The sequence below is a fragment of the Pseudomonas kermanshahensis genome, assembly GCF_014269205.2.
GTDB lineage: Bacteria > Pseudomonadota > Gammaproteobacteria > Pseudomonadales > Pseudomonadaceae > Aquipseudomonas > Aquipseudomonas kermanshahensis.
The window spans coordinates 5019292-5245858 of sequence record NZ_JABWRY020000001.1 but is presented as its reverse complement, the minus strand read 5'-3'; the positions used below and the strand labels follow the sequence as shown (position 1 = coordinate 5245858).

Annotated in this window: 205 protein-coding genes, 2 tRNA genes, 4 pseudogenes and 1 riboswitch (2 of these 212 running past the window's edge); of the genes and pseudogenes, 120 read left to right on the top strand and 91 right to left on the bottom strand. The window is 63.0% G+C overall.

Annotated features, from left to right (window positions below; all coding sequences use genetic code 11):
* The 3 genes in view from HU764_RS23525 to HU764_RS23515 are tightly spaced (at most 24 nt apart) and all read left to right on the top strand, a layout consistent with a single transcriptional unit that may run on beyond the window.
* Positions 1–449: the final stretch of a hypothetical protein gene (locus HU764_RS23525; protein ID WP_186702413.1), read on the top strand. It extends 532 nt beyond the left edge of the window; the window shows 449 of its 981 coding nt (coding positions 533–981); its start codon lies off the left edge, out of view; its stop codon occupies positions 447–449.
* A gap of 24 nt (positions 450–473) precedes the next feature.
* Entirely contained in the window at positions 474–1433 is a 960-nt protein-coding gene (locus HU764_RS23520; RefSeq protein ID WP_186702412.1) for a 2OG-Fe(II) oxygenase, read from the top strand.
* Between the two features lie 2 nt (positions 1434–1435).
* Positions 1436–2371: a DMT family transporter gene (locus tag HU764_RS23515; RefSeq protein ID WP_186677311.1), complete on the top strand. Its 936-nt coding sequence runs from the start codon at positions 1436–1438 to the stop codon at positions 2369–2371.
* Between the two features lie 30 nt (positions 2372–2401).
* On the opposite strand, the gene HU764_RS23510 is transcribed toward HU764_RS23515, so the two are convergent.
* Together HU764_RS23510 and putA are read right to left on the bottom strand one after the other, a co-directional pair.
* A complete protein-coding gene (locus HU764_RS23510) occupies positions 2402–4204 on the bottom strand; it encodes an acyl-CoA dehydrogenase (RefSeq protein WP_186677313.1) in 1803 nt (600 codons plus the stop codon).
* 596 nt (positions 4205–4800) lie between these two features.
* On the bottom strand, positions 4801–8754 hold the full coding sequence (gene putA, locus HU764_RS23505; protein ID WP_186702411.1) for a trifunctional transcriptional regulator/proline dehydrogenase/L-glutamate gamma-semialdehyde dehydrogenase: 3954 nt from the start codon (positions 8752–8754) through the stop codon (positions 4801–4803).
* A 356-nt stretch (positions 8755–9110) separates the two neighbouring features.
* On the opposite strand from putA, the gene putP reads away from it, so the two are divergent.
* The 9 genes from putP to HU764_RS23460 all read left to right on the top strand — a co-directional run bounded on the left by putP (position 9111) and on the right by HU764_RS23460 (position 19918).
* The gene (putP, locus tag HU764_RS23500; protein ID WP_186702410.1) at positions 9111–10589 is read left to right on the top strand and encodes a sodium/proline symporter PutP; all 1479 of its coding nucleotides are present in this window, start codon (positions 9111–9113) and stop codon (positions 10587–10589) included.
* 106 nt (positions 10590–10695) lie between these two features.
* A complete protein-coding gene (locus HU764_RS23495) occupies positions 10696–11532 on the top strand; it encodes a 23S rRNA (adenine(2030)-N(6))-methyltransferase RlmJ (protein ID WP_027592484.1) in 837 nt (278 codons plus the stop codon).
* 238 nt (positions 11533–11770) lie between these two features.
* A complete protein-coding gene (locus HU764_RS23490) occupies positions 11771–13528 on the top strand; it encodes a carbamoyltransferase family protein (RefSeq protein ID WP_186702409.1) in 1758 nt (585 codons plus the stop codon).
* Entirely contained in the window at positions 13512–14642 is a 1131-nt protein-coding gene (locus HU764_RS23485; protein WP_085272290.1) for a glycosyltransferase, read from the top strand. The genes HU764_RS23490 and HU764_RS23485 overlap by 17 nt, the downstream gene beginning before the upstream one ends.
* Complete coding sequence (locus tag HU764_RS23480) at positions 14642–15538, top strand: antimicrobial resistance protein Mig-14 (RefSeq protein ID WP_027592487.1); 897 nt, start codon at positions 14642–14644, stop codon at positions 15536–15538. The genes HU764_RS23485 and HU764_RS23480 overlap by 1 nt, the downstream gene beginning before the upstream one ends.
* Positions 15535–16938 carry a PIG-L family deacetylase gene (locus HU764_RS23475; RefSeq protein WP_186702460.1) on the top strand — a complete coding sequence of 468 codons (1404 nt, stop codon included), beginning with the start codon at positions 15535–15537 and terminating at the stop codon, positions 16936–16938. The genes HU764_RS23480 and HU764_RS23475 overlap by 4 nt, the downstream gene beginning before the upstream one ends.
* Positions 16939–16986: 48 nt before the next feature.
* A complete protein-coding gene (locus tag HU764_RS23470; protein ID WP_085272293.1) occupies positions 16987–17943 on the top strand; it encodes a glycosyltransferase family protein in 957 nt (318 codons plus the stop codon).
* Positions 17944–18007: 64 nt separating this feature from the next.
* Entirely contained in the window at positions 18008–18781 is a 774-nt protein-coding gene (locus HU764_RS23465; protein WP_027592490.1) for a glycosyltransferase family 2 protein, read from the top strand.
* Positions 18782–18826: 45 nt separating this feature from the next.
* Entirely contained in the window at positions 18827–19918 is a 1092-nt protein-coding gene (locus HU764_RS23460; protein ID WP_186702408.1) for a glycosyltransferase, read from the top strand.
* 3 nt (positions 19919–19921) lie between these two features.
* Here the strand turns inward: HU764_RS23460 and HU764_RS23455 are convergent, their stop codons facing one another.
* The gene (locus tag HU764_RS23455; protein WP_027592492.1) at positions 19922–20527 is read right to left on the bottom strand and encodes a hypothetical protein; all 606 of its coding nucleotides are present in this window, start codon (positions 20525–20527) and stop codon (positions 19922–19924) included.
* 100 nt (positions 20528–20627) lie between these two features.
* Here HU764_RS23455 and HU764_RS23450 point away from each other — a divergent pair, with 100 nt between their 5' ends.
* From HU764_RS23450 to hldE, 3 genes are all read left to right on the top strand, one after another.
* Entirely contained in the window at positions 20628–21803 is a 1176-nt protein-coding gene (locus tag HU764_RS23450) for an O-antigen ligase family protein (protein ID WP_186677322.1), read from the top strand.
* A 15-nt stretch (positions 21804–21818) separates the two neighbouring features.
* Positions 21819–23627, top strand: a complete 1809-nt coding sequence (msbA, locus tag HU764_RS23445) for a lipid A export permease/ATP-binding protein MsbA (RefSeq protein WP_186677324.1) — start codon at positions 21819–21821, stop codon at positions 23625–23627.
* Between the two features lie 130 nt (positions 23628–23757).
* Positions 23758–25179, top strand: a complete 1422-nt coding sequence (hldE, locus tag HU764_RS23440) for a bifunctional D-glycero-beta-D-manno-heptose-7-phosphate kinase/D-glycero-beta-D-manno-heptose 1-phosphate adenylyltransferase HldE (RefSeq protein WP_027592495.1) — start codon at positions 23758–23760, stop codon at positions 25177–25179.
* A 160-nt stretch (positions 25180–25339) separates the two neighbouring features.
* Here the strand turns inward: hldE and HU764_RS23435 are convergent, their stop codons facing one another.
* The 4 genes from HU764_RS23435 to HU764_RS23420 all read right to left on the bottom strand — a co-directional run bounded on the left by HU764_RS23435 (position 25340) and on the right by HU764_RS23420 (position 28824).
* The gene (locus HU764_RS23435; protein WP_027592496.1) at positions 25340–26308 is read right to left on the bottom strand and encodes a hypothetical protein; all 969 of its coding nucleotides are present in this window, start codon (positions 26306–26308) and stop codon (positions 25340–25342) included.
* A 37-nt stretch (positions 26309–26345) separates the two neighbouring features.
* Positions 26346–27158, bottom strand: coding sequence for an aldo/keto reductase (locus HU764_RS23430; protein WP_085272294.1), 813 nt, complete (start codon positions 27156–27158; stop codon positions 26346–26348).
* A complete protein-coding gene (locus tag HU764_RS23425) occupies positions 27155–28330 on the bottom strand; it encodes an NAD(P)/FAD-dependent oxidoreductase (RefSeq protein WP_186702407.1) in 1176 nt (391 codons plus the stop codon). The genes HU764_RS23430 and HU764_RS23425 overlap by 4 nt, the downstream gene beginning before the upstream one ends.
* Before the next feature lie 161 nt (positions 28331–28491).
* Entirely contained in the window at positions 28492–28824 is a 333-nt protein-coding gene (locus HU764_RS23420) for a DMT family transporter (RefSeq protein WP_008095055.1), read from the bottom strand.
* Positions 28825–28909: 85 nt separating this feature from the next.
* Here HU764_RS23420 and HU764_RS23415 point away from each other — a divergent pair, with 85 nt between their 5' ends.
* Positions 28910–29800: a LysR family transcriptional regulator gene (locus HU764_RS23415; protein WP_027592499.1), complete on the top strand. Its 891-nt coding sequence runs from the start codon at positions 28910–28912 to the stop codon at positions 29798–29800.
* Between the two features lie 11 nt (positions 29801–29811).
* Entirely contained in the window at positions 29812–31083 is a 1272-nt protein-coding gene (waaA, locus tag HU764_RS23410) for a lipid IV(A) 3-deoxy-D-manno-octulosonic acid transferase (RefSeq protein WP_186677327.1), read from the top strand.
* Between the two features lie 150 nt (positions 31084–31233).
* Here the strand turns inward: waaA and HU764_RS23405 are convergent, their stop codons facing one another.
* Positions 31234–32670, bottom strand: a complete 1437-nt coding sequence (locus tag HU764_RS23405) for a TolC family outer membrane protein (RefSeq protein WP_027592501.1) — start codon at positions 32668–32670, stop codon at positions 31234–31236.
* 161 nt (positions 32671–32831) lie between these two features.
* Positions 32832–32938, top strand: a riboswitch (TPP riboswitch).
* Positions 32939–33098: 160 nt separating this feature from the next.
* Between HU764_RS23405 and thiC the strand changes: the two genes are divergently transcribed.
* Together thiC and cytX are read left to right on the top strand one after the other, a co-directional pair.
* Positions 33099–34979: a phosphomethylpyrimidine synthase ThiC gene (gene thiC, locus HU764_RS23400; RefSeq protein ID WP_027592502.1), complete on the top strand. Its 1881-nt coding sequence runs from the start codon at positions 33099–33101 to the stop codon at positions 34977–34979.
* 147 nt (positions 34980–35126) lie between these two features.
* Positions 35127–36410, top strand: coding sequence for a putative hydroxymethylpyrimidine transporter CytX (gene cytX, locus HU764_RS23395; protein ID WP_186702406.1), 1284 nt, complete (start codon positions 35127–35129; stop codon positions 36408–36410).
* On the opposite strand, the gene HU764_RS23390 is transcribed toward cytX, so the two are convergent.
* Complete coding sequence (locus tag HU764_RS23390) at positions 36379–37125, bottom strand: RsiV family protein (RefSeq protein ID WP_186702405.1); 747 nt, start codon at positions 37123–37125, stop codon at positions 36379–36381. The genes cytX and HU764_RS23390 overlap by 32 nt on opposite strands.
* Positions 37126–37310: 185 nt before the next feature.
* Here HU764_RS23390 and HU764_RS23385 point away from each other — a divergent pair, with 185 nt between their 5' ends.
* The 12 genes and pseudogenes from HU764_RS23385 (at position 37311) to HU764_RS23330 (ending at position 47603) form a co-directional block, all read left to right on the top strand.
* Entirely contained in the window at positions 37311–37928 is a 618-nt protein-coding gene (locus HU764_RS23385; RefSeq protein ID WP_186702404.1) for an NUDIX domain-containing protein, read from the top strand.
* Positions 37919–38371 (top strand): DUF1249 domain-containing protein, encoded by a 453-nt coding sequence (locus HU764_RS23380; RefSeq protein WP_027592506.1) that lies wholly within the window; start codon positions 37919–37921, stop codon positions 38369–38371. The genes HU764_RS23385 and HU764_RS23380 overlap by 10 nt, the downstream gene beginning before the upstream one ends.
* Before the next feature lie 85 nt (positions 38372–38456).
* The gene (gene cpdA / locus HU764_RS23375) at positions 38457–39257 is read left to right on the top strand and encodes a 3',5'-cyclic-AMP phosphodiesterase (protein ID WP_186702403.1); all 801 of its coding nucleotides are present in this window, start codon (positions 38457–38459) and stop codon (positions 39255–39257) included.
* A gap of 195 nt (positions 39258–39452) precedes the next feature.
* Positions 39453–39626: pseudogene (locus HU764_RS23370) on the top strand (YqiA/YcfP family alpha/beta fold hydrolase); the annotation flags it as partial.
* A gap of 47 nt (positions 39627–39673) precedes the next feature.
* A pseudogene (locus HU764_RS23365) lies at positions 39674–39865 on the top strand (DNA topoisomerase IV subunit B); the annotation flags it as partial.
* A pseudogene (locus tag HU764_RS27790) lies at positions 39864–40151 on the top strand (metallophosphoesterase family protein); the annotation flags it as partial. The pseudogenes HU764_RS23365 and HU764_RS27790, both read left to right, overlap by 2 nt.
* Positions 40152–40390: 239 nt before the next feature.
* A complete protein-coding gene (locus tag HU764_RS23355; protein WP_186702401.1) occupies positions 40391–40999 on the top strand; it encodes a YqiA/YcfP family alpha/beta fold hydrolase in 609 nt (202 codons plus the stop codon).
* A gap of 48 nt (positions 41000–41047) precedes the next feature.
* Complete coding sequence (gene parE, locus HU764_RS23350) at positions 41048–42952, top strand: DNA topoisomerase IV subunit B (RefSeq protein WP_027592509.1); 1905 nt, start codon at positions 41048–41050, stop codon at positions 42950–42952.
* On the top strand, positions 42949–43935 hold the full coding sequence (locus HU764_RS23345; protein ID WP_186702400.1) for an esterase-like activity of phytase family protein: 987 nt from the start codon (positions 42949–42951) through the stop codon (positions 43933–43935). The genes parE and HU764_RS23345 overlap by 4 nt, the downstream gene beginning before the upstream one ends.
* Complete coding sequence (locus HU764_RS23340; RefSeq protein WP_027592511.1) at positions 43932–44450, top strand: retropepsin-like aspartic protease family protein; 519 nt, start codon at positions 43932–43934, stop codon at positions 44448–44450. The genes HU764_RS23345 and HU764_RS23340 overlap by 4 nt, the downstream gene beginning before the upstream one ends.
* A gap of 10 nt (positions 44451–44460) precedes the next feature.
* Positions 44461–46719 carry a DNA topoisomerase IV subunit A gene (parC, locus tag HU764_RS23335; protein ID WP_186702399.1) on the top strand — a complete coding sequence of 753 codons (2259 nt, stop codon included), beginning with the start codon at positions 44461–44463 and terminating at the stop codon, positions 46717–46719.
* Positions 46720–46892: 173 nt separating this feature from the next.
* Positions 46893–47603 (top strand): PqiC family protein, encoded by a 711-nt coding sequence (locus tag HU764_RS23330; protein WP_027592513.1) that lies wholly within the window; start codon positions 46893–46895, stop codon positions 47601–47603.
* Between the two features lie 160 nt (positions 47604–47763).
* On the opposite strand, the gene HU764_RS23325 is transcribed toward HU764_RS23330, so the two are convergent.
* Positions 47764–49227 (bottom strand): AhpA/YtjB family protein, encoded by a 1464-nt coding sequence (locus tag HU764_RS23325; protein WP_186702398.1) that lies wholly within the window; start codon positions 49225–49227, stop codon positions 47764–47766.
* 135 nt (positions 49228–49362) lie between these two features.
* Here HU764_RS23325 and serB point away from each other — a divergent pair, with 135 nt between their 5' ends.
* Positions 49363–50577 carry a phosphoserine phosphatase SerB gene (gene serB, locus HU764_RS23320; RefSeq protein WP_172961381.1) on the top strand — a complete coding sequence of 405 codons (1215 nt, stop codon included), beginning with the start codon at positions 49363–49365 and terminating at the stop codon, positions 50575–50577.
* A 151-nt stretch (positions 50578–50728) separates the two neighbouring features.
* On the opposite strand, the gene asd is transcribed toward serB, so the two are convergent.
* From asd to HU764_RS23305, 3 genes are read right to left on the bottom strand one after another with little or no spacing between them, the layout of a single operon-like run.
* The gene (gene asd / locus HU764_RS23315) at positions 50729–51592 is read right to left on the bottom strand and encodes an archaetidylserine decarboxylase (RefSeq protein ID WP_099430587.1); all 864 of its coding nucleotides are present in this window, start codon (positions 51590–51592) and stop codon (positions 50729–50731) included.
* Positions 51593–51601: 9 nt separating this feature from the next.
* On the bottom strand, positions 51602–52411 hold the full coding sequence (locus HU764_RS23310; RefSeq protein ID WP_027592517.1) for a rhodanese-like domain-containing protein: 810 nt from the start codon (positions 52409–52411) through the stop codon (positions 51602–51604).
* A 44-nt stretch (positions 52412–52455) separates the two neighbouring features.
* Positions 52456–53991, bottom strand: a complete 1536-nt coding sequence (locus tag HU764_RS23305; RefSeq protein ID WP_186702397.1) for an HDOD domain-containing protein — start codon at positions 53989–53991, stop codon at positions 52456–52458.
* Between the two features lie 131 nt (positions 53992–54122).
* Between HU764_RS23305 and motA the strand changes: the two genes are divergently transcribed.
* Positions 54123–54974, top strand: a complete 852-nt coding sequence (gene motA, locus HU764_RS23300) for a flagellar motor stator protein MotA (protein WP_027592519.1) — start codon at positions 54123–54125, stop codon at positions 54972–54974.
* A gap of 3 nt (positions 54975–54977) precedes the next feature.
* Positions 54978–56006, top strand: coding sequence for a flagellar motor protein MotB (motB, locus tag HU764_RS23295; RefSeq protein ID WP_027592520.1), 1029 nt, complete (start codon positions 54978–54980; stop codon positions 56004–56006).
* Between the two features lie 226 nt (positions 56007–56232).
* Here the strand turns inward: motB and HU764_RS23290 are convergent, their stop codons facing one another.
* Positions 56233–56712, bottom strand: coding sequence for a hypothetical protein (locus HU764_RS23290; RefSeq protein WP_027592521.1), 480 nt, complete (start codon positions 56710–56712; stop codon positions 56233–56235).
* Between the two features lie 122 nt (positions 56713–56834).
* Complete coding sequence (rsgA, locus tag HU764_RS23285; RefSeq protein WP_186702396.1) at positions 56835–57866, bottom strand: small ribosomal subunit biogenesis GTPase RsgA; 1032 nt, start codon at positions 57864–57866, stop codon at positions 56835–56837.
* 148 nt (positions 57867–58014) lie between these two features.
* Between rsgA and orn the strand changes: the two genes are divergently transcribed.
* Positions 58015–58557 (top strand): oligoribonuclease, encoded by a 543-nt coding sequence (gene orn, locus HU764_RS23280; protein ID WP_085272301.1) that lies wholly within the window; start codon positions 58015–58017, stop codon positions 58555–58557.
* 91 nt (positions 58558–58648) lie between these two features.
* Positions 58649–59260, top strand: coding sequence for a trimeric intracellular cation channel family protein (locus HU764_RS23275; protein WP_027592524.1), 612 nt, complete (start codon positions 58649–58651; stop codon positions 59258–59260).
* Positions 59261–59384: 124 nt separating this feature from the next.
* Here the strand turns inward: HU764_RS23275 and queG are convergent, their stop codons facing one another.
* Positions 59385–60449: a tRNA epoxyqueuosine(34) reductase QueG gene (gene queG / locus HU764_RS23270; protein ID WP_027592525.1), complete on the bottom strand. Its 1065-nt coding sequence runs from the start codon at positions 60447–60449 to the stop codon at positions 59385–59387.
* 64 nt (positions 60450–60513) lie between these two features.
* On the opposite strand from queG, the gene HU764_RS23265 reads away from it, so the two are divergent.
* The 13 genes and pseudogenes from HU764_RS23265 to HU764_RS28200 all read left to right on the top strand — a co-directional run bounded on the left by HU764_RS23265 (position 60514) and on the right by HU764_RS28200 (position 75000).
* The gene (locus HU764_RS23265; protein WP_027592526.1) at positions 60514–61374 is read left to right on the top strand and encodes an NAD(P)H-hydrate dehydratase; all 861 of its coding nucleotides are present in this window, start codon (positions 60514–60516) and stop codon (positions 61372–61374) included.
* On the top strand, positions 61362–61826 hold the full coding sequence (tsaE, locus tag HU764_RS23260) for a tRNA (adenosine(37)-N6)-threonylcarbamoyltransferase complex ATPase subunit type 1 TsaE (protein ID WP_027592527.1): 465 nt from the start codon (positions 61362–61364) through the stop codon (positions 61824–61826). Before HU764_RS23265 ends, tsaE begins: the two co-directional genes overlap by 13 nt.
* Positions 61827–61845: 19 nt before the next feature.
* Entirely contained in the window at positions 61846–63279 is a 1434-nt protein-coding gene (locus HU764_RS23255) for an N-acetylmuramoyl-L-alanine amidase (RefSeq protein ID WP_186702395.1), read from the top strand.
* On the top strand, positions 63276–65174 hold the full coding sequence (gene mutL / locus HU764_RS23250; RefSeq protein WP_186677358.1) for a DNA mismatch repair endonuclease MutL: 1899 nt from the start codon (positions 63276–63278) through the stop codon (positions 65172–65174). The genes HU764_RS23255 and mutL overlap by 4 nt, the downstream gene beginning before the upstream one ends.
* 1 nt (position 65175) lies before the next feature.
* Complete coding sequence (gene miaA, locus HU764_RS23245) at positions 65176–66147, top strand: tRNA (adenosine(37)-N6)-dimethylallyltransferase MiaA (protein ID WP_186702394.1); 972 nt, start codon at positions 65176–65178, stop codon at positions 66145–66147.
* Between the two features lie 94 nt (positions 66148–66241).
* Complete coding sequence (hfq, locus tag HU764_RS23240) at positions 66242–66502, top strand: RNA chaperone Hfq (RefSeq protein WP_003258160.1); 261 nt, start codon at positions 66242–66244, stop codon at positions 66500–66502.
* A 12-nt stretch (positions 66503–66514) separates the two neighbouring features.
* A complete protein-coding gene (hflX, locus tag HU764_RS23235; protein WP_027592531.1) occupies positions 66515–67816 on the top strand; it encodes a ribosome rescue GTPase HflX in 1302 nt (433 codons plus the stop codon).
* A 96-nt stretch (positions 67817–67912) separates the two neighbouring features.
* Positions 67913–69094: an FtsH protease activity modulator HflK gene (gene hflK / locus HU764_RS23230; protein WP_186702393.1), complete on the top strand. Its 1182-nt coding sequence runs from the start codon at positions 67913–67915 to the stop codon at positions 69092–69094.
* A complete protein-coding gene (gene hflC, locus HU764_RS23225) occupies positions 69094–69963 on the top strand; it encodes a protease modulator HflC (RefSeq protein ID WP_186677364.1) in 870 nt (289 codons plus the stop codon). Before hflK ends, hflC begins: the two co-directional genes overlap by 1 nt.
* 300 nt (positions 69964–70263) lie before the next feature.
* Positions 70264–71451, top strand: a complete 1188-nt coding sequence (locus HU764_RS23220; RefSeq protein ID WP_027592534.1) for an ATP phosphoribosyltransferase regulatory subunit — start codon at positions 70264–70266, stop codon at positions 71449–71451.
* Positions 71452–71507: 56 nt separating this feature from the next.
* Positions 71508–72800, top strand: coding sequence for an adenylosuccinate synthase (locus HU764_RS23215; protein WP_027592535.1), 1293 nt, complete (start codon positions 71508–71510; stop codon positions 72798–72800).
* 601 nt (positions 72801–73401) lie between these two features.
* A pseudogene (locus HU764_RS28205) lies at positions 73402–74094 on the top strand (methyl-accepting chemotaxis protein); the annotation flags it as partial.
* Between the two features lie 21 nt (positions 74095–74115).
* Positions 74116–75000, top strand: coding sequence for a methyl-accepting chemotaxis protein (locus tag HU764_RS28200; RefSeq protein WP_412765959.1), 885 nt, complete (start codon positions 74116–74118; stop codon positions 74998–75000).
* A gap of 32 nt (positions 75001–75032) precedes the next feature.
* On the opposite strand, the gene HU764_RS23205 is transcribed toward HU764_RS28200, so the two are convergent.
* The 4 genes from HU764_RS23205 to HU764_RS23190 all read right to left on the bottom strand — a co-directional run bounded on the left by HU764_RS23205 (position 75033) and on the right by HU764_RS23190 (position 78073).
* Complete coding sequence (locus tag HU764_RS23205; RefSeq protein WP_027592537.1) at positions 75033–76598, bottom strand: ABC transporter permease; 1566 nt, start codon at positions 76596–76598, stop codon at positions 75033–75035.
* Complete coding sequence (locus HU764_RS23200) at positions 76598–77611, bottom strand: extracellular solute-binding protein (RefSeq protein WP_186702391.1); 1014 nt, start codon at positions 77609–77611, stop codon at positions 76598–76600. The genes HU764_RS23205 and HU764_RS23200 overlap by 1 nt, the downstream gene beginning before the upstream one ends.
* Before the next feature lie 200 nt (positions 77612–77811).
* Positions 77812–77898: transfer RNA gene (locus HU764_RS23195), tRNA-Leu, on the bottom strand.
* Between the two features lie 88 nt (positions 77899–77986).
* A tRNA-Leu gene (locus tag HU764_RS23190) sits at positions 77987–78073 on the bottom strand.
* 275 nt (positions 78074–78348) lie between these two features.
* Here HU764_RS23190 and rnr point away from each other — a divergent pair.
* The 8 genes from rnr (at position 78349) to HU764_RS23150 (ending at position 87932) form a co-directional block, all read left to right on the top strand.
* Positions 78349–80928: a ribonuclease R gene (gene rnr, locus HU764_RS23185; protein WP_186702390.1), complete on the top strand. Its 2580-nt coding sequence runs from the start codon at positions 78349–78351 to the stop codon at positions 80926–80928.
* A complete protein-coding gene (rlmB, locus tag HU764_RS23180) occupies positions 80925–81671 on the top strand; it encodes a 23S rRNA (guanosine(2251)-2'-O)-methyltransferase RlmB (protein ID WP_027592540.1) in 747 nt (248 codons plus the stop codon). The genes rnr and rlmB overlap by 4 nt, the downstream gene beginning before the upstream one ends.
* A 288-nt stretch (positions 81672–81959) precedes the next feature.
* Positions 81960–82385, top strand: a complete 426-nt coding sequence (gene rpsF, locus HU764_RS23175; protein ID WP_003249557.1) for a 30S ribosomal protein S6 — start codon at positions 81960–81962, stop codon at positions 82383–82385.
* Between the two features lie 28 nt (positions 82386–82413).
* Positions 82414–82644 (top strand): 30S ribosomal protein S18, encoded by a 231-nt coding sequence (rpsR, locus tag HU764_RS23170; RefSeq protein ID WP_003249563.1) that lies wholly within the window; start codon positions 82414–82416, stop codon positions 82642–82644.
* Between the two features lie 33 nt (positions 82645–82677).
* Positions 82678–83541 carry a hypothetical protein gene (locus HU764_RS23165; RefSeq protein ID WP_027592541.1) on the top strand — a complete coding sequence of 288 codons (864 nt, stop codon included), beginning with the start codon at positions 82678–82680 and terminating at the stop codon, positions 83539–83541.
* Between the two features lie 20 nt (positions 83542–83561).
* Positions 83562–84008, top strand: coding sequence for a 50S ribosomal protein L9 (gene rplI, locus HU764_RS23160; protein WP_012316464.1), 447 nt, complete (start codon positions 83562–83564; stop codon positions 84006–84008).
* 113 nt (positions 84009–84121) lie between these two features.
* Entirely contained in the window at positions 84122–85519 is a 1398-nt protein-coding gene (gene dnaB, locus HU764_RS23155) for a replicative DNA helicase (RefSeq protein WP_027592542.1), read from the top strand.
* A 112-nt stretch (positions 85520–85631) separates the two neighbouring features.
* Positions 85632–87932, top strand: a complete 2301-nt coding sequence (locus HU764_RS23150) for a YgiQ family radical SAM protein (protein WP_186702389.1) — start codon at positions 85632–85634, stop codon at positions 87930–87932.
* Positions 87933–88008: 76 nt separating this feature from the next.
* Here HU764_RS23150 and HU764_RS23145 read toward each other — a convergent pair whose 3' ends face one another.
* Positions 88009–88596: an LOG family protein gene (locus tag HU764_RS23145; protein ID WP_186677372.1), complete on the bottom strand. Its 588-nt coding sequence runs from the start codon at positions 88594–88596 to the stop codon at positions 88009–88011.
* A gap of 349 nt (positions 88597–88945) precedes the next feature.
* On the opposite strand from HU764_RS23145, the gene azu reads away from it, so the two are divergent.
* On the top strand, positions 88946–89395 hold the full coding sequence (azu, locus tag HU764_RS23140) for an azurin (RefSeq protein ID WP_186702459.1): 450 nt from the start codon (positions 88946–88948) through the stop codon (positions 89393–89395).
* A gap of 119 nt (positions 89396–89514) precedes the next feature.
* On the opposite strand, the gene nadE is transcribed toward azu, so the two are convergent.
* Positions 89515–90342, bottom strand: coding sequence for an ammonia-dependent NAD(+) synthetase (gene nadE, locus HU764_RS23135; protein WP_186702388.1), 828 nt, complete (start codon positions 90340–90342; stop codon positions 89515–89517).
* A gap of 3 nt (positions 90343–90345) precedes the next feature.
* On the bottom strand, positions 90346–91551 hold the full coding sequence (pncB, locus tag HU764_RS23130) for a nicotinate phosphoribosyltransferase (protein ID WP_186702387.1): 1206 nt from the start codon (positions 91549–91551) through the stop codon (positions 90346–90348).
* A gap of 472 nt (positions 91552–92023) precedes the next feature.
* Between pncB and HU764_RS23125 the strand changes: the two genes are divergently transcribed.
* The 6 genes from HU764_RS23125 (at position 92024) to HU764_RS23100 (ending at position 98493) form a co-directional block, all read left to right on the top strand.
* Positions 92024–93160: a branched-chain amino acid ABC transporter substrate-binding protein gene (locus HU764_RS23125; protein WP_027592548.1), complete on the top strand. Its 1137-nt coding sequence runs from the start codon at positions 92024–92026 to the stop codon at positions 93158–93160.
* Between the two features lie 157 nt (positions 93161–93317).
* A complete protein-coding gene (locus HU764_RS23120) occupies positions 93318–94232 on the top strand; it encodes an ABC transporter permease subunit (protein ID WP_016489422.1) in 915 nt (304 codons plus the stop codon).
* A gap of 2 nt (positions 94233–94234) precedes the next feature.
* Complete coding sequence (gene livM, locus HU764_RS23115; protein ID WP_186677377.1) at positions 94235–95536, top strand: high-affinity branched-chain amino acid ABC transporter permease LivM; 1302 nt, start codon at positions 94235–94237, stop codon at positions 95534–95536.
* Positions 95533–96408: an ABC transporter ATP-binding protein gene (locus HU764_RS23110; RefSeq protein ID WP_027592550.1), complete on the top strand. Its 876-nt coding sequence runs from the start codon at positions 95533–95535 to the stop codon at positions 96406–96408. The genes livM and HU764_RS23110 overlap by 4 nt, the downstream gene beginning before the upstream one ends.
* Positions 96405–97121: an ABC transporter ATP-binding protein gene (locus HU764_RS23105; protein ID WP_027592551.1), complete on the top strand. Its 717-nt coding sequence runs from the start codon at positions 96405–96407 to the stop codon at positions 97119–97121. Before HU764_RS23110 ends, HU764_RS23105 begins: the two co-directional genes overlap by 4 nt.
* Before the next feature lie 604 nt (positions 97122–97725).
* Positions 97726–98493 (top strand): SDR family oxidoreductase, encoded by a 768-nt coding sequence (locus HU764_RS23100; protein ID WP_186677379.1) that lies wholly within the window; start codon positions 97726–97728, stop codon positions 98491–98493.
* Between the two features lie 48 nt (positions 98494–98541).
* On the opposite strand, the gene HU764_RS23095 is transcribed toward HU764_RS23100, so the two are convergent.
* From HU764_RS23095 to HU764_RS23080, 4 genes are all read right to left on the bottom strand, one after another.
* Positions 98542–98787: a hypothetical protein gene (locus HU764_RS23095; protein ID WP_186677380.1), complete on the bottom strand. Its 246-nt coding sequence runs from the start codon at positions 98785–98787 to the stop codon at positions 98542–98544.
* A 73-nt stretch (positions 98788–98860) separates the two neighbouring features.
* Positions 98861–99958: an AGE family epimerase/isomerase gene (locus tag HU764_RS23090; protein ID WP_186702386.1), complete on the bottom strand. Its 1098-nt coding sequence runs from the start codon at positions 99956–99958 to the stop codon at positions 98861–98863.
* Between the two features lie 139 nt (positions 99959–100097).
* Positions 100098–100730 carry a TetR family transcriptional regulator gene (locus HU764_RS23085; RefSeq protein ID WP_186702385.1) on the bottom strand — a complete coding sequence of 211 codons (633 nt, stop codon included), beginning with the start codon at positions 100728–100730 and terminating at the stop codon, positions 100098–100100.
* A 124-nt stretch (positions 100731–100854) separates the two neighbouring features.
* Positions 100855–101262 (bottom strand): phage infection protein, encoded by a 408-nt coding sequence (locus HU764_RS23080; RefSeq protein ID WP_186677382.1) that lies wholly within the window; start codon positions 101260–101262, stop codon positions 100855–100857.
* A gap of 339 nt (positions 101263–101601) precedes the next feature.
* On the opposite strand from HU764_RS23080, the gene HU764_RS23075 reads away from it, so the two are divergent.
* Entirely contained in the window at positions 101602–103668 is a 2067-nt protein-coding gene (locus HU764_RS23075; RefSeq protein ID WP_186702384.1) for an AsmA family protein, read from the top strand.
* Between the two features lie 134 nt (positions 103669–103802).
* Here HU764_RS23075 and HU764_RS23070 read toward each other — a convergent pair whose 3' ends face one another.
* Together HU764_RS23070 and osmE are read right to left on the bottom strand one after the other, a co-directional pair.
* Positions 103803–104333 (bottom strand): ferritin-like domain-containing protein, encoded by a 531-nt coding sequence (locus HU764_RS23070; protein WP_027592557.1) that lies wholly within the window; start codon positions 104331–104333, stop codon positions 103803–103805.
* A gap of 48 nt (positions 104334–104381) precedes the next feature.
* Positions 104382–104723 (bottom strand): osmotically-inducible lipoprotein OsmE, encoded by a 342-nt coding sequence (gene osmE, locus HU764_RS23065; protein WP_027592558.1) that lies wholly within the window; start codon positions 104721–104723, stop codon positions 104382–104384.
* 123 nt (positions 104724–104846) lie between these two features.
* On the opposite strand from osmE, the gene HU764_RS23060 reads away from it, so the two are divergent.
* Entirely contained in the window at positions 104847–105737 is an 891-nt protein-coding gene (locus HU764_RS23060; protein WP_186702383.1) for an esterase/lipase family protein, read from the top strand.
* Here HU764_RS23060 and HU764_RS23055 read toward each other — a convergent pair.
* Entirely contained in the window at positions 105718–106611 is an 894-nt protein-coding gene (locus tag HU764_RS23055; protein ID WP_186702382.1) for a DMT family transporter, read from the bottom strand. The two genes, HU764_RS23060 and HU764_RS23055, sit on opposite strands and share 20 nt — an antisense overlap.
* Before the next feature lie 189 nt (positions 106612–106800).
* On the opposite strand from HU764_RS23055, the gene HU764_RS23050 reads away from it, so the two are divergent.
* From HU764_RS23050 to HU764_RS23040, 3 genes are all read left to right on the top strand, one after another.
* Positions 106801–107589 carry an AraC family transcriptional regulator gene (locus HU764_RS23050; protein WP_027592561.1) on the top strand — a complete coding sequence of 263 codons (789 nt, stop codon included), beginning with the start codon at positions 106801–106803 and terminating at the stop codon, positions 107587–107589.
* Positions 107590–107652: 63 nt separating this feature from the next.
* Positions 107653–107937 (top strand): PsiF family protein, encoded by a 285-nt coding sequence (locus tag HU764_RS23045; protein WP_027592562.1) that lies wholly within the window; start codon positions 107653–107655, stop codon positions 107935–107937.
* 71 nt (positions 107938–108008) lie between these two features.
* Positions 108009–109016, top strand: coding sequence for an AI-2E family transporter (locus HU764_RS23040; protein WP_186677393.1), 1008 nt, complete (start codon positions 108009–108011; stop codon positions 109014–109016).
* A 127-nt stretch (positions 109017–109143) separates the two neighbouring features.
* Here HU764_RS23040 and HU764_RS23035 read toward each other — a convergent pair whose 3' ends face one another.
* Positions 109144–110415 (bottom strand): Hsp70 family protein, encoded by a 1272-nt coding sequence (locus tag HU764_RS23035; protein WP_085272321.1) that lies wholly within the window; start codon positions 110413–110415, stop codon positions 109144–109146.
* A gap of 164 nt (positions 110416–110579) precedes the next feature.
* Between HU764_RS23035 and cbpA the strand changes: the two genes are divergently transcribed.
* Both cbpA and HU764_RS23025 read left to right on the top strand, forming a co-directional pair.
* Positions 110580–111536: a curved DNA-binding protein gene (gene cbpA, locus HU764_RS23030; protein ID WP_027592565.1), complete on the top strand. Its 957-nt coding sequence runs from the start codon at positions 110580–110582 to the stop codon at positions 111534–111536.
* A gap of 2 nt (positions 111537–111538) precedes the next feature.
* On the top strand, positions 111539–111844 hold the full coding sequence (locus HU764_RS23025) for a chaperone modulator CbpM (RefSeq protein ID WP_027592566.1): 306 nt from the start codon (positions 111539–111541) through the stop codon (positions 111842–111844).
* Between the two features lie 132 nt (positions 111845–111976).
* Here HU764_RS23025 and HU764_RS23020 read toward each other — a convergent pair whose 3' ends face one another.
* The 19 genes from HU764_RS23020 to cbiE form a co-directional block, all read right to left on the bottom strand.
* Positions 111977–112492, bottom strand: coding sequence for a GNAT family N-acetyltransferase (locus HU764_RS23020; RefSeq protein WP_186677396.1), 516 nt, complete (start codon positions 112490–112492; stop codon positions 111977–111979).
* Positions 112493–112523: 31 nt separating this feature from the next.
* Positions 112524–113222, bottom strand: coding sequence for an urea ABC transporter ATP-binding subunit UrtE (urtE, locus tag HU764_RS23015; RefSeq protein WP_027592568.1), 699 nt, complete (start codon positions 113220–113222; stop codon positions 112524–112526).
* Between the two features lie 146 nt (positions 113223–113368).
* Positions 113369–114226, bottom strand: coding sequence for an urea ABC transporter ATP-binding protein UrtD (gene urtD, locus HU764_RS23010; RefSeq protein WP_186677400.1), 858 nt, complete (start codon positions 114224–114226; stop codon positions 113369–113371).
* Complete coding sequence (urtC, locus tag HU764_RS23005) at positions 114223–115302, bottom strand: urea ABC transporter permease subunit UrtC (protein WP_027592570.1); 1080 nt, start codon at positions 115300–115302, stop codon at positions 114223–114225. The genes urtD and urtC overlap by 4 nt, the downstream gene beginning before the upstream one ends.
* Positions 115302–116789 carry an urea ABC transporter permease subunit UrtB gene (urtB, locus tag HU764_RS23000; RefSeq protein ID WP_186702381.1) on the bottom strand — a complete coding sequence of 496 codons (1488 nt, stop codon included), beginning with the start codon at positions 116787–116789 and terminating at the stop codon, positions 115302–115304. Before urtB ends, urtC begins: the two co-directional genes overlap by 1 nt.
* A 129-nt stretch (positions 116790–116918) precedes the next feature.
* Positions 116919–118184 carry an urea ABC transporter substrate-binding protein gene (gene urtA / locus HU764_RS22995; RefSeq protein WP_027592572.1) on the bottom strand — a complete coding sequence of 422 codons (1266 nt, stop codon included), beginning with the start codon at positions 118182–118184 and terminating at the stop codon, positions 116919–116921.
* A gap of 188 nt (positions 118185–118372) precedes the next feature.
* Complete coding sequence (cycA, locus tag HU764_RS22990; protein ID WP_027592573.1) at positions 118373–119779, bottom strand: D-serine/D-alanine/glycine transporter; 1407 nt, start codon at positions 119777–119779, stop codon at positions 118373–118375.
* 233 nt (positions 119780–120012) lie between these two features.
* The gene (locus HU764_RS22985; protein ID WP_186702380.1) at positions 120013–121380 is read right to left on the bottom strand and encodes a PepSY-associated TM helix domain-containing protein; all 1368 of its coding nucleotides are present in this window, start codon (positions 121378–121380) and stop codon (positions 120013–120015) included.
* Between the two features lie 58 nt (positions 121381–121438).
* On the bottom strand, positions 121439–123505 hold the full coding sequence (locus HU764_RS22980) for a TonB-dependent copper receptor (protein ID WP_186702379.1): 2067 nt from the start codon (positions 123503–123505) through the stop codon (positions 121439–121441).
* 66 nt (positions 123506–123571) lie between these two features.
* Entirely contained in the window at positions 123572–124003 is a 432-nt protein-coding gene (locus HU764_RS22975) for a DUF2946 domain-containing protein (RefSeq protein WP_186702378.1), read from the bottom strand.
* Between the two features lie 23 nt (positions 124004–124026).
* Complete coding sequence (locus HU764_RS22970; RefSeq protein ID WP_027592577.1) at positions 124027–124512, bottom strand: copper chaperone PCu(A)C; 486 nt, start codon at positions 124510–124512, stop codon at positions 124027–124029.
* Positions 124513–124558: 46 nt separating this feature from the next.
* A complete protein-coding gene (locus HU764_RS22965; protein ID WP_186702377.1) occupies positions 124559–124948 on the bottom strand; it encodes a DUF2946 domain-containing protein in 390 nt (129 codons plus the stop codon).
* 194 nt (positions 124949–125142) lie between these two features.
* The gene (locus HU764_RS22960; protein WP_186702376.1) at positions 125143–125997 is read right to left on the bottom strand and encodes an SPFH domain-containing protein; all 855 of its coding nucleotides are present in this window, start codon (positions 125995–125997) and stop codon (positions 125143–125145) included.
* A gap of 26 nt (positions 125998–126023) precedes the next feature.
* Positions 126024–126461 carry an NfeD family protein gene (locus HU764_RS22955; RefSeq protein ID WP_186702375.1) on the bottom strand — a complete coding sequence of 146 codons (438 nt, stop codon included), beginning with the start codon at positions 126459–126461 and terminating at the stop codon, positions 126024–126026.
* 134 nt (positions 126462–126595) lie between these two features.
* Entirely contained in the window at positions 126596–127003 is a 408-nt protein-coding gene (vapC, locus tag HU764_RS22950) for a type II toxin-antitoxin system tRNA(fMet)-specific endonuclease VapC (RefSeq protein ID WP_027592581.1), read from the bottom strand.
* Complete coding sequence (vapB, locus tag HU764_RS22945) at positions 127003–127233, bottom strand: type II toxin-antitoxin system VapB family antitoxin (RefSeq protein ID WP_085272331.1); 231 nt, start codon at positions 127231–127233, stop codon at positions 127003–127005. The genes vapC and vapB overlap by 1 nt, the downstream gene beginning before the upstream one ends.
* 92 nt (positions 127234–127325) lie before the next feature.
* Positions 127326–128045 carry a cobalt-precorrin-6A reductase gene (locus tag HU764_RS22940; protein WP_186702374.1) on the bottom strand — a complete coding sequence of 240 codons (720 nt, stop codon included), beginning with the start codon at positions 128043–128045 and terminating at the stop codon, positions 127326–127328.
* Positions 128042–129136, bottom strand: coding sequence for a cobalt-precorrin-5B (C(1))-methyltransferase (locus tag HU764_RS22935; protein WP_099430552.1), 1095 nt, complete (start codon positions 129134–129136; stop codon positions 128042–128044). Before HU764_RS22935 ends, HU764_RS22940 begins: the two co-directional genes overlap by 4 nt.
* Positions 129129–130340 (bottom strand): precorrin-6y C5,15-methyltransferase (decarboxylating) subunit CbiE, encoded by a 1212-nt coding sequence (gene cbiE, locus HU764_RS22930; protein WP_186702373.1) that lies wholly within the window; start codon positions 130338–130340, stop codon positions 129129–129131. Before cbiE ends, HU764_RS22935 begins: the two co-directional genes overlap by 8 nt.
* A gap of 132 nt (positions 130341–130472) precedes the next feature.
* On the opposite strand from cbiE, the gene cobG reads away from it, so the two are divergent.
* The 7 genes from cobG to HU764_RS22895 all read left to right on the top strand — a co-directional run bounded on the left by cobG (position 130473) and on the right by HU764_RS22895 (position 136940).
* Positions 130473–131804, top strand: a complete 1332-nt coding sequence (gene cobG / locus HU764_RS22925; RefSeq protein WP_186677421.1) for a precorrin-3B synthase — start codon at positions 130473–130475, stop codon at positions 131802–131804.
* A complete protein-coding gene (locus tag HU764_RS22920; protein WP_027592587.1) occupies positions 131797–132423 on the top strand; it encodes a precorrin-8X methylmutase in 627 nt (208 codons plus the stop codon). The genes cobG and HU764_RS22920 overlap by 8 nt, the downstream gene beginning before the upstream one ends.
* Positions 132420–133154, top strand: a complete 735-nt coding sequence (locus tag HU764_RS22915) for a precorrin-2 C(20)-methyltransferase (protein ID WP_186702372.1) — start codon at positions 132420–132422, stop codon at positions 133152–133154. Before HU764_RS22920 ends, HU764_RS22915 begins: the two co-directional genes overlap by 4 nt.
* A 2-nt stretch (positions 133155–133156) precedes the next feature.
* Positions 133157–134839: a precorrin-3B C(17)-methyltransferase gene (gene cobJ, locus HU764_RS22910; protein WP_186677478.1), complete on the top strand. Its 1683-nt coding sequence runs from the start codon at positions 133157–133159 to the stop codon at positions 134837–134839.
* 100 nt (positions 134840–134939) lie between these two features.
* A complete protein-coding gene (locus HU764_RS22905) occupies positions 134940–135620 on the top strand; it encodes a hypothetical protein (RefSeq protein WP_186677423.1) in 681 nt (226 codons plus the stop codon).
* 62 nt (positions 135621–135682) lie between these two features.
* Entirely contained in the window at positions 135683–136330 is a 648-nt protein-coding gene (locus HU764_RS22900; RefSeq protein ID WP_186702371.1) for a hypothetical protein, read from the top strand.
* Positions 136317–136940 carry a hypothetical protein gene (locus HU764_RS22895; RefSeq protein WP_186702370.1) on the top strand — a complete coding sequence of 208 codons (624 nt, stop codon included), beginning with the start codon at positions 136317–136319 and terminating at the stop codon, positions 136938–136940. Before HU764_RS22900 ends, HU764_RS22895 begins: the two co-directional genes overlap by 14 nt.
* On the opposite strand, the gene HU764_RS22890 is transcribed toward HU764_RS22895, so the two are convergent.
* From HU764_RS22890 to HU764_RS22850, 9 genes are all read right to left on the bottom strand, one after another.
* Complete coding sequence (locus HU764_RS22890) at positions 136937–137533, bottom strand: MarC family protein (protein ID WP_186677428.1); 597 nt, start codon at positions 137531–137533, stop codon at positions 136937–136939. The genes HU764_RS22895 and HU764_RS22890 overlap by 4 nt on opposite strands.
* Before the next feature lie 53 nt (positions 137534–137586).
* A complete protein-coding gene (locus tag HU764_RS22885; protein ID WP_085272337.1) occupies positions 137587–140358 on the bottom strand; it encodes a hybrid sensor histidine kinase/response regulator in 2772 nt (923 codons plus the stop codon).
* A 135-nt stretch (positions 140359–140493) separates the two neighbouring features.
* The gene (gene purD, locus HU764_RS22880) at positions 140494–141789 is read right to left on the bottom strand and encodes a phosphoribosylamine--glycine ligase (RefSeq protein WP_186677431.1); all 1296 of its coding nucleotides are present in this window, start codon (positions 141787–141789) and stop codon (positions 140494–140496) included.
* Between the two features lie 149 nt (positions 141790–141938).
* Entirely contained in the window at positions 141939–143546 is a 1608-nt protein-coding gene (purH, locus tag HU764_RS22875) for a bifunctional phosphoribosylaminoimidazolecarboxamide formyltransferase/IMP cyclohydrolase (protein WP_085272339.1), read from the bottom strand.
* Positions 143547–143626: 80 nt separating this feature from the next.
* Complete coding sequence (fis, locus tag HU764_RS22870) at positions 143627–143947, bottom strand: DNA-binding transcriptional regulator Fis (RefSeq protein ID WP_012274390.1); 321 nt, start codon at positions 143945–143947, stop codon at positions 143627–143629.
* A complete protein-coding gene (gene dusB / locus HU764_RS22865; RefSeq protein ID WP_027592597.1) occupies positions 143944–144957 on the bottom strand; it encodes a tRNA dihydrouridine synthase DusB in 1014 nt (337 codons plus the stop codon). Before dusB ends, fis begins: the two co-directional genes overlap by 4 nt.
* Before the next feature lie 174 nt (positions 144958–145131).
* Positions 145132–146547, bottom strand: coding sequence for a DUF3426 domain-containing protein (locus HU764_RS22860; protein ID WP_186702369.1), 1416 nt, complete (start codon positions 146545–146547; stop codon positions 145132–145134).
* A 39-nt stretch (positions 146548–146586) separates the two neighbouring features.
* Positions 146587–147465 carry a 50S ribosomal protein L11 methyltransferase gene (gene prmA / locus HU764_RS22855; protein WP_186702368.1) on the bottom strand — a complete coding sequence of 293 codons (879 nt, stop codon included), beginning with the start codon at positions 147463–147465 and terminating at the stop codon, positions 146587–146589.
* A 134-nt stretch (positions 147466–147599) separates the two neighbouring features.
* Positions 147600–148055: a MaoC family dehydratase gene (locus tag HU764_RS22850; RefSeq protein ID WP_186702367.1), complete on the bottom strand. Its 456-nt coding sequence runs from the start codon at positions 148053–148055 to the stop codon at positions 147600–147602.
* Between the two features lie 143 nt (positions 148056–148198).
* Between HU764_RS22850 and HU764_RS22845 the strand changes: the two genes are divergently transcribed.
* The 3 genes from HU764_RS22845 to HU764_RS22835 are packed head-to-tail and all read left to right on the top strand — an operon-like array spanning position 148199 to position 149874.
* Complete coding sequence (locus tag HU764_RS22845) at positions 148199–148561, top strand: CidA/LrgA family protein (protein WP_099455399.1); 363 nt, start codon at positions 148199–148201, stop codon at positions 148559–148561.
* Positions 148558–149274, top strand: a complete 717-nt coding sequence (locus tag HU764_RS22840; protein ID WP_027592602.1) for an LrgB family protein — start codon at positions 148558–148560, stop codon at positions 149272–149274. The genes HU764_RS22845 and HU764_RS22840 overlap by 4 nt, the downstream gene beginning before the upstream one ends.
* Before the next feature lie 9 nt (positions 149275–149283).
* Entirely contained in the window at positions 149284–149874 is a 591-nt protein-coding gene (locus tag HU764_RS22835) for an LON peptidase substrate-binding domain-containing protein (protein WP_099455398.1), read from the top strand.
* Between the two features lie 119 nt (positions 149875–149993).
* On the opposite strand, the gene HU764_RS22830 is transcribed toward HU764_RS22835, so the two are convergent.
* Positions 149994–151310 carry a bifunctional DedA family/phosphatase PAP2 family protein gene (locus HU764_RS22830; RefSeq protein WP_186677437.1) on the bottom strand — a complete coding sequence of 439 codons (1317 nt, stop codon included), beginning with the start codon at positions 151308–151310 and terminating at the stop codon, positions 149994–149996.
* A gap of 3 nt (positions 151311–151313) precedes the next feature.
* A complete protein-coding gene (locus HU764_RS22825; protein WP_186702366.1) occupies positions 151314–151982 on the bottom strand; it encodes a DNA-3-methyladenine glycosylase in 669 nt (222 codons plus the stop codon).
* A 296-nt stretch (positions 151983–152278) separates the two neighbouring features.
* Here HU764_RS22825 and HU764_RS22820 point away from each other — a divergent pair, with 296 nt between their 5' ends.
* From HU764_RS22820 to HU764_RS22760, 13 genes are all read left to right on the top strand, one after another.
* On the top strand, positions 152279–153550 hold the full coding sequence (locus HU764_RS22820; RefSeq protein ID WP_186702365.1) for a glutamate-5-semialdehyde dehydrogenase: 1272 nt from the start codon (positions 152279–152281) through the stop codon (positions 153548–153550).
* Between the two features lies 1 nt (position 153551).
* On the top strand, positions 153552–154211 hold the full coding sequence (gene nadD / locus HU764_RS22815; protein WP_027592607.1) for a nicotinate-nucleotide adenylyltransferase: 660 nt from the start codon (positions 153552–153554) through the stop codon (positions 154209–154211).
* A gap of 42 nt (positions 154212–154253) precedes the next feature.
* Complete coding sequence (rsfS, locus tag HU764_RS22810; RefSeq protein WP_027592608.1) at positions 154254–154673, top strand: ribosome silencing factor; 420 nt, start codon at positions 154254–154256, stop codon at positions 154671–154673.
* A gap of 9 nt (positions 154674–154682) precedes the next feature.
* Entirely contained in the window at positions 154683–155150 is a 468-nt protein-coding gene (gene rlmH, locus HU764_RS22805) for a 23S rRNA (pseudouridine(1915)-N(3))-methyltransferase RlmH (RefSeq protein ID WP_023382530.1), read from the top strand.
* A gap of 16 nt (positions 155151–155166) precedes the next feature.
* Positions 155167–157056 (top strand): penicillin-binding protein 2, encoded by a 1890-nt coding sequence (gene mrdA, locus HU764_RS22800; protein WP_027592609.1) that lies wholly within the window; start codon positions 155167–155169, stop codon positions 157054–157056.
* A gap of 38 nt (positions 157057–157094) precedes the next feature.
* A complete protein-coding gene (rodA, locus tag HU764_RS22795; protein ID WP_050580719.1) occupies positions 157095–158198 on the top strand; it encodes a rod shape-determining protein RodA in 1104 nt (367 codons plus the stop codon).
* 17 nt (positions 158199–158215) lie between these two features.
* Entirely contained in the window at positions 158216–159226 is a 1011-nt protein-coding gene (mltB, locus tag HU764_RS22790) for a lytic murein transglycosylase B (RefSeq protein WP_027592611.1), read from the top strand.
* Entirely contained in the window at positions 159226–160230 is a 1005-nt protein-coding gene (locus HU764_RS22785) for a septal ring lytic transglycosylase RlpA family protein (RefSeq protein WP_027592612.1), read from the top strand. The genes mltB and HU764_RS22785 overlap by 1 nt, the downstream gene beginning before the upstream one ends.
* A 194-nt stretch (positions 160231–160424) precedes the next feature.
* Positions 160425–161585 carry a D-alanyl-D-alanine carboxypeptidase family protein gene (locus tag HU764_RS22780; RefSeq protein WP_027592613.1) on the top strand — a complete coding sequence of 387 codons (1161 nt, stop codon included), beginning with the start codon at positions 160425–160427 and terminating at the stop codon, positions 161583–161585.
* Between the two features lie 75 nt (positions 161586–161660).
* Positions 161661–161936, top strand: coding sequence for a DUF493 domain-containing protein (locus HU764_RS22775; protein ID WP_012312556.1), 276 nt, complete (start codon positions 161661–161663; stop codon positions 161934–161936).
* A complete protein-coding gene (gene lipB / locus HU764_RS22770) occupies positions 161936–162583 on the top strand; it encodes a lipoyl(octanoyl) transferase LipB (protein WP_027592614.1) in 648 nt (215 codons plus the stop codon). The genes HU764_RS22775 and lipB overlap by 1 nt, the downstream gene beginning before the upstream one ends.
* A gap of 2 nt (positions 162584–162585) precedes the next feature.
* On the top strand, positions 162586–163602 hold the full coding sequence (lipA, locus tag HU764_RS22765) for a lipoyl synthase (RefSeq protein ID WP_027592615.1): 1017 nt from the start codon (positions 162586–162588) through the stop codon (positions 163600–163602).
* 86 nt (positions 163603–163688) lie between these two features.
* Complete coding sequence (locus tag HU764_RS22760) at positions 163689–164627, top strand: S66 peptidase family protein (RefSeq protein ID WP_186702364.1); 939 nt, start codon at positions 163689–163691, stop codon at positions 164625–164627.
* A gap of 117 nt (positions 164628–164744) precedes the next feature.
* Here the strand turns inward: HU764_RS22760 and HU764_RS22755 are convergent, their stop codons facing one another.
* The 5 genes from HU764_RS22755 to leuS form a co-directional block, all read right to left on the bottom strand.
* Positions 164745–166064: a lytic murein transglycosylase gene (locus tag HU764_RS22755; protein ID WP_027592617.1), complete on the bottom strand. Its 1320-nt coding sequence runs from the start codon at positions 166062–166064 to the stop codon at positions 164745–164747.
* A 60-nt stretch (positions 166065–166124) separates the two neighbouring features.
* A complete protein-coding gene (arfA, locus tag HU764_RS22750; protein WP_016501800.1) occupies positions 166125–166289 on the bottom strand; it encodes an alternative ribosome rescue factor ArfA in 165 nt (54 codons plus the stop codon).
* Positions 166290–166481: 192 nt separating this feature from the next.
* Positions 166482–167519: a DNA polymerase III subunit delta gene (gene holA, locus HU764_RS22745; RefSeq protein ID WP_186677450.1), complete on the bottom strand. Its 1038-nt coding sequence runs from the start codon at positions 167517–167519 to the stop codon at positions 166482–166484.
* Between the two features lie 38 nt (positions 167520–167557).
* The gene (locus tag HU764_RS22740; protein ID WP_186677453.1) at positions 167558–168163 is read right to left on the bottom strand and encodes an LPS-assembly lipoprotein LptE; all 606 of its coding nucleotides are present in this window, start codon (positions 168161–168163) and stop codon (positions 167558–167560) included.
* A 60-nt stretch (positions 168164–168223) separates the two neighbouring features.
* Positions 168224–170830, bottom strand: a complete 2607-nt coding sequence (leuS, locus tag HU764_RS22735; protein ID WP_027592620.1) for a leucine--tRNA ligase — start codon at positions 170828–170830, stop codon at positions 168224–168226.
* Between the two features lie 227 nt (positions 170831–171057).
* Here leuS and HU764_RS22730 point away from each other — a divergent pair, with 227 nt between their 5' ends.
* Positions 171058–171372, top strand: a complete 315-nt coding sequence (locus tag HU764_RS22730) for a hypothetical protein (protein WP_027592621.1) — start codon at positions 171058–171060, stop codon at positions 171370–171372.
* A 132-nt stretch (positions 171373–171504) separates the two neighbouring features.
* Complete coding sequence (locus HU764_RS22725; RefSeq protein WP_186702363.1) at positions 171505–172266, top strand: YdcF family protein; 762 nt, start codon at positions 171505–171507, stop codon at positions 172264–172266.
* A gap of 124 nt (positions 172267–172390) precedes the next feature.
* Here HU764_RS22725 and lnt read toward each other — a convergent pair whose 3' ends face one another.
* Genes lnt through HU764_RS22705 form a run of 4 tightly spaced genes read right to left on the bottom strand, consistent with a single transcriptional unit; the run spans position 172391 to position 176246 of the window.
* Positions 172391–173908 (bottom strand): apolipoprotein N-acyltransferase, encoded by a 1518-nt coding sequence (gene lnt, locus HU764_RS22720; protein ID WP_186702362.1) that lies wholly within the window; start codon positions 173906–173908, stop codon positions 172391–172393.
* Positions 173909–173916: 8 nt separating this feature from the next.
* Complete coding sequence (locus tag HU764_RS22715; protein WP_027592624.1) at positions 173917–174756, bottom strand: HlyC/CorC family transporter; 840 nt, start codon at positions 174754–174756, stop codon at positions 173917–173919.
* A gap of 25 nt (positions 174757–174781) precedes the next feature.
* Positions 174782–175255, bottom strand: a complete 474-nt coding sequence (gene ybeY / locus HU764_RS22710; RefSeq protein WP_027592625.1) for an rRNA maturation RNase YbeY — start codon at positions 175253–175255, stop codon at positions 174782–174784.
* Positions 175248–176246: a PhoH family protein gene (locus HU764_RS22705; protein ID WP_027592626.1), complete on the bottom strand. Its 999-nt coding sequence runs from the start codon at positions 176244–176246 to the stop codon at positions 175248–175250. Before HU764_RS22705 ends, ybeY begins: the two co-directional genes overlap by 8 nt.
* A gap of 250 nt (positions 176247–176496) precedes the next feature.
* Here HU764_RS22705 and HU764_RS22700 point away from each other — a divergent pair, with 250 nt between their 5' ends.
* Complete coding sequence (locus HU764_RS22700) at positions 176497–176823, top strand: DUF1820 family protein (RefSeq protein WP_027592627.1); 327 nt, start codon at positions 176497–176499, stop codon at positions 176821–176823.
* Between the two features lie 6 nt (positions 176824–176829).
* On the opposite strand, the gene HU764_RS22695 is transcribed toward HU764_RS22700, so the two are convergent.
* The 4 genes from HU764_RS22695 to HU764_RS22680 form a co-directional block, all read right to left on the bottom strand.
* A complete protein-coding gene (locus HU764_RS22695; protein ID WP_027592628.1) occupies positions 176830–177375 on the bottom strand; it encodes a tetratricopeptide repeat protein in 546 nt (181 codons plus the stop codon).
* A gap of 188 nt (positions 177376–177563) precedes the next feature.
* The gene (gene hemL, locus HU764_RS22690) at positions 177564–178847 is read right to left on the bottom strand and encodes a glutamate-1-semialdehyde 2,1-aminomutase (protein ID WP_085272346.1); all 1284 of its coding nucleotides are present in this window, start codon (positions 178845–178847) and stop codon (positions 177564–177566) included.
* A 17-nt stretch (positions 178848–178864) separates the two neighbouring features.
* On the bottom strand, positions 178865–179488 hold the full coding sequence (thiE, locus tag HU764_RS22685; RefSeq protein WP_099455386.1) for a thiamine phosphate synthase: 624 nt from the start codon (positions 179486–179488) through the stop codon (positions 178865–178867).
* 14 nt (positions 179489–179502) lie between these two features.
* Positions 179503–180300, bottom strand: a complete 798-nt coding sequence (locus HU764_RS22680; RefSeq protein ID WP_085272375.1) for a hydroxymethylpyrimidine/phosphomethylpyrimidine kinase — start codon at positions 180298–180300, stop codon at positions 179503–179505.
* Positions 180301–180565: 265 nt separating this feature from the next.
* On the opposite strand from HU764_RS22680, the gene HU764_RS22675 reads away from it, so the two are divergent.
* Positions 180566–182554: a sensor histidine kinase gene (locus HU764_RS22675; RefSeq protein WP_186702361.1), complete on the top strand. Its 1989-nt coding sequence runs from the start codon at positions 180566–180568 to the stop codon at positions 182552–182554.
* A gap of 1032 nt (positions 182555–183586) precedes the next feature.
* Here HU764_RS22675 and HU764_RS22670 read toward each other — a convergent pair.
* The 3 genes from HU764_RS22670 to HU764_RS22660 all read right to left on the bottom strand — a co-directional run bounded on the left by HU764_RS22670 (position 183587) and on the right by HU764_RS22660 (position 186486).
* A complete protein-coding gene (locus tag HU764_RS22670; protein WP_186702360.1) occupies positions 183587–184210 on the bottom strand; it encodes a hypothetical protein in 624 nt (207 codons plus the stop codon).
* Between the two features lie 433 nt (positions 184211–184643).
* On the bottom strand, positions 184644–184961 hold the full coding sequence (locus HU764_RS22665) for a hypothetical protein (protein ID WP_186702359.1): 318 nt from the start codon (positions 184959–184961) through the stop codon (positions 184644–184646).
* Positions 184962–185055: 94 nt separating this feature from the next.
* The gene (locus HU764_RS22660; protein ID WP_186702358.1) at positions 185056–186486 is read right to left on the bottom strand and encodes a PAAR domain-containing protein; all 1431 of its coding nucleotides are present in this window, start codon (positions 186484–186486) and stop codon (positions 185056–185058) included.
* Positions 186487–186718: 232 nt separating this feature from the next.
* On the opposite strand from HU764_RS22660, the gene HU764_RS22655 reads away from it, so the two are divergent.
* The 3 genes from HU764_RS22655 (at position 186719) to HU764_RS22645 (ending at position 190548) form a co-directional block, all read left to right on the top strand.
* The gene (locus HU764_RS22655) at positions 186719–188371 is read left to right on the top strand and encodes an acyl-CoA dehydrogenase family protein (RefSeq protein ID WP_186702357.1); all 1653 of its coding nucleotides are present in this window, start codon (positions 186719–186721) and stop codon (positions 188369–188371) included.
* A 71-nt stretch (positions 188372–188442) separates the two neighbouring features.
* Positions 188443–189906, top strand: a complete 1464-nt coding sequence (gene amn / locus HU764_RS22650) for an AMP nucleosidase (protein WP_027592636.1) — start codon at positions 188443–188445, stop codon at positions 189904–189906.
* 6 nt (positions 189907–189912) lie between these two features.
* Positions 189913–190548, top strand: coding sequence for a pseudouridine synthase (locus HU764_RS22645; protein WP_225935675.1), 636 nt, complete (start codon positions 189913–189915; stop codon positions 190546–190548).
* 115 nt (positions 190549–190663) lie between these two features.
* On the opposite strand, the gene HU764_RS22640 is transcribed toward HU764_RS22645, so the two are convergent.
* Both HU764_RS22640 and HU764_RS22635 read right to left on the bottom strand, forming a co-directional pair.
* Entirely contained in the window at positions 190664–190867 is a 204-nt protein-coding gene (locus HU764_RS22640; RefSeq protein WP_027592638.1) for a DUF2788 domain-containing protein, read from the bottom strand.
* 53 nt (positions 190868–190920) lie between these two features.
* A complete protein-coding gene (locus HU764_RS22635; RefSeq protein WP_003249795.1) occupies positions 190921–191397 on the bottom strand; it encodes an Lrp/AsnC family transcriptional regulator in 477 nt (158 codons plus the stop codon).
* 397 nt (positions 191398–191794) lie between these two features.
* Between HU764_RS22635 and HU764_RS22630 the strand changes: the two genes are divergently transcribed.
* Complete coding sequence (locus HU764_RS22630) at positions 191795–192646, top strand: DUF6515 family protein (RefSeq protein ID WP_186702356.1); 852 nt, start codon at positions 191795–191797, stop codon at positions 192644–192646.
* Positions 192647–192767: 121 nt separating this feature from the next.
* On the opposite strand, the gene HU764_RS22625 is transcribed toward HU764_RS22630, so the two are convergent.
* Together HU764_RS22625 and HU764_RS22620 are read right to left on the bottom strand one after the other, a co-directional pair.
* Positions 192768–193637: a cation diffusion facilitator family transporter gene (locus tag HU764_RS22625; protein WP_085272351.1), complete on the bottom strand. Its 870-nt coding sequence runs from the start codon at positions 193635–193637 to the stop codon at positions 192768–192770.
* Positions 193638–193661: 24 nt separating this feature from the next.
* Positions 193662–194081 (bottom strand): hypothetical protein, encoded by a 420-nt coding sequence (locus HU764_RS22620; protein WP_027592641.1) that lies wholly within the window; start codon positions 194079–194081, stop codon positions 193662–193664.
* A 116-nt stretch (positions 194082–194197) separates the two neighbouring features.
* Between HU764_RS22620 and hrpB the strand changes: the two genes are divergently transcribed.
* A complete protein-coding gene (gene hrpB, locus HU764_RS22615; RefSeq protein WP_186702355.1) occupies positions 194198–196726 on the top strand; it encodes an ATP-dependent helicase HrpB in 2529 nt (842 codons plus the stop codon).
* 20 nt (positions 196727–196746) lie between these two features.
* Here hrpB and HU764_RS22610 read toward each other — a convergent pair whose 3' ends face one another.
* Both HU764_RS22610 and HU764_RS22605 read right to left on the bottom strand, forming a co-directional pair.
* On the bottom strand, positions 196747–197238 hold the full coding sequence (locus HU764_RS22610; RefSeq protein WP_186683003.1) for a hypothetical protein: 492 nt from the start codon (positions 197236–197238) through the stop codon (positions 196747–196749).
* Between the two features lie 88 nt (positions 197239–197326).
* Complete coding sequence (locus tag HU764_RS22605) at positions 197327–197983, bottom strand: YciC family protein (RefSeq protein WP_186683001.1); 657 nt, start codon at positions 197981–197983, stop codon at positions 197327–197329.
* 166 nt (positions 197984–198149) lie between these two features.
* Here HU764_RS22605 and HU764_RS22600 point away from each other — a divergent pair, with 166 nt between their 5' ends.
* The 4 genes from HU764_RS22600 (at position 198150) to HU764_RS22585 (ending at position 202244) form a co-directional block, all read left to right on the top strand.
* On the top strand, positions 198150–198917 hold the full coding sequence (locus tag HU764_RS22600; protein WP_186702354.1) for a DUF2076 domain-containing protein: 768 nt from the start codon (positions 198150–198152) through the stop codon (positions 198915–198917).
* 70 nt (positions 198918–198987) lie between these two features.
* On the top strand, positions 198988–199467 hold the full coding sequence (locus HU764_RS22595; protein WP_027595082.1) for a LabA-like NYN domain-containing protein: 480 nt from the start codon (positions 198988–198990) through the stop codon (positions 199465–199467).
* Positions 199468–199936: 469 nt separating this feature from the next.
* A complete protein-coding gene (gene yedA, locus HU764_RS22590) occupies positions 199937–200857 on the top strand; it encodes a drug/metabolite exporter YedA (protein WP_186702353.1) in 921 nt (306 codons plus the stop codon).
* 55 nt (positions 200858–200912) lie between these two features.
* Positions 200913–202244, top strand: a complete 1332-nt coding sequence (locus tag HU764_RS22585; RefSeq protein ID WP_085272358.1) for an RNA helicase RhlE1 — start codon at positions 200913–200915, stop codon at positions 202242–202244.
* A gap of 120 nt (positions 202245–202364) precedes the next feature.
* On the opposite strand, the gene HU764_RS22580 is transcribed toward HU764_RS22585, so the two are convergent.
* The 3 genes from HU764_RS22580 to pmrG form a co-directional block, all read right to left on the bottom strand.
* A complete protein-coding gene (locus tag HU764_RS22580) occupies positions 202365–203609 on the bottom strand; it encodes a TIGR03862 family flavoprotein (RefSeq protein ID WP_186682997.1) in 1245 nt (414 codons plus the stop codon).
* 148 nt (positions 203610–203757) lie between these two features.
* Positions 203758–204672, bottom strand: coding sequence for a histone deacetylase family protein (locus HU764_RS22575; protein WP_186682994.1), 915 nt, complete (start codon positions 204670–204672; stop codon positions 203758–203760).
* A 77-nt stretch (positions 204673–204749) separates the two neighbouring features.
* Positions 204750–205436 carry a lipopolysaccharide core heptose(II)-phosphate phosphatase PmrG gene (gene pmrG / locus HU764_RS22570; RefSeq protein WP_186682992.1) on the bottom strand — a complete coding sequence of 229 codons (687 nt, stop codon included), beginning with the start codon at positions 205434–205436 and terminating at the stop codon, positions 204750–204752.
* On the opposite strand from pmrG, the gene HU764_RS22565 reads away from it, so the two are divergent.
* The 5 genes from HU764_RS22565 (at position 205435) to HU764_RS22545 (ending at position 208861) form a co-directional block, all read left to right on the top strand.
* On the top strand, positions 205435–205620 hold the full coding sequence (locus HU764_RS22565; RefSeq protein WP_099430516.1) for a hypothetical protein: 186 nt from the start codon (positions 205435–205437) through the stop codon (positions 205618–205620). The genes pmrG and HU764_RS22565 overlap by 2 nt on opposite strands.
* Positions 205617–206186, top strand: a complete 570-nt coding sequence (locus HU764_RS22560; RefSeq protein ID WP_186682990.1) for a GNAT family N-acetyltransferase — start codon at positions 205617–205619, stop codon at positions 206184–206186. Before HU764_RS22565 ends, HU764_RS22560 begins: the two co-directional genes overlap by 4 nt.
* Positions 206187–206281: 95 nt before the next feature.
* Positions 206282–207151 (top strand): acyl-CoA thioesterase II, encoded by an 870-nt coding sequence (gene tesB, locus HU764_RS22555; RefSeq protein WP_027595074.1) that lies wholly within the window; start codon positions 206282–206284, stop codon positions 207149–207151.
* Positions 207148–207738 carry an HAD family hydrolase gene (locus HU764_RS22550; protein ID WP_027595073.1) on the top strand — a complete coding sequence of 197 codons (591 nt, stop codon included), beginning with the start codon at positions 207148–207150 and terminating at the stop codon, positions 207736–207738. Before tesB ends, HU764_RS22550 begins: the two co-directional genes overlap by 4 nt.
* 112 nt (positions 207739–207850) lie before the next feature.
* Complete coding sequence (locus tag HU764_RS22545) at positions 207851–208861, top strand: zinc-dependent alcohol dehydrogenase family protein (protein ID WP_085272362.1); 1011 nt, start codon at positions 207851–207853, stop codon at positions 208859–208861.
* Positions 208862–209054: 193 nt separating this feature from the next.
* Here HU764_RS22545 and HU764_RS22540 read toward each other — a convergent pair whose 3' ends face one another.
* Entirely contained in the window at positions 209055–209756 is a 702-nt protein-coding gene (locus tag HU764_RS22540; protein WP_186682988.1) for a FadR/GntR family transcriptional regulator, read from the bottom strand.
* A gap of 255 nt (positions 209757–210011) precedes the next feature.
* On the opposite strand from HU764_RS22540, the gene HU764_RS22535 reads away from it, so the two are divergent.
* The 3 genes from HU764_RS22535 (at position 210012) to gabP (ending at position 214634) form a co-directional block, all read left to right on the top strand.
* Entirely contained in the window at positions 210012–211364 is a 1353-nt protein-coding gene (locus HU764_RS22535; protein WP_186702352.1) for an MFS transporter, read from the top strand.
* An 18-nt stretch (positions 211365–211382) separates the two neighbouring features.
* Positions 211383–212738, top strand: a complete 1356-nt coding sequence (gene gudD, locus HU764_RS22530; RefSeq protein WP_186702351.1) for a glucarate dehydratase — start codon at positions 211383–211385, stop codon at positions 212736–212738.
* A 495-nt stretch (positions 212739–213233) separates the two neighbouring features.
* Positions 213234–214634, top strand: a complete 1401-nt coding sequence (gene gabP, locus HU764_RS22525) for a GABA permease (protein WP_085272366.1) — start codon at positions 213234–213236, stop codon at positions 214632–214634.
* A 179-nt stretch (positions 214635–214813) separates the two neighbouring features.
* Here gabP and HU764_RS22520 read toward each other — a convergent pair whose 3' ends face one another.
* Positions 214814–215674 carry a LysR family transcriptional regulator gene (locus HU764_RS22520; protein ID WP_186702350.1) on the bottom strand — a complete coding sequence of 287 codons (861 nt, stop codon included), beginning with the start codon at positions 215672–215674 and terminating at the stop codon, positions 214814–214816.
* Between the two features lie 285 nt (positions 215675–215959).
* On the opposite strand from HU764_RS22520, the gene HU764_RS22515 reads away from it, so the two are divergent.
* The 4 genes from HU764_RS22515 (at position 215960) to HU764_RS22500 (ending at position 221456) form a co-directional block, all read left to right on the top strand.
* A complete protein-coding gene (locus HU764_RS22515; RefSeq protein WP_186702349.1) occupies positions 215960–217501 on the top strand; it encodes an MFS transporter in 1542 nt (513 codons plus the stop codon).
* A gap of 107 nt (positions 217502–217608) precedes the next feature.
* Entirely contained in the window at positions 217609–218088 is a 480-nt protein-coding gene (locus HU764_RS22510; RefSeq protein ID WP_186682981.1) for a hypothetical protein, read from the top strand.
* Positions 218089–218240: 152 nt separating this feature from the next.
* Positions 218241–220634 (top strand): TonB-dependent siderophore receptor, encoded by a 2394-nt coding sequence (locus tag HU764_RS22505; RefSeq protein ID WP_186702348.1) that lies wholly within the window; start codon positions 218241–218243, stop codon positions 220632–220634.
* Positions 220635–220865: 231 nt separating this feature from the next.
* Positions 220866–221456, top strand: a complete 591-nt coding sequence (locus tag HU764_RS22500) for a TetR/AcrR family transcriptional regulator (RefSeq protein WP_186702347.1) — start codon at positions 220866–220868, stop codon at positions 221454–221456.
* A gap of 201 nt (positions 221457–221657) precedes the next feature.
* Here the strand turns inward: HU764_RS22500 and HU764_RS22495 are convergent, their stop codons facing one another.
* Positions 221658–223121 (bottom strand): MFS transporter, encoded by a 1464-nt coding sequence (locus HU764_RS22495; RefSeq protein ID WP_225935761.1) that lies wholly within the window; start codon positions 223119–223121, stop codon positions 221658–221660.
* A gap of 134 nt (positions 223122–223255) precedes the next feature.
* Positions 223256–225055: an ABC transporter ATP-binding protein gene (locus HU764_RS22490; protein WP_186702345.1), complete on the bottom strand. Its 1800-nt coding sequence runs from the start codon at positions 225053–225055 to the stop codon at positions 223256–223258.
* Positions 225056–225250: 195 nt separating this feature from the next.
* Here HU764_RS22490 and HU764_RS22485 point away from each other — a divergent pair, with 195 nt between their 5' ends.
* Complete coding sequence (locus HU764_RS22485) at positions 225251–226279, top strand: alpha/beta hydrolase family protein (protein ID WP_338109082.1); 1029 nt, start codon at positions 225251–225253, stop codon at positions 226277–226279.
* Here HU764_RS22485 and HU764_RS22480 read toward each other — a convergent pair.
* Positions 226257–226567 carry the 3' portion of an FMN-dependent NADH-azoreductase gene (locus tag HU764_RS22480; protein WP_186702344.1) on the bottom strand. It continues 310 nt past the right edge of the window, so the window shows 311 of its 621 coding nt (coding positions 311–621); its start codon lies off the right edge, out of view — the gene reads right to left on this strand; the stop codon is at positions 226257–226259. The two genes, HU764_RS22485 and HU764_RS22480, sit on opposite strands and share 23 nt — an antisense overlap.

The following is a 226567-nucleotide window of genomic DNA, read 5'->3' as shown; positions in this document are numbered from 1 at the left end:
CCCTGCTTGGTTTTCAGGAGGGTAACGAGCTGCCAGTGAGCACTGGGCGGCTGATTCGTAGCCTTGCAGGTAACACCACCTACATCCTTTCGGAAATGCAGGTCTACGACGAAGGCCTGGAAAGTACCATCCTCAAGTTCTACGCCAACCCCTGCATGCTCCAGTTCTCCCAAATGGTCGCGCTTCAACAAGGCTTCATCCCCTCGGGCGAGCATGAAGCCATGCTCGTACCGCTACGCATTCAGGATGACCCCATCCATGTCGCGGTAACCCTGCAACCTGTGCAGCGTCTGCAGCAACGTGGGTACCTGCTGACCAACATCTGCCTCAAGTACACGCCCGAACAGTTCCGTCGCATCAGGGCCCGGCATTGCAACTGCAGTGTGGTGGACGAGTTCGCCAGCGGTGATGGCTCGGTGCGCTATCAGATCGCCAAGTACCTTCAGTAGTGACTCTACGGGGACAGACACATCATGAATCCTTCAGACACCTTACCCCTGTTCGAACGCGGTGTAGGGCGCGTGAAGCTGGCGCTCAAGTCGACATTGAAGCGCACGCCGCGGCCATCGCCTATCTGCCTCAGTGAGCAGTTGCCCTGGTCGGACGATTTGCTTTGCCAGCACGGGCCCGTCCTCAGCGACACCCGAACACTTGGGCAGCTTGGGTATGCCGACAGCCCGCACGCCAAAATCGCAGCGGACAGCATCACCGGGGTGGCGGTTGTGCATCGGCTGTTCACGCCCGAGGGCGTTGCGGCCTTGCAAGGCATCTGCAGCCGTCTGGAGGAGGGGGCGGCTGACAGCGACTGGATCATTTCGCGGCGTACGCGAGGGGTGACGGCTTTATCATCGTTCATCAACGACATGATGTGCAGCCGCTCATTCCTGTTAGCTGTCTCGCGCATTGCAGGCGTGCCGCTGGTGCCTTACCCCATGGTCAATGCGCGCTCGCAGGTCAACTATTTCTACCCCAAGCCTGTCGAGCAACAGCAGCAACTCGGCATGTGGCACACAGACGGCACCAATTACGTGCTGAACATCGTGCTGTCGGGGGCCTGCGAATACAGCGGGGGCGAATTCCTGTTCCATAACGGCACTGTCGACAGCTTTGATGCGCTGGACCACCGTACCTTCGAAAATGCGCGCCTGGACGCACCTGGCGATGCCTTGTTCATCTATGGCAGCCGATTGTTCCACGGTGTGCGCCCGGTGGTCAGCGGGCGACGCATGTCGTTGGTGCTGTCCTTTCATTGTCCCTATTTTGGTGACGACTCCAACCGGTTTTGGCACTTGGCCTCCGACGATGGCATCCCTGCGACGATCCCTAAATGGTTGGGGTTACGCTGGGCCTTGCAGCGATCAGCAGCCCGCCAGTTTTCAAGGATAGGCATCGAGCCGATTACGTTCGCGCAATTGCATCACACAGGGGCGTGAACATGCCAAGCAGTGCGCCGTACCTGATCCTGCTGCAAGTCATCTTTGTCCTTTCCTGGAGTTCGGGCTTTATTGGTGCCCGGCTGGGCACGGAAGACGCGGGTGCCATCAACCTGCTGTTCTGGCGGTTTCTGCTGGTCAGCATCTGCCTGCTGCCTTTTGTCGTGCATCGGCTGCGTACGCTTACGTGGGCGCAGATACGCTACAACGCCGTCATTGGTTTCCTGGCGCAGTTTGCCTATCTGGTCAGTGTCTACATCGCCATCCGGGGCGGGCTACCGGCAGGGATTGCCGCCATCATTTGTGCGCTGCAGCCATTGATCACGGCATCGATGAGCAACAACAACCAGCATGAGCGCAGTGGACGGCAGGAATGGCTCGGGCTTGGGGTGGGGTTCGCCGGCGTCAGCATGATCATTTTTGCAGAGTACAGCCTGTCTGCGAACCAGCTTAGCCTCTGGCTTTACGCCCTGCCGCTGATCGCCGCCATCACGTTGTCCATTGCCACGCTGTATCAGCGTCGGCAATCGATCATGGCGACGGACCACAGCAAGGACGGTCTGCTGATGCCGTTGTTTCTGCAATCGACTGCGACACTGCTGCTGCTCACGGCTGCAGGCTTGCCGCTGGGGTTGATCGACGTGCCTGCCAGCACACAGGTCTGGGCGGCGGTCGCATGGCTGACCCTGTTCTCCACGTTCATTGCCTACCTGAGCCTGTGGATATTGCTGACAAAGCTCTCGGCGACCCGCGTCTCGGCACTGGTCTACCTCGAGCCACCGGTCACGTTGTTATGGGCGGCGATGATGTTCGGGGACGTGATCCATTGGACAACCTACGTGGGCATTGCGGTGGTCGCGGCAGGTATCGCCATCACCCGCCAGCCGCGCAGGTCGGCCACGCCTGCCAATGCGCTGAGCGACACGGGTGACAGATAGAGGCGCGTGAGCGCGGCACTGCGCTGGTCGCTAGAACCACCCGTCTTGCATGGTGATACAGGTGTCGTCGCGTACCTCGAGCAATGCCAGCTCATTGTGGCAGCCCGGCACTTCCCAGGTCAGGAAGTAGCGCGCGGCCTGGAGCTTGCCGAGGTAGAAGTCACGGTCGTCGGCGTTGCCTTTGAGCAGGCCGAGTTCGGCGTGGATCGCCTGTTCCAGCCAGCGCCAGCCGACCACGCAGTGGCCGAAGGCCTTGAGGTACAGGGCCGAGTTGGCCAGGGCGGTGCTGACGTTGCCCTGGGCCATGTCACCCAGCAGGGCAAGGGTGACGGCTTGCAGGCGATTGACCAACTGCTCCAGCGGCTGGCGCAGGGTGTCGAGGCCAGGGTGGTGGCTGGCGCGCTCGGCTGTGCTGGCGATCAGGCGGATCAGTTGCTTGAGCCCGGCGCCGCCGTTTTGCGCAAGCTTGCGGCCGAGCAGGTCGAGCGACTGGATGCCTTCAGTACCCTCGTGAATCGGGTTCAGGCGGTTGTCGCGGTAATACTGCTCAACGGGGTATTCGCGGGTGTAGCCATGGCCGCCGAGGACTTGGATCGCTAACTCGTTGGCTTTGAGGCAGAAGGCCGATGGCCAGGATTTGACGATCGGGGTCAACAGGTCGAGCAGTGCCTGGGCGTGTTGCCGGGCGCTCTCGTCGTCGGCTGTCTGGGTGTCGTCGAACAGGCGTGCGGCGTACAGGCCAAGGTCGAAGGCGCCTTCAACGTAAGCCTTCTGCGTCAGCAGCATGCGCTTGACGTCGGTATGCCCGATGATTGGCACGGCAGGGCTGTGCGGGTCCTTGTTGTCCGGCAACCGCCCTTGTGGCCGCTGGCGCGCGTAGTCCAGCGAGTACAGGTAGCCGGCATAACCGAGCATCACCGCGCCCATGCCAACGCCGATGCGCGCCTCGTTCATCATCTGGAACATGCAGGCCAGGCCCTGGTGCGGCTGGCCTACCAGGTAGCCGATGCACTGGCCGTTGTCGCCGAAGTTCAACGCCGTCGAGGTGGTGCCGCGCCAACCCATCTTGTGGAACAGGCCAGCCAGCAGCACATCGTTACGCTCGCCACGGCTGCCATCCGGGTTCACTCGGTACTTGGGCACGATGAACAGCGAGATGCCCTTCACCCCGGGAGGCGCATCCGGCAGCTTGGCCAGCACCATGTGTACGATGTTTTCCGACAGCTCGTGGTCGCCGCCAGAGATGAAGATCTTGTTGCCCTTGAGCCTGTAGCTGCCATCGCCGGCGGGTTCTGCGCGGGTGCGGATATCGGCCAGGGACGAGCCCGCATGTGGCTCGGTCAACGCCATGGTGCCGAAGTAGCGGCCGTCGATCATCGGCTGCAGGAACAGGCGCTTTTGTTCGTCGGTACCGAAGCTTTCGATCAGGTTGGCCGCGCCCATGGTCAGGAACGGGTAGGCCGTGGTGCCAGCGTTGGCGGCCTGGAAGTGCGCAAAGCAGGCCTGCGAGACCAGGCTGGGCAACTGCATGCCGCCGACCTCGAAGTCGCGGTTGGCGTTGAGGAAGCCCGCCTCAAGGAAGGCATCCACGGCTGGTTTCACCTCGGGGATCAGCTCGGCCCGGCCGTCCACGTAGCGCGGCTCGTTTTCATCGGCCTTGCGGTTGTGCGGCGCAAAGTACTTCTCGGCAATGGTACGGGCGGTGGTCAGCGCCGCGTCGAAGGTTTCGCGGCTGTGCTCGGCGAAGCGCGGGCGCTGGGTGAGGGCTTCGGCGTCGAGGACTTCGTAGAGCTCGAAGGCGAGGTTGCGAGGGCTGAGCAGGGTCTCGGGCATGGGGGCGGTCCTTGAGCGGGATGCTGCGAGTGTAGGGAATCGGGTGGGGTCGGGGGAGGTTAATAGGTTTGGGTGATATGGGTTTAGAAAGTGCAATGAGACCTAGCGGTCTGGCATCCGTTGAGATCTTATTTCCCATGCAAAACAGGGAAATCCATACCAGCACGTGGGTTTGGTTGACCCTTGTCGTTGCATCTGAAGGGGCTAAAGTCTGGAGTCTTTAGTGGCTCTGGCTAAGGCGCACGTGAAGGACTTAGGGCATAAAGGTGCTTGCCTTGATGCTTACAGCGCCTATGAAATCGAGCGCCGCCCGCGCGGCGCATCGCGAGCTGCGCTCGCTCCTACGTTTGTTTCGGGCCAGGCATGCCTGTGCCAGAGACGCGCGGCCGCCTGGTTTGTACGACGCGATATCGTGTCATGCATCAGAGCGTTCGCGCACAAATCGCGCAGGAATAATTGGCCCGAAACAAACGTGGGAGCGAGCGCAGCTCGCGATGCGCCGCGCGGGCGGCGCTCGATCTCATAGGCGCCAAACATCTCAAGACATGCGCCCATAAAAAAGGAGAGCCGAAGCTCTCCTTTTTTATCAAAAGCCATCAACCAATGGTCATCAGGCTCGCATTACCCCCCGCAGCAGCAGTATTCACACTCACCGCCCGCTCGATCACCAAGCGCTCCAGCGCAATCTGGTGGTCGCCGCTGGACAGCCCGTGCACACCGACGATCGCCCCGGCACGCTTGGCCACTTGCTGGCACACGCTACGCAACTGGTCCGAATCGCCATGGTGGATCACGGCGTCGAACGCCACTTCATCCTTGTTCCAATCCGCTACCAGCTTGACCTTGGCCTGCAGCTCTTTCGGCAGGCGGGCGCGCAGGGCTTTGCCCGGTTCGCTGTCAGCCCATACCGCCGAGCTGCCAACCGCCAGGACGGCAGCAAACTGCGCCAGCAGGTCGGCTTCGTTGTCCGCCAGGCACAGCACGTGCTCGCGCGGCAGGATGGTGTAGCTGTTGCGCTCGCCGGTCGGGCCTGGCAGCAGGCGGGCGATGCCGCTCTGCGACTGGCCGGCAAACTGGGTGCACAGCGCAGCCAGGTCGGCCTGCTGGTTGCTCTCGGCCCAGGCCTTGAGGCTGTGCAGCGGCTTGATCAGCTGCTCGTGCAGGGTGCGGTCAGGCTTGCCTTCGCCATCCTGCTGCTGGAAGTGACGGCCAATGGCGTCGGCCGGGCGGGTCGACAGCAGGCGGTACAGGTACAGCGGGCCGCCGGCTTTCGGGCCAGTACCGGACAGGCCTTCACCGCCGAACGGTTGCACGCCGACCACTGCGCCAACGATGTTGCGGTTGACGTACATGTTACCGGCGTTGGCGTTCTCCACCACTTTGGCGATGGTCTCGTCGATGCGGGTGTGCACGCCGAGGGTCAGGCCGTAACCGGAGTTGTTGATCTGCTCGATCAGTTGGTCGAGGTTGCGGCGGTTGTAGCGCACCACGTGCAGCACTGGGCCGAAGATCTCGCGCTTGAGTTCGTCGAAGCTGTCCAGCTCGATCAGGGTTGGCATGACGAAGGTGCCGCGTTTGACCTCGGCCGCATCGGCGATGGCAACCTGGTAGACCGAACGGCCTTTTTCACGCATGCCCTGGATGTGCTTCTCGATGCCGGCCTTGGCTTCGGCGTCGATGACTGGGCCGATGTCCACGGCCAGGCGGTCCGGGTTGCCCAGGCGGCTTTCGGCCATGGCACCCTTGAGCATCTCGATCACACGGTCGGCGGAGTCTTCCTGCAGGCACAGCACGCGCAGTGCCGAGCAGCGCTGGCCGGCGCTGTCGAAGGCCGAGGACACCACGTCGATCACCACCTGCTCGGTCAGGGCCGAGGAGTCGACGATCATCGCGTTCTGGCCGCCGGTTTCGGCGATCAGTGGGATCGGGCGGCCCTGGTTGTCCAGGCGGCCGGCGACGTTACGTTGCAGCAGGCGGGCCACTTCGGTGGAACCGGTGAACATCACGCCTTTGACGCGCTCGTCACCGACCAGGCCGGCACCGACCGTCTCGCCGCGGCCTGGCAGCAGTTGCAGGACGCCTTCCGGAATGCCGGCTTCCAGCAGCAGGCGCACGGCCTGGGCGGCAATCAGCGGGGTTTGCTCGGCGGGCTTGGCCAGTACCGGGTTGCCCGCGGCGAGTGCAGCGGCGACCTGGCCGCTGAAGATTGCCAGCGGGAAGTTCCACGGGCTGATGCACACCACTGGGCCCAATGGGCGGTGGGCGTCGTTGCTGAAGTCGTTGCGAGCCTGCACCGCGTAGTAGCGCAGGAAGTCCACGGCCTCGCGCACTTCGGCGATGGCGTTGGCGAAGGTTTTACCGGCCTCGCGGATGAGCAGGCCCATCAGCGGCTGGATCTCGGCTTCCATCAGGTCGGCGGTGCGCTCAAGGATCGCAGCGCGCTCGGCGGGTGGGGTGGCCTGCCAGATCGGTGCGGCGTTGAGGGCGCACTGGATGGCGTTGTCGACGTCGGCAACCGTGGCTTCCTGGACGTGGCCGACTACATCGCGGTGGTCCGCTGGGTTCAGCACCGGCACAGCAGCCGATTCGCTGGCGGCGCAGGCCAGCAGCGGGGTGGCTTTCCAGTCGTTGTGGGCAGTGGCCAGCATGGCGCAGGACAGCGACGCCAAGCGGTGTTCGTTGGCCATGTCGATACCGGCCGAGTTGGCCCGCTCAGTGCCGTACAGGTCACGCGGCAACGGGATGCGCGGGTGTGGCAGGCCGATGCCGCCTTCCTGGGTGGCCATGCGCTCGATGCTGGCGACCGGGTCGGCAACCAGTTCCTGGATGGAGATCGAGTGATCGGCGATGCGGTTGACGAACGAGGTGTTGGCGCCGTTTTCCAACAGGCGACGAACCAGGTACGCAAGCAGGGTTTCGTGGGTGCCGACCGGGGCATAGACGCGGCACGGACGGTTCAGCTTGCCTTCGGAAATCTTGCCGACCACTTGCTCGTACAGCGGCTCACCCATGCCGTGCAGGCACTGGAATTCGTACTGGCCGGGGTAGTAGTTCTGGCCGGCGATGTGGTAGATGGCCGACAGGGTGTGGGCGTTGTGGGTGGCGAACTGCGGGTAGATGGCTTCGGGCACGGCCAGCAGTTTGCGTGCGCAGGCGACGTAGGACACATCGGTGTACACCTTGCGGGTGTAGACCGGGTAGCCTTCCAGGCCTTCGACCTGGGCGCGCTTGATTTCGCTGTCCCAGTAGGCGCCTTTCACCAGGCGGATCATCAGGCGGTGGCGGCTGCGCTTGGCCAGGTCGATGACATAGTCGATCACATACGGGCAGCGCTTCTGGTAGGCCTGGATGACGAAGCCAATACCGTTCCAGCCTGCCAGCGAGGGTTCGAAGCACAAGCGCTCGAGCAGGTCGAGCGACAGCTCCAGGCGGTCGGCTTCTTCGGCGTCGATGTTCAGGCCGATATCGTATTGCTTGGCCAGCAGGGTCAGCGACAGCAGGCGCGGGTACAGCTCTTCCATCACGCGCTCATACTGGGCGCGGCTGTAGCGCGGGTGCAGGGCCGACAGCTTGATCGAGATGCCCGGGCCTTCATAGATGCCGCGGCCATGCGAGGCTTTGCCGATCGAGTGGATCGCTTGCTCGTAGGATGCCAGGTACTTCTGTGCGTCGTGCTCGGTCAGTGCGGCTTCACCGAGCATGTCGTAGGAATAACGGAAGCCCTTGGCCTCGAAACGGCTGGCGTTGGCCAGGGCTTCGGCGATGGTTTCACCGGTGACGAACTGCTCGCCCATCAGGCGCATGGCCATGTCGACGCCCTTGCGGATCATCGGCTCGCCGCTTTTGCCGATGATACGGGTGAGCGACGAGGTGAGGCCGGATTCGTTATGGGTGGACACCAGCTTGCCGGTCAGCAGCAGGCCCCAGGTGGCGGCGTTGACGAACAGCGATGGGCTGTTGCCCAGGTGCGGCTGCCAATTGCCGGTGCTGATCTTGTCGCGGATCAGCGCATCGCGGGTGCCCTTGTCTGGGATGCGCAGCAAGGCTTCTGCCAGGCACATCAGCGCCACGCCTTCCTGGGACGACAGCGAGAACTCTTGCAGCAGGCCCTGGACGATGCCAGCGCGGCCGCCAGCGCTCTTCTGGTTGCGCAGTTTTTCGGCGATGCCGGCCGCCAGTTTGTTGGTGGCCTCTGCCAGTGGTGCGCTCAGGCGAGCTTGCTCCAGCAGCATCGGAATGACTTCCTGCTCGGGGCGGCGGTAAGCGGCGGTGATGGCCGAGCGCAGTACCGACTGCGGCAGGATGCTCTCGGCGAATTCGAGGAAGCATTGGTGAGCATGGTCCGGCTGAACTTCGCCAGCATCGTCGACCAGGTTGCTGGCATGACCGTTGAGTTCGGTCAGGGTGGCACCACCCTCGAGCTTCTCCAGGTAATTGAAGATCGCTTGCTTGATCAACCAATGCGGCGTGCGGTCGATGGACTGCGCAGCTGCTTTGAGTCGCTCACGGGTAGGGTCATCGAGTTTGACCCCAAGGGTGGTCGTCGCCATTTCTTATCCTCATTATTGCCACGGTTGTGGCCTAAGCTGACGCCAAGAGTAGCTGTAGGGCAATTCAGGTGCAACCAGGTGCAACCCGATTTTTTAACGGAAAAGGTGCAACTCGTCCGGCGAACATTCCTACACTTAATTAAAGGTTGTTTCTGGGGCAATTTAGTCTGAAAAATCCCGTTTTTGCTCCAAAAAGGAGCAAGAACGAGGCTTTAACTGAAAATGCATGAGTAGGTGCAACTTGAAACGGAAAAAGGGTTGCACCCTGTTTGCGATGTTGCATAGCATTCGCCACCTGGGTGCAACCGCCACGTTGTGGTTGTGCATGAAATAACAACAAACGCCAGGGCACACGCATGGGCAATCCACTAACGATCACCTTTGTGGTCTATATCGCGGCAATGGTACTGATCGGCTTCGCCGCGTATCGCGCCACCAATAACCTTTCCGACTACATCCTGGGCGGTCGAAGCCTGGGCAGCGTGGTCACTGCGCTCTCTGCCGGTGCTTCCGACATGAGCGGCTGGCTGCTGATGGGCCTGCCGGGCGCCATCTACTTCTCCGGCCTGTCCGAAGCCTGGATCGCCATCGGCCTGACCGTCGGCGCCTACCTGAACTGGCTGTTCGTTGCGGGTCGCCTGCGGGTGCAGACCGAGCACAACGGCGATGCCTTGACGCTGCCGGACTACTTCTCCAGCCGCTTCGAAGACCAGAGCGGCCTGCTGCGGATCATCTCGGCCATCGTCATCCTGGTGTTCTTCACCATCTATTGCGCGTCTGGCATCGTCGCCGGTGCGCGTCTGTTCGAAAGCACCTTCGGCATGTCGTACGAGACGGCGCTGTGGGCTGGCGCTGCCGCCACCATCGCCTACACCTTCGTCGGTGGCTTCCTGGCGGTGAGCTGGACCGACACCGTGCAGGCTTCGCTGATGATTTTCGCGCTGATCCTCACCCCGGTGATCGTGCTGATCTCGACCGGTGGCTTCGACACCACCTTCCTGGCCATCGAAGCGCAGAACCCGGCCAACTTCGACATGTTCAAGGGTGCAACTTTCATCGGCATCATCTCGCTGATGGGTTGGGGTCTGGGCTACTTCGGCCAGCCGCACATCCTGGCGCGCTTCATGGCCGCTGACTCGGTCAAGTCGATCGCCAAGGCCCGTCGCATTTCCATGACGTGGATGATCCTGTGCCTGGCCGGTACCTGTGCCGTGGGCTTCTTCGGCATCGCCTACTTCTCGGCCAACCCTGATCTTGCGGGCCCGGTTACCGAGAACCACGAGCGTGTGTTCATCGAGCTGGCGAAGATCCTGTTCAACCCATGGATTGCGGGCGTGTTGCTGTCGGCCATCCTGGCGGCGGTGATGAGCACCCTGAGCTGCCAGCTGCTGGTGTGCTCCAGTGCCCTGACCGAAGACTTCTACAAAGCCTTCCTGCGCAAGGGTGCTTCGCAGCGTGAACTGGTGTGGGTCGGCCGCCTGATGGTGTTGGCGGTTGCCCTGATTGCCATCGCCATGGCAGCCAACCCGGAAAACCGCGTGCTGGGCCTGGTGGCCTACGCCTGGGCGGGCTTCGGTGCGGCCTTTGGTCCGGTGGTGCTGATCTCGGTACTGTGGAAAGGCATGACCCGTAACGGCGCCCTTGCCGGTATCGTGGTGGGTGCGTTGACCGTGATCCTGTGGAAGCAGTTCGACACCCTTGGGCTGTACGAAATCATCCCAGGCTTCCTCTTCGCCAGCATCGCCATCGTCGTGGTGAGCAAGCTGGGTAGCCCGTCGACGGCGATGGTTCAGCGCTTCGAAACGGCTGATGCGGCGTATCACGCTGACAAGTAATACCCGTTGAACAGGCGGCGCCCGCGAAGCAGGCGCCGCCGATCGACAGCCAGGCCTGACTCCGCCTGCAAGGCAAGGTAAACTTGCCACCCCCGCAGGAGTTGCCATGAACTATCGTCACGCCTTCCACGCCGGCAACCACGCCGACGTCCTCAAGCACATCGTGCTGACCCGCCTCATCGCCCTGATGTCGCGCAAGGAGCAGCCGTTCGCCTATATCGATACCCACGCAGGCCTTGGCCTGTATGACTTGCAGGGCGACCAGGCGACCCGCACCGGTGAATACCTCGAAGGCGTTGCCCGGTTGTGGAACCGCGACGACCTGCCGGCCATGGCAGGCGATTACCTGCGCATCATCAAGCGCCTCAATGCCGATGGCGAGTTGCGTTACTACCCAGGTTCGCCAGAGCTGGCCCGCCGCCTGATGCGTCAGCAAGACCGCGCCCTGCTCAACGAGAAGCACCCCGAAGACGGGCCGCTGCTCAAAGAGAACATGAAGAAAGACCCACGCGTCTTCGTTCACCTGGGCGAGGGCTGGCATGTGCCGCGCGCCTTGCTGCCGGTGCAGGAAAAACGCGCGATCATGCTGATCGACCCGCCGTTTGAGCAGGCTGATGAGCTCAAACGCTGTACCACCTCGATGAAAGAGGCGATTGGCCGCATGCGCCAAACCGTCGCGGCCATCTGGTACCCGATCAAGGACCAGCGCTCGCTGACCCGCTTCTATCAGGACCTCACCAGCACTGGCGCGCCCAAGTTGCTGCGCGTGGAGTTGTATGTGCACCACCAGGATAGCCCGCAGGGGCTCAACGGCTCTGGCCTGGCCATTGCCAACCCGCCGTGGGGGCTGGAGGAAGAGCTGAAGGAACTGCTGCCCTGGCTCGCCAAAGAGCTGGCGCAGACGGCGGGTAGCTACCGGATGGACTGGCTGATCGCCGAATAAGCATTCACCGCAAGCCCCCTGTAGGAGCGGCCTTGCGTCGCGAAAGGGCCGCGCAGCGGCCCCAGCAATTTCTGCCACACTGCAAAACCTGGGGCCGCTGCGCAGCCCTTTCCCGACGCAAGGCCGCTCCTACAAGGGGGCGGTGTGTCCTTCTTGTTTGCGTTATAATCTCGCCCTTTAGCCGCCATCCGCCCACGAGGCCGTTGGCGCATCTCTACCGAAAGAAGAGGCTAATCCCTTGGCATTGACGATTCTTGGCCTGTCCGGCGCCCTTAGCCATGACCCTTCCGCGGCCCTGTACATTGACGGCAAGCTGATTGCCGCCGCCGAAGAAGAGCGCTTCGTGCGTGACAAGCATGCGAAGAACCGCATGCCCTACGAGTCGGCGAAGTTCTGCCTGGAGCAGGCAGGCATCAAGCCATCCGACGTCGACGTGGTAGCCATTCCGTTCGCCCCGATCAGCCTGTTCGGCAAGGCCCGCTGGCACTATGCCAAGCGCTACTGGTATGCCCCGGACCGCGCCCTCGACGCGATCCTGATGGGCAACCGTCGCTACAAGCGCTACCGCAAGAAGATCGTCTGGTGCCTGGAGCAACTGGGCTTCGACCCGAAAAAGGTCAAGATCGAACCGGTTGAGCACCACCTGGCTCACGCTTCCAGCGCCTACCACTGCTCGGGTTTCAAGGAAAAGACCGCGATCCTGGGTATCGACGGTAAGGGCGAGTACGCCACGACCTTCTTCGGCTATGGCGAAAACGGCAAGATCCACAAGATCAAGGAATTCTTCGACCCGGACTCCCTGGGTGGCCTGTATGGCGCGATCACCGAGTTCCTCGGTTTCGAAATGCTCGACGGCGAGTTCAAGGTCATGGGCATGGCGCCGTACGGCGACGCCAGCAAATATGACTTCTCGCGCCTGGCCAGCTTCGAGAACGGCGAACTGGTGATCAACACCGAATACGCCAACGTCATCGGCCTTCGCCGCTATAAAGAGAAGGGCAAGGGCTTCTACTTCTCGCCGAAGCTGATCGAGTGGCTGGGTCCCAAGCGCGAAGGCGACATCGCCGACGAGCCGTACATCCACTACGCCGCCAGCATGCAGGCGCTGTTCGAGAAGCTGGCCCTGCAGATGATCGACCATTACCTGGGCGATACCTTGAAGCAGACCGGCAAGCTGGCCTTCGCCGGCGGCTGCGCGCTGAACGTCAAGCTCAACCAGAAGATCATCGCTCGCCCGGATGTGAAGGAGCTGTTCGTTCAGCCTGCTTCCGGTGATGCCGGTACTGCGGTGGGTGCCGCGGCCTATGTGTCCCATGCCCGCGGCGTGCCGGTCGAGAAGATGGAGCACGTCTACCTCGGCCCGTCGTACTCCAACGAGGACGTGATCGCCGCCTGTGCCCGTCACCCAGACCAGCCGAAGTGGCGCAAGCTCGAGAACATGCCCGAGCAGATCGCCAAGATCATGGTCGACGGCAACCCGGTGGCCTGGTTCCAGGGCCGCATGGAATTCGGCCCGCGCGCCCTGGGTGGTCGTTCGATCATCGGCTGCCCGAGCGTCGAAGGCGTGGCTGACCGCATCAACCACCAGATCAAGTTCCGCGAGCGCTGGAGACCTTTCTGCCCGTCGATGCTCGACACCGTCGCCCCGCAGATGATCAAAGTCGATCACCCGGCGCCGTTCATGACCTTCACCTTCGAAGTGGCTGAAGAGTGGAAAACCCGCGTACCGGAGGTGGTCCACGAGGACGGCACTTCGCGTGCCCAGGTGCTCAAGCGCGAATACAACCCGCGTTACTACGACATGATGAAGGCGCTGGAAGACCTGACCGGCAACGGCGTGTCGCTGAACACTTCGCTGAACCGTCGGGGTGAACCGATGATCTGCTCGCCGACCGATGCCCTGAACATGTTCTTCGGCTCGGACCTGCAGTACCTGATCATGGAAGACATCCTGGTAGTGAAGGACGGCGCGGCCGCGTATGACCAGCCGCTCTGAACCGCGCATCCTGCAGTTCTGCCATGGCTATGACGGGCCGTTTCTGGACTGTGCCCGTCAGTACGCCAGCCTGTTTCAGGGGCGTGGCTACCAGGTCACCACGGTGTTTCTCACCGGCGCCGCCGACCCGCAGGTCGCGGCCGGCTGCGCGTCGGACGAGGTGCTGTTCCTGGAGTTCAGCTCCAAGGCCGTGCGTGGGCTGAAGCTTGGCGCCATCCGTGCTTTGCGGCGGATTGCGGCTGAGCGCCATTTCAGTTTCTGCATCGCCCACCGGTTCAAGCCGATCTATGTCGCCTTGTTGGGCACCGGCCTGCCGGTGATCGGTGTGCACCACGCCTTTGGCGACTATCAGCGCAAAGGGCGGCGGCTGTTTGCCAACCTGTTCAGCAAGCGCCTGAGCCTGCTCGGCGTTTCCGATGCGGTGCGGGACGACATGCGCCGCTGCCTGCCCGCATGGCCGGCTGAACGTATCCAGACCCTGTACAACCGTATCGACATCGAGGCCCTGCAGGCGGCATTGGTGCCTCGGGACGCAGCGCGCGAGGCACTTGGCCTCGACCCTCAGGCGTGGATCGTCGGCAACGTCGGCCGCCTGCACCCGGACAAAGACCAGGCCACGCTGTTGCGCGGTTTTGCCCAAGCGCTGCCGGGGCTGCCTGCTGGCGCGCGCCTGGCGATACTGGGCAAAGGCCGCCTGGAAGCCGAGCTCAAGGCGCTGGCTGCCGAGCTGGGTATCGCCGCGCAAGTGGACTTCCTCGGCCAGGTGCCGGATGCCCGCCGTTATTTCACCGCGTTCGATGTGTTCGCCTTGAGTTCGGACCACGAGCCGTTCGGCATGGTCCTGCTTGAAGCCATGGTGGCGGGCGTACCGGTGCTGGCCACGGCCTGCGGCGGTGCCCGTGAAGTGGTCGAAGGTGTGGGTGTGCTGTTCCCGCTCGGTGACGCTGGGCAGCTGGCCCAAGGCCTGAAGCACATGGCCACGCTGGATGAGCAGCAGCGCGAAGCGTGCGCCGAGCACATGCTGCAACGCCTGCACCAGCGCTTTTCTGACCCGGCGGTGCGCGAGGCCTTCTGGCAGTTGCCGCAGGTGCGTGCCCTGGTGGCGCAGGCGTGATGCTCAATCATATTCAAGCCTTCCGCGAACGCGGCTGGCAAGTCATCGACGCCAACGCGTATGCCGAAGCCTGGGCACGGTTTGGCGGCAGCGTGGCTACGCACCCGCTGGTGGTCGAGCAGTTGGCCGAGCTGGCGCAAATTCCTGTGCGCTACCTGGGGTGGCTGCAAGGCGGCGAGCTGAAGGCAGCGATCCCCACTTGGGGCCGCCACCTGGCGCTGTCCAAGGACGTGCTCAAGCGTGCGGGCAAGAAAGGCCTGTTCGACCTCGGCAACGCCGAGATCATCCTGCCGGCCGCCGCCGATGCTGGCGCGCCACTGCGCCATGCCGCGCGTTACCTGTCCGAGCTGAACCAGGGCCGCTTCACTGGGCTCAAGGCGCAGACCGAGCAGTTGGCCATGGCCCGTGCCCACGAGGACCTGTCGAAGAAGTTTCGCTACAACCAGCGCCGCGAGTTGCGTTTGCTGGAAGAGGCGGGCGGGGTGGTGCGGCCGATCAGTGACTTTGACGCCGGCCAGATTGCCGCCATGTACCGTGACCTGTTCCAGCGTCGCTGGGGCTTTCCGGCCACCGGTGCCGAGCGCATTGACGAGGTGCTCGAGCGTTTGCGCGAGCTGTTGATCGGTTCGGTGCTGCTGCTCGACGACAAGCCCATCGCGATTCAGTTGGTGTATCGCGTCGAGGCGCCCGAGTGGATCAGCGTCGAGTACGTCAATGGCGGTGTCGACCCGGAAACCAAGGCGTTCAGCCCCGGTAGCGTGCTGAGCTTCCTGAATACCCAGGCGGCCTGGGAAGACGCCCGGGCGCGTAACAAACCCCTGCGGTTCTCGTTCGGTCGCGCCGACCGCGAGTACAAGGACCGCTGGTGCAACCCCGTGCCGGTGTTTCAGGCGTGAGCCGCAAGCAGCAGTTGCTCAAGCGCCACCGGCGCAACAAGCGCCTGGGCCTGCTTGCAGGCCTGCTCGCGCTGATCGGGCTGGGTGTATTCACCTGGTGGTGGCTGCCGCTGTTGTTGCTGCCGCTGGTGTGGGCCGCCCACGAGGCCTGGTTCGCGGACCACCTGTTCTACGCGCCCACCGAGGACTATGCCTACAACTTCGGTGAGCAGGCCCGTACAGCCTCGGCCAGCCTGCAGAACGGCCTGTTGAAGGCCGGTGCAGCGCTGCAAGGCGACGAAACCCTGGTCCTGGAGCTGCGGGTAAAGAGCACCTGGTTGGGGCGGTTTCTCGACCCGCGGGTGGAGCTGTTGGCGGATGAGCTGACGGATCGGCAGGCGTTCGAGCGCGGTGTCGACGGGGTTCGCTTCCTCAACCTGACCGGCTTGGCCGCGCCGCTCCAGGCCGGTACGCTGCGTCTGCGTGGCCGCCATTGCCGGCTGCAGGGCGAACCGCGCCTGTGGATAACCCCCAGCGTCGAGTTGCAGCGCCGTCGCGTGATGGTCATTGCGCCCCATGCCGATGACGCTGAGCTAGCAGCTTATGGCCTGTACAGCCAAGCCGACGAAACCTGGGTGGTGACCCTGACTGCCGGCGAAATCGAAGCCGAGCACTATCAACAGATGGGCCTGGGCAAGGCCGAGGCGGCGCGCCTCAAAGGGCGTTTGCGTGCCTGGGACAGCATTGCCGTGCCGCGCTGGGCGGGCGTGCCGGAATCGCGTTGCGTGCAGTTGGGCTACTTCTGCCTGCAACTGCCGGCCATGCAGGCCGCGCCGGATGTGCCGGCGGCTTCACGCGAAGCTGACATGGCCGATATCCGCCCGTTCCGCCAGTTCAACCCATTCGCGCTGCCCGCCGACAGTGATGGTGCGCCGACCTGGCACAACCTGTTGGCCGACCTGCGCGCGTTGCTGGCCATGGCCAAGCCCGAAGTGCTGGTCATGCCGCACCCGCAACTCGACCCGCACCCTGACCATATCTGTGCCCAGGCGGCCGTGCTGGAAGCCTTGCAGGGCTTGGAGTGGCAGCCGCAAACGCTGCTGTGCTATGCCAACCACCTGCATGACAACGACCGCTGGCCAATGGGTGACAGCGGCGACGGTGTGGCCTTGCCGCCGCAACTCAGTGCCGACCAGCCGTGGGCGCCGTGCGCGCTGGTGCTGGGCCTGCCGACCCAACACGACAAGGCCATGGCCCTGGGCATGATGCACGACCTACAGCCCCCGGCGCCGTTCAAGCGCCGCCTGCGCCGCCTGTTGCAACGCTGGCTGGCCGGGCGCCGGCCATCGCCCTATGGCGAGAACGAATTCTTCCGCAAGGCCGTGCGCCGACATGAACTGTTCTGGCGGCGTGAGCTGTAGGCGCGCCCCCTGGTTGACCGCGATGGCGCTGAGCGCCCAAGGAACGCAATGAAAGTCTTATTTCTGGTGCAGAAGGAACAGCGGGCGATTCTCGACCGCCTGTACGATGGCGTCGCGGCCAACTGCGAATGTGACCTGCGCTGGCTGACCAGCGAAGACCAGCGTAACCTGCGCCGCTACTTCAAGCGTGAAGTGCAGGTGGAGCGTTATGACCGCATCGTGTTCTTCCTGCGCTTCAAGCAGGAGATTCGCCAGGTGGCGTTCATCCAGACGGTGCCTAACCTGGTCATCCTCGAGCACGACGCCTACCAGAACTACATCCCCTGCAAGTACACCGGCAAGTTCAGCGCGCATTACCGCAAGCTGCCGTGGGCGCGGGTGATCAGTTCGGGTTACATGGTCAGTGAGCGCCTGCGCCAGGAAGGTTTTGACGCGGTATTCGTGCCCAAAGGCTACGATGAGCACCTGCTGACCGACCAAGGGCGTGAGCGCGACATCGAACTGGCGTTCGTGGGCAGCACCAACAGCGTTGCCTACAGTGGGCGCAAGGCGCTGTTGGACGAGCTGGGGCGGGTCGAGAACCTGGTAGTGACCCGTACCAAGTCCGGCGAGGACTACTGCAACACGCTCAACCGTATTCGTTTCTTCGTCAGTGCCGACGTCGGCATGGGCGAGTACATGATCAAGAACTTCGAAGCCATGGCCTGTGGCTGTGTGTTGCTGGCGTTCGACCAGGGCGAGGAAGAAAACCGCGCCCTGGGCCTGCAAGACATGCACAACGTGGTGTTCTACGACAGCATTCCGACCCTCCAGGAAAAACTTGGCCGTTTGCGGGCCGACCCTGCGCTGGCACAGCGGATTGCAGAAAATGGCCGCCATCTGGCGGTTTCCCGTTTCAGTTTCGGTGAAGTTGGACGTAGCATCGTCGACCACATGCGCCCTGCGCTCAGGCCTCATCCGCCGTTGTCTGCCTGGCAGCGGCTACGCCTGAAGCTGGGTATTTAAAAAGAGCTTTCGTGCCTACGGAGCGGGCGCTGGAAGTCGATTGTCGCAATGCGGAGGGAGTCCGGTGCGCTTTTCAAATGAGAGTGACGTCACGCTGGTCGTGACAAGTTGTGGGCGGTTCGATCTGCTCAAAGATACCCTTGAGAGTTTCGATCGCTACAACACCGCGCCCATTCGCGAAGTCTTCATCACCGAAGATTCAGGTGACGAGGCCGTGCATGGGGCAGTGCCGGAGCACTGGAAACCGCACTGCACGGTGTTCGTCAACCGGCCAAAACTGGGCCAGCTGCCGTCGATCGACCTGGCCTACAGCCACGTCAAGACGCCCTACATCTTCCACTGCGAGGATGACTGGCATTTTTATCGGCAGGGCTTTGTCGAAGATTCCCGGGCCATCCTGGAGGTCAGCCCCAACCTGCTGCAGGTCTGGCTGCGCAGCCATGCCCACGACCTGGCCGTGCACAGCCCCTACATCCACCTGGGCGATCGCCAGGTGATCGCGGGCGTGCCGTGCTATCCGTTGCTGTCCGAGAAGGCCGACTGGCAAGCGTTTTCGCTCAACCCCGGCCTGCGTCGTTTGAGCGATTATCAGCGCTGTGCACCATTTGCCGCCTATGCTGGAGAAAAGGCGCTTTCCCGTCGCTATTCAGAGTTAAATCTGACAGCGGTCACCTTGGAGGGTGATGCAGTATTGCACACAGGATTTGGTAATCACGTGACCTTGCCGGTAGAAGTAGAGCGCAAGGCCAAACGTCGTCAACGTGATCGAATAAAGCTGGCATTGACGCTGGTGGCGGGTGCCGTAATCGGCATGGGTATCACCATTTTTGTTCAATGAAGTCGCAGTCCCACCTGACTTGAGCGGGAGAGGGGCGCTAACCCCATGAACATCGTCAATATGATGTGGGCAGGCGGTTCGCCGTACATGTCCATCCACAAGGTTCATCGACAGGTGCTGTCTCATGCGGGCCCCGATGCCAGGATCAGCAACTGGCTGCTTTTAGGCAGCGGGCTTTGCTGTGGGCTCGGTTCGACCCGGGAGTGGCACATGCCACCGCGTGCGCTCAAGGGCCGGCACCTGTGGCGCCTGCTGCGCCCGTGGCTGCGCATGCGGCTGCGCAAGGCGCTGGCCGAGGCCCAGGCCGAAGTCGTGCTGCTCGATGGTGTCGGCGTCGCCCGGCTGGTGCTGCCGCTGTTGCAGCAGATTCCCAACGTACGCGCCAAGGTGCTGTTTCATGGCAAGACACGGCTGACGGCAAGTGACATCCGCTTGTTGCGTACGCTGCCCGCCGAGCGCCTGAGCATCGCGGCGGTTTCCCATACGCTTGCCGAAGCCCTTGAACGTGATCTCGGCAGGCCCGTACAAACCCTGCGCATGGCACTGGACCCACGGGCGTTCGTCGAGCCGCTGTTGAGCCGCGAGCAGGCCCGGCAAGCGCTGGCGTTGCAGCCCGGCAATGGGCAGGTGTTGGGTGCAGTGGGGCGGCTGGTCGAAAGCAAAGGCTTTGAAATGCTGATCGAGGCGTTTGCCAAGGCCGCTATCCACAAGCCTGATCTGCAACTGGCAATCATCGGTGAAGGCCCCTTGCATGCCGTGCTGCAAGCGCGCATCGACGAGTTGGGCCTGGCCGGGCGTGTGCACCTGTGCGGTCACCGTGAAGACCTACAGCAGCTCTATCGCGCGTTTGACTGGCTACTGGTGCCTTCGCGGTCAGAAGGCTTGGGGTTGGTCGTGCAAGAGGCGGTGATGGCCGATGTGCCGGTGGTCTGCAGCGACCTGTTGGTCTTCCGTGAGCAGTTGCTGGACACCGGTGGCTACCTGCCAATTGCTGACCAATCAGCCTGGGCCGCGGCGATAGAGCGCTGCAGCGTGCCCGGCGCCACGGCGCTGGCTGCCCGGCAACGCCAGGCATTGGCGCCGGAGCAGGCCTGGCAGGCTTTCCAGAACGGGTCGCAAAGCCTGCTGCGCGGTTGAGTGTCAGCGGGCCAGCAGGGCGGCCTCGAAGTCGGCGAGGGGGAACCGGTCACCCAGGTTCTCCCGCTGAATGTAGTTCACCATGTGCTGCACGTTGCGCCGAATCATGCGTGCAGACAGCGGCGGGCGCAGGAAGCGCATGTCGGCCACGTCGATCAGGCCCAGGCGCTGGTCGGGGGTGACCACGACATTTCCCAGGTGCAACGAGCGGAAGTAGACACCGCTGCGGTGCAGTTGGCGGATCAACTCGATCAACCGCGGCAGGTAAGTGTCCCAGCTGAAGTCAGCGTCGCGCGACATCTGCAGCAGCGTGCGCCCAGGCAGCGGGCGGTACAGCACCGCCGTTCTGCCGGGCAAGTCAAGCTTGTGCTGGCTGATCACCTCGAGGGTAGGAATGCCCAATTGCGCCAGGCGCGCGGCGTTGTCGACGAAGCGCTGGGAATAGGGGCGCAGCAGCGCAGATGAAATCAGTCGCTTGCGACGAAAAACCTTGAGGAAATTACCATTCTCGAGCAGGTAGACTTTGGCGCCATGGCTGTCTGCCTCTAGCACCTGTGCGCCTAGTGTCAGCTGATCGAATTCGACCTGGGTGAGCCGGGAGCATTGCATGAATAGGGCCTTGTCGTCTGGCGAGCAAAATGACCGGCAATAATGCCGAAAATAATGCGGTAGCACCATGGATGGTGTCTTTGATTCATCGGGGGAAAGGATGTTGTATGAAAAAAACTGGGCGCGCGCCTGGTTAGGATTGGGTCTGGTCTGGTTCTTGGCGGCGATTGCGCTGGCGCCCAGCAATAAGCTGTACCAGCAAGGGCTGGTGCTGTTCTTGTGGTTGCCGACGTTGCTGTTGGCGTGGTCTGCCCGGCAGGTGCTGGCTGAGGCTTGGCGGCGCCAGCCGGCCTTGTGGGCGAGCGTGCTGCTGTTGCTGGCCTGGAGCGGGATCAGTTTGGCCTGGTCGCCGTCCGAGGACCCCGGGCGCGAAATCAAGCGGCTGATTTATATCCTGGTGTTTCTGATGGCATTCCCGCTGTTGGCGCAGCGTGGTCAGCGGCGAATTCGCCATTTGCTGGCGTTTGGCAGCGGCTTGCTGGGCCTCGCCGCGCTGATCTCGATCATCAACTTCTATGGTGTGCAGGGCAACCCGCTGCCGGTAAGGCTGGGGGGGATCGGCGAGATTTCGCACCCGATCCTGGGCGCTTATGTGATTGGCGCTGCCGCGCTGCTGCTGCTTTACCAACCGCCGCGTCATCGCGGCCTGCAGTTGGCCTGGCTGGTGGCGCTGGCCTGCCTGGGGGCCTTCGCGGTGCTTAGCCAGAGCCGTGGCGCGGTGCTGGCCCTGGTCATCACCGTGGTGCTAGCGCCGCTGTGGTTCCGCGACCGCCACAGCCGGCTGTTCGCCATCCTCGCCATGATCGCCACCGCTGCGGCCTTCTACACCCTGTTCAGCCTGATCGCCGAGCGCGGCTCATCGTACCGCCCGGAGATTTTCCATGCGGTGCTGAACATGATCGCCGCCCACCCTTGGACTGGGCTGGGGCTGGGCGCGGCGTACGATGTGAACGCCGTTGGCCTGCACTTCGACCATACCCACAACATGTTCACCCACGTTGCCGTGGAAATGGGCCTGCCCGGCATGCTGCTGTGGGTGGCCGTGTGGCTGTACACCCTGGCTGAAATTGTCCGGGCACGTGGCACGCTGTTCGGCAAGATCCTGCTGTGCTTCTGGGTTTACTCGACCCTGGCCATGCAGTTCGATGCCGCCAGCCTCACCGGTACGCCGCGTGCAGAATGGTTCATCAGCTGGCTGCCGGTCGGCCTGGCCATGATGTTGCCTTGGGGGCGTGCCGAAAATGACGCCTGTGGTAAAATTTCCGGTTCAACCTGAACAGCGAGCTCGATGATGGCCGAAACACCGCGAACCGCGGAGCATACCTCCAGCCTGAAGATCTACTTCCGGCTGCTGAGCTACGTGAAACCCTATGCCGGCATTTTCCTGCTGAGCATCGTCGGTTTCGTGATCTTCGCCTCGACCCAGCCGATGCTGGCCGGGATCCTCAAGTATTTCGTCGATGGCCTGAGCAATCCGCAAGCGGTGTTGTTCCCTACCGTGCCTTACCTGCGCGACCTGCAACTGCTGCAGGCGGTGCCGCTGCTGATCATCCTGATCGCGGCCTGGCAGGGGTTGGGCTCGTTTCTGGGCAACTACTTCCTGGCCAAGGTTTCCCTGTGCCTAGTGCATGACCTGCGTGTCGAGTTGTTCAACAAGTTGCTGGTGTTGCCCAACCGCTACTTCGACAACCACAACTCGGGGCACCTGATCTCGCGCATCACCTTCAACGTGACCATGGTCACCGGCGCTGCGACCGACGCGATCAAGGTCGTGATCCGCGAAGGCCTGACGGTGGTCTTCCTGTTCGCCTACCTGCTGTGGATGAACTGGCACCTGACCTTGGTGATGGTTGCCATCCTGCCGGTGATTGCGGTGATGGTCAGCGTTGCCAGCAAGAAATTCCGTAAGCAGAGCAAGAAGATCCAGGTGGCCATGGGCGACGTGACCCACGTTGCGTCCGAGACCATCCAGGGCTATCGCGTGGTGCGCAGCTTCGGCGGCGAGGCTTACGAACAGCAGCGTTTTGGCCGCGCGAGCCAAAGCAATACCGACAAGCAACTGCGCATGACCAAGACCGGCTCGCTGTACACGCCGATGCTGCAGTTGGTGATCTACACCGCCATGGCGGCCTTGATGTTCCTAGTGCTGTACCTCCGTGGTGACTCGACCGCCGGTGACCTGGTGGCCTACATCACCGCGGCTGGCCTGCTGCCGAAACCGATCCGCCAGCTGTCCGAAGTCAGCTCGACCATCCAGAAGGGCCTCGCCGGCGCAGAAAGCATCTTCGAACAGCTCGACGAAGAGCCCGAGGTAGACACGGGCACCCTTGAGAAGGCGCAGGTAGAAGGCCGTCTGGAAGTGCGTAACCTCAGCTTCACCTACCCCGGCACCGACCGTGAGGTGCTGAGCGATATCAGCTTTGTTGCTGAACCGGGGCAGATGATTGCCTTGGTAGGCCGCTCCGGCAGCGGCAAGTCGACCCTGGCGGCGTTGATTCCGCGCTTCTATCACCACGACAAAGGGCAGATTCTGCTCGATGGCGAGGAGATCGAGAACTATCGCCTGCGTAATTTGCGTCGCCATGTGTCCCAGGTCACTCAGCACGTCACCTTGTTCAACGACACGGTGGCCAACAACATCGCCTACGGCGACCTGGCCGGTGCACCGCGCGAGGACATCGAGGCGGCGGCTGCCGACGCCTATGCCAAGGAGTTCGTCGACAAGCTGCCGAAGGGCTTCGATACCGAGGTTGGCGAGAACGGCGTGTTGCTGTCCGGCGGCCAGCGCCAGCGCCTGGCGATTGCACGTGCATTGCTCAAGGACGCGCCACTGCTGATCCTCGACGAGGCGACCTCGGCGCTGGATACCGAGTCCGAGCGGCATATCCAGGCCGCACTGGATCACGTGATGGAAGGGCGGACCACCTTGGTCATCGCCCACCGCCTGTCGACCATCGAGAAGGCCGACCTGATTCTGGTGATGGACCAGGGCCGCTTAGTAGAGCGCGGTACCCATGCCGAGCTGCTTGAGGCGAATGGCCATTATGCCCGCCTGCATGCGATGGGCCTGGATGAGCCGGCCAAGGCCGATATCACCTGAACCTCTTTGATCGGGGCCTCGCCGGCCCCGATTGTCACCGGAATTTTCAAGGGCCCGATCTGGCCATAAAGCCGTCGCTTGCCCTGTGCTAATATCCTGCCCCTGTTCATTATTTTCATATGGGTTGCCCATGAAGTTGTCCATGCCGCGTTTCGATCAAGCCCCGGTACTGGTGGTCGGCGATGTCATGCTCGACCGCTACTGGCATGGCGGTACTTCGCGTATCTCGCCTGAAGCGCCAGTCCCGGTGGTCAAGGTCGATCAGATCGAGGATCGCCCCGGCGGCGCGGCCAACGTTGCCTTGAACATCGCCGCCCTGGGCGCGCCGGCGTCGCTGATCGGTGTTACCGGCCAGGACGAGGCCGCCGACAGCCTGGCCAACAGCCTGCAAGCTGCAGGCGTGCGCTCGGTGTTCCAACGCATCGCGCACCAGCCGACCATCGTCAAGTTGCGGGTCATGAGCCGCCACCAGCAACTGCTGCGTATCGACTTCGAAGAACCGTTCGCCACCGACCCGCTGTCGTTGGGCGCGGAGGTCGACAGCCTGCTCGATGGCGTCAAGGTGCTGGTGTTGTCCGACTACGGCAAAGGTGCGTTGAAAAACCACCAGAGCCTGATCCAGGCTGCACGCGCCAAGGGCATTCCGGTGTTGGCCGACCCCAAGGGCAAGGATTTTTCCATCTACCGCGGTGCCAGCCTGATTACCCCGAACCTCAGCGAGTTCGAAGCCATCGTTGGCCGTTGCGCCGATGAGGCGGAGCTGGTCGCCAAGGGCCTGCAGCTGCTGCTGGACCTCGACCTGGGCGCCTTGCTGGTCACCCGTGGCGAGCATGGCATGACCCTGCTGCGTACCGGCCAACCCGCATTGCACTTGCCGGCCCGGGCGCGTGAAGTGTTCGATGTGACCGGTGCCGGCGATACCGTGATCTCTACCCTGGCGGCAGCCATCGCGGCCGGTGAAGAACTGCCACACGCGGTTGCCTTGGCCAATCTGGCTGCGGGCATCGTGGTGGGCAAACTGGGCACGGCGGCAATCAGCGCGCCTGAGCTGCGCCGGGCGATCCAGCGCGAAGAAGGTTCCGAGCGCGGTGTGCTGGGCCTGGAGCAACTGCTGCTGGCGATTGATGATGCGCGTGCGCACAACGAGAAAATCGTCTTCACCAACGGCTGCTTCGATATTCTGCATGCCGGCCACGTCACCTACCTGGAGCAGGCGCGGGCCCAGGGCGATCGGCTGATCGTCGCGGTCAACGACGATGCGTCGGTCAGCCGCCTTAAAGGCCCAGGCCGCCCGATCAACAGCGTCGACCGCCGCATGGCGGTACTGGCGGGGCTAGGGGCGGTGGATTGGGTGATCAGCTTCCCGGAAGGTACGCCGGAAAACCTGCTGAGCCAGGTGAAGCCGGATGTGCTGGTCAAAGGCGGCGACTATGGTATCGACCAGGTGGTCGGCGCCGACATCGTCAAGGCCTATGGCGGGACCGTGAAAGTGCTCGGGCTGGTTGAAAACAGCTCGACCACGGCGATTGTCGAGAAGATCCGCAAGCATTGATGTACCTGCGCACTGCGCGGTCCTTGTACCTGCACAATGCGCGGTCATTGTAGGAGCAGCCTTGTGCTGCGAAGAGGCCGGTGACAGCACCCTCAATCTATGGTGCTTTCACCGGCCTCTTCGCAGCACAAGGCTGCTCCTACAGGGCGCGCGCGTGAATTTATTTGTTCAGCGAGGTCCGCGCCCGCGCTAGCAGCGCCCGTGCCTTGTCGCCAAACCGCTGCAGGTGTGAAGCCCGCCCTGGCTTGGCCTCCACCAAGCCCTGCTGCTTCACCCAATCCCGCCAGCGAATCCGCTCATCGGTGACCACCCAGCCTTCTTGCCGGGCAAAGCTCTCTGCCAAGTAAAGCCCGCGCGTGCTCGCCGGCACCAGCTCGTCCTTTTTCAGCGTATAGAGCTCGGCCAACGGTCGGCCTTCTTCCAATGGCATCAGGTACAGGTCTGGGCGCTTGCGATTCAGCCGGGCCACCAATTGGTCACCTTCCAGGCGTTCGTCGACATGGAACAAGCTGAGCTTTTTGGCGTCCTTGGGCACCTGCAGGCGCATGTCATAGATCAGCTGCAACGAGGCAGTCGGCAGGTGCACGTAAGCCCGTGGTCGCTCCAGCAGCATCAGCTTGCCGCAATGCACCGGCCGTGCCGCGCCAGACTCCGGCGTCAGCACAAAAGGCAGCGCTTCGCGGTAGTGCAGTGCGGCGGCGTAGGGCGCCGGTAGCCAGGTATCGTTGAAGCGCCCGCCCAGCCAGCCTTCCGGCGTTTCCAGCAAACACTCCTCGGCCACTTCCTGGACGGCGGTGTGCAGCGGCAAGTTGAGCTCTTGAGCGGGGACGTAGCCTGAAATCAGCTTCAGCACCACGTCGCCACGGTCCTGGCGCCGCTGGCGCACCAGTACCCAGTAATCACGGTTTTGCCAATGCAGGGTCAGGCGTACCGAAACGCCCAGGTTGGCCAGCTCGGCCACGAAACGCTGAGTGTCGGGCAATTGGATGGCCCTGCGCCGCTGTTGGGTCTGGGCGAAGTTCAGCGGCATGCCGATGCTCTGGTAGACCAGGCCTTCGGCAGTTGCCTCGACATGCAGCGGCAGTGTCTTGAAGTTGCTCGGGTTTTTGCGGATCAGCGTACGCGGCACGAGGTTCCTCCTCCTGTCGGACGCCCGCGAGGGCGGCTCAATGCTGGCCCAGAATTCGGGCTACGGTGGCCACGTTATGGGCCAGGTGCAACGGATTGATGGTGCCGACGATAGCACTGCTGACCCCCGGGTGGGAGAACAGCAGCTCGAAACTGGCCTGCACCGGGTCAACCCCAGGCGCCAGGCAGATGTGCCCGCTGGCCAAGGCTTTTTTAACCAGAATCGCCTTGCCGTGCTCGGCAGCGTAGTCCAGCACTGGGCGTTCTGCCTGCTCGTTCAGGTTGTAGGTGACCATTGCGCAGTCGCCCTGTTCCAGGGCTTTGAGGCCGCCAGCGACGGTCTTGCCGGACAGCCCGTAGCCGAGGATCTTGCCTTCCTGCTTGAGGGCGGCCAGTGTCTGGTAGACCTCTTGCTGTTCGAGGATGGCCAAGTCATTGCCGTCGGAATGCACCAACACCAGTTCGATGTGGTCGGTTTCCAGCAGGCGCAGGCTGCGTTCGACCGAGCGGCGGGTATGGGCGGCGCTGAAGTCGAAGTGGGAGAGCCCGTTGTCGAATTCTTCGCCGACCTTGCTGACGATCACCCACTCATCACGCTGGCCGCGCAGCAGCGGGCCAAGGCGCTCTTCGCTGCGGCCATAGGCCGGGGCGGTGTCGATCAGGTTGATACCCAGTTCGCGCGCCTGGGCCAGCAGCATGCGGGCCTCGTCATCGCCGGGGATGGTGAAACCGGTCGGGTACTTCACGCCTTGGTCGCGGCCCAACTTGACCGTGCCCAGGCCCAGGGGCGAAACGGTGAGGCCGGTGCTGCCCAGGGGGCGATGGAAGTCGTGCAGGGTCGGCAGGCTCATGGCAGCAATTGCTCCCAAGCAGGTACGCCCAGCGCAGGGCGTGGCAGGCCAGAGAGATCGGCTTGGGCATTGGGGCGTATGCCGTCGCGCTCAAGCTTGGCGATTACCCGGTCACTGAAGTCCGGGGCCAGCGCCAACTTGGTCGGCCAGCCCACCAGCAGGCGTTGCTGGTCGGCAATAAACGCGTTGTCCGGGCGTACCAGGCCCGACTGTGCCGGTTCGGCACGGTCGACGCGCAGGGTGGCCCAGCGAATCTGGCTTTGGTCGACCCACGGCAGCAGGTTGCCGATTTCCTTTTGCGCTGCGGCAATCTGCGCGGCAGGCTCACGCGCCACGCCATCGGCCTCGGCCAGGTCGCCGCCGAGGTACCAGACCCACTGGCCATCCGCCGCCGGGTGGGTGGTGATGGTGACCCGTGGCTTGGGCCCACCGCCCAGGCAGTGTGCATACAGTGGCTTGAGGTTCGGCCCCTTGGCCATGACCATGTGCAACGGGCGACGTTGCATGGCCGGCTGGCTCAGGCCCAAGGCGTGCAGCACGTCTTCGGTGCCAGCGCCGGCGCTGAGCACGATACGTTGCGCACGGATTTCACGGTCGTCCACGCGCAGGCCAACCAGCTCGTCGCCATCACGCAGGGGTTCGATACGTTCGCCGGCGAGCAGGCTGTCGCCGGCCAGCTCGGCCAGGTTGGCCAGCAGGCTGGGCACGTCGATGACCAGCTCGGCCAGGCGATAGACCTTGCCCTTGAAGTCGCGGTCCTGCAGCGCAGGTGGCAGTTGCTCACCCTTGACCTGATCGACGCGGCCGCGTACGGCCTTGCTGGCAAAGAAGCTGGTGAGGTTACCGGCCAATGTGCCGGGGGACCAGAGGTAGTGCGCGTCGGACAGCAGGCGGGTCTTGCCCAGCGGCAGCTCACCGTCGCCCGCCAAGGCCTCGCGCCAGCGTCGCGGCATGTCGGCGATCGCTTCCGAGGCGCCGGTCAGGGCGCCGTGCAGGGCGTACTTGGTGCCGCCGTGGATGATGCCCTGGGACTTGATGGTCTGCTCGCCACCCAGGCTGGCGCGTTCCACCAGCACGGTCGAATAGCCCTGGCGGCGCAACCGGGCATTGAGCCAGAGGCCTGCGACCCCGGCGCCGACGATCAGCACGTCAGTGGAAATGGCGGTTGGCATGGCGGTACCTCGAAGACTGGGACAGCTGGCAAGTATACAGGCTATACCTGAGACGGCCCTATCGCCGGCAAGCCGGCTCCCACAGGTACGGCGTTGAGTCAGAGGCCAATGCTACCCCTGTGGGAGCCGGCTTGCCGGCGATGAGGCCAATTCAGGTTGCATCAATGCCCGGCAGTTTTCGAAAACAGCTGAATCACAACCACCCCGCCAACGATCATCGCCATGCCCAGCATTGCGGGCACATCCAGCTTCTGCCCATAGATCACCAGCGCTGCCACACTGATCAGCACAATCCCCAGCCCCGACCAGATGGCATAAGCGATACCCACCGGAATGCTGCGCACCACCAGGGTCAGCATCCAGAAGGCAATGCCATAACCGACCACCATCAACAGCAATGGCAACGGCGTGCTCAGGCCCTTCACTGCTTTCATGGAGGCAGTGGCGATGACTTCGGCGCAGATGGCAATAGCGAGGTAGGTGTAGGCGTTCATGGCAATTCTCCGGTGACTGGTCGGGCATTCTAGACGCCACCTGGATGCGGTAAAGTCATTACCTATCACCATGGGAGATAGGTTGATGGCGGAACACTGGAACCTCGACCAACTGCGGACCTTCGTCCGCGTCGTCGAGCTGCGCTCGTTCTCCGCCGTTGCCCGTGAGCAGCGCAAAGCGCAGTCGGCAATCAGCACTGCAATCGCCATGCTTGAAGCCGACCTGGGCGTGACCCTGTTCGACCGCAGCAGCGGCCGCCAGCCTAAGTTGACCGAAAACGGTACCGCGCTGTTGGAGGACGCCCGCGAGCTGCTGCGCCAATGCGAGCGCCTCGACGGCCGTGCGCTGGCCCTGATGCGCGGGCAGGAAGCCCTGCTGCGTGTCGCCCAGGACGAGGCCATGCCCTATCAACCGGTGATCGACAGCCTCGATGAACTGGCCAGCCGTTACCCGTACCTGGAAGTGCAACTGGCCAGCGGCGCCCAGGGCGATGTGGCGCGCAAGCTGGTGGAGCGGCGTGCCGACCTTGGCCTGTTCTTTCATCACGAAAGCATGCCGGCATCGCTGGAGCGTCGTGCCTTGGGCAGTGTGGAAATGGTCACGGTGTGCGCAGTCGGCCATCCACTGGCGCAGCAGGCCAAGGTCAACCGCCAGCAGTTGGCGCGCCATCGCCAGCTATTGATCGCCCCGCAACAGAGTGGCTACCCCGGCGGCGAGGCGATCAGCCCGCAGATCTGGCGTGCCGACAGCTTCTACGCCATGGCCGAGCTGCTGATGCGTGGCCTGGGCTGGGCGTGGTTGCCCCGGCACGTGGTGCAGTACCCCACTTACCAGGCGCACATGGTCGAGCTCGCCAGCGAGTGGCGGCCACCGGCACTGGTCGTAGAACTGGCTTGGCGCCGTGACGAGCCATTGGGGCCTGCCGCGCAATGGCTGGCCGAGCGCTTTGCGGTGCACCTGCGCGCGATCGGGTAAACTTCGCCGCCATGAACAGAACTCTTTATACCTTGCTGTTTCACCTGGGCCTGCCGCTGGTTGCGCTGCGCCTGTTCCTGCGGGCGCGCAAGGCACCGGCCTACGGCCAGCGCATCGGCGAGCGCTTTGCCTTCGGCCTGCCGCCCATGCGCCAGGGCGGCATTTGGGTGCATGCGGTGTCGGTGGGCGAAAGCATTGCCGCCGCGCCCATGGTGCGGGCGCTGCTGAAGGCCTACCCAGGCCTGCCGATCACGCTTACCTGCATGACCCCGACCGGGTCGGAGCGCATTCGTGCGATGTTCGCCGATGAACCGCGTGTGCAGCATTGCTACCTGCCCTACGATCTGCCGTGGGCGGCTGGGCGTTTTCTCGACCATGTGCAGCCGAAGCTGGGCATCATCATGGAAACCGAACTGTGGCCTAACCACATTCACCAGTGTGCCACGCGTGGCATCCCGGTGGCGCTGGCCAATGCGCGGTTGTCCGAACGCTCGGCCCGTGGATATGGGCGTTTTGCCACGTTGACCCGGCCGATGCTCGCCGAGATGAACCTGATCGCGGTACAGACCGAAACCGAAGCGCAGCGCTTTCGCGACCTGGGCGCGCGCCCTGAATGCGTGCAGGTGACCGGTTCGATCAAGTTCGACCTGAAGGTCGATGACCAGTTGCTGCCGCGCGCCAAGGCGCTGCGCGAGCAATGGGGCGCCAGCCAGCGCCCGGTATGGATTGCCGCCAGCACCCATGAAGGTGAAGACGCGCTGATCCTGCAGGCACATCAGAAGCTGCTGCAGGTGCACGGCGATGCGTTGCTGATCCTGGTACCACGCCACCCCGAGCGGTTCGATGCCGTGCATGCCCAGTGCAGCGAACAGTTCACCACCGTGCGCCGCTCTGCCGGCACCCCGGTCGATGACCAGGCCCGCGTGCTGCTTGGCGATACCATGGGCGAGTTGCTGTTCCTCTACGCCCTGGCCGACATCGCCTTCGTCGGCGGCAGCCTGGTCGCCACTGGCGGGCATAACCCGCTCGAGCCCGCAGCACTGGCATTGCCGGTGCTCATGGGGCCGCATGTGTTCAACTTCCTGGAGATCAGCGCGATGCTGAAGGACGCCGGGGCGTTGCAGCAGATCGAAGATGCCGACGGGCTGGCCGAGGCGGTGCGGCGGTTGATTGAGTTGCCGCAGGATCGCCAGCGCATGGGCGAGGCGGGCAGGGCGGTGATGCGGGCAAACCAGGGGGCACTGCAGCGCTTACTGGATGGGCTGGGCGCGCTTATTCGCTGACGCCTGCATTGGTTTTCCTGGCCCTATCGCTGGCAAGCCAGCTCCCACAGGGACTGCACATGGCTTGAGGCCAGTGAAGAGCCTGTGGGAGCTGGCTTGCCAGCGATAGGGCCATCAAAAACAACCCGGCCTGTGAAGTGTCCCCCTATCTCAGGGCCTGCGCTCGAAGTTCTTCGCCGCCGCCGCCGCCAGGTCCGGTGGCAGGAAGTCCTTGTCCGGGTTGTAGTCCGGCTTCAGGTAGCGCCCCAGGTCTTGCAGGTCTTGCGGGCTCAAGGTTCCCGCCGCCTGCTTCAGGCTCAGGTTGTCGAGAATGTAGTCATAGCGGCTGTTGTTGTAATCACGCACCGAGGTGTACAGCTGGCGCTGGGCGTCGAGCACGTCGACGATGTTGCGGGTACCGACCTGGTAGCCGATTTCGGTGGCTTCGAGCGCGCTCTGGTTGGAAATGATCGACTGTTTGCGTGCCTGCACCTGTTCCACATCGGTGTTCACCGCGCGGTGCAGGTTGCGGGTGTTTTCCACCACCTGGCGGCGCAGGCTTTCGCGCTGTTGCTCGCTCTGGCTCAGGCGCTGGTAAGCCTCGCGCACTTGCGAGCTGGTCAGGCCGCCACTGTAGATCGGGATGTTCAGTTGCAGGCCGATACTGGTCTGTTCCACATCACTGCCATAACGCACGTTTGGCTGCGCGGGCGAGTTGGTGAAGCCCAGGCTGTCGTTATCGCCTTTCTGGTATTTGGCGACCGCATCCACGGTTGGGGCATGGCCGGCCTTGCGCTGGCGCAGGGTTTCTTCGGCGGCATCGACGGCGTAGTTGGTCGCCAGCAGGTTGAGGTTCTGGCGGGCGGCGGTTTCTACCCAGGACTTGGCGTCATTGGGCGTAGGCACCTGGATCGGCAAGGTGTGGACCACACCCTGGATCGACGAGTACTCGCGGTTGGTCAACGTCACCAGCGCCTCGAAGGCATCCTGCACCTGGCGTTCGGCGATGATCCGGTTGGCCCGGGCCGTGTCGTAGCTGGCCTGGGACTGCAAGACGTCGGTCTTGTCGGAAAGGCCCACGTCGAAACGTTCGTTGGACTGGTCGAGCTGGCGCTTGAAGGCGGATTCCTCGGCCTTGGTCGCGGCCAGGTTGTCCTGGGCCCGGAGCACCGCAAAGTAGTTTTGCGCGGTCTGCAGAATCAGGTTCTGCTCAGTGGCAGACAATTCCAGCGCCGCCTGTTCGTTGACCGCCTCGGCCGCCTGCAACTGGAACCAGCGGTCGGCACGGAACACCGGCTGCGCCAGGGTGGCGCTCCAGGAGTTGCCGCTGCGGTTGGCGGTGAGGGACGGCTCGTCGAGCTTGGTGCGGGTGTTCATCATCTCGGCACCCGCCGACAGGTTCGGCAGCAGGCCGGCGCGGGCCTGTGGGACGACTTCGCGGCGGGCGCCATAATCGGCGCGGGCTGCCGCAAGATCGGCGTTGTTGTCGACCGCTTCCTGGTAGACGCTGACCAGGTCGGTTTTAACCGTCATGGGCATTTCTGCTGCCCAGGCCATTCCGTTGGACGCACAAGACACGGCTATCGCCAGTGAGAGTTTGCGCAGCATAGAGGCAATCCTTGTACGAAATATAATTACTGAACTGTTGAGTATCGAGCGATGCGCCAGTGTAGTGCCATGCGACCCCGGCAACAATCGCCCAGTGCGCCTTTCATCATCACCCGCATTTACCCGCTTGGCTTTGCCGACCACTCCAGTCTAGACTGCGCATGTTCTTGTCGGGGTGCCTTGAAGCAAAGGCTGAGATCGCAAAGTTGCGGATCCCGTTGAACCTGATCAGGTTAGCGCCTGCGTAGGGAACAAGATTGCTCGCCTTCCCGGGGAGCCTCTTGTGCCAGGTCCGGGAATGTCTCAGCTGCAAGCAGCTTACGGCACCCCCATGTATCCGGCACTGCACACCCGTAAAGGGGTGCGTCCGCGTCTTTCAGGTTCTCCCCGACATTCCATCCGCTAGGAAGCTGTCTGGAGAGCCCGTGATGAGCAAACAAGAAAAAACGATCAACCTCAGCGAATCGGCACAAGTCGATCAGCAGTCCGTGCAACCGTTCCCCCGTTCGCGCAAGGTCTATGTCGAAGGCTCCCGCCCGGACATCCGCGTGCCCATGCGTGAAATCAGCCTGCACGACACCCCTACCGATTTCGGCGGCGAGACCAACGCCCCGGTGCTGGTCTACGACACTTCCGGCCCCTACACCGACCCTAACGTCATCATCGACGTGCGCAAAGGCCTGGCCGACGTGCGTTCGGCCTGGATCGACGCGCGTGGCGACACCGAGCGCCTGGGCGGCTTGAGTTCCGACTTCGGCCAACAGCGCCTGAACGATGCAGAGCTGGCCAAGCTGCGCTTCAACCACGTGCGCAACCCGCGCCGCGCCAAGGCGGGCGTCAACGTCTCGCAGATGCACTATGCCCGCCAGGGCATCATCACCGCCGAGATGGAATACGTTGCCATCCGCGAGAACATGAAGCTGCAGGAAGCCCGCGCCGCCGGCCTGCTTGACCAGCAGCACGCGGGCCACAGCTTCGGCGCCAACATCCCGAAAGAAATCACCCCCGAGTTCGTCCGCGAAGAAATCGCCCGCGGCCGCGCGATCATCCCGGCCAACATCAACCACACCGAGTTGGAGCCGATGATCATCGGCCGCAACTTCCTGGTGAAGATCAACGGCAACATCGGCAACAGCGCCCTGGGCTCCTCGATCGAGGAAGAAGTGGCCAAGCTGACCTGGGGGATTCGCTGGGGTTCGGACACGGTCATGGACCTGTCCACCGGCAAGCACATTCATGAAACCCGCGAGTGGATCATCCGTAACTCGCCCGTGCCGATCGGTACCGTGCCGATCTACCAGGCCCTGGAAAAAGTCGGCGGTGTCGCTGAAGACCTGACCTGGGAGCTGTTCCGCGACACCCTGATCGAGCAGGCCGAGCAGGGCGTGGACTACTTCACCATCCACGCCGGTGTGCTGCTGCGCTATGTGCCGCTGACCGCCAAGCGCGTTACCGGCATCGTCAGCCGGGGCGGTTCGATCATGGCCAAGTGGTGCCTGGCGCATCACCAGGAAAATTTCCTGTACACCCACTTCGACGAAATCTGCGAAATCATGAAGGCCTACGACGTCAGCTTCTCGCTGGGCGACGGCCTGCGTCCGGGCTCGATTGCCGACGCCAACGATGCTGCGCAGTTCGGTGAGCTGGAAACCCTCGGCGAGCTGACCAAGATCGCCTGGAAGCACGACGTGCAGTGCATGATCGAAGGCCCGGGCCACGTGCCGATGCAGTTGATCAAGGAGAACATGGACAAGCAGCTCGAATGCTGCGACGAGGCGCCGTTCTACACCCTTGGCCCGCTGACCACCGACATTGCGCCGGGTTACGACCACATCACCTCCGGTATCGGCGCGGCGATGATCGGCTGGTTTGGGTGCGCCATGCTGTGCTACGTGACGCCCAAGGAACACCTGGGCCTGCCGAACAAGGATGACGTCAAGACCGGCATCATCACCTACAAGATCGCCGCCCATGCCGCCGACCTTGCCAAAGGCCACCCGGGCGCGCAGATTCGTGACAACGCCTTGTCCAAGGCGCGTTTCGAGTTCCGTTGGGAAGACCAGTTCAACCTTGGCCTCGACCCGGACACCGCCCGCGCGTACCACGACGAAACCCTGCCCAAGGAATCGGCCAAGGTCGCGCACTTCTGCTCGATGTGTGGGCCGAAGTTCTGCTCGATGAAAATCACCCAGGAAGTGCGTGAGTACGCCGCCAAGATCGAAGCCGTGGACGTGACGGTTGAAGAAGGCATGCGCGAGCAGGCCGAGCGGTTCCGCCAGGAAGGCAGCCAGTTGTACAAAAAAGTGTAAGGCAATCCGTCACCACCGTGGGAGCGGGCTTGCCCCGCGAAAGCGTCAGCTGGGCCAGCGCGATTGGTAGGCCAGACGCCTTCGCGGGGCAAGCCCGCTCCCACCGTTGGATGCCTGTTCATCACAATCTTTGCGGCGATCACAACAATGACTACACCCAGCCATTTTTCCCCGGACCACCCGGTCCCCACCAGCCAACGCATCTTCGGCTTCTGCGACCTGTTCTCGCTGTGGTTCTCCCTCGGCATCGGCTTGATGGTGCTGCAGGTCGGCGCCATGCTCGCCCCAGGCATGGGCCTTGCCAGCGCGGTGCTGGCCATCGCCCTTGGCACCGGTGTGGGCGTGCTGTTACTCGGGGCGGCGGGTGTCATCGGCAGCGACACCGGCCTGTCTGCCATGGGCACCCTGCGGCTCAGCCTGGGCAGCCATGGCGCCCGCTTGCCGGCAGTGCTCAACCTGTTGCAGCTGGTGGGTTGGGGGGCGTTCGAGATCATCGTCATGCGCGACGCGGCCAGCCTGCTCGGCGCGCGTACCTTCGGTGAAGGCAGTGCGTGGAACAGCCCCATGCTTTGGACCCTGTGCTTCGGCGCCCTGGCGACCCTGCTTGCAGTCAGCGGGCCGCTGGCGTTCGTGCGCAAGGTGTTGCGCACGTGGGGCATCTGGGTGCTGTTGGGCGCGTGCCTGTGGCTGACCTGGAACCTGTTCGCCAAAGCTGACCTGGCCGACCTGTGGCAGCGCGCCGGTGACGGCTCGATGTCGCTGGCTGTGGGCTTCGACATCGTCATCGCCATGCCGCTGTCGTGGTTGCCGCTGATCGCCGACTACTCGCGGTTCGCCCGCAGCGGCAAGCGCGTGTTCGGCGGTACCGTGCTGGGCTACTTCATCGGCAATAGCTGGCTGATGAGCCTGGGCGTCGCCTACACCCTGGCCTTTGCCCCCAACGGCGAAGCCAATGCCTTGCTGCTGGCCTTGGCAGGTGCTGGGCTGGGTATCCCGTTGCTGTTGATTCTGCTGGACGAGTCGGAAAAAGCCTTTGCCGACATTCATTCGGCCGCCGTTTCCACCGGCGTGCTGGTACGCCTGAAAGTCGAGCACCTGGCGCTGGCCATTGGTGTGCTGTGCACCCTGATCGCGCTGTTCGCGCCACTGGCCCAGTACGAAAACTTCTTGCTGCTGATCGGTTCGGTATTTGCGCCGCTGTTCGGCGTGGTGCTGATGGACCACTACGTGATCCGTCACCGCCGCCTGCCGTCACAGGTCGATGGCTTGCACTGGCAGGCGTTGCTGGCCTGGGCCGTGGGTGTGGCGGCGTATCACCTGATTGCCGCGCAAGCACCGGACCTGGGCGCAACCCTGCCGGCGCTAGTGCTGGCAGGTGTGCTGCATGCGCTACTGAGCTTCAGCCGCGGCCGGGAAACAGCTCGGGCTTGATCACGCCGTTCAGGCGCGGGTAGGGGATCTTCAGCTCGACGTGGCCCATGGAGTAGGGCGCGATGGCATAGACCTCATACTTGACCACCACCGCGCCGTACGTCAGGGCGATGTGCGGCGACCGCTTGAAGGGCCAGGTCTTGACGAAGTCGGCGTCCTTGTCCATGCCGACGCTGATCATCCACGCGCGGTGCGACTCTTCGACGGTTTTCCAGAAGGTCTCTTCCTGGCCGGGCACCAGCATGTCCTGCAGGGTCAGTACCTTGTCCAGCTTGCGCGAATAGTTGATGAAGCCGCGCCCTGGCATGCCATGGGCGCCACCGCTGTCCAGGTAGCTGGACAGTTCGATGATCACCAGCCCGTCATGCTGTTCGCGTACCTTGGCTTGCAAATAGCTGCTGTTGCGCTTGTCGGCGTTGGCCAGGTACTGCTGCTCATAAGCCTGCAGGGTGGTTGGCGCGGCGCCGTGCTGGTTGTCTTCGGTCAGCTGCAGCAGGCGCTGTTCGACGATGGCGTCGAGCTTGGGCTGGGCCGGGAAGTGAAGGGTGTCGATGTTTACCAGCGGGCAGTCGCTTTCGCTGCAGCCGGGTTTGACGTGCTCCCAGGCGTCACGCTTGACCTCGAGCGGGGCCCGGTAATTGGGCGTGAACAGGCTCTGGCAGGCACCCAGGGCCAGTGCCAGCACAGCCACGGAAGTCAGTTTGACAAGTGTCATGATGATCCTTGCAGAACAGGGAAAAGTCGGCCTTTGACCGTCGGCGCGACCGTCAGTTCGCCACTAAGCTAACAGACAGAAGGCGCGCTGTCCCGACTGCGCGAACGGTTGCCGGAAAGGGGTGAAACGCGCCAAAGTGCGGAGTAGGATGGCGCGATGCAGTATTTGAGGCCATGAGGATTTCCATGTCAGACGCGTTGAATTCAGTGCCCAAGGGCTTCGAGGTCATCGAGCGGGCCAATTGCTTCCAGGGCTTTTATAAGCTCGACAAGCTTCGCCTGCGCCATGAACTGTTCGCCGGGGGCATGGGCCGCGAGATCAGCCGCGAACTGTTCGTGCGCCACGATGCGGTTTGTGTATTGCCCTACGATCCACTGCGTGACGAGGTGGTGCTGATCGAGCAGTTTCGTGTCGGTGCCCTCGACAAAGTCGCCAACCCTTGGCTGATCGAGATGGTCGCCGGGCTGATCGACAAGGACGAGCAACCTGAAGAGGTCGCACACCGCGAGGCAGAAGAAGAGGCCGGGCTTACGTTCAGCGCTTTGTGGCCAATGACCCGCTACTTCCCATCGCCCGGTGGCAGTGACGAATTCGTCCACCTGTTTCTGGGGCGCTGCACCAGCGAAGGTGCGGGCGGCCTGCATGGCCTGGAAGAAGAGGGCGAAGACATTCGCGTGCGCGTGTGGTCGTTCGAGGATGCCTTGCAGGCTGTGCGTGATGGCCGTATCTGCAACGCCGCGACGATTATCGGCCTGCAATGGCTGGCGCTTAACAGAGACGAAGTTCGAGGTATGTGGAAGTGAACCTGCTGCGCGAGCGATATCGGGTTGACCTGGTCGGGCTGCAAGCAGCCTGCGAGGCCAATTACGCCCGGCTGATGCGTTTGTTACCAGACATGCGCACTACCCAGAGCTCGCGTCGCATCGGCATGACCCAGGGCGACCAGATGCTCGGTGTGCTGGTGCTCGATGTGGTGCTGGCCTGCCCTTATACCACCACCCTGCATGTGCGCCAGGAGCACAGCTTGCCGTGGCTGCCGGTGCCGCACCTTGAGGTGCAGGTGTACCACGATGCACGCATGGCCGAGGTGGTCAGCGCCGAGCATGCCCGGCGCTTGCGCAGCATTTACCCTTATCCGAATGCGGGTATGCACCAGCCGGACGAAAAAGCGCAGCTCAACCTGTTCCTCGGTGAATGGCTGAGCCATTGCCTGGCCTGCGGTCATGAACTGGCAAGTGTTCGCTGAAATGTGATGTGCGTCGGTTTCGGGTGTTTGCTCGCAACCGTTGCGCAGCCATAATTCGTGCTGAATCCGTTCGAGGAGACGGCCGTTGCCGCACCTAGACCCAACCCGCCCCGTGCATGTGGTGCAACTTACCGATGCCCACCTGTTCGCCGACCCGGCCGGCACCCTGCTTGGCCTGAACACCCGTGACAGCCTGCGCCATGTGGTCGCCCAAGTGCGCCGCGAGCAGCCGCCCATCGATTTGCTGCTGTGCACCGGCGATCTGTCCCAAGATGCCAGCGTGGCCTCCTATGAGGCGTTCCGTGAGCTGACCGCACCGTTTGCCGTGCCCACTCGCTGGTTGCCGGGTAACCATGACGAGGCGCAGGTAATGGCGCAGGTGGCGCCGGAGCTGGTGCAGGCGGTAACCGACATTGGCGCATGGCGCGTTGTCATGCTCAACACGGCCGTGCACGGTGCTACCCACGGTTTTCTGGAAGACGACCAACTGGCCGCGCTGGAATCTGCCTTGAAACAGGCCGGTGAGCGCCATTGCCTGGTGTGCTTCCACCATCAGCCGGTGGACATCGGCTGCGCCTGGATCGCGCCCATCGGGCTGCGCAATGCCCAGGCGTTGTTTGCCATCGTTGAACGTTATCCACAGGTGCGGGCGTTGCTCTGGGGGCATATCCACCAGACGTGGGATGAACTGCGCGAGAGGTTGCGCTTGATGGCCACGCCGTCGACCTGCATTCAGTTCGCGGCGCAAAGTGAGGACTTCAAGGTGAGCGAAGAGCAGCCTGGCTATCGCTGGTTGCGCTTGCATGCCGACGGGCGGCTGGAGAGCGGCGTGGAGCGGGCACGGGACTTCGAGGTGAAACTGGACTTCGACAGCCCGGGGTATTGAGGTTCAGGCAATACATCTTCCTTGTAGGAGCAGCCTTGTGCTGCGAAGAGGCCAGCTGCAAAAACGCCGATCTTGATTCTTGCCACCGGCCTCTTCGCAGCACAAGGCAGCTCCTACACGGAAAGCGCCCCTTGAATGCCCGCAAGTGCCTGAAGAAAGTGTTGCGAAATCCCCCTCACTGCGTCAAAACCCGGCGCCAGCGAAACCCTGGATTATCGCCACGCCTAGCGCTATTACCGAGCGTGTGCATTGCGCATCCAGGCCGGTGGCGACCACAGCTTCCAGGGCTTTGTCGAGCGCCTGCCTACACTGCTGGCCTGTGCCGGGATTGCCCCCGGGCGCGTATGCTCGATTTTTCCGTGCTCTTAGCTTTGTACCTAGCACTTTTGCCTTCACCTGACTGACGACAAGACCCCATGGCCAATCCCAGCACTAGCGCCTATAGCGCAGACACCATCGAAGTCCTCTCGGGCCTTGATCCGGTCCGCAAGCGAACGAGCATGTATATCGACACCGGCATGCCGAACCACTTTACCTATGAAGTCGCCAACAACAGTATCGACGAAGCCCTGGCCGGTCACGTCCGTTCGAGGCAGGTCATCCTCCATCAACACGGCTGTGCACGGTGCTACCCACGGTTTTCTGGAAGGCGACCAACTGGCCGCGCTTGAACCATCAGCCGGTGGACATCGGCTTCGCAATGCCCAGGCGTTGTTTGCCATCGTCGAACGTTATCCACAGGTGCGCGGACTGCTCTGGGGGCATATCCACCAGACGTGGGATGAACTGCGCGAGGGGTTGCGCTTGATAGCCACGCCGTCGACCTGCATTCAGTTCGCGGCGCAAAGCGAGGACTTCAAGGTGAGCGAAGAGCAGCCTGGCTTCATCTTCCTTGTAGGAGCAGCCTTGTGCTGCGAAGAGGCCAGCTGCAAAAACGCCGATCTTGATTCTTGCCACCGGCCTCTTCGCAGCACGAGGCTGCTCCTACACGGAAAGCGCCCCTTGAATGCCCGCAAGTGCCTGAAGAAAGTGTTGCGAAATCCCCCTCACTGCGTCAAAACCCGGCGAACGCGCTACACTGCGCGTCCCTGCGCCCGCAACAAGGGCGCGAAGCCGCAGATTCCGGGGGCAGCATGTCGGGTTCCATCCTCTATATCCATGGCTTCAACAGCTCGCCGCTGTCCAAGAAGGCGCGCCAGCTCGAGGCAGTCATGCAGCAGTTGGGCTTGTCCGACCAATTGCGTGTGCCGGCGTTGCACCATCACCCACGCCAGGCCATCGCCCAATTGCAGGGCGCCATCGCCGAACTGGGTGCGCCCTTGCTGGTCGGCAGTTCGCTCGGCGGCTACTATGCCACCTATCTGGCAGAGCGCCACGGCCTCAAGGCCTTGCTGATCAACCCAGCGGTGGCACCCCACCGGTTGTTCGATGGCTACCTGGGCACCCAGCGCAACCTCTACACCGATGAGGCCTGGGAACTGACCCACGATCACGTGCAGGCCCTGGCCGAGCTGGAAGTGCCAGCCCCCGAGGATGCCAACCGCTACCAAGTGTGGTTGCAGACCGCTGACGAAACCTTGGATTATCGCCACGCCGAGCGCTATTACCGAGCGTGCGCATTGCGCATCCAGGCCGGTGGCGAGCACAGCTTCCAGGGCTTTGTCGAGCGCCTGCCGGCACTGCTGGCCTTTGCCGGGATTGCCCCGGGCGCTTATGCGGCGCTCGACTTTTCCGTGCTCTGAGCTTTGTACCCAGCACTTTTGCATTCACCTGACTGACGACGAGACCCCATGGCCAATCCCAGCGCTAGCGCCTATAACGCAGACGCCATCGAAGTCCTCTCGGGCCTTGATCCGGTCCGCAAGCGACCGGGCATGTACACCGACACCAGCCGACCGAACCACTTGGCCCAGGAAGTCATCGACAACAGTGTCGACGAAGCCCTGGCCGGTCACGCCCGTTCGGTGCAGGTCATCCTTCACGCCGACCACTCGCTGGAAGTCAGCGACGATGGCCGCGGCATGCCGGTGGACATTCACCCCGAAGAAGGCGTGTCCGGGGTCGAGCTGATCCTGACCAAGCTGCACGCCGGTGGCAAGTTCTCCAACAAGAACTACCAGTTCTCCGGGGGCCTGCACGGCGTGGGTATTTCGGTGGTCAACGCCCTGTCGACCCAGGTGCGCGTGCGCGTCAAGCGTGACGGCAACGAGTACCAGATGACCTTCGCCGATGGCTTCAAGGCCAGCGAACTGGAAGTGGTGGGCTCGGTCGGCAAGCGCAACACCGGCACCAGCGTGTACTTCAGCCCCGACCCGAAGTACTTCGATTCGCCAAAATTCTCCATCAGCCGCCTCAAGCACGTACTCAAGGCCAAGGCCGTGCTGTGCCCGGGCCTGCTGGTCAGCTTCGAGGACAAAGGCAGCGGCGAGAAGGTCGAGTGGCACTACGAGGATGGCCTGCGTTCCTACCTGGTCGACTCGGTCAGCGAGTACTTGCGCCTGCCCGACGAGCCGTTCTGCGGCAGCCTGGCCGGTAACAAGGAGGCCGTGGACTGGGCCTTGCTGTGGCTGCCTGAAGGCGGCGACAGCGTTCAGGAAAGCTACGTCAACCTGATCCCCACCGCCCAGGGCGGGACCCATGTCAACGGCCTGCGCCAAGGCCTGCTGGATGCCATGCGCGAGTTCTGCGAGTTCCGCAACTTGCTGCCCCGCGGGGTCAAGCTGGCGCCTGAAGACGTCTGGGAACGCATCACCTTCGTGCTGTCGATGAAGATGCAGGAGCCGCAGTTCTCCGGGCAGACCAAAGAGCGCCTGTCGTCCCGTGAGGCGGCCGCCTTCGTTTCCGGCGTGGTCAAGGACGCATTCAGCCTGTGGCTCAACGCCCACCCCGAGCTGGGCATGCAACTGGCTGAACTGGCCATCAGCAACGCCGGTCGTCGTCTCAAGGCCAGCAAGAAGGTCGAACGCAAGCGCATCACCCAAGGCCCGGCGCTGCCGGGCAAACTGGCGGATTGCGCAGGCCAGGACCCGATGCGCGCCGAGCTGTTCCTGGTCGAGGGTGACTCTGCCGGTGGATCGGCCAAGCAGGCGCGGGATAAAGAGTTCCAGGCGATCCTGCCGCTACGCGGGAAGATCCTCAACACCTGGGAAGTGGACGGTGGCGAAGTCCTGGCCAGCCAGGAAGTGCACAACATTGCCGTGGCCATCGGCGTCGACCCGGGGGCTGCCGACCTCTCGCAACTGCGCTACGGCAAAATCTGCATTCTCGCCGACGCCGACTCCGACGGCTTGCACATTGCAACGCTGCTGTGCGCACTGTTCGTGCAGCATTTCCGCCCACTGGTAGAGGCCGGCCATGTCTACGTGGCCATGCCGCCGCTGTACCGCATCGACCTCGGCAAGGAAATTTACTACGCCCTGGACGAAGCCGAGCGCGACGGCATCCTCGATCGCCTCGTAGCCGAGAAGAAGCGCGGCAAGCCGCAAGTCACGCGATTCAAGGGGCTGGGTGAAATGAACCCGCCACAGCTGCGCGAAACCACCATGGACCCGAACACCCGGCGGCTGGTGCAGCTGACGCTGGACGATGTGCAGGCCACCTGCGAGCTGATGGACAAACTGCTGGCCAAGAAGCGCGCCGGCGACCGCAAGAGCTGGCTGGAAACCAAAGGTAACCTTGCCGAGGTCATGGTTTGATTCGGCTGTTTCTCGCCGCTTGCCTTGCCCTGGTTACCTTGCCGAGTGTGGCGGGCGACTGGCCGCAGTTGAAGATGACTGCCGAATACCCCGTCGAGGGTATGCGCGGCGGCAACTTGTCTGGGTTGGTGCAGTGCCGGGGTGCGTTGTGGGGTGTATCCGACCGTGACGATGACCGGGTCTATCGCTTCGATCAGCAAAACGCGGTGTGGCGTGCACAACCGCTGACCTTCACCCCGCCGCCCGTACCCGAGAGCGGCTTGCCGTGGGGGCTGAAGTCGCGCAACTGGGCGGCGTCCTATGTGCGCGGTGGCGAGCTGGACTTCGAAGGCATCACCTGTGACCAGGCCGGTAGCCTCTACCTGATCAGCGAGGCGCATGCTGGCGTGTTGCGCATCCCGCTCGAGGGTGAGCCGGACTGGTTGAAGATCGACCCGGCCATGGTTCGGCAGGCGCGGGCCAGTGGCATGCTGCTTAACTTCAATGCCTTGTTCGAAGGCCTGGCGATCAACCCGGCGGGTGACCGCATCTGGCTGGCCGCCGAGCGCGAGCGCCGGGGGGTGGTGGCGATCGAACGTCAGCAGTCGGTGTGGACCTGCGGGCGCAGTTGCGTGCTGCTGAGCGAGGCTGGCGTCGAGATGCAGCCGCCGCAGATGCCCAACCCACGGGCGCTGTCGCGTGATTTTGCCGACCTGGCCTGGTTCGAGGGCAAGCTGTACACCCTTGAGCGTAACGCCTACCGCATTTGTCGCCGCGACGCAGACAGCGGCGTGGTCGAGCGTTGCTGGTCGTTCGCCGCCGATGCGTTGGTGGAATCGCGCCGGTACGATCAGCCGTACGGCCTGGCAGAAGCCCTGGTAATCGATGCCAAAGGCGCCTGGATTGGCCTGGACAACAACAATGGCGTGCGCGCCGATGGCGAGGCACGCCCGATCGTCTGGCGCTTTGACGCACCCGCCGGCGGCTGGAGCGCCAAGCCATGAGCCAGGCTCCGGGCAAGCGTGCCGGCAAGCTACTGATGATCGTCGCCTGGGCGGCGGCGTTGTTCCTTGCTACGCGTTTCTTCGGCCAATGGGAAGACAGCCAGCGCAACCCTAATGCCCAGGTGCAGTCTTCACGTGGCGAAGGCTTTATCGAGGTGCGCCTGCTGAGCAATGGCCAGGGGCACTTCGTGGTGGATGGCGCGATCAATGGCCAGGCCGTGCATTTCATGCTCGACACCGGGGCGACCGACGTGGCGATACCTGAGGCCTTGGCCCACACGCTGGCGCTTGCGCGCGGCAGCCCGGTGCTGCTCAGCACCGCAAACGGCCGCACCGAAGGCTACCGCACGCGGCTGAATACCCTGCAGCTGGGTGATATCCGCCTGCAGGACGTGCGAGCCACCGTGGTGCCAGGCCTGGACGGGCAGACTGTGCTGCTCGGCATGAGCGCCCTGAAACAACTTGAATTTACCCAGCGCGGCGGCACCATGCTGCTGCGCCAGAACCTGAAATGACGAGGCCCGCATGAGCGACTCACTGGAACTCAGCCTCGACGGCGTCGAACGCCGCTCGCTGGCGGACTTCACCGAACAGGCCTACCTCAACTACTCCATGTACGTGATCATGGACCGGGCCCTGCCGCACATCGGCGACGGCCTGAAGCCGGTGCAGCGACGCATCGTCTACGCCATGAGCGAGTTGGGGCTCGATGCCGATGCCAAGCACAAGAAGTCGGCGCGTACCGTCGGCGACGTGCTCGGCAAGTTCCACCCCCACGGCGACTCGGCCTGCTACGAAGCCATGGTGTTGATGGCGCAGCCGTTCAGCTACCGCTACACCCTGGTCGATGGCCAGGGCAACTGGGGTGCGCCCGACGATCCGAAGTCGTTCGCCGCGATGCGTTACACCGAAGCAAGGCTGTCGCGCTACGCCGAAGTGCTGCTCAACGAAGTGGGCCAGGGCACCGTGGACTGGGTGCCGAACTTCGACGGTACCCTGCAGGAGCCCGCGGTATTGCCAGCGCGCCTGCCCAACATCCTGCTCAACGGCACCACCGGTATCGCCGTGGGCATGGCCACCGACGTGCCGCCGCACAACCTGCGTGAAGTGGCCAGTGCCTGCGTCCGTTTGCTCGACGAGCCCAAGGCCACGATCGAGCAACTGTGCGAGCACATCCAGGGCCCGGACTACCCGACCGAAGCTGAGATCATCACCCCGCGCGCCGAGATCCTGAAGATCTACGAAACCGGCCGCGGCTCGATCCGCATGCGCGCCGTTTATCGTGTCGAAGATGGCGATGTGGTGGTCACCGCACTGCCGCACCAGGTCTCCGGGGCCAAGGTACTGGAGCAGATCGCCGCCCAGATGCAGGCCAAGAAGCTGCCGATGGTGGCCGACCTGCGTGACGAGTCGGACCACGAGAACCCGTGCCGCATCGTCATCATCCCGCGCTCCAACCGGGTGGATGCCGACGAACTGATGCAGCATTTGTTCGCCACCACCGACCTGGAAAGCAGCTACCGGGTCAACGTCAACATCATCGGCCTCGACGGCCGGCCGCAGCTGAAGAACCTGCGCGCCCTGTTGCTGGAGTGGCTGGAGTTCCGAACCACTACCGTCCGTCGCCGGCTGCAACACCGTCTGGACAAGGTTGAGCGTCGCCTGCACCTGCTTGAGGGCTTGTTGACGGCCTTCCTCAACCTGGATGAAGTGATTCACATCATCCGCACCGAGGAGCATCCCAAGCAGGCGTTGATCGACCGCTTCCAACTGACTGAAATCCAGGCCGACTACATCCTCGAGACCCGCCTGCGGCAGCTGGCGCGCCTTGAAGAAATGAAGATTCGCGGCGAGCAGGACGAACTGCTCAAAGAGCAGGCCAAGCTGCTGGCCTTGCTCGGCAGCGACGCCAAGCTGCGCAAGCTGGTGCGCACCGAGCTGATCAAGGACGCCGAAACGTATGGCGATGACCGCCGTTCGCCAATCGTCGAGCGTGCCGAGGCCAAGGCGCTGTCGGAAAACGAGCTGATGCCGACCGAACCGGTCACCGTCGTACTGTCGGAAAAGGGCTGGGTGCGTTGCGCCAAGGGCCACGACATCGATGCCACCGGCCTCTCGTACAAGGCGGGCGATGGCTTCAAGGCCGCCGCTGCCGGGCGCTCCAACCAGTTTGCCGTGCTGATCGACTCTACGGGCCGCAGCTATTCGGTGGCCGCGCATACCCTGCCGTCGGCGCGGGGGCAGGGCGAGCCGCTGACCGGCCGCCTGACACCGCCACCTGGGGCAACCTTCGAGTGTGTGCTGTTGCCTGACGATGACGCCCTGTATGTGGTGGCGTCGGACGCCGGCTACGGGTTCGTGGTCAAGGGCGAAGACCTGCAGGCCAAGAACAAGGCCGGCAAGGGCCTGCTCAGCCTGCCCAACGGGGCAAAAGTGATGACGCCACGTCCGGTGGCCAACCGCGAGCAGGATTGGCTGGCAGCGGTGACCACCGAGGGCCGGCTGCTGGTGTTCAAGGTCAGCGACTTGCCGCAACTGGGTAAAGGCAAGGGCAACAAGATCATCGGCGTGCCCGGTGATCGGGTGTCCAGCCGTGAAGAATTTGTCACCGACCTGGCGGTGATGGCCGAAGGGGCGACCCTTGTATTGCAAGCCGGCAAGCGTACGCTATCTCTGAAAGCGGACGACCTGGAGCACTACAAGGGCGAACGGGGCCGGCGCGGCAGCAAGCTGCCACGCGGCTTCCAGCGTGTCGATGGGTTGCAGGTGGAAGGTCCGGCGTAACCCGGTGAAATGTCTGGAACGGCAATTTCAGCGCCGTTCCAGGCAGAAATGCTGGAGTCGGACAGCTATTTCGCGGATGATATGGCCCCTGCGGTGCCGGCGTAGCCGTGTGCCCGATTGAATCTACATGAGTATCACTGCGGTCTGCCTGTGGCGACCGCCTGGATGGGATGATGAAACTTCTGCGCCTTCCATTTGCGCTGTTGATGACGGGCCTTTTGGGGCTGGGCGGATGCAGCATGCATCAGCCGGTTGCCTTGTACCAGCTCGACAGCGGTGATCCTGGCCAGCCGTCGCAAAGCGCGGGCATGGCCGTGGTGCTCGGCCCGGTGTCGGTTGCCGATTACCTGCAACGCGAGACGTTCCTGCAGCGTCAGGCCGATGGCAGCCTGAGTTCGGCGACCGACGGTCGTTGGGCGGGCAGCCTCTCGTCGGACATTGACCAGTTGCTGGTTCGCCAGCTGGCCTGGCGCCTGGACAGCCAGCGCGTGGTCCTGGCACCGGCAACCGCTGGCTTCAGCCCGGACGTGCAAGTCCTGCTGTCGATTACCCGCCTGGATTCTGGCAAGGACCAGCCGGCGATTCTCGATGCCCAATGGCGTCTGCTCGACCGTCGTGGCCATGTGCGCGACAACCGCATCGTTCACCTCGAGCAGCAGCACGAGGGTAGCGAGGCGTCGCAGGTGCAGGCGCAAGGGCAATTGCTGCAAAAGCTGGCTGAACAATTGAGCACGGCGGTCAAACCGTTGGCCAATCAGCCTGCCATTGCCGAAGAAGCGCCGAAAAAGCCAGCTGCACCGGTACAGGTGAAGAAGGCGCCGGAGAAATCCAAGATCCCGATGGCTTCGCCGATCCGTACCGATATGGAAGTCTATCGGTTCTGATGGTTCCGCCAGATACGAAAAAGCCCGCACATGTGCGGGCTTTTTCGTATCTGCTAGGTGATCGCTGTAGGAGCAGCCTTGCGCTGCGAAGAGGCCGGGGCTGGCAATGCATCTCTGTTGTTAGGGCCGGCCCCTTCGCAGCACAAGGCTGCTCCTACAATCAGGCTCGACGCTCGTGCATCCGCGCCAGTTGCCGTTCCAGCATCGACGGGTAAGGCTCCATCAGCCGCTCCACGCAGCACGCGCCTTCTGGGCTGGCAATCGGGCGAATCCGCGCGCGCTGACGAATCAGTGCGTCGTCGCTGATCTGACGCTCCACCAGCAACAGGTTGCGGCTGTGCTGCGACAGTGCCAGGGCATCCTGGGCTTTTTCAGCCATCAGCAGGTCGACAAGCTCCAGCCCGTGCAGGTCGTTACCCAGGGCCAGGCCCAGCTGCAGTTGCAGGGTAATGCCGCTGTCCGCGACTTCGATCTGCAAGGCATGGCCCAGTGCGCGCAGCAGCTCGCCACAGCAGATCGCATTGGTCAGGTAGTCCTCGCCACAGTCGCGGCTGTGGAACAGCACCAGAGTACTGCCGTCGTTGAGCGTGTGGGTTTCGCCCTCATACAGTGAGGCGGCATGCTCCAGGCAGTCGCGGTAGCGCTCCAGCAACTCGGTCAGGCGCGTGCGCGGCAGGCGGCGCAATTGCTCTTGCGAGCCGAGCTGCACGGCCAGCACTGCACTGTTTTGCGGCTCGTCAGACTCGAACGGCACCGCCTTCGGGGCGCTGTCCTCGTTGTCGAGCAACCCGGCGAAGGCTTCATCGTCCTCGTCGTCTGCCTGGGCGACAACCTTGGCGCGCGGGGCAGCCTTGGGGGCCGGTGGGGCTTCGTGCAGGTGCTCGAAAGTGTCTTCGTCGTCCTCGTCTTCTGGCTCTGGCTCTGGTGGCGGCGGCGGGGCCAGGCGAGTGTGCAACTGGCGGGCGATGTCACCGATCTCGTCCTGACGGTCGGTGGCCGGGGTGTAGGGGTGCGGGTCGCGCAGCCAGACACGCAGTTGCAGCAGCGGCAGGGTGATATGGCGGGCCTGGCGCAGGCTCAAGCTCAGTGCCAGGGCCAGCAGGATGGCGGCGAGGATGCCCATGCTGTGAAGGCTGATCAACATCGGCTGCTGGAACTGGCCCATGTCCAGGCTGATGCGCAGCTGCCCGGCGGTGACGTCCTGGAAGGTGATCTTGGTCTGGTACAGGCCTTCGGCCTCGCCCAGCAGGCTGTTGCGCGGGCGCTGGCCAGCTTCGGCAAGGATGCGGTTGTCCACGCTGTAGATCGCCGCATGGGCCACCAATGGGTTTTTCACCAGGTTACCCAGCAGCACGTTGAGGCTGAGGATGTCGTTGGACACCAACAGCTCCGTGGCCGACGTGGCCGTCTGCGTGGTCAGGCTTTGGCCGAGCGCATCCGCCTGCTCGTGCATGGCCTGCTTGAACTGCAGGCCCATCACGCAGGCATAGATGACCAGTGCCAGCGCCACCAGGAAAATGTTGGTGAAGGCGATGCGCAGCGCCAGAGGGACGCGACGTTGACTCAGGGCACGATAGATCATCAGGAAGAAGTTGTCTGGCTTGACGGGGGTGGGCCGGTTCACAGCGCTCGGCTCTTAATGGCATAAAAGTGAGGGGCAGTATAGCGACCCCGGTTTTTTCGGCAAAGTATCGTTCGCGCCCGATGGTCACGGAAAATCGGTAGAATGCGCATTTTTCATCGAAGTCGGAGTCCGGTCTTGCGCGAAATCGTCCTGATCAACATCACAGGTGAAGACCGTCCCGGTCTCACCGCGGCCATCACCGGCGTCCTGCTGCAGGGTGGTGTGAACATCCTCGACATCGGCCTGGCGGTCATGCACGGCACCTTGTCGTTCGGCATTCTGGTCGATATCCCGGACAACGAAGTGGCCACCAACCTGCTGCAAAGCGTGCAGGCCAAGGCCCATGAGCTCAATCTGCAGGCACGTTACACGCCGATTTCCGAGGCTGATTACCAGCATTGGGCCGATGGCCACGGTGAGGCGCGTCATATCGTCACCCTGCTCAGTCGCAAGATTACCCCAGAGCAGCTGCAACGGGTCAGCGCGGTCATCAGCCAGTACGGCCTGACCATCGAGCGCATCGAGCGACTGTCTGCCCGTGTGGGCCTGGATGCCGACACCGAGAAGGGCAAGGCGGCTGTCGAGATTTCCGTGCGCGGCGAGCCGAGCGATGCCCAGGCCTTGCGTGCAGACTTCTTCGCCCTGGCTGAAGCGTTGAGCATCGACATCGCCTTCCAGAAGGACGACTTGTTCCGTCGCAACCGCCGCCTGGCGGTGTTCGACATGGACTCGACGCTGATCGAGGCCGAGGTCATTGACGAACTGGCCAAGGCCGCCGGCGTCGGCGAGCAAGTGGCTGCAATCACTGAGCGGGCCATGCGCGGCGAGCTGGACTTCCGCGCCAGCTTCAAAGAGCGCATGGCGTTGCTCAAGGGCCTGGACGTGGGCGTGCTGGATGAGATCGGTGCCTCGCTGCGCCTGACCGAAGGTGCCGAGAACCTGTTCGCCGAGCTCAAGCGCCTGGGCTACAAGACTGCGATTCTGTCGGGTGGCTTTACGTACTTCGCCCGACAGGTGCAGGCGCGCCTGGGCATCGATTACGTGTTCGCCAACGAGCTGGAAGTGGTCGACGGCAAGGTAACTGGCGTGGCCGTTGAACCTATCGTCGATGCGCAGCGCAAGGCTGAGCTGCTGCAGCAGTTGGCCAGCGAAGAGGGCTTGCAACTGGACCAGACCATCGCCGTGGGTGATGGTGCCAATGACCTGCCGATGCTGTCCTTGGCAGGCCTGGGCGTGGCGTTCCGTGCCAAGCCGCTGGTACGTCAATCGGCCAAGCAGGCGATTTCGACCCTGGGGCTGGACGGTGTGCTGTACCTGCTGGGGCTGCGTGACCGCGACGCGCGCGGCTGATTCGAGTTTTGGGGCTGCTTTGCAGCCCTGATCTCTGTAGGAGCAGCCTTGCGCTGCGAAGAGGCCGGTGAAGCGGCGAAGATTTAGCTGTCTTCGCTGGCCTCTTCGCAGCACAAGGCTGCTCCTGCAGGGGCATGTGTACTTGCTGGCCTCAGGCTTCGGCAGGCGCTGCCAGTAGCTGCCCCATGCGCACCGCCGAACCGGCACCCAGGCTTTCTGCCCACTTCACCTGCTCTGGCCCGAACAGCACGATGGCGGTCGAACCCAGTTTGAAGCGGCCCAGCTCGGCGCCTTTTTCCAAGTGGATCGGCGCGCGGCTGCCTTCGTCGTAACGGAAGGTCTTCAGCTCACGCTTGGGCGGGGTTACCAAACCGGCCCAGACCGTCTCGATCGAGGCGACGATCATCGCACCTACCAGCACCACGGCCATCGGCCCACGCTCGGTGTCGAACAGGCACACCACACGCTCGTTACGGGCAAACAGCTCGGGGACGTTTTCTGCAGTGGTCTGGTTCACCGAGAACAGGCGGCCCGGCACGTACACCATCTCGCGCAGGGTGCCGGCCAGCGGCATGTGCACACGGTGGTAGTCCTTCGGCGACAGGTAGATGGTGGCAAACTCACCGCCCATGAACGGCGCAGCCATGGCTGGATCGCCGCCCAGCAGCTCTTGCGCGCTGAAGCCGTGGCCCTTGGCCTGGAAGATGCGGCCGTGCTCGATCGGGCCAAGCTGGCTGACCGCGCCGTCGGCCGGGCACAGGATGGCACCGGGCGTTTCGTCCAGCGGACGGGCGCCGGGCTTCAGGGCACGGGTGAAGAAGGCGTTGAAGTGTTCGTAAGCGCTCAGGTCTTCGACCAGGGCCTCGGACATGTTCACCTGGTAGCGCTTGGCAAACCAGGCGGTGAAGGCATTTTTGAACCAGCGTGCACGGCACTCGGCAATGCAGCCGGCCAGCCGCGACAGCAGGTGGTGCGGCAGCAGGTACTGGCTGATGATGAACAAACGGGATTTCATGCAGGTTCCTTAGACTTCTACAGGCGTGTCCGGGTGGTTGCCCCATTCGCTCCACGAGCCGGCGTAGGCCTTGACGCGTGGGTAGCCGAGGGATTTGGCCACCAGGTAGGTGAAACCGGAGCGGCGGTGGGTCTGGCAGTGGGTGATCACTTCCTTGTCGGGGGTGATGCCCAGCTTTTCGAGGACGTCGGCGATGTCCTGGCGGATGCGCAGGTGGTCATTGAGGTCCATGCCGGCAGTCCACTCGAAGTTGATCGCGCCGGGAATATGACCGCCTTTGGCCGCCAGAACCTTCTCGCCGCTGTATTCCTGCGGGCCGCGGGCGTCCCAGATGACCAGGTCATCGGCGCCCAGGCGGCTTTGCAGGTATTCGCGGGTGGCGGTTGGCTCGCCATGCACGTGCAAGCGTACGGGCGTGTTCGCCGGCGCCGGTACGTCGGTCACCAGCGTGTCTGCCGGCCAGGCCTGGATACCACCATTGAGGTAGTGGTAAGCCTTGTGGCCGATCACGTCGAGCAACCAGATGAAGCGCCCGGCCCAGCCGCCGCCTTCATCGTCATACACCACATAGACGGCGTCGTCGCGGTGGCCGAGTTCGCTGAACAGTTTTTCCAGATCGCCCAAGGCCGGCAGCAGGCCGGGCGCAGGAGGCTGGCCCAGCTGGGTGCGCTTGCCCTCGACGAAGCGTGCGCCGGGGATATGGCCGCTGACATAGCGGTTGGCGCTGCTCAGGTCGACCAGGATCAGCTGTGGCGAATCCAGGCGCGGCAGCAGGTCTGCGGCTTCGATCACCAGGGGCAGGCCGGAAAAGTCAGTCATCCACGGTCTCCAGTGTGGAAAGAGGGGCGATTGTAGCGCAAGGCTCAGCCCTTGCGGTTGGCAAACACCGACAGCGCGCGCTCGATGCATTGCGCGGTTTTACCAAAGGCTTGCACGCTGATATCGGCCAATGGCCGGCAGCCCTGGTCGGCCACCATCAGCATCAGCACCTGATCGTTTACCGCCAGCGAGCGCAGCAGCACGTGCTCGCTGCGGAACAGGGCGCGCAGCGGGGCGGGCAGCAGGGCCGAGAACTGGCTGTGGTTTTCCGGGGTGATGCGCAACTGTCCGGCCTGGGCCATCAGCTTTTGCAGCAGTTTGTTTTGCGACACCTGCAGGGCCAGGGCTCCGGCTTCTTTGGGCAAGCCGGCGGTCTGTTGCACGCGCAAGTAGTCGCTGGCCTTGTCCAGGCTCAGCAGCAGGATGCGTTGCATGCCGCAGGCCAGTAGGGCTTCGCGGGCCTGGGTGGCCAGGTGCACGGTATTGGTGAACGGGCTGGGCTGGGCCAACAGGTCCTGGCACAGCTTGCGCCAGCGCGCCAGGTCGTCGCTACTGGGCGGTGGTGGGGCTAGCATGTCCGGGTGCGGGCGGCGCTGGTGCCAGGGCCAGATCAGTGCTTCCGCCGGGTGGAACAGGGCATGCCTGGCGTGGCGGCGGGCGCTGGCCGCAGCCTGCTGGTGCACTTGCTGCTGCACGTCTTCCAGCGAGGTTTGCAGGTAGAGCGCAGTCAGCAGCTGCCAACGCAGCAGGTGCGGGTTGTCCCAGCCCACCTGCGCCGCCAGCGCAAGGTTGTTGGCCAGCAGCACGGTGTTGGCCGGCTGGTTGAACCAGCGGCGCAGGCCCGGCTCGGCATCCAGGCGGTGTTGCTGGCTGAGCAGGTCTTCGTCGCGGGCGATACTCAGCACCTGGGCCAGTTGTTCGCGTTCTTCCAGCAGCAGGCGGTAACCCTGGGTTACCCACTGCGGCAAGCGCCAGTACTCCGCCATGGTCCGGCACAGCGCCATGATGCGCACGCCAAACAGTTCTTCTTCTACCTGTGCGGCGTCCTCGCCTTTGTGGATAACCCGCAGCTCCCAGGTGTCGAGCAGCTTGGGGTAGGCCAGTGCCAGCGGCCACAGGGGTGACAGGAACAGCAGGCTGCCCCAGTGAATTTCCTGCCACAGCCGTGCCAGGCGGCTGGCGAACAGGCCGCTGGCCTGCTGCGAAGCGTGCTGGCTGATCAGCTGGAACTGGCTGAGCACTGGCGGGATTTCTTCGACGGGCACGGAGGGCAGGCGCTTGAGCAACTGCTCGGTGCGGGCCAGGCCCAGCCGGTTAAGGGCGATTTCCAGGCTCTCGGCAGGCTCGGCCTGGCTGGCGTTGGTCGGGTGATTGGCCTCACGCAGCACGGAAAGCACCAATGCCGGGCTGTCCTGCATCAGTTCGGCGATATCGCGCAGCGAGCGGCGGCTGTCATTGATGGCAGCGATTACCCGGTCGTGACTGTGCTTCGGCACGGGGATGCGGACACTCTCCAGCAGCTTTACCCAAGCCTCTAACGTACGCGGCGGCTGAGCGGGCACCTTGGTTTCAATTGGCATTTTGACATCAGTCCGAACTGGCTTTTCGCTTTGAGTGGCTATAGTCTGGCGCAGTTCTGCCGATAAGTAGAAGAAGAGTTTTAAAGCTCCCAGTCTCATACCCCGACCACGACAGCAAGTGCTTTGAACCTATGGCTAAAATTATCGGCATCATCGTCGTATTCGCGAGCGTGCTCGGCGGATACGTGCTCTCCCACGGCAAGATTGCGGCGCTGATCCAGCCGTTCGAAGTACTGATCATCGGCGGTGCGGCCTTCGGTGCATTCTTGCAGGCCAACCCTGGCCACATGACCATGCACGTCATCAAGAAGTCGATGAAGATGTTCGGGTCGCGCTTCTCCCATGCCTTCTACCTGGAAGTGCTGGGCCTGGTGTACGAGATCCTCAACAAGAGCCGTCGTGAAGGCATGATGGCCATCGAGAGTGATATCGAGGACGCCGCAGCCAGCCCGATCTTCGCCAAGTACCCCACCGTGCTGGCGGATGAGCGCATGACGGCGTTCGTCTGCGACTACTTGCGCATCATGTCCACCGGCAACATGGCCCCGCACGAGCTCGAAGGCTTGTTCGACATGGAGCTGCTGAGCATGAAGGAAGAGCTCGAACACCCCTCCCACGCGGTGACCGGCATTGCCGACGGCATGCCCGGCTTCGGTATCGTTGCGGCGGTACTGGGTATCGTGGTGACCATGGCCTCGCTGGGCGACGGCGACCAGGCGGCCATCGGCATGCACGTCGGTGCGGCGTTGGTCGGTACGTTCTTCGGTATCTTGGCGGCCTATGGCTTCTTCGGCCCCTTGGCCAAGTGCCTGGAGCACGATGCCAAGGAAGAGCTCAACCTTTATGAGTCGATCAAGGCCTCGCTGGTCGCGTCGGCCTCTGGCATGCCGCCATCCCTGGCTGTGGAATTCGGGCGCAAGGTGCTCTACCCGAAACACCGCCCAAGTTTTGCCGAGCTGGAACAAGCGGTTCGCGGTCGCTGAGTCATGGAAAACAATCAGCCGATCATCATCAAGCGCGTCAAGCGCTTCGGCGGCGGCCATCATGGCGGCGCCTGGAAAATCGCCTTTGCCGACTTCGCCACGGCGATGATGGCGTTTTTCCTGGTGCTGTGGCTGTTATCCACAGCCACCCCCGAGCAGAAAATCGCCATTGCCGGTTACTTCCAGGACCCGATCGGCTTCTCCGAGAGTGGCACGCCCTACGTGATCGACCTGGGCGGCTCGCCCGAGATGGCGCCGGAAAAGACCATCAACCCTGAGGTGAAGACCGAGCCGACACAGGAGTCCACGGTTCAGCTGAACAAGGACCAGGTCGAGACCATGGCCGAACAGGTCGAGCGCGAGCGCCTTGAGCTGTTGCTGCAGGAACTGCAGAACAAGGTCGAAGAAAACCCGCAACTGCAGAAGTTCAAGGACCAGATCCTGTTCGAGATCACCCAGGACGGTTTGCGTATCCAGATTATGGATGCCGAGAACCGGCCGATGTTCGACCTCGGCAGTGCGCGTCTGCAGCCGTATTTCGAAGACATCCTGCTGGCCATGGCCGACACCATCAAGGCGGTGCCGAACAAGATCAGCGTCAGCGGCCACACCGATGCCAAGCCGTTCGCCGGCACCGGTGAGTTCGGCAACTGGGAGTTGTCGGCCAACCGTGCCAACGCGGCGCGGCGTGCGCTGGTTGCCGGGGGCTATCCGGATGGGCAAGTGGCCCGGGTGGTGGGTTATGCGTCGTCGTCGTTGTTCGACCGCAAGAACCCGTTCAACCCGGTCAACCGGCGTATCGACATCATCGTGCTGACCAAGAAGGCCCAGCGTGACATCGAAGGTGAGCAGGCTGCGCCCGAAACGCCTCCGGCCCAGCCAGCACCGCCTGCCGGCGCCGCGCCAGGGGCTTCTTCGGCCCCCGCTGTGCCGGGCGCAGAGCAAGCGCCGATGCAGCCACGCGAGCTGCGTCAGAAGCTGAACATCTTCGAAGATGGCACGCTGAAGATGGACGAAGCCAAGGAGCAGTAAGTGACTGGGGCCGCTCTGCGGCCCATCGCTGGCAAGCCAGCTCCCACCCGAACTATGTAGCCTCCAAGTCAAGCGCCGCACCTGTGGGCGCTGGCTTGCCAGCGATGAGGCCGGAACAAGCACCGCAAGACAGTTGCTCCCACAGGGGTTGTGGGAAGCTCAGGCCCACACCCTATCTGTGGGAGCCGGCTTGCCGGCGATGGGGCGCGTAGCGGCCCCAATGCATTCAGAACCCCCGGCGGATCTTGGCTTTGAGGTCGGCATGAAAGTAGTCGGCATTATCCCGGTCAGCCCCTAACCCTCGCCCTGGCGGCAATGACATGGCCCGCTCGAACGTGCGCTCATCGTGATACGCACGCACGAACAGGTCGATGTGCGGGCGCTCGCGCATGATCGGCCATCTGCCCAGGCACTCAGGCAGTGTGCCTGGCCCTTTGCAATAGAAACTCACCCGGCGGCAGCCCATTGCCGCAGCCCCCAGCAGCCAGGCAGTCCACCATTGTTCACCGACGCTGGCCGGCAACACGCCGACCCAATGGGTGGCATCGCTCATCTGCTGGCAGAAACTGCCATAGAGGTCATCGCGGGTCTGCCCATCGCTGTCGTATTGCACCAGCTGGGTGGGGATGCCTTCGAGCAGCAGGCGCTCATTGAGGATGAACGCGTCGAGCCGCTCTTCGTGGCGGTAGCTGATAAGAACCGGCATGGCGGTTGCCCTCCCTGATAGAAGCCATGACCATCAGCGAAAGCAGGAGAAGGGGCAATAGATGACGCTAAAACCGGAGCGGTCTTACGCGCTCCGGTAATATTTCCTACAAATCAGGCGGGTTAGTAGCTGTCTTCCGGCAGGCTGGCGATGATCGAGCGGTAGCTGTTCATGCGTTGCTGCTTGATCCGGCCTTCGTCCAGCGCCTTGAGCAGCGCACAGCCCGGCTCGCGGTCATGCTTGCAGTCGCGGAAGCGGCAGGTGCCGAACAGGTCGCGGAACTCGATGAAGCCCCCTTCCACGTCATCGCGGCTGACATGGCCCAGGCCGAACTCGCGAATACCCGGCGAGTCGATCAAGTCGCCGCCGTTGGGGAAGTGGTAAAGGCGCGCGGTGGTGGTGGTGTGCGTGCCTTGGCCCGACCATTCGGACAGGTCGCCGACGCGGGTGTCGGCAGCGGGCAGCAGGCTGTTGACCAGCGACGACTTGCCCACGCCCGACTGGCCGACGAACACGCTGATGTGCCCGTCCAGCATCTGCTGCAGGCGTTGCATGCCGTCACCCTGGTGGGCCGAAACCTCCAGCAGCGGGTAGCCGAGTTCGCGGTAGACCTCGAGCAGCGCGTGCAACGCCGGGGCGTTCTCGTCGTTGATCAGGTCGGCCTTGTTCAGCAGCAGCAACGGGCGGATGCCGGCGTGTTCGGCGGCTACCAGGTAGCGGTCGATCAGGTTCGGGTGGGGCTCGGGGGCTGGCGCGAAGACGATCACGATCAGGTCGACGTTGGCCGCCACCGGCTTGAGCTGGCCGTGGTTGTTTGGCCGGCACAGCTCGGTGCTGCGCGGCATCTGCGCGACGATAACGCCGATGCCCTGGTTGCCCGCCCGCCAGACCACGCGGTCGCCGGTGACCAGCGCAGGCAGGTTGGCCCGCAGGTGGCAGCGGAAGATCTGCCCAGCCACGTCGCCGTCCTGGGCCTCGACTTCGACCTGCACGCCAAAGTGCGCGATCACCAGGCCCAGTTGCTCTGGCCCCAGGTCGCCGCCTTCCAGCTCCTGCAGCGTGTGCTGCTCGCGTTTGGCGGCGCGAGCGGCGCGCTCGTTCTGGATTTTTTCGATACGCCAGTTTTGGCGACGATTGAGCTGGCGTTTGGCCATGAAGATTCCGTGCTGGGACAGATTGAAAACGGCAGGCAGTTTAGCACGCCGGGCGCCCGACCATTCTGCTTACCTTTGCACGGTGCGCCGCACATGCGCCCGCCGCACTCGCTAGGCTACTATGACGGCCTATACGAGGAGCCCCTGCATGCAAAATCCACAGAACCTGATCTGGATCGACCTGGAAATGACCGGCCTGGATCCGGACAGCGACGTCATCATCGAGATGGCCACGATTGTCACCGACAGCGATCTGAACACCCTGGCCGAAGGCCCGGTGATCGCCATTCACCACAGTGACGAAGTGCTGGCGCGCATGGACGAATGGAATACCCGTACCCACGGCGGCTCGGGCCTGACCCAGCGTGTGCGCGAGAGCAAAGTCAGCATGGCCGAGGCCGAGGCCCAGACCATCGCCTTCCTCGAGCAATGGGTGCCCAAGGGCAAGTCGCCGATCTGCGGCAACAGCATCTGCCAGGACCGCCGGTTCCTGTATCGCCACATGCGCAACCTGGAAAACTACTTCCACTACCGCAACCTCGACGTCTCGACCCTTAAAGAGCTGGCCGCACGCTGGGCGCCGAATGTGCGCGACAGTTTCAAGAAGGGCGGCACCCACCTGGCGCTGGACGATATCCGCGAGTCGATTGCCGAACTGCGCCATTACCGCGAGCACTTCATCAAGGTGTGAAGCGTGAGGGCGCAGATATTGTGTCTGTGCCCTCTTTTGGTGCCCTGGGCAACTGGTTAGACTGCGCGCCTTTCTCGCACGGACTCGCACCATGTTGTTGATGCTCTACCTCATTGCCATCACCGCTGAAGCCATGACCGGCGCGTTGTCTGCCGGCCGCCGCGGCATGGACTGGTTCGGCGTGGTGCTGATTGCCTGTGTCACGGCCCTGGGTGGCGGCTCGGTGCGCGACGTGCTGCTCGGGCATTACCCGCTCACCTGGGTCAAGCACCCTGAGTACCTGGTGCTGACCAGTTGCGCGGCACTGCTGACGATTTTCATCGCCCCCATGATGCGCCGCTTGCGCTCGATGTTCCTGGTGCTAGACGCCCTGGGGTTGGTGGCCTTTACCTTGATCGGTTGCATGACGGCGCTGGAGATGGGGCAGGGCATGCTGGTGGCGTCGATCAGCGGCGTGATCACCGGGGTATTTGGGGGGATCTTGCGCGATATCTTCTGTAACGACATCCCGCTGGTGTTCCGTCGCGAGCTGTATGCCAGTGTGTCGTTCGCGGCGGCGTGGTTCTATCTGGGTTGTGTGCACTTCCAGTTGCCAGCAGAGCAGGCCATGTTGCTGACCTTGTTTGGCGGGTTTCTGCTGCGCTTGCTGGCGATCCGGTTCCACTGGGAAATGCCCAAGTTCCACTACAACGACCAGCAATAGAGCCGCCTTCAGGTGCGACGCGGTCACTGTGGGAGCGGGTTTACTCGCGAAGCAGGCACCGCGGTGTAGGGCACCGGCTCCGCCGGTGCTCGCGGGTGAACCCGCTCCCACAGGGATGGCGTGGCTACTGGATACCGTGCCGTTCCAGCGCCCACTCCACATGCTCGCGCACCAGTGCCGAGGCATCCTCGCGCCGTGCCTTCAGGGCCTCGATCACCGGGATCGTCGAAGGCGCATTACCCAACCCCACGGCCAGGTTACGCAACCAGCGCTCATACCCCGCGCGCCGCAATGGCCCGCCTTCGGTCTTGCGCAGGAAGGTCTTTTCGTCCCACAAGAACATCTCGGCCAGCTCGGCATTTTCCAACCCATGGCGCGGCTGGAAGTCCTGCTCCTGCGTGGGCCGGGCAAAGCGGTTCCATGGGCAGACGATCTGGCAGTCGTCGCAACCAAACACCCGGTTGCCCATCATCGAGCGCAACTCGACGGGGATCGCCCCCTTGAGCTCAATGGTCAGGTAGGAAATGCAGCGCCGGGCATCCAGCACATAAGGCCCGACAAAGGCTTTGGTCGGGCAGATGTCCAGGCACGCCTCGCAACGCCCGCAGTGCTCGCTGGTGTGCGCGTCGTCAACCGGCAACGGCAGGTCGACGAACAGCTCGGCCAAAAAGAAGTAGCTGCCGGCCTTGCGATTGAGCAGCAGGGTGTTCTTGCCGATCCAGCCCAACCCGGCTTGCTCGGCAATCGCCTTTTCCAGCACCGGGGCGCTGTCGACGAAGGCCCGGTAGCCGAACGGGCCGATGGCTTCCTGGATGCGATCGGCCAGGTGCTGCACGCGCTTGCGCACCAGCTTGTGGTAGTCGCGGCCAAGGGCGTAACGCGATACGTAGGCCTTTTCCGGCTGGGCCAGGCGTTGCGCCATCTGCGTGTCGCCGGGCAAGTAATCCATGCGCAGCGAGACCACCCTTACCGTGCCGGGGATCAACTGGTCGGGGTGTGCGCGTTTGCCATCGTGAGCGGCCAGGTATTCCATCTCGCCCTGATAGCCGGCTTCTAGCCAGCGCTGCAGGTGCTTTTCGTGCTCGCCAAGGTCCACCCCGGCGATGCCAACATGGGCAAAACCGAGTTCTTGGCCCCAGATTTTGATGGATTGGGCCAGGGCGGGGAGGTCAAGTGTGCAAGCGGACATGGATGGGCAGGCAATACGGGCTCAGGTGCGTATAATTCTGCCAGACATTGGAGCCTTTGACCCCATGCCCCAGACCAAACAACCCGCGCATGCCCCGCAACTGCTCAGCAGCGTGACCGTCGCGCACCTGCCGGCAAGGCCTGCGCATGCCCATAAAAGTGACTTCGGCCATGTGCTGGTGGTTGGCGGCGACCTGGGTACGGGCGGTGCGGTGCTACTGAGTGCCGAAGCCGCGCTGCGCTGTGGTGCCGGGTTGGTCAGCGTGGCGACGCGTCCTGAACATGTCGGCGCATGCCTGGCCCGCCTGCCGGAAGCCATGTGCCTGGGCGTGAGTTCGGCCAATCAGCTGATGGGCGTGCTGGAGCGCGCCTCGGTGCTGGTGGTCGGCCCGGGGTTGGGGCAGGCGGCGTGGGGCCGTAGCCTGTTGTCGGCAGTGGCCAACGCTGAGCAACCGCAGGTCTGGGATGCCGATGCCTTGAACCTGCTGGCGCGCACGCCCCTGGCCCTGCCCAGCGGTAGCATCCTCACCCCGCACCCGGGGGAGGCGGCGCGGTTGCTGGGGATTTCCACCGAGGCCGTGCAAGCCGACCGCCCAGGGGCTGCGCGCAAGCTTGCCCGCCGCTATGCCAGCGTCTGCGTGCTGAAGGGTGCCGGTACCCTGGTGGCCGACCCGAGCGGGCAGTTGGCGCGGTGTGACCGTGGGCACCCGGCCATGGCCGGCGCCGGCCTGGGCGATGTGTTAACCGGCGTGCTGGCGGCGCTGCTGGCTCAAGGCTTGGGGGCCTGGGAGGCCGCCTGCTTGGGGGCGTGGCTGCATGCCTGTGCGGGCGAGCGCCTGGGCGTCAAAGGTAGAGGCCTGGCAGCCAGTGATCTGGCGCCGGTCATTCGTGAGTTGTTGGAGGAGCATTCTGCGTGTCTGGCTTAACCCTGTTTCTGGCCGATGAAGCGGCCATGGTCGCGTTTGGTGCGCGGCTTGCCGAAGTGACCGGCGGTCATGGCGTGATTTTTCTCGAAGGTGACCTGGGGGCGGGCAAGACCACGCTCTCACGTGGCCTGATCCGTGGCTTGGGCCATACTGGTGCAGTCAAGAGCCCGACCTTTACCGTGGTCGAACCGTACGAGATGGGTGAGGTGCGTGCTTTCCATTTCGACCTGTATCGCCTGGTCGATCCGGAGGAGCTGGAGTACATGGGCATACGTGACTACTTCGAGGGCGATGCGCTGTGCCTGTTCGAGTGGCCACAAAAGGGTGCGGGCGTTTTGCCAAAGCCTGACCTGACCATTACCATAAGCCCCCAAGCGAGCGGACGCTCGCTGAACCTTTCGCCGCAGGGGGCTCGCGGCGAGGCTTGGTGCGTTGCACTGGGCAAACACTAAAACTGTAAGTGGGGTAGGTATGCGCATACGCGCACTGGTCGCCATCGTTGGGCTGCTGCTGACAACGGTGACCGTTGACGCTCTGGCCGTCACTCAAGTCAAGAGCATGCGCCTGTGGCGCGCGCCGGACAACACGCGGCTGGTCTTCGACCTGTCTGGCCCCGTGCAGCACAGCGTCTTCACCCTCAGCGCTCCAGACCGCTTGGTCATCGACATCAATGGTGCGACCCTGGCTGCGCCGTTGAACGTAGCGACGTCCAACACGCCGATCAGCAGCGTGCGTTCGGCCCAGCGTACGCCTACCGACCTGCGCGTGGTGGTCGACCTGAAAAAGTCGGTCACGCCCAAGAGCTTCACCTTGGCGCCCAATGCCCAGTACGGCAACCGCCTGGTGGTCGACCTGTACGACCAGGAAGCCGACGCCGTCGCTGCCAGTACACCGCCCCCGCCGCCGACGCCCGTGCAAACGCCGGTGACCACGCCTGCGGTGCCGGTGAGCCCGGCCCAGCCGGCCATCAAGCTGCCACCGGTGCCCAGCGGCAAACGTGACATCGTGGTCGCCATCGACGCCGGCCACGGCGGCGAGGACCCGGGCGCTTCCGGCTCGCGCGGCCAGCATGAAAAAGACATCGTCCTGCAGATCGCTCAGGAGTTGCAGCGCCAGATCAACAGCGAGAAAGGCTTCCGCGCCGAGCTGACCCGCACCGGTGACTACTTCATCCCGCTGCGCAAACGCACCGAAATCGCCCGTAAGAAGGGTGCCGACCTGTTCGTCTCGATCCACGCCGACGCCGCGCCTTCCAAGGCCGCCTTCGGTGCCTCGGTCTTTGCATTGTCCGACCGTGGCGCCACGTCCGAGACCGCACGCTGGCTGGCCGACACGGAAAACCGCTCCGACCTGATCGGCGGCGCCGGCAACGTCAGCCTCGACGACAAGGACCGCATGCTCGCGGGCGTGTTGCTCGACCTGTCGATGACCGCCACGCTCAGCTCCAGCCTCAATGTGGGCCAGAAGGTACTGGGCAACATGGGCCGCATCACCTCGCTGCACAAGCAGCGTGTGGAGCAGGCAGGCTTTATGGTGCTCAAGTCGCCGGATATCCCGTCGATTCTCGTTGAAACCGGGTTTATCTCCAACGCCAACGAAGCCGCCAAGCTGGCTACCCGCAGCCATCAGCAGGCACTGGCCCGCTCGATCCATACCGGCGTGCGCCAGTTCTTCCAGCAAAACCCACCGCCGGGCACTTACATTGCCTGGCTGCGCGACACCGGCAAGATCGCGGCCGGCCCACGTGAACACACCGTGCGCCCGGGTGAGACCTTGGCCATACTCGCGGTGCGCTATCAGGTCAGCGTGGCCAGCCTGCGCAGCACTAACAGCCTCAAGACCGATGAGCTGAAAGTCGGCCAGCGTCTGGACGTGCCGGCCACTACCCTGGCTTCGCAGCAATGAGTGGTGGTTCACGCATCCAGCTGCTCAGCCCGCGGCTGGCTAACCAGATTGCCGCGGGGGAGGTGGTCGAGCGCCCGGCCTCCGTGGCCAAGGAGTTGCTGGAAAACAGCCTCGACTCCGGTGCCCGGCGCATCGATGTCGAAGTCGAGCAAGGTGGTGTCAAGCTGCTGCGGGTACGCGACGATGGCGGCGGGATTTCTGCCGATGACCTGCCGCTGGCGCTGGCCCGTCACGCCACCAGCAAGATCCGTGAACTGGAAGACCTCGAAGGTGTACTGAGCCTGGGTTTCCGCGGTGAGGCCCTGGCCTCGATCAGCTCGGTGGCGCGCCTGACCCTGACGTCGCGCACGGCCAATGCCAGCGAAGCCTGGCAGGTCGAGACCGAAGGCCGCGACATGACCCCGCGCGTGCAACCGGCAGCTCACCCGGTGGGTACCTCGGTCGAAGTGCGTGACCTGTTCTTCAATACCCCGGCCCGGCGCAAATTCCTCAAGGCCGAGAAAACCGAATTCGATCACCTGCAGGAAGTCATCCGTCGCCTGGCCCTGGCCCGCTTCGATGTCGGCTTCCACCTGCGCCATAACGGCAAGAGCATCCTCAGCCTGCACGAGGCCCACGATGAAACCGCACGTGCGCGGCGTGTCGGCGCCATCTGCGGGCCGGGCTTCATGGAGCAGGCGCTGCCCATCGATGTCGAACGCAACGGCCTGCGTTTGTGGGGTTGGGTGGGGCTGCCGACCTTTTCGCGGAGCCAGGCCGACCTGCAGTACTTCTTCGTCAATGGCCGGGCAGTGCGCGACAAGCTGGTCGCCCACGCTGTGCGCCAGGCTTACCGGGACGTGCTGTTCAATGGCCGGCACCCGACCTTTGTGCTGTTCCTCGAACTCGAGCCCAACGGCGTGGACGTCAACGTGCACCCGACCAAGCACGAAGTGCGCTTCCGTGAAGGGCGTTCGGTGCATGACTTCCTGTATGGCACCTTGCACCGCGCCCTGGCCGACGTGCGCCCCGAGGACCAACTGGCTGCGCCCGCTGCGGCTGCCGACATCGTCCGCCCCAGTGGCCAGCAGGCCGGTGAGTTTGGCCCTCAAGGCGAGATGCGCCTGGCCTCGCCGGTGCTTGAGCAGCCTCGTGCGCCGCAGTTCTCGATTTCCAATGGCGGCAGTGGCTCGGGCTATCAGTCCCAGTACAGCCCGCGTCCGTCGCAGCTGTTGCCGGCGGCTGAGTCGCAGGCGGTGTATCGCGAGTTCTACAAGCCGCTGAGCGATGTCGCGGCTGCACCTTCGTCGCTGCCGGAAAGCCAGGGCGACATTCCACCGCTGGGTTATGCCCTGGCTCAGCTCAAGGGCATCTACATCTTGGCCGAGAATGCTGTCGGCCTGGTGTTGGTGGACATGCACGCCGCGCATGAGCGGATCATGTACGAGCGGCTCAAGGTGGCCATGGCCAGCGAAGGCCTGAGCGGTCAGCCGCTGCTGGTGCCTGAGTCGTTGGCCTTGAGCCAGCGCGAAGCCGACTGCGCCGAAGAGCACGCCCAATGGTTCCAGCGCCTGGGCTTCGAGTTGCAACGGCTGGGCCCCGAGACCCTGGCGATCCGGCAGATCCCGGCGTTGCTCAAGCAAGCCGAGGCCAACCGCCTGGTGCAGGATGTGCTCGCCGACCTGATGGAATACGGCACCAGCGACCGCATTCAGGCGCACCTCAACGAACTGCTCGGCACCATGGCCTGCCACGGCGCCGTGCGCGCCAACCGGCGCCTGGCCATCCCCGAAATGAACGCACTGCTGCGCGACATGGAAAACACCGAGCGCAGCGGCCAGTGCAACCACGGCCGACCGACCTGGACCCAAATGGGCCTGGACGACCTGGACAAACTTTTCCTGCGCGGTCGATGACATGAGCGGCAAGCCCCCAGCAATATTTCTCATGGGCCCGACGGCGGCTGGCAAGACTGACCTTGCCATCGAGCTGACCAAGGTCCTGCCCTGCGAGTTGATCAGTGTCGACTCGGCGCTGGTCTACCGTGGCATGGACATCGGTACCGCCAAGCCTTCCAAGGAGCTGCTGGCAGCACACCCGCACCGGCTGATCGACATTCTCGACCCGGCCGAAAGCTATTCTGCCGCGCACTTTTGCACCGATGCCTTGCAAGCCATGGCGGAAATCACTGCACGGGGCAAGATCCCGCTGCTGGTGGGTGGCACCATGCTGTATTACAAGGCCTTGATCGATGGCTTGGCTGACATGCCGCCGGCCGACGCCAGCGTGCGTGCCGAGCTCGAAGCACAGGCCCGCGCGCTAGGCCTGGTCGAGCTGCACCGCCAGTTGGCCGAAGTGGACCCTGAGTCGGCGGCGCGCATCCATCCGAATGACCCCCAGCGGCTGATCCGTGCACTTGAGGTTTGCCGGGTGAGCGGCGAGAGCATGACGGCTCATCGCCAGCGTCAATTCGCGGAAAGTCGCGGCGCAGACGCAGGCGCGGGCGGACATTTGCCCTATACTGTCGCGAGTTTGGCGATCGCTCCTACAGATCGTCACATTTTGCATCAGCGAATTGCGTTACGATTTTCGCAGATGTTGGAACAGGGCTTCATCGACGAGGTCCGATCGCTGCGAGCCAGAAGTGACTTGCACGCCGGGTTGCCGTCTATACGGGCAGTGGGGTACAGGCAAGTCTGGGACTACCTCGACGGCAGGCTAAGTGAGAATGAGATGCGAGAACGCGGTATCATTGCCACTCGCCAGCTGGCCAAGCGGCAGTTCACCTGGTTGCGCGGTTGGTCTGACGTGCACTGGCTTGACAGCCTCGCCTGCGACAATCTGTCCCGCACCTTGAAATACCTGGGAAGCGTCTCCATATTGAGCTGAGTCCCTGCTAATTGCCGTCTATTCTTGCGAAGGGGCGGCCTAATTTATCGATTTTCTTGATTTTCTATTATTTATCCTTACAGGAGTGCGGCATATGTCAAAAGGGCATTCGCTACAAGACCCTTACTTGAACACTTTGAGAAAAGAAAAGGTTCCGGTTTCCATCTACCTGGTCAACGGGATCAAGCTGCAGGGCTCGATCGAATCTTTTGACCAGTTCGTCGTGCTGCTGAAGAACACTGTCAGCCAGATGGTCTACAAGCACGCTATTTCGACCGTGGTTCCAGCACGTCCGGTTCGCCTGCCAAGCCCGTCCGATTCCGAACACGGTGACAGCGAGCCAGGCAACGCCTGATAGGAGCCTGCATTGTTCTTTGAGCGCCACGGTGGTGGTGAACGGGCGTTGCTCGTTCACTTGGAAGGTCAGAACCCTGAGGCGCGCGAAGACCCGCAGGAGTTTCAGGAGTTGGCATTGTCGGCCGGGGCGGACATCGTCTCGCTGGTGACTATTACACGGCATCAGCCTACGGCCAAATACCTGATTGGTAGCGGCAAGGTCGAAGAACTACGCGACCAAGTCAAAGCCGATGAGGTCGATCTGGTGATTTTCAATCACACCCTCACGCCCAGCCAGGAACGCAACCTCGAACGTGTCTTCGAGTGTCGCGTGCTTGATCGCACCGGGCTGATTCTCGATATCTTCGCCCAGCGGGCGCGTACCCATGAAGGCAAGCTGCAGGTCGAACTGGCCCAGCTCGAGCACATGAGCACGCGACTGGTACGCGGCTGGACTCACCTTGAGCGGCAAAAAGGCGGTATCGGCCTGCGCGGCCCGGGTGAAACACAGCTTGAAACCGACCGCCGCCTGCTGCGGGTACGCCTGCGTCAGATCAAGGCACGCCTTGAGAAGGTGCGCAGCCAGCGCGAGCAGGCCCGTCGCGGCCGACGCCGCGCCGATATCCCGTCGGTTTCGCTGGTGGGTTACACCAACGCCGGCAAGTCCACCCTGTTCAACGCCCTGACCCAATCCGAGGTCTACGCCGCCGACCAGCTCTTCGCCACCCTCGACCCGACCTTGCGCCGGCTCGAGCTGAACGACCTTGGGCCGATCGTGCTGGCCGACACTGTCGGCTTCATTCGTCACCTGCCGCACAAGCTGGTCGAGGCTTTTCGGGCTACGCTCGAAGAGTCGAGCAACTCTGACCTGCTGCTGCATGTGATCGACGCGCATGAGCCCGACCGCATGGAGCAGATCGAACAGGTGTTGGCGGTATTGGGCGAGATCGGTGCCGAAGGCTTGCCGATCCTTGAGGTCTATAACAAACTCGACCTGCTCGAAGATGTCGAGCCGCAGATCCAGCGCGATGCCGATGGCAAGCCGGAGCGGGTCTGGGTATCGGCACGCGATGGGCGTGGCCTGGAGCTGGTTGGCCAGGCGATTGCCGAGTTGCTGGGGGATGATCTGTTTGTCGGTACCCTGTGCCTGGAGCAGCGTTTTGCCCGCTTGCGCGCGCAATTCTTTGCCCTGGGTGCCGTGCAGAGTGAAGAGCATGATGAAGAAGGGCGCAGCCTGCTGAGCGTGCGACTGCCCAAGGTCGAGTTGAATCGTCTGGTCAGCCGCGAAGGCATGGAGCCGCAAATGTTTGTCGAGCAACACACTTTGCAATAAATGCTCGACGAGGTCGCCGGGCAGCAGTGACAGGCATTCTGTAGCATTGGACGGCGCGCCGTGGGCGCGTCTTTGCTTTATCAGATGGAGAGCGCTATGGCTTGGAACGAGCCGGGTGGCAACTCGAACAATCAGGATCCCTGGGGCGGTCGCCGTGGTGGCGGCGGCGGTGGTGGCGATAAAAAAGGCCCGCCGGATCTGGACGAGGCCTTCCGCAAACTGCAGGACAGCCTGAACGGCATGTTCGGCAGCGGCAAGAAACGTGGCGGCGGTGACCGCAATGTCGGCAAGGGTCGCGGCTACGGCCTGCTGGGCATCGGCCTGGCGGTGTTGGCTGCCATCTGGCTGTACAGCGCCGTGTACGTGGTCGACGAGCAGGAGCAGGCCGTAGTGCTGCGCTTCGGCAAGTACTATGAGACGGTCGGTCCCGGCCTGAACATCTACTTCCCGCCCATCGATCGCAAGTACATGGAAAACGTCACGCGTGAGCGTGCCTACACCAAGCAGGGGCAGATGCTGACCGAAGACGAGAACATCGTCGAGGTACCGCTGACCGTCCAGTACAAGATCACCAACCTGCAGGACTTCGTGCTCAACGTCGACCAGCCAGAGGTGAGCCTGCAGCATGCGACCGACAGTGCCCTGCGCCATGTGGTGGGTTCCACCTCCATGGACCAGGTGCTTACCGAAGGCCGTGAGCAGATGGCCGTGGATATCCGCGAACGCCTGCAGCGCTTCCTCGACAACTACCGTACCGGTATCACCGTCACCCAGGTCAACGTACAGAGCGCGGCAGCCCCGCGTGAAGTGCAGGAAGCCTTCGACGACGTGATCCGTGCGCGCGAAGATGAACAGCGTGCCCGCAACCAGGCCGAGTCCTACGCCAATGGCGTGGTGCCAGAAGCCCGTGGTCAGGCCCAGCGCATCATCGAGGACGCCAACGGTTACCGCGATGAAGTGATCGCTCGCGCCAAGGGTGAGGCAGACCGCTTCAGCAAGCTGGTGACCGAGTATCGCAAGGCGCCGGACATCACCCGTCAGCGTCTGTACCTGGAAACCATGCAAGAGGTCTACAGCAACTCGAGCAAGGTCATGGTGGCTACCAAGGACGGGCAGAACAACCTGCTCTACCTGCCACTGGACAAGATGGTCGAAGGCAGCCGCAACACGTCCGTACCGGCCAGCGGTGTATCTGCGTCGGCCAACGATGCGGCCGCGCGTGCGGCGCAGGACCTGCAACAGCAACAACAGCCGCCGCGCACTAGGGAGAGCCGCTGATGAGCAATAGATCGCTGATCGCCCTGATCGCCGCTGTGGTGCTGGCCGTCGTGGCCTGGAACTGCTTCTACATCGTGTCGCAGACCGAACGTGCCGTACTGCTGCAATTCGGCCGTGTGGTTCAGGCTGATGTTCAGCCAGGCCTGCATGTGAAGGTTCCTTACGTGAACCAGGTGCGCAAGTTCGACGCCCGCCTGATGACCCTTGATGCGCCGACCCAGCGGTTCCTGACCCTGGAGAAGAAAGCGGTCATGGTCGACGCCTACGCCAAGTGGCGCGTCAAGGATGCCGAGCGCTTCTACACCGCCACTTCCGGCCTCAAGCAGATCGCCGATGAGCGTCTGTCGCGTCGTCTGGAAAGCGGCCTGCGTGACCAGTTCGGTAAGCGTACCCTGCACGAGGTGGTTTCCGGTGAACGTGACGCGCTGATGGCTGACATCACCGCTTCGCTGAACCGCATGGCTAACAAAGAGCTGGGTATCGAGGTCATCGATGTGCGCGTCAAGGCCATCGACCTGCCGAAGGAAGTCAACCGCAGCGTGTTCGATCGTATGAGCACCGAGCGTGAGCGTGAAGCCCGCGAGCATCGCGCCAAAGGTAACGAGCTGGCCGAAGGTATCCGTGCGGATGCCGATCGTCAGCGCCGTGTACTGCTGGCCGAAGCCTACCGTGAAGCTGAAGAAACCCGCGGTGACGGCGACGCCCAGGCGGCTGCCATCTACGCCAAGGCCTACAGCCAGGACGCTGATTTCTATGCGTTCCACCGTAGCCTGCAGGCGTACCGCGAGAGCTTCTCGAGCAAGAGCGACGTGCTGGTCCTGGACCCGAAGAACGAGTTCTTCCGCTTCCTGGACAAGAGCAAGCCTTGATGCTCTGAGCCCGTTTTCATTGGGGCTACGCCCCGCCTGGCAGCTAAAACACCAGGCGGGGTGCATCCTGAATGAAAAGGGGTGTATGATGAGGCAGCCGGGAAATTTCCCGGCTTTTTTGCGTCTGCAAGGTTGATTGGCAAGCCGCCAGTTGACGGTTTGGTCAGCGCGCAAGGCAATTCGAGGGTATTGGGTACGGTGGCTGCGCTGGGATCAGTGCTGCCCGCTGCTGTGCGCGATACCTGCTTTACTGACGGCTCGCCACAGGCAGGCCGCCCGGACCAGAGGGGAAATGGCGTAATGGCAACGGTAGACCGCTGGCTGCTGCCAGATGGCATCGAGGAAGTACTGCCACCTGAGGCTGCGCGCATCGAGATCGCGCGTCGCCAGGTGTTGGACCTGTTCCAGAGTTGGGGCTACGAACTGGTCGTCACCCCGCATATCGAGTACCTGGAGTCGCTGTTGACCGGCGCCGGCCAGGACCTGGATCAGCGCACCTTCAAGGTGGTCGACCCGCAGTCCGGTCGCCTGATGGGCTTCCGCGCCGACTTCACCCCGCAGGTGGCGCGTATCGACGCCCACACCTTGCGCCGTGAAGGCCCGAGCCGCCTGTGCTATGCCGGCAGCGTGCTGCATGCTCAGCCGCGTGCTCTGTCCACCTCGCGCAGCCCGATCCAGCTCGGTGCCGAGTTGTACGGCGATGCCAGCCCCACCAGCGATGTCGAAGTCATCAGCCTGATGCTCGCCACGCTGCAACTGACGGATGTCGCGGACGTGCACATGGACCTCGGCCATGTCGGCATCTACCGTGGCCTGGCGCGTGCCGCTGGCCTGTCGGGCGCGGTCGAGCAGCAGCTGTTCGACGCCCTGCAGCGCAAGTCGGTCGACGAAGTACAGGCACTGACCGCCGACCTGCCGAAAGACCTGGGCAACATGCTGCGCGCCCTGGTCGAGCTGTGCGGTGGCCGTGAAGTGCTGGCCGAAGCCCGCGTGCGCCTGGGCCGTGCCCCGGCCAGCGTGCTGGCGGCGCTGGACGACCTGCTGGCGATCGCCGATCGCCTGGCGTCGCGCTACCCAGACCTGCCGTTGTACTTCGACCTCGGCGAGCTGCGTGGCTACCACTACCACACCGGCGTGGTGTTCGCCGTGTTCGTGCCGGGCGAAGGTCAATCGATCGCCCAGGGCGGCCGTTATGACGATATCGGCGCTGATTTCGGCCGGGCACGCCCGGCCACTGGATTCTCCACGGATTTGAAGACCCTGGTCACACTGGGGCGAGCGGAGGTCGTATTGCCAACTGGCGGCATCTGGATGCCCGACAGTGGTGACGCGGCCCTCTGGCAGCAGGTCTGCCAGTTGCGCAGCGAGGGCCAGCGTGTGGTTCAGGCTTTGCCTGGCCAGCCGTTGAGTGCTGCTCTCGAGGCGGATTGTGATCGGCAATTGATTCAGCAAGACGGGCGCTGGCAGGTACTGCCGCTGACCCATTGAGTTTCTGCGTCGGCAAAAGGCCGGCAACCAAGTTTGCGTGAATGAGGACCAATGTAATGGGTAAGAATGTCGTCGTCCTGGGCACCCAATGGGGTGATGAGGGCAAAGGCAAGATCGTCGATCTGCTGACCGAACATGCTGCCGCCGTAGTGCGCTACCAGGGTGGCCACAACGCGGGCCACACCCTGGTGATCAACGGTGAAAAAACCGTTCTGCACCTGATTCCGTCCGGCATCCTGCGTGAAGGCGTTCAGTGCCTGATCGGCAACGGCGTGGTCGTTGCTCCAGATGCCCTGATGCGTGAAATCACCAAGCTGGAAGAGAAGGGCGTACCGGTGCGTGAGCGCCTGCGCATCAGCCCGGCTGCTCCGCTGATCCTGTCGTACCACGTGGCCCTGGACCAGGCCCGCGAGAAAGCCCGTGGCGAAGCCAAGATCGGCACCACCGGCCGTGGTATCGGCCCAGCGTACGAAGACAAAGTCGCACGCCGCGGCCTGCGCGTTGGCGACCTGTTCCACCGTGAGCGTTTCGCTGCCAAGCTCGGTGAGCTGCTGGACTACCACAACTTCCAGCTGGTGAACTATTACAAAGAGCCGGCCATCGACTTCCAGCAGACCCTGGACGAGTGCATGGCCTACGCCGAGCAGCTCAAGCCGATGATGCTCGACGTCACCGCCGAACTGCATAACCTGCGTCGCGCCGGCAAGGACATCATGTTCGAAGGTGCCCAGGGCTCGCTGCTGGACATCGACCACGGTACCTACCCGTACGTCACCAGCTCCAACACCACTGCCGGCGGTATCTCCACCGGTTCCGGCGTTGGCCCGATGTACCTGGACTACATCCTGGGTATCACCAAGGCCTACACCACGCGCGTAGGTTCCGGCCCGTTCCCGACCGAACTGTTCGATGAAACCGGCGCTACCCTGGCCAAGCGTGGCCACGAGTTCGGTTCGACCACCGGCCGTGCCCGTCGTTGCGGCTGGTTCGATGCCGTCATCTTGCGTCGCGCCATCGACGTCAACAGCATCTCGGGCATCTGCCTGACCAAGCTGGACGTACTGGACGGCCTGGAAACCATCAACATTTGCGTTGGCTACAAGAACGAGAACGGTGCTGTCATCGACGCCCCTTCCGACGCCGACAGCTACATCGGTCTGGAGCCGGTGTACGAAGAGATGCCAGGTTGGAGCGAGTCGACCCTGGGTGCCAAGACCCTGGAAGCGCTGCCAGAAGCTGCTCGCGCTTACATCAAGCGTATCGAGGAGCTGGTCGGCGCGCCGATCGACATCATCTCCACCGGCCCGGACCGCAACGAGACCATCGTGCTGCGTCATCCGTTCGCCTGATCCGCTTTTACGGCTGATCTGACGCCGCGGTCCCGAAAGGGATCGCGGCGTTTTCATTTGTAGGCCTGAACCGGATCTCTGCAGTGGATGTAGGGTCCGTGGAGATCACTGTGGGAGCGGGCTTGTCCCGCGAAAAGGCCCGTGCAGGCAATCACCTTGCTAGACCTTGGCACATATCCCTGCTGTTCCCGGCATAACCCTTGCTGTAAGAAGTTTCTGTAGATGCCATCAAAATAGTGGCGCCAGAAAACACGAGGGTTACACCGTGTCTGCCATCCTCTCACTGTTACGAAGCCGCCTTTTGCGGCCTGTGTTTGTTGCCCTTGGTATCGCTCTTTTGGTGCAGGTGCTGGTTGCTGTTGCGCTGACCCGAAGCACGGTCACCGCCTTGGAGGCCGACCTGGGTGAGCGCTTGGGCAATGACAGCCGCAAGCTGGCCAACGAGCTGGAGCAAGCTGGGCAGGACGTGCGTTCGGGGCTCGATAGCCTGTCCAGCAGCACTCGTCAGCGTTTGAGCGCCGGGTTGTCGACACGCCTGCAAAACGAGCAGCAGCAACTGCGCACCACGCTGGAAAAGAACCTCAAGGATTCTGCCAACGACATGGCCGAACTGCTGGCCTCGGTCGCCCCGCGGGCTATTTGGGACAACGATGTGCCGGTGCTCTCTGACTTCGCCCGTCGCGCTCAGCGCAACCCCAACGTGCTGTTCGTGGTCTACGACGACGCCCAGGGCCAGCACCTGACCCGCTACCTCAACCGGCAAAACCCGATCAACCAGGCGTTGATGGAAAAGGGGCAGGGCGAGCGGGCGCTGGACAAGGTGATCGATGCGGCGCGCCGCGACCCGGCGGTGTATTTTGTCGAAGCGTCGATCAACCCCAATGGTGCGGAGATCGGCAAGGTGTTGATGGGGGTTTCCACGGCTGGCGTCGATCAGGAGCTCGCAGCCCTGGACCAGCGCTTTACCGCCTTGATCGCCAGTGGGGAGCAGCTGGTGGGTGACAGCCTCGGGGCCGCCGCTGCCGACAGTGGCAAGACCCTGCGCGAACGTCTGGAGACTGCCCAGAGCAGTGCCGCCGCGATGCAGGCCAATACCGCGCAGACGGTGCGTGAAGCTGCTGCCGAGCTGCGCTGGCGTATTGGTCTAGGCCTGGTGTTGGTGGGCCTTGGCGTGTTGCTGGTAGTCGCGGTGGTGCTTGGTCGACGGGTGCTCAGCAAGCTGCGCCTGTTGATCACCGCCCTGAACGACCTGGCTGCCGGTGAGGGTGACCTGACCAAACGCGTGACCCTCGACAGTCGCGACGAGATTGGTGACATGGCCTCGGCGGTCAACCGTTTCGTCGACAAGTTGCAGCCCATCGTCCGCGAGGCAGGTGAGGTGGCGCAGCGTACGGGTGTCGAGATTGGCGCCATGGCCCAGCGCAATGCCGGTGCTGACGCCGCTGCTGCGCTGCAGCGCGATGAAGTGGCTGCCAGCCTGCGTGACCTGTCGAGCATGGCCGACGAAGCCCAAGCCGAGAGCCATGCCATGCAGTCCGCCTTGCAGCAGGTGGTGGATATTCGCCAGGCTACAGATGAGAACAGCCGGACTTCGACCCAGCTCGCCGGCCTGATTGAAAGCTTGGCAGGGCAGGTGGAGACCGGCTCGCATGTGATCGAACGGCTGGCCAAGCAGAGTGAACAGATCGAGGTGGTGCTGACAGTGATCCACGGCATTGCCGAACAGACCAACCTGTTGGCATTGAATGCGGCCATCGAGGCGGCGCGTGCTGGCGAGACGGGGCGCGGCTTTGCCGTGGTGGCTGATGAAGTGCGCGCGTTGGCGAGCAAGACGCAAAGCTCGACCGGGGATATCCAGGCGCATATTGCTGCGCTGCAGAAAGGCGCTAAAGAAGCTGTGGCCACCATCAGCCAGGCAGGGCTCAAGGCCAGCGAAGGGTTGTTGGTGTTGCGCGAAAACGAGCGTCGCCAGCAGTCGGTGCAGGCGGCGGTCGAGCAAGTGCATGCAGCGATCGGGCTGGCTACCCGCGCGGCCGAACAGCAGGCGCACGGTGCGCAAGCGGTGCGCGGCCGGGTGGAGACCATCCACGCCCAGGCCGAACGCTCGGCTGAAGTGGTGATGCAGACCACGGCCAGCAGCAAGGTACTGGATGACCTGGCAGCGCAGCTGCGGGCCAGCCTGGGGCAGTTCAGGGCGTAACGCCCCCCTTTGAGGGGGCGCTCCTACAAAACTCACGCCTTGTTGAGGTACATCCGTGTGGTCAGCAGGTACACCGGCAACCCCGAAACCACGATCAGCAGTGCCGCGTAAGGCGCTGCCGCCGCGAACTCGACGTTGGCGGTGTGCGCCCAGACCTCAGTGGCCAGGGTGGTCATGCCGGTCGGGCTCAGCAGCAGTGTGGCCGTCAGCTCTTTCATGGCATCGAGGAACACCAGGGCGAAGGCTGCGGCCAGGGCCGGGAAGATGATCGGCAAGGTCACCCGGCAGAACGCTGTGAAGCTGCTCGCGCCCAGGGTGCGGGCAGCCTCTTCGAGCGTCGGCGAAGCCTTGTTCAAGGCGGTGCGTACCGGCGCCTGGGCCAGCGGCAGGAACAGCAGTGCGTAGGCCAGCAGCAACAGGGCAGTGGTCTGGTACATCGCAGGCACGTAGTGCAACGCGAAGAACACCAGTGTCAGCGCGATCACCAGGCCCGGCAGGGCATGCAGCAGGTACGGCAGGCGTTCAGCCCAGATCGCCAGGCGGCCCTTGTAGCGCACCACCAGGAAGCTGATCGGCAATGCCAGCAACACACAGAACCCTGCGCCGCCAAGCGACACCGACAACGAGGTGAGCAGCGCCTTGGAGATTTCGGCGACCGGGAACGCCGCCGACGAGCCAACACTCAGCCAGTAACCGAGCATGGCCAGCGGAATGCCGCTGCCCAGTACCGCCAGGCCCACGCAGAACAGCTGCGCCAAGGGCGCCCAGCCGCGCAAGCGCACAGGCTGTGCCCGGCGTGCCACGCCTTGGCCGATGCGTACGTGGCGGGCCTTGCCTCGCACGCGCAGTTCCAGCCACAACATGATCATGCACAGCGCCAGCAGCACGGCCGAGAGCATGGCCGCGTTGGCGTTGCTGAATTCCAGTTCGAACTGCTGGTAGATCGCCGTGGTGAAGGTTTGCAGGCCGAGGATCGACAGTGCGCCAAATTCCACCAGCATGTGCAGGGCAATCAGCAGCGCGCCGCCCAGCATCGAGGGCCACAGCAACGGCAAGGTCACCTTGATGAACACGCCCCACCGGCTGCACCCCAGCGTACGCGCCGACTCTTCAAGCGAGGTGTCGACGTTGCGCAGGGTGGCTGCCACCGGCAGGAATACCAGCGGATACTTGGACAAGGCCATGACCAGAATGGCCCCGCCGAGGCCTTCGAAGTCCGAGCTCAGCGACACCCAGGTGAAGCTGCTGACGAATGACGGCACCGCAAACGGCAGGCACAGCACCACGCCCCACAGGCGACGCCCCGCCAGGTTGCTGCGTTCGAGCAGCCAGGCCAGGGCCAGGCCGACCACCATGCACACCAGCGTCACCCCGAACATCAGCATCAGGGTGTTGCGCATCAGGCCCCAGACGAACGGGCGCCACAGCAGGTGCAGGGCTTCTCGCCAGCCTGCTTCCCAGGCTTTGAGGGCGACATACGCCAGTGGCAGCAAACTCATCGCCACCAGGAACAGCACAGGCAGCACCACCCAGATCGAGGGGCGCTTGCGGCGCGGCACGAAACGTACCGGCGCCGGCTCGGACAGGGCGGCAGTCATCAGAGCAGACCGACCTCACGTTCAAGTTCCAGGGCTTCTTCGGCATTGCCAAGGTCGGCCGGGGAGATCTTCGGTGGGCGCAGGTCTTCAAAAGGCTTCAGGCCACGGTCAGAAACCATGCCCTTGTGCAGCGGATACTCGGCGGTGGTCTGAGTGATCACACGCTGGCCTTCTTCGCTGGCCATCCAGTTGAGCAGGGCCTGAGCTTCTTTCGGGTGCTTGCTGGCCTTGACCGCAGCGGCGCCGGAGATGGTCACCAGGCCACCGGCATCGCCGTCGGCCAGGTAATACAGCTTGGAGTCCAGCTTGCCGCGCTCACGCTCCAGGGCGTACCAGTAGTAGTTGTTCACCAGCACGGCGGCGACTTCGCCTTTTTCCACAGCCTTCAGGGCGACCATGTTGTTGGTGTAGGTCTTGCCGAAAGCTTTCAGGCCGGTCAGCCACTCTTCGGCCGCATCACGCCCGTGCATCTTGAGGATGGCTACAGCCTGTTCCTGGAAGGCGCCACTGGTCGGCACGAAACCGACACGGCCATCCCATTCAGGGTCGGCGAAGTCCATGACCGATTGCGGCAGGTCTTTCTCGTCGATTTTCTTCGGGTTGAACACCACCACGCGGGTGCGCGCGGTGACGCCCATCCACGTGCCGTTGGCGGCCACGTATTCCTTGGGCAGCATGTTCAAGGTGGCGTCGTCGATTTTTGCCAGCAAGCCCAGCTCACCCAGGTTGTTCAGGGGGGGCGACTCTTCGGTATAGATGATGTCGGCCGGCGAGCGCTCGCCTTCTTCGATGATCTGGCTGGCCAGCTGGTTGCTGCTGCCCTTGCGGATATTGATATGAATGCCAGTCTTGGCCTCGTAGGCCTTGGCGATGGCCTCGCCGATTTCCTTGTGCTGGCCGTTGTACATGGTCAGTGTGACCGGGGCGTCTGCCATGGCGGCCGGGGCGCCGATCACCAGGCTCAATAGAGCGGCGGCCAGGGTGCGCTTCAGCGGTTGCGGACGGATCGTCATGCGGGTACTTCCTCGCTTACGGCTACATATTTGGAAACAATGGTAAACGAAATCGTTTCTCAAGTGGCCGTGTGACAAGAAATTCATGGGCAGACGATCGTCGGGCAGCTGAATTTTTTTGGCCGGAGGGGAGGGCGTAGCGTGTGGGGCAAAAAACGCAGGCAAGAAAAAACCCACTAGCAAGCTAGTGGGTTTTTATATGGTGCCCAGGAGAAGACTCGAACTTCCACGACCGTTAAGTCACTGATACCTGAAACCAGCGCGTCTACCAATTCCGCCACCTGGGCAAAGCTTTACATCAGCTGATGAAGGCGACTATCGTTCGCTTTCATACAGTAGTAATAGATCCTTGGTCATCTATTACTTGATAATACTTGGTGCCCAGGAGAAGACTCGAACTTCCACGACCGTTAAGTCACTGATACCTGAAACCAGCGCGTCTACCAATTCCGCCACCTGGGCACACATTTCGTCGAGGTCACATGATGCTTTACATCGCGTTTCATCTCAACTACAACGTCGTCTGTCCGTCGTTGTGGTGCGCACTATACGGACGGTCCTGAGGGCTGTAAACCCCCTGATCAAAAAAAATTTCAAAAATTTCAACTTGTTGATTCTTCAGCCCTATTACACCTTCCTCGGCTCATCGCCGGGGGGCTGTCCAAGGCTGTCATTTCCGGTTTCAATACGCCTATGCCAGAATTCCTATCTATATACCCCAAGGTGAACCCCTTCTGATGGCCGATTGGCAATCCCTCGATCCCGAGGCCGCTCGCGAAGCGGAAAAATACGACAACCCTATCCCCAGCCGTGAGCTGATCCTCCAGCGTCTTGCCGATCGTGGCGAGCCGGCCGCCCGCGAGGAGCTGGCGGCAGAATTCGGTCTGTACGAGGAAGACCAGATTGAAGCCCTGCGCCGCCGCCTGCGTGCCATGGAGCGCGACGGCCAGCTTATCTATACCCGGCGTGGCACCTATGCCCCGGTAGACAAGCTGGACCTTATCTGTGGCCGCATTTCCGGCCACCGCGACGGTTTTGGCTTCCTCATCCCTGATGACAAGAGCGACGACCTGTTCCTCAGCCCTTCGCAGATGCGCCTGGTATTCGATGGCGACCGCGCCCTGGCGCGCGTGTCCGGCACCGACCGCCGTGGCCGCCGTGAAGGTGTATTGGTAGAAGTCATCTCCCGCGCGCACGAAAGCGTGGTCGGGCGTTACTTCGAAGAGGGCGGTATCGGCTACGTGACGCCGGACAACCCGAAGATCCAGCAAGAAGTGCTGGTGACCGCCGGTCGCAATGGCGGCGCCAAGATTGGCCAGTTCGTCGAGATCAAGATCACGCACTGGCCCACCCCGCGCTTCCAGCCGCAAGGCGATGTGATCGAAGTGATCGGCAACTACATGGCGCCGGGCATGGAAATCGACGTTGCCCTGCGCAGCTATGACATTCCGCACGTCTGGCCCGATGACGTGGTCAAGGAGGCGCGCAAGTTCCGCTCCGAAGTGGAAGAGAAGGACAAGGAAAAGCGCATCGACCTGCGCCACCTGCCTTTCGTCACCATCGACGGCGAAGATGCCCGCGACTTCGACGATGCGGTGTATTGCGAGCCGCTGGGCAAGCTGCGCCTGTTCTCCGGTGGCTGGCGCCTGTACGTGGCGATTGCCGACGTTTCCAGCTACGTGCGCCTGGGTTCTGCCCTGGACGTCGAAGCCCAGCAGCGTGGCAACTCGGTGTACTTCCCCGAGCGCGTGGTGCCGATGCTCCCCGAAGAGCTGTCCAACGGCCTGTGCTCGCTGAACCCGCACGTCGATCGCCTGGCCATGGTCTGCGAAATGACCATCAACAAAGCCGGCCAGATGGTCGACTACCAGTTCTACGAAGGCGTGATCCACTCTCATGCCCGCCTGACCTACAACAAGGTCAGCAGCATGCTCGAGCATGCCCGCACCCGTGAAGGGAAGGCGCTGCGCGAGGAGTACAAGGAAGTCCTGCCGGACCTGAAGAGCCTTTATGCGCTCTACAAGGTGCTGTTGGACGCGCGTCACACCCGCGGTGCGATCGACTTCGAGACCCAAGAAACCCGCATCATCTTTGGCGATCAAAGTAAGATCGCCGAGATCCGCCCGACCGTGCGCAACGATGCCCACAAGCTGATCGAGGAATGCATGCTGGCGGCCAACGTGGCCACCGCCGAGTTCCTGCAGAAGCACGGCGTGCCGGCCCTGTACCGCGTGCACGATGGCCCGCCGCCGGAGCGCCTGGAAAAACTGCGCGCCTTCCTCGGTGAGCTGGGCTTGTCGCTGCACAAGGGCAAGGACCCGTCGCCAAAGGATTACCAGGCTCTGCTGGCGAGCATTTCCGAGCGCCCAGACTTCCACCTGATCCAGACCGTGATGCTGCGCTCGCTGAGCCAGGCGGTGTACAGCACCGACAACAACGGCCACTTCGGCCTGAATTACGAGGCTTACACCCACTTCACCTCGCCGATCCGTCGTTACCCGGACCTGCTGGTGCACCGCGCCATCCGTAGCATCATCCGCTCCAAGGTGGATACCCCGCACGTCAAGCGTGCTGGCGCCATGAGCATTCCCAAGGCGCGCATCTACCCGTACGACGAGAACACCCTCGAGCAACTCGGCGAGCAGTGCTCGATGACCGAGCGCCGTGCCGACGAGGCGACGCGCGATGTGGTCAACTGGCTCAAGTGCGAGTTCATGAAGGACCGTGTGGGCGAGACCTTCCCGGGTGTGATTACCGCGGTGACCGGTTTCGGCTTGTTCGTCGAACTGACGGACATCTACGTAGAAGGCCTGGTGCACGTCAGTGCGCTGCCGGGCGACTACTACCACTTCGACCCGGTTCATCATCGCCTGTCCGGCGAGCGTACCGGGCGCAGCTTCCGCTTGGGCGACACGATCGAAGTCAAGGTCATGCGCGTTGACCTGGACGAGCGCAAGATCGACTTCGAAGTCTCCGAGAAGACCCTCAGCGGGCCGATCGGTCGCAAGCAGCGTGGCGCCGCGGCGTCCGCAGACGGCAAGCCCGAGCAGCCGCAACCGGCCACCGAGGCGAAAGCCACGCCCAAGCCGCGCAGCCGCAAGAGCGAGGCGTCCGAGGCCTACTTCCCTAAAGATGCCGTGCAGCGCAACGCTGAAGTGCGCAAGAGCCGCGAGATGAAGAAGGCGTTGATGACCGACGCTCGCAGCAGTGCCGGCAGCAAGTCGGAGAAGGGTGGCAAGCCATCCGGCAAGCCGACCAAGCATCGCAAAGGCCCGCCGAAGTCCGGTGCGCCCCGCAAGAGCAAGAGCAAGTCATGAGTCAGCTGGAAAAGATCTACGGCGTACACGCCGTGCAGGCGTTGTTGCAGCACCACCCCAAGCGGGTCAAGCAGGTCTGGCTGTCGGAGGGGCGCAGTGAGCCGCGCCTGCAGAAGCTGCTGGAGCTGGCCGCAGAAAACCGCGTAGCGGTCGGCCAGGCCGAGCGCCGCGAGCTGGATGCCTGGGTCGAAGGTGTGCACCAGGGTGTGGTCGCCGAGGTCAGCCCGAGCCAGGTGTGGGGTGAGTTGATGCTTGAGGAGTTGCTCGAGCGCACCGAAACGCCACCGCTGATTCTGGTCCTGGACGGCGTCACCGACCCGCACAACCTCGGCGCCTGCCTGCGCACCGCCGATGCCGCCGGTGCCACGGCGGTGGTGGTGCCCAAGGACAAGTCAGCGACCCTGACGCCGGTGGTGCGCAAGGTGGCCTGCGGCGCTGCGGAAGTGATTCCGTTGGTGGCCGTGACCAACCTGGCGCGCACGCTTGAAAAGCTTCAGCAGCGTGGCCTGTGGGTGGTCGGCACGGCCGGTGAGGCCGAGCAGGAAATTTACCAGCAGGACCTGACCGGGCCGCTGGTGATGATCATGGGGGCGGAAGGCAAGGGCATGCGCCGCCTGACCCGTGAGCATTGCGATTTTCTGGTCAAGTTGCCGATGGGCGGTAGCGTCAGCAGCCTGAACGTTTCGGTGGCGACCGGCGTTTGCTTGTTCGAGGCCGTGCGCCAGCGTCAAGCCAAGCGCTGATTCATACCTGTGCGGGCCTCTTCGCGGGGCAAGCCCGCTCCCACAGGGTTCGCTGAGATCCCTGTAGGAGCGGGTTTACCCGCGAAGCGGCCAGTGCAGGCTAAAGTGTTTCGGGCTGTTCAAATAATCGCCAATTACCTTGCTTGTCCGCCCCGCCTTCTCTACAATTGCGCCCCTTGCCGAGCTGGCAGGCGCTCATGTGCCTCCCCTCCATGGCAAGACATACAGTGTCATTCACTCCTTGTCTGACCAGCGTTCTGGCAGACTACTAACCCGTAAGGAGCATTCATGCGTCATTACGAAATCATCTTTCTGGTTCACCCGGACCAGAGCGAGCAAGTCGGCGGCATGGTTGAGCGTTACACCAAGCTGATCGAAGAAGATGGTGGCAAAATCCACCGCCTGGAAGACTGGGGCCGTCGTCAACTGGCCTACGCAATCAACAATGTTCACAAGGCTCACTACGTGATGCTGAACGTTGAGTGCACCGGCAAGGCCCTGGCCGAGCTGGAAGACAACTTCCGCTACAACGATGCCGTGATCCGTAACCTGGTCATCCGTCGCGACGAAGCCGTAACCGGTCAGTCCGAGATGCTGAAGGCAGAAGAGAACCGCAGCGAGCGCCGTGAGCGTCGTGAGCGTCCTGAGCATGCTGACTCCGCCGAAGGCGATGACAGCAATGACAGCGACTCCAGCGATAACGCTGACGAGTAATCCACGGACCTTTTGAGGAGCCTATTACATGGCACGTTTCTTCCGTCGTCGTAAATTCTGCCGCTTCACTGCTGAAGACGTGAAAGAGATCGACTTCAAAGATCTCAACACCCTGAAAGCTTACGTATCCGAAACCGGCAAGATCGTTCCAAGCCGTATCACCGGTACCAAAGCTCGTTATCAGCGTCAGCTGGCTACCGCTATCAAGCGCGCCCGCTTCCTGGCCCTGCTGCCCTACACCGACAGCCACGGCCGCTGAGACCGGGTCGTCGACAAGCAGTAAGGGATAAGCATGCGAGCGTTAGCTGATTTCATCATGCGCGGTCGTGTGCAGGCCACCCTGGTGGTGGTCATCAGTGCAGTGTTACCGCTGTTGTTCTGGTTGAGTGCCGCTGCCGGAAGCCTCGTGCTTCTGCGGCGCGGGTTCAAGGATGCTTCAACGGTCATCGCGTTTGGGCTTTTGCCCGCGGTGGCCATCTGGGCCTTTGGCGACCCCAGTACCTTGCTGGTGCTGTTGGGGACGCTGGGGCTGGCCGCCTTGTTGCGTGCCGGGCATTCCTGGAGCCGGGTGTTGATGTTCAGTGTTGTGTTGGGGCTGGTTTACAGCCTCATCCTGGACACGGTACTGCGTGAAACCTTCGAAGTGTTGGCCAAGGCGCTTGTACAAGCCCTGCCACAAATCGAAGGCAAGCCGGTGATCCCCGGTGAGCTGATCGGCCCTGTGCTGGTCGCTTCAACGGCGGTGATGCTGCAGCTGTTCAGCGTGCTGGCTTTGATGCTGGCGCGTTATTGGCAGGCTGCGTTGTACAACCCTGGAGGCTTCGGTCGCGAGTTTCGCGCCCTGAAGTTGCCGCGGGTAGCCATGCTGGCTTTGGTGGCCATGATGGTGCTGGGTCCGTTCATCGGGCCGCAGTTCATCGTCCTGGCCTCTGCGTCCAGCCTGGTGCTCGTCCTGGCCGGCATCGCCTTGATGCATGGGCTGGTGGCACAGGGCCGATTGGCCGGTTTCTGGCTGGTAGGCATGTACGTGACGCTGCCGCTGATCATGCAGCTGATTTATCCGTTGCTCGTGGTTTTGGCCATTGTCGACAGCCTGATTGATTTTCGCGGTCGCAAGTCCCCTGAGGGGAATGACTCCGCGAACGGTGAAGGTTAAAAGTTAAGAGGTTTTACCAAATGGAACTGATCCTGCTGGAAAAAGTCGCTAACCTGGGCAACCTGGGCGACAAAGTAAAAGTTAAGGCTGGTTACGGCCGTAACTTCCTGCTGCCATTCGGCAAGGCCACCGTTGCCAACGCCGCCAACCTGGCTGCGTTCGAAGAGCGTCGCGCCGAGCTGGAAAAAGCAGCTGCTGACCGTAAATCGTCGGCTGAAAGCCGCGCTGCCCAACTGGCTGAGCTGGAAGTGACCATCACTGCCACCGCTGGCGACGAAGGCAAGCTGTTCGGTTCGATCGGCACCCACGACATCGCTGACGCCCTGACCGCCTCTGGCGTTGAAGTGGCCAAAGCTGAAGTTCGTCTGCCGAACGGCACCATCCGTCAGGTTGGCGAATACGACGTAGCCGTGCACCTGCACAGCGACGTTGAAGCCACCGTACGTGTGGTCGTCGTAGCTGCCTAAGCTGCGCTGACTGGCTGGCCGCACGCGGCCCAGCCGGTTAACATCGGGCACGGTCCTGTCTTTCACAGGCCGTGCCCTTTGTCTTTTTCGTCCCCCAGAATTTATTCGTGGCCATGAACGAGATCACCACCTCCGAACAGCTTGACCTGCAAACCGCATCCCTGAAGGTGCCGCCGCATTCCATCGAGGCCGAACAGGCTGTGCTCGGTGGCCTGATGCTGGACAACAACGCCTGGGAGCGGGTACTGGATCAGGTGTCGGATGGCGATTTCTATCGGCATGACCACCGCCTGATCTTCCGCGCCATCCACAAGCTGGTCGACCTGAACCATCCGTTCGATGTGGTCACGTTGCACGAGCAGTTGGACAAGGAGGGCGTGTCGTCGCAAGTCGGCGGCCTGGCCTACCTGGCGGAGCTGGCCAAGAACACCCCGTCGGTGGCCAACATCAAGGCCTACGCCGCGATCATTCGCGAGCGGGCCACGTTGCGTCAGCTGATCAGTATCAGCACCGACATCGCCGACAACGCGTTCAACCCGCAAGGGCGCAACGCCGAAGAGATCCTCGACGACGCCGAGCGGCAGATCTTCCAGATCGCCGAGGCCCGGCCGAAGACCGGTGGCCCGGTAGGGGTCAACGAGCTGTTGACCAAGGCCATCGACCGGATCGACACGCTGTTCAACTCCGACAGCGATATCACGGGTATCTCCACCGGGTATACCGACCTGGACGAGAAGACCAGTGGCTTGCAGGCAGCCGACCTGATCATCGTCGCCGGCCGTCCATCGATGGGTAAGACCACCTTCGCCATGAACCTGGTGGAAAACGCCGTGCTGCGCAGCGACAAGGCGGTGCTGGTGTTCTCCCTCGAGATGCCAGGCGAATCGCTGATCATGCGTATGCTCTCGTCCCTCGGCCGCATCGACCAGACCAAGGTCCGTTCCGGCCAGCTGGACGACGACGACTGGCCGCGCCTGACCTCGGCGGTCAACCTGCTCAACGACCGCAAGCTGTTCATCGACGATACCGCCGGCATCAGCCCGTCGGAAATGCGTGCGCGCACCCGCCGCCTGGCGCGTGAGCACGGTGAAATTGGCATGATCATGGTCGACTACCTGCAGCTGATGCAGATCCCGGGTTCTGCCGGCGACAACCGGACCAACGAAATTTCCGAGATCTCCCGCTCGCTCAAGGCCCTGGCCAAGGAATTCAACTGCCCGGTCATCGCCCTGTCGCAGCTGAACCGCTCCCTGGAGCAGCGGCCGAACAAGCGCCCGGTGAACTCCGACTTGCGTGAATCGGGTGCAATCGAGCAGGACGCCGACGTGATCATGTTCGTCTACCGCGACGAGGTGTATCACCCGGAAACCGAGCACAAGGGCATTGCCGAGATCATCATCGGTAAACAGCGTAACGGCCCCATCGGCTTCATCCGCCTGGCCTTCATCGGCAAGTACACCCGCTTCGAGAACCTCGCGCCGGGTATGTACAACTTCGACGACGACGAATAAGCGCAGGGTTTGCGTATTGCAGATGAATCCGACCTCTGCCGTCGGATTTGATCAAAATTTGTGCTATATTCCGCGCCCGCGATTTCCCTGAACACCAGAACCGGTCACTGACATGCAAGCAGCCAAACCACTCTACGACTATCCCAAGTACTGGGCCGAATGCTTCGGGCCAGCACCGTTCCTGCCAATGAGCAGGGAGGAGATGGATCAGCTCGGCTGGGATTCCTGCGACATCATCATCGTGACCGGGGACGCCTACGTCGACCACGCGTCGTTCGGCATGGCCATCATCGGCCGTCTGCTGGAAGCCCAGGGCTTCCGTGTGGGCATCATCGCCCAGCCAAACTGGCAGTCCAAAGACGACTTCATGAAGCTGGGCGAGCCGAACCTGTTCTTCGGCGTCGCGGCCGGCAACATGGATTCGATGATCAACCGCTACACCGCGGACAAGAAGATCCGCTCCGACGACGCCTACACCCCAGGCGGTATGGCCGGCAAGCGCCCTGACCGCGCCAGCCTGGTGTACAGCCAGCGTTGCAAGGAAGCCTACAAGCACGTGCCGATCGTGCTCGGTGGCATCGAGGCCTCGCTGCGCCGCATCGCCCATTATGATTACTGGCAGGACAAGGTCCGCCATTCGATCCTGATCGACGCCAGCGCCGACATCCTGCTGTACGGCAACGCCGAGCGGGCCATCGTCGAAGTCGCCCAGCGCCTGTCCCAGGGTGTGAGCATCGAACACATCACCGACGTGCGCGGCACCGCGTTCGTGCGCCGTGACACGCCGCAGGGCTGGTTCGAGATCGACTCCACCCGCATCGACCGCCCTGGCCGCGTCGACAAGATCATCAACCCCTACGTCAACACCCAAGACACCCAGGCGTGTGCCATCGAGCAAGCCAAAGGTGACGTGGAAGACCCGAACGAAGCCAAGGTGGTGCAGATTCTCGACAGCCCGGGCATGACCCGCGACAAGTCGGTGATCCGCCTGCCGTCGTTCGAGAAGGTGCGTAACGACCCGGTGCTGTATGCCCACGCCAACCGCGTGCTGCACCTGGAAACCAACCCAGGCAACGCCCGCGCCCTGGTGCAGAAGCATGGCGAAGTGGACGTGTGGTTCAACCCGCCACCCATCCCCATGACCACCGAAGAAATGGACTACGTGTTCGGCATGCCTTACGCACGTGTTCCGCACCCGGCCTATGGCAAAGAGCGCATCCCGGCGTACGAGATGATCCGCTTCTCGGTGAACATCATGCGTGGCTGCTTCGGTGGCTGCACCTTCTGCTCGATCACCGAGCACGAAGGGCGGATCATCCAGAACCGCTCCCACGAGTCGATCCTGCACGAGATCGAGGAGATGCGTGACAAGGTGCCGGGCTTCACCGGCGTGGTTTCCGACCTTGGCGGCCCGACCGCCAACATGTACCGCATCGCCTGCAAGAGCCACGAGATCGAGAAGCACTGCCGCAAGCCGTCGTGCGTGTTCCCGGGTATCTGTGAAAACCTCAACACCGACCACAGCTCGTTGATCGAGCTGTACCGCAAGGCGCGTGCCTTGCCGGGTGTGAAGAAGATCCTGATCGCCTCGGGCCTGCGTTACGACCTGGCGGTCGAGTCGCCGGAGTACGTCAAGGAGCTGGTCACCCACCACGTGGGCGGCTACTTGAAGATTGCCCCGGAGCACACCGAGCGTGGCCCGCTGGACAAGATGATGAAGCCGGGCATCGGCACTTATGACCGCTTCAAGCGCATGTTCGAGAAGTTCTCGAAAGAGGCGGGCAAGGAGCAGTACCTGATCCCGTACTTCATCGCCGCGCACCCAGGCACCACCGACGAAGACATGATGAACCTGGCCCTGTGGCTCAAGGGCAACGGCTTCCGCGCTGACCAGGTGCAGGCCTTCTACCCGTCGCCCATGGCGTCGGCCACGGCCATGTACCACTCGGGCAAGAACCCGCTGCGCAAGGTGACCTACAAGAGCGAAGGCGTGGAGATCGTCAAGAGCGAGGAGCAGCGCCGTCTGCACAAGGCGTTTTTGCGTTATCACGATCCGAAGGGCTGGCCGATGCTGCGTGAGGCGCTGGAGCGCATGGGCCGTGCCGATTTGATCGGGCCAGGCAAGCACCAGCTGATTCCGCTGCACCAGCCGCAGTCCGACAGCTACCAGAGCGCCCGCCGCAAGAACTCGACGCCGGCTGGCAGCCACAAGGTGGGCAAGGAGCAGAAGATCCTGACCCAGCACACCGGCCTGCCACCGCGTGGCAGCGATGGCAGCAAGCCGTGGGACAAGCGTGAGAAGGCCAAGGCCGAGGCATTTGCCCGCAACCAGCAGGCGGCCAAAGAGCGTAAAGAAGCGGCCAAGGGTGGCGGCAAGGGTAAGAAGCCGCGTCAGCCCGTTATTCCGCGCTGAGGCTTGAAGGGGCCGCTTTGCGGCCCATCGCAGGCAAGCCAGCTCCTACAGGTACAGCGCAGCAGCCCCTTTCAGTTCAATCCGGCTGCTTGTCGACCCACTTCGGCGCTACCGGCGCGACGAATTCACTCATCCCATCCAGCAATGCATCCGCCTGCTGCCCCAGCAGCAACATCGCCCGATGCTGCGGCCGCACGAAACCTTCCTCGACGATATGGTCAAGGAACCCGCCCAGCTTTTCATAAAAGCCATTCACATCGAGCAGGCCCAGCGGCTTGGCGTGATAGCCCAGTTGCCCCCAGGTCCACACCTCGAACAACTCCTCCAGCGTACCCAGCCCACCCGGCAGCGCAATGAAGGCATCGCTGAGTTCGGCCATGCGCGCCTTGCGCGCGTGCATGCCATCGACCACCTCCAGGCGGCTCAGGCCCTTGTGGCCCACCTCGGCGTCCAGCAGGCTTTGCGGGATGATCCCGACCACTTCGCCGCCCGCAGCCATGGCAGCATCGGCCACGATGCCCATCAAGCCGACAGCGCCGCCACCATAAACCAGAGTCAGGTCGCGCCGGGCGATGGCCTGGCCCAGGGCCACGGCCGCTTCACGGTAAGCAGGGTTGGCGCCGATGCTGGCGCCGCAGAAGACACACACGGAACGTACACGCATTGCTCATCTCCAATCATTCAGAATGACAGGGTACGGCGCATGCATGGCCGTTCCAAGGCCGGTGTCATTCCGGCCGGGAGAATTCGCAGACAGCACCCGTGGCACCCTGGGCATAGGCGGCAAGCAGGCTGTTCATGAAGCTGGAAATGCGCATTTGGTATTGCTCCTAAATGAGAGGTTGTCCCATCCTCCAATAAAAGGGCATGATGTGCCCTTAGATTGGTTGTATACAATCCATTGAACAATTCTACTGGCTGGCCACTTGACACCCCCTTGACCCATATCAGAAAGGGGCTGAACGGTTTCAGGCAGTCTCGCAATTGATAAAACCCTGCCAAGGAGATTCATGATGTTTGCGAAAGCTGTAGCGGTATCCCTGCTGACCCTCGCCAGCGCCTCTGTCTTCGCAGCCGAATGCTCGGTGACTGTCGAATCGACGGACCAGATGTCCTATACCACCAAGGAATTCACCGTCGACAAGAGCTGCAAGGAGTTCACCGTCAAACTGACCCACTCCGGCAACCTGCCGAAGAACGTCATGGGCCATAACCTGGTGATCAGCAAGACGGCTGACATGCAGGGTATTGCCACCGAAGGCATGAGCCAGGGCATCGAGAAGGGCTACCTGAAAGAAGACAACGCCAACATCATCGCCCACACCGCGATGATCGGTGCGCCGGAGAAAGAAACCGAAGTGAAGTTCGACACGTCCAAGCTGGAAGCCGGTGGCGACTACAGCTTCTTCTGCACCTTCCCGGGCCACATCGCGATGATGAAGGGCAAGGTTGTCGTCAAGTAATTGAGTAAGGGGAGGGCTTTGCCCTCCATTCGCAGCGCAAGGCTGCTCCTACAGGGGAATGCAATCGTCTGTAGGAGCAGCCTTGCGCTGCGATTGGGGCGCAAAGCGGCCCCAGGCCCTCAAGGGGCGAACGGCAGTTCGCGCTTGTGCTGGGTCTTGCGGTAGGTCGCGACGATGATGTCGAACGCTGCCTGATCAACCGGCTGCCCCTGCAGGAACGCATCGATCTGCTGATACGTCACGCCATGTGACGCCTCGTCCGGCTTGCCCGGCTCAAGGTCTTCCAGGTCGGCTGTCGGTACCTTCTCCACCAGCGATTCCGGCGCACCAAAGCGGCGCGCAATGGCCCGTACCTGGTTTTTCACCAGCCCGCTCAGCGGGGCCAGGTCGCAGGCACCATCACCAAACTTGGTAAAGAAGCCCATCACCGCTTCGGCGGCATGGTCAGTGCCGATCACCAGGCCTGCACGGGCGCCAGCGATGGTGTACTGGGCGACCATGCGGGTACGCGCCTTGACGTTGCCGACAACAAAGTCCACCAATGTTGGCGAGCCGTTTTTCAGTTCCACCACCTCAGCTGCCAACGCTTTCACTGCCGGGGCAATGTCGACGGTGTGCACTTCATCGGCCTTGATCACGTCAAGGCACGCTTGGGCGTCATGCTCGTCATGCTGCACCTGATAGGGCAAGCGCACGGCAATGAAGGTGTAGGCCTTATCGCCGGTTTCGGCACGCAGCTCGTTGATCGCGCGCTGGGCAAGCAGGGCAGCGGTCAGTGAGTCGACACCGCCACTGATGCCCAGTACCAGCGTTTTGAGCCGGGCATTGGCCAGGCACTCCTTGATGAACGCCACGCGCCGAGCCACTTCGTTGTCGAGCGCGGCGGCATCGGCGAACGGTGGCTGCACCTTGAGCGCTTGGGCAATCTCTCGCTGAACGGCTTGCATGGGTTACTCCTTGCTGGGGATTTTGAAAACGTGGCGCATGTAGGCAACGAAGTTCTCGTCGCGGCACTGGGTCTTGGCCGCCTCGTCAGAGATTTTCGCCACCGGCGAGCCATTGCAGTCGGTCATTTTAAGCACGATGTTCATCGGCGCCACACCCGGTATGTCGCAGGTCAGGTTGGTGCCGATGCCGAAACTGACGTTGATGCGGCCGCGCAGGGCGCGGAAGATTTCCAGCGAACGGGTCAGGTTGAGGCCGTCGGAAAACACCAGGGTCTTGGTCATCGGGTCGATACCCAGCTTCTGGTAATGAACGATGGCTTTTTCCGCCCAGGCCACTGGCTCGCCCGAATCGTGGCGCAGGCCGTCGAACAGCTTGGCAAAGTACAAATCGAAATCGCCGAGGAAGGCGTCCATGGTGATGCAGTCGGTCAGGGCGATGCCCAGCAGGTCGCGGTACTCGCGTACCCAGCAGTCCAGTGCGGCGCTCTGGCTGTCGATCAAGCGCGGGCCGAGCTGTTGGTGAGCCATGATCCATTCGTGGGCCATGGTGCCCAGCGGCTTGATATCCAGTTTCCATGCCAGGTCGACGTTGCTGGTGCCCACGAAACGGGCCGGGAAGTCATCACGCAGCACCCGTACCACCTCTTCCTGAACACGGCTGGAAAACCGCCGGCGGGTGCCGAAATCGGCCACTTGCAGGTCGGCCAGCTCGTCGTCACTGGCATGCGCGCGCAGCCAGTCGAACTTGCGGTACAGCTGGTCGCGGGCTTCGGCCAGGCGCATGTGCGGGTGCAGGTGGCGGTTGCGCACTTCGCTGATGATGGCCAACAAGGGCACTTCAAACAGGATCACGTGCAGCCAGGGGCCACGCAGGCGTAGGAACAGTTGATCGTTTTCGATGCCGATGCGCGCGTAACGCAGGTTGAAGCGGAACAGGCGCAGAAACCGCAGGAAGTCTGGCTTGAGAAAGCTGATACGTTCCAGAAAGCCCAGTTGGCCTTCATCCAGAGTCAGGTCGCTGAGCAGTTCGAGCTGGTTGCGGATCTCGCCGAGGTAAGGGCGCAGGTCTTCGCCGTTGCGGCAGCGAAACTCCCATTCCACGTCGGCGTCCGGGTAGTTGTGCAGCACACCCTGCATCATGGTGAGTTTGTAGAAGTCGGTGTCGAGCAGGTTGTGCACGATGCGCTCGGCGAATGCGCTCTCGCTCATCAAGGGTGGCTCCGGAAGCGGCGAATGGCGGCCATTGTGCCAGCCTTTTGCATTTTCATGTTTCTGCTGCGGCCCATTCGCGGGCAAGCCCGCTCCCATCTGGCCGGCATAACGGCCAAAACAGAGGTGTTTTTCCGTGCACCCGCTAGCCTTGAAACAGTGCTGCCTGTAGCAGTCGCGCACCAGCGGTGTGCACTTCGGTGACGTCGGCTGTTACAGGGCGGTTGCACGTAAACACTTGCCGGGGTTGCAATGATGGCACTTCACGGTTGCTCCTTGTCTGTACGTGTGGTGGCGCCTGCCGCGCGGCAGACGGTTGCACGCTCAATAAAGAAAAGGCCGTCGGTCGCCTGCCAGCCGCCCTGGCTGTGTGATTTCCCGGAATACAAAACCAATGGCACGGCCCTTGCTCTGAGCACAGGGTTGAGAAGTTGTAGTGCCAACCAAAAAAAAACTCTAGGAGCACCACCTCATGTCGCAGACGTTTTACAAGAAAGGTTTCCTGGCTCTGGCCGTCGCTACGGCACTGGGTATTTCTTCGTATGTTCAGGCCGACATCAAGATCGGCGTCGCAGGCCCGATGACCGGTGCCAACGCAGCGTTTGGCGAGCAGTACATGAAAGGTGCCCAGGCGGCAGCCGACAAGATCAACGCCGAAGGTGGGGTCAACGGCGAGAAGATCGTCCTGGTGAAGGGCGATGATGCCTGCGAACCGAAACAAGCCGTGGCCGTGGCCAACCGCCTGGTCGACCAGGACAAAGTGGCAGGGGTGGTCGGCCACTTCTGCTCCTCCAACACCATCCCTGCTTCCGAGGTGTACGACGAAGCCGGTGTGATCGCCATCACCCCAGGCTCGACCAACCCGCAGGTGACCGAGCGCGGCCTTTCCGCCATGTTCCGCATGTGTGGCCGCGACGACCAGCAGGGCATCGTTGCCGGTGACTACATCGTCGATGTGCTCAAAGGCAAGAAGGTGGCCGTGCTGCACGACAAGGACACCTACGGCCAAGGCCTGGCCGATGCCACCAAGGCGCAGCTCGAGAAGCGTGGCGTGAAGCCTGTGCTGTACGAAGGCCTGACCCGCGGCGAGAAAGACTTCAGCGCCGTGGTCACCAAGATCCGCTCCACCGGCGCCGACGTGGTCTATTTCGGTGGCCTGCACCCAGAGGCCGGCCCACTGGTACGCCAGCTGCGTGAGCAAGGCCTGAAGGACGTCAAGTTCATGTCCGATGACGGCATCGTCACCGACGAACTGGTGTCCACGGCGGGTGGCGCACAGTACGTCGATGGCGTGTACATGACCTTCGGCGCCGACCCGCGCCTGCTGCCGGACAGCAAGGCCGTGGTGGAAGAGTTCCGCAAGAACGGTACTGAGCCTGAAGGCTACACCCTGTACGCCTATGCCTCGTTGCAGGCGCTTGCCGCCGCGTTCAACGGTGCCAAGTCGAACAAAGGCGAAGACGCCGCCAAATGGCTCAAGGCCAACCCGGTCAAGACCGTCATGGGCGAGAAGAAGTGGGACAGCAAGGGCGACCTGACCGTCTCCGACTACGTGGTCTACCAGTGGGACAAAGACGGTAAATACCACCAGCTGGAAAAACAAAAATAATAACGGCTACCGGCCCGGGTGCTTACTGCCCCGGGCTGCAGCCCCGCGGTACCTGTCTTTATCCGTAGATCTGCACAGTTCTGCGCTGCGAGGGCCGCTGCATTCAGGGCCCGCCGTGGTAGGCGCTCGTGCAATCTCAATCAGGTGAGATTGCGTTATGGATGGTATTTTTCTGCAGCAACTGGTCAACGGCCTGACCCTCGGGTCGGTCTATGGCCTGATCGCCATCGGCTACACAATGGTCTATGGCATTATCGGCATGATCAACTTCGCGCACGGCGAGGTGTATATGATTTCCGCGTACCTCGCGGCGATCAGCCTGGCATTGCTGGCCTATTTCGGCGTCGAATCGTTCCCGCTTCTGATGCTGGGCACGCTGTTGTTCACCGTCGTCGTCACGGGCGTCTATGGCTTCACCATCGAACGCATCGCCTACAAACCCCTGCGCAACTCCACCCGTCTGGCACCGCTGATCAGTGCCATCGGCATCTCGCTGATCCTGCAAAACTATGCACAGATCAGCCAGGGCGCCCGCCAGCAAGGCGTGCCAACCCTGCTTGAAGGCGCCTTGCGGGTAGAAGTCGGCACCGGCTTCGTGCAATTGACCTACACCAAGATCTTCATCCTGATTGCCGCATTCGTCGGCATGGGCCTGCTTACCTATGTGATCAAGTACACCAAGCTCGGCCGCATGTGCCGCGCCACGCAGCAAGATCGCAAGATGGCCTCGATCCTGGGCATCAACACCGATCGGGTGATTTCCTACGTATTCGTCATCGGTGCAGTCATGGCCGCACTGGCGGGCGTGCTGATCACCATGAACTACGGCACCTTCGACTTCTATGCCGGCTTCATCATCGGCATCAAGGCGTTCACGGCGGCGGTATTGGGCGGCATCGGCTCGCTACCGGGGGCCATGCTTGGCGGCATCATCCTCGGCATCTCCGAGTCGCTGTTCTCTGGCCTGATCAACTCCGACTACAAGGACGTATTCAGCTTCTCGCTGCTGGTGATGATCCTCATCTTCCGTCCCCAAGGCCTGCTGGGTCGCCCGCTTGTGGCTAAGGTGTGAACATGTCCACTGCCAAAACTGCCCCTGTTTCCGAAACCAATGGTTTCGACCTCAAACGCAGCCTGCTGGAGACCTTCGTCGCCGGCCTGCTGGCACTCATTGTCTTTGGCCCGGTCGTCGGCGTGGTGCTCGACGGCTACAGCTTCAATGCCGAACCCCGCCGCGTGGCGTGGCTGGTTGGCGGGGTGATGGTCGGGCGCTTCCTGCTCAGCCTGTACCTGCAGACGGGCGCCGGGCGGCGCATGCTCCAAGGCTTCGACAACGGTGGCTCGGGCGTGCATGTGAACGCGCCGGACTACAAGTCGCGGCTGCGCTACATCATCCCGGCGCTGGTGGTGATTGCCATCGTCTTCCCAATCTTTGCTAACAAGTACCTGCTGACCGTGGTCATCCTCGGCCTGATCTATGTGTTGCTGGGCCTTGGCCTGAACATCGTGGTCGGCCTGGCGGGCCTGCTCGACCTGGGTTACGTGGCGTTCTACGCCATCGGCGCCTACGGCCTGGCGTTGGGCTACCAGTACCTGGGCCTGGGCTTCTGGAGCGTGCTGCCGCTGGCGGCGATCGCGGCGGCGCTGGCGGGGTGCATACTCGGCTTCCCGGTGTTACGCATGCACGGTGACTACCTGGCGATCGTGACCCTGGGCTTTGGCGAGATCATCCGCCTGGTGCTGAACAACTGGCTGTCGTTCACGGGCGGCCCGAACGGCATGCCGGCACCGTCGCCGACCTTCTTTGGCCTGGAATTCGGCCGCCGGGCCAAGGACGGTGGGGTGCCGATCCATGAGTTTCTTGGCATCGATTACAACGCCAACCTGAAGTTCGTGTTCATCTACGCCGTGCTGTTCCTGGTGGTGCTGGCAGTGCTGTACATCAAGCACCGGTTGACCCGCATGCCGGTTGGCCGTGCCTGGGAAGCCCTGCGTGAAGACGAGATCGCCTGCCGCTCGATGGGCCTGAACCACGTGCTGGTCAAGCTTTCGGCTTTCACCCTGGGGGCTTCCACCGCGGGCCTGGCGGGCGTGTTCTTCGCCACGTACCAGGGCTTCGTCAACCCGTCGTCGTTCACCTTCTTCGAGTCGGCGCTGATCCTCGCCATCGTCGTGTTGGGTGGCATGGGCTCGACCGTCGGTGTGGTGATCGCAGCGTTCGTGCTGACCGTGGCGCCAGAGCTGCTGCGCAGCTTTTCGGAATACCGCGTGCTGCTGTTTGGCGTATTGATGGTGTTGATGATGATCTGGCGACCGCGTGGGCTGATCCGCATCAGCCGTGCCGGTGTGGTCCCGCGTAAAGGAGTGGCGCCATGAACGACGATATCATTCTGTCGGTCGACAACCTGATGATGCAGTTTGGCGGCATCAAGGCGCTGAGTGACGTAAGCCTCAAGGTCCGGCGCAACCAGATCTTCGCGCTGATCGGCCCCAACGGTGCGGGCAAGACCACGGTGTTCAACTGCCTGACCGGCTTCTACAAAGCCAGCGGCGGGCGTATCGAACTGAACGTGCGCGGCAGCCAGACCAACGTCATCCAGTTGCTCGGCGAGCGCTTCCAGGCGACGGACTTCGTTTCGCCCGCGCGCTTTGCCAACCGCCTGTACTACAAGATGTTCGGCGGCACCCACCTGGTGAACCGCGCCGGCCTCGCCCGGACCTTCCAGAACATTCGCCTGTTCAAGGAAATGTCGGTGGTGGAGAACCTGTTGGTGGCCCAGCACATGTGGGTCAACCGCAACCTGCTGGCCGGGGTGCTCAACACCAAGGCCTACCGCAAGGCCGAGAGCGATGCCCTCGACCATGCGTTCTATTGGCTGGAGGTGGTCGACCTGGTCGATTGCGCCAACCGCTTGGCCGGTGAGTTGTCTTATGGCCAGCAGCGTCGCCTGGAAATCGCCCGGGCCATGTGCACGCGGCCGAAGATCATCTGCCTGGACGAACCGGCTGCCGGCCTCAACCCGCAGGAAACCGAGGCGCTCAGTGGCATGATCCGCGTGCTGCGTGACGAGCACGACATCACCGTGGTGCTGATCGAACACGACATGGGCATGGTCATGAGCATTTCCGACCATATCGTCGTGCTTGACCATGGCAACGTGATCGCCGAAGGCGCGCCACAGGAAATCCGCAACAACCCGACGGTGATTGCCGCCTACCTGGGTGCAGACGAAGAGGAACTGGTATGAGTGCACCCATTCTCGAGCTGAAGGAGCTGGATGTGTTCTACGGGCCGATCCAGGCCCTGAAGAAGGTGTCGATGCACATCAACGAAGGCGAGACGGTGAGCCTAATCGGTGCCAACGGTGCCGGCAAATCGACCTTGCTGATGTCGATTTTCGGCCAGCCGCGCGCGTCTTCGGGGCACATCGTTTACCGGGGCACAGACATCACCCGCAAGTCGTCGCATTACATCGCTTCCAACGGTATTGCGCAGTCACCTGAGGGGCGGCGGGTGTTCCCCGACATGACCGTCGAGGAAAACCTGATGATGGGCACCATCCCGATTGGCGACAAATACGCCAAGGAGGACATGGAGCGGATGTACGAGCTGTTCCCGCGGTTGAAGGAGCGGCGCACCCAGCGGGCCATGACCATGTCGGGGGGCGAGCAGCAGATGCTCGCCATTGCCCGCGCGCTGATGAGCCGGCCGAAGCTGTTGCTGCTCGATGAGCCATCGCTGGGGCTGGCGCCGATTGTGGTCAAGCAGATCTTCGCCACCTTGCGTGAGTTGGCCAAGACTGGGATGACCATCTTCCTGGTTGAGCAGAATGCCAACCATGCGCTGAAGTTGTCGGACCGGGCGTATGTGATGGTCAATGGGCAGATCCGCATGACGGGCACCGGCCAGGAGTTGTTGGTGAACGAGGAAGTGCGCAGCGCCTATTTGGGCGGGCACTGAGTGGTCACACTGGGGCCGCACAGCGGCCTCAGTGCTTCAAGCCGAATGTGGACAACTTGTCGCACAGCCTTCTTTAGCCTCTCCAAAAACCCTTCGCAAGCCATTGTTTCCACAGCCTTGTTTTACCCACGGATAATGTGGAACCGCCTGTGGAAAACATGGGTGCACCTCGCTACAGCCCTTTGTTTTCATGCCTTGTAGGGCGTTGATCATTTTTTGTTCGCTTTGCCCTTGTGGATGATTTTTCACGGTTTTTTACTCACAGGCTGCTGCGTCCGATGCCTCGTAAAACCTGTGGGTAAGTCTGTGCAAAAACCTTGGACAGACCGCTGCAAGCGGCATGGTTGAAAGCCTTGCGCCATCACCTCAGAGATATCCACCGACCGTGGATCGCTGAAAGGGTTCCGCGAGCACGATAAGTTGCCCCCAATCCGTGGGGAAAGCCTTGTGGATAACGTGCGCATAGCTGGCGCGAAGCCCTCTGCTACGCGGCTTTGGTAGGTGTGATCATTTTTTGACCAATGGCTTCAATGGCTTGCTGCCTGCGTGGTACGAAGGCATGCTGCAAACCCTGCCGAAAATAATCCACAGCGAGGAACACAGCATGACGTCCACCGTATTCATCACTGGCGCGACTTCCGGTTTCGGCGAGGCCACCGCCCGACGTTTTGCACAGGCCGGCTGGAAGCTGATCCTCACCGGTCGCCGCAAGGAGCGCCTGGATGCGCTGTGCGCAGAACTGTCAGCCCAGACCGAGGTGCACGGGCTGGTGCTCGATGTACGCGACCGCAAAGCCATGGAGGCGGCCATCGGCAACCTGCCGCCTGGGTTCGATAAACTGCGTGGCCTGGTCAACAACGCCGGCCTGGCCCTGGGCGTGGATGCGGCGCAGAACTGCAGCCTGGACGACTGGGAAACCATGGTCGACACCAACATCAAGGGCATGATGTACACCACGCGCCTGCTGCTGCCTCGGTTGATCGCCCACGGGCGTGGCGCGTCGATCCTCAACGTCGGCTCGGTGGCGGGCAATTACCCCTACCCGGGCAGCAACGTGTATGGCGGCACCAAGGCGTTCGTCGGGCAGTTCTCGCTGAGCCTGCGTTGCGACCTGCGCGGCACGGGCGTGCGCGTCAGTAACATCGAGCCGGGGCTGTGCGAGAGCGAGTTCTCGCTGGTGCGTTTCGGTGGCGACCAGGCCAAGTACGACGCCACCTACGCAGGTGCCGAGCCGATCCAGCCGCAGGATATTGCCGAGACCATCTTCTGGATTCTCAACCAGCCGGCGCACATCAACATCAACAGCCTGGAGCTGATGCCAGTGAGCCAGGACTGGGCAGGGTTCTCGATCGATCGGTCGGTCAAGGGCTGATCAGCAGCATGGGCGGGTAAAAAGCCTGCCCATGCTGCTTCACGGCTTTCAGTGGTCGCGGAAGGTTTTGTTTGAATCGAGAAGGTGCAAGGCTTGCAGCATATCGTTGACGACATCAGCGAGCATGGCATCTTCTCTGGTTGGGTGCCCCTCGGCATACCTCAGCAGGCTTGAAAGCAGGCCCAGCTTTTGCTCGTGGAGCAGCTTGTTCTTCTCAAGCTTCGAGGTCGCGACATCCTTTTCGGTAGCAGCAATTTCCTTTTGGAAGTGAGCCTTCAGCGTTTCATTGCTCATGGTCAAACTCCTATCAATGGAGCCCTTACGCTATCAACGCGACACGAGAACGGAAACTGGTAAAAATGTCAGGTCATTGCAAGCGCTGAAGCCCTTCCAGGCAAGTCGCCAAGTGATAAGGCGTAGTGGAAGGCATGTCATGTCGGCTGACCGCGCCCTCGCCATCTCGGCACTCATACCAGCCGCCGTCATGCAGGAACCGCTGCTCCATCGCCTGCAATTGCGCAGCCAGTTTCGCCTCATTCCCTGACCGCAACGCCAGCGCCCGCAGGTACTCCGCCTGGGCCCAGATCCGCTGGGTGGCATCGAGCACCTTGCCGTCCACCGCGAGCATCGACAGCACCGCCGAATCTTTAACCCCGTACTGCTCGGCGTATTCGAAGGCGCGGGCAATGGAGCCATGCAGTGGCGTGCCACGTAGCAGGGGCGAGGTATCGAGCAGGTAAAACCACTCGAACTGATGACCCGGTTCGAACCAGTTATCCACAGCGCCATTTGGCTTTTCCAGCATCAGGCCATGCTGCGGTTCGATGAACTGCGCCTGCAGGGCCTCGCACAGGTGCAGCAGGGCCTGCTGCACGCCTTCATCCTCACGCACGGCAAGCACCTGCAGGAACGCTTCGGCCAGGTGCATCTGCGGATTCTGCAGCGGGCCGCTGCCCAGGTCGGACCAGTCTTCACCCAGGCTGGCCTCGTACAGGCCGTCGTCGCGGGCGAACTGCTCGCTGATGATTTCCAGGGCAGCGTTCAGTGCAGACTCCACCAGGCTCTCGCGAACCTTGCCCCAGTAATGGGCGCAGGCAAACACGATGAACGCATGGGTGTAGAGGTCTTTGCGGCGGTCCAGCGGCTTGCCTTCGGCATCGATGCTGTAGAACCAGCCACCGTGCTCGGCATCGTGAAAATGCCGCTGCAACGAACGGAACAACGCCGCCGCTCGCGCTGCCGCGCCGGGTTGCTCGATGCGGCTGCTGAACAGGTACAGCTGGCGAGCGCAGGCCATCGCCCGGTAGCGTTGCACGGGCAATGGGCGGTGCTGGGCGTCCAGGGCTTCGAAGGGCAGGGCCATTTCGTCGTTCCAGCCCGGGCCTTGCCACAGCGGCACGATACGCTCGGCGAAGTGCTGGTTGAAGCGGGCCAGTTCGGGCGGAGTGGGGCGGGGGTCGGACATGAAAGCGCTCGTCACAATCGGGCAGTGCGCCATGGTAGCAGAACTGGGGTTTTGGGTTGTTTACACGGGCCTCTTCGCGGGCAAGCCCGCTCCCACAGGTGATCGAGCTGCTCGCGAAGAGGCCCGCATAGCCAACAGATCAGCCCGGGTTACCCAAGCCTTGCCAATGGCGTGCGCCGACGAAGATGAAGCGCAACTGCTGGGTGATTTTTTCCTGCGCGGTCAGGGCCTGTGGATAACCCGCGTCGGGGCTGTCGATCAGCTCCGGCAGGGTGGCGAATACGGTCTTCACCACCAGGTCGGCCATCACCGCCAGTGCCGCAGTGTCCAGGTGCTGCCAGCGCTTCATGCGTGCCAGGTCGGTGGCCAGGTCGTCGCTGATGTCCTGGCGCAGGCGGGCAATCGCCTGGCGGACCGCCTGCGAGCCCCCGTATTGCTCACGGGCCAGGAACAGGAACTGGGCGCGGTGGGCGGCGACCACGTCGAGGAAGATGCGTACCGAGGCGTCGGTAATGCCACCAAACTCGAATTCGTTCTGGCGCACCAGGCGGATGGTCTGGCGGAAGGTGGTATCGACCTCGGCCACCAGGGCCAGGCCCAGTGCGTCCATGTCGGGGAAATGCCGGTAGAAACCGGTCGGTACGATACCCGCCGTTTTCGCCACTTCGCGCAGGCTGATGCTGCCGAAACCACGGCCACTCTCCATGAGCTGGCAGGCGGCATCGAGCAGGGCCTGGCGGGTCTGTAGCTTCTGTTCGGCGCGCGGCAGCATGGGGGCAGGATTCTGTGTCGGTCGAGGCTGGGCACTCTAGTTAAAAAAACGAAGCCCGGTCAATGGACCGGGCTTGGAGGTGAGCAGGCAATGTGCTGCAGGTTGTTCTTTTCGACCATGGCGATCAGCTCACACGGCTGAGTTCAACCAGGCGATCCGAGCCACCTTCAGCTACACGGCCAGCGCGTTCGATCAAACGGTCGGCACCGCCTTCGGCGACTTGGCCAGCACGCTCGATCAGGCGATCGGAGCCACCTTCGGCAACCCGGCCAGTGCGTTCGATCAGGCGATCGGAGCCACCTTCGGCTACACGGCCAGTGCGTTCAATCAAGCGGTCGGAGCCGCCTTCGGCTACGCGGCCAGTGCGTTCGATCAAGCGATCCGAACCGCCTTCGGCAACGGTTTTCAGCGGCTGGGCGATTTCTGCGGTGCTGGAACGCGATTCGGCGGTCAGGTGCTGTTCAGCGGCCGGCAGGGCAAAAGCGTTGGCAGCAAGCAGGGACAGGGTCAGGGTCAGCAGGTGGCGTTTCATGATTTCGGTGCTCCTCTGGGGGGCTGGAAAGTGGGTACGGAGCCAATGCTACGCCCGGGAGCGCCAGAGAAAAGTTCATAAGGATAATGGTAACAATCGACAGCATTGATAGAGGCTGCTGATGGCTCTAGTGCAAGTGTCTTGAGGTGGGTGATGGCTTTTTGATTTCATGCTTTAGGGCCAGGGTAAGGCCTTTGCCCAGCGCAAATGCTGAACAAGAAGCCAGGAAAAACTTCGCTATCATGGCGCCACGGATAAAACCCAGCGGGTTTTCATCAGTCCGAGTTAATGAGTGCCATCGGCGCCCGCTTTGTGCCATGCCGTCAGGAGAATCACGCAATGACGCGACCCGCCAGAATCCTCGTCTGGACCCTTGCCACCCTGTTGACCCTCGTGGCGATACTGGTGGTGGTAATCGCCACCTTCGACTGGAACCGCGTCAAGCCGTTGCTCAACGAGAAGGTATCCGAAGCCCTGCACCGGCCGTTCGCGATCAATGGCAACCTTGCCGTGAAGTGGCGCACCGAACCTGAAGAAGGTGGTTGGCGCGCGTGGGTGCCCTGGCCGCACTTCATTGCCGAGGACCTGACCTTGGGCAACCCCGATTGGCTCAAGGAGCCGAAAATGGTTGGCCTCGAGCGGGTGGAATTCCGCCTGGCGCCGCTGCCGCTGGTGTTCCAGCAGATTGTCATCCCCCGCATCAACCTGACTAAACCGACGGCCAGCCTCACTCGCCTGGCCGACGGACGCGCTAACTGGACCTTTGACTTCGGCCCCAAAGACGAAAACGCGGAACCCTCGAAATGGGCGTTGGACATCGGGGCCATCGGTTTTGACCAAGGCAACGTCAGCCTTGATGACCAGACCCTGAAGACCAGCATGAAGGTGCAGGTCGACCCGCTGGGCAAGCCGATCCCGTTCAGCGACATCGTCGGCAAGGCGCGTGCCGAGAAAACCGGCGGCGCCCAAGACTACGCGTTCGGCTTCAAGGCCCAAGGCCGCTACAAGGGCCAGCCAGTGTCGGGCACCGGCAAGATCGGTGGCCTGCTGGCGCTGCAGGATGCCAGCCAACCGTTCCCGTTGCAGGCCGATGTGCGCATCGCGGATACCCACGTAGTGCTTGCCGGTACCCTGACTGACCCGCGCAACCTCGGCGCGCTCGACCTGCGCCTGCGCCTGTCCGGCAATAGCCTGGGCAACCTTTACCCATTGACCGGCGTGACCCTGCCGGACACCCCGGCTTATGCCACCGACGGCCACCTCAGCGCCAACCTGCATGCCGAGCAAGGCGCCACGTTCAATTACCAAGGGTTCAACGGCAAGATCGGCGACAGCGACATCCACGGCGACCTGGCCTTCGTGGCCAGCCAGCCACGGCCCAAACTCTCCGGCAAGCTGGTCTCCAACCAGCTCTTGTTCAAGGACCTGGCGCCGCTGATCGGTGCCGATTCCAACGCCGAGCAGAAAGCCCGCGGCGGAGCCAGCAAGCAGCCGACGGGCAAAGTGCTGCCGGTGGAGGAGTTTCGCACCGACCGCTGGCGCGCCATGGACGCCGACGTCGAATTTGCCGGCAAGCGCATCGTCCACAGTGAGCAATTGCCGTTCAACGACCTGTCTGCCCACGTGATTCTCGAAGACGGCCTGCTGCGCATGGCACCGCTGCGCTTTGGCGTAGCCGGCGGCAACCTGGCTTCCAGGATCCGCCTGGATGGCCGCAGCGTCCCTTTGCAGGGCCGGGCACAGCTGACTGCGCGGGGCTTCAAGCTCAAGCAACTGTTCCCCACCTTCGCGCCGATGCAGACCAGCTTTGGCGAGTTGAACGGCGATGCCGACATCACCGGCCGCGGCAACTCGGTGGCGGCACTGCTGGGCACGGCCAATGGCGACCTGCGCATGTTGATTAACGATGGTGCGGTCAGCCGCAGCCTGATGGAAATCGCCGGGCTGAACGTGGGCAACTACGTGATTGGCAAGTTGTTCGGTGACGAGGACGTGCAGATCAACTGCGCGGCGGCCGATGTCGGCATCAAGGATGGGCTGGCGACGACACGCCTGTTCATCTTCGATACCGAGAACGCGATCATCTACATCAACGGCACGGCGAATTTTGCCAGCGAGCAGCTTGACCTGAAAATCACCCCAGAGTCGAAAGGGCTGCGGCTGTTCTCGCTGCGTTCGCCGTTGTACGTGCGCGGGCCGTTTGCCAAGCCCAGTGCCGGGGTGCAGGCTGTGCCATTGGCGTTGCGTGGCGCGGGGATGGTGGCGTTAGGGGTGGTCGCGGGGCCGGCGGCGGGGTTGCTGGCATTGATCGCGCCGAGCAGTGGGGATGAGCCTAATCAGTGCACACCGTTGTTGCAGCAGATGAGGGCGGGCAAGGCGCCGACTGAGGTGAAAGGCAAGAAATGAGTAAAGGGGGCCGCTTTGCGGCCCATTCGCGGCACAAGGCCGCTCCCACAAGTGCTCCGCAAAGCCTGAACTGTGCGGTGAACCTGTGGGAGCGGCCTTGTGCCGCGAATGGGCTGCAACGCAGCCCCGTGCGATTACAGCCCTTGCAGCAAATCGGACATATCGTCCGCGTGCTCTTCTTCCTGCGCCAGGATGTCTTCAAAAATACGGCGCGTGGTCGGGTCGCTATCACCAATGTACTGAATGATCTCGCGGTAGCTGTCGATCGCAATGCGCTCGGCCACCAGGTCTTCAAGCACCATTTCTTTCAAGTTGCTACCTGCCACGTACTGGGCATGGGAATTCTTGGTCAGGTTGTCCGGGTTGAAGTCCGGCTCGCCACCCAGCTGGACAATCCGCTCGGCCAACTTGTCGGCATGCTCGGCTTCCTGGTTGGCATGCTCCAGAAACTCTTCGGCTGCCACGCTGGCCTTGATACCGCTGGCCATGAAGTAGTGACGCTTGTAACGCAGCACGCAGACCAATTCGGTGGCCAGCGACTCGTTGAGCAGGCGCAGGATCTCGGTACGGTCGGCGTGGTAACCCTCGGTCACCGCGCCTTGCTCCACGTGCTGGCGGGCACGTTCGCGCAGGGTTTTCACATCGGTCAGTTCAACGTTGCTCATGGTTATCTCCAAACGAATCAGGACGGGGGGTCAAGTGGTAACGAAGGCTCACGCGCCGTGGACGGCGTCGCTGTCCTCTTGTCGTTGTTTGCACGTCTTGAAGCCCTTGGCGTCGACATGCCCGGTGGCGTCGAAACGCACGTAGTAGGGCTGCTGCTTGCCGTCGCGGTTGAGGATGTAGTCGTTGCAGGTGCCCCCGTGCGGCAGGTCGATCACGTTCGACGGGCTGCCGCCGATGGCAATGACCTTCTGCATGGTCATGCCGTGCTCGACCTGCTTGACCAACGGTTCGTCACGGTAGGTGACGTAATCCACCGGGTTTTCCGGGCGGCTGCCGCAGGCGGCCAGGGTTGCACTGGCCAGAAGGATTGCCAGGGTCTGCTTGTACATGGTCCCGCTCCTTGCTCAAGGGTCTGTTCTGGTTTGGAACCGCACGGCGCGCCAGGAGTTCGATTGCGATGGTCATCGAAGCCGCTGTAGTGTGGGCCGTCGTCCACGGAGAGGGGCAGGGCAATGGGGCAGGAACTGGCTACGCGATACCCTGTGGTGCTGGTGCCGGGCATGCTCGGCTTCGTGCGGGTACTGCTTTATCCCTACTGGTTCGGGATCGTGCCGGCCTTGCGCAAGGGCGGCGCGCAGGTGCATGCCGTGCAGGTGTCGCCGTTGCATTCCAGCGAAGTGCGCGGCGAGCAGTTGCTGGCGATCATCGAAGGCATCTGCCAGCGCAGCGGCGCGGCCAAGGTCAACCTGATCGGCCACAGCCAAGGCGCCTTGGATGCGCGCTATGCGGCCGCCAAACGGCCCGACCGGGTGGCTTCGGTGACGTCGGTGGCGGGGCCCAACCATGGCTCCGAACTGGCTGACCACCTGGAACGCACTGCGCCTGGCGATTCACCCCAAGGGCGCATGCTCAAGGCGGTGCTGCATGGCGTGGCAGTGCTGCTGGTGTGGCTGGAAACCGGCTGGCGGCGGGACCCGCTGCCCATCGATGTGCACGCCTCGCACCAGGCGCTGACCAGTGCCGGGGTGGCGCTGTTCAACCAGGCTTATCCACAGGGCCTGCCCGACACCTGGGGCGGTGATGGGCCCGCGCAGGTCAACGGCGTGCGCTACTACTCCTGGTCAGGCACCTTGCAGCCTGGCCTGACTGACCGAGGGCGCAACCGCTTTGACGGCAGCAACCGCTTCTGCCGCTTGTTCGCCCGCAGCTTCGTCAAGGAAAAGGGCCATTGCGACGGCATGGTCGGGCGCTTCAGCTCGCACCTGGGGCAGGTGATCGGCGATGACTACCCGCTCGATCACCTGGACATCGTCAACCAGTCGCTGGGGGCAGTCGGCAAGGGCGCCGAACCGGTGCGGCTGTTCACCGAACACGCCGCCCGGCTCAAAGCTGCGGGGCTATGACGCGGCGGCGCACCGGTGTGGTCCAGCGTTCGGCAAGGATCACCCCGGCCAGGGTCAGCAGGCCGCCGATCAGGTGATAGCGGGCCAGTTGTTCATCCAGCACCACGGCGGCAATCAGCGCGGTGACCAGCGGCAGCAGGTTGAAGAACAACGTGGTACGGCTTGGCCCCAGGCGGTGCACGGCCTGCATCCATACCAGCGGCGCGATCATCGAGGCCAGCACGCAGGCGTACAGCACCAGGCCGACGTTGTGGGCGTTCAGGCCGGTCTTGTCCGACAGCAGGAACAACGGCAGCAGCACGACGATAGCCACCAGCACCTGCAAGTACAGCAGCTGCAAGGGCGGCAGGCGCAATTGCCATTTTTTCAGCAGGAAGCTGTACAGCGCGTAGGCCAGGGTGGCCACCAGCATCAGCAGGTCGCCGCTGTTCAGGCCCTGTTCCAGCAGCGCCCCGGGATGGCCGGCGGAGACCACCTCGAGCACGCCGAAAAACGACACCAGGGCGCCGATCAAGGCGCCGAAGGTCAGGCGCTGGCCGAGCCAGGCGATGGACAGGGCCAGCGACATCAACGGCATCAGCGAGAGAATGATGCCCATGTTGGTGGCGCTGGTGATGCTGGCGGCGAAGTACGCCAGGCTCTGGTACAGGGCCATGCCCAGCACGCCGAGGACGAAGACTTTGCCCAGGTGCGGGCGGATGGCGGCGCGGTTGCGCCACACGGCCGGTAACAGGAAGGGGGTGAACAGCAGGCCGGCCAGCAGCCAGCGATAGAAGCCGATCTCGGCAGGGTGGATGGCACCGGCCGACAGCTTGGTGACGACGGTGTTGCCAGCCCAGATGAGGATGGCGAGCAGGGGGAAGGTGTAGTTCATGTCGCGGTTACTCGGTTTGGCAAGGTTGGGCCTGCTTTGCAGCGCGCAGTTTGCAGGCAGCGCTGTACCTGTAGGAGCGGGCTTGCCCGCGAAGGCCTGCACATCAGGCCCCGATAGCCCGCTATTATCCGCTGTCTGTCCGCAAGCCTATACTTGTATCCAGACAACCCACCCTTTGAAGCAGACAGCATGCCGCGCAAATACCTCGACATCCCCGGCTTCGACCAACTCCCGGCGCCGGTGTACTTCCGCCATGACGAATTTGGCGCCGACACCCACAGCGCGCCACACCGCCACACCTGGGGCCAACTGAACTACGCGGCCCACGGCGTCATGCACCTGGACGTTGAAGGCCAGCGCTTTCTCTCGCCGCCGCACTACGCCGTCTGGGTGCCGCCGGGCACCGAGCATGGCTGTTACAACCCCCAGGCCATCGTCTACCGCTCGGTCTACCTGGCGCGCAGCCTGTGCGCCGACCTGCCGCAACAACCGTGCAGCCTGGTCATCAGCGACATCCTCAAGGCCATCCTTGGCGACTTCGCCCGGCGTGACCTGAAGGTGGCGCAAGATGAACGCGACCAGCGCCTGGTGCAGGTACTGCTCGACCAGTTGCTGCTGGCCCCGACCCAAACCTGCTACCTGCCCTTCGCCCGCAGCGAGGGCCTGGGCCAGGTGCTCGACGCCTTGAGCCACGCCCCGGGAGACAACCGCCCGCTGGCCGACTGGGCCGCGCAGGTGCATGTCAGCGAACGTACTCTGGCCCGCCAGTTTCTTCGCGAACTGGGCATCAGTTTCGGTGAATGGCGCCTGCGCCTGCGCTTTTTACGCGCCATCGAGGCGCTGGAAGCGGGCTTGCCGATTCAGGCCATTGCCTTCGACCTTGGCTACAGCAGCGGCTCGGCCTTCATCGCCATGTTCCAACGCCAGGCCCACTGCACGCCGGAGCAGTACCGGCGCCAGTCGCGGGCTGAGCTGTAAAAATTCTTGTCTACACTCAGTGGCACCACCGCGCATCGGGCGCGGAAACAGGGAGACCACTCCATGAAGCTGTTGCAAATGCCACTGCTGGTGTTGGCTGTGTTGTTCAGCGCGCAAGGGTTCGCCGCCACCGCGCAACAGGAAAAGATGACCTCGTGTAACGCCGACGCCACCGCCAAGGCGCTCAAGGGCGACGAACGCAAGGCGTTCATGAGCAACTGCCTGAAGAAGAGCGTGCCTGCCACCCAGCAGGAAAAGATGAAGACCTGCAACGCCGACGCCAGCACCAAGGCACTCAAGGGTGACGAGCGCAAAGCGTTCATGAGCGACTGCCTGAAGAAGAAATGACCTGCGCCTATGCCTGTAGGACGAAGGCTGGCAGACTGCGGGTCTTTTCCGTTGTCTGCCCCTGAGGCTGTATGACTTTCACCCCCCGCCAGGTCACCCTGGCCAGCTGGATCATCGTGTTTGCCGGCCTGCTGCTGGCGTTGCCCCTGAAGTTGCTGCCGAGCCTGCTAGCCGGTTTGCTGGTGTTCGAACTGGTCAACATGCTGACGCCACGGTTGCAGCCGCTGATCGCCGGGCAACGTGCGCGTTGGCTGGCCGTGGCCCTGCTCGGCACGTTGGTGGTTACCACCCTGACCCTGCTGATCGCCGGCGCGTTCAGCTTCCTGCTGCACGAGGCAGAAAACCCCGGGGCTTCGCTGGACAAGTTCATGGCCCTGGTCGAGCGGGCCCGTGGGCAGTTGCCGCCGTTCATCGAAGGCTACCTGCCGGCCAGTGCCGCCGAGTTTAAAGTGGCCATCGGTGACTGGCTCAAGAGCCACCTGGGTGAGCTGCAATTGGTGGGCAAGGGCATGGCGCACATGTTCGTCACCTTGCTGATCGGCATGATCCTTGGCGCCATCGTTGCCCTGCAGCGCATCCCTGACATCTCGCGACGCAAGCCGTTGGCGGCAGCGCTGTTCGAACGCCTGAGCCTGCTGGTGCAGGCGTTTCGCAACATTGTCTTCGCGCAGATCAAGATTTCGCTGCTCAACACCACCTTCACCGGCCTCTTCCTGGCCGTGGTGCTGCCGCTGTTCGGTGTGCACCTGCCGCTGACCAAGACACTGATCGTGCTGACCTTCCTGCTCGGGCTGCTGCCGGTGATCGGCAACCTGATGTCCAACACCCTGATCACCATTGTCGGGTTGTCGTTGTCGATCTGGGTGGCGCTGGCGGCGTTGGGCTATCTGATCGTTATCCACAAGGTCGAGTACTTCCTCAACGCGCGGATCGTCGGCGGGCAGATCAGTGCCAAGTCGTGGGAGCTGTTGCTGGCGATGCTGGTGTTCGAGGCGGCCTTCGGCTTGCCGGGGGTGGTGGCGGGGCCGATCTACTATGCCTACCTGAAGAGTGAGCTGCGGCGGGCGGAGCTGGTCTGATCTCCTGCGCCGGCCTCTTCGCGGGGCAAGCCCGCTCCCACAGGATTACCTACAGCACAGCGGCAATGGTGATCCTGTGGGAGCGGGCTTGCCCCGCGAAGAGGCCAGCGCAGGCTATAGAGGTTTATCAGATCGAGCCGTAGCGCTTACGCGCCTCAATCGCCAATCCGCTACCAATGCTGCCGAAGATGTTGCCTTCCACATGCCGGGCATTGGGCAGCATCGCCGCCACGCTGTTACGCAGCGCCGGGATCCCGCTCGAACCCCCGGTGAAGAAGACGGTATCCACCTGCCCTTCGCTGACGCCCGCCTTGTTCAGCAGCTCGCTGACGCTGCCGCGCACGCGCTCCAGCAGGCCTTCGATTGCCGCTTCGAACACGGCACGGGTCAGCTCCGCTGTCAGCTCCGGCTCTACCCGGCGCAGGTCGATATGGCGGCTGTCGTGCTCGGTCAGCTCGATCTTGCTGGCTTCCACTTCCATCGCCAGCCAGTGGCCGGCGCGCTGTTCGATCAACTTGAACAAGCGGTCGATGCCCAGGGTGTCTTCGATGTCGTAGCGCATGTTGCCCAGGGCCAGCTGGGACTTCTGCGAATACAGGGCGTTGATCGTGTGCCAGGTGGCCAGGTTGAGGTGATAGCTGGTCGGCATCAGCGCACCGCTCTTCATCCGGCTGCCATAGCCGAACAGCGGCATCACGCCCTGCAGGCTCAGTTGCTTGTCGAAGTCGGTACCGCCAATGTGCACGCCGCCGGTGGCGAGAATGTCGCTTTGGCGTTCTGCCACCAGGTGGCGCTCGGGCGACAGGCGGATCAGGGTAAAGTCGGAGGTACCACCGCCGATATCGACGATCAGTACCAACTCTTCACGGCTGATGCTCGACTCGTAGTCGAAGGCTGCGGCAATCGGTTCGTACTGGAACGACACGTCCTTGAAGCCGATCTTGCGTGCCACGTCGGCCAAGGTGTCCTCGGCTTCCTGGTCGGCGGCCGGGTCTTCATCGACGAAAAACACCGGACGGCCCAGCACCACCTGATCGAAGCTGCGCTCGGCGGCGGTTTCAGCGCGCTTTTTCAGCTCGCCGATAAACATGCCCAGCAGGTCCTTGAACGGCAGGGCGCTGCCCAGCACGCTGGTGTCGTGCTTGATCAGCTTGGAGCCGAGCAGGCTCTTGAGCGAGCGCATCAGGCGGCCTTCGTAGCCTTCCAGGTATTCGTGCAACGCCAGGCGACCATACACCGGGCGACGCTCCTCGATGTTGAAGAAGACCACCGAAGGCAGGGTGATCTTGCCGTCTTCCAGGGCGATCAGCGACTCAGTACCAGGGCGGTGCCAGCCGACCGTGGAGTTAGAGGTGCCAAAGTCGATGCCCAGGGCGCGGGCCGGGGATACGTCAGACATGGGAAAAGGGCTTCCGGAGGCAAAACGGCCGCGCAGTTTATGCCAGTTGGCAAGAGAATCAAGACCAGTCGTCTGCCATGCAGCAATCCCAAGTGGGCCTTGAAAGGCTATGCTTGACCCCTATCTTCAGTTGCAACACGCAATTTCACATTGGTGATCCACAGATGGACTTCAAAGACTATTACAAGATACTTGGCGTAGAGCCCACGGCGGATGATAAGGCGATCAAGGCCGCGTACCGCAAGCTGGCGCGCAAGTATCACCCCGATGTCAGCAAGGAGCGCGACGCCGAGGACAAGTTCAAAGAGGCCAACGAGGCCTACGAAGTGCTGGGCGACGCGCAGAAACGTGCCGAATTCGACGAAATCCGCAAGTACGGCGGCCAGCATGGCCGGCCGTTCCAGGCGCCGCCGGGCTGGGAAAACCGGGGCGGTGGTGCTGGTGGTGGTTTCGAAGGTGGCGACTTCTCCGACTTCTTCAGCTCGATTTTTGGCGCGCGCGGGGGCAACCCCTTTGGTGGCGCCCGGCAACAGCGCAGTGCAGGCAGGCGAGGGCAGGACGTGGAGCTGGAACTGGCGGTTTTCCTTGAGGAGACCCTGAGCAAGGAGTCCAAGCAGATCAGCTTCCAGGTGCCGCAAACCAATGCTGCCGGGCAGCGCACCGGGTTCACCACCAAGACCCTGAACGTCAAGATCCCTGCCGGGGTGACCGACGGCGAGCGCATTCGCCTCAAGGGCCAGGGTGCGCCGGGCAGTGGCGGCGGGCCCAATGGCGACCTGTTCCTGACCATCCGCATGGCACCGCATCCGCTGTTCGATGTCGAAGGTCATGACTTGATCATCACCGTGCCATTGGCACCGTGGGAGGCTGCGCTGGGCACCAAGGTGGCGGTGCCGACCCTGGACGGCAAGATCAACCTGACCATCCGCCCCGACAGCCAGAGCGGCCAACGCCTGCGGGTACCGGGCAAGGGCCTGGCCAACAAGCAGGGCGAGCGCGGCAACCTCTACGCGCAGCTGAAAGTGGTGATGCCGACGGCATCCGACGAGTCTACCCGTGAACTGTGGGCCAAGCTTTCCGAGAAGGCCGCGTTCAACCCGAGGGCACAATGGAGTAAGTGATCATGAGCAGCACCTTGATCGTTCAACTGGACATGCGCACCCTCTGCCAGGAGGCCGATATTACGGCCGACTACGTGATCGAAATAGTCGAACACGGCATCGTCGAACCCTCTGGGCGAACGCCCGAGGATTGGTTGTTCGACGATCAGGCGCCGCTTTTGGCCAAGCGTGCGGCGAAGCTGCACCAAGAGTTGGAACTGGAGTGGGAAGGCGTGGCGCTGGCGCTGGAGCTGCTGCAGGAAGTGCAGCAGTTGCGCAGTGAGAACAGCATGCTGAAGCAGCGCTTAGGTAGGTTTATCCAGATGTGAGTCTGTCTGCCTGCACCGGCCTCTTCGCGGGACAAGCCCGCTCCCACAGGTACCGCACTGAATCAGATTACAGTGGGGTACCTGTGGGAGCGGGCTTGTCCCGCGAAGTGGCCGGTACAGCCAGCACAATACTTAAGCGGGCTCAGCCCCCGGGTTCAGCACCAGTTGCATGAAGGTCAGGTCCAGCCACCGCCCAAACTTCACCCCCACCTGCGGCATCTGCCCGGTCACCACGAACCCCAGCCGCTCATGCAGGCGTACCGACGCCGCATTGCCACTTTCGATCGCTGCCACCATCACGTGCTTGCCACAGCCCCGCGCACGCTCGATCAACGCGGCCATCAACACCGGCCCCAAACCCTTGCCGCGCTGGTCGCCACGGATATACACCGAGTGCTCGACGGTATGGCGAAAACCCTCGAACGGCCGCCAGTCGCCGAACGATGCATACCCCAGCACGCCGGTCTCATCCACTGCCACCAGGATCGGGTAGCCCTGTTGTGCCCTGGCCTCGAACCAGGCCTGGCGGTTGGCCAGGTCCACCGGGGTTTCGTTCCAGATCGCCGTGGTGTTGCGCACGGCGTCGTTGTAGATGTCGAGGATACCCGGCACGTCGGCGGGCAAGGCGTCGCGGATTTCGTGGCTCATTGCAGCGTCTCACAAGGTCGATGGGCGCAGATTAAATGGTTACCAGCCCGCGTACACCCTCGGCTTGCATGTTTTCACCACGCCCACGCTGGATGATCTCGCCACGCGCCATCACCAGGTACTGGTCGGCCAGTTCTTCGGCAAAGTCGTAGAACTGCTCGACCAGCAGGATGGCCATGTCGCCACGCTCGGCCAGGCGCCGGATGACCGCGCCGATTTCCTTGATCACCGAGGGCTGGATGCCTTCGGTGGGCTCGTCGAGAATCAGCAGGCGCGGGCGGCTGGCCAGGGCACGGCCAATGGCAAGTTGCTGCTGCTGGCCCCCAGACAAGTCGCCGCCGCGGCGCTGTTTCATCTGTTCCAGTACCGGGAACAGCTCGTAGATGAAGGCGGGCACTTCGCGGGCCTCGCGGGCGGGAAAGCGCGACAGGCCCATCAGCAGGTTTTCTTCCACGGTCAGCCGCGGGAAGATCTCGCGGCCTTGGGGCACGTAGGCGATGCCGGCGTGGACCCGTTGCTGGGGCTTGAGCGTGGTGATCGGCTTGCCTTCCCATTCGACGCTGCCTTCGCGGGCGGCGACCAGGCCCATCAGGCAGCGCAGCAGGGTGGTCTTGCCCACGCCGTTGCGGCCCAGCAGGCAGGTGACTTCGCCGACCTTGGCCTCGAAGGACAGGCCGCGCAGGATGTGGCTGCCGCCGTAGTATTGGTGCAGGGTGTCAATCTTGAGCATGTCATGTCCCTGAGTTTCTTGTTGTGGCTGCACCGGCCCCTTCGCGGGGCAAGCCCGCTCCCACAGGTTCACCACAGTTTTCGGATGGAGTGATCCCCTGTGGGAGCGGGCTTGCCCCGCGAAGAGGCCGGTGCAGGCTGTTTGAATCATCGGCCCAGGTACACCTCGACCACGCGCTCATCCGCCTGCACCTGCTCCAGCGACCCCTCCGCCAGCACGCTACCTTGGTGCAGCACGGTCACATGGTCGGCAATGCTCCCGACAAACCCCATGTCGTGCTCCACCACCATCAGCGAATGCTTGCCGGCCAGGCCCTTGAACAGTTCGGCGGTGAACTCGGTCTCGGCGTCGGTCATGCCGGCCACCGGTTCATCGAGCAGCAGCAGTTGTGGTTCTTGCACCAGCAACATGCCGATCTCCAGGAACTGCTTCTGGCCGTGAGACAGCAACCCCGCCTGGCGCTGCGCCAGGGATTGCAGGCGCAAGGTGGTGAGCACCTCGTCGATGCGCTGCTGTTGCTCACCACTCAACCGCGCGGCCAGGCTGGCCCACACCGACTTGTCAGTCTTCAGGGCCAGCTCCAGGTTCTCGAACACGGTCAGTGCTTCGAACACCGTCGGCTTCTGGAACTTGCGGCCGATGCCGGCCTGGGCGATCTGGTATTCGCTCATGCGGGTCAGGTCGAGGGTGTCGCCAAAGAACGCGCTGCCGGTGTCGGGGCGGGTCTTGCCGGTGATCACGTCCATCATCGTGGTCTTGCCGGCACCGTTGGGGCCAATGATGCAGCGCAGTTCACCGACGCCGATGTACAGGTTGAGCGCGTTGAGGGCCTTGAAACCATCGAAGCTGACGCTGATGTCTTCCAGGCTCAGCACCGTGCCATGGCGGGTGTCCAGGCCCGCTGTACGGCGGCTGCCCAGGCCGATGGCGTCGCGGCCGGCGCCGAGGTTGTCGAACACCGGTTCAAGCATGAATTCTGGATGCACAGGGGGCACGCCTCTCATGGTTGGCTCCTTTTCTTCAACAGACCGACCACGCCCTTGGGCAGGTACAGGGTGACGAGAATGAACAGCGCACCGAGGAAGAACAGCCAGAACTCCGGGAAGGCCACGGTGAACCAGCTCTTCATGCCGTTGACCAGGCCAGCGCCGAGCAGCGGGCCAATCAACGTGCCACGCCCGCCAAGGGCGACCCACACGGCGGCCTCGATGGAGTTGGTCGGCGACATCTCGCTGGGGTTGATGATGCCCACTTGAGGCACGTACAGCGCACCGGCAAGGCCGCACAGCACGGCGCTCAGCACCCACACCAGCAGCTTGAAACCGCGTGGGTCGTAGCCGCAGAACATCAGGCGGTTTTCAGCGTCGCGCACGGCGGTGAGCAGGCGGCCGAATTTGCTTTGGGTCAGGCGCCAACACAGGTACAGGCTGGCCAGCAGCAGGCCGACAGTGAGCAGGAACAGCACCGCGCGGGTGCCTTGCGCGGCGATGTCGAAGCCCAGGATGGTGCGGAAGCTGGTGAAGCCGTTGTTGCCGCCAAACCCGGTTTCGTTACGGAAGAACAGCAGCATGCCGGCAAAGGTCAGGGCCTGGGTCATGATCGAGAAGTACACGCCCTTGATCCGCGAACGGAAGGCGAAAAAGCCGAACACCAGCGCCAGCAGGCCCGGCGCCAGCACCACCAGGCACAGCGCCCAGGCAAAATGCTGAGTACCGGCCCAGTACCAAGGCAGTTCGGTCCACGACAGGAAGGTCATGAAACCCGGCAGCCCGTCCCCGGCGGCCTGGCGCATCAGGTACATGCCCATGGCGTAGCCACCGAGGGCGAAGAACAGGCCGTGGCCCAGCGACAGCAGCCCGGCATAGCCCCAGACCAGGTCCAGGGCCAGGGCGACGATGGCATAGCAGAGGATCTTGCCGACCAGTGTCAGGGTGTAGGCCGAAACCTGCAGGGCATGGTCCGCCGGCAATAACGACAGCAGCGGCAGGGCCAGCAACAGCAGGACGACGACAGCGCCGATGGCCAGCGACAGGCGCGGCCCGGCTTTTTGCGAAGCGGTGACAAGCAGTGGCTGGTTCATCAGTCGATTACCCGTCCCTTGAGGGCGAACAGGCCTTGCGGGCGCTTCTGGATGAACAGAATGATCAACGCAAGGATGAGGATCTTGCCAAGCACCGCGCCGATCTGCGGCTCCAGCAGCTTGTTGGCGATGCCGAGACCGAAGGCGGCCCAGAGGCTGCCAGCCAGTTGCCCGACACCGCCGAGCACCACCACCAGGAACGAGTCGATGATGTAGCTTTGGCCAAGGTCCGGGCCGACGTTGCCGACCTGGCTCAAGGCCACGCCACCCAGCCCGGCGATGCCCGAGCCCAGGCCAAAGGCGAGCATGTCGACGCGCCCGGTGGACACACCACAGCAGGCGGCCATGTTGCGGTTCTGGGTCACTGCGCGCACGTTAAGGCCAAGCCGCGTGCGGTTGAGCAGCAGCCAGGTGAGCAGTACCACGGCGAGGGCGAAGCCGATGATCACCAGGCGGTTGTACGGCAGCACCAGGTTGGGCAGCAGTTGGATACCGCCGGACAACCACGCCGGGTTGCTCACTTCGACGTTCTGCGCGCCGAACAGTAGGCGGATGGCCTGGATCAGGATCAGGCTGATCCCCCAGGTTGCCAACAAGGTTTCCAGTGGGCGGCCGTAAAGGTGACGGATCACCGTGCGCTCCAGCGCCATGCCGACCCCGGCGCTGACGGCGAAGGCCACGGGCAGGGCGATCAGCGGGTAGAACTCGATCGCGCCGGGGGCGTAACGCTGCAGCAGCACCTGGACCATGTAGGTGCTGTAGGCCCCGAGCATGAGCATCTCGCCATGGGCCATGTTGATCACCCCGAGCAGGCCGAAGGTAATCGCCAGGCCCAGGGCTGCCAGCAGCAGGATCGAGCCCAGCGACAGGCCGCTGAAGGCTTGGCCGAGCAGTTCGCCGACCATGAGTTTGCGTTTGACCTGGGCCAGGCTGGTTTCAGCCGCCGTGCGCACGGCGGCGTCGCTTTCGACGCCGGGCTGCAGCAGCGCTTCCAGGCGCGTACGGGCGACCGGGTCGCCGGTCTCGCCCAGCAAACGCACGGCGGCCAGGCGTACGGCAGGTTCGCTGGCACCCAGTTGCAGGTTGGCCAAGGCCAGGCCCAGGGCTGCGTGTACGGCTGCGTCCGGTTCGCTGGCAAAGCGCCGGTCGAGGAAGGCCATCTGTGCGGGTTGCGCGCTCTTTTGCAGTTGCTGGGCAGCGGCCAGGCGAGTGTCGCTGTTGTCGCTGAGCAACTGGTGGCTGGCCAGGGCGTTGTCGATCAGGCTGCGCAGGCGGTTGTTCAGGCGCACCTTGCGGGTGTCGCCCTCGGCGATGCGGCCTTGGCGCAGGTTTTCCAGCAGCGGCAGGCGCTCGGCATCGGGTTGGGCTGCCCAGCTTTCGAGCAGGCGGGCTTGCTCGGCGGGCTTGGCGGTGAGGAAGAATTCGCCCTCACTGGCCTGGGTTGCCAGGGGCAGCAGGAGCAGCAGGGTGAGCAGGAGTCTGAGCATGCGGGTAATCCTGGAAATCGGCGGTGGATTCTTCGCGGGGCAAGCCCGCTCCCACAGTGAACTTGTGTAAAGCGATCTCTGTGGGAGCGGGCTTGCCCCGCGAATGGGCCGCACAGCGGCCCCGTGCACTCAGTTACCTTTCACCGCATAGTCAGGGCGTTTGTCGTTGCCCGGAATGAACGGGCTCCAAGGCTGTGCCCGCAGCGGCTGCTCGGTTTCCCAGACCACACTGAACTGCCCGTCATCCTGGATCTCGCCGATCATCACCGGCTTGTGCAGGTGGTGGTTGGTCTTGTCCATGGTCAGGGTGAAGCCGGACGGTGCCTGGAAGCTCTGGCCAGCCAGTGCCTCGCGCACCTTGTCGACATCGGTGGACTTGGCTTTTTCAGCCGCCTGCGCCCACATATGGATGCCCACATAAGTGGCTTCCATCGGGTCGTTGGTCACCGCCTTGTCGGCGCCCGGCAGGTTCTTGGCCTTGGCGTAGGCCTTCCAGTCGGCGACGAACTTCTGGTTGACCGGGTTATCCACCGACTCGAAGTAGTTCCACGCGGCCAGGTGGCCCACCAGCGGCTTGGTGTCGATGCCGCGCAGTTCTTCCTCACCCACCGAGAACGCCACCACGGGCACGTCGGTGGCTTTCAGGCCTTGGTTGGCCAGCTCTTTGTAGAACGGCACGTTGGAGTCGCCGTTGACGGTGGAGATGACCGCCGTCTTGCCGCCCGCGGAGAACTTCTTGATGTTGGCGACGATGGTTTGGTAATCGGCGTGGCCGAACGGGGTGTAGACCTCTTCGATGTCCTTGTCGGCCACGCCCTTGCTGTGCAGGAAGGCGCGCAGGATCTTGTTGGTGGTGCGCGGGTACACGTAGTCGGTACCCAGCAGGAAGAAGCGCTTGGCGCTGCCGCCTTCTTCGCTCATCACGTATTCCACGGCGGGGATGGCCTGCTGGTTAGGCGCGGCGCCGGTGTAGAACACGTTCGGCGACATCTCTTCGCCTTCGTACTGCACCGGGTAGAACAGCAGGCCGTTGAGCTCCTCGAACACCGGCAGCACCGATTTGCGCGACACCGACGTCCAGCAGCCGAACACCACGGCGACCTTGTCCTGGGTCAGCAGCTGACGGCTCTTTTCGGCGAACAGCGGCCAGTTGGACGCTGGGTCGACCACCACCGCTTCGAGCATCTTGCCGTTCACACCGCCCTTGGCGTTGATCTGGTCGATGGTCATCAGCGCCATGTCCTTGAGCGACGTTTCGGAAATGGCCATGGTCCCGGACAGCGAATGCAGGATGCCGACCTTGATGGTCTCGGCGGCCTGGATGCTCCAGCTAAGACCCATCGCCGCAATCGATGCGCTGAGGGTAAAGGCCTTGATCAGACTGCGACGCTTCATGTGCTCTCTCCGCTGAGATTTTTTATGGTGTTGGCCAAGCGGGAGGGGCGTTGCAAGGGGTGTGCCGAGTGGCGGAAGGTGCGTAATAGAGGGGGTGTGCGAGGTGTTGGGGCGTTTGCGAGGTCCAGGTTGGTGCCTTACAGATGTGTGTGCACAGGATTGGGGCTGCAAAGCAGCCCCATGCGGCATCAGCCGTTACGCACCGCCGTGCGCGGATGGCGTTTGCTGCGCACACCCTGGTAGGTCACTGCCAGCAGCACGAACCAGATCGGCGTCACCAGCAGCGCTGCGCGGGTGTCGTCTTCCAGGCTCAGCAGCACCAGAATGCCGGCAAAGAACACCAGGCACACGTAGCACATGAAGCGCCCGCCGGGCATTTTGTACTTCGACGCCTGGTGCAGTGCGGCGCGGCGTTTGCGGTAGCTGAGGTACGACAGCAGGATCAGCGTCCAGACGAACATGAACAGCACCGCCGACACCGTGGTGACCAGGGTGAACGCCTCGACCACATCGGGCACCAGGTAGATCAGCACCGCGCCCAACAGCAGGCAGGTGCACGAGAAGTACAGGCCGTTGGCCGGCACGGCGCGCCGCGACAGCTTCTCGAACGCGCGGGGGGCATCGCCTTCCTGGGCGAGGCCGAACAGCATGCGGCTGGTAGAGAACACGCCACTGTTGGCCGACGAGGCGGCCGAGGTCAGCACCACGAAGTTGATGATGCTGGCCGCCGCTGGCAGGCCGGCCAGCACGAACAGTTCGACGAATGGGCTCTTGCCCGGGACCACATCGCGCCACGGGGTCACGGCCATGATCGCGATCAGCGCCAGCACGTAGAACACGATGATACGGATCGGGATCGAGTTGATCGCCCGTGGCAAGGTGCGTTCGGGGTTCTTCGCTTCCGCGGCGGTGGTGCCGACCAGCTCGATACCGACGAAGGCGAACACGGCAATCTGGAACCCGGCAAAGAAGCCCATCAGGCCATTAGGGAACATACCGCCGTCATTCCACAGGTTGGCCAGTTGCGCGGTGCGCCCGCTCGGCGATTCGAAGCCGCTGATGACCATGTACAGGCCGGTGGCGACCAGGCCGAGGATGGCGACGATCTTGATCAGCGCGAACCAGAACTCGAGTTCGCCGAACATCTTCACGGTAACCAGGTTCAGCGACAGCAGTACCGCCACGCAGGTCAGCGCGGGTATCCACTGCGGCAGGTCGGGGAACCAGAATTGCGTGTAGGCGGCAATCGCGACCACGTCGGCGATACCGGTGACTACCCAGCAGAACCAGTAGGTCCAGCCAGTGAAGTAGCCAGCCCAGGGGCCGAGCAGGTCGGCCGAGAAGTCGATGAACGACTTGTAGTTGAGGTTCGACAGCAGCAATTCGCCCATGGCGCGCATGACGAAGAACAGCATGAAGCCGATGATCATGTACACGAAGATGATCGACGGGCCGGCGAGGCTGATGGTCTTGCCCGAGCCCATGAACAGGCCGGTGCCGATCGCGCCACCGATGGCGATGAGCTGAATGTGACGGTTGGTCAGGTTGCGCTGCAGATGCTGCTCTTCAGCGGGCGGGGAAGAGGTCCGGGTCATTGGCTGCATTCCATTGAGGGTCAGTCTTTTTGTGAAAGCCGAGTAGGCTAACACGGGCGTCCCAGTTCGGGGCGCGACAGATCGACACGACCTTTGCGGTGCAGCGTTGTACCTGTTGCCGGCCTCTTCGCGGGCAAGCCCGCTCCCACAGGTATTGTGTTGCGCTTGAGAAGCACGTCACCCTGTGGGAGCGGGCTTGTCCCGCGAAGAGGCCCGTAAGGTCACAGCAAGGATCAGGCGCTGGCCAGCACTCGGCGCCTGCGCACCACCAGGCTATCGACCAGCCACATCACCACCATCGACACCCCCACCAGCGGGAACATCACCCCCAACACCACCATCACCGCAACTGCCGTCTTCCAGCGCGGCAGGTCATGGCGCAGCGGCGGCACTCCCAGCCCGCCAGCCGGCCGGCGTTTCCACCACATCACCAGGCCACTGACCGAACCCAGCAAAATCATCAGGCACACCAGCAGAATGATGGCCTGGTTGAACGCCCCGAACATCTTGCCCTCATGCAGCATCACGCCCAGCTCGGTGGCACGCGCAACCGGGCTGTAATCCTGCCAGCGCACGTCGGCCAGCACCTTGCCGGTGTACTGGTCGACATGCAGCGTGGCATCGTTGCGCGGGTCGTCGGCGAATACCGCAACGGTGAACACGCCGTCGGCCGTGGTCGGCAAGGTAATGCTGTAGCCCGGTTCGACCTGGCGCGCAGTGGCGATGTCCTCGACCTGCTGCAGGCTCACCTGCGGCGCTGCCGGGGCATTCGACATCATGTGATGCCCGGCATGTTCGGCATGGGCGCCGGACTGCGGCATGGGGGTGTTTTCCATTGCCCAAGGCACCGTCTGGCGATGGGCGCTGTTGAGCTCACCTGCCTGCTGATCGGACTTGGGTACGTCGTTCCACATCGCGGCGGGGAAGCGGTTCCACAGATCGGCGTATTGCTTGCCCCACAGGCCCGTCCAGGTCATGCCACTGAGCAGCATCAGCAGCAGCAGGGCCGAGCCCCAAAAACCCGTCACTGCATGCAGGTCACGCCACAGCAGCCGACCGCGTGCGGAAAAACGCGGCCACAGCACGCCCGCGCTGTTGCGCCCACGTGGCCACCAGAGGTACAGGCCGGACACCACCAGCACGATGCCCCAGCCTGCCGCCAGCTCCACCAGGCGGTCACCGACCGTACCGACCATCAACTCGCCGTGCAGGGCACGGGCAATCGCTTGCAGGTTCTGCTTGCCGTCCTGCGCACCGAGCAGCTTGCCGCTGTAGGGGTCGACGAACACGTTCAGTTCACGGCCGCCGTCATGCACCACGAACTGCGCGCTGCGTTCGGCATTCAGGGGCGGCAGGTACTGCCCCACATGGCCTTGCGGATACGCCTGGCGTACCTCGGCCAGCATCACATCTGCGGCCTGTCGCTGATGGCCGGCTTCGACCACCATCAGGTCGCGGTACAGCAGCGGGTCGAGCTGCGGCTTGAACAGGTAGATGATCCCGGTGATCGCCAGCAGGATCATGAACGGGGCGACGAACAGCCCCGCGTAAAAATGCCAACGCCAGGCCAGGTTGTAGAAAGAGATGCGTGTTCCGCGCATGGGAACCTCCTGTTTGACCAGGTGAGGGGCGCGACCGTGGCCGCGCCCGTTGTTGTTGTCAGAAGCTGAAATCGACCTTGGTCCAGAAGGTCCTGCCTGGCTCGTTCACCGGCTGTGGATCTGTGGCCGGGTAGCCGAACCCGGCGTTCCCGGCCAGGTTCAAGTGCTCGGCGTAGGTGTTGTCGAACAGGTTGTCGACCCCTGCGCTGAGCTTGAGGTTGTTGTTCACCTTGTAGGCACCATTGAGCGAGAACACACCAAAGCCCGCGCTCTTTTCGTAGTCCTTGCCGACCACGTTGCCTTGGTTCTCGGCGATGCGGTTTTGTGCGGCCACCAGCCGCCACAGCGCACCCACACTCCAGACGTCGCGGCTGTAGGTCAGGCCCAGGCGGCTTTCCAGGGGCGGCATTTGAGGTAGCGCTTTGCCATCACTGCTGTTCTTGCCCCAAGCGTAGGCCAGGGTTGCGTCGGCCTTCCAATTTTCGCTGAGCTTGTAGGCCGCGCCCACTTCGCCGCCCATGATGCGGGCGTCGATGTTCTGGGCCTGGGACGTGCTCATGCCCATCATGCCGGTGCGGTAGTCGAACAGGATGTAGTCACGGATCTGCCCGACATAACCCGATGCCCAGGCTTCGAGGCGGGCGTCACGGTACTGGATGCCGAAGTCGAGCTGGGTGGTCTTTTCCGGCTTGATGCCGTCGAAGGCGTTGGCTGCGCCGGCTGGCGCCAACTTGGGCGAGAACAGCTCCCAGTAGTCGGGGAAGCGCTGGGCGTGGCCGAGGCCGACGTAGGTGGTAGCGGGGATGGCCGCCAGGTCATGTTCGTAACGGACGAAACCGCTGGGCAGGGTGTCTGCACGGGTGTCGCCTTCGGTGGCGCTGCCTTTACGGAAGTCGCGGGCCGAGGCGCGGTCCAGGCGGGCGCCGGTGATCAGCCGGTCCTCGCCACTGACGTACCAGGTCAGCTCACTGAAGGCACCGTAGTTGTGGAAATCGGCATCCTTGGTCCAGGCCTGGCCTTTGTGCGCATCGACGCCCATGCCGCCGCGCTGGCGGTGTTCGTTGGTCTGCGCATCGATACCGCTGACCAGTTGCACGTCGGCCCAGCGCCAGGTCGCCTTGACCCTGGCGCCCATCGTGCGGCGGTCGACGTTGCTGACCATCGGCATGCCCATCATGCCGCTGCCCGAGGGCGTGCGCAGGCTGTAGTTGTCCATCACGTGGTCGGCGTAGTTGTAGTAGACCTGTGCCTCGACCTTGTCGAGCACCTCGCCGAGGTTGGACTTCTCGAAGCGCAGCCCAAGGCTTTCACGCTTGAACTGCGAGCCGTCCATGCCGCGCCCGGCATAGCGTGCTTCGCCATCGCCCTTGCCCGCGGTGAGTTCCAGCAGGGTGTCCTGGTCCGGGGTCCAGCCGAGGGTCACATCGCCGTTCCATTTGTCCCAGCGCGAGGGCACGGTGTCATCGTTGCCGTCGTGGTAGTCGTCCGAGCGCGACTGGTTGCCGACGAAGCGGGCGTAGGCCTGGCTGTTGCCTGCGGCGGCGTCCAGCACTTTGTCGAAGCGGCCATTGGAGCCGGCCAAGAGGCTTGCGTTGACGCGGCTGCCGAGGGTGCCGAACTGTTCGGGCTCACGCTCGAAGAGGATGGTGCCGGCCGAACCGCCAGGCCCCCAGATCACGCTTTGCGGGCCTTTGATCACGGTCAGGCGGTCGTAGGTTTCCGGCGAGATGTACGAGGTGGGGGCATCCATGCGGTTGGGGCAGGCGCCCAGCATGACGCCGCCATTGGTGAGGATGTTCAGGCGTGAACCGAACATGCCGCGCAATACCGGGTCGCCGTTGGTGCCGCCGGAGCGGATGGCCGAGAAGCCAGGGATGGTCTTGAGGTAGTCGGCCCCGTCGCTGGCCGGTACCGGCTGGCGAGGGTCTTTCGGGTTGGTGACCACGGTCAGCGGCGAGCTGGGCGCCACGGCAGTGATCACCGTCGGGCTCAGCTCGGGTGCGTCGTGCGCGTGGTCAGCGTGGCCGAGGTCGCTGGCCAGGGCCACGGGCGCGAGCAGCGAACCGCACACGGCGGCGATGGCCCCACGCAGGGACAGGGCAAAAACAGGGGTGCAGCCGGACATAATGATTCCAGTCGATCAGTCATGAGTGGGCGCGAAGCCTCCTGGCTCCGTGCGAACAATGGGTGTTCAGACGCTGATCGAGGAAGGCGGTGCGCGGCTGCGTGCGCCAGGGAATACAGCCTGCCGGGCATGCCCCTGGTGCGTGGCGGCAGTAAGGTGGGTGGTGGGTACTACGATGCTGGCACTGAGCGGGCTGAGGGTTTGTGGCAGTGCGGGGCAGTTGAACAGCAGGCTGCAGTAACCGCACTTTTCCCACATCACATGCAATTGGCCATCGTCACCGTGGCCGTGATGCGAGTCGGCGCCATGCTGATGCCCGGTGGGCATCGACATGTCCATCGGCATGTTCATGCCGGCGTGGTGATCCATCGGCATCGACTGGGAAATCAGCGGGCCGATGAAGATCATCCACATGGCGAACAGGCTCAGCCAACCGCCACCGACGCGCCTGCGTTCAGGGCGGGTGGTACGGCTGAGGCTGTTGCGCGGCAGGCTCATGGCGAGTGCCTGTCAGCTAATGGTCAGTGCGCGTGTTCGTGGGCCTGGGGCGTTCCCGAGGGCGCCTCTTTCTGCACGGCGACTTCGACGGTGACGTCACCGGCTTTTTCAAAATGCAGGGTCAGCGGGAAACGCTTGCCGTCGGTGAGCAGGCTGCGGTCTTTAGGCTGCATCAGCATCACGTGGTAGGCGCTGGGGGCGAAGGTCACCTCCTTGCCAGCGGGCACTACCACGTTGGGCACCTGCTGCATCTTCATGGTGCCGCTGGCCGTCATGGCGTGCTCGTGCAATTGGGCGTCGTCGCTGATGGGGCTGTCGACACTGAGCAGACGATCATCCGCCTGGCCATTGTTGTGCACGACGAAATAGGCGGCGACGTTGGGTGCATTCGGTGGAAGTTGCAGCGACCAGGGGTGCGCGATGTGCAGGTCGCCCACGGTGTATTCATGGGCAGTGGCGAAGGCGCTGGGCAGCAGCAGGGCAGCCACGACGAGAGCGTGCTTGAGCATAGTGAGTCTCCGATCTGTTCAGGTTCAGGCAGACAGCGTGAGCAACTCAGACCAAAGGGGAGGCGCGGGGGTTGAGCGCGGGCCATAGCTGGCGCGGCGTGGGTTGGTAATCGGCAAGCTGCGGCGAGTACCCGGCGTGCAGGGGCGGCGGGTTATGCAACTGCGGCGGGTAGCCCGGCAGGGCCAGCAGCGGGGCAGCACCGGAGCAGCACCAGCAGTTCATCATGCTGGCGCTGTCATCGCTCTGCGGGCCGAGGTCGATCTTGGCCAGGGCCTGGACGTCGACCTTGGCCTTGTTGGCCATGCTGGAACAGAACGTCCCCCACAGCAACTGCTCGGCCGGGCCCTTGGGCGCGGCAGAGGACAGCGGCATGGCCAGCAGGTTGAACAGCACTGCTAGGCAGGCTATCCAGGCAATGTGCCGACGTGGGGGCATGGAGAGATCCGGTCAGGAATCGTGGTGGCTATTGTAAGGCGCAGTATAGGTAAAAAAGGTGGGGTGCGGTGAAGTGACGCAGTTGGCGGGGGTTTTGGGGGCTGCTCTGCAGCCCATTCGCGGGGCAAGCCCGCTCCCACAGGGTGTGGGAGCGGGCTTGCCCCGCGAATGGCCGCAGAGCGGCCCCGGCAATCTCAAACCTTGTTGCGGCCCATCAAGCCGCGCACGGTTTCTTGCAGGTCGGCCGGCAGCACCACGACTTTGGCATTGTCGCTGCTGGCCAGGTTCTCCATTGCGCCGATGTACCGTTCGCCCAGCAAGTACATGGCCGGCACGGTCTCGTTACCCACCGCGTCCTTGACCAGCGAAATCGCCCGCGCCGAAGCCTCGGCCAGGTTGATTTGCGCTTCGGCGTCCAGCTTGGCCGATTGCAGACGCGCTTCTGCCCCGAGGATCGCGGCCTGTTTGGCACCTTCGGCACGGGTCACGTCGGCTTTACGTTCACGCTCGGCGGCGGCCTGGCGCTCCATGGCCAGTTGCATGTTCTGTGACGGCTTGATGTCCTGAATTTCTACCGAGCGCACAGTCACGCCCCAGTCTTCGGTCTGTTCGGACATCGCTTCGCGCAGGCGTGCTTTGATCTGTTCACGGCTGGACAGGGCCTCGTCCAGGTCCATGGCCCCGACGATGGCGCGCAGCGAGGTCATGGTCAGGCTGGTGACGGCGAAGGAGAAGTTCTGCACGCCGTAGGAGGCCTTCTGTGGGTCGACCACTTTGGCGAAGCACAGGGCATTGGCGACGATCACCGCGTTGTCTTTGGTGATGATTTCCTGCTCTTGCACATCGAGGATGATGTCTTTGGTGGGCAGGCGATAGGCGACCACGTCCACGTAAGGAATGACGATGTTCAGGCCGGGCTTGAGGGTGTTGTTGTAGCGGCCCAGGCGCTCGACGATCCACTCTTCGCCCTGAGGCACGATACGCACCCCCTTGAACACGGTGATCAGGACGAACAGGGCGAGGGCGCCCACGACGATAAGGCTGGTCATGATACGAACTTCCTTTTAGGACGGATTCAGGCCCGGATGACGCGGGCGGTGTTCCCTTCGATGGCGGTAAGGCGCACGCGCTCGCCGGATGGAATGTCAGTGTCGGCGACGCAGGTCCATTCCTCGTTGCCGAGGATTGGCTTCTGGAAACGCACGCAGCCTTTCTGGAACTCGGAAACGCTGGCGGTGAGCAGGCCGACTTCGCCAATCACGCTGTCGGCTGTCCAGCGCACATCCGGCTTCTTGTTCCGGAACACCTTGAACCACAGCGCAGTGGTGACTGAAGAAAGCAGCACCCACAGCAGCATCTGCATATCCAGTTGCAGGCTGGGCGCGGCGAGCGAGATGAGCGAAACCAGCACGGCGCCGATACCGAACCAGAGAATGAAGAACGTGGGCAGGACCAGTTCGAGCAGGATCAGCGCGATACCGAAGACCAGCCATATCCACCATTGCATGTCCATATGAATGAAGCCTTCTGGGGGAGAGGGCTGAAGTCTAAGGCAACGGAGCGAGCAAAGGCCATTCGAGTGCGACCGCGTGAAGCGGTGGCAAAGTCGATAGGCGCTGTAGGACAGCAGAACTAACCGTTACGCTGTCAGGGCGAAACGAGCCAGTCTTCAACCCTTAGACCGGGTACTCGTTGAAACTCGCGCACATTATTAGTCACCAAAATTAAGCCAAGCGCTCGGGCATGCCCGGCAATCAGTTGGTCGTAAGGACCAATGGGGGTCCCTGATCTGGCCAATTCCGCACGAAGCTGACCACTGTGCTCAGCCGCATGGCTATCGTAATCGAGTACTTCAAGGCGCGCGGCAAAGCCCTCGACCACCGAGAGATTGCGCTCAGGATGATCCGACTTCTCAGCGCCGTAGATCAGTTCCATCAAAGTGATTGTGCTGATCGCCAATTGACCGTGATGGCGATTGAACGCTTCGCGGACGCGTTGCGGTTTATTCTTGATCGTGAAAATGCAGATATTGGTGTCGAGCAGGTACCTGAGCATTAAAAACCTTCACGTTCCTGGTCTGCAGGTTGGTCACGGCTGGCCATGTAATCCGCGCTTGCAGGCTCACTTTCGAACCAGCTGTCCCATGATTCACCAGCAGGTGTGATGATGCGCGTACGCCCAACTGCAACAATATCCACTCGGGTGATGCCATCGGGAAGTGCGACGGATTTTGGCAAGCGGATGGCCTGGCTGCGGTTGCTTTTGAAGACAGCACCTTGCTCCATGATGGGCCTCCTAGGGTAGCGACAATGTGTGACAGAAGTTTAGGTTGCATGTCGTATATGTCAATGGGATATACGTCATGACTGGCGAGCAGTCAAAGCGTCAGCCTGGCAAGCAACGCGTCTGAGTGAATGAATGTCTCATCGACCACCGGCAGTTCCGGCCGCCGCAGGATCAATACTGGTATCCCTAGCTCCCGCGCCACGTCCAGCTTGGGCTCGGTCGCCACGCTGCCGCTGTTCTTGCTGATCAGGACGTCGATCTTGCGGCGCGCGAACAACACACGTTCGTCTTCGATTCGGAATGGCCCGCGTGCGCCGATAACCTCGCAACGTTCGTTACCGGGGCAGGCCTCCAGTGCGCGCAAGGTCCAGAACTGATCCGGCGGGATCTCTGCCAGGTGTTGCAGCGGCTCGCGGCCCAGCGTGAACAGCGGCCGCCGGAATGGCGCGAGCGCCTCGATCAGCCCCGCCCAGTCGTCCACTTCGCGCCAATCGTCACCCGGCTGTGCCTGCCAGGCGGGGCGGCGCAGCGCCCAGCAGGGGATACCCGCACGACGTGAAGCGAGGGCGGCGTTGCGGCTGATCTGCGCGGCATAGGGGTGGGTGGCATCGATCAGCAGGGTAATGCCCGCCTCGCGCAGGTACTGGGCAAGGCCTTCAGCACCGCCATAGCCGCCGACGCGCACCTGGCAGGTCAGGTCCTGCGGTACGCGGCCGATGCCTGCCAGGCTGTAGACGTGCTGCGGGCCCAACTGGCGGGCGATGGCCAGGGCCTCGGTGACGCCGCCCAGCAGCAGGATGCGCGCGCTCATTGCACACCTGCCTGGCCTACGATGCCGCCTTGGCGGTCGATGGCGAACACCTCTACCTGCACCTGCGGCGGCACCACGCTGCGGGCGAAGGCCAGCGCGTGCGCGCAGACGGCGTCGCCCAGGGCGATGCCTGCGGCATGCGCCAGCGCCAGGGCTTGCTGGCTGGTGTTGGCGGCGATGATCGCGGCCTGAAGGTTTGCGTCGGCGCCGATATCCGCTGCCCAGCCGGCCAACTGCGGCAGGTCGATGCTTGAGTGGCGGCTGTGCAGGTCCATGTGCCCGGCAGCCAGCTTGCTGATCTTGCCGAACCCCCCGCACAGGCTCAGGCGGGGTACCGGCACCTTGCGCAGGTGCTTGAGCACGGCGCCGACGAAGTCGCCCATCTCGATCAGGGCGATTTCCGGCAGGCCGTAGACCCGGCGCATGGTGTCTTCGCTGGCATTGCCGGTGCAGGCGGCGATGTGCGTGTAGCCGTTGGTGTGGGCCACGTCGATGCCCTGATGGATCGAGGCGATGTAGGCCGCGCAGGAAAACGGCCGGACGATGCCGCTGGTGCCCAGAATCGACAGCCCGCCGAGGATGCCCAGGCGCGGGTTCATGGTTTTCAATGCCAGCTGTTCACCGCCCTGAACATTGACCGTGACTTCGAAACCGCCGCGGTAGGCGCACTCGTCAGCCAGGCGTTGCAGGTGTTCGCCCATCATGCGCCGGGGCACTGGGTTGATCGCTGGTTCGCCCACCGCCAGTACCAGCCCCGGGCGTGTCACGGTGCCGACGCCTTGGCCTGCGACGAAGCGGATGCCGGGCTCTGCCAGCAGGCGGACCTGGCTGAACAGCAGGGCACCATGGGTCACGTCCGGATCGTCACCGGCGTCCTTCAGCGTGCCGGCTTCGGCATATTCGCCATCGCGGCGGCAAAACTCCAGGCGCATCTGCACGACCTTGCCCTTGGGCAGGGTGATGCTCACGGCGTCGCTGCAGACGCCGGTCAGCAGCAGGCGCGCCGCCGCGAGGCTGGTGGCGGTAGCGCAGCTGCCGGTGGTCAGGCCGCTGCGCAGGGGCGCGGGCTGCTCGTGGGTTTCTTCACGCATCGAGGGGCTTCACCACATCGAGCAAGGTGATTGGCAGTGCCTGGCGCCAGGTGTCGAACGTGCCCAGCGGCTGCGCATGGGCAACATGGATGCGGGTCAATTCACCACCGTGTCGCTCGCGAAAGTGCGCCAGGGCCAGTTCGCTTTGCAGGGTGACCGCATTGGCCACCAGTCGCCCGCCGGGGCGCAGGCGCTGCCAGCACAGGTCGAGCACGCCTTCACGCGTTACCCCGCCACCAATGAAGACCGCGTCGGGCTGCTCAAGCCCTGCCAAGGCTTCAGGCGCTTTGCCACGGACCAGTTGCAGGCCGGGAACGCCCAGCGCATCGCGATTGTGTTCGATAAAACCCTGGCGCCCTGCGTCGGCCTCGATGGCTAGCGCACGGCAGGCGGGGTGGGCGCGCATCCACTCGATGCCGATCGAGCCGCAACCCGCGCCCACGTCCCACAGCAGCTCGCCGGGCAGGGGGGCGAGGCGGGCCAGGGTGATGGCGCGGACATCGCGCTTGGTCAGTTGGCCGTCGTGCAGGAAGGCGCTGTCCGGCAGCCCGGCGACCTGTGGCAGGCGGTGGGCGTCGGGCGCGGCGAGGCACTCGATGGCCACCAGGTTGAGCGCTGCAACCTGGGTGTGAGGCCAGTCCTGGGCGGTGCCCGCCACTTCGCGTTCATCTGTGCCACCCAAGTGTTCGAACACACGCAGGCGGCTCGGCCCGAAGCCACGCTCGCACAGTTGTGCGGCGATTGCTGCTGGGCTGTCACCGTCGTTGCTCAGTACGAACAGGCGGGTGCCACTGTGCAGGTGTGCATTGAGCGCCGCCAGCGGCCGGGCGACCACCGACACCACCTGCACGTCCTGCAGCGGCCAGCCGAGGCGGGCGGCGGCCAGTGCACACGAGGAAGGCATCGACAGCACTCGCATCTCGCTGGCGGGCACCTGGCGCGCCAAGCTGGCACCGACGCCGAAGAACATCGGGTCACCGCTGGCCAGCACGCAGACCGGTTCGCCGCGCTGGGCGAGCACGGGCGCCAAAGAGAAAGGGGTTGGCCAAAGCAGCCGCTCGCCGACCACGCAGCGTGGCAGTAAAGCCAGTTGGCGCGGGCTGCCGAAGATCCGCGAAGCGCCCAACAGGGCACGCCGGGCCTGCTTGCCAAGGCCATTGAAGCCGTCTTCGCCGATGCCTACTACTGTCAGCCAGGGTGCCATGTGTTTCAATCCGCCATTTCTGAGGCCGCTTCGCGCCCCGGGTAAACGATAAGCTCGACCACCGGCTTTTCATGCCGCCGGACAAAGCAGGCATAATACCGCGCCTTCTACACTCAAGCGCACTTTCACAGATTGCCGGACACCCCTTTGAAGCAGGCCCATGCCCCCGACGTTTCACCTCGCCCCTCGGCCTGCCCGGGGTTGTGGCGCATCGTCAGTGCCCGTGATGGCGGCATTTGCCGCATCAAGCTGCCGGGTGGCCTGCTGCTGGCCGACCAGGCCGATGCCGTGGCCGAGGCCGCCGAGCGCTTTGCCGGTGGCGTGATCGAGGCAACCAACCGCGGCAACCTGCAGATTCGCGGTATTGGCAGCGACCACCAAGGCCTGATCGCCAGGCTGCTCGCGGCAGGCCTGGGCCCGCGCGAAGCCGCCGGTGACGATGTGCGCAACCTGATGCTCAGCCCGCTGGCCGGGCATGACCCTGCCATGTTGCTGGATGCCCGGCCGCTGGCGGGGCAGATCCTCGACCTGCTGGAAGGCACGCCGCGTTTTCACCAGTTGTCGGCGAAGTTCGCCGTGCTACTGGACGCCGGCGAAGGCCTGGCGATGCTTGAGCATCCGCATGACCTGTGGCTCTCGGCGCTGCCTATCGAGCAGCGGACGTGGCTGGCGTTTGGCCTGGCGGGCTGCCCCGCCGATGGCCAGGTGCTCGGGGCGGTGCCGGTGGAGCAGGGCCTGGCCCTGGTCCGTGCGGTGCTGGAGCGCTTCCTTGACCTGGCCGCTGTGGACCAGTCGCGCATGCGCCAGTTGCTCGAATGCTATTCGCCCGCGGCGTTCGTCGAAGGGCTCGGCCTGGACATCCGCCGCGATGCCGCCGTGCTTGAATGGCGCCGCCCGACACGCCAACCCGAGTGGCTGGGTGTGTTGCCACAAGCCCACGGTCTCGCCCTGGGCGTTGCTCCGCCGCAGGGCCGCTTGACCCCCGAGATGCTGCGGGGTGCCGCGCGCATCGCCCGGCACCAGGGCGACGGCAGCCTGCGCCTGAGCCCTTGGCAAAGCCTGGTGCTGACCAATCTCGACCCGGGCCAGATCACGCAAGCCCAGGGCGAGTTGTCCACGCTGGGCCTGCTGTGCCACAGCCACGAGCCACTGGCCCGCATCAGCGCCTGCACCGGCAGCAGTGGCTGCGCCAAGGCACAGGGCGAAACCAAGGCCGATGCCGTGGCTTTGGCCGCGCTGCTGGGCCCTGGCGTGCCGGGCAGCGTGCACCTGTCCGGGTGCCCCCGATCCTGCGCCGTGGCCCATATTGCCCCGGCCACCTTGCTGGCCCGTTCACCGGGCCGTTACGACCTGTATGTGCGCGATGCGCGCCTGCCGGGCTTCGGCGCCCTGCGTGGCATCGACCTCACCTTGAACGAAGCAGGCGCCATGCTCGACCTGCCGACGGAGCACCTTGATGATTGACTACATCCGCGATGGTCAGGAGATCTATCGCAATTCCTTCCGGATCATCCGTGAGGAAGCCCGACTCGAGCGGATACCCGCAGACCTCGAAAAGCTCGCCGTGCGCGTGATCCATGCCTGCGGCATGGTCGAAGCCATCGACGGCCTGCAGTTCTCCGAAGGGGCCGGCCGCGCCGGCCGTGAAGCCCTGGCCAAGGGCGCACCTATCCTCTGCGATGCGCACATGGTCGCCGAAGGCATCACCCGCGCGCGCCTGCCCGCCGACAACAAAGTGGTCTGCACCTTGCGCGACCCGAGCGTGCCTGGCCTGGCCAAAGACGCCGGCAATACCCGTTCCGCCGTGGCCCTGGAGCTGTGGCGGCCGTACCTTGAAGGCAGCGTGGTGGTGATCGGCAACGCCCCGACCGCGCTGTTCTACCTGCTGGAGATGATCGACGCCGGCGCACCCAAGCCTGCGCTGATCCTCGGCTTCCCGGTCGGCTTCGTCGGTGCGGCCGAATCCAAGGCCATGCTCGCCGCCGACAGCCGTGGCGTGCCGTTCGTGATCATGCAAGGCCGCCTGGGCGGTAGTGCGATGGCCGCCGCGGCAGTCAACGCCCTTGCCACGGAGGTGGAATGATGGCACCACGTGGACGTCTGCTTGGCCTGGGCGTAGGCCCCGGCGACCCTGAACTGATCACCGTCAAGGCGCTGCGCCTGTTGCGCGAGGCGCCGGTGGTTGGCTACTTCGTGGCCAAGGGCAAGCGCGGCAATGCGTTCGGCATCATCGAGGCGCACCTGCAGCCAGAGCAAACCTTGCTGCCGCTAGTCTACCCGGTCACCACCGAGGCCCTGCCGGCACCGCTGTCCTATGAACAGGTCATCAGCGACTTCTACGATGAAGCCAGCGTGCAGGTTGCCGAGCACCTGGACGCCGGCCGCGATGTGGCGGTGATCTGCGAGGGCGACCCGTTCTTCTACGGCTCCTACATGTACCTGCATGACCGCCTGGCGCAGCGCTATGAGGCTGAAGTGATTCCTGGCGTCTGCTCGATGCTTGGGGGCGCCTCGGTGCTCGGCGCGCCGTTGGTGTACCGCAACCAGAGCCTGTCAGTGCTGTCGGGCGTGCTGCCGGCCGAGGAGCTCAAGCGGCGCCTGGCCGATGCCGATGCCGCGGTGATCATGAAGCTGGGCCGCAACTTCCCCAAGGTGCGTGACGTGCTGGCCGAGCTGGGCCTGGACGGGCGTGCGCTGTATGTCGAGCGGGCGACCATGGCCAACCAGAAGATCGTGCCGCTGGCGGACGTCGACCCCCTGTCGTCGCCGTACTTCTCGCTGATCATCGTGCCGGGTGAAAAATGGCAGGGATGAGCATGCACAAGGCACCGGCAATCGTCATTCTGGGGCCAGGTAGCCTGGCCACGGCGCAGCGTATCCAGCAGCGTTATCCACAGGCGGTGATTCATGGCCTGAGTGGCCGTGTCGAGGGCGTCGATCAAACGTACGCCTCGTTTGGCGACACCCTGCGCGCGCTGTATCAGCAGGACACGCCGATCATCGCCTTGTGCGCCGCCGGTATTGTCATTCGCAGTCTGGCCTGCGTGCTCAGCGAGAAAGGCGTCGAACCGCCCGTACTGGCGGTGGCCGAGGATGGCAGCGCAGTCGTGCCGCTGCTCGGTGGCCTAAGTGGTGTGAACGTGATGGCGCGCGAAATTGGCGAGGCTCTGGGCGTGGCGGCTGCGATCACCACCAGTGGCGAGCTGCGCTTCGGCACCTGCCTGCTGAACCCGCCACAGGGCTATGCCCTGGCGGATATCGAGCAAGGCAAGCGCTTTGTTTCCGACCTGTTGGCCGGCGAGACGGTGCGCGTCGAAGGGGCTGCGCCGTGGCTGGATCAGGCGCAGTTGCCTGCCAGCGAATCGGCCCGGCGCACGATTCATGTCGGCCATCAGGCACGTGCGAGCAGCCGGGACGAGTTGCTGATCCACCCGCGTTCGGTGGTTGTGGGCGTCGATACCGCAGACCTGCACGGCATTCGCACGGCGCTAAATGACGCGGGCATTGCCGAGCAGTCGTTGGCCTGCCTGCTGGCGAGCGAGCACGCCATGGCCGATGCCGCCTTGCACGAGGCGGCGCAGGCGCTGGGTGTGGCGCTGCGTTTCGCGGCCAAGCCTGGCGACCTGCGTGGCATGGTGGCCCAGGCGCTGCCTGACGTGCAGTTGATCGAGCAGGCCAATGCCGTCATCGCAGTGGCTTCGGCACCGGTGGATGCCGAGCGGATCGGCCGCCGCCGTGGCCGCCTGGCGGTGATCGGCCTCGGCCCTGGCGCTGCCGAGTTGATGGTGCCGGCGGTCAAGGCAGAGCTGGCACGCGCCCAGGACATCCTTGGCTACGAAACCTACGTGCGCATGGCCGGGCCGTTCCGTGCAGACCAAGTGCAGCATTGCACCGACAACCGCGAAGAGATGCAGCGTGCTCGCCATGCCTTCGAGCTTGCTGCACAAGGGCGCTCGGTGGTGGTGGTGTCGTCGGGTGACCCGGGTGTCTTCGCCATGGCCGCCGCCGTGCTCGAAGCACTGCACGCCTCCAGCGACCCGGCCTGGCAGCGGGTCGATCTGGAGATCCTGCCGGGTGTTTCGGCGTCGCTGGCCACCGCTGCCCAAGCGGGGGCGCCGCTGGGGCACGACTTCTGCGTGATGTCGCTGTCGGACAACCTCAAACCGTGGTCGGTCATCGAGCATCGCCTGGACCTGGCGGCCCAGGCCGATCTGGTTCTGGCGTTCTATAACCCGATTTCCCGCTCGCGGCCTTGGCAGCTCGGGCGTGCGCTGGAGATCGTGCGACAGCACCGTGATGGGAACACGCCTGTAGTCCTTGGCCGCGACATCGGTAGGCCAGGGCAGACACTCAAGGTAGTCTCCTTGGCCGAACTGGTGCCAGAAATGGTCGACATGCGCACCATGGTCTTGCTGGGTTCTTCCACGACCTGTCAGTTCCCCAAGGCCGATGGCACCCCGTGGGTGTACACGCCGCGTTGGTACCCGAGCGCCGAGTGAGGCGCCGAGGGAACCCGTTCATGCCTGTACCGCGGTTGTTTGCAGCTTAGGGTGAAGGCCCCTCGACGATACCCGTCGGGGGCCTTCAAGGATTCTGCACATGACCGATGTAAGCACTAACAGCATTGCCGTTGTCGAACAATCGCTTCTGGCGCTCAGCGCTGGCATGTCGGCGCAAAGCCGGCGTGATGCCAAGACCACCTTCCAGTTTGCCTCTCGCGTGGCGTCCAAGCTGCATGATCGCGATGGCGAATCCGAGGCCTGGTTCAACAAGTTTCTGGAAGTGATGCGTACGCTTGGTTGGGTTGCTGGCAAGCGTTCTTACGAGCGGGATTATGACCAGAGCCGATCGCTGACCTTGGGCCCGATTGCCTTCAAGGTCGCTAGCGCCGCCGGTAAAGCACTGCTCGGTGGGCCAGTAGGCGAGGCCATGGCCAAGCTGGCGGGCGATGCCATCAGCGCGTTGGGCAATATCGAGGAAGCGCAGCAGGTCTACCAGCAGAACGTCAAAGGGCATCCAGTCTCGACGACGGGTCTTGGGGCCTGCATCGAAACGCCTGAAGGCGAACTGTTCATGCTGGTAAACGCATTCAGTGCCTCACCGAGCGAAAACGACCTGAATACCACGGTGTTCGAATGGAAGAGTTCGAGCAAGGACCGCTACTGTGGCTCGGCCGTGCTCAGCTTTAACGACGTGGTTTACACCGACGCGGTGCGCGCCTCGGTCGAGAAACGCTTGATCGACAAGGCCGTCAAGGCAGCCAGTGAATTCGACATTTGATATTGAACGGGGCTTTCGGGCCCCGTACTTCTTTCTGTGTGTTTGAAATGCGAGGTAACCCGATGAGTAAGGGAGTCTATTCCTTGTGGCTCGTTGGCGGAACGGCCTTATTGGTCGACGAGACGGCGCAACCCACGCTGCAATATGCATTGGACTCGATACTGTTTGCCCAACTGCGCTCGGACAAATTGAACGGCCCACGATTTGCCCGCTACGGGCTTTGGTACAGCGGCTATCGAACGGCTCTGGAAGAGCGTGGTTGGGTCATCACCTTCAGTCACAGTGACTACCCGCGCATGCAGGGCGACGTGCTACGAGCATCAGCAGACTGCCTCACAGGTTATTTGCAGGGTCGTCATCCCAGCCTGTCAGGCCATCTGCAAGCGGCCATCAACGCGCTTTCGCAAGATGAGGCGCAGCACGCCGTGCGGCCCTTTACCCAGGCCATGCAGGGTAAGACCACGGCAGTCGTTCAAGAGTTGGGCGTGTTGCTGCCTGGTGCTGTCCTCGACCTGTGTGGTGTAGCGTTCAAAACCCCGCAGTGTTCAACCAACGGTATCGACTTGCGCGCCAGTGGCGCAACGCTGGGCGAGTTCGTTTCTGACGCCAATCGCAAAGAGCTGCGTGACCTGCTTGAGCGCACGCAGAACGCGGCACACATCAGGAACCTGGGCCTGCTAAAACCGGAGCATGACCATGCACGAACATGAAGCCGATGTGGTTGGCGCAAGCCTGGTTTCGTTTATCCCTGGCGTTAGCCTTCGACAGCGCAACGCGATCAAGCTTGCCGCGTTGTGGGCTGAGACCGTGACCTTGACGGACATGAAGAAGGAAGCTGCCAAGGACCAATACCACTACTACCGCAAGAAGCTGATGTTTCTTGGGTGGGATGCGAAGACCGCAGAAGAGGTCCACTGGCCTGACCCTCAGCGCGTGGTAATAGTCGATCAAGTGCTGAGTGCGATCGATGCGGTCGCGGGGGATAGCCATTCAACCTACATGGCACTGGCGTTGGAGAAATTGAAGAAGAACGATACGCCTTTGCTGCATTTTGAGAAGCGAAGCGGTGAACAAGGGAAGTTTCAGCTGATGTCCTGCGCGCCCGTGAATGCCAACTATGTAGACATTGTGCTGTATCACGAGGCTGGCGGCCGCGCTGCATTCACGGCCGGTTTTCTGTTTCGTGAGCGCCGCAACATGCGCGTGATGGCAGAGCTGGTGCGGTTCAATACGCGCCTGTTCGACCAAGAGCGTCGCAGCGGGGTGGAACGTGCGCTGGTGAAAACCGCGCTGGAGGAGATCAAAAAGGCGGATTTTTAGGGTACCAGGTAACCCTTGATCCCGGTAAAGATGATCTGCGCCGCCAGGGCACAGACGAACAATCCCATCAAACGGCTGACGATCTGCAGGCCTTGGTCGCCGAGAATGCGCTCGATGCCGTGCGAGAGGTACAGCACCAGGCCCACGGTGAAGCTGGCCAGCGCGATACTGGCGATGGCCAGCAATTTATCGTCCCAATGCGGCTGGCCCACGCCCATCACCAGCAGGGCACCGATGGTGCCGGGGCCGACGGTCAGCGGGATGGTCAAGGGCACGATGGTCACGTCCTGCTGCACGTTGTCGGCCTGCACCGCCGGTTTGCCCTGCGCCATGCCTAACGCCGAGATGAACAGCACGCTGCCGGCACCGATGCGGAAGGCGTCGGCGGTGATGCCGAAAATGCCGAAGATCGCCCGGCCGAACAGGTACAACAGCACGCTGGCGACCAGGGCGGCGAGGGCAACCTTCCAGGCCAGTTGCTTGCGTTCTTTGCTGGAATGGCCGCGGGTCAGGCTGATGAAGCACGACAGCACAAAGAACGGGCTGTAGAGCACGAGCATCTTCAGGTAGACACTGAACAACTCATGGAGCATGGGTTGGGATCCTCGGCTGCGGTGGGTGCCTGTCGATGCATCGTCGGCATTGCTTAGGGGATAGGCGCCGGATCCGTCTTGGCTTCCCGGTGATTCGCCCAATACTGGATCAGCTCGCGCAATTGCGACAGCTCCACCGGCTTGGCCATGTGCCCATCCATGCCCGCCAACTTGGCGCGCTCCTTGTGCTCGGCAAGGATGTGCGCGGTCAGCGCGACCACGGGCGTACGTGGACGCTGGTGCGCGGCTTCCCATGCGCGCAGTTGCTGGGTGGCCGAGAAACCATCCAGCACGGGCATTTCGCAATCCATTAGCACCAAGTCATAGCGCTGCGCCTTCATGGCTTGCAACGCTTCTTCACCATTGCAGGCCGTGTCTGGCTCAAGGTTGAGCTTGCCCAGCATGCCGCGGATCACTTTGGTCGAGATGCTGTTGTCCTCGGCGACCAGCACGCGGAAGTCGCGGGGCAGGTCCAGTGCTTGCGGCACACCGGGAGGGGTGGCCGGCACCGCTTGCTCACGGCCGCGCTGGGCCAGCTCTTCGGCCAGTGTGGTCTTCAGCGTATAGCCTGCCACCGGTTTGGCGAGTATCCGCTTGACCCCGGCATTGCGTGCGATGACTTTGCTCGGCGCGTTGCTGATGCCCGTTAGCATTACCACCAGGATGTCGTGGTTAAGGCTTGGGTCTTCCTTGATCTTGGCCGCCAGTTGCATGCCCGTCATGCCGGGCATGTTCTGGTCCAACAGCACGGCATCGAAGTAGTCGCGCAGGTGCGCCTTGGTGCGCAGCAATGCCAGCGCTTCCTTGCCGGAAGGCACCGCGCTGACATTCATGCCCCAGGCGCTGCACTGCTGTACCAGCACCTTGCGGCAGGTGTCGTTGTCGTCCACCACCAGTACCCGCGCGTCGCGCAACGGGCCATCGAGGTCGGCGGGCGGTTGTTCCAGGCGCGAAGGGTCCAGCGGTAGGGTCAGCCACAGGGTGTTGCCCATGCCGCTGCTGCTCTTGATGCCGAATTCACCCTGCATCAGGCCGATCAACTGCTTGGCGATGACTAACCCGAGGTGGCCGCCGAGCTTGTTGCTGGAGAGGAAGTGATGGCTGTGCAGCTCGGCTTGCAACAAGGCTTCGCGCTCAGCGGCGGGCAACGGTTCGCCGCTGTCCTGCACGGCAATGCGCAATCGCGGCGCCTCGCCACGTTGGTCGAGTGCCACCACCAGCAGGATCTCCCCCTGATCGGTGTTTTTCAGGGCATTTTCCAGCAGGCTCGACAGTGCCTGGCGCAGGCGCGTTGGGTCGCCACTGATCACGCGAGGCACTTGTGGCTGGGTGAAGCTGATCAGCTCGATGTTCTGCTGTTCGGCCTTGGCCCGGAAGATGTTCAGGCAGTCCTCGATCAATGCATTGAGGTCGAACTGCACATCGTCCAGTTCGATCTGCCGGGACTCAAGCTTGGAGATGTCGAGAATCTCGTTGATCAGCGTCAGCAGCTCGTTGCCGGCGCTGTGGATGGTCTGCACGTAGTCGCGCTGCTTGACCGACAGCGGCGTGCCGAGCAGCAGCTCGGTCATGCCGAGCACGCCGTTCATGGGCGTGCGGATTTCGTGGCTGATCTTGGCCAGGAACTCGGCCTTGGCGTTGATCTCGGCATCGCTGGCGGCCAGGGCGCGGCTGGCGCTGAAGCGCTCTTCGCTCATGCGTCGCAGGCGTTCGCTGACCGCCAGGTTAAGCAAAAGGCCGCAAATGACGGTCAAGCCCATGAGCACGCACAGCAGCCACGGCGTCGACGTGCGGGTCAGTCCCAGAAGCGCCGGCAACAGCACCAGGCCGCCAAGGTTGTAGACCCCCATGGCGAGGGTGAACAGGCGTGCGGGCGCGTAGCCCTTGTACCAGTGATAGGCGCTGACCAGCAGCATGCTGACGCTGCCCAGGGCCAGCAGGGCATAGGTCATCAGGTTGAGTGGCAAGGTGTCGACGAACAGCAGCACCAGGCCGCTGACCGCAGCCACCAGCATCTCGCCCTGCAACAGGCGGTTGAGCCGCGGCGAATGGCACGGCGAGAAGAAATGCAGGGTGAAATACAGCCCGGCCAGGCCTGCGAGGACCAGGGTGAGGTAGGCCGCTGGCGTTTGCGCACTGTGCCACACGTGCCACCAGGGGCCGCTGAGGTTGAGCAGGATCAACCCGCTGAGCAGCATCAGGCCGTGGTAGAGCGCCAAAATCAACGTGGTGGTGGAGCGGCCATAGAGGAAGCGGATCAGGTTGTGCAGGATCAGCATCACCAGGCCGCCGAACAGCATGCCGAACAGCAGCGGTTGGGTCTGGTCGGAAGCGGCCACAGCCGCGGGCTCAAGGCTGATGGCCGGGCGCAATTGGTGCTCGGAAACCAAGCGCAGGTAGATGTCCAGCGGCTGCCGGCTGTTGGGCAATGGCAGCACATGGTCGCTGCCGCGCAGGGTCGGGCTGGCATTGCCGGCCTGGCGCCCGTGGTGCAGCTGACGCAGTAATTTGTCGCCCTCGAGGGCGTAGAGGTCCAGGCCTGAAAGGTCTGGGGCGAACACCCGCAGCAGTTGCTCCTGATCGCCAGGCTCCAGGCGATAGTGCAGCCACAGGGCTTGTTCGGCAGGGGCGGCATCCAGGTCGCTGAGCAGCAATGGGCTGAACTGGTTGCGGTAGCGATCGGAGCGCACGTCGCTTAATTGCAGATTGGCCTGTTCGTCGAGCAGAACGGACCAGCCTCCGCCTTCTTCGGCCGAGGCCGGGAGCAGGCAGAGCAGGGTCAGCAAGCTGACGATCAGAGCTGTGGCAATCCGAAGCCGACGCACTACGAAATCCCTTCTTAGCCGATGTGCCGGATACTAACTATGCGCGGCGCGCCAAGTCGAAGGCAAGGCCCAGAAAGGGCCCTGTCGACGAGCCGAAGGCCGTGGGCGCAAGGCGTCACGGCGCTTCGGTAAAGGTTACTGCTGGTGTTCACCGCGCTCGCGGGCAATGGCCCGGTAGCCGATGTCGGTACGGTAGAAGCTGCCGTCCCATTTGACCTGCTCTGCCAGGCGGTAGGCCTGCTGCTGAGCAGCTTCGACGGTTTGGCCCAGGGCAGTGGCGCAGAGCACTCGGCCGCCGGCGGTAACCACTTGGCCGTCTTTCAGGGTGGTACCGGCATGGAACACCTTGCCTTCGAGCTTGGCGGCTGCGTCCAGGCCGCTGATCGCGTCACCTTTGGCGTAGTCGCCCGGGTAGCCACCGGCAGCCAGCACGACGCCCAGGCTCGGCCGTGGGTCCCACTGGGCTTCAACCTTGTCCAGGGCCTTGGCGAAGGCGGCTTCGATCAGCAGCACCAGGCTCGACTCCAGGCGCAGCATGACCGGTTGGGTTTCCGGGTCACCGAAGCGGCAGTTGAACTCGATGACCTTGGGGTTGCCCGCCTTGTCGATCATCAGGCCGGCATAAAGGAAGCCGGTGTAGACGTTGCCTTCCTCGGCCATGCCGCGCACGGTCGGCCAGATCACCTGGTCCATCACGCGCTGGTGCACGTCGGCGGTCACGACTGGGGCAGGCGAGTAGGCGCCCATGCCACCGGTGTTCGGGCCGGTGTCGGCGTCGCCGACGCGCTTGTGGTCCTGGCTGGTGGCCATTGGCAGCACGTTGTGGCCGTCGACCATGACGATGAAGCTGGCTTCTTCGCCGTCCAGGAACTCTTCGATGACCACACGCGAACCCGCATCGCCAAAGGCGTTGCCGGCCAGCATGTCACGCACGGCGTCTTCGGCTTCTTGCAGGGTCATGGCGACGATCACGCCTTTGCCCGCTGCCAGGCCGTCGGCCTTGATCACGATCGGCGCACCCTTTTCCTGCAGGTAGGCCAGGGCTGGCTCGATTTCGGTGAAGTTCTGGTAGTCGGCGGTCGGGATCTTGTGACGCGCCAGGAAATCCTTGGTGAAGGCCTTGGAGCCTTCGAGCTGTGCGGCGCCTTTGGTGGGGCCGAAGCAGTCCAGGTTACGGCTGCGGAACAGGTCGACGACACCTGCGACCAGTGGCGCTTCAGGGCCGACGATGGTCAGTTGCACGTTCTGTTCGGCGAAGTCGGCCAGTTGCTCCAGGGCGTTGACGTCGATGGCGACGTTTTCGCACTTGGCTTCAGTGGCGGTGCCGGCGTTGCCCGGGGCAACGAAAACTTTCTCGACGCGTGGGTCTTGGGCGACTTTCCAGGCCAGGGCGTGCTCACGGCCGCCGCTGCCGATGATCAAAACTTTCATGTCAAAACCTCAATTCAAGGTGGTTTCGAGGCTGGCGGCGGGCCTTGTGGGAGCGGGCTTGCCCCGCGAATGCGATGGTGAATTCACCGCCGCATTCGCGGGACAAGCCCGCTCCCACAGGCCCGCTGCTCGCCCCGGAATCCGTGTAATCAGTGGCGGAAGTGGCGCATACCGGTGAATACCATCGCGATGCCGGCTTCGTCGGCTGCGGCGATGACTTCGGCATCACGCATCGAACCACCTGGCTGAATTACGGCGCTGATACCCACTTTAGCCGCATTGTCGATGCCGTCACGGAACGGGAAGAACGCATCCGACGCCATGACCGCACCTTGAACCTGCAGGCCAGCATGCTCGGCTTTGATTGCAGCAATGCGAGCGGAGTTGACGCGGCTCATCTGGCCGGCGCCGACGCCGATGGTCTGGCGCTGCTTGGCGTAGACGATGGCGTTGGACTTGACGAACTTGGCCACTTTCCAGGCAAACACCAGGTCGTGGATTTCTTGCTCGGTCGGGGCGCGCTTGGTGACGATTTTCAGGTCATCGGCGGTGATCATGCCGATATCGCGGCTCTGCACCAGCAAACCACCGTTGACGCGCTTGAAGTCCCAGCCGGCAGCACGCTCAGCTGGCCATTCGCCGCATTCCAGCAGGCGAACGTTCTGCTTGGCGGCGACCACGTCGCGGGCGGCCTGGGAGATTTTCGGGGCGATGATCACTTCGACGAACTGGCGCTCGACGATGGCCTTGGCGGTTTCGCCATCGAGCTCGCGGTTGAAGGCGATGATGCCGCCGAAGGCCGACTCGGTGTCAGTGGCGTAGGCCAGGTCGTAGGCCTTGCGGATGCCGCCTTCGTCTTCCGGTACCACGGCCACGCCGCACGGGTTGGCGTGCTTGACGATGACACAGGCCGGTTTGACGAAGCTCTTCACGCACTCCAGCGCGGCGTCAGTGTCGGCCACGTTGTTGAACGACAGCTCCTTGCCTTGCAGCTGGATGGCGGTGGAGATGCTGGCTTCACCCTTCTTGGCTTCGACGTAGAACGCCGCGCTCTGGTGCGGGTTCTCGCCGTAGCGCATTTCCTGGGCTTTGACGAACTGGCTGTTGAAGGTGCGCGGGAATTCGCTGCGTGCTTCAGTGCTCAGGGTGTCCTTGGCCTGGTCGATGGTGCCCATGTAGTTGGCGATCATGCCGTCGTAGGCGGCGGTGTGTTCGAACGCCTTGAGCATCAGGTCGAAGCGCTGGGCGTAGGTCAGGCCGCCGGCTTTCAGGCCGTCGAGGACGCTGGCGTAGTCGCTGGCATTGACCACGATGGCAACGTCTTTGTGGTTTTTGGCAGCGGAGCGGACCATGGTCGGGCCACCGATGTCGATGTTCTCGATGGCGGTCGGCAGGTCACAGCCTGGCTTGGAGATGGTGGCTTCGAAGGGGTACAGGTTGACGGCGACCAGGTCGATCGGCTTGATGCCGTGCTCGTTCATGATGGCGTCGTCGATGCCGCGACGGCCCAGAATGCCACCGTGGATTTTCGGGTGCAGGGTCTTGACCCGGCCATCCATCATTTCGGCGAAGCCGGTGTAGTCGGCCACTTCCACCGCGTTCACGCCGTTATCCTTGAGCAGCTTGTAGGTGCCGCCGGTGGACAGGATCTCGACACCGAGCTGCTGCAGCTCACGGGCGAATTCGAGGATACCGGTCTTGTCGGAGACGCTGATCAGGGCGCGGCGGATCGGCAGGCGGGTAGTCTGGTCGGTCATTTCGGATTCCATAACGCGGTGGAGTCAGCAAAAAAGGCGCCTCTGTTCAGGGAGCCGCCTTTTCTGATTGGGATTCTGGCTTACAACAAGTCGTACTGCTTGAGCTTCTTGCGCAGGGTGCCTCGGTTGAGCCCGAGCATCTCGCTGGCCTTGGTCTGGTTGCCCTTCACGTAGTTCATCACGCTTTCAAGCAGGGGCGCCTCGACTTCGGAGAGCACCAGGTTGTACACGTCCGTGACGGTCGCGCCTTCCAGGTGGGCGAAGTAGTTGTGCAGCGCCTTCTCGACGCTGTCGCGAAGGGTCTGGCCCTCTTCGCTTGGCGTGTTGAGGTGCTGTTTCAGGTTGGCGTTGTCGCTCACGGGCGTTGTTCCACTCACAAATGTCTCGGTCATCATCGTCATGCGGCCACCCCTTGTCCGTCCTCTGTCTCAAGGCTCTGTCGACGTTCACTGAAAAACGCGCGAACGTTGGCGCACTGCGCTTGTGTGTCTTCCAAAGCATTGAACCGGGAGCGAAACTCCTTGCCGCCGGGTCGTGTTGCCAGGTACCAGCCAACGTGCTTGCGGGCGATACGTACGCCCATCACATCGCCATAGAAGGCATGCAGCGCGGCCAGGTGCTCTAGCAGGATGCGTTCCACTTCGTCCAGCTGCGGGGCCGGCAACTGTTCGCCGGTCCGCAGGTAATGCTCGATCTCGCGAAAGATCCAGGGCCGCCCTTGGGCAGCGCGGCCGATCAACAGGCCATCGACCCCGGTGGCGTCCAGTACCGCCCGGGCCTTTTCTGGCGATGTGATATCGCCGTTGGCAAATACCGGGATAGACACCGCCTGCTTGATGGCAGCGATGGTGTCGTATTCGGCTTCGCCTGTGTACAGGTCGGCGCGTGTGCGGCCATGCACCGCTAGCGCCTGGATGCCGGCCTGTTCAGCGATCTTCGCCACATTCAGGCCGTTCTTGTTCGCCCGATCCCACCCCGTGCGGATCTTCAGCGTCACCGGGACGTCCACGGCGCCTACCACCGCGTGGAGAATCTCGCTGACCAAGGCTTCATCTCTCAATAAAGCAGAGCCTGCAGCTTTGTTGCAGACTTTTTTTGCCGGGCAGCCCATGTTGATGTCGATGATCTGGGCACCCGCTTCGACGTTGGCCTTTGCCGCCGCTGCCATCATCTGGGCATCCCCGCCGGCGATCTGCACCGAGCGCGGCTCGGGATCGCCTTCGTGAATGCGGCGCAGGCTCGACTTGCGGCTGTTCCACAGGCTCATGTCGCTGGACACCATCTCCGACACCACCATGCCTGCGCCCAGGCGCTTGCAAAGTGTTCGGAAAGGTTGGTCCGTGACCCCGGCCATGGGGGCGAGGATCAGGTTGTTTCGCAGTGTGTATGGGCCGATGCGTACCGCCGACATAGGTGATCCCTGTTGTGGGGCCGAATCTTGGAGTTCGAAAAAGGGTGGGCATGATACCCGCTCTCGGTGACCGGATAAAGATGGATTTGGATAAAATCTGAACAGTTGTCGGCTTATGACTTTTGGTGTGGGTAGGCGAGGCTGGGGGCACAAAGTGCCCCCAGGATCAGCCGATTACTCCGGCGAGCGGAAGCTCAGGCTGTAGTTCACGGCCTTGGGGCCTGGGTCGAGGATGTCCAGGGCAATGTGGATCGGGGTCTGGCTGGGCATCTCGCCGCGCCCGGCCAGTTCGCCAGAGAGGTACTCGCTGGGCTTGAAGCGCCGGCTGGCGATCAGTTGGCCATTGAGGTCGGCGAAACGCAGCTCGAGCAGTGGGAACGGCTGGGCGAAGGGGGCGCGGTTGTAGATGATCGCATCGACGATCAGTGCACCCTTGAAGTCAGGGTGGCTGCGCACCACCAGGTTGCTGCTCTTGATGCGGGCGATGTCGACGCGGGTCGGCACTTCGCAGCCGAACAGCGGGCATACCTGCTGGAAGATCGGCCGGTACTGGTCCTGGCGAGCCATTTCATCGAAATGGAACCACACGTACTGGAACGCCAGCAGGCCTGCAGCCAGCAGCGTCAGGAAGCCCCACAGCAAGCGCTTGCCCCAGTTGGGCTGGGGCTTTTCCCAGCCCAGTTGAAGCGGGTCGTCGACCACGTCGACCAGCGGCTCCTTACGCGGCGCACGCTCGGGCTTGCTGGACAGGCCAGGCTCCAGGCGTTCACCGGGCAACGGCTCTACAGGGTCGTCGTCGTCGTGGGCCGACAGGTGCAGGTCCAGTTCGTCATCGTCGCGCGCGCTGAGGCCCTTTTCCGGGGCTGGATCGTGGCTGGCAGCGAAGTGCTCGCTGACGAACGCATGGTGCTCGTCGGCCTCGATGTCGCGCCGTACGGGGGGCTCGTCGTCGATGTCCAGGTCCAGGTGGCCGCCCAGGGTCGGCTCGGTGCGATCGCCCGGGGCGGGCTCCAGGTCCAGTGACTCCTGCTCGAACGCTTCCTGCTCCAACGCGTGCTGTGTCAGTAGCGTGGGTGCAGGTTCAGGCGCCTGTTCAGGCTCGAAGCGGTCGTCGGTGGCGTTGCCAAACAGCTCATCGGTATGGGCGTCTGGCTGATGTTCTTCACGGCGGGCCTGCAGACCGTTGTCCGCGCTGGGCGGGCGAACGGCGGCAGGTTCGCCACGACGTTCAAGGCGGGCCAGCTCTTGGTCCAGGTCCAGTTCATCCAGGGCCTGGGCCGTGAGCGCCCAGTCGTCCTCAGGGGGCGCTGGGCGTTCGCTGGCGGGGGGATCGGGCGTGACCGCAGGCTTGGCAATCGGCTCGGCAGGCGCTGCAGGCGGGACGGGTACCACGGGCGCCACGGGCGCTCTAGGTTCCACAGGCACGCTGGCATCACCGGCGCGGTTCTGCTCCAGCAGTTGCTTTGCGGCGTTGAACACCTGCAGGCAATGGCCGCACCGCACCACGCCGCGCGCCACACTCAACTGGTGATGGGTGACGCGAAAGCTGGTCTGGCAATGCGGGCACTGGGTGACGAAACTGTCGGTCATGCGGCGATCCGGGGTTGTACAAAAGTTATTCTAGCGCGCTTAACGGCGGCGACCACTGATGCGCACCCAACCATCGCGTACGGCGATCGGGTCCAGCTCGAAGTCGGCGGCGTAGGCAGCAGCCACTTCATCGCCTTGTTCGGCAAGGATGCCCGACAGTGCCAGCAGGCCACCAGGGCGGACCAGGCCAGACAACTGCGGCGCCAGCGAGACCAGCGGGCCGGCCAGGATGTTGGCGACCAGTACGTCAGCCTGCATGGCCGGCATGTGCTCGGGCAGGTACAGCGCCAGCTTCTCGTCGGCGATGCCATTGCGCTGGGCATTGTCGCGCGAGGCTTCAATGGCCTGCACGTCGATGTCGGTACCGACCGCTTCGCGCGCGCCCAGCAGCAGGGCGGCAATGGCCAGAATCCCCGAGCCGCAGCCAAAGTCCAGCACTTGGGTGCCTTCGAGTTGTTGGCCGTCGAGCCATTCCAGGCACAAGGCGGTGGTCGGGTGGGTACCGGTGCCGAACGCCAGGCCTGGGTCGAGCAGCAGGTTTACCGCGTCCTTGTCCGGCGCTTCGTGCCAGCTTGGCACGATCCACAGGCGGCGGCCGAAGCGCATCGGCTGGAAGTTGTCCATCCAGCTGCGCTCCCAGTCCTGGTCTTCGATCACTTCAGCCTGGTGCTCGGGCAGGTCGGCGCCGGTCAGCAGGCGGACGTGGGCGAACACCTGCTCGGGCTCGGCATCGGCCTCGAACAGGGCCAGCAGGTGAGTGTGCGACCACAGCGGGGTGGTGTTGAGGTCGGGTTCGAAGATCGGCTGATCTTCTGCGTCCACGAACGTGACCGAGACGGCGCCTACTTCAAGCAGGGCGTCTTCGTAGGTTTCGGCTTGTTCCGGGCTGATGGCCAGGCGTACTTGCAGCCAGGGCATGGCGGGCACCTTTGGTAAATCGACAGGGGCAGCCCGAGGCTGCGCGAAGGCTCGCAGTTTACGCGAGTGCGCGGGGTTTGTGGATTGTATCGGGGGCCTGTCGCGAATGGGGCGCACAGCGCCCCGGCGATCACTCAGACAAAACAGAGCGACAGGGACTCCGCTATATAAGCAGGCTTCTCTTCCCCTTCGATTTCCAGCGTGGCGATTGCCTTGAGCAGCCACTGGCCGGGTTTTTTCTCGAGCACTTCGGCGAGATCGATCTTCAGCCGCACCTGGCTGTCGACCTTGACCGGTTGAATGAACCGCACGCTGTCCAGCCCGTAGTTCACGACAATCTTCAACCCTTGCGGCAGGACCAGGATGTCCTCCATCAGCGTGGGGATCAGCGACAACGTCAGGAAACCATGGGCGATCGTGCAGCCAAACGGTGTTTTCGCCGCTTTCTCCGGGTCGACATGGATGAACTGAAAATCGCCTGTGGCTTCGGCAAACAGGTTGATGCGCTGTTGGTCGATTTTCAGCCAGGCAGAACGGCCCAGTTCCTTGCCAACGTACTGCGAAAGCTCTGTAACCGGTACATAGGGCATCGCGACTCTCCAGGTTGTAAGTTGGTACGAAGGTGCAAGATCAGCACGGCCCACCGTTTCAGTCAAGTTGCGCGTTTTTCGGCGATTATCGGCTTATACCCTTAGCGTGCTTATAATGGCCGCCATGCCCGAGGGAGGTGCTTATGCTGTTGCGTGGTTTGACCTGGCTGGTGTTGTTTCAACTGCTGGGTACGGCGATCAATCACCTGTTTGTGCCGTTTTTGCCGGGGCCGATCATCGGCCTGTTGCTGCTGCTGTGCTTCCTGATGGCCAGGGGGGAGGTCGGCAAGCCGCTCAATGAAGCCGCCAGCAGCTTGCTGCGCTACCTGCCACTGCTGCTGGTGCCGCCGGCGGTGGGGGTGATGGTGTATGCCAAGGACATCGCCGCCGACTTCTGGGCGATTGCCGGTGCACTGTTCATTTCATGCCTGCTGACCCTGGTGTTCGTCGGCGTGTTGATGCAGAAGCTCATCCACCGCCAAGGCAAGCGCGAGGAGCAGCCATGATGCTCGACTGGCAAGGCGCGCTCGATGCAGTCATCCACCATCCTTTGTTTGGCATCGGCATTACCCTGGGGGCCTATCAGGTCGTGCTTGCGGGCTATGAGAAGACCCGCTGGATCTTCCTGCAGCCGGTATTGGTGTCGATGCTGCTGGTAATTGGCGTGCTGCTGGTGTGCGGCATCGACTACAGCGAGTACCGCCAGCGTACCGAGATCATGAACACGCTCCTGGGGCCCGCCACCGTGGCCCTGGCCGTGCCGCTCTACCTCAACCTGCGGCGTATTCGCCAACTGTTCTGGCCGACATTTACTACGCTGGTAATCGGAGGCCTGTTCGCCACGGTCTGCTGCCTGCTGCTGGGCTGGTGGTTCGGCGCCGAACACATGATCCTGATGACCATGGCGCCGAAGTCGGTGACGTCGCCGATCGCCATGCTGGTGGCCGAGCAGATTGGTGGCGTGGCGGCGCTGGCCGCGGTGTTCGTGCTGATCACCGGCGTTATCGGTGCGATCTTCGGCCCGGCGCTGTTGACCCGCCTCGGTGTGCACAGCCCTGAGGCGCGCGGCATGTCGCTGGGCGTGACCGCGCATGCGGTGGGCACTTCGGTGGCCCTGCAGGAAAGTGATGAATGCGGCGCTTTCGCCGCGCTGGCGATGAGCCTGATGGGGGTGGCCACGGCGGTGTTCCTGCCGCTGGCGGTCAGCCTGGTGGCTTGAGGAGTTGTGATGACGCTACCGCTGTTTCCCCTCAATACCGTGCTGTTTCCGGGGTGCTTCCTCGATTTGCAGATTTTTGAGGCGCGCTACCTGGACATGATCAGCCGCTGCATGAAGCAGGGCGAGGGCTTTGGGGTGGTGTGCATCCTGGAAGGGGAGCAGGTTGGCAAAGCGCCACCGACGGTTGCTTCGATCGGTTGCGAGGCGATGATCCGCGACTTCGTGCAGCAGGATAACGGCTTGCTGGGTATCCGTGTCGAAGGGGTGCGGCGTTTCAACCTGGAGCAGACCGAGGTGCAGAAGGACCAGTTACTGGTCGGGCAGGTGCAGTGGTTGCCGGAGCTGGCTGATAGCCCCCTGGGCGAGGCGGACGAAGACCTGCTGGCATTGCTGGTTGCCCTGGGTGAGCACCCGATGGTCGAGGCGCTGGACATGCCGCGGCCGGTGGATGGGCGGCAGGCGTTGGCCAATCAGCTGGCGTATCTGCTGCCGTTCATGGAAGAGGACAAGCTGGACCTGCTGAGCATCGACTCGCCGCAGTTGCGGCTGGAAGAGATTCAAAGGCTGTTGGAGCGGATTCAGGGTGAGCTGTTTGCCTGACTGATCACTGTGGCTTGTTGTGGCCTCTTCGCGGGGCAAGCCCGCTCCCACAGGTGTGGTGCATGGCAGACTGCCTGTGGGAGCGGGCTTGCCCCGCGAAGAGGCCAGAACAGGCAACATCAATACTGATACCGCTCCAAAGCCTGCGGCAGCGCGTGCATGGCAAAGAACGCCAACAGCGCTATACACGCCGGCAGCACCAACCACCACACCCGCAGCGGCAGTGCTGGAAGCGGCTGGCGATGCTGCACCAAGGTCAGGCTAACCGCGCAGACGCAGCACGCCAGCAAGGCGCCGGCCAGAATATCGGTCGGCCAGTGCGCCCCCAGGTAAACCCGCGACAACGCAATCGCCAAGGCAGGAATGCACCCCAGCAACACCCAGGTCAGGCGCATCCGCGGCGGCTGGGCACGCCCCGCCAGCACCGCCATTACCAAAAAGAACGCAAACGACGCCGAGCTGTGGCCGCTGGGCATGCTGTAGCTGGTCAGTGGGTCGGTCAGCACCTCGGGCCGCGCGCGGGCGAATAGCCACTTGAGCGTGCCATTGGCAATCGCCGTACCCATCAATGCGCCGCCCGCAAACAGTGCATGGCGCCATTGTTGGGCGAGCAGCAGCAGGCCGGTCAGCAGCCCACCGAGGAAAAACTGCGTGCGAAAATCACCCAGCCGTGTCACCAGTACCACGGTGCCGTCGATGACTTGGCTGCGGTGTTCCTGCACCAGTGTCATCACGCCCTGATCGAATTCGTGCAAGTACGGCCAGCCCAGGAATACCCCGGCCAGGGCCGCGAAGCTCAAGCCGGCGATCAGCCGAGTGCCGTGGCGTTGATCGCGGATGCTGCTGTTCAGGCTCAGGCCGATGAGCACCGCCAACGCACCGGCAAGGATGCCCGCATCCAGCCAGAAGCCTTCCGGTAAAGGCAGGCGCATGGCGGCGCCCGTGGCCCAGCCAGGCAGCAGGTAGGCAACCGACCAGCCGGCGCCTGCCACCAGGCTGACGGCAATGAAGCGTGGCAGTGGCATGTCGAACATGCCGGCGACCATCGGCAGCATGGGCCGCAGCGGCCCAATGAAGCGCCCGACCAGCAGGCTGGCGATGCCATAACGCTGGAAGTAGGTTTCGGCGCTGCCGATCCATTCCGGGTGGTGGCGTAGCAGTGGCAGGCGGCGGATGTTCTGGTGGAAATACTTGCCGACCGTGTACGACAGTGCATCACCCAGCAAGCCGCCGAGAAAGCCCAGCAACAGCGTCTCGCCCAGGCTGAAGGTGCCGCTGCCGGCCAGCACGGCGACCGCGAACAGCAGCACGGTGCCAGGCACGATGATGCCGGCAATGGCCAGGCATTCGATGCAGGCCACCAGGAAAATCGCCAGGCCAAGCCACTGGGGGTTGGCGCTTAGCCAGCCGGTCAGGCTGTCGAGCCATTGGCCCATGTGTCAGTTTCCTTGTTGATGAATGAAGAAGTCTCGGCCTTCGACTTGGCCGCGTCGCAGCGGGTTCCGTGTACAGAAGCGGGCGTATTCGGCATCGACGAAGCGGTATGGCAGGTGCTCGTCGCGGCCCTGCGGGATGCCCAGGCGCGCAGCCTGGATCACCCGTGGCACGGCGATGCCGCAGTCGTCGACGTACAGGTGCTCATGGTCGAACCGCTGCGCGTCCCAGTGCGGCACTTTCAGGCCCAGTGCACGGCATAACAGGGTCTGGCCTGCGCACAGCCGCTCGGCCGGGCGAAGGTTGCCGCTGGCGTCGGGGTTGTTCAGTTGCATCTGCGCCAGGCTGTTGGCGTTCGAGAGGTCATCCTGCCAAGGGAAGGCGGACTTGATTAGCACCGCATTGCCCGGGCCATGGGCGCTGAAGTTCAACGAGTCGCCACCGCGGGCGTAGTACATGTAGATGTGCCCGCCGTCGAGGAACAGGGCCTTGCGCTTGTCCGTATACCCGAGCGAGGCATGGCTGCCTTTGTCGGTCAGGTAGTAGGCCTCGGTCTCGATGATGCGCGCGGCCAGCCACAAGTCGCCCTGGCGATGGCGGATGACCTTGCCCAGCAGCTCCTTGGCCAGGGTTTGGGCGTCACGGTCGAAAAAGCGGTCGGGCAGGGCTGGCATGCTGGCTGTTCGTGGCTTCAAAGGCCTGGATGATAGCAATGAATGGCTTAATCGAGGCTGAACCGGGTGGGTGGTTGAATGGTATCTGTATGTTTCTTGGGGGGCTGAGAGGTGTTCGTCTTGGGGGGGGTTGATGCCTGGGAGATCGAGCGCCGCGCATGCGGCGCCCGACCTCCCGGGTATTAAAAAAACCAAACCAAGCCCGCCATTTTCTACCATCCGCCACCCGCCGCTGGGCGTATACCTGCGCGACAGTTATAATCAGCCGATTTCCCCTTCGCCAAGACACCGAACCCATGACTGAGTCCGTTCTTGACTACATGACCCGTTTGGGTCGCGCTGCTCGCCAGGCTTCCCGGGTGATCGGCCGTGCCAGCACCGCGCAGAAGAACCGCGCCCTGCAAGCGGCTGCCGATGCACTGGACGCTGCCCGCGCCGAGTTGACCGCCGCCAACGCACTGGACCTCGCCGCAGGCCGCGCCAATGGCCTGGAGCCCGCACTGCTCGACCGCCTGGCGCTGACCCCGGCGCGTATCGACGGCATGATCACGGGCCTGCGCCAGGTGGCCAGCCTGCCGGACCCGGTCGGCGCCATCCGCGACATGAGCTACCGCCCATCGGGTATTCAGGTCGGCAAGATGCGTGCCCCCCTGGGGGTGATCGGGATCATCTACGAATCGCGCCCCAACGTGACCATCGATGCCGCCAGCCTGTGCCTGAAGTCCGGCAATGCGACTATCTTGCGTGGCGGCTCCGAGGCCATCCACTCCAACCGTGCCATCGCCACCTGCATCCAGCGTGGCCTGGCCGAGGCCGGTCTGCCGGCGGCGGTAGTGCAAGTGGTCGAGACCACCGATCGCGAAACCGTGGGCGCGCTGATCAGCATGCCCGAGTTCGTCGATGTGATCGTGCCGCGCGGTGGCCGTGGCCTGATCGAACGTATCAGCCGCGATGCGCGGGTGCCGGTCATCAAGCACCTGGACGGCATCTGCCATGTCTATGTCAGCGAACATGCCGACCTGGACAAGGCCTGGCGCGTCGCTTTCAACGCCAAGACCTACCGCTACGGCATCTGTGGCGCCATGGAAACCCTGCTGGTCGACCAGCGTGTAGCCGAGCGCTTCCTGCCGGAAATGGCCCGCCGTTTCCAGGAAAAGGGCGTCGAACTGCGTGGCTGCGAGCGCACGCGTGCGCTCATCGCGGCCAAGCCGGCCAGCGAAGACGACTGGCACACCGAATACCTGGATGCGATCCTGTCGATTCGTGTAGTCGATGACCTGGACCAGGCCATCGAACACATCAACCACTATGGCTCGCACCACACCGATTCGATCATCACCGAGCACCAGGGCCAGGCCCGCCAATTCATGGCAGAGGTCGACTCGGCGTCGGTGATGCTCAATACCCCAACCTGCTTCGCCGACGGTTTCGAGTACGGCCTGGGCGCGGAGATCGGTATCTCCACCGACAAGTTGCATGCCCGCGGCCCGGTTGGCCTAGAAGGCCTGACCTGCGAGAAGTACGTGGTGATCGGCGACGGCCAGCTACGCGGCCAGGAGTCCTGCTGAGTTGAGCAAGGCCCAGGCAGTCCGGCGCATCGGCATTCTAGGCGGCACCTTCGACCCCGTTCACATCGGCCACCTGCGCAGCGCGCTGGAAGTGGCCGAGTTGATGGCGTTGGACGAGTTGCGCCTGTTGCCCAATGCCCGGCCGCCGCACCGCGACACCCCGCAAGTGGCCGCGCAAGATCGCCTGGCCATGGTGCGCAGCGCCGTGCAGGGTGTTGCCTGCCTGAGCGTGGATGCCCGCGAGCTTGCCCGCGACAAGCCGTCGTACACCATCGACACCCTGGAGTCGATCCGCGCCGAACTGGGCGCTGACGACCAGCTGTTCCTGGTGTTGGGTTGGGATGCCTTTTGTGGCCTGCCCGCCTGGCACCGCTGGGAAGAGCTGCTGCAACACTGTCACATCCTGGTGTTGCAACGCCCGGATGCCGACGTTGAACCCCCTGACGAGCTGCGCAACCTGTTGGCTGCGCGCTCCGAGAGCGATCCCACCGCCATGTCCGGCCCGGCGGGAAATATTTCGTTCGTCTGGCAGACACCGCTTGCGGTGTCGGCTACACAGATCCGACAGCTGCTGGCCAGCGGCAAATCGGTGAGGTTCCTGGTGCCGGACGCCGTACTGGCCTACATCGAGGCACACGAACTGTATCGTGTGCCTAACTGACGGTGCTCCGGCACCTCATCCAACAAGTTGAACGAGTTTTATATGACCAAGCAGAAAATTTACGGCGAAGAACTGGTCCAAGTGACCAAGGCAGCGCTGGAAGACGTCAAGGCCCAGGATATCCAGGTCATCGACGTGCGTGAAAAGCACAGCCTGACCGACTACATGATCATTGCCACCGGTACGTCCAACCGCCAGATCAACGCGATGGCCGAAAAGGTCCGTGAAGCCGTCAAGGCCAAGGGTGCTCAACCCCTGGGTGAAGAAGGCAAGGGCGACAGCGACTGGGTGCTGCTGGACCTGAACGATGTCATCGTGCACATGATGACCGCCGCTGCCCGCCAGTTCTACGACCTGGAGCGCCTGTGGCAGGGTGCCGAGCAAAGCCGTGCCGCCGATGGCAAGCACCACAGCCCGGACCACGCCCACGAGTACTCCGACAAGCTCAAAGACCGGGAATAAGGAAGCGTCGTGCGTCTGCGCCTGATCGCGGTCGGCTCGCGCATGCCCAAGTGGGTCGAGGACGGTTGGCATGAATATGCCAAGCGCCTGCCCCCGGAGCTGTCGCTGGAGCTGGTGGAAATCCCGCTGAATACCCGTGGCAAGAATGCCGACGTCGCTCGCCTGATCCGTCAGGAGGGCGAAGCCATGCTGAGCAAGGTTCAGCCTGGGGAACGCATCGTCACCCTCGAGGTCCATGGCAAGCCCTGGAGTACCGAGCAGCTGGCGACCGAGCTGGACCGCTGGCGCCTGGATGCGCGCACGGTGAATTTGATGGTGGGCGGCCCGGAAGGGCTGGCGCCTGAGGTTTGCGCACGCGCTGAGCAACGCTGGTCGCTGTCGCCGCTGACGTTGCCGCACCCGTTGGTAAGGATACTCATCGGCGAGCAGATCTATCGCGCCTGGACCGTGTTGTCCGGGCACCCTTACCACAAATGAGCCTGTAAGCAGTCCGATGTCGCAGCCGATCCGTCTCAAGGACCACGAGAAAGACGCCCGCCTGGTGCGTAACCGCGTCGTGGTTGGCGCGGTGGCGATCATGCTGCTTATCTGCGTTTTGATCGCGCGGCTGTATTACCTGCAGATCATCCAGTACGACTATCACTCGACGCTGTCGGAGAACAACCGGGTGCATGTGCAGCCGATCCCGCCGACCCGTGGGCTGATCTTCGACCGCAATGGGGTGATCATCGCCGATAACCGGCCCAGCTTCAGCCTGTCCATGACCCGTGAACGTGCGGGTAACTGGCAGGAAGTGCTGGACAATATCGTCGAAGTGCTGGAGCTGACTGACGACGACCGCGCGCTCTTCGAGAAGCGCATGCGCCAGGGCCGTCGGCCGTTCGAGCCGGTGCCCATCCTGTTCGAACTGAGCGAAGAGCAGATCGCCCGGGTGGCGGTGAACCAGTTCCGGCTGCCTGGCGTGGAAGTGGTCGCGCAGTTGGTGCGGCATTACCCGCAAGGTGCGCATTTTGCGCACTCGGTGGGGTATGTCGGGCGTATCAACGAGAAAGAGCTGAAAACCCTCGACCCTGTGAACTACAGCGGTACGCACCATATCGGCAAGACCGGTATCGAACGTTTCTACGAGGATGCGTTGCACGGCCAGGTCGGTTACGAGGAAGTCGAGACCAACGCCCGCGGTCGCGTGCTGCGGGTGCTCAAGCGTACCGACCCCAAGCCTGGCAAGGACATCGTCCTGAGCCTCGACATCAAGCTGCAGGAAGCCGCCGAGGCCGCCTTGGGTGGCCGTCGTGGCGCGGTGGTGGCGCTCGACCCGCGTACCGGCGAAGTGCTGGCGATGGTCAGCCAGCCAAGCTTCGACCCTAACCTGTTCGTCACCGGCATCAGCTTCAAGGCCTATGCCGAGCTGCGGGATTCGATCGACCGGCCGTTGTTCAACCGCGTACTGCGCGGGCTGTACCCACCTGGCTCGACCATCAAGCCAGCGGTGGCCATCGCCGGTTTGGACAGTGGCGTGGTCAATGCCGGCAGCCGGGTGTTCGACCCAGGCTATTACCAGCTGCCCAACTACGATCACAAATACCGTAACTGGAACCGCTCTGGCGATGGCTGGGTCGACCTGGATACCGCGATCATGCGCTCCAACGACACCTACTTTTACGACCTTGCCCACAAGATGGGCATCGATCGTTTGTCCAGCTACATGAACAAGTTCGGCATCGGCCAGCGGGTTTCGCTCGACATGTTCGAAGAGTCCGCCGGCCTGATGCCGTCTCGCGAATGGAAGCGTGCCACCCGCCGCCAGGCCTGGTTCCCCGGCGAAACCCTGATTCTCGGGATCGGCCAGGGCTACATGCAGGCCACGCCGCTGCAGTTGGCCCAGGCCACCGCGTTGATCGCCAACAAAGGCGTGTGGAACCGCCCGCACCTGGCCAAGACCATCGAAGGCCAACCGCCGGTGGACGAGAACCCGATGGAAAACATCATCCTGCGTGACAAGTCGGACTGGGCCAAGGTGACCCACGGCATGGAGCAGGTGATGCACAACGCCCGTGGTACCGCGCGCAAGGCTGCTGCCGGCGCCCAGTACCGTATCGCCGGCAAGAGCGGTACTGCCCAGGTGGTGGCGATCAAGCAAGGCGAGAAATACGACCGCAACAAACTTCAGGAACGCCACCGCGACCACGCCCTGTTCGTCGCCTTCGCCCCGGCCGACGACCCGAAGATCGTGGTGTCGGTGATGGTCGAGAACGGCGAATCCGGCTCTGGCGTCGCCGCACCCGTGGTGCGCCAGATCATGGACGCCTGGTTGCTCGACGAGCACGGCCGGCTCAAGTCCGAGTTCGCTCCCGCCACCGTTACCCAGGAATCGGCCCTGTGATGAACAATTTCGATCGCATGCTCTCCAGCGAGGATGTGATGCGTCGGCGCGCCAGCTTCCTGCAGCGCATCCATATCGATGGCCCGTTGCTGGTCATCCTCCTGACCCTCGCGGCTGGCAGCCTGTTCGTGCTGTATTCGGCCAGTGGCAAGAACTGGGACCTGCTGCTCAAGCAGGCGACTTCGTTCGGCATCGGCCTGGTGTCGATGTTCGTCATCGCCCAGCTGGAGCCGCGGTTCATGGCGCGCTGGGTGCCATTGGCCTACGTCACCGGGGTGCTGTTGCTGGTGGTGGTGGACGTGATGGGCCACAACGCCATGGGCGCCACCCGGTGGATCAATATCCCCGGGGTGATTCGCTTCCAGCCCTCGGAATTTCTCAAGATCATCATGCCGGCGACCATCGCCTGGTACCTGTCCAAGCGCACCTTGCCGCCACACCTCAAGCATGTGGCGATCAGCCTGGTGCTGATCGGCGTGCCGTTCATCCTCATCGTTCGCCAGCCCGACCTGGGCACGGCGCTGTTGATTCTGGCCTCTGGTGCGTTCGTGCTGTTCATGGGTGGGCTGCGCTGGCGCTGGATTGTCAGTGTGGTAGCGGCGGCGGTGCCGGTGGCGGTGGCCATGTGGTTCTTCGTCATGCACGACTACCAAAAGCAGCGCGTGCTGACCTTCCTCGACCCGGAAAGCGACCCCTTGGGCACCGGCTGGAACATCATCCAGTCCAAGGCTGCGATCGGTTCGGGCGGGGTATTCGGTAAGGGCTGGCTGCTGGGCACCCAGTCGCACCTGGACTTTTTGCCCGAGAGCCACACCGACTTCATCATCGCCGTGCTCGGTGAGGAGTTCGGCCTGGTCGGCATCTGCCTGCTGCTGATCGTCTACCTGCTGCTGATTGGTCGCGGCCTGATGATCACGGCCCAGGCGCAGACCCTGTTCGGTAAGCTGCTAGCGGGCAGCTTGACGATGACCTTCTTTGTATACGTGTTCGTCAATATCGGTATGGTCAGCGGCCTTCTGCCCGTGGTGGGCGTGCCGCTGCCCTTCATCAGCTATGGCGGAACTTCGTTGGTGACGCTGCTGTCAGCGTTTGGCGTTCTGATGTCGATCCATACGCACCGCAAATGGATCGCACAGGTTTGAATAAGGTGAAGAATTTCATGCAAGCAGTGCGTAACTGGGCTGCCCGTTGTGCGCCGTGGATCGGCGCGGTGGGCCTGTTCGGCGCTGTCCAGCTGGCCCATGCCGGCGACTACGAAGGCTCGCCCCAAGTGGCCGAGTTCGTTGGCGAAATGACCCGCGACTACGGCTTTGCCAGCGAGCAGCTGATGGGCGTGTTCCGTGAGGTCCAGCGTAAACAGTCAATTCTCGATGCCATCTCGCGGCCGGCCGAACGGGTCAAGCCGTGGAAGGACTACCGTCCGATGTTCATCACCGACGCGCGCATCGCCCGCGGTGTGGACTTCTGGCGCCAGCACGAAGCGGTATTGGCGCGGGCCGAGCAGGAATACGGGGTGCCGGCGCAAGTCATCGTCGCGATCATCGGCGTAGAGACCTTTTTCGGCCGCAATACCGGCAATTACCGGGTCATCGACGCCCTCTCGACGCTGGGCTTCGACTACCCGCCGCGGGCCGAATTCTTCCGCAAGGAGTTGCGCGAGTTCCTGCTACTGGCCCGTGCCGAGCAGCTTGACCCGCTCACGCTCAAGGGCTCCTATGCAGGCGCCATGGGCTTGCCGCAGTTCATGCCGAGCAGCTTCCGCAACTATGCCGTGGACTTCGACGGCGATGGCCACATCAATATCTGGAACAACCCGGACGATGCCATCGGCAGCGTAGCCAGCTACTTCAAGCGCCATGGCTGGGTGGCCGGCGAAGGCGTGGTCAGCCGTGCCATGGTGCAGGGCGAGCGGGTTGATGAAGGCCTGACCACGGGTATCGAGCCGGTGAAGACTGTCGGGGAGTTGCGGGCGCTGGGCTGGTCGAGTCATGATGCGCTGCGCGATGATCTGCCGGTCACCGCCTTCCGCCTGGAGGGCGAAAACGGCCCCGAGTACTGGATGGGCCTGAAGAACTTCTACGCGATCACTCGCTACAACCGCAGCGTGATGTACGCCATGGCGGTGCATCAGCTTTCGGAACAGCTGGTCCAAGCACGGGGCGTCAAGTAATGCGCGCAATCATCTCTGCCACTACCTTCAAGCTGCTGACCTGCATGACTGTCGGCATGCTGTTGGTCAGCTGCTCTTCCAGCCGCCCGACCACCACCCAGAAAAGCGGTAATACAGTCCGCGCCCAGCCCGGCCTGGACATCAACCGTGCCCACAAGGACGGTGCGCCGTGGTGGGACGTGGACGTGAACAAGATCCCCGACGCCACGCCAACCGTGCACACCGGCAACTACAAGGCCAACCCTTACACGGTACTGGGCAAGACCTACTACCCGATGCAGGACTCGCGCAACTACCGCGCCGAGGGTACCGCGTCGTGGTATGGCACCAAGTTTCACGGGCAGAACACGGCCAACGGCGAGCTTTATGACCTGTACGGCATGAGCGCGGCGCACAAGACCTTGCCGCTGCCGGCCTATGTGCGGGTGACCAACCTGGCCAACGGCCGCAGCGTGGTCCTGCGGGTCAACGACCGTGGCCCGTTCTACTCCGACCGTATCATCGACCTGTCCTATGCGGCGGCGAAGAAGCTCGGCTACGCCGAAATCGGCACCGCGCATGTGCGCGTCGAAGGTATCGACCCGCAACAATGGTGGGCCCAGCGTGGCCAGCAGCCACCGTTGGTGCTGAAGGAGCCTCAGGTTGCCCAGACCCAGTCGATCCCGGCCAGCACCGGCCGAGTCGAGCAGTGGACGCCGCCACCCCAGCAACACGCTGCACCCGTAGTGCCCGTTCAAGTCGGCGGCAACAATGTGCCGGCAGGCAACGGCGGCAGTTTCTTGCAAGTGGGCGCCTTCGCCAACCCGGACGCCGCCGAACTGCTGCGTTCGAAACTGAGCACCATGGTCAGCGCGCCGGTGTTCATCAGCTCCATCGTGCGTAACCAGCAAACCTTGCACCGCGTGCGTTTGGGGCCGATCAGCAGCCAGGGCGAGATCCAGCAGGCGCAGAACAGCATTCGCCTGGCGAACTTGGGGCAGGCCAAGCTGGTCACAGCTGACTGACCGCACCGGCCAAACTGTCGGTTTTGTCATGAATTGACGGGCGCGGGCATGTACAATGTCCGCTTTTGCCCGCAGCGACATAAAGCCGCAGTGTGCGGGCTCGGCCCAAGGCCTTAAAAACTAGACTGACTGGCGCTGGGCACACGATGTGGCCCAGGCAACATCTCAGACCATTAGCGATTTTCGAGAGACGGATGAACATCACCAACCTTGCCAAACGACTTTGCCTGCCCGTACTGCTGATGATCACGCCTGCTGCTTTCGCGGCAGAGCAGATGATGCCGGCACCACCGCAACTGGCAGCCAAGTCCTACGTACTCATGGACGCGTCCAGCGGCAACGTGCTGGTCGAGAACAACGGTGACGAGCGCCTGCCGCCAGCCAGCTTGACCAAGCTGATGACCGCCTACATCGCCACCCTGGACATTCGCCGCGGCCAGATCGGTGAAAACGACCCGGTCACCGTCAGCGAAAACGCCTGGCGTACCGGTGGTTCGCGCATGTTCATCAAGGTTGGCAGCCAGGTGACTGTCAGCGACCTGCTGCACGGCATCATCATCCAGTCGGGTAACGATGCGTCTGTTGCGCTGGCCGAGCACATTGCCGGCAGCGAAGACGCCTTCGCCGACATGATGAACAAGACGGCCGCTGACCTGGGCATGTCCAACAGCCACTTCATGAACCCGACCGGCCTGCCGAACCCCGAGCACTACTCCTCGGCGCACGACATGGCCCTGCTGGCGCGCGCGATCATCGACGTCGACCCGGCCCACTATGCGATTTACTCGCAGAAAGAGTTCTTCTGGAACAACATCAAGCAGCCGAACCGCAACCTGCTGCTGTGGCGTGACAAGACCGTCGACGGCCTGAAAACTGGCCACACCGACGAAGCCGGTTACTGCATGGTGGCTTCGGCCGTACGTGACGGCCAGCGCCTGATCGCCGTGGTGTTCGGCACCAACAGCGAGCAGTCCCGTGCTGCCGAGACCCAGAAGCTGCTGACCTACGGCTTCCGCTTCTTCGAAACTCAGACCTTCTATCAGAAAGGCACCGAGCTGACCCAGGCTCCAGTCTGGAAGGGCGCCACCAGCCAGGTCAAAGCTGGCCTGGCCAACGACCTGACCATGACTATGCCTAAAGGCCAATTGAAGCGCCTTCAGGCTTCGATGACCATGAACCCGCAGCTCACCGCACCGATCGCCAAAGGTGACGTGATCGGCAAAGTGGAAGTCAAACTGGACGAGAACGTGGTTCACAGCGCCGACCTGATCGCCCTCGATGGCGTCGAGGAAGGTGGTTTCTTCCGCCGTATGTGGGATAGCATCCGTCTATTCTTCTACGGGTTGTTCAACTGATAACGTGACCTGCCACGCTCCCGCTGTTCAGGCGGGAGCGTTGTTGTTGCCACGGCTTACGAGGCCGTTTCCGCTATGAGCGAACCTGACGTCAAGTCGCACAAAATCGAATTCCCCTGCGCCGACTACCCGATCAAGGTCATCGGCGATACCGTTGTCGGTTTCAAGGACATGGTCATCGAAGTCCTCAGCAAACACGCCAAGGTCGACCTCGCCACGCTGGCCGAGCGCCAGAGCAAGGAAGGCAAGTACACCACGGTGCAATTGCACATCGTTGCCGAGAGCGAGAACCAGCTGCACGATATCAACAGCGCCCTGCGCGCTACCGGCATCGTGAAAATGGTGCTCTGATGTCCGCCTGTCTCGGTTTTCGCGATCTTGGCCTGCAGCCCTATGAACCGGTGCTGGAAGCCATGCGTCGCTTTACCGAGCAGCGAGGGCCCGACAGCCAGGATGAAATCTGGCTGGTCGAACACCCTTCGGTCTTCACCCAGGGCCAGGCCGGCAAGGCCGAGCACCTGCTGATTCCGGGTGATATCCCGGTGGTGCAGACCGACCGCGGTGGCCAGGTGACCTACCATGGCCCCGGGCAACTGGTGGCCTACCTGCTGCTGGATGTGCGGCGGCTGGGTTTTGGGGTACGTGAGCTGGTCAGCCGCATCGAGCAGACCCTGATCGACCTGCTTGCCAGTTACGATGTCCAGGCGGCGGCCAAGCCCGACGCCCCGGGTGTCTATGTCGATGGAGCGAAAATCGCCTCCCTCGGCCTGCGAATCCGCAACGGCCGTTCGTTCCACGGCCTTGCCCTGAACGTGGACATGGACCTTGCGCCATTCCGCCGAATCAACCCCTGCGGTTATGCGGGGCTGGCCATGACCCAGCTACGCGATCTGGCAGGCCCGATCGAACTCAACGAGGTCAGGACAAGGCTGCGCGGACAGCTGGTCAAGCACCTCGACTACGCTGAGCAGACGACCCTCACGGGCGGAATCGACTGAATATGACAACTGTGCAAGAAGCCGTGCCGAACCTGATACCTACCCAGGATGCCACCCCGCGCCCAGCGCCGAAGAAGGTGGAAGCTGGGGTCAAACTGCGTGGTGCCGACAAGGTCGCGCGCATCCCGGTAAAGATCATCCCTACCGATGAACTGCCGAAAAAGCCTGACTGGATCCGCGTGCGCATCCCGGTCTCGCCCGAGGTAGACCGCATCAAGCAACTGCTGCGCAAGCACAAGCTGCACAGCGTCTGCGAAGAGGCCTCCTGCCCGAACCTGGGCGAGTGCTTCTCGGGCGGTACCGCGACCTTCATGATCATGGGTGACATCTGCACCCGTCGTTGCCCATTCTGCGACGTTGGCCACGGCCGACCGAAGCCACTGGACCTCGATGAGCCGAAGAACCTCGCCGTCGCCATCGCCGACCTGCGCCTGAAGTACGTGGTGATCACCTCGGTGGACCGCGACGACCTGCGTGATGGCGGTGCCCAGCACTTTGCCGACTGCATCCGCGAGATCCGCGCCTTGTCGCCGGGTGTGCAGTTGGAAACCCTGGTCCCGGACTACCGTGGCCGTATGGACGTGGCCCTGGAGATCACCGCGCAAGAGCCGCCGGATGTCTTCAACCACAACCTGGAAACCGTACCGCGCCTGTACAAGGCCGCGCGTCCGGGGTCGGACTACGACTGGTCGCTGGACCTGCTGCAGAAGTTCAAGCAGATGGTTCCGCACGTACCGACCAAATCGGGCCTCATGCTCGGCCTGGGCGAGACCGACGAAGAAGTCATCGAAGTGATGCACCGCATGCGCGAGCATGACATCGACATGCTGACCCTCGGCCAGTACCTGCAGCCGTCGCGCAGCCACTTGCCGGTACAGCGTTTCGTGCACCCGGACACCTTCGCCTGGTTCGCCGAAGAAGGCTACAAGATGGGCTTCAAGAACGTGGCTTCCGGCCCGCTGGTGCGTTCTTCGTACCACGCTGACCAGCAGGCTCACGAAGCCAAGATCAAGCTCTGAGCCTGGTCTGAAGCACCCGTGCCGATGCGCGCCGAAAGGCGGCATCGGCATTTTTGTTTGTGTGCCCTGTACTGCAAGGAGTTGCGATGAATTGCGCCGAAACCGTTGAATCCCGACTGCCCGCTGCCCTGGGGGCGAACGCCTGCTTTGCCATCGTCGCCCCGGCCGGGCCGGCGCGGCTGGATGCGCAAAAGGCCAGCCAGTGGTTCACCGAGCGTGGCTACCGCTGCCGTATCTACCCGGGCGTTGAACAGGCGCAGGGCTACCTGGCGGGGCCCGATCAGCAGCGGCTGCAGGACCTGCACGATGCGTTTGCAGACCCGGCCATCGACGCCATCCTGTGCATGCGCGGCGGCTATGGCAGCATGCGCCTGCTCGACAGCCTCGACTTTGACCTGATCCGTTGCAACCCCAAGCCGCTGATCGGCTACAGCGACATCACGGCGCTGCACACGGCTATCCAGCGCAAAGCCGGGTTACTGACCTTCCATGGGGCGATGCTGAATGCCGACCTGTTGGGCGCCAAACTAGAGCCGACCGAGTCGTCGCTGCTGGCGCAATTGATCGGGCAGGTGGGTGCAGGCGATGCGATCGCGCACCCGGCCGACTTTGCGTTGAGCTGCGTGGTGCCGGGGGTTGCCCGCGGGCGTTTACTGGGGGGCAACCTGTCGATGCTGGGGGCGACCCTGGGGACGGTGGCAGAGATCGATACGCAGGGCTGCATTCTGTTTATCGAAGACGTCAACGAGCCGTTGTTCAGGGTGGATCGTTTGCTGACCCAGTTGCGCCTGGCGGGCAAGCTTGCGGGGGTGAAGGGGGTGCTGGTGGGGGATTTTGCCGGGATCACCGTGGCGGCGTTGACGCCGCTGCTGCAGGACATTTTCGGGCCGCTGGGCGTGCCGGTGGTGGCCGGGTGGCGCAGTGGGCATTGTGATCCGAACGTGTGCTTGCCGCTGGGGGCTGAGGTGGTGCTGGACAGTGGGGAGATGAGGCTGGTGTTGCAGCAGGATTTGTTTAGGGCTTGAGATCGTGGGGCCGCGTTGCGGCCCTTTCGCGACGCAAGGCCGCTCCTACAGGGGACCGCGTACTTCTGTAGGAGCGGCCTTGTGTCGCGAAAGGGGCGCAACGCGCCCCCAGCGTTCTTACTGCTGACGCAGGCTCTCGAGCAACTTGTGCGTCGGGTACCCATCCGCCGGCCATCCCAACCCCTGCTGGGCATTGCGAATGGCCTTGCGGGTGTTGGCGCCTATGATGCCATCGGCGTTGCCCGCGTCATGCCCGCTGGCGTTGAGCAAGTGTTGCAGCTCCATGCGCTCGCTGCGGCTCAAAGGCAGGTCCTCTTTCGGCCAGCTGCCGGCAATGAAGCCCCAGCCCGAGAACCGGTCACCCAGCAGGCTTACGGCCAGTGCATAGGAGGACGAGTTGTTGTACTTGAGGATGGCGCGAAAGTTGTCCAGCACCAGGAACGCCGGGCCGCGCGCACCTGCAGGCAGCAGCAGGGCGGCAGACAGCTGATTGCTGTTGGCGGGCAGCTGAGTACCGGCTGGCAGCTTCACGCCCAGTTGCAGCCACTCGCTCACCGGCTTGCGCAGCGACCCGTCGGCCAGCCAGAAGTCGAACCCGGCCGGCACTTGCACTTCAAAGCCCCAAGGCTGGCCCCGTTTCCAGCCAGAGCTCTGCAGGTAGTGCGCTGTGGAGGCCAGGGCATCGGGGGTGCTGTTCCAGATATCCCGGCGGCCATCACCGTCGAAATCCACTGCATGGGTGTTGTAAGTGGTCGGGATGAACTGGGTCTGGCCCATGGCGCCAGCCCACGAGCCACGCATGGCCTCTGGCTGGATATCACCGTTCTGCAGGATTTGCAGGGCGGCAATCAGCTGGTCTTGGGCGAATTGGGGGCGGCGGCCTTCGTAGGCCAAGGTCGCCAGTGAGCGAATGACCGACTTGCTGCCCTGGAACTGGCCGAAGTTGCTCTCCATGCCCCAGACCGAAACCAGCACTTGGCGGTCTACGCCATAGCGTTGCTCGATGCGGGTCAACAGTTCTGCATTCTGCTCCATCAGCTTCTTGCCGTTGCGCACGCGCAGTGGCGACAGTGCGCCTTCCAGGTATTCCCACACCGGGCGGGTGAATTCTGGCTGGCTGCGGTCGGCCTTGATCACGTCCATGTCGGGGGTGACACCGAGGAACGCACGGTCGAAGGTGTTTGGCGAAATGCCAGCCTGCAAGGCTTGTTGGCGGAAGCCAGCCTGCCATTGCGCGAAGGTTTGCAGGGGCTGGATCTCAGTAGCGCTGGCGTCGGGCGTTGCACCAGGCACGTTCACCACCGGGGCGGGCTGGGCAGGTGCCAGCGGCAAGGCATCGGCGGCGGTGGGTTTTTCCGCGCAGGCGACGAGCAGGATGAAGCTGGAGGCCGCGATCAGCTGGCGGGATTTCCAACGGGGAAGAAGGCTGAGGAGCATGCACAGATCCAGAATTTCAGGTCAGGTGACGACCATACCATGCCTGCGCTTTCGATGCTTTCATGCCGCCAAAAAGTAAGAAGCCTCCCAATCTCTCGATTGGAAGGCTTCGCGGCGGTAGCTGCCTTTGCCCTTGTCCGGTTGTTCCTGGCGGCAGCGGAACAGTGGCTGGGCGACGATCGACTTGGCCTTGTTGGGGCCGTGCTTCTTCGGTTTTTTGCTCATGGTGCGTTTCCCGATGGGTGGCTTTCGGGGCGCACTGTAGGCCGCTGGGTGGGGGAGGGCCAATTGATTGTGTATATGGTTGGGGACTTAGGGCTGCTATGCAGCCCATCGCGACACAAGGCCGCTCCTACAGGGGTACGCGATTGTTGTAGGAGCGGCCTTGTGTCGCGATGGGCCGCGAAGCGGCCCCGGCTATTCGGAAGGGAGCGCTAGCCGCTGGCCGGCCATCAGCAGCGACAAACGCGACAACCCAGTCCAGGGCGAACCCTCGGCCTGGCCCTTGATCTGCGCATCGATCCGCTGGGCATCCTGCAACAGCTGGGCCCAGCGTTGCGCCGAGAGGCGCTGCAGGGCTTTGCTGACCAGCGGGCGGCGTTTATCCCACACCGGTGGCCGCGCCTGGCTGAAGGCCTTGTCCAGCGGTACGCCCTGGCTGAACTGTTGGGCCAGCCCGGCCAGTTGGCGCAGTTCGCGCGCCAGTGCCCACAGAATCACCGGCGGCTCCACGCCTTCGCCGCGCAGGCCTTCAAGCATGCGCAGGGCGTGCGCGGCTTCGCCATTGAGAATGGCATCGACCAGGCCGAAGACATCGAAGCGGGCGCTGTCGGCGACCGCCGCCTGTACGGTCTCGACGGTGATCTGGTTACCGTCGGCCAGCAGCTTTAGTTTTTCGATTTCCTGGGCGGCAGCCAGCAGGTTGCCTTCGACCCGGGCGGCGATCAGGTCCACGGCATCGCGTTGAGCCGAAAGGCCTGCCTGCGACAGCCGCTGGTTGATCCACTGCGGCAATTGGTGCGCATCCACCGGCCAGATCTGGATGAACTGGCAATGGGCGCCTTCGATCAGGGCCTTGCCCCACTTGGTCTTCTGCGCGCTGCCGTCGAGCTTGGGCAGGCTGATCAGCAGCAGCGTGTCTTCGGCCGGCCTGGCGCAGTATTCCATCAAGGCGGCAGCACCCTTGTCACCGGGCTTGCCGGAGGGCAAGCGCAGTTCCAGCAGGCGGCGCTGGGCGAACAGCGACAGGCTGGCGCCCGCCTGGAGCAAGGTGCCCCAGTCGAAATTGGCGTCGGCGCTGAACACCTGGCGTTCGTCGAAACCTTGCTGGCGTGCGGCGCCGCGGATGGCGTCAGCGGCTTCCTGGCACAGCAATGGGTCGTCGCCGCTGACCACGTAAACCGGTGCCAGGGCGCCTTGCAGGTGCTTGTTGAGTTGGGCGGGGGCGAGTTTCATCGGAAACAGGCGGGGCACCTAAGGTGCCCCGCACGGGCTCAGTTGCCCGGAACTTCCAGTGGCGACTGCTGAGGCGTTTCCGCCTGCTGGCGGCGTGCCGCTTCCAGCGCGGCGGCTTCAGCCTGGGCGCGTTCGTCGGCTTTACGCTGCAGCTCGTCGAGTTGCGTCGGGGTCAGCATCTGCAGGCGTACGACCATGGCGTTGACCAGGTCGCGGCGCATTTCGTCACGTGCCCGTTTGGCTTCCTGCTCGGAACCGGTGATGTTGGAACCGTCACGCACGTAGACCTTGCGCATTTCCAGTTTGTCGCTGAGCAGTTCCAGGTTGTTCAGGCCCTGGATGCTGTAGTTCAGTACCGTGGTCAGCTCGTACTCGGCCGAGCGGCTGCCACCGGTGTAGGTCGCGGCGCGTTCGTTTTCCTGCTCGTTGGTCAGCACCAGGCGGTAAGGCGCGCCCGCGTGCAGGTTGACGCCGTTACGCTCCAGAACCTGACGCAGCTGGGTCACGGTTTCGCCATAGGCATTGCGCGCGCTGACGTCCATCTCTTTGACGCTCAGCTCGGTGGTGCCGGTGCCACGCAGCTGGAAACCGCAGGCGCTGAGCACGACGGCCAGGCCGATTACCAGCAGATTGCGTTTGATCATGTTGTTGCTCCCTCTTGGGCCTGTACCGCCCGCCCGCAGAACCTGCGGGCGGGCGTGCCATCAATTGGCGACGATGTTGACCAGCTTGCCCGGTACCACGATGACCTTGCGGATGGTCAGGCCATCGATGAAGCGCAGGACATTCTCGTTGCTGCGGGCGGCGGCTTCGATTTCCTCGCGGCTGGCGGCGGCCGGCATTTCGACCTGGCCACGCAGCTTGCCGTTGACCTGCACCACTAGGACGATGCTGTCCTGTACCAGTGCGCTCTCGTCGACGGCTGGCCAGCCAGCATCGATGACCGCCTGGTCGTGGCCCAGCGCCTTCCACAGTTCGTGGGAGATGTGCGGGGTGATCGGCGCCAGCAGCAGGGTGACGGCTTCAAGGCCTTCCTGCAGCAGGGCACGGTCCTGTTCGGTGGCTTGCGGGGCCTTTTCCAGCACGTTCATCACGGTCATCACCTGGGCGATGGCGGTGTTGAACTTGTGGTACTGGCCCACGTCGGTGCTGGCCTGCTTGATCGCGGCGTGGATGGCGCGGCGGATGACCTTTTGCGCGTCGTCCAGCGTGGCGACATCCAGCTTGCCCGGCAGGCCCTGGCTGACGTGGCCTTGGGCCAGACGCCAGACACGGCGCAGGAAGCGGCTTGCGCCTTCGACGCCGGAATCGGACCACTCCAGGCTCATGTCGGGCGGCGATGCGAACATCATGAACAGGCGGCAGGTATCGGCGCCGTAGGCTTCGATCATCGATTGCGGGTCGACGCCGTTGTTCTTCGACTTCGACATCTTCTCGGTGCCGCCGATTTCCACCGGCAGGCCGTCGGTCTTCAGGCGGGCGCCAATGATCTTGGCTTTGGCGTCACGTTCGATCTCGACATCGGCCGGGTTGAACCAGTCCTTGCCGCCGTTGCTGGCAACGCGGTAGTAGGTCTCGGCGACCACCATGCCCTGGGTCAGCAGGTTCTTGAACGGCTCGTTCGAGGTGACCAGGCCTTCGTCACGCATCAGCTTGTGGAAGAAGCGCGCGTACAGCAGGTGCAGGATCGCGTGCTCGATACCGCCGATGTACTGGTCGACCGGCAGCCAGTGGTTGGCGGCTTTAGGGTCGACCAGGCCTTGGTCGTAGTTTGGCGAGGCGTAGCGGGCGAAGTACCAGGACGACTCGACGAAGGTGTCCATGGTGTCGGTTTCGCGCTTGGCCGCCGTGCCGCATTTCGGGCAGGTGCATTCGTAGAACTCGGGCATGCGCGCCAGCGGCGAGCCGGCACCGTCCGGTACCACGTTTTCTGGCAGGGTGACCGGCAGCTGGTCTTCCGGCACCGGCACGTCGCCGCAGGACGGGCAGTGGATGATCGGGATCGGGCAGCCCCAGTAACGCTGACGGCTGATGCCCCAGTCGCGCAGGCGGAACTGGGTGCGCGACTTGCCGAGTTCCTTGCGGATCAGGGCGGCTTCGATGGCGTCAAAGGCGCCGGCGAAGTCCAGGCCGTCGAACTCGCCGGAATTGATCAGTTGGCCATGCTCGCCGTAGGCAGCCTGCCACTCGTTGCCGACTTCATCGCCAGCGCTGGTGCGCACCACGGCCTTGACCGGCAGGTTGTACTTGTGGGCGAACTCGAAGTCGCGCTCGTCGTGGGCCGGCACGGCCATCACGGCGCCGTCGCCGTAGTGCATCAGCACGTAGTTGGCGACCCAGACCGGCAGCTTCTCGCCGGTCAGCGGGTGTTCCACCAGCAGGGAAGTGGGCATGCCCTTCTTCTCCTGGGTGGCCATGTCGGCCTCGGCGACGCTGCCGCTCTTGCACTCGTCGATGAACGCCTGCAGCGCCGGGTTGCCTTGGGCAGCCTGGGTGGCCAGCGGGTGTTCGGCGGCGACGGCGACGTAGGTGGCGCCCATCAGCGTGTCAGGACGGGTGGTGAAGACCTTGAGGGCGCCTTCGTGGCCGATGCTGGCCTGGTCGAACGGGAACTGGACTTCCATGCCGCGCGACTTGCCGATCCAGTTGCGCTGCATGGTCTTGACCTGTTCAGGCCAGCCCGGCAGCTCGTCGAGGCTCTCGAGCAACTCGTCGGCGTAGTCGGTGATGCGGAAGTAGTACATCGGGATTTCGCGCTTTTCAATCAGCGCGCCCGAACGCCAGCCGCGACCGTCGATGACCTGCTCGTTGGCGAGCACGGTCTGGTCGGCCGGGTCCCAGTTCACGGTACCGTTCTTGCGGTAGATGACGCCCTTTTCGAACAGGCGGGTGAACAGCCACTGTTCCCAGCGGTAGTAGTCCGGCTTGCAGGTGGTGACTTCACGTGCCCAATCGATGGCCAGGCCCAGGCTCTTGAGCTGGGTCTTCATGTAGTCGATGTTTTCGTACGTCCACTTGGCCGGGGCGACGTTGTTTTTCATCGCCGCGTTTTCCGCGGGCATGCCGAAAGCGTCCCAGCCCATCGGCTGCAGGACGTTTTTGCCCAGCATGCGCTGGTAGCGGGCAATCACGTCACCGATGGTGTAGTTGCGCACGTGGCCCATGTGTAGCTTGCCGCTCGGGTACGGGAACATCGATAGGCAATAGTAGGTGTCTTTGCCTGGCTGTTCGGTAACAGCGAACGATTGTTGCTCGTCCCAGAAGTTCTGGGCGGCGGCTTCGATATCACGGGGCGTGTATTGTTCGTGCATGGCTACTTTTGGCTGAGAGAGAAGAGACCTTGTTCCAGGCAGCGGAACCTCGCTGCAACCGGTACTCCGGTGTCGTTTAGAGTGAACGCCGTAGCATACAGCAGCGCTGCGCATCGTGGGAAACCTTGATTGCGAATGCCCGCTGGTCGCGGCAAACGGCTGCTTTTTAGAGTGACGCTAAGCTCAGGTGTGGGGGGAGATATTTTTATCTTCAATGAGGTGAACGGATGGGAGAGACGCAGCTACCCGCAATCAAACCGGAGCTTTACGAACGCCTGATCGACCGCCTTGGCCTGGCATTGGAAGTTGCCCGGACGTCGGTACGATTGCGCGACGAGAGTCCAGCCGAGCTGGAGTTGCGCGGCCTTAGCCACGCAGAGTTCGAAGTGATCAAGGCCTACCTGGAATCCCTTCCGGAGCGCCAAAATGCCTGTGCCGGCAGTTACCCGCAAGCGGAGCCGACATCGGCCAAGATCATCTGGCTCAAGGACAAGAAACGCCCCGCCAGCACGGCGAGATCCAGGACGCTGCCGCATCGTTAGCCGTTCAGGACGCCAGGCGCAGGCCATCGCGCGCCGGTTCTTCAATACACTTCTCACGATCGTCGCCGGCCGCACACTTGTTGCCCGGCGTCGATCCTCTTAGGCTGCACGCCTTCCATGGAGGTGTAGCCGATGCCCATTCGATTCTTCATCAAGCAATGGCTGATGCCGCCGGGCGTCCTGTTCCTGCTGCTGCTGGCCGCCTGGTGGCTGCGTACCCGCCGCCCGCGGCTGGCGGCGCTGTGCTTTGCAGTGGGGCTGGGTGGCCTGTGGCTGATGAGTTTGCCCCTGGTGGTGCAGGAGTCGGCACGGTTGCTGGAAACCGAACCGCCTTTGCAGGTCAGCGAGTGGGCGGGCCTTGCCGGCAGGGTGGATGCCATCGTCGTGCTAGGTGCCGGGCGTGAGCGCGGTGACCCGGCCTGGGGTGGGGATGACCAGCCTACGGCAACGGCCCTTGAGCGCATGCGCTTTGCTGCGCGGCTGGCCAAGGCGTCGGGGTTGCCGGTGCTGACCAGCGGTGGCTTGCACTACGGCACGCCGCCGAGCGAGGCGCGGTTGATGGCCGATCGCTTGCGTGAAGACTTTGGCGTCGAGGTGAAGTGGCAAGAGCAGGCCAGCCGTACCACCTGGGAAAATGCGCGGTTCACGGCGGATATTCTGCAGCCGCTGGGTATTCGTCGCGTGGTGGTGGTGACCCAGGCCTGGCACATGCAGCGTTCGCGTTTCAGCTTTGAGCAGGCGGGGTTCAAGGTGGTGCCAGCGCCGATGGGGTTCCTGGGGCGTGATCATGCCCGGCCGTTTGCCGGGTTGCTGCCAGAGAGCCGGGCGATGTGGCAGAGCGGGCAGTTGCTGAATGAGGCGGTGGGGTTGGTGGGGTATCGGGTGTTCTATTGAATCTACGTTGCCTGTGCCGGCCTCTTCGCGGGGCAAGCCCGCTCCCACACTTTGCAACTGCGCCCTGGAGCAATGGTGCTTGTGGGAGCGGGCTTGACCCGCGAAGAGGCCGGCACAGTCTGCATCAGACAGTCTTGGCGATGCGCCCCGCCAGCAACGCCCAGCCCAGCAATAGCACACAGAGGATCGCCAGCGGCCACGAGCGCCACTGCAGGTAAGGCGTCAATTGCTGCATCGGCACCACCTCGCCATACAGCACCGCCTGCTGGAACTGCGGAATTTGCGTGGTAATGCGCCCGAACGGGTCGATCAGCGCGGTTATGCCGTTGTTGGTGGCGCGGATCATCCAGCGGCCGGCTTCCAGTGCCCGCATCTGCGCCATCTGCAGGTGTTGCAGGGGGCCGATGGAGGTGCCGAACCAGGTGTCGTTGCTGATGGTCAGCAGCAGGTCGCTGCGCGCCGCCAGGCTCGCCGCGAACTCCGGGTAGACAACCTCGTAGCAGATATACGGCGCAATCTGGTAACCCTTGGCCTGCAGCAGCGGCTGGTCTTCGGGGCCCCGGGCAAAGTCCGACATGGGCAGGTTGAAGAACTCGATCGCGCCACGCAGCATGTCTTGCAGCGGCACATACTCGCCAAACGGTACCAGTTTCTGCTTGAGGTAGGTGCCGTCGCCTTCGCCGGTCACGGTGATGCCGTTGTAATAGCGGCGCTGGTGGTGCACCACCTCACGTACGGGGACGCCGGTGATCAGCGCCGAATGCCGCTCGGCGGCAAAGCGGCCCATCACGTCGATGTAGCCTTGGGCCTGGTCCTTGAGCACCGGGACCGCGGTTTCGGGCCAGATCAACAGGTCTACGGGCTTCGAGGTGAAGGTCATGTCGCGGTACAGCGCCAGCTGTGCGTCGATGTGCGCCGGGTCCCATTTCACCTCCTGCTCGACGTTGCCTTGGATGGCGGCCACTTTGAGTGGATCACCCGCAGGCTTGGTCCAGGCGTGCCCCTTGAGGGCCATGCCCAGTACCCAGGGGGCGAGCAGCAGCACGCCGGCGGCGGCCAGGAACGAGGGCCGGGCGCGTAGCCGATGCAGGTTGCACAGCAAGGCAGCGCTAAGCGCCAGGGTGAAGGAAATCAGCCACACGCCGCCTAGCGGCGCCAAGCCCGCCAAGGGGCCATCGAGCTGGCTGTAGCCCGCATAAAGCCAGGGGAAGCCGGTCAGGAACCAGCCCCGGAAGGCCTCTTGCAACAGCCACAGGGCAGCGAAGCACAAGGCATCGGCCAGCGGCGCCTCGTTGCGCCGCAGCCAGCGCGCCCACAGCCACGTGGGCAGGGCGAAGAACCAGGCAAGGGCGGCGAAGAACGCCAGCAGCAGCAGGATCGCCAGCAGTGGCGAAGCGCCGCCGTAGGTGTTCATGCTGACGTAGATCCACCAGGTGCCGGCGCCGTACAGGCCAAAGCCGAAACACCAGCCGCGGCCCATGGCCTGGCGCGGGCTGAGCTCGCGCAGGCCAAGGTAAAGCAGGGCGATGGACAACAGGGCCAGCGGCCAGATGTCGAACGGCGCCAGGGCCAGGAGGGTGGAAGCGCCGGCCGCCATGGCCAGCAGGTTACCGGGCCAGCCGGGGCGGGTGATCCAACGCATGATTGTCCTTAGCGGGTGATCGGTGTCAGGCGCAGCAGGTGAATCCGCCGGCTGTCGGCATTGAGAATGCGGAACTTGTAGGCACCGATCTCGGTGGTTTCGTTGCGCTTGGGCAGGTGCCCGAACGCGCTCATCACCAGGCCGCCCACGGTGTCGAATTCGTCATCGGAGAAGGTGCTGTCGAAGAACTCGTTGAAGTTCTCGATCGGGGTCAGCGCCTTGACCAGGAAGTCGCCACTGGGCAGCGGCTTGATGTAGCTGTCTTCCTCGACGTCGTGTTCGTCTTCGATGTCACCGACGATCTGTTCGAGCACGTCCTCGATGGTCACCAGGCCTGCCACACCGCCGTATTCGTCGATGACGACGGCCATGTGGTTATGGTTGGCGCGGAACTCGCGCAGCAGCACGTTCAGGCGCTTGGACTCCGGCACGAAGGTGGCCGGGCGCAGCAGGTCCTTGATGTTGAAGCTGTCGCCGTTCTCTTTGAGGATCAGCGGCAGCAGGTCCTTGGCGAGCAGGATGCCCAGCACATCATCGTGGCTTTCGCCGATCACCGGGTAGCGCGAGTGCGCGGCGTCGATCACCGCCGGCAGGAACTCGCGAGGCGATTGGCTGGCCTTGATGCTGATCATTTGCGAGCGCGGCACCATTATGTCGCGCACCTGCAGGTCAGCAACCTGGATAGCGCCTTCGACAATGGTCAGCGCTTCGCTGTCGAGCAGCTTGTTCTGATGGGCTTCGCGCAGCAGCTCAAGGAGCTCCTGGCGGTTTTTCGGCTCATGGGCAAAAGCCTGGGTCAGTTTACCCAGCCAGGACTTTTGCCCGTTGCTCGATCGATCTTCGCTCATGGCGGTTCTCGTGATCCTTGCAGTATCAGTGTGTGATGGTTTCGTCTTCATCGTCGGCATACGGGTCAGGGTGACCCAGTTCTGCCAGCAATTCTCGTTCCAGGGCTTCCATTTCCTCGGCTTCGTCATCGTCGATGTGGTCGTAGCCGAGCAAGTGCAGGCAGCCGTGGATGACCAGGTGCGCCCAGTGGGCCTCTAGGGTTTTGCCCTGTTCGGCGGCCTCGCGCTCGACCACCGCCACGCAGATCACCAGGTCGCCCAGCAGGGGGATATCGAGCAGGTCATCAGGCACGTCGGCCGGGAACGACAGCACATTGGTCGCGTAGTCCTTGTGCCGGTAGGTGTGGTTCAGCTCGCGGCCTTCGGCTTCGTCGACCAGGCGGATGGTCATCTCCGAGTCGGCGCTGCGCTGGCGCAGGGCCAACTCGCACCAGCGGCGGAAGGCAGCATCGTCAGGGGCGGCGGCGTCCGTGGCCCGTTGCAAGTCAAGTTCAAGCATCTTTGCCGGGTGCCTCTGGCTTGGCCTGACGGCCTTCGAAGCGGTCATAGGCCTCGACGATGCGTTGCACCAGTGGGTGACGAACCACATCTTTGGGTTGGAAATGGGTAAAGCTGATACCCGGAACGTCCCGGAGCACCTCGATCACGTGCGCCAGGCCCGACTTCGTGCCACGGGGCAGGTCGACCTGGGTGATGTCACCGGTGATCACCGCCGTCGAGCCGAAGCCGATGCGGGTGAGGAACATCTTCATCTGCTCAAGCGTGGTGTTCTGGCTTTCGTCGAGGATGATGAAGCTGTTGTTCAGGGTACGGCCACGCATGTAGGCCAGCGGGGCGATCTCGATCACCTGGCGCTCGATCAGCTTGGCCACGTGTTCGAAGCCAAGCATTTCGTACAGGGCGTCGTACAGCGGGCGCAGGTACGGGTCGATCTTCTGTGCCAGGTCACCGGGCAGGAAGCCGAGCTTTTCGCCCGCTTCGACTGCCGGGCGTACCAGCAGGATGCGGCGCACTTGCTCGCGCTCCAGGGCATCTACGGCACAGGCCACGGCCAGGTACGTCTTGCCGGTACCGGCCGGGCCGATGCCGAAGTTGATGTCGTTGGCCAGGATTTCCTTGACGTACCGCTGCTGGTTGACACCGCGCGGGCGAATGTTGCCCTTGCGCGTGCGCAACGAGACGCTGACCTCGTTGACCGCCGGGTTGTCGATGTTCTCGACGGTCGATTCCTGCAGGTACAGGTGGACCGTTTCTGGCGACAAGTCGGTGGCCTTGGCCTCGCGGTAGAGGCGGCGCAGCAGTTGCTCGGCAGCGGAGGTGGTCTTGGGTTCGCCGATCAGTTCGAACTGATTGCCGCGGTTGCGGATCTCGATGGCCAGGCGTTGCTCGATGAGGCGCAGGTGCTCGTCGAACTGGCCGCACAAGTTGGCGAAACGGTGGGCCTCGAAAGGTTCGAGGATGAAACGATGAGGTTCTATGGGTGCGTTCAAGGTCGTTTTTAGCCGCCCGACGGCAATGGGTGTGAGCTCAAGAATAACCCTTGAATGGCAGTGGCGAAAGCACTGAAACGTTCAACGGTATGTAGGGCCTGTTCTGGCCTGTTCGCGGGTGAACACGCTCCCACAGGTACTGCGCAGGTTTCAAGGCCGGTGGAGAGCCTGTGGGGGCGGGTTTACCCGCGAACAGGCCGGCACTGCTATGATGCGCACCTTTTCTTACGCATGTGTTATCCCGCCAACCATGAGCAAACGCGAACCCGCCATCTATAAAGTGATCTTCCTCAACCAGGGGCAGGTCTTCGAGATGTATGCCAAGCAGATCTACCAGAGCGACCTGTGGGGCTTCCTGGAAATCGAGGAGTTCGTCTTCGGCGAGCGCACCCAGGTGGTGGTCGACCCCAGCGAAGAGAAGCTCAAGAGCCAGTTCGAGGGCGTGATCCGCAGCTTCGTGCCGATGCATTCGATCGTGCGCATCGACGAGGTCGAGCGCTTGGGCACGGCGAAGATCAGCGAGGCCAAGGGTGGCGGCAATGTGATGCCGTTCCCCATGCCGATGCCAGAGAAGTAGGGCGTTTCAGGGAAGTGGCGAGAACGGCGAGCGCCCTTCGGCGTTCTGCAGTTCAAGCAGGTACTTGCGGAAGATCTGGCCGAGCACCTGGGTCGCGTGTTCCAGCTCGTCGCGGGGCATCTGCTCGGTCACTTCGTCGGCCATGTCCAGCGCATCTTCGGCGCCGTTGACCGCCGCCATCTTCAGCAGAATGTAGGCCTGCACGTTGTTGGCCTTGACCCCTTCGCCGCGGAAGAACATGGCGCCAAGCCGGTATTGGGCCTGGGCGTGGCCTTGCAACGAGGCCTGCTGAAACCAGTTCAGGGCCTTGTTCAGGTCTTTGGGCGTCTGGGTGTAGTAGTACTCGCCCAGTTCGAACTGCGCCTGGGCATCCCCCGTCGTCGCCGTCTGCTCGCAGGCCTTGAGGGCATTGGCGAGGTCTTCTGGCTGAACATTCAGGGTGCAGCGGCTCGTCGCTGGAATCAGCAATGAGTTACCACCCTCCGCCAGGGCCAGCAGGGGCTGTAGAAGCAACAGGCAGCCCAGGGTCAGGGCGCGGCCGGTGCGGTTCATGGGGATCGACTTACCTCTGCAAAGCTGCGGCCAATGTCTCTGGTGGCACATTATGGGATAAGCAGCGCCAACCTTACAAAGTTTTACGCGAAATTCTGTCGGGTTGGGGAAGTCAGCTGATTGTGTAGGAGCGGCCTTACGTCGCGAAAGGGCTGTAAGGGCGCTCCTACAGGGGCAAATGTGGCGATTTACTTCAGTGCAGCAAAGGCCTTTTCAGCCGCATCCAGGGTGATCTGCAGCTCCTTGTCGCCATGGGCGATGGAGGTGAAGCCCGCCTCGAACGCGCTTGGCGCCAGGTACACGCCACCGTCGAGCATCAGGTGGAAGAAGCGCTTGAAGCGATCCGCATCGCTGGCCATCACGTCGTCGAAGGTGACGATGTCATCGGCGCCGCTGAAGTACAGGCCGAACATGGCACCCGCCTGCGTGGTGACGAACGGTACGCCAGCGGCATCGGCACGCTGTTGCAGGCCGTCGAGCATGCGGCTGGTGAAATCGGTCAGTTCGGCGTGGAAGCCTGGGCGGCTGATCAGTTTCAGCGTGGTCAGGCCGGCGGCCATGGCCAGCGGGTTGCCCGACAGGGTACCGGCCTGGTAGACCGGGCCCAGCGGGGCGATGCAGCCCATGATTTCGCGCTTGCCGCCGAAGCAGCCGACCGGCATGCCGCCGCCGACGATCTTGCCGAAGGTCGACAGGTCAGGGGTGATGCCGTAGTAGCCTTGGGCGCCGCCCAGCGAGACGCGGAAGCCGGTCATCACTTCGTCGAAGATCAACACCACGCCGTGCTTGTCGCACTGCTCGCGCAGGCCTTCGAGGAAGCCCGGGGCTGGCGGTACGCAGTTCATGTTGCCGGCGACCGGCTCGACAATGATGCACGCCACGGTCTGGCCAACGTCAGCCAGGGTTTTTTCGACCGCGGCAATGTCGTTGAACGGCAGGGTCAGGGTGTGTTTGGCGAAGTCCGCCGGCACGCCCGCCGAGCTTGGCACGCCCTGGGTCAGAAGGCCCGAGCCGGCTTTCACCAGCAGGCTGTCGGAGTGGCCGTGGTAGCAGCCTTCGAACTTGATGATGGCGTCGCGGCCGGTGTAGCCACGGGCCAGGCGGATGGCGCTCATGGTGGCTTCGGTGCCCGAGCTGACCATGCGGACCATTTCCATCGACGGCACGAGCGAGCAGACCAGGTCGGCCATCTCGGTTTCCATGGCGGTCGGGGCGCCGTAGGACAGGCCGTGTTGCAGCTGGTTGCGCACCGCGTCGAGCACTTCAGGGTGGCCGTGGCCGAGGATCATCGGGCCCCAGGAACCCACGTAGTCGACGTAGCGCTTGTCGTCTTCGTCAACGACATAGGCGCCTTCGGCGTGCTTGAAGAACAGCGGCGTGCCGCCAACGCTCTTGAACGCGCGGACGGGCGAGTTGACGCCGCCCGGGATGTGCTTCTGGGCTTGGGCGAACAGGGTTTCGGAACGGGACATGGGATCTTCTCTCGAAATCAGGAAGCGAACAGGGCGTTGAAGGCACGGGCGCGGCGGGTGACTTCCTGCGCGCTATCGGTACCAAACAGGCCGTGGATCACCGCCAGCAGGTCGGCGCCATGGGCGACCAACGGGGCAGCGTTGTCGAGGGTGACGCCGCCGATCACGGCGATCGGCAGCTTGACCTGGGCGCGGGCCTGTTCCAGCAGGTCGAGGCTGGCGGCCGGTGCGCCCGGCTTGGTCACGGAGTTGAAAAAGCGACCGAAGGCCACGTAGCTGGCGCCTTCGCTGGCGGCCTGGCGGGCCAGGTCGAGCTGCGCGTGGCAGGTCGAGCCGATGATGGCGTCGCGGCCCAGCAACGCACGTGCCGGGGTCAGTGGGCCGTCGGTCTGGCCCAGGTGCACGCCGACACCCAGGCGCGCGGCCAGTTCGGCGTCGTCGTTGATGATCAGCTGGGTGTCGTAGCGCTCGCACAGTTGCTTCAAGGCTTCGGCTTCGCGCAGGCGACGCGCGGCGTCGTCACTCTTGTCGCGGTACTGCAACAGTCGCACCCCGCCGTCCAGGGCCGCTTCGACATGGGACAGAAAACGGCCGGCGAGCAGCTGGCTGTCGGTGATTGCGTACAGACCGCGTAGCTTCATCTGAAAGCCTCGTATCAGGAGCAGAAATCCAGGGGCAGGCGGCGCGGCACGTACTGGCCCTTGCCCAGTTGCTCGGCGTCACGCAGGGTGCGCCAGGTGTAGTCCAGGGCACTGCGCACAGCGCTTTGCAGTGCTTCGCCCAGGGCCAGTCGACCGGCCAGGGCGCTGGCCAGGGTGCAACCGGAACCGTGGTAGCTGCCTGGCAAGCGTTGGCAGGTCCAGGTCAGGCGTTGGCCATCGCGGCTGTACAGGCGGTTGTGGATTTCGTCTTCGTCGCCGTGACCCCCGGTAATCAACAGGTGTCTACAGAACGGCAACAGTTTCTCGGCACACTCGTCGGCGGTGCCTTCAGGCAGCTCGGCGAGAATGCGCGCTTCCGGCAGGTTCGGCGTGGCGATGGTCGCCAGCGGCAGCAGGCGTTCGCGCACGGCGTAGCCCACTTCGTCCTTGCCCAGGCGGCCACCGCCACCGGCACGCAGGACCGGGTCGCAGACCAGCGGCAGGTGCGGGTGGGCGGCAAGCAGTTCGGCGACGGTGTCGACCATGTCGATCGAACCGAGCATGCCCAGCTTGACGGCCGCTACCGTGGAGTCAGCCAGCACGGCGTTGGCCTGGGCCAGCACCCACTCGCGGTCGAGCACGCGGAAGTCGGAAACATTGACGGTATCCTGGACGGTCAGGGCGGTCACCGCGGGTGCGGCGTGACAGCCTTGGGCGATCAGGGCTTCGATATCTGCCTGCAAGCCGGCGCCGCCACTGGGGTCGTGGCCGGAGAGACAGAGGACAACGGGGCGGGAGCTGTAGGTATTCATGGGCGGCGAGCTTACCACCAAACCCATTTGTGGGGATCGTCCTACAAACGAGTTTTGCTGATCGACCGGTCAGATTCAGGTGTGTTGTTCTGCTGAAAGTATTGATTTAGAGCCTTTTGGTCGCAATTGGAGATGGCCGATTGCCGGGTAGGAAAGCTATGCTAGAGTGCTCGGATAACTCGACAAACGGGTTCTGCCGGATTACGTCGTCTCAAACGGATGGGAGGCAACCGCGACGCGACCGGACAGGCCATGCTGGGGCTGTATGCGCTATTTGCTGATTGTGCTTCTGGGCTTGTTGCCCGTGCTGGCCGTTGCGGTCGACTTCGACGACGCTACCCGCCATCTTCCGCTGGGCGAAACCCTTCAGGTCTTCGAAGACCCTGATGGCAGTACCAGCATTGCCCAAGTCAGTGAGCCCACGTTCGCCAAGCACTTTCGGGCCCATCACGAGCCTGTGTTGAACGCTGGTTATTCCACGTCAGTGTTCTGGTTGAAGATCGACCTGCGTTACCTGCCGTCGGCCACTGCCACCCCCCGCCAATGGCTGCTGGAACTGGCCTACCCACCTCTGGATCACCTCGAGTTGTACCTGCCCGACAGCACCGGTACTTACCGCCTGGCCCAGCGCACGGGCGACGCCTTGCCTTACGCCAGCCGGCAGATCCGGCAGAACAACTACCTGTTCGAGTTGCCGCTGCCCCCAGGCCAGGCGACCACCGTCTACTTGCGCTTGCACAGCCAGGGTTCGGTGCAGGCGCCGCTGGCGCTATGGTCGGCCGAGGCCTACATGGAGGACCAGCCCACGCGCCTGTACGTATTGGGCATGATCTACGGCGTGTTGCTGGTGATGCTGGTGTACAACCTGTTCATCTACCTCAGCGTGCGGGATGTCAGCTACCTCTACTACATCCTCTACATCGCCTCGTTCGGCCTTTATCAGGTTTCGGTGAACGGTGCGGGAGTCGCCTACTTCTGGCCGGACAGCCCCTGGTGGGCGAATGCCTCGACGCCCTTGTTCATTGGCGCTGCCGGTTTATTCGGCTGCCAGTTCGCCCGGCATTTTCTGCAACTGGGCAAGATCAGCCGTGGCTTCGACCGGTTGTTGCAACTGCTGATGCTGGGCGGTGGGTTGGTGATGGTCTTGGCCGTGAGCATGCCGTATGGCATCGCCCTGCGCATGGCCACGGTGCTGGCGTTGCTGTTCACCGTCAGCATCTTTGCCGCTGGCGTGTATGCCTGGTCGCGCGGTTTGCGGGTGGCGCGCTGGTTCATCATCGCCTGGTCGGCGTTTTTGCTGGGCGGGCTGGTCAACACCTTGATGGTGCTGGGTTACTTGCCGAACGTGTTTATCACGATGTATGCCAGCCAGTTGGGCTCGGCGCTGGAGGTGGCGCTGCTGTCGCTGGCGCTGGCCGACCGTATCAACAGCCTGCGCGAGCAACAGGCGCAGACCCTGCGTGAAACCGGTCGAACCCTGGAGCAGTTGAACCTGCAACTGGCCAGGAGCAACCGCTTGAAGGACGAGTTCCTGGCCACGGTCACCCATGAACTGCGCACCCCGATGAATGGTGTGATCGGCTCGCTTGAGCTGATGCACACCCTGCCGATGGAGGCCGAAATGGCCCAGTACCATCGCACAGCGGTCACGTCGGCCCAGAGCATGATGGACATGGTCGACGACATCCTCACCCTCTCCGAGCTGCAGGGCGGCCGCTTGCGTGTGCAGGCCGCGCCCTTCAGCCTGCGTAACATGCTGCAAGGCTTGCGAGCCGCACACGCTGGCCAGGCGCTGGGTAAAGGGTTGTACCTGAGCCTGGACATACCTGCCGATCTGCCAGACGCGCTCTTGACCGATGCGCAAAAACTGGCCCGTTGCCTGGGTTGCCTGCTGGACAACGGCCTGAAGTTCACCGATCAGGGCGGGGTCATGCTGCAGGTGCGTGGCCAGCGCCTGGGGCCGGACAACCTGGCGCTTACCTTTACGGTCAGCGACAGTGGCATCGGCTTTGATGATCTCGACCAGGCCACGCTTTACCAGCGTTTTTTCCAGGTTGATGGTTCCATGACCCGGCGTTATGGCGGGCTGGGGATCGGCTTGTCGATTTGCAGGCAGATGGGCGAGTTGCTGGGGGCCACGCTGTCGCATGACTCTACGCGCGGGTTGGGGAGCCGGTTCGAGCTGACGATGAAAGTCGCGATATCGCAGGTGCAGTTGCCTTCGCACTTGCAGCAGACGCGTCGCTCCTTTTAGGTTTATCGATAGCGGGCACGACGCGTTTGGGGCTGACAGGCGCCCGCCGCGGGAGGTTTAGCGCCTGGGAAATCGAGCGCCGCCCGCGCGGCGCATCGCGAGCAACGCTCGCTCCTACGTTTGTTTCGGGCCAATTATTCTTATGGGTTTTGCGCGCGTACGCCTTGGCGCATGGCTCTATATCGCGTCGTACACACCAGGCGGTCGCGCGCGCCTGCCACAGGCGTTACTGGCCCGAAACAAACGTAGGAGCGAGCGTTGCTCGCGATGCGCCGCGCGGGCGGCGCTCGGTCTCATAGGCGCTAAATGTGTTGTGGCGAGCACCTATCAGCCCTGATGCATTCTCAAGACTTGCCCCTGCGATATCTGCACGGGAGCCATGGCCAAGGCGTTGCTGGATGATGCCGAGTTGGGCTTGATGCATGGACTCTTCTACTGGCTGTACCGGCTCTTTCGCGGGTGAACCCGCTCCCACAGGCGTTATGTTTAGACTGAAAGATGCGCGCTCCGTGTGGGAGTGGGTTTATCCGCAACTAGCGTCTTTGGGCGCGTAAGCTTGTTTGTGGTTTGGTATTGTGCCTTCTACTGAAATCATATGTTTTGTCTATCATTTTATCAGCTTCATTAGGTAATATGCCGCTACCCAGGCAACTCCAATAGTGTTTAACGAAGATGCAATGAGTATTTTTCTTCTTAAATACCTAGGGAATTCTAGGTGATCTTGCTCATTCAGTAGCCCGCTGCGAATGCTCGAAGCGGGGGATCCAATGGCGCCAGCGATTACAGAAATAACTAGAATTCTGGAACCTATTTTTTTCTCTCCCCACATGCCGGTCGCAAATGTAAGACACGCGCTCCGTTGGAGTGCTGAGGTCATTTCTTTATATTGGCGAGAGCAAGCGATGTGAACGTCAGATACATGCCCGATCAAGGCGAGGCAGATAGGAGTGCCTAACAAAAATAGCCTTAGTTTTACGTCAAGGTGATCAATCACTTTCAGAGTCCTTGAAGATTAATTCATGTTTCATGCCGTCAACGCTTCCAGGCAAAGCAATTTTGCCTATGTGGTGCTAGCTGTATATGAAGTAAGTTATACCAAAGCAGGCTGCGCCTAGGTAAAGTAGATAATTGCAGAGTAGTAGCTGTTTTTTTAAGTTTTTCGGGAATTTGTCGATATCTTTTGGGTCTAGTTTGTTGTGGCGGGTATGCAGATTTTTTATTGGCCAGAATAATACGGCTGATACGACTCCTATTAGCTGTAGTCGTGAGCGAAGGCTTTGTTTGCCCCATATGGCAACATTCAATTTCAGCCAGTAACTGCTTGGTAATGCAGAAATCATTGTCTCCAGCGTTTTGGGTTGCGCCAAGCGGATATAAAGTGCCAGTCCGGTCATGATCATGAAGCATGATGTTGTCGCCATAAGTAGTTTCATTGTTTTCGCTGAAAGTTCCGTGTATAGGAACAGCATTGTGCTGCGAAGCGCCGCGAGGGCGGCGCTCGATCTCACGGGCGCTAAATTTGTTTCGGCGTTGAAGGCGAAGCAGTTGGCAGTACGGTTTGACGTTTCTCGGGAGTCTGCATTGTATTTTCTCTGCAGTGGCTATATTAAAAAGTAGTTGATAGTAAGCCAGGTAAATCCGATGGTGCTCGTCCATGATGCGACAACTAATTGTGTTCTCAGATTGCTGGGTAGTTGATCGTAGTCTCGTGCATCCAGTATGCCTCTGCGGATGCTAGACTTAGGGAATGTAATGGCGCCAGTGATCATAAAAATCACCAAAAGCCTCGAGCGTATATTTTTTTCACCCCAAAGCGCGACGGCATAGGAAAGGCATTTGCTCCGGGAGAGCGCTTTGGCCATTTTTGCATATTGACTAGAGCAAGCGATGTGAAGGTCAGATACAAGCCCGGCCAAGGCGAGGAAGAAAGGAGTGCCTAACAACAATAGCCTTAGTTTTACGTCAAGGTGGTCAATCATTTTCAGAGTCCTCGAAGATTAATTCTCCATGTTTCATGCCGGCAACGTTACTAGCCAAAGCACCTGCGCACGAAATCACTATTCCGCATGCGAAAGCGTCATTGATCGGGCTACATCGCTTTCTTGAAGTATAAATAGCTCGCAAATGCTAGTGCTGCTCCAGCGAACATCAACAGTTCGGCTGATTTTAGTTGGCGTTTTAGTTTTTTAGGGAAGTTTTCTACCTCGCGCCTGTCCAATTTTTTCAAGCGGATGTGAATGGCATAGGTTGGCCAGCTCAGCAGGCAGCCAATTGCGCAGGCGAGCCAGAATCGTCCTTTCAATCCAAGAGATTTGAAGGGAGTGGTAATGGAATTCAGATAATAGCTGCTCGACAGTGACGTCAGCATGGTTTCAAGGTTTTTGGTCCAGGCCAGCCTAGCAATCATGAATATCCCTAGGAATATCATGAGCCAAGGAGCCAGTAGCGCGACTATTTTCCAGGCGAAGGGGTGGTTTACTATTTTTAGAATTATATCCATTCTACTCGTCCCGAGGTCGCATTGGCTCTGTGATTTCAAAGACTACCTCGCCGACTTCTTCGCCGGCGGCCATTCCACCCACACTACCAGCCATTGATCCCGCACCTGTTATAGCAATACTGCAAACGGCTGCTCCAATGGGCCCAAAGCCCACGCAAGCTACGATAGCCAGCCTACTGGCTATTGCTCCGGTTATGACGCCACCTGCTACCCCACCCAAAAAATTTCCAGTTTCTTTTAATCTGATTTTTTTGCAGCTCTCAGTATCACCTGCTCGGCAAGCCTCCTTGATTTTTAACAGTGAACTACCACCGCCGAGCGCCATGCCTATATGTCCCCCAGCTTTCAGGTATTTCGACATGCTTGCCAACTTATCTAGGTGGGTTGAATACCCCGGAATCTGCCCCGGTGCTCCAGCTTTGCTCCAATGATGAACAAGGCTCCGGCTGGATATCCCCAATCCTCGACGCAGGGTGTCGTAACTACCAAGCTCCATACGCTTGTTAAGATAACTTACCCTCAGCTTGGCATTCAGTTGCCGGAACAGTTCTTTACGCTCGGCGAAGAACTCCGCGCTGCGCAGGTGTCCATGCTTCGAGAACTGCTGCTGATGCAGCTTTTCGATATTGCGCAGTGTGGTGCCTAGTTCATCTAGCGATTTGGCCATCATCGCCTCGCTCACCCCCATCGCCAGGCTTACATCGCTAAGCAAACCGGCAATCTCGGCCTGGTGACGCATCATGAAGTTGGCTTCTTCGGGTGTCAGCTCTGCCAAGGCTTCACGTGCAAGTTCCGCCGCACTCATCGCGTGCATTTCCTGGCGAGTGCAGGCGTGGCCGTTCCGTGGATCGCCGATAATGAAAATTTCGCCGGCTTTGAAGCCTTGTTGATAAGTCGGGTTGAGCCTTTTCAACATGGCATCCGGCAGTACCGATTGTGTATCACTCAGCCTAGTTAGCACCTGGTCGTACGACATGCTGCGTGGAATGATGTAAAAGCCTGGCTCTAGCTCTAGCTCTAGCTCTAGCTCTGGCAGCCTGGCAGCTGCGGGCGGGTTAGCATGACGGGTGGGTGTGCTGCTGTTTGTTTGAGAGGCAGCCTGAGGTGTGGGCAATGTGACTGATGTACTTCGGGGATGAGGTCGCTGGTGCATGGGCGCGACTACCCGATTGCTGCCTATGGGGCAGCCACACTGGACCAGTGCGCCATCCACGGCGGTCGGTATCCCGTCCTGCTTCCATCGACGTTCGCCTTCAACGATGGTCCCTTCGTTACCGCAGAGTGGGCAGGGTGTTGTTTTGTCGCCCACCAGCAGCCAGCCGCTCCCGTGTACACGCCCACGTGCCTGGCCGGCGATGCAGGTGGCACCTGTGGTGGTCTGGTCGCCGTCGAGTCCCTGGCCTTTGCCAAGGATGTTCATACGCTGGCTCATGGTTCGACGCTTCCTAAAAGGGTGGAAGCCCGAACCTAGCACTCTGGAAACGGCACATTTCACTGGAAGAATGGTTTAGGAAGCCTCCTACACGAAATGCAGATTTGGATGTCGTCCGATAATCACCGCCGCAGCCAAATGCCATCCCGATTAGTCATTTTTGTCACTTTGACTGACCCCCAGGGAGTGCTTCACTGGGACTTTCAGGCCTGCACGGATCCAGGAGCTGCCAATGAACCTGCACCAGTACGCTGAAACCCACGAAGTCACCAACCAGCCGCCGTCCCTCGACGGCGCCAACCTGTACCGCCTTGACCAACCCTTGCAGGAGTGGTCGCGGCGTTTTGGCGCTGGCTGGGCCGAGTCGCGGATCGATGCCTACGGTGCCTTGGCCGGTGGGCCGCTGATGGCTGCGGGCTTCTTGGCCAACGCGCACAAGCCCGAATTCAGCAGCCACGACCGTTATGGCCATCGTATTGACTTGGTCGAGTTCCATCCGGCCTACCACGAGCTGATGCGCACTGCCGTCGAGCACGGTCTGCCTTCTCTGCCATGGGCAGAACCCCGCGCCGGTGCCCACGTAGCGCGGGCTTCGATGACCTACCTGCACAGCCAGGCCGAAGCTGGCACTGGCTGCCCGCTGACCATGACCTTCGCCGCCGTGCCGGCGCTGCGCCTTCAGCCCGAACTGGCCGAGTACTGGCTGCCGAAAATCCTGGCCTGCGAATATGACCCGCGCAACGTCGGGGACCGGCACAAGACCGGGGTTACCCTGGGCATGGCCATGACTGAGAAGCAGGGCGGCACCGACGTGCGTGCCAACACCACGCGCGCCTACCCGGTCGGTGCGCCGGGCCCTGGCCAGGCGTATGAACTGGTCGGGCACAAGTGGTTTTGCTCGGCGCCGATGTGCGATGCCTTTCTTACCCTGGCCCAGACCGAAAAAGGCCTGAGCTGCTTCCTGTTGCCCCGCCATCGCCCGGATGACAACCGCAACCAGTTCTATATCCAGCGCTTGAAAAACAAGCTGGGTAATAGCTCCAATGCGTCCAGTGAAGTCGAGTTTCGGGGCGCCCTGGCGTGGATGGTGGGTGAAGAAGGGCGGGGTGTGCCGACCATTATCGAGATGGTCGCCATGACCCGTTTCGACTGCATGGTCGGCTCCAGTGCCCTGATGCGCCAGGCCCTCACCCAGGCCGCCCATCATTGCGCGTTCCGCAAGGTCGGCGGCCGGGTATTGAACGAGCAGCCGCTGATGCAGAACGTGCTGGCCGACCTGGCGCTGGAGAGCGAGGCGGCGCTGGCCCTGAGCCTGCGCATGGGGCAGGCCCTGGAGCAGCTCGATGACCCGCAGCAGGCACATTTTGCCCGGCTGGTCACAGCGGTGGGCAAGTACTGGATCTGCAAGCGTGCCCCGGCAATGATCAACGAGGCCGCCGAATGCCTGGGCGGGGCCGGGTACGTCGAAGACAGCATCCTGCCGCGGTTGTACCGCGAAGCACCGGTCAACTCGACCTGGGAAGGCTCGGGCAATGTGCAGTGCCTGGATGTGTTGCGGGCGTTGTCCAAGGAGCCGGGGGTGCTGGACGCGCTGTTCACCGAGCTGGGTGATGGCCATGGCGACCCACGGCTGGCTGCGCACATTGGCAACCTCAAGGGGGCGTTCGCCGACACCACCGACATCCAGTACCGCGCCCGTCAGTTGACCGAGGACATTGCACTGGCGCTGCAGGCCAAGCTGCTGCTGGAGGCGGGTAATGCGGTGGTTAGCGATGCGTTCATCGGCAGCCGCCTGGCCGGTGGTGGTCGGGCCTATGGCGCGCTGCCGCGGGGTGTGGATGTGCAGGCGCTGGTGGCAAGGGCCACGCCGGTCTGGCAAGACTGATCAATGGGGGTGTATTTACCCACGAAGGCAGGCAAGATGGTCCACATGCATGTCCAGACAGGAAGCACAGTGTGAGCCACGCTTTTGTAGTCGTTGATACCCCAGAACAGGCCGTCGACCGTCTGGCGGCCCTGCATGAACAGGCCACCGGTGCCCTCAGCCAAGCCCTCAAGCGCTACCTCAAGGACCGAACCGAGCCCGATGCCGACGAGCGCGGGCTGTTCCGTTATCCCGCGCTGCGCCTGACCTATTACAGCCAGGGTGAGGTCGCGGCCACCACGCGTGCCTACGCCAAGGTCCAGGTCGCCGGCACCTACAGCGTCACCGTCACCCAGCCAGCCGCGTTCCGTGGCTATCTGCTCGAGCAACTGCGCCCGCTCATGCACGACTACACCGTGACAGTGGAAGTGGGTGTGAGCGAGCAGAACATCCCGTACCCCTACGTGGTCGACCAGGGCGACGAGCTGGCCGGCAGCGGCATCACCGCCGCCCAGCTGGCGCGGGTGTTCCCCAGCACTGACCTGTCGGCAGCCACCGACAATATCGCCGATGGCCTGTACGACTGGGACAGCACCGAAACCCTGCCGCTGGCGTTGTTCGATGCCGCGCGTGTCGACTTCTCGCTGCGTCGCCTGGTGCACTACACCGGCAGCGACTGGCGGCATGTACAGCCGTGGATTTTGCTGACCAACTACCACCGCTATGTCGACCAGTTCATCAGCCATGGCCTTGAGCAACTGCGTGACGACCCGCGTTTCGTGCGCATGGTGCTGCCGGGCAACGTGGTGATCGAAAAGGGTATGGACCATGGCGAAACCCAGGCCCTGGTGGCCAGCGTGGTCTGGCACCGTTACCAGATGCCGGCCTACCACTTGATCGCCGCCGATGGCGACGGTGTGACCTTGGTCAACATCGGCGTCGGCCCTTCCAATGCCAAGAACATCACCGACCACCTGGCCGTGCTGCGCCCGCACTGCTGGCTGATGATCGGCCACTGCGGCGGCCTGCGTCAGTCGCAGACCATCGGTGACTATGTGCTGGCGCACGCGTACATGCGGCGCGACGGCATTCTTGACCGTGTGGTGCCGCCAAACATTCCGATCCCGGCCCTGGCCGAGGTGCAGATGGCCTTGCAGGAGGCGGCAGCACAGGTGACCGGTGAGCGCGGCGAACAGCTGAAAAAGCGCCTGCGCACCGGCACTGTGTTGACCTACGATGACCGTAACTGGGAACTGCGCTGGGCCCAGGAGCGGCCATTGATAAACCTGTCACGTGCGGTGGCGGTGGACATGGAGAGTGGCACCATTGCCGCTCAAGGCTACCGCTTGCGGGTGCCGTACGGCACGTTGCTGTGTGTCTCCGACAAGCCGCTGCACAGCGAGATCAAGCTGCCGGGCTCGGCCAACGCGTTCTACAACCGGGCGGTCAGCCAGCATTTGAAGATCGGCATTGCCGCCCTCGACCTGCTACGTACCGAGCTCAATTCGTTGCACTCGCGTAAACTGCGCAGCTTCGATGAGCCGCCGTTCCGCTGAGGATCCATGCCCCTGCCACCCCGTACCAAGCCGCGCCGCCCTCAGGCGCGGCCTGCCGACCCGCGTCGCCAGCCCAAGGCGCCGCCGGCCGAGCCGCGCCTGATCCTGTTCAACAAGCCGTTCGACGTGCTGACCCAGTTCAGCGATGGCGAAGGGCGCGCGACCCTCAAGGACTTCATCGACATCCCGGGTGTTTACCCGGCCGGGCGCCTGGACCGCGACAGTGAAGGCCTGTTGCTGCTGACCAACCATGGCGGCCTGCAGGCGCGCATCGCCGACCCCAAGCACAAGCTGGCCAAGACTTACTGGGTACAAGTGGAAGGTGAGCCGAGCGACGAGCAGCTGCAACGCCTGCGCGAGGGGGTGATGCTCAATGACGGCCCGACCTTGCCGGCCGAGGCCCGCCGCCTGGATGAGCCTGAACTGTGGCCGCGCAACCCGCCGGTACGTTTTCGCAAGAGCGTGCCGACCCATTGGCTGGAGCTGGTGATTCGCGAAGGGCGCAACCGCCAGGTGCGGCGGATGACGGCGGCGGTGGGGTTACCGACCTTACGCCTGGTGCGGGTGCGGATTGGCGACTGGGCGCTGGACGGGCTGGACCAAGGCTGTTGGCGCGAAGTGCCAGCCAAGCTACCGAGATAACTGGGAAACCTCGAAGCCTGCTCAAGTCTCTGTGGGAGCAACTGTCTTGTGGTGCTTGTTCCGGCCTCATCGCTGGCAAGCCAGCTCCCACAGGTCCCTGGCCCATGCCCGGCTGTTATACCCCTTCCAGAAACGCCACCACCACGCTCTTGATGATAAAGGCCAGTACCCCAAGCCCCAGCACGAAGAACAGGATCAGGGTGCCAAACCGCCCGGCCTTGGACTTTTTCGCCAGGTCCCAGACGATAAAGCCCATGAAACCGATCAACACGGTGACGAGGATGATCATCATCCATTCTTCGAATACGGCGGGATCCATCAGTGTTCTCCAGGCAGGCTGAGCGCTCGATCATACGCCGGGCGATGAAGTATTCAACGCAGGTGGGTCAATGGAAGCTCGGTACTGGCCAGTACCTGGTTCAGCACGAAGCTCGAACGCACGCTGGTGACGCCTTCGATGCGGGTCAGGCTGCCGAGTAGCAATTTCTGATAGTGGTCCATGTCCGGTACCACCACCTTGAGCTGGTAGTCGGCGTCCATACCGGTGACCAGGCTGCATTCGAGCACCTGGGGTAAGTTGCGGATGGCGGCCTCGAAGGTCTCGAAGCGCTCTGGGGTGTGGCGGTCCATGCCGATCAGTACATAGGCGGTCAGGCTCAACCCCAGCTTCTTGCGATCGAGCAGGGCAACCTGGCGCGAGATGTAGCCGTCGTCCTCGAGTTGTTTGACCCGACGCGAGCACGGCGAAGGCGACAAGCCGATGCGTTCGGCCAGCTCCTGGTTGGAAATGCGCGCATCGCGCTGCAGTTCGGCGAGGATGCTCAGGTCGTAGCGGTCAAGTTTGCTCATGGAATATGCCTTTTCTGTTCAGATTGCGGTGAATTATCAATCTAAGGTGAAAAATTGCGCAAGTGCTATTTATCTGAGCAATCTTCGCAATCCTCTGTCGCCCTCTGCCCGGTATCTTTATCCACAGAATCACTGCCCGGACATCAGTCCACGGCGACGCGCTCTAGGCGAGCGGTCGCGGCCCAGCCATCCAACAGGATCCGCCAGGCCCCCGGGCTACACACCGTCCAGAAGACGGCGTGAGGTGAGCCGGCGCCACAAGTGCCGAGCACGGACGACAATTCCCAAAGGGAGGCCCAACGGCCTCCCTTTTTTCATGTCCGCGATTTTAAGTTGCCGGTGTGGCCGGCGCGGTAGACTGGCAGCGGCTGCAGTCATTTTGATCGAGAGGGGCACCATGAAGTCGCGCATCTGGCAGTGGGCAGGTGTTGGTTTGGTTACGTTGAGCATCAGCCTTGGCGCTGTGGCGCAGGGGCCTGATGAGGGGCATGGCGGGGGCCATGGCGGCAACGGGCCACAGGACCCGAACGGCGCTGCCGCGGGCCGCTCCCCGCTCAACTCGCGCGACGAAGTACGCCAGACCCAGCCACCGCGCCAGGGCTATTACCAGGACATCCCCCGGCACAATGGCGATAACCGCTATTGGCAAGCCGGTGGGCCGGGGCAGCGGCCGGGCGGTGACTGGCAGGGGCGCCCGGACGGCCATGGCAATGGCTGGGGGCCAGGGCCGCAGTATCGCCCAGGGCAGACCATCGACCGCTTCCCGGATCGATACTGGAAGGTGCCTTACCGCGGGCACGACTACTTCTATTCGGGCGGCTATTGGTATCGACCGCGCGGCGGCAGTTACATCGTCGTAGCACCGCCTTATGGGGCGCGGGTGGAGTACCTGCCGGCGTATGCGCGTGAGGTTTGGCTGGGTGGGGCGCTGTACTTCCTGGTAGCCGATACCTATTACCAGTACCTGGCGGACAGCCGCGAGTATGTGGTGGTCAACCCGCCGATGGTTGCACCCGCGCCTGCGCCAATGGCTCCAGCAGCGGGTGGCTATGATGTGGTGGCTTATCCGATGTATGGCCAGGGGCAGGAACAGCAGGAACAGGACCGCTACCAGTGCCACCGTTGGGCGGTGAGCCAGTCAGGCTTTGACCCGGCGACGGCGGCCTATGCACCCCCTTTGAATGTGACCGATACCTACCGGCGTGCGCTGGGGGCCTGTTTCAGCGGGCGGGGTTACAGCATCAACTGAAAATGTCGCTGAATGATCCGGCCCTATCGCCGGCAAGCCGGCTCCCACAGGTGCGGCGCTAGCCTTTGAGGCTACACAGTTCGGGTGGGAGCCGGCTTGCCGGCGATAGGGCCGGACAGGATTACACCGGGTCGGCGTGCACCATCACATCCGCCTGTGGATAACGCTGGCGAATCACCTCCGATGCCGCCACGCACAGACTGTGCGCCTCATGCAGCGCCAGCTCGCCCGGCAACTCCAGGTGCAACTGCACGAACCATTGGTTGCCCGAGACCCGTGTACGCAAATCATGCACCCCCTTCACGCCAGGGATGGCCAGCACCAGGGCGGACATCGCCTCGCCCACATCGCCTGGCAGCTCCTTGTCCATCAGGATGGCGGTGCTCTCCCGCGCGATCTGCAGCGCACTCCAGAGAATGTAGAAGGCAATGCCCAAGCCGAACAGGGCATCCAGTTGCGACCAGCCAAATTGTGTCAGCAGCAACGCCAGCAAGATGCTGCCGTTCAGCAGCAGGTCTGAGCGGTAGTGCAGGGAGTCTGCCCGCACCGCAGTGGAGCCGGTCAGGCGTATGACCTTGTGCTGCAACGCCAGCAAGGCAACGGTCAGGGCCAGTGAAAGCAGCATGACCGCGATGCCGACGCCCGTGTCACCCAAGGGTTGTGGAGTTTGCAGGCGTTCGACTGCCTGCACCCCGATCAGCACCGCGCTGACTGCGATGAACAGCGCCTGGGCCATGCCCGCCAAGGCCTCGGCCTTGCCGTGGCCAAACCGATGGTCGTCATCGGCGGGGCGCAGGGCGTAATGCACGGCGAGCAAGTTGAGGAACGAGGCGACGGCGTCCAGTGCCGAATCGGTCAACCCGGCCAACAGGCTCACTGAGCCGCTCAGCCACCAGGCCAGCGCCTTGCTCACGACCAGGATGCTAGCCACCGCCAGTGACGCGCGGGTGGCCAGGCGTAGCAGACGCTGGTGTTCAGCCGGGGTGATCATGCCGGGGGGATGTCCTTGTCAGGGTCAGGCAGCCGGTACCAACTGGTAGGCGGCCAGTTGCTCAACGCTGCCACGGTGCTGGATCAGCCGTGGGTCGTTGAGCGGCAGGCGCTGGCCCAGTTCGCTTTCAAGAATGGCCTGCAGCTTGAGGTTGTCGACCTTGCCGTCCGGGCTTACCGCTTCGCGCAGTTTCTCTGGGGCGACCTGGGCTGTGCGGCCACCCGGGTAGTAGATGGCGCCGGTGGCAAAGTCGATGCCGAAGGCGATCAGCCCGGGGATCACGTAGAAGAGAATGCCGATGGCATCCATGGCGGCGACCACGGGGTCGATCTTGCCGTCGATCTGGCCGCGGCGGTCTGGGTAGAACAGCGTGCCGCAGGCCGTCAGCTGGGTCAGCAAGGTGACGATGAGGGCGCCGCCGATGACACGGGATGGGATACGCATGTAAATCTCCGAAAAGGTATTCAGCAGGGCAAGCGAAGCGCCAGCACCTGATGCTAAGACCATGATAGAGCAGGCTGGGTTCGCCGTTATACTCGCCCGACTGTTCGAGGACCACCATGATTTCATTACCGATCGATACTGTTTTGCCCGCCTTGCGCCAGGCCTTGGAAAACCGCGACGAAGCCGTGCTCGAAGCACCGCCCGGCGCCGGCAAGACCACCCGTGTGCCCTTGGCATTGCTGGACGCGCCGTGGCTGGCTGGGCAAACCATCGTGATGCTCGAACCACGCCGCCTGGCCGCCCGCGCGGCGGCCGAAAGGCTGGCCAGCGAGCTGGGTGAAAAGGTCGGGGAGACCGTGGGCTATCGTATTCGCCTGGACAGTAAGGTCGGGCCGAAGACCCGTATCGAGGTGGTCACCGAGGGTATTCTCACCCGCCGCTTGCAGGCAGACCCTGCGCTGGAGGGTGTGGGGCTGTTGATCTTCGACGAGTTCCACGAACGCAGCCTGGACGCTGACCTGGCCCTGGCCTTGAGCCTCAATGGGCGTGAACTGCTACGTGACGAACCGCCCCTGAAAATCTTGCTGATGTCGGCGACGCTGGAGGGCGAGCGGCTGTCGCGGCTGCTTGACGATGCGCCGGTGGTCAGCAGTGAAGGCCGCATGTACCCGGTGGATATCCGCTGGGGTCGGCCGTTCCAGTCGGGCGAGTTCATTGAGCCGCGGGTCGTCGATTGCGTGCTCCATGCGCTGGCGGACCAGGCCGGCAGCGTGCTGGTATTCCTGCCCGGCCAGGCCGAAATCCGCCGCGTTCATCAGAGCCTTCAGGACATGCTGGGCGAACGTTCCGACATCCTGCTTTGCCCATTGCACGGCGAGCTCGACCTCAATGCCCAGCGTGCGGCGATCGACCCAGCCCCTGCCGGCAAGCGCAAAGTGGTGCTGGCCACCAACATCGCCGAAACCAGCCTGACCATCGACGGCGTGCGCGTGGTGGTTGATGCCGGCTTGGCACGGGTGCCGCGCTTCGACCCCGGCAGCGGCATGACGCGGCTCGACACCCAGCGTATCTCTCGCGCCAGCGCCACCCAGCGCGCCGGCCGGGCTGGCCGCCTGGAGCCGGGGGTGTGCTACCGGCTGTGGTCCGAGGCCCAGCATGACCAGTTGGCGGCACATGGCAGCGCAGAAATCCTCCAGGCCGACCTCGCCGGCCTGGCCTTGCAACTGGCCCGGTGGGGCGTCACCCCTGATCAACTGCACTGGCTGGACCAACCGCCCGCGGCGGCGTTCTCCCAGGCCCAGGACCTGCTGGCACGGCTCAGTGCCTTCAAGGCGGGCAGCCGCGACAACCTCAGCGAGCACGGCCACGCCATGGCCGAACTGCCGGCCCACCCACGTATCGCCCATTTGCTGCTGCGCGGGCAGGGTCTGGGCTTGGCGGCCATGGCCTGTGATGTCGCGGCCCTGTTGGGGGAGCGTGATATCCAGCGCGGGGGTGGCGCCGACCTGCACAGCCGGCTGGCGCTGATCAGCGGTGAAAGCAAAACAGCCCGAGGCGGGCAGGGCGGCGTGCAGCGTGCGCGGCAGCTGGCCCGCCAGTACCGTGGGCTGCTGCGTGGCAAGGCGGGTGCCGGGGTTGCCGACCCTGATCATCCACGCTGGTTGGGCGCACTGTTGGCGCTGGCCTACCCAGACCGGGTTGCCCAGCAGCGCCGCGAGGGCGGTGCCGAGTATCGCCTGGCCAATGGCCGCGCGGCCCTGTTCGCCGAGGTCGATGCCTTGATGAAATGCCCCTGGCTGGTGATTGCCGACCTGGGCAGCCGCCAAGGCCAGCGGGAAGAACGCATTTACCTGGCGGCCGAGTTCGACCCCGCACTGCTGGACGACGTGCTGGCCGAGCAGGTCGAGCGTATTGATATCCTCGACTGGGACGACCGCGAGCAGGTGCTGCGCGCCGAGCGCCAGACCAAGGTTGGCGAACTGGTGCTCAGCCGCGAGCCGTTGCCTGGCCTGGACGACGACGCCCGCGCCAGAGCCCTGCTCGGCCTGGTACGGCGTAAAGGCTTGAACCTGCTGACCTGGACACCCGAATTGCGCCAGTGGCAGGCGCGGGTGGCGTTGTTACGTCAGCTGGACCTGGACAAGACCGGGCAAAGTGAGTGGCCAGATTTAAGCGACGAAGCCCTGCTGGCGACCCTGGAAGGCTGGCTGCAACCCTACCTGGGCAAGGTGTCCCGCTTGAGCCATTTTGCCGCGTTGGATCTGTCGTCGATGCTGCGCAACCTGTTGCCATGGCCGTTGCCGCAGCGCCTCGACGAATGGGCGCCGGCGCACCTGGCCGTGCCGTCCGGCTCGCACATACGGCTGGACTACAGTGAAAACCCGCCCATCCTCGCCGTGCGCCTGCAGGAGCTGTTTGGCCTGGCAGACACGCCACGCATCGCCCAAGGGCGACAGCAGGTCAAATTGCACCTGCTATCGCCAGCACGCCGGCCCGTGCAGGTGACTCAGGATTTGGCCAACTTCTGGCGCACGACCTATGCCGAGGTGAAGAAGGACCTCAAGGGCCGTTATCCCAAGCACTATTGGCCGGATGACCCGCTGGTGGCCGAAGCCACGGCGCGGGCCAAGCCACGGGGTACCTGAGGGTTTCGTGGATACTGCGTTCAAGCCGTCTGTTTGAGCAGGAAGGTCACGACCGTGCCTTGCTCGACATTGAGCAAGGCAATCCAGTCGCCACTGAAGTGCGGATCATCTTGGAGTGCGCCAACCCTGTGGCCCTTGTGGTCTCGCAGGTAGCAAACAAGGCCTTCATCGGTCAGTTGCAGCGGTTCGATTTTCCAGAAATCTGTCACTTCGGCGTTCCAGTAAAACCCCAGGTAGCCATTGCGGCTAATGCCCAGTTTTTTGGTGCGTGGGTTACCCGGAATGCTGATGTGATAATGCAGTCGATCTTCGGTCCGGGAGTCGAAATGGAAGCTCATGACTGGCGAATCCTTTGGTCCGCCAGCTTGCAGCCAGTCATCTTCCGGGGTGATGCCCCAGCTGAACTTGTCGGTGCTGCGGCTTAACCGCAACGGAATATCGCGCCCGACTGCCCGTACATACAGTTTGCCGCGAAATGACCTGGCGTAGCCCGCCTGGATGTCTTCGTCCATGGTGCTTTCTCGAATTCAATTAAAGAAGCACGCACGGTAGACAGGCATGGCAGGTGGGGGCAGCGTGAACCTTTTCACGGCGCTGTTCTCAGCTGCTGGCAGGAGACTCCAGCAGCGTGAACAGGCGGTACAGCACCACGGTGCTGAACAGCTGCAAGAAGCCGCTGAGGCTGTCCATGGCCAGTTCCATGCCGGGGGACGGCTCTGGGAAGGCCATCAGCAGCAGCCCGTCGATCAGCCAGATCGGCGCCAGCACCGCCAGCACGCAAATCATGATGCGCAGGAAGTTGCCGGTGGTCATCCGCGCACTTTCGCGCATCGACTGCACCACCGGCAGGCCCCGCAGTACCAGCAGGTACTCGGCGAACACCAGGTTGATCATGATCCACACGCCCGGGAAGATGAACAACGCCAGGCCGGCCATGATCAGCAGAGAGCTGATGAGAATCAGCAGGGCCAGCTGCGGCCACAGTTGCACGGCCCGGGCAAACAGGTCGCGCTTGGCGATCTCCTGGCCATTGCTGCGGGTGTCGAGGTAAAGGATCAGCGCCGCGCTGTACAGCGGGTACAACAGCAAGCTGACCAGCATGCCGTAGGCCGGCGACGCCTGGTCGCCCATTTGCCGGTACAGCAGCTGGGTGACTAAGGCTTCGAGCACCACCAGCGGCAGGCACAGCGGGAGGATGTTCGGCAGGTGGCGGCGGAAGAAGTACAGGGAGTCGCGCAGAACGCTCAGCGGATTCATCGGTCAACATCGCATGGCAGTAAAAGCAGGGGTGTACTTTAGCCCAAAGCAGGCGTGTAGCTGTCACTTGCTGAAAAAAGTTTCACCGCCGAGGTGATTGAATCCCGTGCCTGAACGCCCCATCTTTGACGCTGTCCGTTGTCCCGCTTCCCCATGAGGTAGCTTCATGAACACTGAAGAACAAACCCTGATCGATAGCCTGTTCGGCCGCATCAAGCAAGCGGAAGACCCGAGCCAGCCGCGCGACGCGCAGGCCCAGGCGTGCATCGAAGCGCATGTGCGTCAGCAGCCGGCAGCGCCTTACTACATGGCCCAGGCGATCCTCGTGCAAGAAGCCGCGATCAAGCGCCTTGATGAGCAGAACAAGCAACTGGAGGCGGAGCTCCAGCAAGCTCGGGCACAGGTCGAAGCCAGCCGCGCCGGTAACAGCAGCCCCACCAGCAACGGTGGCGGTGGTTTTCTGTCGAGCCTCTTTGGTTCGGGTGGGCGTAACACGCCACCGGCCGTGCAACCGCAGCGCCCCTCGGCGCCCGTTGCTGGCGGGGGTGGCTGGCGTGAACCGTCGGCGCCGGGCTTCAGCCCGCAGCAACCGCAGCAACAGCAGCAAGCTGGCTTCGGCGCAGCGCCAGCGCGAGGGGGCGCCAGCAGCTTCCTCGGCGGTGCGATGCAGACCGCTGCCGGCGTGGCCGGCGGGGTGTTGCTGGCCCAAGGGATCAGCCGCCTGTTCAACCACAACTCGCAGCCAGAGGAAGTGGTCGAAGTGATCAAGGAAGAGCCGACACCGGCCAGCGACAGCGGCGGCTGGAACGACCAGGGCGGGCAGCAGCAGGTGGCCGACAACGGCGGTTGGGGCAATGACCAGGGTGGTTACGCCGATACCGATTACGGCGGTGGTGACGGCGGGTTCTTCTCCGACGACGATTCCTACGTCTGACGGGTCTGGCATACTGCTGGCATTTGGGGCTGCACGGCAGCCCCGGATTCCATCAGACCATGAGGTTCCCGTGAAAAAGATCGCGTTGTTCGCCGACGTGCAGAACCTCTACTACACCGTGCGCCAGGCGCATGGCTGCCACTTCAATTACGCCGCGTTGTGGGCCGAGGTCAGCCGTGAAGGGCAGATTGTCGAAGCCGTGGCCTATGCCATCGACCGCGGTGACAGCAAGCAACAGCAGTTCCAGCAGATCTTGCGCAACCTCGGGTTCGAGGTACGCCTTAAACCGTACATCCAGCGCAGTGACGGCTCGGCCAAAGGTGACTGGGATGTGGGCATTACCCTGGATGTGATCGACGCCGCCAGCCGCGTGGACCAGGTGGTGTTGGCCTCCGGTGATGGCGACTTCGATTTGTTGCTGGAGCGGGTTATCCAGCGCCATGGTGCCGAAGCGGTGGTGTATGGCGTGCCTGGGCTTACGGCGATGTCACTGATCCGTGCTGCGAGCCGTTATGTGCCTATTGAGGGGCGGTTGTTGTTGCGGCATTGAGCGCGGGGTTGGGGCGCGAGGTGGAGGGGGGTTGATGGCGTCAGGGCGAAGAGGGGCATGGCGTTAGGTTTTTAGCGCCTGGGAGATCGAGCGCCGCCCGCGCGGCGCATCGCGAGCAACGCTCGCTCCTACGTCTGTTTCGGGCCAGTCACGCCTGTGGTAGCTGCGCGCGACCGCCTTGTTTGTTCGACGCGATATCGCGCCATGCGCCAAAGGCGGTCGCGCGCATATGCCCCAGGAATAATTGGCCCGAAACAAACGTAGGAGCGAGCGTTGCTCGCGATGCGCCGCGCGGGCGGCGCTCGATCTCAAACGCCCCAAAAATCTCAAACCAACCACCCGGGCCAGCACACAACCTCAACGCACCCCCACCAAGTGTGTCGCTCATTTATTCCGGTTTTGTAACTTAAGTTTACGCAGTGACCTTTCTAAACTAAGTCACCCGTAAACGGATTTCGAGTACTTAGCCATGCCTGCCTCCCGCCGCTTCCCACTCCTGCTCATCGGTGCCTTCATGGCCCTGTACCTGGTCTGGGGGTCCACCTACCTGTTCATTCGCATCGGCGTCGAATCGTGGCCACCGATGCTCATGGCAGGCGTGCGCTTTCTGATCGCCGGGAGCCTGTTGTATGGCTTTCTGCGCTGGCGCGGTGTGCCGGCACCGACCTGGCCGCAATGGCGGGCCGCAGGGGCAATCGGCTTTCTGTTGCTCAGCTGTGGTAACGGCGGCGTGACCGTGGCCGAACACGCCGGTGTGGCGTCCGGCGTGGCGGCCTTGGCGGTAGCGACGGTGCCGCTGTTCACCCTGGTCTTCGGCCTGCTGTTCGGCCACCGCAACTCGCGGCTCGAATGGGCGGGGATCGGCCTCGGGCTGGCCGGTATCGCACTGCTTAACCTCGGCTCCAACTTGCAGGCAAGCCCGATTGGCGCGGCACTGATTCTGTTCGCGGCGGCCTCGTGGGCATTTGGTTCGGTGTGGAGCAAAAGCTTGCCGCTGCCGCAGGGGCCGATGGCCAGTGCCGCCGAAATGCTGGTGGGCGGTGCCGTGTTGCTGCTGGGCAGTGTGCTGTCGGGCGAGCGCATGACCCAGATGCCCACCGCTGCCGGTTGGGGCGCGCTGGCCTACCTGGTGTTCTTCGGCTCGATCCTGGCGTTCAGTGCCTACATGTACCTGCTCAAGCATGTGCGCCCGGCGGCTGCTACCAGCTATGCCTACGTCAACCCGGCGGTGGCGGTGCTGTTGGGGATCGTCTTCGCCGGCGAACAGATCGGCGCCGAAGAATGCGTGGCCATGGCGGTGATCATTGGCGCAGTGGTGCTGATCGGCCTGCCTCAGTGGCGCAAGGCACCCGCGCCTGCGCAACCGTTGAAGGGCGAAATCTGCAAGTAGGTGGGGGTGTTGCGGTAAACTTGCCGCCTTCGCTGAACCCCCTGACGGTATTGCCATGAATTTCGCCAAACTCGGCCTGATCGAACCCTTGCTGCGTACCCTGCAGCAGCTGGACTACACCACCCCGACCCCGGTCCAGGCCCAGGCCATCCCCGCCGTGCTGGCCGGCCGCGACCTGATGGCTGCGGCCCAGACCGGCACCGGCAAGACCGCAGGCTTCGCCCTGCCGGTACTGCAGCGCCTGGCGCTGGAAGGTGAGAAGGTTGCCAGCAACTCGATCCGCGCGCTGGTGCTGGTACCGACCCGCGAGCTGGCCGAGCAGGTGCACAACAATGTGCGCGAGTATGCCGAGAACCTGCCGCTGAGCACCTATGCGGTGTACGGCGGGGTGAGCATCAACCCACAGATGATGCGCCTGCGCCGTGGCGTCGACCTGCTGGTCGCCACCCCGGGCCGCTTGCTCGACCTGTTCCGGCAGAACGCGGTGAAGTTCAACCAGGTGCAAACCCTGGTGCTCGATGAAGCCGACCGCATGCTCGACCTGGGTTTTGCCGAAGAGCTGCAGTCGGTGTACGCCGCACTGCCACGCAAGCGCCAGACCTTGCTGTTTTCCGCGACCTTCTCGGACCAGATCCGGGTCCTCGCCGGCCTGGCCCTGAACGACCCGCTGAGCATTGAAGTGAGCCCCCGCAATGCCGCCGCCAACACGGTCAAACAGTGGCTGGTGCCTGTGGACAAAAAGCGCAAGGCCGACCTGTTCTGCCATTTGCTGCGCAAGCAGCGCTGGAGCCAGGTGCTGGTGTTTGCCAAGACCCGCAACGGTGTCGACCAGTTGGTGGAGCGCTTGTTGAGCGAGGGTATCAACGCCGACGGCATCCATGGCGATCGCCCCCAGGCCACGCGCCAACGTGCGCTGGATACCTTCAAGGCCCGTGAGATCCAGGTGTTGGTGGCGACCGATGTTGCCGCGCGTGGGCTGGATATCGACGACCTGCCGCTGGTGGTCAACCTTGACCTGCCGATCGTTGCTGAAGACTATGTGCACCGCATTGGCCGCACTGGCCGCGCCGGCAACAAAGGGGAGGCGATTTCGCTGGTGTGTGCCGACGAAGTGCAGATGCTGGCGTCGATCGAGACATTGATCCGCCAGACCTTGCCGCGGCATGAAGAGCCGGACTTTATCCCAGAGCACCGCGTGCCGATGACCGATGCCAGTGGCCAGGTGATCAAGAAGCCGAAAAAGCCTAAAAAGCCGAAAGAGAACAGCGCGAAGCGTGGTTTGGGGCGCTGGATGGACAGTGCCGAGGCCGCGAGCCCGGCGCCGTCAGTGAAAGCGGTGCGTAAGGTGCCGAGCTTCAATGGTGGGCCGCGTAAGCGTAAGCCTTGAGATTTTGGGGCCGCGTTGCGGCCCTTTCGCGACACAAGGCCGCTCCTACAGGAGATCGCGTTGCCTTTGTAGGAGCGGCCTTGCGTCGCGAAAGGACCGCAAAGCGGTCCCGGCGATCTATCAGGCCGCCCCCGCCGCTACCCATTGCGCCGCCGCCCGCCCGGCGCGCAGCCCGCTGGCAAAACATGCCGTCAGCAAATACCCCCCGGTCGGCGCCTCCCAGTCCAGCATCTCGCCGGCACAGAACACCCCCGGCAATGCCTTGAGCATCAACCCCTCGCTCAGCCCTTCGAAACGCACCCCGCCAGCACTGCTGATGGCCTCATCCAGCGGCCGGGTACGCACCACGGTGATCGGCAACGCCTTGATGGCCCGCGCCAGCGCCTGTGGATCGGCGAACGTGGCCTGATCGGTCAGCTCCCGTAACAACGCCGCCTTGACTCCATCGATGCCCAACTGGCTGTGCAGGTGCTTGGCCATGGAGCGCGAGCCGCGTGGCTTGGCCAATGCCTGGGCGATGTTATCCACAGCCTTGTCCGGCAGCAGGTCGAGCAGCAGCACACCCCGGCCGTCACGCTTGATGGCCTCACGCACCGGTGCCGACCAGGCATACACCAGGCTGCCTTCGACACCTTGCGCAGTGAGGATGAACTCACCTTTGCGCGGCAGGCTACCGGGCACGCTCAGGGCAATGTTCTTCAGCGGTGCGCCGGCAAACTTGTCTTTAAGCAAGGTGCTCCAGCCTTCGACCTCAAACCCACAGTTGCTCGGCTGCAAGGGCGAGATATCCACAGCCCGCTCAGCCAGCAGCGGCTGCCACGCACCGTCCGAACCCAGACGCGCCCAGCTACCCCCACCCAGTGCGAGCACCACGGCGGCCGCGTGTACCTGGCGTTCACCCTGTGGATAAGCGATCCGCAGGCTGCCATCGTCATGCCAGCCCACCCAGCGATGGCGGGTGTGGATAACTACACCGCTGTCGCGCAGGCGCTTGAGCCAGGCGCGCAGCAAGGGCGCGGCCTTCATGTCGCGCGGGAAGACCCGGCCCGAGGTACCGACGAAGGTTTCGATGCCCAGGCCGTGAATCCACTGACGCAGCGCGTCGGCATCGAAGCCGCGCAGCAGGGCGTCAATCTCGCCCTGGCGTTCGGCGTAGCGCGCGACAAAGGCCGGGTAGGGCTCGGAATGGGTGATGTTCATGCCGCCGACACCTGCCAGCAGGAACTTGCGGCCGACCGAGGGCATGGCATCGAACACCTCGACCGCCAAGCCCGCCTGGGCCAGCGCTTCGGCGGCCATCAGGCCGGCGGGGCCGCCACCGATGACGGCGACAAGGGGAGGGGTGCAGTGGTGTAGATCGGGCATGGGGGCGGCAGGCTGTGGAAAAGAGCGCGCATTCTAGCGCAGGCCGGTAGGCGGAAGCACTGGTCAAAAAATGATCAATACTCTACAGGTGGCGTAGCTAAAGGGCTGCAGCCGCTTTCCAGCAGCTTATCCACAGGCGGTTCCACAGTCATTGTGAACAACCCATGACCCGCGCCGCACTGTGGTGCAGGATGCCGTGGCGCCGTGCCAGGGCCACGCGGTCCTTGCTGTAGCCGCCACCGATCACGCCCACCACCGGGATGTCGCGGCCCAGGCACTGGCGCATCACCAACTCGTCGCGTGCCGCCAGGCCCTCATCGGTCAACTGCAGGTAGCCCAGGGCATCGTCCTTGTGCACATCGACGCCGGCGTCGTACAGCACCAGGTCTGGCTGGTAGAGCGGCAACAGGTAGTTGAGGGCGTCTTCCACCACCTTGAGGTAGGCCGCGTCGCCCATGCCACGGGGCAGGGGGATGTCCCAGTCGCTCTGGGCCTTGCGGGCCGGGAAGTTCTGTTCACAGTGCAGAGACACGGTAATTGCATCGGGGGTGTCGTGCAGAATTCGCGCGGTGCCGTCGCCCTGGTGCACGTCGCAGTCGAAAATCAGCACCCGGTGCACCCGCCCAGCTTCCAGCAGGTAGCGGCTGATCACGGCCAGGTCGTTGAAGATGCAAAAGCCTGCAGGGTGGTCGTAATGGGCGTGGTGGGTGCCGCCGGCCAAGTGGCAGGCGATGCCGTGCTGCAAGGCCAGCTCGGCGCTCAGCAGCGAACCGCCCACGGCGCGCACGGTGCGCCGGGCCAGCGCCTCGCTCCAGGGCAGGCCGAGGCGACGCTGGTCCTCGCGGGACAGGTCGCCGCTCATGTAGCGTTCGATGTAGCTTCGGTCGTGGGCCAGGGCAAGGATGTCGTTGGGGCAGATTTGCGGGCGCAACAGGTCCTGGTCACGGGTCAGGCCGCTGTCGACCAGGTGGTCGCGCAGCAAGCGAAACTTGTCCATCGGGAAGCGGTGCTCGGCGGGGAATTCCGGGCTGTAGTCATCGTGGTAGATCAGCGGCAACGGCATGGTCGGTTCGCAATCGGGGCCAGTGCTGATCTTGCCAGTTGTGACGCGCCGCGCAACCGGCTTGTGGCATTAGCGTGTCATTTGCCGATGCTGGCCAGTACCCGCTGCCAATCCGGCTCGTTCAAGCGCCCGAGAATCCGCGCCTTGCCGTTGCCGTCGACCGACACGAACAGCGCACTGGCATAGCCGCTTTCCCGTTCCCCACCGACTACACGCTGCTGGCGCTGGAAGTGATCGATGCAACCATTGTGGGTCACCAACACCAGGTTGTGACCCGGGCGTTTGCGCGCCAGGGCTTCATCGGCGAACGGGTTGTCGCAGCTCTCCAGCCAGGCAGCGCTCGGCACGGCCTGGCCCAGAATGAAGTGCGCGGTCTGGCGAGTCCGCACTTTAGGGCTGCTCAGCACATCGGCATTGCTTAAGCCCAGCGTGTGCAAACCCTGGCCGACGCGGGTGGCCGCCTGGGTGCCGGCCACGGTGATGCCGGTGGGGTCGTCCAGGCAGGGCCCGGGTGCGCTGTCGCAGCGTTCGGCATGGCGGATCATCACGATCACTGCGCCTTCGGCCCAATCCTGCAGCAGGCCGCTGTCACTCAACTGTTGCTCGTTGCCAAGGTCCACGATGTGCGTCCTCGTTGCCAGCCAGGTGGTCAACGCCGCCACGACCATGCACAGGCCCAAAGCGGCACCGAGGGCCTTGCGTGATAAACGTCGCTTGCGCCGGGCGTGGATGGCAGGGTGGCCCAGGGTATTGCTCGATAGCATGCGGGACTCCGATGGCATGGCCGCGCCGGGTGTGGTCGTGGCTGGCGACATTCTGGTGAGCGGCCTGTCGGGTGGCGGTGAAGGCGTTGTGAAAATTGCATTCAGGCGCCGCCGCTTGAGTGAAACCGTCGCCCGCGCCTACGCTGTAAACTGCAAGACAGCAAAACCGGAGCACGCCCGATGACCCCGATTCTTCACCTGGAAAGCGCACGGCTGGTGCTGCGGCAATGGCACGACGACGACCTGCGCGAGTTCGCCGCGCTGTGCGCCGACCCGCACGTGATGCAGTATTTTCCGGCACCCCTGACGCGCTTGGAGGCGGCTGCGCTGATTGGTCGAATCCGTGGCCATTTCAATGAGCATGGGTTTGGCCTGTGGGCGCTGGAGCGCAAAGACAGCGGCGCCTTCATCGGCATGACCGGGCTGCTGAACGTCAGCTTCGATGCCGATTTTGCGCCCGCGGTAGAAATCGGCTGGCGCCTGGCGCGTCGCCACTGGGGCTTGGGGTTTGCCAGTGAAGCGGCCTGGACCTGCCTGCGTTGTGCCTTCGCCCAATTGCGCCTGGACGAGGTGGTGTCGTTCACTAGTGAGAGCAACTTGCCCTCGCAGAAAGTGATGCAGGCCATCGGCATGCAGCAGGACCCGAGCGGCAGTTTCGAACACCCGCGCCTGCCTGCCGGCCACCCATTGCGCCCGCATGTGCTGTATCGCATCGACCGCGCACGCTGGGAGCAGACCCTGCGCGGCTGAATGGATGGGCATGCGCGGTGCGAATGACAAACCCTGTATCATTCGCCTTCATGAAAGCGCTGTAGAGCCGTGTTGCCTTGCTAGGAGAACCCCCGATGAGTCATGTGTTGGACGACCTGGTCGACCTGTTGAGCCTCGAGTCCATCGAGGAGAACCTGTTCCGTGGACGCAGCCAGGACCTGGGCTTCCGCCAGTTGTACGGTGGGCAAGTGCTGGGCCAGTCATTGTCGGCGGCGAGCCAGACGGTCGAAGATGCGCGCCATGTGCATTCGCTGCACGGTTACTTTCTGCGCCCTGGCGACGCCAGTTTGCCGGTGGTCTATTCGGTGGACCGCGTGCGTGACGGCGGCAGCTTCAGCACCCGGCGGGTGACGGCAATCCAGAAGGGCCACACCATCTTCACTTGCAGCGCGTCGTTCCAGTACGACGAAGAGGGCTTCGAGCACCAGGCGCAGATGCCCGATGTGGTCGGCCCGGAAAACCTGCCCAGCGAAGTCGAACTGGCCAGTGCCATGGCTGAGCACCTGCCAGAGCGCATCCGCGACAAAGTGCTGTGCGCCAAACCGATCGAGATCCGCCCGGTGACCGAGCGTGACCCGTTCAACCCCAAGCCCGGCGACCCGGTGAAGTACGCTTGGTTCCGTGCCGACGGCAACCTGCCGGACGTGCCTGCGCTGCACAAGTACTTGCTGGCTTACGCCTCGGACTTCGGCCTGCTGACCACCGCCTTGCTGCCCCATGGCAAATCGGTGTGGCAGCGCGACATGCAGATCGCCAGCCTCGATCATTCGCTGTGGTTCCATGGCAACCTGCGCGCCGACGAGTGGTTGCTGTACGCCACCGACAGCCCGTGGGCCGGCAATGCCCGCGGCTTCTGCCGTGGCAGCATCTTCAACCAGGCCGGGCAACTGGTGGCGTCGTCGAGCCAGGAAGGCCTGATTCGCCATCGCAAGGACTGGGCATGAGCCTGGGCGAGGTACGTAACTGGGTGTTCGACATGGACGGCACCCTGACCGTGGCGGTGCATGACTTTGCGGCGATTCGCGAAGCGCTGGAGATACCGCCTGAAGACGACATACTGACCCACCTGGCGGCCTTGCCGGCGGCGCAAGCGGCGGCCAAGCACGCCTGGCTGCTGGAGCATGAACGCGACCTGGCGCTGGCTTCGACGGCCGCGACGGGGGCGGTGGAGCTGGTGCGCGAACTGGCCGGGCGTGGCTGCCGGCTGGCGATCCTGACCCGCAATGCCCGGGAGTTGGCTCATGTCACCCTGGAGGCCATCGGTCTGGCCGACTGCTTCCCGGTGGAGCATGTGCTTGGCCGTGATGAGGCCGAACCCAAGCCTAGCCCGGATGGCCTGCTGAAGATTGCAGAGGCGTGGGGTGTGGCGCCGAGCGAACTGGTGATGGTGGGTGACTATCGCTTTGACCTGGATTGTGGGCGTGCGGCCGGGGCGCGTACCGTATTGGTCAACTTGCCGGATAACCCATGGCCGCATCTGGTGGATTGGCATGCGGCGGATTGCCGAGCGTTGCGCGCGATGCTTGGCTGATTTTTTGTTGGCCGTGCGGGCCTCTTCGCGGGTAAACCCGCTCCCACACGGGAGGAGGCAGCCTGCACTGGCTATGCTGAACCGCAGTTTTTCCCTGAATGGAGACCCAGCCATGAGCAGCAAGGCCATCTACGTCCAACCTGGCGGCGGCTACGACAACGTCCAGGTCGGCACCTGCGAGGCGCCTGCGCCACAGGCCGGCGAAATCACTGTGCGTCTGCACGCCAGTTCCCTCAACTACCACGACTTCGCCGTGGTCAGCGGCATGTGGGGGCCGAGCGAGCGGCGTATCCCCATGGCCGACGGTGCCGGCGAGGTCACGGCAGTGGGGCCGGGTGTCAGCGAGTTCCAGGTCGGCGACAACGTTGTCAGTACCTTCTTCCCAGACTGGCTCGACGGCCAGGCCAATGTCGAAGGGTTTGCCCGGGTGCCCGGCGATGGCCTCGACGGCTACGCCCGTGAACAGGTCACTGCCCGCGCCACCGCCTTCACCCTGGCGCCCAAGGGCTACAGCCACGCCGAGGCGGCCACGCTGACCACTGCAGGGCTGACGGCCTGGCGCGCATTGATGAGCGATGACCACCTCAAGCCCGGCGATACCGTGCTGGTGCAGGGCACGGGCGGGGTGTCGATCTTCGCCTTGCAGTTCGCCAAGCTGGCGGGTGCCACGGTGATCGCGACCTCGTCCAGCGATGCCAAACTCGAGCGCCTCAAGGCCCTCGGCGCCGACCACCTGATCAACTACAAAAGCACCCCGGCCTGGGGTGAGAAGGTGCGTGAGCTGACCCACAACCGCGGGGTCGACCATGTGATCGAAGTGGGCGGGCCGGCGACCCTGGAGCAGTCGATGATTGCCACGCGCATCGGCGGGCATGTGTCGTTGATCGGCATTCTCACCGGGGTAGCGGGGCAGTTGCCGTTGGTTCAGGCACTGGTGCGGCAAATCCGCCTGCAGGGCGTGCTGGTCGGCAGCCGTGCACAGCAGCAGGCGATGGTGCGGGCGATCGATGCCAATGGCCTGCGGCCGGTGGTGGACAAGCACTTCGAACTGGAGCAGATCGTCGATGCGTTCCGCTACCAGGAGAGCAATCGGCATTTCGGCAAGATCTGCCTGACCTGGTAATCGCACCTGTGAGTCCGATTGCCTTGTCCGGCCTCATCGCTGGCAAGCCAGCTCCCACAGGTGCGGCGCTAGCCTTGGAGGCTACACGGGTGCGGCGCTAGCCTTCGGTGCTACACGGGTGCGGTGCTAGCCTTGGGTGCTACACGGTTCGGGTGGGAGCGGGCTTGCCCGCGAATGGGCCGCATCGCGGCCCCTAGTCGGGCAGTAATCTGTCGCGGCTATTGGACAGGTGCAGGCACATCGCCGCCCGTGCCGCATCCGAGTCCTGGCGGCGGATGGCATTGAGTATCGCCTCATGCTCCAGGTTGGCCAGGTACGCATGCCTGGCCAGCTTGGCGCCGGCGCGTTCGGCCAGGGCCATGCGGTTGCGGGGGATCAAACCGCTGCCGAGCTGGGCCATCATTTCGCTGAAATACAGGTTGCCGGTGGCCTCGGCGATCAGCAGGTGAAAGCGCCGGTCGGCCTCGATGCAACTGTCGCCAGCGGCCGCCAAGTCTTGATAGTCGTCCAGCGCCTGGCGCATGCGTGCCACGTGCCCGTCGTCGCGGCGCACTGCGGCGAGGGCGGCGGCTTGGCCTTCCAGGCCGATGCGCAATTCCAGCAGGTCGCGCACGCTGGCGGCGTTTTCCGCGCCAACGCGCAGCCCCGCCTGGGGCTGGCGCTCTATCACGAAGGTACCGATCCCGTGGCGGGGCTCCACCAGCCCTGAGGCCTGCAGCTTCGACAAGGCTTCGCGCACCACGGTGCGGCTGACCCCATGTTCACGCACCAGGGTGTTTTCCGAGGGCAATTTGTCGCCTGGCTTGAAGGTGCCCAGCAAAATCTGCTGCGTCAGGCTGGAGACCAGGTCGTGTGCGCGGCTGTGGCCGCGCACACGGGGGTGTGCTGAGTCCATGGTGTGCTCCGTGGTATCGATAGCTTGTACGACAAGTTAAAACACAAAAATAATTTCCGCTTATTTATCTGATCGAGAAGGCCGCATCGTACTCGGTTGTTTTTGAACGTTCGCAGCAAATAATCATTTTTACAGCTTGTATTTTGTACTTTTGTCGACGTTATCGATCTTGTCGTACAACTGCGCGAGGCCTATGCTCCACCCCACTGTCATGTCAGACAACCCGCATAAAAACAACTAGTGGGAGATCCGCAAGTGAACGACACCCTCGCTCCGTCTGCCGGGAAGGATGGCGACGCTTTGGCCAGTGCCGTGGCCAAGGTCAAGCGCCACGTCCTGCCGCTGTTCGTCATCATGTTCATCGTCAACTACCTCGACCGCGTCAACATCGGCTTCGTCCGCCCACACCTGGAAAGCGACCTGGGCATCAGCGCTGCTGCCTATGGGTTTGGCGCCGGGCTGTTTTTCATTGGCTACGCATTGTTCGAAGTGCCCTCGAACATGCTCCTGCAGCGTGTCGGCGCTCGGCTGTGGCTGACCCGCATCATGTTCACCTGGGGGCTGGTGGCCACGGCCATGGCCTTTGTCCAGACCGAAACCCAGTTCTATGTGCTGCGGTTTTTGTTGGGCGTCGCCGAGGCCGGGTTCTTCCCTGGGGTGATCTACTACTTCACCCGTTGGCTGCCCGGCGCCGAGCGCGGCAAGGCGATTGCGATTTTTCTCAGCGGTTCGGCACTGGCGTCGCTGATCTCCGGCCCGCTGGCCGGGGCCTTGATGCAAATCCAGGGCCTTGGCCTGCATGGCTGGCAGTGGATGCTGTTCATCGAAGGCATGGCCTCGGTAACGCTGTGCTTCTTCGTGTTCTTCTGGCTCGACTCCAAGCCGCAGGATGCCAAGTGGCTGAGCCAGGCCGAGCAGGATGCGCTGGTGCACACCATCGACCGCGAGCAGCGTGAGCGGGAGGCCGTCGGTAGCGTCAAGACCTCGGCCTGGAGCCTGCTCAAAGACCGCCAGATCGTGCTGTTCTGCCTGATCTACTTCTGCATCCAGCTGACTATCTATGCCGCGACCTTCTGGCTGCCGAGCATCATCAAGCGCATGGGCGACCTCAGCGACCTGCAGGTTGGCTTCTTCAACTCGATCCCCTGGCTGATCTCGATCCTGGCGATGTACGCCTTCGCATCCGGCTCGGCACGCTGGAAGTTCCAGCAGGCCTGGGTAGCCGCCGCGCTGGTGGTCGCCGCCATCGGCATGTTCATGTCCACCACCGGTGGGCCGGTGTTCGCCTTTGTCGCCATCTGTTTTGCCGCCATCGGTTTCAAGTCGGCCTCGTCGCTGTTCTGGCCGATACCTCAGGGCTACCTGGACGCCCGCATCGCGGCGGCAGTGATTGCCCTGATCAACTCGGTCGGCAACCTCGGCGGTTTCGTGGCCCCCACCACCTTCGGCCTGCTCGAGCAGCAGACCGGCTCGATCCAAGGCGGCTTGTATGGCCTGGCGGTGACGTCGGTGCTGGCAGCCATCGCCGTGTTCTTCGTACGCACTCGCCCAAAGGGCGCTCCTTCCGATGAGCTCAAGGCGCCTTCGGCCCTGGGCCAGACCCACTGATGACTGCGAGATAAAACCATGAACATGCAGACGACTCCCGCCGTTCACACCGCCACCCCCGTGGTCACCGATTTGCGCGTGATCCCGGTGGCTGGCCACGACAGCATGCTGCTCAACCTCAGTGGCGCCCATGGCCCGTACTTCACCCGCAACGTGGTAGTGCTGCGCGACAGCGCTGGCAACACCGGCCTGGGCGAGGTGCCGGGTGGCGAGAAGATTCGCCAGACCCTGGAAGATGCCCGCAGCCTGGTCGTAGGCCAGCCCATCGGCCATTACCAGCGCGTGCTCAACGCCATGCGCCAGGCCTTCGCCAACCGCGATGCCGGCGGCCGCGGGCTGCAGACTTTCGACCTGCGCATCACCGTGCACGCAGTGACAGCCATCGAATCTGCATTGCTCGACCTGCTTGGCCAGCACCTGAATGTGCCCATGGCCGCACTGCTCGGCGAAGGGCAGCAGCGCGAGGCGGTGAAGATGCTCGGTTACCTGTTCTACATCGGCGACCGCCAGCAGACCGACTTGGCCTACCGCAGCGAGGCGGAGGCGGACGATGACTGGTTCCGCGTGCGCCACGAGAAGGCCCTGACCCCGGACGCGGTCGTGCGCCTGGCCGAAGCCGCCTGGCAGCGCTATGGCTTCAGTGACTTCAAGCTCAAGGGTGGCGTATTGCGCGGTGAGGAAGAGATGGAGGCAGTGACCGCCCTGGCCGAACGCTTCCCCGATGCGCGCATCACCCTCGACCCGAACGGCGCCTGGTCGCTTAAAGAGGCCATCGCCTTGTGCCGTGACAAGCACGACGTGCTGGCCTATGCCGAAGACCCCTGCGGTGCCGAAAACGGCTACTCGGGCCGCGAGGTGATGGCCGAGTTCCGTCGTGCCACGGGGCTGCCCACCGCCACCAACATGATCGCCACCGACTGGCGCCAGATGGGCCATGCGATCCAACTGCAATCGGTGGACATCCCGCTGGCCGACCCGCACTTCTGGACCTTGCAGGGCTCGGTGCGGGTGGCGCAGATGTGCAACGACTGGGGGCTGACCTGGGGCTCGCACTCGAACAACCACTTCGACATCTCCCTGGCCATGTTCACCCAGGTGGCTGCCGCCGCGCCGGGTGAAATCACCGCCATCGACACCCACTGGATCTGGCAGGACGGCCAGCGCCTGACGCGTGAGCCGCTGCGTATCGTCGACGGCCATGTGCACGTGCCGGCGCGGCCTGGGTTGGGTGTGGAGATCGATGAAGACCAACTGGCCAAGGCGCACGAGTGCTACCGCAACATGGGCCTCGGGGCGCGGGATGACAGCGTGGCGATGCAGTTTCTGATACCGGGCTGGCAGTTCGACAACAAGCGCCCTTGCCTGGTGCGCTGAGCCCTTTCTAGCGCGCTGCCCAAGCGCCCAACACACCCTCTGTGTAGGAGCAGCCTTGTGCTGCGAAGAGGCCGGTGAACACACAGTGAATCTCTGCTGTGTTCACCGGCCTCTTCGCAGCACAAGGCTGCTCCTACAGTGCAAGAATCCGAGCCCTGACGATGCAGCAAGCGTTGCAGGGCGATGCACACCCAAATGAAAAACGATAGCTTCAGACGGCCCGATGGCGCGTTTGGACATGCCAATCGCGACATCTGGCGGGAATGGAAAAGCGTTGTCGTGATCGCACACCTGCGGGACGTTCTCGTGTAATTTTCCTACGCCTTACGGGGCTTAAATGGACCTCGAATTCTGCTGGTGCGTTGCTCTGAATGCGTGCAAAAGGCCAACAACAGCGCGTGAGTGATGTGTCATTCCGATGGACTCTCTAGGAGATAATGTTCGCCTACGCCTGCCCCCGTCCTTCCTTGTGTCAGCAAAAAGAGAACAAGATCAATGAACACCGTGGGATCTGATGGCAACCTTGCACAAGGTTTCAAGCCACGTCATGTAACGATGCTGTCCATCGCGGGCATTATCGGTGCAGGACTATTCGTAGGCTCCGGGCACGCGATTGCCGCGGCCGGGCCAGCCACCATAATTTCTTACTTCGTGGCCGGCACCCTGGTGGTACTGGTCATGCGCATGCTCGGCGAAATGGCCGTCGCGCATCCTGATACCGGGTCCTTCTCCACCTACGCCGACCAGGCCATTGGCCGCTGGGCTGGCTACACCATTGGCTGGTTGTACTGGTGGTTCTGGGTGTTGGTCATCCCCATCGAGGCACTGGCGGCGGGGCATGTACTGAACGCTTGGTTCCCGCAAGTGGACAGCTGGATCTTCGCACTGGCCTCGGTGCTGCTGTTGGCAGGTACCAACCTGTTCAGCGTGGCCAAGTACGGCGAGTTCGAGTTCTGGTTCGCGATTCTCAAGGTCACCGCCATCCTCGGCTTCATCGGCCTGGGCTTCGCGGCCTTGATGGGCTGGCTGCCAAACCGTGAAGTCAGCGGTTTGAGCACGTTGGTCGCCGAGCACGGCGGTTTCGCGCCCAAGGGCTGGTCTGCCGTCATCGGTGCCTTCATCACCGTGATGTTCAGCTTCATCGGTACCGAGGCCGTGACCATCGCCGCCTCCGAGTCCAGCGACCCGTCACGCAACATCGCCAAGGCCACGCGTTCGGTAATCTGGCGGATCAGCACCTTCTACATCCTGTCGATCTTCGTGATCATCTCAGTAGTGCCGTGGAACGATCCACAATTGGCGGTGGTCGGCTCCTACCAGCGTGCGCTGGAGATCATGAACATCCCCAACGCAGCCTTCATGGTCGACCTGGTGGTGCTGGTGGCCGTGACCAGCTGCATGAACTCGTCGATCTACATTGCCTCGCGGATGATGTATTCGCTGGCCAAGCGCGGTGACGCACCGGCCTTCCTCAACAAGACCTCCAAGGTCGGCGTGCCGCGCTCGGCGGTATTTGGCAGCACCCTGATTGGCGCGGCCATCGCCATCCTCAACTACTTCGCGCCCAAAGGCGTGTTCGAGTTCCTGCTGGCCAGCTCTGGCGCCATCGCCTTGCTGGTGTACATGGTCATCGCCATCTCCCAGCTGCGCATGCGCCGCCGTCTGGAGCGCGAGAACGCCGAACTGAAGTTCCGTATGTGGCTGTTCCCATGGCTGACCTGGGCGGTGATCATCTTCATCGCCGCGGCGCTGGCGGTGATGATGTATACGCCTGAGCACCGGGTGGAAGTGAGCTCGACACTGGGCCTGGCGATCGTGATTTCCTTCCTGGGGATAGTCACATCGCGTGGGCATACGCAGGCAGTGGCGGCGCGGTCGGTGAGGGGATCGGCTTAATCGTCCACGCCAAAAGTCTCACCCCTGTTCACTTAAGAATGCCGGGGCCGCTCTCACACCGACCGCGTTATGCCCTATTTACAGGGCATACGCGAACATTGTGGGAGCGGCCTTGTGCCGCGATGGGCCGCAAAGCGGCCCCATTACAGGCGATGGGGTGAGACGTTTACTGCGGGGGATCAGCGCATCATCTCGATGTACCTGATCACCGCAGGTGCCTTTTCGAAACGCCGATGAATCAGGCTCAGCCATGAGCTGGCCTGGCAATCGGCGATACGCCGGTAATTCACCTGCGCCAGGCTGATGCGCTGCACGACCGACTCCGGCACCACGGCGATGCCCTGGCCCAACGAAACCAAGGTGATGACCGCGACCAGGCTCCCGGGTTGCGGGCCGAGCCGTGGCACGAAACCACCTTGTGCCGAGACTTCGAGCGTGCCGGAAATCTGCTCGGGGAGGATGAAGGTCTCATTGGCCAGGCGTGATGCAGGGATCTGTGGCAACTCATTGATCCGCGAGTTGGCAGGCAGGGCGAGAACGAAACCTTCCTGGTGCAGGGCGATGGCTTCCAGTTCTTCAGGCAGCTCCATCGGCGAGCGCACGTAGGCGAGGTCGAGCAGGCCATCGCGCACCTGTCCAGGCAACTCCAACATGGGCAGCTCGCGGATGTTCAGGCGTACGTCCGGGTGGCTTTCGCTAAAGCCGGTCACCTGCCGCTGCAGCATGCCCGAATACGCGGCAGAGGCCACATAGCCCATCTCGATACGCCCGCTTTCGCCGCGCCCTGCACGCTGCGCGCCCAGTTGTGCGACATCGAACTGGCGTACGGCCTGCTCGGCTTCGATCAGCAATGCCTGGCCTGCAGCGGTGAGGTTCACCTCGCGTTGGCTGCGCTCGAACAGGCGCACGCCCAGCTCGCGTTCCATGTCCTGGATCTGCCGGCTGAGGGTAGGCGGAGCGATGCCCAACTGTTCTGCGGCACGGGTGAAATGGCCGTGCTGGGCGACGCAGAGGAAGTAGCGGAAATGGCGGATTTCCATGCGGTGTTACCTGCAAGCTAATGACGCGGGCCACTGTGGCTAACAAGCCGTGGGGCTGATGGCGTTAGGGTGAAGACAACACTACAAGGCTGGTGCCATGGCGGCAAAGGTATCGGTGCTGTGAGTGATATTGCCGGGGCCGCTGCGCGCCCCTTCGCAGCACAAGGCTGCTCCTACAGGTACAGCGCAGCACCCAAGGCATGCGCTGCACCTGTAGGAGCAGCCTTGTGCTGCGAAGGGGCGCGCAGCGGCCCCAAAGATCCAGCCCGCCTTCGGAGCCTTGCCATGCCCACGCCCGCTTCCCCGCGCTTCACCCTGCTCACCGCCTCACTGGTCTGCGCCCTGATCATCCTCGACACCAACATCGTCGCCGTCAGCCTGCCCAGCATCGCCCGCGACCTGTCCGGCGCGTTCGCTGATATCGAATGGGTGGTCAGCGCCTACCTGCTGGCCTTCGCCGCCTGCCTGCTGCCCGCCGGCAGCCTGGCCGACCGCTTTGGCCGACGCCGCCTGCTGCTGATCGGCCTGGCGGTGTTCGGCATCGCCTCGCTGGCCTGCGGCGCAGCCCCCAGCTTAATGTTCCTCAACCTGGCCAGAGCGGCCAAGGGCATCGGCGCCGCCATGTTGCTGACCTCGGCACTCGCCGCCATCGGCCACCGCTTCCATGAACCCCAGGAACGCCTGCGCGCCTGGGCCTTCTGGGGCGCCTGCATGGGCGCCACCATCACCTTCGCGCCCCTGCTCGGCGGGGTGATCGCCAGCACGCTTGGCTGGCGCTGGATCTTCTACATCAACCTGCCATTGGTGGCGGTGCTGGCCGTGATGGTACTGCGCAGCGTCGAGCCGTCTCGCGACAGCGCCGCAGCACGCCTCGACCCCTGGGGTAGCCTGACCTTCGCAGGCAGCCTGGGCTACCTGATCTGGGCAATGATCGACGCCAACCAAGCCGGTTGGGGCAGCGCCCAGACCCTGGCGCGGCTGCTGATCAGCGCATTCCTGTTCGGCCTGTTCATCATGGTCGAACGCAGCCAGACACGGCCGATGATCGACCTGCGGCTGATGCGCAGCGGGCGTTTCGTGGGTGCCCTGTTGGGCATGTTTGGCTATGCGGCCTGTGCCCAGGTGATGATGACCCTGCTGCCGCTCTACCTGCAAAACGGCCTTCAACTGTCGGCCCTGGCGGCGGGGGCGGGGATGCTGCCGTTCGCCGTGGCCATGCTGCTGACACCCCGCCTGGGCATGCGCCTGGCCACTCACCTGAGCCCGGCCCAGGTGTTCGCCCTTGGCCTGTTGCTGGTGGGCGCAGGCAACCTGCTGTGTGCCTGGGCCGCTGGCTACGGCGGCTACAGCGCTTTTGCCCTGGCCAGCGTGGTGCTGGGCGCGGGGGCAGGGCTGCTCAATGGCGATACGCAGAAAAACATCATGGCCTGCGTGCCCCGTGAGCGTACCGGCATGGCCTCAGGGCTGAGCACCACCACGCGCTTCGGCGCGATCGTGTTGGCCATCGGAGTGCTCGGCGGCGTGCTGGCGGCCCGTAGCGGCCAACTGCTGCACGAGGCCATGGCCGCCGTGGCGCCCGCGCATTTGGGCGAGGTTGCCACGATGGCCACGCGCGTTGCCGCGGGCGACCTGCAGGCGGCTTTAACCGCGCTGGACCCTGGCCTGCGTGAGGCAGTGGCGCCTTTGGCCCGCCAGGCCTTCATCGGAGGGTTTGAAGCCGTGTTGCACGTGGCGGGCGTGGCGGCGCTGCTGTTCGCGGTGCTGGTCGGCGTGTTACTGAGCCGACCCCTGCCGGCCCTGCAGGATGCACGTTTAACCGAAGGCTAGTGATGAGGCCGTGGGCGCAATGCGATTGTTTCTTCTTGACGCGCAACTAATTCAATTGGCAAATGTAATTGACTGCGCGCCAATTCAGGCTGAAGAAGGAGCTTCACATGCACGATGACGACGTACCTGCCCCAACCATCGAACTGCCTCCCGGCGTGTTCCCTCCGATGCCCGGTTATACGAATGCAGACCTGCTGTTTGTCATGAACCAGCCCATCGAAGCGCTGCTTGAACAACACAATGTCGACCCTGGCTTGATTCGCGAAACCAGCATAGCCCTGGTCAGCCATGTGTATGCGGTGTTTGAACGAGAAGATGTCGACTACCAAATCGCAACTTGGTATCAGAAGCCCTATGACGAGCCCTCCAAGCGTACGCGCAGCATCGAAAGCATCGCGGAAGAATTCGGGGTATTTACATTAAGGGCTGCCGCCGACTCCTTGAAAGGCTCGCCATTGCTGCATCTGGGTAAGGACTTTTATATGACGTTCGTCAGCCTGGCGGGTACTTCCATCAAAGAGCACATTCTGAAGTTGAATGACCGCGACGACGGGGCACATTCAACGGTGGAAGCGGGCGCACGGTAAGCCTCGACGGCGGTGTAGGAGGCTCAATTGCGCGCGTGTGACGTGTGCTGCGCAGAAACCTGAAAATAAATGAGGTGTTTTCTCATTCTCGTTCGGCCTGTAGAGAAGGCCGGAATACAGGCCAGTCTGCCAGCACTCCACGGAGCGAGAAAATGAGTTCGACCCCGGTTCCACAGCGCCACCCCTTCAATCGTGCCCTGCACGGCGCTTTCTTGGGGTTGGTTGTCAGCAGCTATGCCTTGCCGTCGCTTGCGCAACCCTTGGCCACTGATCACAACAACCAACTGCAGCAGTGGAACATCCCGGGGGGGCCGCTGGCGCCGGCGCTCGACCGCTTTGCGCGCCAGGCGGGCATCAGCCTGTCCTACGATGCGCAGAGCATCGGCAACCGCACGACCCAAGGCGTCCAAGGCACGCTCGAGACGTCGGCAGCACTGTCGTCATTGTTGCAGGGGACCGAGTTGCAGCCAGAGCAGCAAGGCCCGAATGCCTACCTGATCATTGCGCAAACCAAGCCTGCCGGCCCGCTTGAACTTGGCGCGACCGAGGACTATCGCCTGGCGCCCGTCATCATCAATGCCAAGGTCAAAGCCAATGCTGACGACGACGCCGACTCGGTGGTCGCCAAAGAGCTGTGGGTGGGTGGCAAAGTCGCGACCAGCATCCTCAACACGCCCGCGTCGGTGTCGGTGGTTACCCGCAAGGAAATGGAGCAGCGCAGCGTCAGCACCACCGAAGAGGCCCTGCTCTACACCCCAGGCGTCATCAGTGACTTCTACGGCTCGGACGACCGCAACGACTACTTCCAGATCCGCGGCTTCCAGGCCACCACCTACCGCGACGGCCTGACCTTAAGCTCGATGCGCGGTGTGCGCGAAGACCCCTACGCCTACGAGCGCATCGAAATTTTGCGCGGCGCCAACTCCACCCTCTTCGGCCCGGCCGACCCCGGTGGCTCGGTCAACTTCGTGACCAAACAGCCCCGCTTCGAGCAGTTCGGCCAGGGCTACGTCACTTACGGCTCCTACGACCATGCCGAGACCGGCATCGATGTTGGCGATGCGCTGAACGACGATAAAACCGTCGCCGGCCGCTTCACCGCCAAGATGCAGAACAGCGACCGCGAGTACGACCACTCGCAAGACGACAACCGCTTCGTGATGGGTGGCCTGACCTGGGCGCCGACCGACTACACCTCGGCCACCGTCATCCTGGACTACCTGAAAACCGACAGCTCGCCCAACAGCGGTGGCTACCCGCTGGACAAGGAATACGACCGCAGCGATTTTTACGGTGAGCCCAGCTACAACTTCCACAACGTCGAGCGCACCAGCCTCAGCGGCAACATCACCCACGACTTCGACAACGGCTTCGTGCTGCGCAGCAACCTACGTTACAGCGAGCTGAGCGATGACTTCGGCTACGCCTACCTGAGCGACAGCCCTACGCGTGTTGGCACCACGATCCCACGCTACGTGTTTGGTACCGACAGCGATGCCGACCAACTCAACGGCAACCTGATGCTGCAATACGATGCCCAGTTCGAGCACATCGACAGCAGCACCCTGGTGGGTGTGGAGTACCTCGACTCCACCACCAAGCAAAGCTCCGTCTACGGCCTGGCGCCTTCCATCGATATCGCCAACCCAATCTTCACCGGCGTGCCGGGCGATATCTCGCCGTATACCCGTAAAAAGAACGACGCCACGACCAAGGCTGTTTTCTTGCAGCAGAACCTGTCGTTCTACGACCGCGTCATCGCTACCGCGGGTGTGCGTAACGATTCCATGGACCTGTCCAGCAAGGAATACATCGGCGGCGCCTCGAGTGAAAACGACAGCTTCTCCGAAACCTCCTACCGCGGCGCGTTGACCTATATCGTCAACGATGAAGTGTCGACCTATGTGAGCATGGTGGAATCCGTTTCGCCGCCACAGGTTGGCGTTACCCCGCAAACGGGCCGGCAGTACGAAGTGGGCGTGAAGTATTCGCCCATGGGGATGGATGCGTTGTTCTCTGCAGCCATTTATGACCTGACGCAGGAGAACGTCACCATTGCCGTGGTGTTGCCGAGCGGCATCATCGAGCAGCAGACGGTGGGTGAGTCTCGCGTGCGCGGCCTGGACCTGGAAGCCAAGGCGCAGGTGACGCAAGACATCAGCGTGATCGGGGCTTACTCGTATATGGAGTCTGAAGTGCTGCGTGGGTCGTTGTATGACGGCTCGTCGCTGAAGGGTAAAGAGTTCACCACGGCGCCGAAGCATTCTGCCTCGCTGTGGAGCTACTACAGCATTCCTGATACTGACGTGAGCGTTGGGCTGGGGGCGCGGTATGTGGGGGCCTATTACATGGATGCGGCCAATACCAAGAAAAGCGATGGGACCACGCTGTTTGATGCGGCTTTGAATTACAAGATTGCCAAGGGGACGGACCTTGCGCTGAATGTGAGCAATCTGTTTGATGAGCAGCATGTGGTGGGGTCGGGGACGGCGAATTATTACAACCCGGGGCGGGAGGTTACGGCTAAGTTGAGTTATAGCTGGTAAGGCGATTTCTGGATTGTGAAGTGCCCGCCGTATGGCGTAATGCTGTTCACTTAAGTTATCCATCGCCTGTATTGGGGCCGCAGAGCGGCCCCGGCATTCTTAAGTGAACAGCATTACGCCGTATGGCGGGCATTGCCAACATCCTTGTGTAGACGCTTTTTCCAATGAGAGACTAAGTAGTCGATCTAACGAGTGAGTTTGCAGGTCGGCACCTGCATCCACGGAGAAAGCATGAGAAAAGTCGATCCTCTGAAACACCAGGCCAAGCTGCAGCACATCCTCGAAGCCGCTGTGGCGTGCTTTGCCGAGAAAGGTTTTCGTGGCACTTCGACCAACGAAATCTGTGCAGCTGCGGGCATGAGCCCAGGCAACCTGTTCCACTACTTCCCCAACAAACAGGCCGTGATCGAGGCCATTGTGGAGGAAGACCGGCGCGAAATGAGCGAACGCTTCGCCCAACTTGCCGAAGAGCCCGATGCCATTCTGGCAATCGAGCGATTGGCCAAAGACCTCCTCAAGCAGTGCGCCGACCCTGTCTACGCCAAGATCGGGGTCGAGGTCGTTGCCGAGAGCATGCGCAACCCCGAGATGGCCACCTTGTTCGCTGCCAGCGAGGCTTCGATCAAGGGCGACCTGGTAACGCTTCTGCGGCGGGGGATCGCCCAAGGTCAGATCGATGCATCCCTGGATCCGAAGATCGCTGCCACCTGGCTCATTGCACTCATTGACGGTGCAGTCTCCCGCTCCGTGCTGGACCGGGACTTCAAGCCCAAAGCCTATACGCCAACACTGATGCGCATGATCCGGCGCTTTCTCGAATAGCGCGTCGCACGCTGTTCTAGGTTTTGTACGAAAAGTAGGGTCATCCATCTTTGTGGGAGCGGGCTTGCCCCGCGATCTGCCGCAACGCGGCAGCAAAGCCTGAATTCGCGGCGACTTTGACGCTAATTGATATCGGGTACAGGAGCGCTTCGCACTCCATCGCGGGGCAAGCCCGCTCCCACAAAGCTTTTGGTACAGAGCCTAGCGAGTGTAGGCCGGTTGCCCGATGGATTGGGCGTGCAGCCGGACCACGCGTTGGGCCGCAAACAAGGCCAACAGGGGCGCCAACGCGAACACGCCAAACAGCCAAGCTGCAGCGCTGGCCGTACCCTCGATACCGCCTGGGTCCGTCAGCCCGGCAAGGTTTGCCACCATGCCGGCCAGCGCCGCGCCGAGTGCTGTGGCAAACAGTTGCACGGTTGTGATGGACGCTGCAGCCAAGCCCTGCTCGCCAGCCGACGCGACCTGAAACACGCGGGTCAGCAGGTGCGGCCAAGCCAGGCCCACCCCCAAACCGATGGCAACCAGGGCCAGGCAGATGGGCGTGATCGTCAGCCAGCCACCTGCACTCTCGGTTCGAATCAGCACGGCAAGCGTCACCATGCCGGCCAACCCAAGGAGCGGGCCGGCGAGGATGGCGCGCCTAACGCTGTTGCCACTCGCCCCAGCACTGGCAAGCGAGCCGAGCGTCCACCCGGCAGCCATGAGCGCGGCAAGATAGCCGGCGGCGAGGGGGGATTGATGGTGAAGCACCTGAAGGAACAGCGGCACGAAAATCTCGCCACTGGTCACGGCGACGGCCAGCAGCGACATCGTCGCATACAGTGCGCCCAGCGCAGACGTGACGCTGAAAGCACCTGTCGGCAGCAGTTTATGGCGTGAGCGGCTTTCCGTGCCCATCAGCAGCGCTGTGAAGATAACGGCGGCGCCCAGCCCGGCGATGTTCCAGAGCAAGCCAGGCAAGACACTGCCGGCCGAAACGGCCAGCACTGCCAACGTCAAAAACAGCAATTGGGCCAGTGGCAGCGGCGCGCGGCCAGCGCGTTCATCGGTGCGCTTGGGCAGCACAACGGCCGCCAGCAGTGCGAATAACACGGCGACGGGGATGAGTGACCAGAACGCGGCGCGCCAGGCGCCGAGCTCGGCGAAAATACCGCCGACTGCCGGGCCGACCAACGTCGCCACCCCCCACATGCCCGAAACCAGCGCCATTGCCCGCGGCCATAACGCTTCATCGAAAACCAGCCGGATCATGGCGTAGGAGAGAGCGAACAAAAACCCTCCGCCGAGCCCCTGAACCAGGCGGCCGGCCAACAGGATCGGCATCGATGGGGCAAACGCACACAGCAGCGCGCCGCTGGAAAACACCAGTGTGGCAATGATGTAGGCGCCTCGCGGCCCCGCACCGCCAAGCAACCGCGCCGACAATGCCGAACCGGGGATTGAGGCTGCGACGAACAGCGTGGTATTCCACGCGTAATAGTCGATGCCGCCGATGTCCCTGACCACTGAAGGCAGGATCGTGGTGGCAATGTAGACGTTGATCGCATGCAGCACGACGCCCCCAGCCAACGCCAGCGAGCGCACGCCATTGGTGCCTGACAGCAGGGCAGCCCAGCCTGCACTGGCCGGGCGGTTATCCACAGGCGTGCGCTGTTCTGGCATGGGTTGCGAACCTGAATCAGGTGAGGCGTGATGCTTGTTCATGTCGGCTCCACTTCGTAAGTTCACCCGCCATTGCGAGTAGGGTTTGCGAAGGCAAACCGACCACCCTTATAAAACCTCAGGTTAAGCTGAGGTCAAGCGGCATTTGAATTCATGTTGGCGATGAGCCCCGCATAAACACCGTTGAGGCTCTCCAGCTCGGTGTGCGTGCCGCATTCAACAACGCGGCCATGTTGCAGAACGACGATTTGGTCAGCATGGCGAATGGTGGACAGGCGGTGTGCAATGGTGATGGTGGTTCGACCTTTTGACAGGGCCGCCAGGGCAACTTCCATGGCGCGTTCGGTTTTTGTGTCCAACGCACTGGTCGCTTCATCGAGCAGCAGGATCGGAGGGTTGCGCAAGATGGTGCGCGCGAGCGCAAGGCGCTGTTTTTCACCCCCTGAGAAGCGGTATCCGCGATCGCCAACCAGCGTGTCATACCCTTGGGGTAGGGCCGACAGGCTGTCGTGGATCTGCGCAATCTTGGCAGCTGCGATCAACTCTTCATCGGTGGCGTCGGGTTTTGCGAAGCGAAGGTTTTCCGCCACGGAGGCGTACAGCAGATACGGTTCTTGTGTAACGACACCCAGCAGATCGGTCACCGTTTCAAAACTCAGCGTCCGCACATCCACGCCGTCATAGCGGATTTCACCGGCCGAGACATCGTAAAGACGCGCCAGCAGATAACCCAGCGTGGTCTTCCCCGACCCTGTCGAACCTACGATGGCGACGCTGGAGCCGGCAGGAATATCGATTGAGACATCAGTCAGCGTCGGTTGCAGGTTGGTAGGGTAAGAGAAACTGACGTTTTTCAGTTGCACTGCGCCTTGCATGTGCAGCCGGTCCAACGTGATGGCATCCGGTTTTTCGGTGATCTCTACCGGCTGGTCGAGGTACTGGAAAACTCGGGTGAACAAGGCGCGGGTGGTACGCATTTCGCGGCCGATCTCCAGCAATCCTTCCAATGGCCAGAGCAACTGCTCCTGCAAGGCGATCATCGCCACCAGCGTGCCGATAGTTGCCGGAACCCCGGCGTTCATCAGTAGGCCGCCCAGCAAAAGCGTGAGGGCCGGGAACATCGACAACATCAGCAGGATCAATTGCCATTGCCACTCGCCTGCAGTGTGGGAGCGGACCTCCAGGCTTGCGACTTCTTTCGAGGTACGCGTGAAGCGTTGGGTCAAATGTACTGCGCGCCCAAGGGTACGCGCCAAGATCACCCCCGAAATCGACAGCGACTCTTGAACCGCTGCAGACATATCGCCAAGGCGTACCTGTTGTTCGTGGGTAATGCTTTCCCGCAGCTTGCCGACGCGGTCGCTCAGCAGGATGGAGATCGGCACCGCAACCATCGAAAACAGCGCAAGCCGCCAGTCGAGTAGAAACATGGCGATGGTGGTCATTACCACGATGCTGAAGTTACGCGCCAACTCGTTGGCTGTGTGGGTAACGAGCGTTTGCAGGCCACCGATATCGCTGGCGATGCGTGACTGGATTTCGCCAGAGCGTGTTGCCGTGAAAAACGACAGCGAGAGCGATTGCAGGTGTGAGTAAAGCCTCACGCGCAGGTCATGCATGATCGACTGGCCGATCTTTGTCGACATGACAATTTGCAGCGTATTCAGCCCTGCCGTTAGCGCGGCAACGCCAATCAGCCCACCTGCGAGGTACACGAGCAGGCGCATGTTGGCGTCAGGTAACGCCTCGTCAATGATCGCCCGCAGCAGGAAAGGGGACGCCATGCCGATCGCGGAACACACCAGGATCAGGCAGATGACCCGCGCGATTTGCATCTTATAGGGAACGAACAGCGCGATGATCCGGCTTGCCGAGACATGCTTGGCGGCAAGGTCATGGTAGCTGTCGGCTTTTGCTGTGCCATGTTCAGTCATTTTTGTTCCGGCCCTGTAGGCGCTGAATGGTTGCTCACCCTCGGTGAGCGTTCCTTGTATCGATTTCCCTGTGCCGAGGCCGCTGCGGCGCCCTGGACGCTTCACTCTGTGCGAGCGTATTCTAGACTAAGTGCTTAGTCTATAAATCGCAATGGATGAGCCGGGCTGCTTGCTCCGGTACAAGGAGAGATCGGCGTGCGAAAAAAATTAGGGATGCTGGCTTTGGCAGGTGGCCTGTCGATGCTGCTGGGGCTGGCCGTGTTTGTTGTCCAGAACCTATCCGACTTTGAGCTCAACGACGCGCAAGTCTCTACGTTGAAGTTTCGCTCGGGTGACGTGGACGTGGTCGGAACGTTGGTACTGCCGATGGATGTGCAATCTGTCGTGCTGCTCATTCACGGTGACGGCCCTATGGACCGCTTCGCATCCCGTGGGTATTTACCGCTAATCAATAGCCTGCTCGACGCGGGGGTGGGTGTGTTTACCTGGGACAAACAGGGCATAGGGGAGAGTGGCGGCAATTGGCTCAACCAGTCGATGTCAGACCGCGCTACTGAAGCGCTGGCCGCACTGGCACGTGTGCGTGAAGAACCTCGTGTAGCTGGGCGTAGTGTTGGTTTTCTGGGGTTCTCTCAAGGTGGTTGGGTGATACCGCGGGCCGCCAGTGAAGGGGACCCTGACTTCTCGGTAATTATCGGCGGGGCGGTTAATTGGCGACGCCAAGGCATGTACTACACCGGGTTGCGATTGGCGGGCGAGGGACGCACGCCAGCTGAAGTTGAAGTGAGGGTGCGCGAGGAGTACGAAATAAACGACAAGGTATTCGGCCATCCCAATGAACAAAACGCCCCTGATGGTTTTGCCGAGATGGACCGTGACCGCTTCAATTTCGTCCTCAAAAATTACAACGAAGACGTGACGCCAGCATTGAAAACCATGAAAGGGCCGGTGCTGGCCGTTTGGGGCGCGCAGGATGTGAATGTCAATGCGGCCGAAGACTCGAACGTCTACAAGGCGTTATTTTCTGGTGCCAGTGGAAGGCAAGTTGTCCTAGTCCCCAACGCCACGCATAGCTTGCTAAGGGCTGAGCTATTCAATTATCAGCTGGTCTCGCAATGGCCCTTATGGAAGCAGTATCTGTTTGTGGCGCTTGGGCGTCACGCCTATGCGCCCGGCACGTTGGCGTTCATCAGTGACTGGATCAAGCACCCAGCAGCTCTTTGAACAGAGGTTCCTGTGCCAGCCGAGCACGGCTAGCTTCAAGCGTTAAGCGCACGGCCTCATCACCGAATACCAAGCCCTGCAGGTAGGTGAAGTGCGGATGGAGCAGCCCGAGGGTATTCAGTACCTGGTGCAGGTAAGGCGTCAGAAAGTCCGGTTGCCGCGCTGACTCGCCTTGGTGAAAACCACCTGAGCCCACCAACACGTACACCGGACGCTGTTTCAGAAGGCCGATTTTGCCTTCAGGGGTTGAGCGGAATGTCCGGTGAATACGTAGGACGTAATCGACCC

Excerpts from the sequence above, each read along its gene's own strand:
- HU764_RS23520 (WP_186702412.1), top strand. The coding sequence starts at position 474 with ATGAATCCTTCAGACACCTTACCCCTGTTCGAACGCGGTGTAGGGCGC.
- HU764_RS23515 (WP_186677311.1), top strand. The coding sequence starts at position 1,436 with ATGCCAAGCAGTGCGCCGTACCTGATCCTGCTGCAAGTCATCTTTGTC.
- HU764_RS23510 (WP_186677313.1), bottom strand. The coding sequence starts at position 4,204 with ATGCCCGAGACCCTGCTCAGCCCTCGCAACCTCGCCTTCGAGCTCTAC.
- putA (WP_186702411.1), bottom strand. The coding sequence starts at position 8,754 with ATGGCGACGACCACCCTTGGGGTCAAACTCGATGACCCTACCCGTGAG.
- putP (WP_186702410.1), top strand. The coding sequence starts at position 9,111 with ATGGGCAATCCACTAACGATCACCTTTGTGGTCTATATCGCGGCAATG.
- HU764_RS23495 (WP_027592484.1), top strand. The coding sequence starts at position 10,696 with ATGAACTATCGTCACGCCTTCCACGCCGGCAACCACGCCGACGTCCTC.
- HU764_RS23485 (WP_085272290.1), top strand. The coding sequence starts at position 13,512 with ATGACCAGCCGCTCTGAACCGCGCATCCTGCAGTTCTGCCATGGCTAT.
- HU764_RS23480 (WP_027592487.1), top strand. The coding sequence starts at position 14,642 with ATGCTCAATCATATTCAAGCCTTCCGCGAACGCGGCTGGCAAGTCATC.
- HU764_RS23470 (WP_085272293.1), top strand. The coding sequence starts at position 16,987 with ATGAAAGTCTTATTTCTGGTGCAGAAGGAACAGCGGGCGATTCTCGAC.
- HU764_RS23460 (WP_186702408.1), top strand. The coding sequence starts at position 18,827 with ATGAACATCGTCAATATGATGTGGGCAGGCGGTTCGCCGTACATGTCC.
- HU764_RS23455 (WP_027592492.1), bottom strand. The coding sequence starts at position 20,527 with ATGCAATGCTCCCGGCTCACCCAGGTCGAATTCGATCAGCTGACACTA.
- HU764_RS23450 (WP_186677322.1), top strand. The coding sequence starts at position 20,628 with ATGTTGTATGAAAAAAACTGGGCGCGCGCCTGGTTAGGATTGGGTCTG.
- msbA (WP_186677324.1), top strand. The coding sequence starts at position 21,819 with ATGGCCGAAACACCGCGAACCGCGGAGCATACCTCCAGCCTGAAGATC.
- hldE (WP_027592495.1), top strand. The coding sequence starts at position 23,758 with ATGAAGTTGTCCATGCCGCGTTTCGATCAAGCCCCGGTACTGGTGGTC.
- HU764_RS23430 (WP_085272294.1), bottom strand. The coding sequence starts at position 27,158 with ATGAGCCTGCCGACCCTGCACGACTTCCATCGCCCCCTGGGCAGCACC.
- HU764_RS23425 (WP_186702407.1), bottom strand. The coding sequence starts at position 28,330 with ATGCCAACCGCCATTTCCACTGACGTGCTGATCGTCGGCGCCGGGGTC.
- HU764_RS23420 (WP_008095055.1), bottom strand. The coding sequence starts at position 28,824 with ATGAACGCCTACACCTACCTCGCTATTGCCATCTGCGCCGAAGTCATC.
- HU764_RS23415 (WP_027592499.1), top strand. The coding sequence starts at position 28,910 with ATGGCGGAACACTGGAACCTCGACCAACTGCGGACCTTCGTCCGCGTC.
- waaA (WP_186677327.1), top strand. The coding sequence starts at position 29,812 with ATGAACAGAACTCTTTATACCTTGCTGTTTCACCTGGGCCTGCCGCTG.
- HU764_RS23405 (WP_027592501.1), bottom strand. The coding sequence starts at position 32,670 with ATGCTGCGCAAACTCTCACTGGCGATAGCCGTGTCTTGTGCGTCCAAC.
- thiC (WP_027592502.1), top strand. The coding sequence starts at position 33,099 with ATGAGCAAACAAGAAAAAACGATCAACCTCAGCGAATCGGCACAAGTC.
- cytX (WP_186702406.1), top strand. The coding sequence starts at position 35,127 with ATGACTACACCCAGCCATTTTTCCCCGGACCACCCGGTCCCCACCAGC.
- HU764_RS23390 (WP_186702405.1), bottom strand. The coding sequence starts at position 37,125 with ATGACACTTGTCAAACTGACTTCCGTGGCTGTGCTGGCACTGGCCCTG.
- HU764_RS23385 (WP_186702404.1), top strand. The coding sequence starts at position 37,311 with ATGTCAGACGCGTTGAATTCAGTGCCCAAGGGCTTCGAGGTCATCGAG.
- HU764_RS23355 (WP_186702401.1), top strand. The coding sequence starts at position 40,391 with ATGTCGGGTTCCATCCTCTATATCCATGGCTTCAACAGCTCGCCGCTG.
- parE (WP_027592509.1), top strand. The coding sequence starts at position 41,048 with ATGGCCAATCCCAGCGCTAGCGCCTATAACGCAGACGCCATCGAAGTC.
- HU764_RS23340 (WP_027592511.1), top strand. The coding sequence starts at position 43,932 with ATGAGCCAGGCTCCGGGCAAGCGTGCCGGCAAGCTACTGATGATCGTC.
- parC (WP_186702399.1), top strand. The coding sequence starts at position 44,461 with ATGAGCGACTCACTGGAACTCAGCCTCGACGGCGTCGAACGCCGCTCG.
- HU764_RS23330 (WP_027592513.1), top strand. The coding sequence starts at position 46,893 with ATGAAACTTCTGCGCCTTCCATTTGCGCTGTTGATGACGGGCCTTTTG.
- asd (WP_099430587.1), bottom strand. The coding sequence starts at position 51,592 with ATGAAATCCCGTTTGTTCATCATCAGCCAGTACCTGCTGCCGCACCAC.
- HU764_RS23310 (WP_027592517.1), bottom strand. The coding sequence starts at position 52,411 with ATGACTGACTTTTCCGGCCTGCCCCTGGTGATCGAAGCCGCAGACCTG.
- HU764_RS23305 (WP_186702397.1), bottom strand. The coding sequence starts at position 53,991 with ATGCCAATTGAAACCAAGGTGCCCGCTCAGCCGCCGCGTACGTTAGAG.
- motA (WP_027592519.1), top strand. The coding sequence starts at position 54,123 with ATGGCTAAAATTATCGGCATCATCGTCGTATTCGCGAGCGTGCTCGGC.
- motB (WP_027592520.1), top strand. The coding sequence starts at position 54,978 with ATGGAAAACAATCAGCCGATCATCATCAAGCGCGTCAAGCGCTTCGGC.
- HU764_RS23290 (WP_027592521.1), bottom strand. The coding sequence starts at position 56,712 with ATGCCGGTTCTTATCAGCTACCGCCACGAAGAGCGGCTCGACGCGTTC.
- rsgA (WP_186702396.1), bottom strand. The coding sequence starts at position 57,866 with ATGGCCAAACGCCAGCTCAATCGTCGCCAAAACTGGCGTATCGAAAAA.
- orn (WP_085272301.1), top strand. The coding sequence starts at position 58,015 with ATGCAAAATCCACAGAACCTGATCTGGATCGACCTGGAAATGACCGGC.
- HU764_RS23275 (WP_027592524.1), top strand. The coding sequence starts at position 58,649 with ATGTTGTTGATGCTCTACCTCATTGCCATCACCGCTGAAGCCATGACC.
- queG (WP_027592525.1), bottom strand. The coding sequence starts at position 60,449 with ATGTCCGCTTGCACACTTGACCTCCCCGCCCTGGCCCAATCCATCAAA.
- HU764_RS23265 (WP_027592526.1), top strand. The coding sequence starts at position 60,514 with ATGCCCCAGACCAAACAACCCGCGCATGCCCCGCAACTGCTCAGCAGC.
- HU764_RS23255 (WP_186702395.1), top strand. The coding sequence starts at position 61,846 with ATGCGCATACGCGCACTGGTCGCCATCGTTGGGCTGCTGCTGACAACG.
- mutL (WP_186677358.1), top strand. The coding sequence starts at position 63,276 with ATGAGTGGTGGTTCACGCATCCAGCTGCTCAGCCCGCGGCTGGCTAAC.
- miaA (WP_186702394.1), top strand. The coding sequence starts at position 65,176 with ATGAGCGGCAAGCCCCCAGCAATATTTCTCATGGGCCCGACGGCGGCT.
- hfq (WP_003258160.1), top strand. The coding sequence starts at position 66,242 with ATGTCAAAAGGGCATTCGCTACAAGACCCTTACTTGAACACTTTGAGA.
- hflK (WP_186702393.1), top strand. The coding sequence starts at position 67,913 with ATGGCTTGGAACGAGCCGGGTGGCAACTCGAACAATCAGGATCCCTGG.
- hflC (WP_186677364.1), top strand. The coding sequence starts at position 69,094 with ATGAGCAATAGATCGCTGATCGCCCTGATCGCCGCTGTGGTGCTGGCC.
- HU764_RS23220 (WP_027592534.1), top strand. The coding sequence starts at position 70,264 with ATGGCAACGGTAGACCGCTGGCTGCTGCCAGATGGCATCGAGGAAGTA.
- HU764_RS23215 (WP_027592535.1), top strand. The coding sequence starts at position 71,508 with ATGGGTAAGAATGTCGTCGTCCTGGGCACCCAATGGGGTGATGAGGGC.
- HU764_RS28200 (WP_412765959.1), top strand. The coding sequence starts at position 74,116 with ATGGCCTCGGCGGTCAACCGTTTCGTCGACAAGTTGCAGCCCATCGTC.
- HU764_RS23205 (WP_027592537.1), bottom strand. The coding sequence starts at position 76,598 with ATGACTGCCGCCCTGTCCGAGCCGGCGCCGGTACGTTTCGTGCCGCGC.
- HU764_RS23200 (WP_186702391.1), bottom strand. The coding sequence starts at position 77,611 with ATGACGATCCGTCCGCAACCGCTGAAGCGCACCCTGGCCGCCGCTCTA.
- rnr (WP_186702390.1), top strand. The coding sequence starts at position 78,349 with ATGGCCGATTGGCAATCCCTCGATCCCGAGGCCGCTCGCGAAGCGGAA.
- rlmB (WP_027592540.1), top strand. The coding sequence starts at position 80,925 with ATGAGTCAGCTGGAAAAGATCTACGGCGTACACGCCGTGCAGGCGTTG.
- rpsF (WP_003249557.1), top strand. The coding sequence starts at position 81,960 with ATGCGTCATTACGAAATCATCTTTCTGGTTCACCCGGACCAGAGCGAG.
- rpsR (WP_003249563.1), top strand. The coding sequence starts at position 82,414 with ATGGCACGTTTCTTCCGTCGTCGTAAATTCTGCCGCTTCACTGCTGAA.
- HU764_RS23165 (WP_027592541.1), top strand. The coding sequence starts at position 82,678 with ATGCGAGCGTTAGCTGATTTCATCATGCGCGGTCGTGTGCAGGCCACC.
- rplI (WP_012316464.1), top strand. The coding sequence starts at position 83,562 with ATGGAACTGATCCTGCTGGAAAAAGTCGCTAACCTGGGCAACCTGGGC.
- dnaB (WP_027592542.1), top strand. The coding sequence starts at position 84,122 with ATGAACGAGATCACCACCTCCGAACAGCTTGACCTGCAAACCGCATCC.
- HU764_RS23150 (WP_186702389.1), top strand. The coding sequence starts at position 85,632 with ATGCAAGCAGCCAAACCACTCTACGACTATCCCAAGTACTGGGCCGAA.
- HU764_RS23145 (WP_186677372.1), bottom strand. The coding sequence starts at position 88,596 with ATGCGTGTACGTTCCGTGTGTGTCTTCTGCGGCGCCAGCATCGGCGCC.
- azu (WP_186702459.1), top strand. The coding sequence starts at position 88,946 with ATGTTTGCGAAAGCTGTAGCGGTATCCCTGCTGACCCTCGCCAGCGCC.
- nadE (WP_186702388.1), bottom strand. The coding sequence starts at position 90,342 with ATGCAAGCCGTTCAGCGAGAGATTGCCCAAGCGCTCAAGGTGCAGCCA.
- pncB (WP_186702387.1), bottom strand. The coding sequence starts at position 91,551 with ATGAGCGAGAGCGCATTCGCCGAGCGCATCGTGCACAACCTGCTCGAC.
- HU764_RS23125 (WP_027592548.1), top strand. The coding sequence starts at position 92,024 with ATGTCGCAGACGTTTTACAAGAAAGGTTTCCTGGCTCTGGCCGTCGCT.
- HU764_RS23120 (WP_016489422.1), top strand. The coding sequence starts at position 93,318 with ATGGATGGTATTTTTCTGCAGCAACTGGTCAACGGCCTGACCCTCGGG.
- livM (WP_186677377.1), top strand. The coding sequence starts at position 94,235 with ATGTCCACTGCCAAAACTGCCCCTGTTTCCGAAACCAATGGTTTCGAC.
- HU764_RS23110 (WP_027592550.1), top strand. The coding sequence starts at position 95,533 with ATGAACGACGATATCATTCTGTCGGTCGACAACCTGATGATGCAGTTT.
- HU764_RS23105 (WP_027592551.1), top strand. The coding sequence starts at position 96,405 with ATGAGTGCACCCATTCTCGAGCTGAAGGAGCTGGATGTGTTCTACGGG.
- HU764_RS23100 (WP_186677379.1), top strand. The coding sequence starts at position 97,726 with ATGACGTCCACCGTATTCATCACTGGCGCGACTTCCGGTTTCGGCGAG.
- HU764_RS23095 (WP_186677380.1), bottom strand. The coding sequence starts at position 98,787 with ATGAGCAATGAAACGCTGAAGGCTCACTTCCAAAAGGAAATTGCTGCT.
- HU764_RS23090 (WP_186702386.1), bottom strand. The coding sequence starts at position 99,958 with ATGTCCGACCCCCGCCCCACTCCGCCCGAACTGGCCCGCTTCAACCAG.
- HU764_RS23085 (WP_186702385.1), bottom strand. The coding sequence starts at position 100,730 with ATGCTGCCGCGCGCCGAACAGAAGCTACAGACCCGCCAGGCCCTGCTC.
- HU764_RS23080 (WP_186677382.1), bottom strand. The coding sequence starts at position 101,262 with ATGAAACGCCACCTGCTGACCCTGACCCTGTCCCTGCTTGCTGCCAAC.
- HU764_RS23075 (WP_186702384.1), top strand. The coding sequence starts at position 101,602 with ATGACGCGACCCGCCAGAATCCTCGTCTGGACCCTTGCCACCCTGTTG.
- HU764_RS23070 (WP_027592557.1), bottom strand. The coding sequence starts at position 104,333 with ATGAGCAACGTTGAACTGACCGATGTGAAAACCCTGCGCGAACGTGCC.
- osmE (WP_027592558.1), bottom strand. The coding sequence starts at position 104,723 with ATGTACAAGCAGACCCTGGCAATCCTTCTGGCCAGTGCAACCCTGGCC.
- HU764_RS23060 (WP_186702383.1), top strand. The coding sequence starts at position 104,847 with ATGGGGCAGGAACTGGCTACGCGATACCCTGTGGTGCTGGTGCCGGGC.
- HU764_RS23055 (WP_186702382.1), bottom strand. The coding sequence starts at position 106,611 with ATGAACTACACCTTCCCCCTGCTCGCCATCCTCATCTGGGCTGGCAAC.
- HU764_RS23050 (WP_027592561.1), top strand. The coding sequence starts at position 106,801 with ATGCCGCGCAAATACCTCGACATCCCCGGCTTCGACCAACTCCCGGCG.
- HU764_RS23045 (WP_027592562.1), top strand. The coding sequence starts at position 107,653 with ATGAAGCTGTTGCAAATGCCACTGCTGGTGTTGGCTGTGTTGTTCAGC.
- HU764_RS23040 (WP_186677393.1), top strand. The coding sequence starts at position 108,009 with ATGACTTTCACCCCCCGCCAGGTCACCCTGGCCAGCTGGATCATCGTG.
- HU764_RS23035 (WP_085272321.1), bottom strand. The coding sequence starts at position 110,415 with ATGTCTGACGTATCCCCGGCCCGCGCCCTGGGCATCGACTTTGGCACC.
- cbpA (WP_027592565.1), top strand. The coding sequence starts at position 110,580 with ATGGACTTCAAAGACTATTACAAGATACTTGGCGTAGAGCCCACGGCG.
- HU764_RS23025 (WP_027592566.1), top strand. The coding sequence starts at position 111,539 with ATGAGCAGCACCTTGATCGTTCAACTGGACATGCGCACCCTCTGCCAG.
- HU764_RS23020 (WP_186677396.1), bottom strand. The coding sequence starts at position 112,492 with ATGAGCCACGAAATCCGCGACGCCTTGCCCGCCGACGTGCCGGGTATC.
- urtE (WP_027592568.1), bottom strand. The coding sequence starts at position 113,222 with ATGCTCAAGATTGACACCCTGCACCAATACTACGGCGGCAGCCACATC.
- urtD (WP_186677400.1), bottom strand. The coding sequence starts at position 114,226 with ATGAGAGGCGTGCCCCCTGTGCATCCAGAATTCATGCTTGAACCGGTG.
- urtC (WP_027592570.1), bottom strand. The coding sequence starts at position 115,302 with ATGAACCAGCCACTGCTTGTCACCGCTTCGCAAAAAGCCGGGCCGCGC.
- urtB (WP_186702381.1), bottom strand. The coding sequence starts at position 116,789 with ATGCTCAGACTCCTGCTCACCCTGCTGCTCCTGCTGCCCCTGGCAACC.
- urtA (WP_027592572.1), bottom strand. The coding sequence starts at position 118,184 with ATGAAGCGTCGCAGTCTGATCAAGGCCTTTACCCTCAGCGCATCGATT.
- cycA (WP_027592573.1), bottom strand. The coding sequence starts at position 119,779 with ATGACCCGGACCTCTTCCCCGCCCGCTGAAGAGCAGCATCTGCAGCGC.
- HU764_RS22985 (WP_186702380.1), bottom strand. The coding sequence starts at position 121,380 with ATGCGCGGAACACGCATCTCTTTCTACAACCTGGCCTGGCGTTGGCAT.
- HU764_RS22980 (WP_186702379.1), bottom strand. The coding sequence starts at position 123,505 with ATGTCCGGCTGCACCCCTGTTTTTGCCCTGTCCCTGCGTGGGGCCATC.
- HU764_RS22975 (WP_186702378.1), bottom strand. The coding sequence starts at position 124,003 with ATGAGCCTGCCGCGCAACAGCCTCAGCCGTACCACCCGCCCTGAACGC.
- HU764_RS22970 (WP_027592577.1), bottom strand. The coding sequence starts at position 124,512 with ATGCTCAAGCACGCTCTCGTCGTGGCTGCCCTGCTGCTGCCCAGCGCC.
- HU764_RS22965 (WP_186702377.1), bottom strand. The coding sequence starts at position 124,948 with ATGCCCCCACGTCGGCACATTGCCTGGATAGCCTGCCTAGCAGTGCTG.
- HU764_RS22960 (WP_186702376.1), bottom strand. The coding sequence starts at position 125,997 with ATGACCAGCCTTATCGTCGTGGGCGCCCTCGCCCTGTTCGTCCTGATC.
- HU764_RS22955 (WP_186702375.1), bottom strand. The coding sequence starts at position 126,461 with ATGGACATGCAATGGTGGATATGGCTGGTCTTCGGTATCGCGCTGATC.
- vapC (WP_027592581.1), bottom strand. The coding sequence starts at position 127,003 with ATGCTCAGGTACCTGCTCGACACCAATATCTGCATTTTCACGATCAAG.
- vapB (WP_085272331.1), bottom strand. The coding sequence starts at position 127,233 with ATGGAGCAAGGTGCTGTCTTCAAAAGCAACCGCAGCCAGGCCATCCGC.
- HU764_RS22940 (WP_186702374.1), bottom strand. The coding sequence starts at position 128,045 with ATGAGCGCGCGCATCCTGCTGCTGGGCGGCGTCACCGAGGCCCTGGCC.
- HU764_RS22935 (WP_099430552.1), bottom strand. The coding sequence starts at position 129,136 with ATGCGTGAAGAAACCCACGAGCAGCCCGCGCCCCTGCGCAGCGGCCTG.
- cbiE (WP_186702373.1), bottom strand. The coding sequence starts at position 130,340 with ATGGCACCCTGGCTGACAGTAGTAGGCATCGGCGAAGACGGCTTCAAT.
- HU764_RS22920 (WP_027592587.1), top strand. The coding sequence starts at position 131,797 with ATGATTGACTACATCCGCGATGGTCAGGAGATCTATCGCAATTCCTTC.
- HU764_RS22915 (WP_186702372.1), top strand. The coding sequence starts at position 132,420 with ATGATGGCACCACGTGGACGTCTGCTTGGCCTGGGCGTAGGCCCCGGC.
- cobJ (WP_186677478.1), top strand. The coding sequence starts at position 133,157 with ATGCACAAGGCACCGGCAATCGTCATTCTGGGGCCAGGTAGCCTGGCC.
- HU764_RS22905 (WP_186677423.1), top strand. The coding sequence starts at position 134,940 with ATGACCGATGTAAGCACTAACAGCATTGCCGTTGTCGAACAATCGCTT.
- HU764_RS22900 (WP_186702371.1), top strand. The coding sequence starts at position 135,683 with ATGAGTAAGGGAGTCTATTCCTTGTGGCTCGTTGGCGGAACGGCCTTA.
- HU764_RS22895 (WP_186702370.1), top strand. The coding sequence starts at position 136,317 with ATGCACGAACATGAAGCCGATGTGGTTGGCGCAAGCCTGGTTTCGTTT.
- HU764_RS22890 (WP_186677428.1), bottom strand. The coding sequence starts at position 137,533 with ATGCTCCATGAGTTGTTCAGTGTCTACCTGAAGATGCTCGTGCTCTAC.
- purD (WP_186677431.1), bottom strand. The coding sequence starts at position 141,789 with ATGAAAGTTTTGATCATCGGCAGCGGCGGCCGTGAGCACGCCCTGGCC.
- purH (WP_085272339.1), bottom strand. The coding sequence starts at position 143,546 with ATGACCGACCAGACTACCCGCCTGCCGATCCGCCGCGCCCTGATCAGC.
- fis (WP_012274390.1), bottom strand. The coding sequence starts at position 143,947 with ATGACGATGATGACCGAGACATTTGTGAGTGGAACAACGCCCGTGAGC.
- dusB (WP_027592597.1), bottom strand. The coding sequence starts at position 144,957 with ATGTCGGCGGTACGCATCGGCCCATACACACTGCGAAACAACCTGATC.
- HU764_RS22860 (WP_186702369.1), bottom strand. The coding sequence starts at position 146,547 with ATGACCGACAGTTTCGTCACCCAGTGCCCGCATTGCCAGACCAGCTTT.
- prmA (WP_186702368.1), bottom strand. The coding sequence starts at position 147,465 with ATGCCCTGGCTGCAAGTACGCCTGGCCATCAGCCCGGAACAAGCCGAA.
- HU764_RS22850 (WP_186702367.1), bottom strand. The coding sequence starts at position 148,055 with ATGCCCTATGTACCGGTTACAGAGCTTTCGCAGTACGTTGGCAAGGAA.
- HU764_RS22845 (WP_099455399.1), top strand. The coding sequence starts at position 148,199 with ATGCTGTTGCGTGGTTTGACCTGGCTGGTGTTGTTTCAACTGCTGGGT.
- HU764_RS22840 (WP_027592602.1), top strand. The coding sequence starts at position 148,558 with ATGATGCTCGACTGGCAAGGCGCGCTCGATGCAGTCATCCACCATCCT.
- HU764_RS22835 (WP_099455398.1), top strand. The coding sequence starts at position 149,284 with ATGACGCTACCGCTGTTTCCCCTCAATACCGTGCTGTTTCCGGGGTGC.
- HU764_RS22830 (WP_186677437.1), bottom strand. The coding sequence starts at position 151,310 with ATGGGCCAATGGCTCGACAGCCTGACCGGCTGGCTAAGCGCCAACCCC.
- HU764_RS22825 (WP_186702366.1), bottom strand. The coding sequence starts at position 151,982 with ATGCCAGCCCTGCCCGACCGCTTTTTCGACCGTGACGCCCAAACCCTG.
- HU764_RS22820 (WP_186702365.1), top strand. The coding sequence starts at position 152,279 with ATGACTGAGTCCGTTCTTGACTACATGACCCGTTTGGGTCGCGCTGCT.
- rsfS (WP_027592608.1), top strand. The coding sequence starts at position 154,254 with ATGACCAAGCAGAAAATTTACGGCGAAGAACTGGTCCAAGTGACCAAG.
- mrdA (WP_027592609.1), top strand. The coding sequence starts at position 155,167 with ATGTCGCAGCCGATCCGTCTCAAGGACCACGAGAAAGACGCCCGCCTG.
- rodA (WP_050580719.1), top strand. The coding sequence starts at position 157,095 with ATGCGTCGGCGCGCCAGCTTCCTGCAGCGCATCCATATCGATGGCCCG.
- mltB (WP_027592611.1), top strand. The coding sequence starts at position 158,216 with ATGCAAGCAGTGCGTAACTGGGCTGCCCGTTGTGCGCCGTGGATCGGC.
- HU764_RS22785 (WP_027592612.1), top strand. The coding sequence starts at position 159,226 with ATGCGCGCAATCATCTCTGCCACTACCTTCAAGCTGCTGACCTGCATG.
- HU764_RS22780 (WP_027592613.1), top strand. The coding sequence starts at position 160,425 with ATGAACATCACCAACCTTGCCAAACGACTTTGCCTGCCCGTACTGCTG.
- HU764_RS22775 (WP_012312556.1), top strand. The coding sequence starts at position 161,661 with ATGAGCGAACCTGACGTCAAGTCGCACAAAATCGAATTCCCCTGCGCC.
- lipB (WP_027592614.1), top strand. The coding sequence starts at position 161,936 with ATGTCCGCCTGTCTCGGTTTTCGCGATCTTGGCCTGCAGCCCTATGAA.
- lipA (WP_027592615.1), top strand. The coding sequence starts at position 162,586 with ATGACAACTGTGCAAGAAGCCGTGCCGAACCTGATACCTACCCAGGAT.
- HU764_RS22760 (WP_186702364.1), top strand. The coding sequence starts at position 163,689 with ATGAATTGCGCCGAAACCGTTGAATCCCGACTGCCCGCTGCCCTGGGG.
- HU764_RS22755 (WP_027592617.1), bottom strand. The coding sequence starts at position 166,064 with ATGCTCCTCAGCCTTCTTCCCCGTTGGAAATCCCGCCAGCTGATCGCG.
- arfA (WP_016501800.1), bottom strand. The coding sequence starts at position 166,289 with ATGAGCAAAAAACCGAAGAAGCACGGCCCCAACAAGGCCAAGTCGATC.
- holA (WP_186677450.1), bottom strand. The coding sequence starts at position 167,519 with ATGAAACTCGCCCCCGCCCAACTCAACAAGCACCTGCAAGGCGCCCTG.
- HU764_RS22740 (WP_186677453.1), bottom strand. The coding sequence starts at position 168,163 with ATGATCAAACGCAATCTGCTGGTAATCGGCCTGGCCGTCGTGCTCAGC.
- leuS (WP_027592620.1), bottom strand. The coding sequence starts at position 170,830 with ATGCACGAACAATACACGCCCCGTGATATCGAAGCCGCCGCCCAGAAC.
- HU764_RS22730 (WP_027592621.1), top strand. The coding sequence starts at position 171,058 with ATGGGAGAGACGCAGCTACCCGCAATCAAACCGGAGCTTTACGAACGC.
- HU764_RS22725 (WP_186702363.1), top strand. The coding sequence starts at position 171,505 with ATGCCCATTCGATTCTTCATCAAGCAATGGCTGATGCCGCCGGGCGTC.
- lnt (WP_186702362.1), bottom strand. The coding sequence starts at position 173,908 with ATGCGTTGGATCACCCGCCCCGGCTGGCCCGGTAACCTGCTGGCCATG.
- HU764_RS22715 (WP_027592624.1), bottom strand. The coding sequence starts at position 174,756 with ATGAGCGAAGATCGATCGAGCAACGGGCAAAAGTCCTGGCTGGGTAAA.
- ybeY (WP_027592625.1), bottom strand. The coding sequence starts at position 175,255 with ATGCTTGAACTTGACTTGCAACGGGCCACGGACGCCGCCGCCCCTGAC.
- HU764_RS22700 (WP_027592627.1), top strand. The coding sequence starts at position 176,497 with ATGAGCAAACGCGAACCCGCCATCTATAAAGTGATCTTCCTCAACCAG.
- HU764_RS22695 (WP_027592628.1), bottom strand. The coding sequence starts at position 177,375 with ATGAACCGCACCGGCCGCGCCCTGACCCTGGGCTGCCTGTTGCTTCTA.
- hemL (WP_085272346.1), bottom strand. The coding sequence starts at position 178,847 with ATGTCCCGTTCCGAAACCCTGTTCGCCCAAGCCCAGAAGCACATCCCG.
- thiE (WP_099455386.1), bottom strand. The coding sequence starts at position 179,488 with ATGAAGCTACGCGGTCTGTACGCAATCACCGACAGCCAGCTGCTCGCC.
- HU764_RS22680 (WP_085272375.1), bottom strand. The coding sequence starts at position 180,300 with ATGAATACCTACAGCTCCCGCCCCGTTGTCCTCTGTCTCTCCGGCCAC.
- HU764_RS22675 (WP_186702361.1), top strand. The coding sequence starts at position 180,566 with ATGCGCTATTTGCTGATTGTGCTTCTGGGCTTGTTGCCCGTGCTGGCC.
- HU764_RS22670 (WP_186702360.1), bottom strand. The coding sequence starts at position 184,210 with ATGGACGAGCACCATCGGATTTACCTGGCTTACTATCAACTACTTTTT.
- HU764_RS22665 (WP_186702359.1), bottom strand. The coding sequence starts at position 184,961 with ATGATTGCTAGGCTGGCCTGGACCAAAAACCTTGAAACCATGCTGACG.
- HU764_RS22660 (WP_186702358.1), bottom strand. The coding sequence starts at position 186,486 with ATGAGCCAGCGTATGAACATCCTTGGCAAAGGCCAGGGACTCGACGGC.
- HU764_RS22655 (WP_186702357.1), top strand. The coding sequence starts at position 186,719 with ATGAACCTGCACCAGTACGCTGAAACCCACGAAGTCACCAACCAGCCG.
- HU764_RS22645 (WP_225935675.1), top strand. The coding sequence starts at position 189,913 with ATGCCCCTGCCACCCCGTACCAAGCCGCGCCGCCCTCAGGCGCGGCCT.
- HU764_RS22640 (WP_027592638.1), bottom strand. The coding sequence starts at position 190,867 with ATGGATCCCGCCGTATTCGAAGAATGGATGATGATCATCCTCGTCACC.
- HU764_RS22635 (WP_003249795.1), bottom strand. The coding sequence starts at position 191,397 with ATGAGCAAACTTGACCGCTACGACCTGAGCATCCTCGCCGAACTGCAG.
- HU764_RS22630 (WP_186702356.1), top strand. The coding sequence starts at position 191,795 with ATGAAGTCGCGCATCTGGCAGTGGGCAGGTGTTGGTTTGGTTACGTTG.
- HU764_RS22625 (WP_085272351.1), bottom strand. The coding sequence starts at position 193,637 with ATGATCACCCCGGCTGAACACCAGCGTCTGCTACGCCTGGCCACCCGC.
- HU764_RS22620 (WP_027592641.1), bottom strand. The coding sequence starts at position 194,081 with ATGCGTATCCCATCCCGTGTCATCGGCGGCGCCCTCATCGTCACCTTG.
- hrpB (WP_186702355.1), top strand. The coding sequence starts at position 194,198 with ATGATTTCATTACCGATCGATACTGTTTTGCCCGCCTTGCGCCAGGCC.
- HU764_RS22610 (WP_186683003.1), bottom strand. The coding sequence starts at position 197,238 with ATGGACGAAGACATCCAGGCGGGCTACGCCAGGTCATTTCGCGGCAAA.
- HU764_RS22605 (WP_186683001.1), bottom strand. The coding sequence starts at position 197,983 with ATGAATCCGCTGAGCGTTCTGCGCGACTCCCTGTACTTCTTCCGCCGC.
- HU764_RS22600 (WP_186702354.1), top strand. The coding sequence starts at position 198,150 with ATGAACACTGAAGAACAAACCCTGATCGATAGCCTGTTCGGCCGCATC.
- yedA (WP_186702353.1), top strand. The coding sequence starts at position 199,937 with ATGCCTGCCTCCCGCCGCTTCCCACTCCTGCTCATCGGTGCCTTCATG.
- HU764_RS22585 (WP_085272358.1), top strand. The coding sequence starts at position 200,913 with ATGAATTTCGCCAAACTCGGCCTGATCGAACCCTTGCTGCGTACCCTG.
- HU764_RS22580 (WP_186682997.1), bottom strand. The coding sequence starts at position 203,609 with ATGCCCGATCTACACCACTGCACCCCTCCCCTTGTCGCCGTCATCGGT.
- HU764_RS22575 (WP_186682994.1), bottom strand. The coding sequence starts at position 204,672 with ATGCCGTTGCCGCTGATCTACCACGATGACTACAGCCCGGAATTCCCC.
- HU764_RS22565 (WP_099430516.1), top strand. The coding sequence starts at position 205,435 with ATGCGGGACTCCGATGGCATGGCCGCGCCGGGTGTGGTCGTGGCTGGC.
- pmrG (WP_186682992.1), bottom strand. The coding sequence starts at position 205,436 with ATGCTATCGAGCAATACCCTGGGCCACCCTGCCATCCACGCCCGGCGC.
- HU764_RS22560 (WP_186682990.1), top strand. The coding sequence starts at position 205,617 with ATGACCCCGATTCTTCACCTGGAAAGCGCACGGCTGGTGCTGCGGCAA.
- tesB (WP_027595074.1), top strand. The coding sequence starts at position 206,282 with ATGAGTCATGTGTTGGACGACCTGGTCGACCTGTTGAGCCTCGAGTCC.
- HU764_RS22550 (WP_027595073.1), top strand. The coding sequence starts at position 207,148 with ATGAGCCTGGGCGAGGTACGTAACTGGGTGTTCGACATGGACGGCACC.
- HU764_RS22545 (WP_085272362.1), top strand. The coding sequence starts at position 207,851 with ATGAGCAGCAAGGCCATCTACGTCCAACCTGGCGGCGGCTACGACAAC.
- HU764_RS22540 (WP_186682988.1), bottom strand. The coding sequence starts at position 209,756 with ATGGACTCAGCACACCCCCGTGTGCGCGGCCACAGCCGCGCACACGAC.
- gudD (WP_186702351.1), top strand. The coding sequence starts at position 211,383 with ATGAACATGCAGACGACTCCCGCCGTTCACACCGCCACCCCCGTGGTC.
- gabP (WP_085272366.1), top strand. The coding sequence starts at position 213,234 with ATGAACACCGTGGGATCTGATGGCAACCTTGCACAAGGTTTCAAGCCA.
- HU764_RS22520 (WP_186702350.1), bottom strand. The coding sequence starts at position 215,674 with ATGGAAATCCGCCATTTCCGCTACTTCCTCTGCGTCGCCCAGCACGGC.
- HU764_RS22515 (WP_186702349.1), top strand. The coding sequence starts at position 215,960 with ATGCCCACGCCCGCTTCCCCGCGCTTCACCCTGCTCACCGCCTCACTG.
- HU764_RS22510 (WP_186682981.1), top strand. The coding sequence starts at position 217,609 with ATGCACGATGACGACGTACCTGCCCCAACCATCGAACTGCCTCCCGGC.
- HU764_RS22505 (WP_186702348.1), top strand. The coding sequence starts at position 218,241 with ATGAGTTCGACCCCGGTTCCACAGCGCCACCCCTTCAATCGTGCCCTG.
- HU764_RS22500 (WP_186702347.1), top strand. The coding sequence starts at position 220,866 with ATGAGAAAAGTCGATCCTCTGAAACACCAGGCCAAGCTGCAGCACATC.
- HU764_RS22495 (WP_225935761.1), bottom strand. The coding sequence starts at position 223,121 with ATGCCAGAACAGCGCACGCCTGTGGATAACCGCCCGGCCAGTGCAGGC.
- HU764_RS22490 (WP_186702345.1), bottom strand. The coding sequence starts at position 225,055 with ATGACTGAACATGGCACAGCAAAAGCCGACAGCTACCATGACCTTGCC.